This window comes from Streptomyces sp. NPDC015346 (genome assembly GCF_043078785.1).
Classification (GTDB): domain Bacteria; phylum Actinomycetota; class Actinomycetes; order Streptomycetales; family Streptomycetaceae; genus Streptomyces.
Window position 1 is genome coordinate 56857 of the sequence record NZ_JBIBTW010000007.1, and the last position, 224613, is coordinate 281469.

Sequence of the window (224613 nt, forward strand, 5' to 3'; positions counted from 1 at the left end):
CCGGGCGAGCACGGAGACGGACTCAGCCTCCAGACGGGCGCGTTGGGCGTCCGTGGCGGAGTGCAGCCAGTTCCCCTCGTACGTGTAGGGCATGACGTCCGGCGGGACACGGCCCTCGGCGCGGGCCATCACGAAGAAGGGCGCGCCGAGCGGCGCCGGGTCCGGCTCCAGCCACAGAACACGGGGCACGGGGATGTCGGTGTGCTCCGCGACGAGGCGCATGACCCGGTGCTGCCGCTCCATGTCGTAGACGGGGAAGATCGTGTACGCGGCGGGGTCGGCGGCCAGCCGCAGGGCGCAGCCGCGCACGGGCGCGTCGGGATGGTCGAGGTCGAAGAGCAGGGTCTCGCTGGACATGCCGTTGGACGCGGGGACGGTGAGGTCACGGACGCGCGCGCCGGGCAGGCGGGGGTCGAGCCAGCGGGTCAGGCGCCGGCCGAGCTCCTCGGGGTCGCGGGTGGAGGTGCGGGGGCGGGGCGCGGTGGCCATGGGTCCGGACTCCTCTACTGCGCGGTGGAGGTGTGGTCGGCGAAGCCGCTCGGGTCGTGGCGGCCGAAGGAGCCGTGCTCGAAGATCCCGTGGCCGGTGCGGCCGTCGAGGGTGAAGCGGGCGGCGTGGTCGGTGACGCCATAGGCGGCCATGGGGTGGGCGGCGGGGTCGGACAGGTCGTAGACCCTGCGGTCGGTCCAGTCGCGGCCCTGCCAGGTGCCGTGCTGCCAGTCGGTGGCGGGCGGGTAGCCGGCGCCGACGGCGAGCGGGGAGGAGGCGAGGATCTCGACGCCGACCTCCAGGGGTTTGCCGGCCGGGTCGGTGAGGTGGACGACGGCGCGCTCGGGGTGGCGGGTGCCGGGGCGGTACGTGATGTCGGTGCGGGGCCAGCCGAGCTGGGTGTCGCGCCGGCCGTTGCGTACCAGCAGGGCTTCGTTGAGCGTGCGGTAGCCGTCGGCGTCCTCCTGGGTGACGACCATGAGGAAGCGGTCGTCGAAGCGCATCGGGATCCAGAGCCAGTGGAAGCCCTCGGGCCGGAACTCGTCGGCGCGGCCGTCCTGTTCACCGGGGATCGGGCGGACGCCCCAGCTGCGGTCGCGGGTGCCGGTCCACTCCCCCGGGGTCACGGCGAACTCCTCGCCGCCGGCCCGGATGGTGCCGGCGCACCGCCCGGCCTGGACGAACCGGCGTCCTTCGAGGGTGAGCCGGTCGCCGCGGCGCTGGATGTGGTGCGGTTCCCAGACGGCGGGGAAGTCCCCGGTCCAGGTGAGGTCGAAGGAGAGCCCGTCGGGGTCGCCGGGGTCGGGGTCGCAGTGCAGGGTGAGCGACTTCAGGGGCGTGTCGACGGTGATGCGCAGGGGGCCGACGGCGAGGTTCGTCCGGTCGTCGCCGAGGGCGTCGGAGGCTCGGACGGCGTGGAGGCGGTCGCCGGTGCGGAGGGTGGCGTAGGCGTCGATGACGCCGGTGTTGGGGTAGACGCCGAGCCCGGCGATCAGCAGGGCGCGGCCGTGGTGGTCGAAGACGTGGAAGATGCACCGGTCGTAGACGTTGCGGTCTCCGCTGACGTGGTGCTTCATCGAGAGCGGCGCCTGGTGCACGGGGTATTCGTCGAGCGCGACGGGCCGGTCGTCGACGTGCCGGTCCAACGACATGGCTGACCTCCTGGTCGGCGAGCGGGAATTGACGGTACGTCAGGGATGGCGCGGGAGACCAGAGCCGTGCGTGAAGCGGATCCCGCGGGGGGAGGCGGACGCTCGGGGCGACGGACGCTCGGGGCGACGGACGCTCGGGGCGGCGGACACCTCCGGGTTACGGATGCTTCCGGCCGGAGCCTCCGGGTAAGTGCCGAACTGCCGCTCGAATGCGTCCGGCGGTGACCCCGGCCCGGCGGGTCGCGTTGGAGCAGGCATGACCTCGCTGTACACCACCCCTGTCGGCAGCGGACGGCGGCGACTCGCCGAGCCGCGGCTTGAAGAATCGGTTCCGCACCAGGCGCCGCACCTCGCCGACCCGCCCATCTACAAGGCGCTGCTGAACCAGTGGGCGAGCCACGGCCGCTTCCTGCCGGGCCGCGCCGACCACGAGTGGAACATGCTGATCGCGGCGCCCGTGTGGGCCGACCGGACCGTGCGCGTGAGCGGGGTCAGCGGGACTCTGGTCCGACGAGGTGACGTGCGATGACCATCCGCTGGATCTGATTGGTGCCCTCGACGATCTGCAGCATCTTCGCCTCGCGCATGTAGCGCTCCACGGGGAAGTCCGCGGTGTACCCGTACCCGCCGAGCACCTGGACCGCGTCCGTGGTGACCTGCATGGCCGCGTCCGTGCAGAAGAGCTTCGCCATCGCCGCCTGCCGGCCGAAGGGGAGGCCCTCGTCGCGCAGCCGCGCCGCCTCCAGGTACAGCGCCCGGCCCGCCTCGATCCGGGTCGCCATGTCCGCCAGCAGGAAGCGCAGCCCCTGGAAGTCGGCGATCGGCCGGCCGAACTGCCGGCGCTCACGGGCGTATTCCACGGCTTGGCCCAGGGCCGCCTGCGCGAGCCCCACCGCGCAGGCCGCGATCCCGAGGCGCCCGGAGTCCAGGGCGGAGAGCGCGATGGCGAAGCCCTGACCCTCCTCGCCGATGCGCCGCGCGTCCGGGATCCGTACCCCGTCGAAGTGAATTTGCGCGGTGGGCGAGCCCTTCATGCCCATCTTCCGCTCGGGCGCGGCCGCGCTCAGCCCCTCGGCGTCGCCCGGGACGAGGAACGCGGTGATCCCCTTGGGCCCTTCGCCGCCGGTCCGCGCCATGACCGTGCAGAAGTCGGCGATCCCGCCGTGGGTGATCCACGCCTTGGTGCCGGTCAGCACCCAGTCGTCGCCCTCCCGGACCGCCTTCGTCCGCAGCGAGGCCGCGTCGGAACCGGAGGCCGGTTCCGAGAGGCAGTACGCGCCGAGGAGACCGCCGCCGAGCATGGCCGGCAGATGGGCGGCCCGCTGCTCCTTGGTCCCGAAGCCGGCCAGCGCGTGGCAGGACAGGGTGTGGACGCTGACGCCGAGGCCGACGGTGAGACGGGCGGCGGCGAGCTCTTCGAGCACCTGCAGGTAGACGGCGTAGGGCTGGTCGCCGCCGCCGTACTCGGAGTCGTACGGAAGGCCGAGCAGACCGGACGTGGAGAGCAGCGAGAAGAGCTCCCGGGGGAAGCGGCCCGCTTCCTCCTCCTCGGCGGCGCGCGGTGCGATCTCCCGCTCGGCGATGTCGCGGACCAGGGTGAGCAGTTCCCTGGCCTCCTCGGTGGGCAGCCGGCGTTCCACGGTCTGCGGGGCGCGGTCGGGCATGGTGGCGCACTCCTTCCCTGTCGGGCGCTGCGGCGGCGCGCGCCAGGGGTCGGGCGGCTCCGCCGGTACGCACACGCTGCGCCGATGCTCCCCCGGCGGGTCGCGCGAGGGGGCGCCCGACGCCCGTGGCGCAGGGAGTATGCCCATTCGGCGGGCCCCGGTCACACGTCCGCCGGTCATGTGACGGGCCGGTGCGCGACCGGCAGGCCGCTCGATCGGTCTCCGCTCAGACGTCGTCCGTCTTCGGGGCGGGGCACTCCGGGACGTGCTCCTCGATCGTCGCGAGGGTGCCGCGCAGCAGGCCCACCAGCAGGGACCGGACGGCCTTCCGGTCCGGCTCCAGGTCGGTGATCCACTCCAGGGTGATGCCCTCGACGGCGCTCAGCCAGCCGAGGAGGGCGAGGCGCGCCGTACGCGGGACGTCGCGCCGGCCGTAGGCGCCCTCCGCGATGGTGGCGATCAGCTCCTCGCGCACGGAGTCCCGGATCGCCTGGACCTCGGTGTCGAAGCCGACGCCGCCGGTCACGATCGTGCGGTAGGCCGCCTGGTGGTGCTCGGCGTAGCGGAGGTAGCCGTCGATCGTGCGTTCCACCCGTTCCCGGCGCGGGAGCTCCGTGTCGGAGGCGGCCCGTGCCACGAGGTCCGAGACGGACTCCTCGACGATCGCCAGGTAGTAGCCGCGTTTGCTCTTGAAGTAGTAGTAGATCAATCCCTTGGCGACCCCGGCGTGCTGGGCGATGTCGTCCATGGAGAGCGCGTCGTACGAGGTGTCGGCGAACAACTTCCGGCCAGTCGCGATGAGTTCGGAGCGCCGGGCCTGGGATCGTTCGGTCGTTCCGCGCTGTTGACTATTATTCAAATTGCGCCCTAGTCTCCGACTTCCACGGACAGTGCCCGCAGTATGGCAGACCTTCAGGAGGTCGAAATGCGCGGATCGGTACGGGTGTCGAAGCCCGGGAGAACGTCCTGGAAGAGGACCGCGGTGATCGGCGTGCCCGCCGTCCTCGTGGTCGGCGTCATGGCCTCCGCGATGGCCGAGGGGGCGCTCGCCGCGTCCTTCGCCGTCTCCGGCACCAGCTTCCAGGTCGCCTCCGGAAAGCTGACCAGCCAGGGGCTCGCCTCCTACGTGCACACCGACCGCTCCGCCGACGGCCGCGGTCATCCGGTCGCGCTGCTCGGCATCGGGAACGCCCGGCTCAGCGACATCTGCCAGGCCGCCGAGGTGGACACCCCGGTCGGCAAGGTCGTCTTCAAGCTCACCGCGGGCGGCGAGGCCGGAGAGGTCACCGCCAGGAACCTGGTCATCGACGGCGAGGACCTGAGCGGCGACGCCCGCTTCGGCACCGCCCAGATAGGGCGTGACGCCTCCACCCTCGACGAGGTGCCGGGCGTGCGGGGGCCCAGGGGCAAGTTCGGGCTCCAGGCCGGGGACATCGAGGTCGTCGGGGTGAGGTCGCACGCCTGGTCGGCGACGGGCGGCGACTTCCGGCTGAAGGGGATGAAGCTCGATGTGAGCATCGGCGGCGAGAAGTGCTTCTGAACCCGGCCGGGGACACCGGCGCCGCGCTGCGGCGGCGCCGGCGGGCCTGGCGGGACTGGCGGCGCGCCCGGCCCTTCTGGGCCGGCCTTCTCCTGCTGCTCGGCGGCGCCGAGCTGCTGCTCGTCCCGCTCTCGCCGCTCACCGTCCTGGTCAGTCTGGGGATCGGCGGCATCGCGGCGATCGGGATCGGTCTGGCGCTTGTCGCCGCCGGGCTGTTCCTCTGGTTCCTGCCGCACACCCACCACTACGTCTCGGTGCACGCCCTGATCCTGTCCGTCCTCTCCTTCGCCGCGACCAACCTCGGCGGGTTCCTGATCGGCATGGGCCTCGGGATCCTGGGCAGCGCGATGGGCTTCGGCTGGACTCCGGCGAGCGGCGAGGACGCCCCTCGTACCGGCGGCGGGACGAAGGCGCTCGCCGGAGCTCTACCGGTGGTGCTGCTGCTCGGGCTCGGCGTCCGGCCGGGCGAGACGCACGCCGCCCCGGCACCGGACGCAGTCGCCACTCCCCCGACGGTCACCACCACGCGGTTCGCCCCGGACGGCTTCACCCTCGCCGGGGTACGGACCGTGCCGACCGCCGGCGGACCGCTGAAGGTCATGGTCCTCACGATGCGCTCGGCCTCGCTCTCCGACTACCGGATGCGGACCCGCGACGGCGGCGAGGAGCTGACGCTGGGCGCCGACTCCCTCGATCTGAGCGGTCACGTCACGCTCTATCTGACGAGGTTCAGCGGCTGCCTGCAGGGGCTGCTCTGCCTGACCTTCACGCCGGACGGCCTGCCGGTGCCTCCGGTCGTGCCGCCCTTCGTCTACATGACCGACGTCAGCGCCGAGCAGGCCCTGGTCACCTCGGACGTCATCGAGGCGGACGGCCTGCGGCTGGCGGCCACACCGGACGCTCCGCTCACATCAGGCCGACCTGGGTGACGAACATGGCGAGGACGACGACCAGGGTCCAGCCGAGGACGTGCTCGAGCACCTTCGGGCCCCTGTCCTCGGGGCCGCCGGTGCGGGCACGGGAACGGGCGGCGGAGTGGGTGGTGGCGGTCATGGCCACCACAGTGCCAGCGCGAGGCGGCCCCGGGTAGAGACGTTCGTCACGGCACCCGGGGCCGGGCCGGCGCGTCAGCGGACGCCGACGGCCGCCAAGGCCTTGCGCTGGGCGGGTGTCGGGCGGTCGGGGAAGTAGAGGTAGCAGACGCCTCCTGTGCCGGAGACCACTTTCCCACTCGCGTTGTACCGCTTGGTGCGGAGCCAGATGTTCTCCCACTCGCGCCGCCGGTAGACCCGGCGCACGGCCTCGTTGCTGGGGGAGGCGGGGTCGTTGGCGATCACGTCGCCGTCCGGGGTGAAGCCGATGACGGTCATCAGGTGGCCCGCGGTGCCGTAGCCGGCGCCGGTCAGCTCCTCCTTGTGGAAGGACTGGGACGTGATGGCGGGAATGCCGGCCCGGATCAGGGTCTCCAGGTCCGTGAGGGAGCCGAGCCGGGTGACCACGGCGTTCATGTCCGGGTAGGTGGCCGCGTAGGCGGCGTTGAAGGGCCAGTTGCCGCAGCCCTCGTACTGGTGATCGAAGGTGAAGCGGGCCGCGTGGCAGACCTGGGGGTCGGCGAAGGCCGGGTTCACCCAGGCGAGCTGCTCCGGGGTCGGGCGGCGGCCCCAGTACTCGATGATCATCTGCGAGGAGGTCGGACTGCACCACGCCTCGCCGCCGTTGTCGTACTCCGGGTACTGGCCGACGTGGGTGTTCTGCGAGTAGCGCGGGACGGTCAGCTCGCGGTCGAGGCCGGGCACCGAGGCGGGCACGGTGAACCGGTCCGGGATGTCGGACGCCATCGCGCCCACCCGCCACACGGTCGGGGTGAGAGCGGTGCCCGGCGTCCGGTGGAGCGTCAGGCGCAGCTGGTACGAGACGAGCCGCAGGCCGCTCGTGGTGTCGTCGACGGAGAGGGTGTCGGTCCAGACGGAGGACTTGCCGTCGTTCTGGTCGTCGACCGAGGTACGGCGGATGTCACCGTCGCCGGACGCCCAGCGGCCCATCACGAACCAGGGGGTGGTGGTGGCGTCGTTATAGGTGCCGCGCAGCTCGATCGCGATCCAGGTGCCGGCCGGGGTGTCGGCGTTCCAGGAGGCGATGACCTCGGTGGCGGGCACGGTGGAGGTGTGCACCGGGGAGGTCCAGGTCGCGTAATCCCAGGTGGAGGTGCGGCCGGTGTGCGGGTCGGCATAGTCGAGGCGGCCGGCGGGGGCGGCGATCACCAGGCCTGGCCGGTGGCCGGCGACGGCCCGGGTCCCGGCGGAGGAGCCGCAGCGCCAGTCGGTGTACGAGGTCCAGAAGCGGTTGTCGACGAGACCGGACGCGGCGGCGGTGCCCGCCTCCGGGCCCGCGTCGGCCCGGGGCCGGGCGGCGGCTGGGGCGGTGGAGGCCGCGGCCGTACCGGCGGCGGCCGCGAGGGCGGCGGCGAGGACGGTTCTGCGCGGGGTGGAACTGGTCATGGGCGGTGACCCCCAGTCGGACGGCAGGCGGACAGGCGGCAGCGGGCCGGCAGGCGTTGCCGGGCGCGGCGGAACGGGCGGAGCAGTGGGGTGGAGCGGTGGGGTGGAGCGGTGCCCGGGCGTGCTCACTATCGCGGCTCGCGCAGCGCTTCTGCCAGCGATTCGTCTCGCGTCGAGCGACCAATATTGGTCTCGACCGGTGACGGCCGGACCACGCTCCAAGGGCGCCCTCACGCCCTCTAGGCTGGAGTCCATGCACTCCCTCGACCGCGCCGCCGACGCGCTGCGCCACCGGCCGCCGTCCTGCGGGCCGGTCCGGCTGATCGCGGTGGACGGGCACGCGGGCTCGGGAAAGTCGACCTTCGCCGCGCGGCTCGCCGCCCGGCTGATCGCGCCCGTGCTCCATCTCGACGACCTCGCCAGCCACGAGGAGCTCTTCGGGTGGACGGAGCGGATGCGGACGCAGGTGATCGAGCCCCTCGCGCGGGGCGAGGTCGCGCGCTATCACCCGTACGACTGGAATCTGCGGACCTTCGGGCCGCCGCGGGAGCTGCCCCCGGCGCCGGTCGTGCTCGTCGAGGGCGTGGGGGCGGGGCGCCGGGCACTGCGTCCCCATCTCGCCGCGCTGCTCTGGATGGAGCGGGGGCCCGAGGAGTCCTGGGCACGCGGGCGGCACCGGGACGGACCGGCCCAGTCGGCCTTCTGGGACGGCTGGACGGTGGCGGAGACGCGCCATTTCGCCGCGGACCCTTCACGGCCCTTCGCCGACGCCCTGGTGCGGGAGTGTCCGGAGGGGTACGAGTGGCTTCCCGGGCCCTCAGTGACAGCAGGCCCGAACCAGATCATCACGGATCGTGACGGCGATCGACGGGTGATCTGAGCAGCCGAAACTCGACGTCCGCAAGTGCCTCAACTCCGCTTGACCCAAGGGGCGTACAGGTCTTACGTTCTCAATGTGCGGCTTTTCGGAGCCGCCGCGGACACGAAGCCCCCGGTTGTTCCCCCGTGATCGGGGGCTTCGTTCTGCCCCGATCAGCCCCTTCACCGGCCCGCCGCGAACCCCTGGCGCTCACCCAGGGTCACCGCCGCCGGATCATGCGCTTCTCCTTCGTCGCGCCCCCTCTGCGCAGGTACGATGCCCCTCGGTGGGGTCATATCCCGTCCGCGAGAAGGCGGTTCTGTACGGCTTCCGGCGGGCGCCCGCCCGCCGGGACAGCAACGGGGGCACGTTTTGTGGGGGACCCGATGGACATCGGCACGCAGGGCGGACAGACCCCTGCCGAACTCGCCTGGCTGCGGGGGGTGGACGCCTACACGATGGGCGCCTACCCGCAGGCCGAGGAAGAGTTCCGGACCGCGGTACGCGTCGATCCCGGCATGGCGGATGCCTGGCTCGGGCTGCACGCGCTGCGCGTGGACACCACCACGGCGCTGCTGCGGATGTACCGCAATCGCGACCGGTTCGGCGAACAGCGCACCCGGTACCGCAGGACACTGAACTCCTGGTACTGGCTGGGCTGGTGGGTCCAGCCCGTCCTGGAGAGCCCGCGCGATCTGCTGCTCGCCCACGCCTCGCACTGGCTGGACGGGCGCCATGTGCCCGAGCTCGACCGGGCGTTGGCGGGGCTGCCGCCGGTCGACACCGACCCGCAGGTCCGCTTCCTGCACGCCTGCCGCTCCTATCTCGTCAAGGACTGGGAGCAGCTGGTACGGCACACGGAGCCGCTGGTGGACGATCCGCTGCTCGGGATCGAGGCCGGACTCTTCGGCGGGATGGCCCGGGTCCGCCTGGAGATGTACGGCCAGGCGGAGCCGCTGCTCTCGGCGGCGCTGATGCGCTGCCGGAGCGAACAGCCCCAGCGCAAGGAGCTGCGCTACTGGCTGGCCAGGGCGCACGAGGGCACCGGGCGCAGCGCCGCCGCCCTGCCGCTCTACCGGGCGGTGCACCGGATCGATCCGGCGTTCATGGACACGGCCGCCCGGCTGGCCGCCATCGCCGAGTACGACGGTTTCGAGGGGCCGGAGGATCCGGCCGGGCTCGCCTCGGTCGCCCTGAGCGGCGCCGGTCAGGACACGGTCGACGCGGCCCAGGGCGATCTCGAAGGACCGGTCGTGGACGGCCTGCGGCTGGGCACGGAGCCCGCGCCGCCGACCGCGCCCACCGTCCCGGCCTCGCCCGCCGGCCCGCCCCCGCCACCGGACGCGGTACGCCAGAAGGCAGCCGTCCCCCGCCAGCCCGCTCCCCCGCGCTTCCCCGCCAGCCCCACCGACCCCGCCCTGCTCGCCGAAGCGCTCGCCGAACTGGAGCGCATGGTCGGGATGGAGCCGGTGAAACGCCAGGTCAAAGCATTGTCGGCGCAGCTGGAGATGGCCCGTCTGCGGGCCGGACAGGGTCTTCCCGTCCAGCCGCCGAAACGTCACTTTGTCTTCTCCGGTCCCTCCGGCACCGGGAAGACCACCGTCGCCCGGATCCTCGGCCGGGTGTTCTACGCGCTCGGCCTGCTCGGCGGCGACCATCTCGTCGAGGCCCAACGGGCCGATCTCGTCGGCGAGTTCCTCGGCCAGACCGCCGTCAAGGCGAACGAACTGATCGACTCCGCGATCGGCGGCGTCCTCTTCGTGGACGAGGCGTACTCCCTCTCCAACACCGGTTACAGCAAGGGCGACGCGTACGGCGACGAGGCGCTCCAGGTGCTGCTCAAGCGCGCGGAGGACAACCGCGACCACCTGGTGGTGATCCTGGCCGGCTATCCGGAGGGCATGGACCGGCTGCTCGCCGCCAACCCCGGGCTCTCCTCCCGCTTCACGACCCGCGTCGACTTCCCGTCGTACCGCCCGCTGGAGCTCACCTCGATCGGCGAGGTGCTCGCCGCGGCGAACGGGGACGGCTGGGACGAGGAGGCGCTGGAGGAACTCCGCTCGATCAGCGGCCATGTCGTCGACCAGGGCTGGATCGACGAGCTCGGCAACGGCCGTTTCCTGCGCACGTTGTACGAGAAGTCCTGCGCCTACCGGGATCTGCGCCTCTCCGGCTACCCGGGCACGCCCTCGCGCGAGGACCTGGCCACGCTGCGCCTCGCCGACCTCATGCAGGCCTACGGCGAGGTCCTCTCGGGCCGCGGCCCGTCCGCCCGGCGCTCCCAGGAGCCGCCGGGACTCTGACACCCGGGATCGCTCCTCCTCCGCCGGTGGACCGGCGGAGGAGGAGCGATCCCCTCAGCGGGCCAGGGCCTGGGACGCCTGCTGGGGAAGGACCTCGCTCGGCGGGAGGGCGGTGAGCGCGTCGGTGCGGTGCGCGGGGTCGCGGACCTCGCCGACCAGCTTCTCCAGGACGTCCTCCAGCGCGACGAGGCCGAGGACCCGCCCCGAGCCGTCCGCGACCTGGGCGAGGTGGGTGGCCGCGCGGCGCATCACGGTGAGGGCGTCGTCGAGCGGCAGCTCGGCGCGGAGCGTCGCCATCGGGCGCCACAGCTGCTGCGGCACCGCCCGTTCCCGCTCCTCCAGATCGAGGACGTCCTTGACGTGCACGAAGCCCATGAAGGTGCCGCCCGCGCCGGCCCCCTCGGCGCAGACCGGGAACCGGGAGTAGCCGGTGCGGACGGTGAGCTCCTCGATCTCGCGCGGGGTGACGGCCGGCGTGACCGTCACCAGGGCCGACCGGCCTATGAGGACGTCCGTCACCGGGCGGCTGCCCAGTTCGAGGACGTCCTCCAGGCGCTCCTGCTCGCCCGGGTCGAGCAGCCCCGCCTGCCCGGCGTCCTCGACGAGCCGGCCGAGCTGCGCACTGGTGTAGACGGCCTCCACCTCGTCCTTCGATTCCACTCCGAAGGCTCGCAGCACCAGCCGGGCGCACGCGCCCAGCGCGGTGGTCACGGGCCGGCAGAGCCGGGCGAAGCCGACGAGGCCGGGGCCGAGCAGCAGCGCGGTCCGCTCCGGCGCCGCCATCGCGAGGTTCTTCGGGACCATCTCGCCGATGACGAGATGCAGGAAGACGACCGCGGCCAGCGCCACGACGTACCCCAGGGGGTGGATAAGACCCTCCGGCACCCGTACGGCGTGGAAGACCGGTTCGAGGAGGGCGGCGACGGTCGGCTCGGCGACCGCGCCGAGGGTCAACGAGCAGACGGTGATGCCGAACTGGGCCGCCGCCATCATCCGCGGCAGGTTCTCGAGGCCGTACAGCACCTGTGCGGCCCGCTTGGAGCCGAGCGGTTCGATCTGGCTGCGGCGCACGGAGACGAGCGCGAACTCGGCCCCGACGAAGAAGCCGTTGGCCACCACGAGCAGGAGGGCGAACAGCAGGGGGAGCAGACTCATCGGACCGCCTCCGCGACGAGCGACGGCTCGGCCGTCCGAGAGGGCAGTTCGGTCGTACGACGGGGCGGCTCGGTCGTACGAGGGGGCGGCTCGGCCGCCCGTACGATCCGTACGCGTTCGGCGCGATGGCGGTCCACCTGGCGGACCGACAGCCGCCAGCCGGGGAGTTCGGCCCGGTCGCCCGGCGCCGGGATGCGCCCCAGGAGGTCGGCGACGAGCCCGGCGACCGTCTCGTACGGTCCGTCGGGCACGTCGAGTCCTATCCGGTGCAGGGTGTGCACCCGGCAGGAGCCGTCGGCCTCCCAGGCCGGGTTGCCGTCCTCGGCGGCCACGGCGGCCAGCTCGGGCCGCTCGTCGGCGGCGGTGTCGTGCTCGTCGCGGACCTCGCCGACGAGCTCCTCCACGATGTCCTCCAGGGTGACGACCCCGGCCGTACCGCCGTACTCGTCGACGACGACGGCGATCGGCTGCTCGCGCCGCAGCCGTTCCAGGAGCGCGTGGGCCGGCAGGGACTCGGGGACGAGCAGCGGCGGGACGGCGATGCGTCCGACGCGGGTGCGCGCCCGCTCGTGCGGGGGCACGGCGAGCGCGTCCTTGAGGTGGACCATGCCGACGATCTCGTCGATGCGCTCGCGGTACACGGGGAAGCGCGACAGGCCGGTCGCCCGGGTGAGGTTGAGGACGTCGGCCGCGGTGGCGTCCGACTGGAGGGCGCTCACCTTCACCCGCGGTGTCATGGCGTGCTGCGCGGTGAGTCCGCCCAGCGTGAGGGAGCGTACGAACAGGTCGGCCGTGTCCTGTTCCAGCGTGCCGGCGCGGGCCGAGTGCCGGGCCAGGGAGACCAGCTCGCCGGGGGTACGGACGGAGTCCAGCACCTCGGTGGGCTCGACGCCCAGGAGCCGTACGAGCCGGTTGGCGACCGTGTTCAGCAGGGCGATCACCGGTCGGAAGACGGTGGAGAAGAGGTGCTGCGGGCCGGCGACGAAGCGGGCCACCTGGAGCGGCCGGGAGACCGCCCAGTTCTTCGGGACGAGTTCGCCGATCACCATCTGGACGGCGGAGGCGAGGAGCATTCCGATGACCACGGAGATACCGGAGACGGCGCCGTCGGGCAGTCCGGTGGCGGTCAGGGGTCCGTCGAGGAGCTGGGCGAGCGCGGGCTCGGCGAGCATGCCGACGACGAGTGAGGTGAGGGTGATGCCGAGCTGGGTGCCGGAGAGCTGGAAGGAGAGCTCGCGCAGCGCCTTGACGACTCTGCGGGCGCGCCGGTCGCCGGCGGCCGCGGCCCGTTCGGCGTCGGCGCGTTCCACGGTGACGAGACCGAACTCGGCCGCCACGAAGAAGCCGTTGGCGAGGATCAGCAGGAAGGCCGCGGCGAGCAGCAGAAGAGGGATGATCATGCCGCCGCCTCCGGGGAGGGGGCGGCGCACGTACTACCGGACGATCCGTCCATTGCCGGAGGGAGTCACTCCTCGGGTCGCAGGGTGGCCCCGCGGGCCGCGGCGGCGGCCCCGCACACGCGAGGCGGTGGTGCCGCTCGGCACCACCGCCTCCAGAGTAATCACGCCGACCCGGCGCGGGGCAGGGGGTCACCCCCCGTATGGGGGACTCAGCCGGCCTCGGGGCCGGTGCCGCGGCTTTCGGCGAGAGCTCGCAGGGCGCGGGCGTCGCGGATGGCCTGCTGCTTGGCGATACCGGGCTGGATGCCGAGTGCGGGCATGCTGGTGCCGTCGCTCAGGTCCAGGAAGACCCAGGGGTCGCCGGGCCGCAGGTTGACCCGCAGGATCTCCGCCCACGCGAGTCGGCGCGTCCGGGTGATGTTGACGACCGTGACCCCGTTCTCGTCGGCGACGACCTTGGGCCGGCTGAGCAGCGCGAGGACGCCGAGGAAGAGCGCGGCGATGAAGATGAAGCTGGCCCGCTCGCCGGGGCCGAGCCGCTCCAGCATCAGCGCGACGGCGGTGATGACGGCGAACATCACCGTTCCCACGGTCAGCAGGACCGCACGGGTGCGGCCCGGCCGGAAGGTGACCGGAAGGGCGGGCGTCGGTGACTCGGTCATGCTGTTCCTCTGTGCCTCGTGCGTGGCCTCGCGTGTGGCCTCGTGTGTGGCCTCGTGCGTGCGGCGTGGGTACCGCGTGGGCCGTGGGTCGTCGTCAGAGACGGCAGGCGTGGATGGCCGTCGTCAGGATGGCGCGGGCACCCAGTTCGTACAGGTCGTCCATGATCCGCTGCGCGTCCTTGGCCGGGACCATGGCCCGGACCGCGACCCAGCCCTCGTTGTGCAGGGGCGAGATCGTGGGCGACTCCAGGCCCGGGGTGAGGGCGACGGCCTGCTCCAGGTGCTCGGCACGGCAGTCGTAGTCCATCATCACGTAGCTGCGGGCCACCAGGACGCCCTGGAGGCGGCGCAGGAACGTCTGGACCCCGGGGTCGTCGGTGGTGGCGCCGGCGCGCCGGACGACGACGGCCTCGGACTTGAGGATCGGCTCGCCGATGACCTCCAGGCCGGCGTTGCGCAGGCTGGTGCCGGTCTCGACGACGTCGGCGATGATCTGAGCGACGCCCAGCTGGATCGCGGTCTCGACCGCGCCGTCGAGGTGGACGACGGAGGCGTCGATGCCCTGGTCGGCGAGGTGCTTGGCGACGATTCCCTCGTACGAGGTGGCGATCGTCATCCCGCCGAAGTCCTCCGGGCCCTTCGCGGTGCCGGGGCGGGTGGCGTAGCGGAAGGTCGACCGGCCGAAGTTCAGCGGGAGGATCTCCTCGGCGTTGGCGCCGGAGTCCAGCAGCAGGTCACGGCCGGTGATGCCGATGTCGAGCTTGCCCGAGGCCACGTAGATCGCGATGTCCTTGGGGCGCAGGTAGAAGAACTCGACCTCGTTCTCGGGGTCGATGACGACGAGTTCCTTCGACTCCTTGCGCTGGCGGTAGCCGGCCTCATGGAGCATCGCCGACGCAGGTCCGGACAGTGAACCCTTGTTGGGGACGGCGATGCGCAGCATGGGGTGAGCTTCCTTTGCCTGAGAGTGTGCCGGGGAGTGGGAGTGGGACTGTGTGACCGGTGTGACGCGTGTGCTCAGAGGTGGGCGTAGACGTCGTCGAGCGAGATCCCGCGGGCGACCATCATCACCTGGACGTGGTACAGCAGCTGCGAGATCTCCTCGGCGGCGGCTTCCTTGCCCTCGTACTCGGCGGCCATCCAGACCTCGGCGGCCTCCTCGACGACCTTCTTGCCGATGGCATGGACGCCCTTGTCCACCAGTTCCGCGGTGCGGGAGGTGGCCGGGTCGCCGTTCTCGGCCTTGAGCTTGAGCTCGGCGAAGAGCTCTTCGAAGGTTTTGTTCGCCATGATGGTCCTAAGAGTACGGGGTGAGGATCGTGGCTCAGCGCCAGGGTTCGCTGACCGTGCGCAGCGTGGTCGCGGTGGCGACGGCGGCGGTGACGGCCTCGTGGCCCTTGTCCTCGCTGGAGCCCTCGAGGCCGGCCCGGTCGAGGGCCTGCTCCTCGTTGTCGACGGTCAGGACGCCGAAGCCGACGGGTACGCCGGTGTCGATCGAGACCTGGGTGAGGCCGTGGGTGACGCCCTGGCACACGTACTCGAAGTGCGGGGTTCCGCCGCGGATGACGACGCCGAGCGCGACGATGGCATCGTAGCCGCGACCGGCGAGGACCTTCGCCACCACCGGGAGCTCGAAGCTGCCCGGGACGCGCAGCAGCGTCGGCTCGTCGATGCCGAGCTCGTGCAGGGCCCGCAGCGCGCCGTCGACGAGTCCGTCCATGATCTTCTCGTGCCACTGCGCCGCGACGACCGCGACCCGGAGGTCGCCGCAGTTCTTCACGCTGAGGACGGGTGCGCCCTTGCCGCTCATGTCTCTCCCTGCTCGGATTGCTCGGTACTGACTGCTGACTGCTGACTGCTTGGTTGCTGCTTACTGGTTGCCGCAGGTGGTGGCCGTGGGGGCCTCCAGCCAGGGCAGGTCGTGCCCCATCCGGTCCCGCTTGGTGCGCAGATAGCTGATGTTGTGCTCGCCCGCCTGGATCGGCATGGCCTCGCGGCCCTCGACCCTCAGGCCGTACCGGGTGAGGGCGTCGATCTTGTCGGGGTTGTTGGTCATCAGCCGCAGGCTGCGAACGCCGAGGTCGACGAGGATCTGCGCGCCGGCCGCGTAGTCGCGGGCGTCGGCGGGCAGGCCCAGCTCCAGGTTGGCGTCGAGGGTGTCGCGGCCGCGCTCCTGGAGCTCGTACGCGCGCAGCTTGGACAGCAGGCCGATGCCGCGGCCCTCGTGGCCCCGCAGATAGACGACGACGCCGCGGCCGGCCTCGGTGATCCGGTCCATGGAGGCCTTCAGCTGGGGGCCGCAGTCACAGCGCAGCGAGTGGAAGATGTCGCCGGTCAGGCACTCGGAGTGGACCCGGACCAGGACGTCCTCGCCGTCGCCGATCTCGCCGTGGACGAGCCCGACGTGCTCGACGCCGTCGACGGTGGAGCGGTAGCCGTACGCGGTGAAGTCGCCGTGCGCGGTCGGCAGCCGGACCTCGGCCTCGCGGCGGACGGTCGGCTCGGCGGAGCGGCGGTAGGCGACGAGGTCCTCGATCGAGATGATCGTGAGGCCGTGCTTGCGGGCGAACGGGACGAGCTCGGGCAGGCGCAGCATGACGCCGTCCTCACCGGCGATCTCGACGATCGCGCCGGCCGGGCGCAGGCCCGCGAGGCGGGCCAGGTCGACCGCGGCCTCGGTGTGGCCGTTGCGGACGAGGACGCCGCCGGTCTTGGCACGCAGCGGGAAGATGTGGCCGGGGCGGACGAAGTCGGAGGGTTCGTACGCGCCGCTCGCCAGCATCCGCAGGGTGGTGGCCCGGTCGGCCGCGGAGATGCCGGTGGTGACGCCGTGCGCGGGTGCGGCGTCGACGGAGACGGTGAACGCGGTGCGCATCGACTCCGTGTTGTGCTCGACCATCTGCGGGAGCTGGAGGCGCTCCAGCTCGTCCCCCTCCATGGGGGCGCAGATGAGGCCGCGGCACTCGCTCATCATGAAGGCGACGACCTCGGGGGTGGCCATCTCGGCGGCGATGACGAGGTCGCCCTCGTTCTCGCGGTCCTCGTCGTCGACGACGACGACGGGGCGGCCGGCGGCGATGTCGCGGATGGCCTGCTCGACCGGGTCGAGGGAGAGGTCGGTGGCGTCCCACAGGGGCAGCGCACTCATGAGAGGGCTCCTTCCAGAGCGGGAGCCGTACGCGTCCGGAGCCACCAGTCGCGCATGCCCCAGATGACGAGGGCGAAGTAGATCACGTAGACCAGGCCGGAGAAGGCGAGGCCGCTGTTGAAGGCGAGGGGCACGCCGACCAGGTCGACGAGGAGCCAGGCGAACCAGAACTCGACCAGGCCGCGGGCCTGGGCGACCATCGCGACGAGCGTGCCGACGAAGATGTACGCGTCGGCCCACGGGCTCCAGGAGAGCGAGGGGTAGAGCGTGAAGAGGCCGCCGACCGCGAGGGTGCCGAGGACGGCGCCGGCGAGGAGCAGGCCGCGCTCCTTCCAGGTGGCGAAGCGGACGGCGATGGAGCCGTCCTGGGCCTGCCGCCTGCCGCGGTTCCACTGCCACCAGCCCCAGGCGGCGACGCCTATGACCAGGAGCTGCTTGCCGACGCCGCCACTGAGGTGGGCCGAGGCGTAGGCGCCGACGAGGATGACGCCGGAGAGCAGCTGGGCGGGCCAGGTGAGGATCGAGCGCCGCCAGCCGAGCGCGAGGGCGATCAGGCCGATCGTGTTGCCGATCATGTCGGACCACATGATGTGCTGCCCGAAGGCGGTGAAGGCCACGGAGTTGAGCCAGTTCACTTGACGTTCTCCCGGGCGTTCGGGCCGAGCAGCCGCTCGACGTACTTGGCGATGACGTCGACCTCGAGGTTGACCGGGTCTCCGGGCTGCTTGATGCCCAGGGTCGTCAGGGCGAGGGTCGTGGGGATGAGGCTGATGGTGAACCAGTCGGCCGCGGCCTCGACGACGGTGAGGCTGACGCCGTCGACGGTGATCGAGCCCTTCTCGACGACGTAGCGGGAGAGCTGGGCGGGCAGGGCGATCTTGACGATCTCCCAGTGCTCGGACGGGGTCCGCTCCAGGATCGTGCCGGTGCCGTCGACGTGTCCCTGGACGATGTGGCCGCCGAGGCGGTCTCCGACGGCCATGGGCCGCTCCAGGTTGACCCGGGAGCCGACCTCCAGGGCGCCGAGGCTCGACCGCTTGAGCGTCTCGGCCATCACGTCGGCGGTGAACTCGCCGTCGCCGAACTCGACGACCGTGAGACAGACACCGTTGACGGCAATGGAGTCGCCGTGCTTGGCGCCTTCCGTGACCAGGGGGCCGCGCAGGCGGAAGCGGGACGCGTCGTCCAGCTTCTCGACGGCGGTGACCTCACCCAGTTCTTCGACGATTCCGGTGAACACGCTCAGCGCTCCTTCTTCGGGACGGGAGTGGCGGTGGTGGCGGGGATGACTGGAGTGGCGGTGGTGGCGGGGATGACTGGAGTAGCGGTGGTGACGGGAGTGGCGGTGATACGAAGGTCGGGGCCGATGCGGACGGTCTCGGTGACGTCGAGCCGCACCGCGTCGGCGATGGTGGTGATTCCGGCGTCGGCGAGGGCGTTCGGGCCCGCGCCGAGGAGGACCGGGGCGAGGTAGCCGACGATCCGGTCGACGGCTCCCGCCGCGACGAAGGCGGCCGCGAGGGTGGGTCCTCCTTCGAGGAGGACGGAGCGCACCCCGCGGGCGTGGAGGGCGTCCAGAAGGGCGGGGACCGAGAGGCCCCGCTCCGCCCTGGGGAGGCGTACGACATCGGTCAGCGAGGTCTCGGCGTCCTCGGCGACGGCGATCAGGGTGGGTGCGGCGCCGTCCAGGATCCGGGCGCCCGGCTTCACGGCCGTGGCCTCGGTGTCGACGACGACCCGCAGCGGCTGGACGGCCTCTTCCACGCCTCGTACCGCCAGATGGGGGTCGTCGGCGCGGGCCGTGCCCGAGCCGACCACGACGGCGTCGGCCTCGGCCCGCAGCCGGTGGACGTCGGCGCGCGACTCGGCGGAGGTGATCCAGCGGGAGGTGCCGTCGGCGGCGGCGATTCGGCCGTCGAAGGTGGCGGCGTACTTCCACGTGACGTGGGGGCGGCCGAGGCGTACGGAGGTGAGCCAGGCGATGTTGCCGGCCTCGGCCTCGTCCGCGAGGAGGCCGCCCAGGACCTCCACGCCGGCCGTCCGGAGGGTGTCGGCACCGCCGGTGGCCTGCGGGTCCGGGTCACCGACGGCGTACACGACGCGGCTGATGCCGGCCTCGACGAGGGCCTGGGCGCAGGGGCCGGTGCGGCCGGTGTGGTTGCAGGGTTCGAGGGTGACGTACGCGGTGCCGCCGCGGGCGAGGACGCCGGCCGCGCGCAGGGCGTGGATCTCGGCGTGCGGTCCGCCGGCGCGCTGGTGCCAGCCCTCGCCGACCTGGTGTCCGGAGGCGTCGAGGACGACGCAGCCGACGACCGGGTTGGGGCTGGTGGAGCCGAGTCCGCGGGCGGCGAGCGCGATCGCTCGGCGCATGGCGGTGATGTCGGCCTGCGTGGCCACCGGGTCCTCCTGCCTCTTCGGGCACGGACTCCGGGGCTGTCGATGACGACAGAGAGCGGGAACACCGACCTCGCGAGGGAGCACCGAGGCCGCATACAGCGGTCGCCACGGGTGCCGGAGAGACCGGCGGCGCCGGAGAACCGGCGGCGGCGACCAGCGGAATACGGCCGGCGCGCCCGTGAAGGGGTCGCCCGCCGCGCACTGCCTCCCATCCGGACTTTCACCGTCGGTCCAGGAATCTCACCTGGTCAACCGGCCGCTGGCTGCGGACGGGTCGCGGACTATACCGCCGGTTCGGAATTACACCGACCCCGGAGTGCGCTGCTGCTGATACAGGGCCAGTGTGCCACGGCTGATCGTGGGCCATGCGGGTGATGCCCTGTGGGCTGGCTCACAGGCACAGAACCACCCCTTCCTTGGTCCAGACCTATTGACGCACTGGTCTAGTCCTCTTAATCTCCGTGTCACCTCCGAGGTAACGGCCCGCCGGTGTGCGCACTCCACGGGCCCAACACGACCCACCCCTTTGTTCGTTGTGTTCGGCCCGACCTCCCAGGAGGAACCGATCGTGTTGTCCCCCACCAAGACGAGAGCCTCGCTGCTCGCGTCCGGCGCGGCCGTCGCCGGGCTGCTGGTCAGCTCGCTCTCCGGCGGCGTCTCGCACGCGGCCGACAACGAGGGCTGTCGCCCGGACGGGCTGTACAAGACGCCCGGCGTCGACGTCCCGTACTGCTCGGTCTACGACACCGAGGGCCGCGAGAAGATGGGCGCGGACCACCAGCGCCGGGTCATCGGCTACTTCACCGGCTGGCGCACCGGCAAGAACGGCGAGCCCGCCTACCTCGCCAACAACATCCCGTGGGACAAGATCACCCACATCAACTACGCCTTCGGGCACATCGGTTCCGACAACAGGCTGTCGGTGGGCACGGACGGGCCGAACAACGCGGCGACCGGGATGACCTGGCCCGGTGTCGCGGGCGCCGAGATGGACCCGGCGTACGCCTACAAGGGCCACTTCAACCTGCTCAACAAGTTCAAGAAGAAGCACCCGGACGTCAAGACGCTGATCTCGGTCGGCGGCTGGGCGGAGACCGGCGGCTACTTCGACGACAACGGCACCCGGGTGAACTCCGGCGGCTTCTACTCGATGGCCACCAACGCCGACGGGTCGGTCAACCAGGCCGGGATCGACACGTTCGCGGACTCGGCCGTCGCCTTCATCAAGAAGTACGGCTTCAACGGCGTCGACATCGACTACGAGTACCCGACGACGATGAAGGACGCGGGCAACCCGCTCGACTGGCAGCTCTCCAACGCCCGTCGCGCGGGCCTGGTCAAGGGCTACGACGCGCTGATGAAGTCGCTGCGCGAGAAGCTCGACCGGGCCGGCGCCGCCGACGGGAAGCACTACCTGCTGACCGTCGCCGCGCCCTCCTCCGGCTACCTGCTGCGCGGCATGGAGACGTACCAGAGCCAGAAGTACCTGGACTACGTCAACATCATGTCCTACGACCTGCACGGCGCGTGGAACGAGTACGTCGGCCCCAACGCCTCGCTCTTCGACGACGGCAAGGACGCCGAACTGGCCGCCGCGAACGTCTACGGCTCCTCGCAGTACGGCGGGATCGGCTACCTCAACACCGACTGGGCGTACCACTACTTCCGCGGCTCGATGCCGGCCGGCCGGATCAACATCGGTCTGCCGTACTACACCCGCGGCCACAAGAACGTGCAGGGCGGCACGGACGGTCTGTGGGGCAAGGCGGCGGCGACCACCTGCCCGGCGGGGGCGGGCCTGAGCAAGTGCGGCGACGGCGCCGTCGGCATCGACAACCTCTGGCACGACAAGGACACCAACGGCGTCGAGTCGCCGGCCGGCTCCAACCCGATGTGGCACGCCAAGAACCTCGAGAAGGGGATCGTCGGCGACTACGTCACCCGGTACGGCTTCCCGGCGAACACCACGCTGACCGGCACCTACGCCCGTAAGTACGACTCGACCCTGGTCGCGCCGTGGCTGTGGAACGCGCAGAAGAAGGTCTTCCTCTCCACCGAGGACGAGCAGTCGGTGGCCGCGAAGGCGGACTACGTCGTGAGCCGCGGCATCGGCGGCACGATGGTCTGGGAGATGGCCGGCGACTACGCCTGGAACGCCGCCAAGGGCCAGTACGAGATGGGCTCCACGCTCACCTCGCTGATGTACGACAAGTTCAAGGCCGCCACCCCGTACGGCGCCAGGAAGTCGAACGCGACGCTGCCGACGAAGGCCGTGAACGTCGGCGTCGAGTTCACCGACTTCAAGCTGGGCGACTCGAACTACCCGATCACCCCGAAGATCAGGATCACCAACCACACGAAGACCGCGCTGCCCGGTGGCACGGAGTTCCAGTTCGACTACGCGACCGCGGCCCCGAACAACGCCTCCGACCAGTCCGGCTTCGGTACGAAGGTGATCAGCAGCGACCACACCGGCAGCAACGTGGGCGGCCTGAAGGGCGACTTCCACCGGGTGTCGCTCAAGCTGCCGGCCTGGCAGTCGCTGGCTCCGGGCGCGACCGTGGACCTGTCGTTCAACTACTACCTGCCGGTCTCAACGCCGTCGAACTGGACGGTGAACATCAGCGGGACGACGTACGCGCTCGCCGGTGACCTGGCGCGCGGGACGACGGTGGTGGAGCCGGGCGGCTCGACCCCGACGCCGACCCCCACGCCGACCCCGACCCCGACGCCCACAGGTCCGACGCCGACCCCGACGGGGCCGACGCCGACGCCGACCAACCCGGGCGGCACCTGCACCGCTCCGGCGTACGTGGCCGGCACGATCTACAACGCCGGCAACGAGGTCTCCCACAAGGGCCACAAGTGGAAGGCCCAGTGGTGGACCCAGAACGAGGAGCCCGGCACGACCGGCCAGTGGGGCGTCTGGAAGGACCTCGGCACCTGCTGATCGTGACTCCTTGAAACGCCCGGCGGCGGTTCTCCGGCCCTTGCCGCCGCCGGGTCCTCAACCACCCTCGCCGCGGCCCGCATGTGCGGGCCGCGGCGACGGCGTTCACCCTGGGGACACCACCTACGGGAAGAGCGCGTCCTGGGCCGCGTCGCGGGCGGCCAGGAGGGCGCCGCGAAGGACGGCCGTGTCGCCGAGGGCGGTGGCGCGGACCTCCGTACGGAGCGGGGAGAGCGCGGCGAGTTCGGTCTCCACGCGGGCGGCGAGCGCGGGGCCGCCCAGATGGCCCGTCCCGCCTCCGAGGACCACACAGCCCGGGTCCAGGACCGAGGCGACGGCCGCCGCGCCGACGGCCAGGCGGCGGGCCAGCGCGTCCAGGAAGGGTCCGTGCCCGGAGCCGAGCGCACCGGCCGGGTCGAGGCCGTGCTCCACGGCGAGGGCCTCCACCGCCGCCGCGCAGGCCAGCTCGTGGAAGCCGCCTTCGCAGCCGGTGGCCGAGGGCAGTCCGGAGGTGCCGGGCACCGGCAGGAAGCCGAGTTCGCCGGCCCCGCCGGAGGCACCCCGGCGCAGCCGGCCGTCCAGGACGAGGGCCGCGCCGACGCCCTGACCGAGCCAGAGCAGCACGAAGGTGTCGCGGTCCCGGGCGGCGCCGAGCCGCTGCTCCGCCACGGCCGCGAGGTTGGTCTCGTTCTCGACGAGCACGGTCGCGGGCAGGCGCTCCTGGAGTGCGGCGACGAGCCGCCGGTGCCACTCGGGGAGCCCCGTCGTGTCCCGCAGCTCCCCGGTCGCCGGGTCGATCAGTCCGGGCGCGCCGACGGCGACGCTGTGCAGGTGCTCCACCCCGGCCGATTTCGCGGTCCGCTCCAGGAGCGAGACGGCCTTCTCGACGGCGGGCCCGGTCCCGTCCTGACCGCCGATCGGGGCCGAGGCCTCGGCGAGTGTGGTGCCGAGGAGGTCGGCGACGGTGAGGGCCACGGAATCGGTGCGGACGTCGAGCGCGGCGAGGTGGGCGCGGTCCGCGACGATCCCGTACAGCTTGGCGTTGGGGCCGCGCCGCTCCGCGCCGGACTCCCCCACGACGCGGACGAGTCCGGAGCCCTGGAGCCGTTCGACGAGGTCGGCGACGGTGGGACGGGAGAGTCCCGTCAGCGTCTTCAGCTGAGTGGCCGTCAACGGCCCCTCGTCCTGGAGCAGTCGCAGGGCGAGCCGGTCGTTGATGGCCCGGGCGGTGCTCGGGGATGCGGGCATGCCGGGATCCTCTCAGACGCGTACCGACGGTTTCCGCCGCCCCACTATTTATCAGGCAGGGTCCCTGATAGTTTACTGCGCACCGACCGAGGGAGGGCACATGGCGGGCGAGACCGTCTTCAGTACCGAGCGACTGCGCCGGGCGCGCTTCGCCGTCGCCGCCGTCTTCTGCGTCCACGGCGCGGTCACCGGCAGCTTCGCCACGCGCATCCCCTGGATCCAGGACCACGCCGGCGTCAGCGCCGGGCAGCTCGGCCTCGCCCTCGCCTTCCCCGCGCTCGGCGCCTCGGTCGCGATGCCGCTGGCCGGCGCCATCAGCCACCGCCTCGGGGCCCGCACCGCGCTGCGCGGACTGCTCGCCCTGTGGACGCTGTCCCTGACCCTGCCCTCGCTCGCCCCGAACGTCTACGGGCTGTGCGCGGCGCTCTTCGTCTTCGGCGCCACGGCCGGCATGTCCGACGTGGCGATGAACGCGCTCGGTGTCGAGGTCGAGAACCGGCTCGGTAAGTCGATCATGTCCAGCCTGCACGGGATGTGGAGCGCGGGGGCGCTCATCGGCTCCGCCGCGGGCACCGTCGCGGCCCACCTCGGCGGGGACGCCCGGCTCCACCACCTGATCGCCGCCCTCGTCCTCACCGCGCTCGGCCTCGCCTTCTGCCAGGGCGTGCTCGATCTGCAGAGCGCCCCCGACGAGGAACCGCCGCCGCGCTTCTCGCTGCCGCCGAAGTCCGCCCTGATCATCGGCGCCATCGGATTCTGCGGCGTCTTCGCCGAGGGGGCGAGCCTGGACTGGTCGGCGGTCTACCTCCGCGACGAGCTCGGCTCGTCGGCCGGGGTCGCCGCGGCCTCCACCACCGCCTTCGCGCTGACCATGGCCGTCGCCCGGCTGATGGGCGACCGGGTCGTCGACCGGTTCGGGGCCGTACGGACGGTACGGGTCGGGGGCGTCGCCGCGACCCTCGGCGGGCTGCTCGTCGTCATGGCCCCGCACGCCGCCCTCGCGATGGCCGGTTTCGGGCTCATCGGCCTCGGTGTCGCCGTCGTCGTCCCGCTCGCCTTCGCCGCCGCGGGGCGCAGCGGCCCCAACCCGAGCCAGGCGATCGCGGGCGTCGCCACCATCACGTACACCTCCGGCCTCATCGCGCCCTCCGCGATCGGCGGGATCGCCGACGCAACCTCGCTGGTGTTCTCCTTCGGTCTGGTCACGCTGCTGGCCTTCGGCCTGGTGCTCGGCGCCGGGGTGCTCCGCCCCGGCCCGCGGGCGACGGCGAAGTCGGCGGGCGAGAGCCGTACGGCGGGTTCGGGCCGGGTCTCCTGAGAACCCCGGTGACCTGCGGCGGATTACCATGTGGCTGATCTTTCGCGGTCCGGACGCGGCCGTCGGAACCGGAGAACTGGAGCGACCCCATGAACCTCGGCGTGCGCTGGACCCTGCACGGCGACGGACGGACACCCGCTCCAGGAGCCGTCGTCCGGCCGGACGAGCGGCTCTCCTGGCCCCGTACGGCCGGCCTCGGCGCCCAGCACGTGGTGGCCATGTTCGGCGCCTCCTTCGTCGCCCCCGTGCTCATGGGCCTCGACCCGAACCTCGCGATCATGATGTCCGGTGTCGCGACGGTGATCTTCCTGCTCGCCACCCGGGGCACGGTCCCCAGCTATCTCGGCTGCTCGCTCTCCTTCGTCGGTGTCGCCGCGGCCATCCGTGCCTCCGGCGGCACCAGCGCGACCGTCACCGGCGCGGTGCTCGTCGTCGGCCTGGTGCTCTTCCTGGCGGGACTCGCGGTACGGAGGTTCGGCGCGCGGATCATCCACGCGGCGATGCCCCCGATCGTGACCGGCGCCGTCGTGATGCTGATCGGCTTCAACCTCGCCCCGGTCACCGCCGCCACCTACTGGCCGCAGGACCAGTGGACGGCCCTGCTGGTGATGCTGTTCACCGGCCTCGCCGTGGTCTGTCTGCGCGGCTTCTGGTCGCGCGTCGCGATCTTCCTCGGCCTGATCTTCGGGTACGCCGTCTCCTGGGTCTTCGACCTGGTCTTCGGGAAGATCCACTCGATGTCGCCGAGCGGCCAGGTCACCGACCACTGGCGCCTGGACCTGTCCGGCGTCGCCACCGCCGACTGGATCGGCCTGCCGTCGTTCCACGGCCCGAGCTTCGAGTGGTCCGCGATCCTGGTCGCCCTGCCGGTCGTGATCGCGCTGATCGCCGAGAACGCCGGGCACGTCAAGGCCGTCGGCGAGATGACCGGCGACCCGCTGGACGACAGGCTCGGCACCGCGATCGCCGCCGACGGCGCCGCCTCGATGCTCTCCACCGCCGTGGGCGGCCCGCCGAACACCACGTACTCCGAGAACATCGGCGTCATGGCCGCCACCCGGGTCTACTCCACCGCCGCCTACTGGGCCGCGGCGGGATTCGCGCTGCTCTTCGGCCTCTGCCCGAAGTTCGGCGCGGTCGTGGCCGCGATCCCCGGCGGCGTCCTCGGCGGCATCACCGTGATCCTGTACGGCATGATCGGCCTGCTCGGCGCGCAGATCTGGATCAACGCCAAGGTGGACCTGCGCAACCCGCTCAACCTGGTGCCGGCAGCGGCGGGCATCATCATCGGCGTCGGCGGGGTGAAGCTGACCTTCACCGACACCTTCGAGCTCGGCGGGATCGCGCTCGGCACCCTCGTCGTGATCACGGGATACCACGTGCTGCGGGCCTTCGCCCCCGCCCATCTGAAGGAACACGAGCCCCTGCTCGACTCCGGCACCAGCTCGTACGAGAGCGGCGCGGCCGGAAGCGGCGCGGACGAGGCGCCCGCCACCAAGCCGTAGACCTTTCGCCCGATATGAGGAAGCCGGGCCCGGAAGGTTCCCTCCCGGACCCCGCTGCTGCGACGCTGCCCCCATGGCGCAGACCCAGCAGATCGCGGCCCCGCAGGCCGCGGCCGAAGAGATCGGGCAGTTCACGGCGGTCGACCCGGTGGTGGAGCGGATGCGGACCATCCGCTCCGCCTGGCATCCGGCCGACGGGGTCGCCGTCTTCAACCGCGTCTATCTCACGGTGACGGAGGAGATCGGCCACGCCATCGAGGCGGGCACCTTCGCCGACCGCCGGGCCGCCACGACGCTCGACGTCCGCTTCGCCGAGCGCTATCTCTCGGTGGTCGACGCCGTCGCCACGGGCTCCCCCGCCCCGGCCTGCTGGCGGCCGCTCTTCACGTACCGGCGCCATCCCGGCGTACGACCGCTGCAGTTCGCGCTCGCCGGGATCAACGCGCACATCGGTCATGACCTGGCCCTCGCGGTGGTCGACAGCTGCCGCGCCCTCGAGTGCTCGCCCGCGGAGCTGGAGGACGAGTTCGACCGCGTCGGCGACATCCTCGTCCTGCTGGAGGAGCGCATCCGCGAGGAGCTGATGCCGGGCCCGGACCTGCTGGAGATCGCCGACCCGCTGACCCATCTGCTCGGCTGCTGGAGCCTGGAGCGGGCCCGCGACGGCGCCTGGCTCGCCGCCCGCTCGCTGTGGCAGCTGCGGGGGCTGCCCGACCTGGCCGAGGAGTTCTCCGAACGCCTCGACCGGTCGGTGGGTCTGGTGGGGCGGATGCTGCTGACGCCGCTCGCACCGTGCGGCTGACCGCTCTCGCGGCCGCTCGCGCACCGATGCTGTCCGCCCCACACCCCCAACGGGACCGGCCCCCGGGAAGTTCCACGGGGGCCGGTCTGTGTGCGCGCTACGGGGTCAGTCCTCCGGGAGCTCCACCGGGGCGATCTCGTCGTACACGTCACCCGGGCCGGGGTTGGTGGCGTCGGTCGCACCGCCGAAGTGGTGCATGACGCCCCACACCGCGTTCAGCGCCGTCTGCACGGCGCCCTCGGCCCAGCCGGCCGTCCAGGAGATGTCGTCGCCCGCGAGGAAGATGCCCCGCTTGTCCTCCGGCAGCCGGTCCTGCATGAAGTGGGTGAACAGACGCCGCTGGTAGCGGTAGTGGCCCGGCAGGTTCGCCTTGAAGGCGCCCATGAAGTACGGCTCGTTCTCCCACGACACGGTCACCGGGTTGCCGATGATGTGCTTGCGGATGTCGACCTTCGGGTAGATCTCGCCGAGCGACTTCAGCATGACCTCCATCCGCTCGTTCGCGGACAGCGGCAGCCACTTCAGGCTGTCGTCGCACCAGGTGTACGACAGGCAGATGACGGCCGGCTTGTCCGGGCCGTCGTCCAGGAGGTACGTGCCGCGGGTCATCCGGTCGGTCAGCGTCATCGACATGACGTCCCGGCCGGTCTCCTCGTCCTTGTCCAGCCAGAACGGCCGGTCGACCGGGACGAAGAGCTTGGAGCTCTCCATGTAGTGGGTGCGCTCGATCGCCGTCCAGTGGTCGATCGGGAAGAGCGAGTCGTCGCAGGCGATCTTGGAGAGCAGCATCCAGGACTGGGCGGTGAAGATCGCCGCCTGGTACGTACGGATGTCACCGGAGGCGTCCGTGACGGTGATCCGGTTGCCGGCGGTGCGGTTGAGCCGGGTCACGGCGGGCTTCGGCTCGCCCCCGTGGAGCGAGGACAGCGAGGTGCCCTGCGCCCAGTGCACGATCTTCTCCGGCTCGCGCTCCCACAGGCGCAGCGGCAGCTGCTGCGAGCCGCCCACGATGCCGCGGTGGTGGTCGTCGGCCTCGGTGTAGACGACGCGCAGGATCTCCAGGATGGAGTTGGGGAAGTCGGTGTCCCAGCCGCCGGTGCCGAAGCCGACCTGGCCGAAGATCTCGCGGTGCCGGAAGGACTTGAAGGCCTCCGACTCGCACAGGAAGCCGTAGAAGGTCTGGTTGTCGAGCTTCTCGACGAGCTTGGCCCAGATCTCGCGGATGCGCGGGACGTCGCGCTCGCGCATCGCCTGGTTCATGTCGGAGAAGTCGGCGCCCTCCTCCAGGCAGGCGTTCCACGCGTTCATCACGTCGCGGTAGACCTGCGGGAGGTCGTCGACGGTCGTGGCGTAGTGCGACTCGCCCTTGAGGTCGACGACGGTCGAGGGGGTCGACTCGGCGAGCGGGTTCGGGAAGGCCCGCGTCTCCAGGCCCACCAGGTCGATGTAGTGCTGGAAGGCCGTGGAGGAGGGCGGGAAGCGCATGGCGCCCATCTCGGCGGTCAGACCCTCGGTGCCGGTGCCCTCGAAGCCGACGGTGCGCAGCCGGCCGCCGATCTGGTCGGCCTCGTAGACGACGGGCTTGAGGCCCATCTTCATCAGCTCGTACGCGGCGATGATGCCGGAGAGACCGCCGCCGATGACGGCGACCTCGGTGCCGTGCTCGGTCGCGGGTATCTGGCCGAGCCCGGCCGGGTGGGCCAGGTAGTCGTCGTAGGCGTACGGGAAGTCCGGACCGAACATGGTGATCGGCGGCTGCGCGTCGGTGTGCTGGACGGCGGTGGGCACCGTGGACGTCATGGGGTACGGACTCCTTGCACGGAAAAGACTGGGGAGGGGGCAGGAAGGCGGGAGGGGCGGCTCTGGGGAGCCCGGCTCAGACGAGTGAGCCGTAGAGGCCGGGGCGGCGGTCTCGCAGGTAGGGGTTGTGCTCGCGGGAGGCCGCCAGGAAGGCGGGGTCGACCTCGCCGAAGACGAGGTCCTCGCCGCGGCCGGCGCGGGCGCGGGCGGTGCCGTCGGGGCCGGCGAGTGTGGAGAGCCCGACGAACTCGAAGTCGCCCTCGGGTCCGGTCCGGTTCACGTACGCCACGTACATCTGGTTCTCGAAGGCGCGGACCGGGATCAGCGACTCGGCGACGAACTGGAAGGGGTGCATCTGCGCGGTCGGCACCAGGAGGAGGTCGGTGCCGGCGAGCGCGTGCGAGCGGACGTTCTCCGGGAACTCCACGTCGTAGCAGATCATCATGCCGAGCCGGACCCCGTCGAGCTCCGCCTGGACGACGGACTGCTCGCCGGGGGTGAACCACTTCCGCTCGAAGGAGCCGAAGAGGTGGGTCTTGCGGTAGTTCGCCAGGCGGGCGCCGTCGGCGCCGATCAGCTGGGCGGAGTTGTAGACCACCCCGTGCCGCTCGGGGTCCCGCTCCGGGTAGCCGTAGCCGATCGCCAGGCCGTGGCGGGCGGCGAGGGTTGCGACCGCGTCGGCGGAGGGGCCGTCGGAGGGCTCGGCGAGACGGGGGACGTCGTCACCGATCGCGTAGCCGGTGAGGAAGAGCTCAGGGGCGACCAGCAGGCGGGCCCCGGTGGCCGCGGCCCGCTCGGCCGCGTCCGCGAGGACGGCGAGGTTGGCGGCCACGTCACCGGGCTGTCCGGAGCTCTGGAGCAGGGCGGTGCGCAGCGGCGGCATGGGCGGGACCTCGCGGGGGTGGAAAGGGGTGGAAGGAAGACGTCAAAACGGTACGGTTCCGTGCTCCACCGGGACAAGACTCGACCGTTGCGGACCGACCGTCGATGTGTTGCGCGCTTAGCCGGGCGGGCGGCGATTCGTTGCGCGCACCTCGTCCGACGGCGTGAAGAGGACCGTTCCGCGGGTGGGACGTGTCCCTCCGCCCCCCACGCGTGGGGCTAGGCGGGTGAGCCGGAGGAGAAGCGCCGCAGCAGCGGCGAGAGCACCAGGACGGACTTGGTGCGCTCCACGAACGGCTCACCCGCGATCCGCTCCAGGACGCGCTCGAAGTGGCGCATGTCCGAGGCGAAGACCTGGACGACGGCGTCCGCGTCGCCGGTGACGGTCGACGCGGACACCACCTCGGGGTAGCGCTCCAGGCCTCGCCGGATGTCGTCCGGCGAGGTGTTGTGGCGACAGTAGATCTCGACGAACCCCTCGGTCTCCCAGCCGAGCGCCGCCGGGTCCACCCGTACGGTGAAGCCGGTGATGGCGCCCTCGGCCCGGAGCCGGTCCACGCGCCGCTTCACGGCGGGCGCGGAGAGACCGACGAGCGAGCCGATGTCGGCGTACGAGCGGCGGGCGTCCTCCGCGAGGGCGTGGACGATGCGTTCGTCGAGGTCGTTGAGTCGCACTACGGGTGGATCACTTCTCTGCGGAGGCCAGACGGGAGCGGCGCATGCCGTACAGGAAGTAGAACACGAGGCCGACGGCCATCCACGCACCGAAGTACGCCCAGGTGATCAGGTCGAGGCTGTACATGCTGTATCCGCAGAAGAGGAATCCGAGCACGGGGAAGAGCGGCCCGAACGGCACCTTGAAGGAGCGGTCCATGTCGGGGCGGCGGTAGCGGAGCACCACGACCGCGATGTTGACCAGGGCGAAGGCGAAGAGCGTGCCGATGCTGGTCGCGTTCACCAGCTCGCCGAGCGGGACGGCCGCGGCGAGGATTCCGCAGAAGAGCGAGACGATCACGGTGTTGGCGCGGGGGGTTCCCGTCTTCGGGTTCACCTTGCCGAAGACCTTGGGCACCAGGCGGTCGCGGGACATCGCGAAGAGGATGCGGGTCTGGCCGTAGAGCACGGTGAGGACGACGCTGGCGATGGAGATCACCGCGCCGGCGGCGAGCAGGGTGCCCCAGAAGCTCTGTCCGGTGACGTCGTTCATGATCGCGGCGAGGGTGGCATCGGTGCCGGCGAACTTCTTCCAGTCCCAGGCGCCCACGGCGACCGCGGCGACGAGCACGTACAGCGCGGTGACGATGACCAGGGAGAGCATGATCGCCCGCGGCAGGTCACGCTTGGGGTTCTTGGCCTCTTCACCCGCGGTGGAGGCGGCGTCGAAGCCGATGTACGAGAAGAAGAGGATGGCGCCGGCGGCGCCGATGCTCCCCATGCCCAGCGGCATGAAGTCCGCGTAGTTGCCGGACTTGAAGCCGATGAAGCCGACGGCGCAGAAGAGCGCGAGCGAGGCGATCTTGACGAACACCATGATCGTGTTGGCGCGGGCGGACTCCTTGGCCCCACCGAGCAGGAACAGCATCGCCAGCATCACGACGATCAGTGCCGGCAGGTTGAATATGCCGCCGTCGCCGGGGGGCGCGGTGAGCACCGTCGGCAGGGTCACGCCGATGGTGCCGTCGAGGAGCTCGTTGAGGTAGTCGCCCCAGCCGACGGCCACGGCCGCGACGGAGACGCCGTACTCCAGGAGCAGACACCAGCCGCAGATCCAGGCGACGACTTCACCCATCGTTGCGTACGCATACGAGTAGGAGGAGCCCGCGACGGGGATCGTGCCGGCCAGTTCCGCGTACGAGAGGGCCGAGAAGAGCGCCGTGAGGCCGGCGAAGACGAAGGCGACGGTGACGGCCGGGCCCGCCAGCGGGACGGCCTCGCCGAGGACGACGAAGATGCCGGTGCCGAGGGTGGCACCGATGCTGATCATGGTCAGCTGCCACATCGAGAGCGTGCGGCGAAGACTGCCGCCCTCACCCTGTCCACCCTCCGCGACCAGCTGTTCTACCGGCTTGCGCCGGGTGAGGGCGGAGAGCACCGAGCTCTTGGGGACGGTCGGCTCGGTGGCCGGCGGGGCTGTGCCTTGATCCAGCACTGCGGGGCTCCTTGATCGCTGCCTGTCGGGACGCGACGACCGCGGCGGCACGCGAGCAGGGGGGAAAGGAACCCGCGAGGGATGGGGGACCGCCGAGCAGGCGGTCGCCGCCACTCCTGGTACGAGGCATGAGCCTAAGCCTTCACGGTTCGCGTCCGTAATGCAGAGTTGTTGCGCACCTGCGGATGATCATTGCGCACTTGCGGCACAGACGGGGAAACATTGCGCCTCGCTGCATGAATCGACACATCAAGGGTGCGAACGGGGTGTGAAGCGCCTCCGGCGTGGCATGGACTTCTCATGCCGGCCGACCCGCTCCGCGAGCCCTCCGCACCCCTTCGCCAGGAGGAGGTGGCGGCGGCTGACTGGCTCGGCCCGGGACCCTTCCTGCGCGGTACGGCGTGGCTCGACCGGGGCCGCGCGGTGCGGGCCGACCCCGCCGACCTCGCCCGGCTGCCCTGGGACACCGTGGAGCGGGCCGCCCTGCCCATCGGGGTACGGGTGGAGTTCACGGCCACGCCGGGCACCCGGTCCGTCGAGCTGCGCTACCGGGCGGCCTCGCCCGGCTCCCTGCCGCACTGCTTCGCGCTGTGGCGCGGGACGAGGTGCGTCGGCGAGGTCGTGACGGAGCCGGCCGAGGAGGCCACGGTCACGCTCGAACTCCCCGCGGGTGGTGGGGTGTTCAGCGTCCATCCGCCGGAGGACCGGGCGCCGGTGGTCCTCGGCCTGCGCGCGGTCGGCGGTGCGCTCTCGCCCGCCCCCGGCCGGCCGCGCTGGCTGGTGCACGGCGACTCGATCACCGAGGGCTGGTGGTCGACGAGGCCCGCCCACTCCTGGCCGGCGACGGCGGGGAGGACGCTCGGCCTGGACACGGTCAACCTCGGGTTCGCGGGCGGCGCGCGCGGTGAGCTGCCGCTCGCCGAGCAGCTCGCACGGCTCCCGGGCGAGCTCGTCACCCTGGCCTTCGGCACCAACTGCTGGTCCAGGGTCCCGTCTTCGGCCGGCTGGCTGTACGAGACGGTCCGCGCCTACGTCGGGCTCGTCCGCCGGGGCCACCCGGACGCCCCGCTGCTGATCCTCTCGCCCGTCCTGCGCCCGGAGGCCGAGACCACCCGCAACGCCCTGGGCGCCACCCTGGGCGACCTGCGCACGGCGATGGAGCACGCGGGGCGCGACCTGGCGTCGGAGGGCGACCAGCGGCTCCTGGTGCTCTCCGGCCGGGACCTGCTCGGCCCCGAGCACCTGGCGGACGGCCTGCACCCCGACGACGCGGGCCACGCGCTCATCGCGGCCGCGGTCGCCCGGGCGCTGCGCCCGCACGTACCGGCGTGAGCGCGTCGGATACGCCGAAGGGCCCCCGCGAGAGACTCGCGGGGGCCCTGGGCCGGAAAGCGACCGGCTGCTAGCTCCAGCTGGCGTGCAGCGGCTTGCCCTCGGCGTAACCGGCGGCGCTCTGGATGCCGACGACGGCCTTCTCCTCGAACTCGGCCAGCGAGCCCGCGCCCGCGTACGTGCAGGAGGAGCGGACGCCCGCGATGATCGAGTCGATCAGGTCCTCGACGCCCGGACGGGCCGGGTCGAGGAACATCCGGGAGGTCGAGATGCCCTCCTCGAAGAGGCCCTTGCGCGCGCGGTCGTAGGCCGACTCCTCGCTCGTACGGTTACGCACGGCGCGGGCCGAGGCCATGCCGAAGGACTCCTTGTAGAGGCGCCCGTTCGCGTCGGCGTGGAGGTCGCCCGGGGACTCGTACGTCCCGGCGAACCAGGAACCGATCATGACGTTGGACGCGCCGGCGGCGAGCGCCATGGCGACGTCGCGCGGGTGGCGGACACCGCCGTCGGCCCAGACGTGCTTGCCGTACTTCTTCGCCTCGGCGGCGCACTCCAGGACGGCGGAGAACTGCGGGCGGCCGACACCGGTCATCATGCGGGTGGTGCACATGGCGCCGGGGCCCACACCGACCTTGATGATGTCCGCGCCGGCCTCGATGAGGTCGCGCACACCCTCGGCGGCGACGATGTTGCCGGCGACGATCGGCACCTGCGGGTCGAGACCGCGGACGGCCTTGATCGCGGCGATCATCGACTCCTGGTGGCCGTGCGCGGTGTCGACGACGAGGGTGTCGACCCCCGCGTCGAGGAGCTGCTTGGCCTTGCCCGCCACGTCGCCGTTGATACCGACGGCGGCGGCGATGCGGAGCTTGCCGTGCTTGTCGGTGGCCGGGGTGTAGAGGGTCGCGCGCAGCGCGCCCTTGCGGGTCAGGATGCCGACCAGACGCCCGTCCTTGTCGACGGCCGGGGCGTACCGGCGGTTGGCGTGGTCCAGCGTGTTGAACGCCTCGCGGGGCTCGATGTCGGCGTCGAGGAGCAGCAGGTCCTTCGACATGACCTCGGACAGCTGGGTGAAGCGGTCGACCCCGGAGAGGTCGGCGTCGGTGACCACACCGATCGGACGGCGGTCCTCGTCGACGACGACACCGGCGTCGTGCGCCCGCTTGGGGAGCAGGGAGAGGGCGTCGGCGACGGTCTGGTGGGGGTCGAGGACGATCGGGGTGTCGAGGACGTGGTGGCGGCTCTTCACCCACGCGATGACGTCGGTGACGACCTCGATCGGGATGTCCTGCGGGATGACGACGATGCCGCCACGTCGGGCGACGGTCTCGGCCATGCGGCGGCCGGCGATCGCGGTCATGTTGGCGACGACCAGCGGGATCGTCGTACCGGAACCGTCCGGCGAGGTGAGGTCGACGGCCTGGCGGGAGCCCACGGCCGAACGGCTCGGCACCATGAACACATCGTCGTACGTCAGGTCGTACGGCGGCTTGACGTCATTGAGGAAACGCACGTGCTGAACATCCCAGTCGATCGGAGTGGCCCCTAGGCATTTCAGCCAGGGGAAAAAGCACGTAGTTCATTGTCCCACGACGACGCGCGAACCGGTCCCGGGCGATTCATCCGAGGCTTGCGGGAGCACCCCTGTAGGATCCTCCGAAAACTCCCTTGCCGTGCCCCTCAGACGTCGTCCGGGTCCGTGCGGTCGAGGGCCGGGCGGGGGCCGGGGGCCGACTCGGTGAGGAGGAAGTCCGCCGCCGCGCGGTCGGTCACGAGGCTGGTGACGAGACCCGACCGCAGGACCGCGCCGATCGCCGCCGCCTTGCGCTGACCGCCGGCGATGGCCACGACCTCGGGGATGCGGCGGAGCCGGTCGGCCTCGACGGTGATGCAGCGCTCACCCAGGTCGCGTCCCACCCGGCGCCCGTCGGCGTCGAAGAGGTGCGCGGACATCTCGGCGGCGACGCCGAGCGAGGCGTAGTGGGCGCGCTCCTCGTCCGTGAGCATGTCGTGCACGGTCGAGATGCCGGGCTCCCAGGAGCCGATCGACACACAGGCGACCGTGACCTTGTCGAAGTACTCGAAGGCCCGCGCGATACCGGTCTGGTTGCGCAGCGCGGCCGCGGTGGCCGGGTCGGGCAGCAGCATCGGCGCGTAGATGGGGTGCGCCTCGCCGCCGGAGACCTGCGCCGCCCGCCGTACCGCCTCGACCGAGCCGCGCTCGGCGGTGCCCGCGTCGTACACGCCCGTGAGCTGCACGACCGTGCACGGGGGCAGCCGGTCGAGGGCCGCGGCCATGTGGATGGTGGAACGGCCCCAGGCCAGGCCCAGGACGTCGCCCTCGGTGACCAGCTCGCCGAGCAGGTCGGCCGCGACCTCGCCGAGGTTCTCCGGGTCGGGCGACTCGTCCTCGCCCTCCGCCGGGGACTCGACGACGACGGCATGGCGGAGCCCGTAGCGGGCGCGGAGCGCGTCGGAGCGCTCGGCGTCCAGCTCTGCGGGTACGCGGATCTCGATGCGTACGAGGTCGCGTTCGAGCGCCGTCTCCAGGACCCGGGCCACCTTGAAGCGGCTCACGCCGAACTCCTCGGCGATCTGGATCTTGGACTTGCCCTCGAGGTAGAAGCGGCGGGCCATGGCCGCCGCCTGCACCAGCTCCGCGGGTCCCATCCGCAGGGCTGACCGTCCCGCTGAGATACCCGCCACCGCGATCTCCTCACTGCTCTTCACGTACCGCTGCTCACGAACTGCTCAGGCTCTGCTCTCGAACCGCTCGACCGCCGTTGGCCGAGTTACCGCTGTTCACACTCTCGACTCACCGTTCATCCTGTCAGATCCGGTGGCCCTTGATCAGTCCTGTCGACCCGCCGACGGACCGCGTTCATCTGGGTGAGGCTCAGTGGCCACACGCCCACGCCGCCGAGGCGGTCGCGGAGTCGGCCTTGGCGCGCAGCGAGCGGACGGCCTCGGCCGGGTCCGCCGCGCCGTAGACCGCCGATCCCGCGACGAAGACGTCGGCGCCGGCCTCGGCGCAGCGCTCGATGGTGGACTCCGCGACGCCGCCGTCGACCTGGAGCCACAGCTCCAGGCCGTGCTTGGAGATCAGCTCACGGGTCCGGCGGATCTTCGGCAGCATGATGTCGAGGAAGGCCTGACCGCCGAAGCCGGGCTCGACGGTCATGATCAGCAGCATGTCGAGCTCGGGAAGCAGGTCTTCGTACGGCTCGATCGGCGTCGCGGGCTTCAGCGCCATCGACGCCCGCGCGCCCTTGGCCCGGATCTCGCGGGCCAGCCGCACGGGCGCGGCGGCCGCCTCGACGTGGAAGGTGACGGACCCGGCGCCGGCCTCGACGTACTGGGGGGCCCAGCGGTCGGGGTCCTCGATCATGAGGTGGCAGTCCAGCGGGGTGTTCGTGGCACGGCTGAGCGACTCGACGATCGGCACGCCGAGCGTCAGGTTCGGCACGAAGTGGTTGTCCATCACGTCGACGTGCAGCCAGTCGGCACCCTCGACGGCCTTCGCCTCCTCGGCGAGGCGGGCGAAGTCTGCGGACAGGATGCTGGGATTGATCTGCGCCATGTGCCAAGCCTGCCATGTTCTTGGGCACTTCTTTGCCGCGGACCGGTTTCGGTTCACATCCGGTCCGACCGCGGGGCTCCGACGGGCGTCACAGCCCGGACATTCGGGCTTTTTCGCCGCCCGCCGGCAACTCGTGGGCGGCGGCGGGTGGCGTCAGGCCGTACGTCGGAGCAGGGCGAGGTACATCGCGTCGGTCCCGTGGAGATGCGGCCACAGCTGGACGTCCGGTCCGTCGCCGAGCCCGGGGACGCCCGCCATGAGCGGACGGACGTCGATCCACTCCGCCTCGACGGCGGGGCCGCCGCGGCCCTTCAGGACGTCCTCGACGACCACGCGGGTCTCGGCCAGGTGCGGCGAGCAGGTCGCGTAGCCGACGACACCGCCGACGCGCACGGCCCGCAGCGCCTCCCGCAGCAGGCCGCGCTGAAGCGGGGCGAACCCCTCCAGGTCCTCCGGGCGGCGACGCCAGCGGGCCTCGGGCCGGCGGCGCAGTGCGCCGAGCCCCGAACACGGCACGTCCATGAGCACGCGGTCGAAGGAGCCGGGCCGCCACGGCGGGCGGGTGCCGTCGGCGGCGATGACCTGGTACGGGCCGGGGTTGCCGGCCAGCGCGCGTTCGACGAGCCGGGCGCGGTGCGGCTGCTTCTCCGAGGCGAGCAGGGTCGCCCCGCGCTCCGCGGCGAGGGCGCCGAGCAGCGCGGCCTTGCCGCCGGGCCCGGCGCATCCGTCGAGCCAGCGCTCGTCACGGCCTTCGAGGGGCGCGGCGGCCAGCGCGATGGCGACCAGCTGGCTGCCCTCGTCCTGGACGCCCGCCCGTCCCTCGCGGACCGCCTCGATGGCTCCGGGTTCGCCGCCCTCGGCCAGCCGTACCGCGTACGGCGACCAGCGTCCGGGCAGCACCGTGTCCTCGCCGAGCACCTCGGTCAGCTCCTGGGGCGTGGACCGACCGGGGCGGGCCACCAGCGTGACCTCGGGCCGTTCGTTGTCGGCCTCCAGCAGGTCCTCGATGCCGGCCCGTCCGCCGCCGAGGGCGTCCCACAGCGCGGTGACCACCCAGCGGGGGTGGGAGTGGACGATCGCGAGGTGATCCTCGGCGTCGTCCTCGTAGGGCGGCGCGACCCGCTCGACCCAGGTGTCGAAGTCGTCCCGCGAGATCTTCCGCAGTACGGCGTTCACGAACTTGGCCCGCCCGTCCCCGAGGACGACCCGCGCCAGCTCCACGCTCGCGGAGACGGCCGCGTGGGTGGGAATGCGCGTACCGAGCAGCTGGTGCGCCCCGAGGTTCAGCACGTCGAGCACCGGGGGGTCGACCTCGCGCAGCGGCCGGTCGATGCAGGCCGCGACGATCGCGTCGTACGTCCCCTGCCGCCGCAGCGTCCCGTAGACCAGCTCGGTCGCGAGCGCCGCGTCGCGGGTGTCGAAGTCGCCGCCCTCCCGCGCCTTCTTCAGCAGCGGCGGCAGCACGAGGTTCGCGTACGCGTCCCGCTCGTCGACGGCCCTGAGCACCTCGAAGGCGAGCATCCGGACGGGGTCCTTCTTGGGACGCCGGTACGGCTTGGGGGGACGGCGACGTGCCTGCTCGCTCAAAAGGTGCTCCGCTGACGAAGTGAGACGGTCGAACCCTCCCAGCCTAAGCCCTCCCCCGGACCGGCCCCCCGACCGCCCGCACCCCTCCCGACCTGCTCGGAGCCCGGTTGACTCGTCTTGCCCGGGGTGCCGGAGACCCGCGATCATCCGGTCATGAGACCTGAAGTGCGGGCGTTCGTCGCCGACGGCCCCCTCCCCGACTGGGACGCGAGCGAGGAGGAGATCGACAGGCGCGTCAAGCAGCTGGAGAGGATCTCCCGACCGGTGACGGCGGAGGAGGCAGCGGCGCTGGCCACCTGCTTCGGACCCGACGACTGCTACGGCGTCGCCTGGTCGCTGCTCCACCTCATCGAGAGCGGACCGAACCCGGTCCTGACCACCCGGCCCGCTCCCGACGCCAACGAGTGGCACGACAGGCTCTGGAGGCGGGCCGTGAACGCGGGGCTCGTCGACGAGGCCTGACGGCCCCGGGGCGCCGGCGCGGACCGAGGGCCGTCCGGCGGACTCGGCCGGGGCCGCGCCCGAGCCGCCGGACACGGCCTAGGACCGTGGGGCGCCCAGGTCCGTGCCGCCCACGCGCTCGCCCGGGGCGATCCGTACGCCCCGGGCCCAGTCCGCCGCCTTCATCGGCTTCTTGCCCTGCGGCTGGACCCAGAGCAGCTCCACCGCGTACGAGCCGGTGCCGACGAACACGTTGTTCTTGCCGGCCGCGAGCTCGCCGGGCGCCAGGTCGGTGCGGTCGGGCACCGGCACGGCCTGGATCAGCTTGAGGCGCTCGCCGCGGAAGACGGTCCAGGCGCCGGGGGCCGGGGTGCAGCCGCGCACCACGCGGTCCACGCGCAGGGCCGGGGCCTTCCAGTCCACGTGCGCGTCCTCGACCTGGATCTTGGGGGCCAGCGTGATGCCATCGGCGGGCTGCGGGACCGGTTTCAGGGTGCCGTCCTCGATGCCGTCCATCGTCGCGGCGAGCAGGCCGGCGCCGGCGAAGGCGAGCCGGGTCAGCAGGTCGCCACTGGTGTCGGTGGGGCGGACCTCCTCGGTGATCACGCCGTAGACCGGACCGGAGTCGAGACCCTCCTCGATCTGGAACGTCGTCGCGCCCGTCACCTCGTCGCCCGCCATCACGGCGTGCTGCACGGGCGCCGCGCCGCGCCAGGCCGGCAGCAGGGAGAAGTGCAGGTTGACCCAGCCATGGGTGGGGATGTCGAGGGCGGCCTTCGGCAGCAGCGCCCCGTAGGCGACGACCGGGCAGCAGTCCGGGGCGATCTCGCGCAGCCGCGCGAGGAACTCCTCGTCGCGTGGCCTCGACGGCTTGAGCACCTCGATCCCCGCCTCCTCCGCCCGCTCGGCGACCGGGCTCGCGACCAGCCGCCGGCCACGGCCCGCGGGGGCGTCCGGGCGGGTGACGACGGCCGCCACCTCGTGCCGGCCGGAGGCGAGCAGGGCGTCAAGAGCGGGTACGGCGACCTCGGGGGTGCCTGCGAAGACGAGCTTCATCGGTGGCTGACTGCCTGTCTGTCGGGGCGGATCACGGGCAACGCACCAGTCTAGGTGCCGATGTGCGAGGGGGCGTACGTCGGCATGAGCGCCCCACGCATATGCGTGTACGCCCCCGCAGCGTGACCTGACCACGGGTAGCGCGTTGGTCAAGAGAGATTGACCGAAGCGGGCCGCCCCTCGTTGTGGCCCGACCCTTATTCCACGCCGGTTCGAGAGGCTTTCACATGGCCGACCACGCAACCCACGACGCCCAAGCCCGGGCAAGTCTGCATCTGTTGGTGCGGGACATCGAGCGGGTCCGGCGGCAGGTGGACGCACTGCGCACGCTCACGGCCCAGTTGGGCAATGTCTACCGCCCGCGCCGCTCCGGCCCGTCGACGGGCTTCGTCGTCTACGGACGAGCGCCCGCGCCGACGGTCCGGCTCGCCCAGGAGCTGCGGGACAGCGTCGAGACCCTGGTGACGGCGGCGGTCGACTTCGACCGCTCCCTCGGGTTCTCGTGGGACGCGGTGGGCTCCGCGCTCGGGGTCACGAAGCAGGCCGTCCACCGTCGGTACGGTGCCCGGCGCGCGCCCCAGCCGGGCGGCGTCGTGGAGCAGGACCGCGCGCCGGAGCCGGCCGCGACCCGCACGCTGCCGGTGGTCCCGCCCGCCCGCGCGATGCCTCCGCAGCCCGCCCCCGCCCCCGCCGCCCAGTCCCTCCGCGAGGACCCCCGCCCGCCGGCCTTCCCCGGCCCCCGCAACGGCTGACGCGCCCCCTCCGGCCGCCCACCCCTCGCAGGGGCCGGGCGGCCGAGCCATGCGGGGCCCGGGGAGCGTCCGGAAGGTCCCCCGGTGCGCGACTCCCCCGCCCGCTCCCCAGAGCTTCGCCCGGGGGCTCACCCGCCCCCTTGGCCCTTCGGGCACGGGAGGTTCCCCCACCCCCGCACCGGGCGCCGTTCACCCCGCCCCGCGGGCGGGCCGCGATAATCTTCCGGACCCTCCTAACCGATGTCCGGTGGGTCCACCCGGACCCGGACCGGGTCACCGCCGCCCCGGGCCAAGCGGCCCGCCCGCGCCTGCTTCAGCGCGGCCGCCAGCGCGGCCCCGTTGCCCGGCGGGACCCGGATCAGTGCCCGCTCCCACCGCTCCCCCGGCGGAGGGTCGCCCGGCCGGAAGGGGCCCCCGGGCCGGACGACCGGCAGCGGCACCGGGCCCAACACCTCGGCGTCGCCGGGAAGTTCGGCCGCCGCGAGGAAGGCCTCCACCGCCTCCGGCGGGCCGGAGACGGCCGCCATCCGCGACACCGGCGGGAAACCCAGCTCCGCCCGCTCGGCGAGTTCCCGCTGGGCGTGGCCGACCGGGTCCCACCGCACCAGGGCCTGGACCGGCCGCAGCGTGGGCTCGGCCACCACGACGACGACGCCGCCCGGGCCGCCCTCGCCCTGGCCCCGTACCAGCGAGGCCGCGTCGATCCAGCGCCGCAGCGCCTCCTCGCCCGCGCGCAGATCGGGGCGCGAGAGCATCGTCCAGCCGTCGAGGAGGAGCGCCGCGGCGTAGCCCCCCTCGGCGACGGGCTCGGCGCCCGGTGTGGACACGACCAGGGCGGGCCGCCCGGGCACGGTGTCCAGGACGTGGTCCCGGCCCGATGTCCGTACCGGCACAGCGGGGAATGCCCGGCCCAGCTCCTCCGCCGTCCGGCGGGCGCCGACGACCTGGGCCCGCAGCCGGGTGGCGCCGCACTCCACGCAGGTCCAGTCGGCCGCGCCCCGCCCGCACCACCCGCACCGCAGCTCCTGCTGCTCCGGTGCCTCCAGCGGCCCCGCGCAGTGCCGGCACCGCGCGGGCGTCCGGCACCGCTGGCACGCGAGCCTCGGTACGTACCCCCGCCGCGGCACCTGGACGAGCACGGGGCCGGTCTTGAGGCCTTCCCGTACCGCCTGCCAGGCCAGGGAGGGCAGCCGGGCGGCCCGCGCGGCCTCGTCGCGGGCGAGGTCGGTGTCGCCGACGGTCCGCACCAGCGGGGCGGCGGCCCGCACCTGGTCACGGCCGGCGACGAGCGGCTTGGCCCAGCCGGACTCCACGAGCTGCGCGGCCTCGACGGTGCAGCTCGTCGATCCGAGCAGGAAGGCGCACTTGTCGTGGGCCGCGCGCAGCAGCAGGACGTCGCGCGCGTGGGGCTGCGGTGCGTGCGGTTCGCTGTGGCTGCCGTCCCCGTCGTCCCAGATGGTGACGAGCCCCAGGTCCCGCACCGGCGCGAACATCGCGGCCCGCGTCCCGACGACCGCCCGCACGGCGCCTCGCCGCACCGCGAGCCACTGGGCGTAGCGCTTCTCCGGTCCGGTCTCGGCGGTGAGCAGGGCGTGCCGTCCCTCGCCCAGGACGGCCTTCAGGGCGCCGTCCACGCGCGCCGCGGCCCGCCCGTCGGGCACCACGACCAGCGCCCCCCGTCCGGAGGCGAGCGTGGCGCCCACGGCCCGGGCCAGCTCCTCGGCCCAGTGCGGTCCGGGCAGCGCGTTCCAGACCGCGCGCGGCGCCCCGCCCGCGGCGAGGGAGTCCAGGAACGCCGGACCCCGTTCGTACCGCGTCCAGGTGCCCGGCTCGGGAGGGGCGGGCGGTGGCAGCGGCTCGGGGGACGGCTTCGCCTCGGCGCGGGCGCTGCGCGGTGGGATCGCCAGCTGGAGCACGTCGGCGAGGCTTCCCGCGTAGCGGTCGGCGACCGCCCGGGCGAGGGCGAGCAGCTCGGGGCTGAGGACCGGTTCGGGAGAGACGACGTCGGCCAGTGCGGCCAGCGCCCCCGGATAGTCCGACTCGGCCCGCCGCTCGACGAGGAAGCCGTCGATCAGCCGGCCGCCCTCACGCCGCCCGTCCCTGACCTGGTGGGCGCCGGCGCCGAAGCGCACGCGCACCCGGACCCCCGGCCGCGCGACGGCGTCCAGCTCCTCGGGCACGGCGTAGTCGAAGAACTGGTCGAGGTGGAGCACGCCCTTGTTGACCACCACGCGGGCCACGGGCAGCTCCTTGGCCAGCGCGGCCCCCCGCCACGTCCGGGGCTTGGCCCGCGGCGCCTTCGCCTTGCGGACGGTCTCCCGGATGAGCGCGAGCTGCTCGGGCGGCTCGGCGGCCGCCCCCTGCGTCTTCCCGTTCTCGCTGCTCACAGCCTCATACCTACCAGACGCCACCGACAGCCCGACAAGCGCGGGATTCGCCCCGGACACGCGAAGGCCCGGCACCCCCAGGTGCCGGGCCTTCGCGTGAAAACCGTGCCGTGCGGAAAACCGTGCCTTACAGACCCGCGGCCTTGCGCAGGGTGTCGACGCGGTCGGTGCGCTCCCAGGTGAAGTCGGGGAGTTCGCGGCCGAAGTGGCCGTAGGCGGCCGTCTGGGAGTAGATCGGGCGCAGCAGGTCGAGGTCGCGGATGATCGCGGCCGGGCGGAGGTCGAAGACCTCGCCGATGGCGTGCTCGATCTTCTCGGGCTCGATCGTGTGGGTGCCGAAGGTCTCGACGAAGAGGCCGACGGGCTCCGCCTTGCCGATCGCGTACGCGACCTGGACCTCGCAGCGCGAGGCGAGCCCGGCCGCGACGACGTTCTTGGCGACCCAGCGCATGGCGTAGGCGGCCGAGCGGTCCACCTTCGACGGGTCCTTGCCGGAGAACGCGCCGCCACCGTGACGGGCCATGCCGCCGTACGTATCGATGATGATCTTCCGGCCGGTCAGGCCGGCGTCACCCATCGGACCGCCGATCTCGAAACGCCCGGTCGGGTTGACCAACAGGCGGTACCCCTCGGTGTCCAGCTTGATGCCGTCCTCGACGAGCTGCTGCAGCACGTGCTCGACGACGAACTCGCGGATGTCGGGCGCGAGCAGCGACTCCAGGTCGATGTCGGAGGCGTGCTGCGAGGAGACGACGACCGTGTCGAGGCGGACGGCCTTGTCGCCGTCGTACTCGATGGTGACCTGGGTCTTGCCGTCGGGGCGCAGGTACGGGATGGTCCCGTTCTTGCGGACCTCGGTGAGGCGGCGGGAGAGCCGGTGGGCGATGTGGATCGGGAGCGGCATCAGCTCCGGGGTCTCGTCCGACGCGTAGCCGAACATCAGACCCTGGTCGCCGGCGCCCTGCTTGTCCAGCTCGTCCTCATCGCCCTCGACACGCTTCTCGTACGCCGTGTCGACACCCTGCGCGATGTCCGGGGACTGCGACCCGATGGAGACCGAGACGCCGCAGGAGGCGCCGTCGAAGCCCTTCTTCGAGGAGTCGTACCCGATCTCGAGGATCTTGTTCCGTACCAGGGTGGGGATGTCGGCCCATGCCTTGGTGGTGACCTCACCGGCGACGTGCACGAGGCCGGTCGTGATCAGCGTCTCGACGGCGACGCGGGAGGTGGGGTCCTCGCGCAGGAGCGCGTCGAGAATGGTGTCGCTGATCTGGTCAGCGATCTTGTCGGGGTGACCTTCGGTCACGGACTCCGAAGTGAACAGGCGACGGGACACAACGCTCCCTGTGGTTGCAGCGGCTGCTGGCTCAACAATTGTCGGACGGCAGGGGGCTGCGCCCCGCGTCGTACCGCGACCAGTCTATCCGGCGTGCTCGGACATTGGGCCAGGTGTCTCGCAAGCTGGGAGCCGGGGTGTCACCGAATCCGGCCGCCCGCCTGTCACGAACACCTGTTCCGATCGCCCCAAGGGACCGGATTCATGGGATTTCACTCGGCCAGGGCGGTGAAATCCGGACGCGTGGGAGATTTCACGGAATCGTTCGCGGGCACGGTCCGCAGGCGGGGTGCGACCAGATCCCAGACGATCTCCGCCAGGGCTTCCTTCGGTCCGTACGGTACGGGCGTGTCCGTGCCGTCGGCCGCGAGCACCACGGCCTCGTTCTCCTCGGAGCCGAAGGTCTTGCGCTCCCCCACCTCGTTGACCACGAGCAGGTCGCAGCCCTTGCGGCGCAGCTTCGCCCGGCCGTTGGCGAGGACATCGTCGGTCTCGGCGGCGAAGCCGACGACCACCTGGCCGGGCACGGCGCGGTCGGCGGAGATCTCGGCGAGGATGTCGGGGTTCCGGACCAGCTCGATGGTCGGCGCTCCCCCGTCGTCCGTCTTCTTGATCTTGCCCGGGGCGTAGACGGCCGGGCGGAAGTCGGCGACGGCGGCGGCCATCACCACGGCGTCGGCGTCGGCCGCGGCCTTCAGGACGGCCTCGCGGAGCTGGACGGCGGTGCCGACGTGGACGACGTCGACGCCGGCCGGGTCGGGGATGCCGGTGTTGGCCTCGACGAGGGTGACCCGGGCGCCGCGGGCGGCGGCGGCCTTGGCCAGCGCGTACCCCTGCTTGCCGGAGGAGCGGTTGCCCAGGTAGCGGACGGGGTCGAGGGGCTCGCGGGTGCCTCCGGCGCTGACCACGACATGGCGGCCGGCGAGGTCGGGGACGGCGGCGCGGCCGGAGCCGTGCCGGTGCAGGACCCGGCGACAGACCTCGAAGATCTCGGCGGCCTCCGGCAGCCGTCCCTTGCCGGTGTCGACGCCGGTCAGCCGGCCGACGGCGGGCTCGATGACGACGGCTCCGCGGCGGCGGAGCGTGGCGACGTTCTCCTGCGTGGCGGGGTGCTCCCACATCTCGGTGTGCATCGCCGGGGCGAAGACGACCGGGCAGCGGGCGGTGAGCAGGGTGTTGGTCAGCAGGTCGTCGGCGAGGCCGTGGGCGGCCTTGGCGAGCAGGTCGGCGGTGGCCGGGGCCACCACCACCAGGTCGGCGGCCTGGCCGATCCGTACGTGCGGGACCTCGTGGACGGTCTCCCACACCTCGGTGGAGACGGGGTGGCCGGAGAGCGCGGACCAGGTCGCGGCGCCGACGAAGTGCAGCGCGGAGTCGGTCGGGACGACCCGTACGTCGTGGCCGGACTCGGTGAGCCGCCGCAGCAGCTCGCACGCCTTGTACGCGGCGATGCCGCCGCTGACTCCCAGGACGACCTTCGGCTGTGCCACGGCGCTCAACTTCACTCCCCGCGCTCGGATGCGTACGACTCCATGAGACACCACAGGCCCGGCGGATGGTCCGCCGGGCCTGGAGTGACAAACGTGACAGTGCCCGCCTACTGGGCCGGGCCCTCGATGGCCTCGGAGGTCAGCAGACCCGCGTTGATCTCACGCAGGGCGATCGAGAGCGGCTTCTCGTGGACGTGGGTGTCGACGAGCGGACCGACGTACTCGAGCAGGCCCTCGCCGAGCTGCGAGTAGTACGCGTTGATCTGGCGCGCGCGCTTGGCCGCGTAGATCACGAGGCTGTACTTCGAGTCGGTGGCCTCGAGCAGCTCGTCGATCGGCGGGTTGATGATGCCCTCGGGCGCGGTGATGGAAGAGGACACGCTCTAGCCTTCCGAAGAAACTTCTGTGAGCTGATCGGGATGATCAGATCCAGGTGATCAGAATTCGATCAAACAACGTTCATCAAGGCTAGCAGCTCACGCGCCACGTCCTCGACGGAGGTGTTGACCAGGGTGGTGTCGAACTCCGGCTCGGCGGCCAGTTCGATCTTGGCGGCCTCGAGGCGGCGCTCGATGACCTCGGGCGACTCGGTGCCGCGGCCGGTGAGCCGGCGGACCAGCTCCTCCCAGCTCGGCGGGGCCAGGAAGACCAGCTGGGAGTCGGGCATCGAGTCCTTGACCTGCCGGGCGCCCTGGAGGTCGATCTCCAGCAGCACGGGCTCGCCCGCCTCCAGGCGGTCCAGGACCGCGCGGCGCGGCGTGCCGTAGCGGTTGCCCGCGAACTCGGCCCACTCCAGGAGTTCCCCGTTGGCGACCAGCTTGTCGAACTCGTCGTCCGCCACGAAGAAGTAGTGGACGCCGTGCTGCTCGCCGGGACGCGGCTTCCGTGTCGTGGCCGACACCGAGAGCCAGACCTCGGGGTGGACCTTGCGCATATGAGCGACGACCGTGCTCTTGCCGACCCCGGAGGGGCCGGAGAGCACGGTCAGCCGCGGACGTACCTCTGCTGCCATGCAGCGATTATTCCAGTTGTACGGGTGTGCCTGGGACGGCAGTCCCGGCTCAGGCGCCGGTGCTGCCGAACTCGCGCTCCAGGGAGGCGATCTGGTTGGAGCCGAGACCGCGCACACGACGGCTTTCGGAGATGCCGAGCCGCTCCATGATCTGCTTGGCGCGGACCTTGCCCACGCCCGGCAGGGACTCGAGCAGCGCGGAGACCTTCATCTTGCCGATGACGTCGTTCTCCTGGCCCGTCTTGATGACCTCGTGGAGGGAGGCGCCGGAGTGCTTGAGTCGATTCTTGACCTCGGCCCGCTCCCGGCGAGCCGCGGCGGCCTTTTCGAGCGCGGCTGCGCGCTGTTCAGGGGTAAGGGGCGGAAGAGCCACGCCTACGTCACCTCGGATGTCGAACTGTCGGATACGGACCGGTGAGGAACCTAGTCGCCCCACACCAGTGGAGCAACGATCAACGCAGTGACCGTTGAACGCTGACTCTGCCCCGGAGACTAGCGGCCAATGCGTCTCCAGTCAGCGAGAACGAAGGAAAAGTCCTGGTCAGCATCGACCGACCAGGACATTTCCGGCATAACGACCGGCATTTCGGCCAAGATCTCGCCACGGAGTGAGACGGCCCCGACCTGCGCATTGGCCCCGCGGGCGGTTTACGCGCCGACGGCCTCGCGAATCTCGTCGGCGTACCGCTCCGCGGAGCCGCGCAGCGCGGAGGCGTCCGGGCCGTGCTTCAGGACACCCCGGCTGACGTTCGGGACCACGTTGCGGACGGCCGCTCCGAAGACCGCCGGGAGATCGGCGGGCGTCGCGCCCTGAGCGCCGATGCCCGGGGCGAGGAGAGGGCCGTTGATGTCGAGGTCGAAGGAGGAGAGATCGCCGAGGGTGGCGCCGACGACCGCGCCGAAGGAGCCCATCGGGGCCTCCCCCGCGTTCTCCTCGGCGAGGTGGGCCAGCATGATCGCGGCGACGCTCCGGCCGGCGGGGTCGTCGGTGCGCACCGCGCGCTGGACCTCCGCGCCCTCCGGGTTGGAGGTGAGGGCCAGCACGAACAGGCCCGCCCCGGACTCCTTCGCCAGGTCGACGGCCGGCTTCAGGGAGCCGTAGCCGAGGTACGGGGAGACCGTGAGGGCGTCCGAGAAGAGCGGCGCGTCCTCGCGGAGGTAGGTCTCGGCGTAGGCGGCCATCGTGGAGCCGATGTCGCCGCGCTTGGCGTCCATGACGACCAGGCCGCCCGCCTCGCGCAGGTCGGCGACGGCGCGCTCCAGGACGGCGACGCCCCGGGAGCCGAACCGCTCGAAGAACGCCGACTGCGGCTTGAAGACGGCGACGGTGCCGGCGAGCGCCTCGACGACCGTGAACGTGAAGCGCTCCAGGCCCGCGATGTCGTCGGTCAGGCCCCAGGACTCCAGCAGGGCGGCGTGCGGGTCGATGCCGACACACAGCGGGCCGCGCTCGTCCATGGCGGAGCGCAGGCGTGCGCCGAAGGGGGCAAGGGTCACGAGGTGGCCTTTCGGGTGTCGGCGCCGACGGCCTCGGCGAGCGTGGCGTACGGGGAGGCCGCGAGGCGGGCGGCGAGGCCCTTGTGGATCGCGCGGGCGTAGAAGGGTCCTTCGTAGATGAAGGCGCTGTAGCCCTGGATCAGCGTGGCACCGGCCAGGATGCGCTGCCAGGCGTCCTCGGCGTTCTCGATGCCGCCGACGCCCACGAGGACCAGGCGGTCGCCCACGCGGGCGTACAGGCGGCGCAGGACGGCCAGGGAGCGTTCCTTGACGGGCGCGCCGGAGAGCCCGCCGGTCTCCTTGACGAGAGCGGGGTCGGACTTCAGGCCGAGACCCTCACGGGCGATGGTGGTGTTGGTGGCGATGATGCCGTCCAGGCCCAGCTCGAGGGCGAGGTCGGCGACCGCGTCGACATCCTCGTCGGCCAGGTCGGGGGCGATCTTGACGAGGAGGGGGACCCGGCGGTCGGTGACCGTGCGGTCCGCCGCCTCCCGTACCGCCGTGAGGAGCGGGCGCAGGGACTCGGTGGCCTGGAGATTGCGCAGCCCGGGGGTGTTCGGGGAGGAGACGTTCACCACGAGGTAGTCGGCGTGCGCGGCGAGGCGCTCGGTGGACGTGACGTAGTCGGCGGCGGCCTCGGCCTCCGGGACGACCTTGGTCTTGCCGATGTTGACGCCGACGACGGTCCTGAAGACCGGCACGCGCGCGTGGAGGCGGGCGGCGACGGCCGCCGAGCCCTCGTTGTTGAAGCCCATGCGGTTGATCAGCGCGCGATCCGGGATCAGCCGGAAGAGCCGCTTCTTGGGGTTGCCGGGCTGGGCCTCGCCGGTGACGGTGCCGATCTCGACGTGGTCGAAGCCCAGCATCGACATGCCGTCGATCGCGACGGCGTTCTTGTCGAAGCCGGCGGCGAGGCCGAACGGGCCGTGCATGCGAAGTCCCAGCGCCTCGGTGCGCAGCTCCGCGTACCGGGGTGCGAGGACGGCGGCGACGAAGGTGCGCAGGACCGGCGTGCGGGCGGCCAGGCGGATCCAGCGGAAGGCCAGGTAGTGGGCCTCCTCCGGGTCCATCCGCTTGAAGACCAGGTGGAAGAAGAACTTGTACATGGAGGTGTCCTCACCAAGAGGGGGACACCGTTTCCGGTGTCCCCCTCGTGGGCTGCTAGTCGCGGGCCGCGGTCAGCTGCGCCGCGTGTTCCTGGAGCGAGCGGACGCCCACACCGCCGTGGTTGAGCGCGTCGATGCCCTGGACGGCCGCGGCGAGCGCCTGGACCGTGGTGAGGCACGGGACGCCGCGCGAGACCGCCGCCGTACGGATCTCGTAGCCGTCGAGGCGGCCACCGGTGCCGTACGGGGTGTTGACGATGAGGTCGACCTGACCGTCGTGGATCAGCTGGACGATCGTCTTCTCACCGCCGGGGCCCTCGCCCTCGCTGAGCTTGCGCACCACGGTGGCGTGGATGCCGTTGCGCCTGAGGACCTCGGCGGTGCCGGAGGTGGCGAGCAGCTCGAAGCCGTGGGCGACCAGCTCGCGCGCCGGGAAGATCATCGAGCGCTTGTCGCGGTTGGCGACGGAGACGAACGCGCGGCCCTTGGTGGGCAGCGGGCCGTAGGCGCCGGCCTGGGATTTGGCGTACGCCGTGCCGAAGACCGAGTCGATGCCCATGACCTCGCCGGTGGAGCGCATCTCCGGGCCGAGGACGGTGTCGACGCCGCGGCCGTGCACGTCGCGGAAGCGGCTCCACGGCATCACGGCCTCCTTGACGGAGATCGGCGCGTCGAGCGGCAGGGTGCCGCCGTCGCCGGTCTTCGGGAGCAGGCCCTCCTCGCGCAGCTCGGCGATGGTGGCGCCGAGCGAGATGCGGGCGGCGGCCTTCGCGAGCGGTACGGCGGTCGCCTTCGAGGTGAAGGGGACCGTCCGGGAGGCGCGCGGGTTGGCCTCGAGGACGTACAGGATGTCGCCGGCCATGGCGAACTGGATGTTGATCAGTCCGCGCACGCCGACGCCCTTGGCGATCGCCTCGGTGGAGACGCGCAGGCGCTTGATGTCGAAGCCGCCGAGGGTGATCGGGGGCAGGGCGCAGGCCGAGTCGCCGGAGTGGATGCCGGCCTCCTCGATGTGCTCCATGACGCCGCCGAGGTAGAGCTCGTGGCCGTCGTAGAGCGCGTCGACGTCGATCTCGATGGCGTCGTCGAGGAAGCGGTCGACCAGGACCGGCCGGGTGGGGCTGATCTCGGTGGACTCGGCGATGTACTTCTCCAGGCGCGCCTCGTCGTAGACGATCTCCATGCCGCGGCCGCCGAGCACGTACGAGGGGCGTACGAGGACGGGGTAGCCGATCTCGTCGGCGATGGCCTTGGCGCCGGCGAAGGTGGTCGCGGTGCCGTGCTTGGGGGCGGGCAGACCGGCCTCGGCGAGGACCTGGCCGAAGGCGCCGCGGTCCTCGGCGGCGTGGATGGCCTCCGGGGAGGTGCCGACGACCGGCACGCCGTTGTCCTTGAGCGCCTGGGCGAGACCCAGCGGGGTCTGGCCGCCGAGCTGGACGACGACACCGGCGACGGGTCCCGCCAGCGTCTCGGCGTGGACGATCTCCAGCACGTCCTCGAGCGTGAGCGGCTCGAAGTACAGGCGGTCGGAGGTGTCGTAGTCGGTGGAGACGGTCTCCGGGTTGCAGTTGACCATCACGGTCTCGTAGCCGGCGTCGCTGAGGGCGAAGGAGGCGTGGACGCAGGAGTAGTCGAACTCGATGCCCTGGCCGATGCGGTTCGGGCCGGAGCCCAGGATGATCACGGCGGGCTTCTCGCGCGGGGCGACCTCGCTCTCCTCGTCGTACGAGGAGTAGAAGTACGGGGTCTTGGCGGCGAACTCGGCGGCGCAGGTGTCGACCGTCTTGTAGACCGGGCGGACGCCGAGGGCGTGCCGGACCTCGCGGACGACGTCCTCCCGCAGGCCGCGGATCTCGGCGATCTGGACGTCGGAGAAGCCGTGGCGCTTGGCCTCGGCGAGCAGCTCGGGGTCGAGCTTCTCGGCGGCGGCCAGCTCGTCGGCGATCTCCTTGATGAGGAACATCTGGTCGACGAACCACGGGTCGATCTTCGTGGCGTCGAAGACCTCCTCGGGGGTGGCGCCGGCGCGGATGGCCCGCATGACGGTGTTGATGCGGCCGTCGGTGGGGCGCACGGCCTCGCGCAGCAGCTCGTCCTTGTCGCCGGGGTCGCCGGTGAAGGAGAACTGGCTGCCCTTCTTCTCCAGGGAGCGCAGGGCCTTCTGGAGCGCCTCGGTGAAGTTCCGGCCGATCGCCATGGCCTCGCCGACCGACTTCATGGTCGTGGTCAGCGTGGAGTCGGCGGAGGGGAACTTCTCGAAGGCGAAGCGCGGCGCCTTGACCACGACGTAGTCGAGCGTGGGCTCGAAGGACGCCGGGGTCTTCTCCGTGATGTCGTTGGGGATCTCGTCCAGCGTGTAGCCGACGGCGAGACGGGCCGCGATCTTCGCGATCGGGAAGCCGGTCGCCTTGGAGGCGAGCGCGGAGGACCGGGAGACGCGCGGGTTCATCTCGATGACGATGATCCGGCCGTCGTCCGGGTTGACCGCGAACTGGATGTTGCAGCCGCCGGTGTCGACGCCGACCTCGCGGATGATCGCGATGCCGATGTCGCGCAGCCGCTGGTACTCGCGGTCGGTGAGCGTCATCGCGGGGGCGACGGTGATCGAGTCACCGGTGTGGACGCCCATCGGGTCGAAGTTCTCGATGGAGCAGACGACCACGACGTTGTCGTTCTTGTCGCGCATCAGCTCCAGCTCGTACTCCTTCCAGCCGAGGATGGACTCCTCCAGGAGCACCTCGGTGGTCGGCGAGAGGGTGAGGCCCTGGCCGGCGATGCGGCGCAGCTCCTCCTCGTCGTGGGCGAAGCCGGAGCCGGCGCCGCCCATGGTGAAGGAGGGGCGAACGACGACGGGGTAGCCGCCGAGCGTCTCGACGCCCTTGATCACGTCGTCCATGGTGTGGCAGATGACCGAGCGGGCGGACTCGCCGTAACCGATCTTGGCCTTGACGGCCTCGACGACGCCCTTGAAGAGGTCGCGGTCCTCGCCCTTGTGGATCGCCTCGACGTTGGCGCCGATGAGCTCGACGCCGTACTTCTCCAGCACACCCTGCTCGTGCATGGAGATCGCGGTGTTCAGCGCGGTCTGGCCGCCGAGGGTGGGCAGGAGGGCGTCGGGGCGCTCCTTGGCGATGATCTTCTCGACGAACTCGGGGGTGATCGGCTCGACGTAGGTGGCGTCGGCGATCTCCGGGTCGGTCATGATCGTGGCCGGGTTGGAGTTGACCAGGATCACCCGCAGACCCTCGGCCTTGAGGATGCGGCAGGCCTGGGTGCCGGAGTAGTCGAATTCGGCGGCCTGGCCGATGACGATCGGGCCGGAGCCGATGACCAGGACGGACTGGATATCGGTGCGCTTAGGCACGCTCGGCCTCCATCAGGGATACGAAACGGTCGAAGAGGTACGCGGCGTCGTGCGGGCCGGCGGCCGCCTCGGGGTGGTACTGGACGGAGAAGGCCGGCCGGTCGAGCAGCTGGAGGCCTTCGACGACCTGGTCGTTCAGGCAGACGTGGGAGACCTCGGCGCGGCCGTAGGGGGTCTCGGAGACCTTGTCGAGGGGTGCGTCGACGGCGAAGCCGTGGTTGTGCGCGGTGACCTCGACCTTGCCGGTCGTACGGTCCTGCACCGGCTGGTTGATGCCTCGGTGGCCGTACTTCAGTTTGTAGGTGCCGAAGCCGAGGGCGCGGCCGAGGATCTGGTTGCCGAAGCAGATGCCGAAGAGCGGGGTCTTGCGCTCCAGGACGGCCCGCATGACGGAGACCGGGTGGTCGGCGGTGGCCGGGTCGCCGGGGCCGTTGGAGAAGAACACGCCGTCGGGGTTGACCGCGTACACGTCCTCGGCGGTGGCGGTGGCGGGCAGCACGTGGACCTCGATGCCGCGTTCGGCCATCCGGTGCGGGGTCATGCCCTTGATGCCGAGGTCGACGGCGGCGACGGTGAACTTCTTCTCGCCGATGGCGGGGACGACGTACGTCTCCTTGGTGGCGACCTCCGCGGAGAGGTTCGCGCCCTTCATCTGCGGGGCTTCCTTGACGCGGGCCAGCAGGGCCTCGTCGCGGACGCCCGTCCAGGCGTCGCCGGAGAAGATGCCGACGCGCATGGCGCCGCGCTCGCGCAGGTGGCGGGTGAGGGCGCGGGTGTCGATGCCGGAGATGCCGACGACGCCCTGGGCGGCGAGCTCCTCGTCGAGCGAGCGCTGGGCGCGCCAGTTCGAGGAGACGCGGGCGGGGTCGCGGACGACGTAGCCGGCGACCCAGATCCTCGCGGACTCGGGGTCCTCGTCGTTGACGCCGGTGTTGCCGACGTGCGGGGCGGTCATCACCACGACCTGGCGGTGGTACGACGGGTCGGTGAGGGTCTCCTGGTAGCCGGTCATGCCGGTGGAGAACACGGCCTCGCCGAAGGTCTCCCCCACGGCCCCATAGGCGCGGCCGCGGAAGATGCGGCCGTCCTCCAGGACGAGTACGGCGGGAGCCTTGGCTCCCCTTGTGGAGGTCGTCATCGTGCGGTGCCTTCCGTCGTGCTTGCGTGGTGCGTCGAATTCACAGTGCTGATTGCCCCGACCCAGGCGGTGTGCTCGGCCGCGCGGTCGGAGCGGAAGCCGGAGTCGAGGAGCTTGTCGCCGTGGGCCCAGGTGACGATCAGCAGCCCGCCCTCGGCGAGGACCTTGCCCGCGATTCCCTTGTCGAGCCGGGCCTCGCGCAGGGCCTCGGCGGGGATGAGGAAGTCGGTGGCGCCGGGGCGTACGACCTCGATCCCCGCGTCGGTGAGGGTGAGCTCGACGCGGCTGCGGGTGCCGAGGCCGTGGGCGACGATCCGGTCGAGCCACTGCCCGGCGGTCGTGGACCCGTGGTAGCGCCCGCTCAGGGTCAGTTTCGCCTCGCCCGGCGTCTCCGGCACTCCCGGCAGCTCCGGCAGGTCCGACTGGAGGCTGCCGCGCCACTTCCATCCCTGGCGCATCAGCCAGTAGACGAAGGCGACGAAGAGGCCCAGGCCGACCACCCAGCCGATGCGTCCGGCCCAGTTGGTGACCTCCGCCGATTTCTCCCCGGCGGCCAGGATGATCACAGGTGTCACGCCAGCTTCCCGTCCACGAGCGTCGCTCGGCCCCGCAGGAAGGTGTGGGTGACGCGTCCCGGCAGCTCGCGGCCCTCGTAGGGGGTGTTGCGGCTGCGGGAGGCGAAGCCCGCGGGGTCCACGAGACCACGGTATGCCGGATCGACCAGCGTCAGGTTGGCGGGCTCACCAGCCGAGACGGGGCGACCGTGGCCCTCGGCCCGGCCGATCGCCGCGGGCTTGACCGACATGCGGTCGGCGACGCCGGCCCAGTCGAGCAGTCCGGTCTCGACCATCGTCTGCTGGACGACGGAGAGCGCGGTCTCCAGGCCGACCATGCCCATGGCGGCCGCGGCCCACTCGCAGTCCTTGTCCTCGTGCGGGTGCGGGGCGTGGTCGGTGGCGACGATGTCGATGGTGCCGTCGGCCAGGGCCTCGCGCAGGGCGAGGACGTCCCGCTCGGTGCGCAGGGGCGGGTTGACCTTGTAGACGGGGTTGTAGCTGCGGACCAGCTCGTCGGTGAGGAGGAGGTGGTGCGGGGTGACCTCGGCGGTGACGTCGATGCCGCGGGACTTGGCCCAGCGGACGATCTCCACCGAGCCGGCCGTGGAGAGGTGGCAGATGTGGACCCGGGAGCCGACGTGCTCGGCGAGGAGGACGTCGCGGGCGATGATCGACTCCTCGGCGACGGCGGGCCAGCCGCCGAGGCCCAGCTCGGCGGAGACGACGCCTTCGTTCATCTGGGCGCCCTCGGTGAGGCGGGGCTCCTGGGCGTGCTGGGCGACGACGCCGCCGAAGGCCTTCACGTACTCCAGGGCGCGGCGCATGATCACCGCGTCGTCGACGCACTTGCCGTCGTCGGAGAAGACGGTGACGCCGGCGGCCGAGTCGTGCATGGCGCCGAGCTCGGCGAGCTTCTTGCCCTCCAGGCCGACGGTGACGGCGCCGATGGGCTGCACGTCGCAGTAGCCGGACTCCTTGCCGAGCCGGTAGACCTGCTCGACGACGCCGGCGGTGTCGGCGACGGGGAAGGTGTTGGCCATGGCGAAGACGGCGGTGTAGCCGCCGGAGGCGGCCGCCCGGGTGCCGGTGAGGACGGTCTCGGAGTCCTCGCGGCCGGGCTCGCGCAGGTGGGTGTGGAGGTCGACCAGGCCCGGCAGGAGGATCTGTCCCTCGGCCTCGATGACGGTCGCGTCCTCGGCCGGCAGGCCGGTGCCCACCGCGGCGATGGTCTCGCCGTCGATCAGGACGTCCTGCGCCTCGCCGCCGAGCACCTTCGCACCACGGATCAGGATCTTGCTCATGGTCTCAGTTCTCCTCGGTACGGGGGTGGGCGGCGGCGGGCTCGTTGCCGCCGAGCAGCAGGTACAGGACGGCCATGCGGATGGAGACGCCGTTGGAGACCTGCTCGACGACCGTGCAGCGGTCGGAGTCGGCGACCTCGGCCGTGATCTCCATGCCGCGGACCATGGGGCCGGGGTGCATCACTATGGCGTGCTCGGGCATCTTCGCCATCCGGTGGCCGTCGAGCCCGTACCGCCGCGAGTACTCGCGCTCGGTGGGGAAGAAGGCGGCGTTCATCCGCTCGCGCTGCACGCGCAGCATCATCACGGCGTCGGACTTCGGCAGCACGCTGTCGAGGTCGTAGCTGATCTCGCAGGGCCAGGCCTCGACGCCGACCGGGATCAGGGTGGGCGGGGCGACCAGGGTGACCTCGGCGCCGAGGGTGTGGAGCAGGTCGACGTTGGAGCGGGCGACCCGGCTGTGCAGGACGTCGCCGACGAGGGTGATGCGCTTGCCGGCGAGGTCCTGGCCGAGGCCGGCGTCGCGGCCGACGAGGCGGCGGCGCATGGTGAAGGCGTCGAGCAGGGCCTGGGTGGGGTGCTGGTGGGTGCCGTCGCCGGCGTTGATGACGGGGGCGTCGATCCAGCCGGAGGTGGCGAGGCGGTAGGGGGCGCCGGAGGCGCTGTGGCGGATGACGACGGCGTCGACGCCCATCGCCTCCAGCGTCTGGGCGGTGTCCTTGAGGGACTCGCCCTTGGAGACGCTGGACCCCTTGGCCGCGAAGTTGATCACGTCGGCGGAGAGGCGCTTCTCGGCGGCCTCGAAGGAGATGCGGGTACGGGTCGAGTCCTCGAAGAACAGGTTGCAGATCGTGCGGCCGCGCAGGGCGGGCAGCTTCTTGATCGGCCGGTCGGCCACCCGGGCCATCTCCTCGGCGGTGTCGAGGATGAGGACGGCGTCGTCGCGGGTGAGGTCGGCGGCCGAGATGAGGTGACGCATCATCGGGGTTTCGCTCCGTGGTGGGAGGTCGGGGGTCCGGGGGTGTCCCCCGGGAGGCCCGTCGGGCGTGCGGGCGCGCAGGGGTGTGCCCTGGACCCGTCGGAAGCCGGTACGGCTAGGAGGACGGCTTGCCGCCGAGCAGGACGGTGTCGCGACCGTCCTCCTCGGCGAGCTGGACCCTGACCGTCTCCCGCAGCGACGTGGGGATGTTCTTGCCGACGTAGTCGGCGCGGATCGGGAGTTCGCGGTGTCCGCGGTCGACGAGGACCGCGAGCTGGACGGCGCGGGGGCGGCCGATGTCGCCGAGCGCGTCGAGGGCGGCGCGGATGGTGCGGCCGGAGAAGAGCACGTCGTCGACGAGGACGACCAGGCGGCCGTCGACGCCCTCACCGGGGATCTCGGTGCGGCCGAGCGCCCGGGCGGGCTTCATCCGCAGGTCGTCGCGGTACATGGTGATGTCGAGGGAGCCGACCGGGATCGTGCGTCCGGTGATCCCGGCGAGCTTCTCGGCCAGCCGGCGGGCGAGGTAGACGCCCCGCGTCGGGATGCCGAGGAGCACCACGTCGTCGGCGCCCTTGGCGCGCTCGACGATCTCGTGGGCGATGCGGGTCAGTACCCGCGCGATGTCCGGACCCTCGAGAACGGGGCGTGCGGCATCGGTCTGCGCTTGCGAGTCCATATGAAACGGACCTCCTTCTCCGCCTCACGGGACGGCTCTTAAAGGACGTCGGAATTGCGCCACCGACTCTACCAGGGGCGGACGACCACCCTGCTCACCACCCTGTCGACCCACCGGGCGCCGTCCCTCGGAGGGGGGCGGTATGGACCATTCGGCTTGACGGGGACAAGTAACGCTGCGTAACCTCACAGTGAGTTACCAGCCACGCGGCGGAGCCGCACGTTGTCACAGCGTCCGGGGAGCTATATGTCCAGCGAATACGCAAAACAGCTCGGGGCCAAGCTCCGTGCCATCCGCACCCAGCAGGGCCTTTCCCTCCACGGTGTGGAAGAGAAGTCCCAGGGCCGCTGGAAGGCCGTCGTGGTCGGCTCGTACGAGCGTGGTGACCGCGCCGTGACGGTGCAGCGCCTCGCCGAGCTGGCGGACTTCTACGGGGTGCCGGTGCAGGAGCTCCTGCCGGGCACCACTCCGGGCGGGGCCGCCGAGCCGCCGCCGAAGCTCGTCCTGGACCTGGAGCGCCTGGCCCACGTCCCGCAGGAGAAGGCCGGACCGCTGCAGCGCTACGCGGCGACGATCCAGTCCCAGCGCGGCGACTACAACGGCAAGGTGCTCTCGATCCGCCAGGACGACCTGCGCACCCTCGCCGTCATCTACGACCAGTCGCCCTCGGTCCTGACCGAGCAGCTCATCAGCTGGGGCGTCCTGGACGCGGACGCGCGTCGCGCGGTCGCCCACGAGGAGAGCTGACACCTCCGAGAGCCGATCAGCAGAAACGTTGCCGCCGGGGTGGCGGAAGGCCGTTTGCCTTCCGCCACCCCGGCGGTTTTCCGCGTCCGGTCGGCCCGCGTACGCCGAAGGGGCCCGCAGCACGGTGTGCTGCGGGCCCCTTCGACTGCCGGGAGGCGTCGGGCTCAGGCTTCCCGGCGCAGGCGCGGCTTCAGGTCCTTGAAGCGGCCCAGGAGGCCGTTGACGAACGTCGGGGACTCGTCGGTGGAGAACTCCTTGGCGAGCTGCACCGCCTCGTCGATCGCCACGGCGTCCGGCGTCTCGTCCAGCCAGATCAGCTCGTACGCGCCGAGGCGCACGATGTTCCGGTCGGCGGCCGGCATGCGGTCGAGGTCCCAGTCCACCGCGTAGGTGGCGATGAGCTCGTCGATCCGGTTCGCGTAGTCCGCGTACCCCTCGACCAGCTGCATCGTGAACTCGTTGACCGACGGCTGGCGGTCGTCGGACCGTGCGTGCCGGACCCAGTCCGCGAGGACCTGCTGCACGGACGCACCGCGCTGGTCGGCCTCGAAGAGGATCTGGAAGGCTCGCTTACGGGCGTTGCTGCGGGCAGCCACGGTTAGCTGCTCACCCGGCCGAGGTAGTCGCTCGTACGGGTGTCGACCTTGACCTTCTCGCCGGTGGTGACGAAGAGCGGGACCTGGATCTCGTGGCCGGTCTCCAGCTTGGCGGGCTTGGTGCCGCCGGTGGAGCGGTCACCCTGGACGCCCGGGTCGGTGTGCTCGATGGTCAGCTCGACGGCGGCCGGCAGCTCGACGAAGAGCACCTCGCCCTCGTGCTGCGCGACGGTGGCGGTGAAGCCCTCGACCAGGAAGTTCGCGGCGTCGCCGACGGCCTTGCGGTCGACCATCAGCTGGTCGTAGGTCTTCACGTCCATGAAGACGAAGTAGTCGCCGTCCATGTACGAGAACTGCATGTCGCGCTTGTCGACAGTGGCCGTCTCGACCTTGACGCCGGCGTTGAAGGTCTTGTCGACGACCTTGCCGGACAGCACGTTCTTGAGCTTGGTGCGCACGAAGGCCGGGCCCTTGCCGGGCTTGACGTGCTGGAACTCGACGACGGACCAGAGCTGGCCGCCTTCGAGCTTGAGCACCATGCCGTTCTTGAGGTCGTTCGTGGAAGCCACGGTTGCGGAATCTCCTGGACTGACGTGGGACCAGGGAGGCGTACGCGCCCTACAGCGCGAGCAGCTCCTTGGTCGTAATGGTGAGTAGCTCGGGTCCGCCGTCCGCCTCCTGGCGCACGACGAGCGTGTCATCGATCCGGACCCCGCCCCGGCCCGGGAGGTGGACCCCCGGTTCGACGGTGACCGGCACACAAGCGTCCAGTTTACCCATGGCCGAGGGTGCGAGCTGCGGGTCCTCGTCGATTTCCAGGCCGACACCGTGCCCGGTGAGCGGCGGAACGGCCTCTCCGTGGCCCGCGCCGTCCAGGATCTGGCGCGCCGCCCGGTCCACGTCCCGGTATCCGGCGCCCGGCACCAGCGACTCCCGTCCGGCCCGCTGAGCGGCGAAGACGAGTTCGTAGAGCTCGATCTGCCAGTCCGCGGGAGTGGTGCCGATGACGAAGGTGCGGCCGATCTCGCAGCGGTAGCCGCGATAGTTCGCGCCGAGGCAGACGGAGAGGAAATCTCCCTCCTCGACCCGGCGGTCGGAGGGCCGGTGGCCGCCGCGGCCGGAGTTGGGTCCGGTCCCCACGGAGGTCGCGAAGGCGGCGCCGTCCGCGCCGTGGTCGACGAGCCGCCGCTCCAGCTCCAGGGCGAGATGGCGCTCGGTCCGCCCGACCAGGATGGATTCGAGGAGCTCGCCGAGGGCCTGGTCGGCGATCTCGGCGGCGATCCTCAGGCAGGCGATCTCGTCCTCGTCCTTCACGATCCGCAGCTGCTCGACGGCGCCCCCGAGGTCGGCGAGGCGGAGCTTGGGCGCGATGGAGCTCATGGCGCGGTGGCGGGCCACGGTCAGATGGTGCTCCTCCACGGCGAGCGCGTCCGCGCCCGCCTTCCGGGCGAGGTCGACGGCGGTGACGGCGGGGTCGCCCCCGGCCGGGGGCAGCACGGACTGCCGGAGCAGCTCGTCGAGCCGCCCCTCGGCGGGATCGCCGCCGGGCGTGGTGGGGCAGACCAGGACGTCCTCGTCGGGGCCGAGCAGCAGTACGGCGCCGGGGGGCGAACCACCCGCGAGATAGCGGACATTGGCGGGGCGGGAGACCAGGGCCGCCGGGCTGCCCGCTGCCGCGCACCGGTCGCGCAGCCGCACACGGCGGTCCGCATACACCTCTGACATGTTCCGAGCCTACGAGGGGTGGGCCGACCCGGCTCGCTCAGCGCGCCCGACCGTGCCGCCACCCGGCCGCATCAGGCCATCGGTCACCAGGCGGGCGGGCTGGCTATGGAGCGGGCCAGGACCTCGTCGAGGACCCGGGCCGTGGTCTCGACGTCGTACTTCGAGTTGTCGATGATCGGCAGACCGGAGCCGTACCAGCCGGCCATCCTGCCGTGGATGGAGGCGACCTCCTCGTCGGAGAGGCGCCTGTTGCCGCTGCGCTCGGCGTTGCGTTCCAGGACGATCTCCAGGCCGGGCAGGAGAACGACCGGAAGCAGCCCCGGGCCGACATGCCGTTTCCAGCCGCCGAGGCCGACGACCGGTCGGTCGGGGAAGACGGCGTCGTCGAGGATGCAGGAGATGCCGTTGGCGAGGAAGTTCCGCGCGGCGAAGCCGCAGGTCCGGCGGGCGAGCCGGTACTGCGCCTCGGAGTGCTCGTTCCATCCCGACTGGGGGTCGGCGAAGCCGGAGCAGACCCATTCACGGACGTCGTCGAGGCTGATGTGCGCGGTCGGGACACGACGGCGCTGGGCCCAGTGACGGGCGACGGTCGTCTTCCCGGCGCCCGCGGGGCCGATCAGGAGGACGGCGAGCGTCGCCGTGCCGGTGCCGGGCTCGACGGGCAGGGCCACGGGCGGCAGCTGGACGTGCCCGGTGCTGTCCCGCGGCGGCGCGGAAGGCGGCGGCGCCGAACCGGGGTGCTGGGGACTCGGGTGCTGGGGACTCGGGTGCTGCGGAGCCGGGTGCTGCGGACCCGGGTGCTGGGGGCCGGGATGCGGCGCCATGCCGCCGGCCCAGCCCGTGGCGGGCGGAGCGGGATGCGGGGCTCCGGGCAGCGGCCCCGGAGGGACGGGACGCGGGTGCGGGTGCGGTGCCTGATGCCCGCCCTGCGGCAGAGGCGGCAGGGGCGGTACGGAAGGTCGGCCTGCTCCCGAGGCCCAACCCGAATGGTCGTGCGGCGGCAACGGAGCCCCCACTGCGTGCTGCATCCGGTGCCACTCCGTCTCGTACGGCCGATACTTCCGGGAACGTTACCGCCCCCGGCCCCCACAAGGGGAACGGCCGGGGGCGGTCGGGAGTGCCCTGGGGCGGAATCCTTCAGTCCGTCAGTTCCTCGGCGAGCGCCCGCAGGGCCAGCCGGTAGGAGCCGATGCCGAACCCGGCGACGGTCCCGGTGGCCACGGCGGCGACCACCGAGGTGTGCCGGAACTCCTCCCGGGTGTACGGGTTCGAGATGTGCACCTCGATCAGCGGCGCGGTCCGCTGGGCGGCCGCGTCGCGCATCCCGTACGAATAGTGCGTGAACGCACCCGGGTTGAGGACGACGGGGATCGAACCGTCCGCGGCCTCGTGCAGCCAGCGGATCATCTCGCCCTCGTCATTGGTCTCCCGCACGTCCACGTCGAAGCCCAGCTCGGCGCCGAGGGCCCGGCACGACTCCACCAGGCCCTTGTACGACGTGGCGCCGTAGATGTCGGGCTCACGCGAGCCGAGGCGGCCGAGGTTCGGGCCGTTCAGCACGAGGACGGGCTTGAGTTCGCTCACGCGGACACCTCGCCGTAGGCCGCGACGAGCACCGCCGGGTCGGGGCCTTCGAGGACGGTCGGCTTGGCGAGCCCGTCGAGGACGATGAAGCGCAGCAGGTCGCCGCGGGACTTCTTGTCCACCTTCATGGTCTCCAGGAGCTTGGGCCACTGGTCACCGCGGTAGGTGAGCGGCAGGCCGACGGACTCCAGGACCGTGCGGTGCCGGTCGGCGGTGGCGTCGTCGAGCCGGCCGGCGAGCCGGCCGAGCTCGGCGGCGAAGACCATGCCGACCGACACAGCGGCGCCGTGGCGCCACTTGTAGCGCTCGTTCTTCTCGATGGCGTGGGCCAGGGTGTGGCCGTAGTTGAGGATCTCCCGCAGGCCGGACTCCTTGAGGTCGCCGGAGACGACCTCGGCCTTGACCCTGATCGAGCGGACGATCAGCTCGGCGGTGTGCGGCCCCTCGGGCGTACGGGCGCCCTGCGGGTCGGCCTCCACGAGGTCGAGGATGACCGGGTCGGCGATGAAGCCGGCCTTGATGATCTCCGCCATGCCGCTGACGTAGTCGTTGACCGGCAGCGAGTCCAGCGCGGCCAGGTCGCAGAGCACCCCGGCGGGCGGGTGGAAGGCGCCGACGAGGTTCTTGCCCTCTGCGGTGTTGATGCCCGTCTTGCCGCCGACGGCCGCGTCGACCATGCCGAGGACGGTGGTCGGTACGGCGATCCAGCGCACGCCGCGCAGCCAGGTGGCGGCCACGAAGCCGGCCAGGTCGGTCGTCGAGCCGCCGCCCACGCCGACGATCACGTCGGTGCGGGTGAAGCCGGTCTGACCGAGCGCCTTCCAGCAGTACGCGGCGACCTCGGCGGTCTTGGCCTCCTCGGCGTTCGGCACCTGGATGGCCACGGCCTCGAAGCCCTGCTCCGCGAGGTCGGCCCGGAGGGCCTCGCCCGTCTCCGCGAGCGCCTCGGGGTGGATCACGGCCACGCGCTTGGCGCGGTTGCCGATCAGGGCGGGCAGCTCGGCGAGCAGCTGCCGTCCGACCAGCACCTCATACGGATCCGTGCCCGCCGAGCCGCCGACCTGGATACGGGTCACTTCCTGGTCCGTCATACGTCCTTCTTCAGCTCCAGTGCGTCGAGGACCGCGCTCGCGACCTCTTCGGGGGTGCGGTCGTCGGTGGCGACGACGACCCGGGCGACTTCGGTGTAGAGGTGGCGGCGCGCCTCCATCAGCTCGCGCCACTGGCGGCGCGGGTTGACGGCGAGCAGCGGCCGCGCGGTGTTGAGTCCGACGCGGCGGACCGCCTCCTCGACGTCCATCGAGAGATAGGCGACGGGCAGCCCGCTGAGGAGCTCGCGGGTGCCGGGGTCGAGGACGGCGCCGCCGCCGAGGGCGAGGACGCCCTCGTGCTCGGCGACCGCGGTCCGTACCGCCTCCCGCTCCAGGGCGCGGAAGTGCTCCTCACCGTCCTCGATGAAGATGTCCGAGATCTCGCGGCCCTGGGCGGCGACGATGTCGGCGTCGGTGTCCCGGTAGGGCGCGCCGAGCAGCTCGGCCAGGAGCGCGCCCACCGTGGACTTGCCGGAGCCCATCGGTCCGACGAGGACGACCAGGGGTCCGGTCACCGGATCTGGAGGTTGTCGAGGTACGACCGGACGTTGCGACGGGTCTCGGGGACGCTGTCGCCGCCGAACTTCTCCACGACGGCGTCCGCGAGGACGAGCGCGACCATCGCCTCGGCGACGATGCCCGCGGCCGGCACGGCGCAGACGTCGGAGCGCTGGTGGTGGGCCTGCGCCGCCTCGCCGGTGACGACATCGACGGTGGCCAGGGCGCGCGGCACGGTCGCGATCGGCTTCATCGCGGCGCGGACCCGGAGCAGCTCACCGGTGGTGAGGCCGCCCTCGGTGCCGCCGGAGCGGCCGGAGGTGCGCTTGATGCCCTCGGGCGTCGAGACGATCTCGTCGTGGGCCTTCGAGCCCGGCACCCGGGCCAGCTCGAATCCGTCCCCGACCTCGACGCCCTTGATCGCCTGGATGCCCATCAGCGCGGCGGCCAGCCGCGCGTCGAGCCGCCGGTCCCAGTGCACGTGCGAGCCGAGTCCGACCGGCACCCCGTAGGCGAGGACCTCGACGACCCCGCCGAGGGTGTCGCCGTCCTTGTGGGCCTGGTCGATCTCCGCGACCATCGCCTTCGACGCGTCCGCGTCCAGGCAGCGCACCGGGTCGGCGTCCAGCTTCTCGACATCGGCGGGGGTCGGGTAGACGCCGTACGGCGCCTTGGCGGCGGCGAGCTCGATCACGTGCGAGACGATCTCGATGCCCGCGGTCTCCTTCAGGAACGACCGGGCGACGGCGCCGAGGGCGACGCGGGCCGCGGTCTCCCGCGCGGACGCCCGCTCCAGGATCGGCCGGGCCTCGTCGAACCCGTACTTCTGCATGCCCGCGAGATCCGCGTGACCGGGCCGGGGCCGCGTCAGCGGAGCGTTCCGGCCGGTCTCCTTCAGCTCGGCGGGGTCGACCGGGTCGGCCGACATGACCTTCTCCCACTTCGGCCACTCGGTGTTGCCGACCATCACCGCGATCGGCGAACCGAGGGAGAGCCCGTGGCGGACACCGCCGAGGAAGGTGATCTCGTCCTGCTCGAACTTCATCCGGGCGCCGCGCCCATAGCCCAGGCGCCGCCGCGCGAGGTGGTCCGCCACCAGCTCGGTGGTGACCGGGACACCGGCGGGAAGACCCTCCAGCGTCGCGACCAGCGCGGGTCCGTGGGACTCCCCAGCGGTCAGCCAACGCAACCTGCTCAACGATGCTCCTCATGCTCGCGCCTGGAACTGCTGCGGCGCGACCGGGTGCGCGGCCCGGGCCCGCCGTATCCGATCCTCCCACGTCCGGGGCCCGAACCCGCTCGCCGGTCCAGGTATCGGACGCAGCATGTCAGGTCGGGCATCGGGTCGGCAGCGGGCCGGGCCGGCCTGCGGCGTCCGGCCACCGCTCGGCGCGCATCGCTCAGCGCTCAGTGCGCGCCGAGCGCCCGCTCTCCGGCGGCGCGCATCGCGGCCAGGGGCGCCGGCGAGCGGCCCGTCATCTGCTCGACCTGGAGCACCGCCTGGTGGACGAGGAGGTCCAGGCCGCCGAGGACAGTCCCGCCGCGTTCCGACCAGGCGGCGGCGAGCGGGGTCGGCCAGGGGTGATACAGCACGTCGAAGAGCGTGCCGGGGCCGTCCGGGACGGCGGCCGCCAGGTCGTCCGTCGCTCCGGCGGGGGTCGTGGCGATCACCAGGGGTGACGCGAACGCCTCGGCGGCGCTCCCCCACTGCGCCGTACGGACGTCCACGCCGAGCCGCTCGCCCCAGCCCCGCATCTCCTCGGCCCGCGCCTCACCACGTACGTACGCGGTGACGGTGCCCGCGCAGATCCGGGCGAGCGCGGCGAGCGCGGAGGAGGCGGTGGCACCGGCGCCGAGGATCGCGGCGGACTCGACCTTCTCGACGCCCCGCTCGCGCAGGGCGGCGAGAAGGCCGGGGATGTCGGTGTTGTCGCCGATCCGTCGGCCGTCCTCGGTGAAGACGACCGTGTTGACGGCCTCGACCGATGCGGCCGTGTCGCTGATCTCGTCGAGCAGCGGGATGACCGCCCGCTTCAGCGGCATGGTCAGCGAAAGCCCGGCCCAGGAGTCGTCGAGTCCGGCGAGGAACCCGGGCAGCGCCGCCTCGTCGACCTCGTGGCGGTCGTACGACCAGTTCTCCAGGCCGAGCGCCGCATAGGCGGCCCGGTGCAGGACGGGCGAGAGCGAGTGGGCGATGGGCGAGCCGAGGACGGCCGCCCGCCGCCCGTCAGCTGTTGGCATTGAACTTGTCCCTCAGCTTCTCGTGTTCGGCCAGGGTCTTGGCGAACTCCGTCTTGTTCATGCCGTCGGTGGCGACGAAGTAGATCCAGCCGTCCTTCGTCGGGTTGAGCGCCGCGGCGAGGGCCTCGGTTCCGGGGTTTCCGATGGGCCCGGGGGTCAGGCCCCGCTTCGTGTACGTGTTGTACGGGTCGAAGTTGTTGTTGACCTCCCTCTCGGAGATCTTGATCTCGCTCTGGCCCTTCAGGTAGTTGAAGGTGGAGTCGAACTGGAGCTTCTGGTTCGTCTCGGTGTTGTCCGGCTTCAGGCGGTTGTAGACCACCTCGGCCATCTTCCGGAAGTCGTCGTGCGTCTTGCCCTCGGCCTGTACGAGGCTCGCGACCGTGACCAGCTCCCAGGGACCCTTGAGCCCGAGCTGCTGGGACTTCGCCTCCAGATCGAGCTTGCCGTACTCCTGGTTCGCGCGCGCCACCATCTTGCGGAGCACGTCCTCCGGCTTGTTCCCCTTGGCCGCCGGGTAGCTCGCCGGGAAGAGGAAGCCCTCCAGCGGGTCCTTCACGTCCTCGTGGTTCTTCGCCCAGTCCGGGAGGCCGAGGTCGTCAGCCTTCGCCTTGGCGACGCCCTGGGTCGTGCCCTTCTCCAGGCCGAGCTTCTTGTCGATCTGCTCGTAGACCCAGATGTTCCGCCGGCCCTCGGGGATGATCAGGTTGGCCTGGCTGGCCGGGCTGAGCATCAGCGCGACGGCGCTCTGCGCCGACATCTCCTTCTTCAGCGTGTAGGCGCCGGCCTGGATGGACAGGCCCTTGGGGTGCTTCCCCTGCGCCGAGACGAAGGCGTCGACGCTCTTGACGACCCCGGCCTTCTTGAGGATGTTGCCGATCTCGTAGCCGCTGGCGTCCTTCGGGATCTCGACCTGGACCTCACCGCTGCCCTCGCCCGCGTAGTCGGGCGCCGCGCCGAACTGGCCCTGCCAGAACTGGTAGCCGAAGTAGCCGATACCGCCTACACCACCCGCCAGGACGAGGGCGACGACGAGGCAGGCGACGCCGTTCTTGCTCTTTTTCTTGCCCTTGCCACGGCGGTCGCGTCCGCCGCGCGAGGAACGGCTCTCGGCCGGGTCGTCGTCGTACTCGTCGTCGTCACCGTCGCCGTTCCCACCGGTGAAGAAGGGGTGCCGCTCCTCCTCGGCGGCCGCGGCCTCCGCCTCCCAGTCGGTCACGGGCTCCGGCTGTTCCTGCCGGCGGCCGGGCGGCCGCGGGGGCGGGAACGCCTCGGGCGTGCCGTAGAGGTCGGGGTTCTGGCCGCCGTAGGGATCGGCCGGAGTGGTGCCGTACGGCATGGCCGCCTGGCCGGTCTCCCAGCTCGGGTCGTACTGCTGTGCGGGGTACCCGGGCGTGTCGTATCCCTGCCCCGGGTGCGCCTGCTGCCCGCCGTACTGCGGATCGCTGTACTGCTGCGGCTGCTGAGGCTGCTGCTGGTACTGCGGTTCATAGGCCTGTGGCTGCCCGCCATGGCCGTACTGGTCCTGCGCATACGGGTCCTGGCCGTACGGGTCCTGATGGCCGTACTGCGCCTGCGCCTGCTGCGGGTACTGCTGCTGGCCTCCCCATCCCTGGTCCCCGTAGAGCGGGTCCGCGGGATGCCACGGTTCGGAGCCGGGGCCCCGGCCATACTCAGTCATCGATCCCCAAACAGCCGCGAGGCGTCCGGACGGTCCGCCTCTACGTAGTGCGGCAGCTGTTCGAACACCGCCGCATCGCGCGGAACGTTACCGTATCGCGATCAGATGACCACTTCGACGCCCTCGCCGGGCGGATTACCTGATACCCGTTCGGACTCAAGAGCTGCTTGAAGGATGATCACAGCGGCGGCCTGATCGATGACGGACCGCCCCTTCTTCGCCTTCACCCCGGAGGCGCGCAGCCCCTGCGTGGCCGTCACCGTCGTCATCCGCTCGTCGACGAGACGGACCGGTACGGGAGCGACACCGCGGGCGAGCTCCTGGGCGAAGCGACGGACCTTGGCCGCGGCGGGCCCCTCGCCCCCGGAGAGGGAGCGAGGGAGGCCGACCACGATCTCGATCGGTTCGTACTCCTCGACGATCTGCCGCAGCCGCCGGTGGGCGGCCGGGACGTCACGTCCCGGCACGGTCTCCACCGGGGTGGCGAGGACCCCGTCGGGGTCGCACGAGGCGACCCCGATCCGGGCGTCCCCGACGTCGATCGCGAGGCGACGGCCGCGACGCATCGTCGTCTCCGTCACGCGGTGTCCACCACGAGGCGCTCGACGGCGTCGATGGCGTCGCCGATGGCCTCGGGGTTCTGACCGCCGCCCTGGGCGACGTCCGGCTTGCCGCCACCGCCGCCGCCGAGCGTCTTGGCGGCGGTGCGGACCAGGTCACCGGCCTTGAGGCCGCGCTCGCGGGCGGCCTCGTTGGTGGCGATGACCGTCAGCGGACGGCCGTTCGCCGTGGTGAACAGGGCCACGACGGCCGGGCGGTCGCCGGGGATGCGGCCGCGGACGTCGAGGACCAGCCTGCGCAGGTCGTCGGCGGAGGTGCCGTCGGGGACCTGGCCGGTGACGACGGCGACACCGCGGACGTCCTTGGCACTCTCGACCAGGCCGGCGGCGGCCTGCAGCACCTTCTCGGCGCGGAACTTCTCGATCTCCTTCTCGGCGTCCTTCAGCTTGCCGAGCATGGCGGAGATCTTCTCGGGCAGCTCCTCGGGACGGCCCTTGACCAGCTCCTGGAGCTGGGCGACGACTGTGTGCTCCCGGGCGAGGAAGTTGTACGCGTCGACACCGACGAGGGCCTCGACACGGCGGACGCCACTGCCGATCGACGACTCGCCGAGCAGCTTCACCAGACCCAGCTGGGCGGTGTTGTGGACGTGCGTACCGCCGCACAGCTCCTTGGAGAAGTCGCCGATGGTGACGACGCGGACCTTCTCGCCGTACTTCTCGCCGAACTCGGCGATGGCGCCCTGGCGCTTGGCCTCGTCGATCGGCATGACCTCGGCGTGCACGTCGAGCTCCCGGGCGAGGACCTCGTTGATCTTCTGCTCGACGTCCGTGAGGACCGTGCCGGGCACGGCGTTCGGGGAGCCGAAGTCGAAGCGGAAGCGGCCGGGCGAGTTCTCCGAACCGGCCTGGGCGGCCGTCGGGCCCAGGGCGTCCCGCAGCGCCTGGTGCGTGAGGTGGGTGGCGCTGTGGGCGCGGGCGATGGCCCGGCGGCGGCGCACGTCGATGGCGGCGTAGGCGGTGGAGCCGACCGTCACCTCGCCGACCTGCACGGAGCCCTTGTGGACGGAGACGCCCGGGACGGGCTGCTGGACGTCGCGGACGTCGATGACGGCGCCGCTGTGCAGCTTGATCCGGCCCTGGTCGGCGAGCTGGCCACCGCCCTCGGCGTAGAACGGGGTGCGGTCCAGGACGACCTCGACCTCGTCGCCCTCGGTGGCGGCGGGCGACGGGACGCCGTTGACCAGCAGGCCGACGACGGTGGTCTCGCCCTCGGTGTTGGTGTAGCCGGTGAACTCGGTCGAGCCGCTGCTGTCCGCGATCTCGCGATAGGCGGCGACATCGGCGTGGCCGGTCTTCTTGGCCTTGGCGTCGGCCTTGGCCTTGTCCCGCTGCTCCTGCATCAGACGGCGGAAGCCGTCCTCGTCCACGGAGAGGCCCTGCTCGGCGGCGATCTCCAGGGTGAGGTCGATCGGGAAGCCCCAGGTGTCGTGGAGCAGGAACGCCTTGTCGCCCGGGAGGACCGTGGAGCCGGCGGCCTTGGTCTCGGAGACGGCGCCGTCGAGCACGTTGCTGCCGGCGTTGAGCGTCTTGAGGAAGCGGGCCTCCTCGGCCAGGGCGACCGTCTCGATCCGCTTGCGGTCGGTGACCAGCTCCGGGTACTGCTCGCCCATGGTGTCGATCACGGTGTCCACGAGCTGTCCGACGACGACGTCGGTGGCGCCGAGCAGGCGCATGTTCCGGATGGCGCGGCGCATGATGCGGCGGAGCACATAGCCGCGGCCCTCATTGCCGGGGGTGACGCCGTCGCCGATGAGCATCACGGACGTGCGCATGTGGTCGGCGACCACACGCAGCGAGACGTCGGTGTCGTGGGAGGAGCCGTAGTCGACGCCGGTGAGCTCGGTGGCCTTGTCGATGACGACCTTGAGGGTGTCGGTCTCGTACATGTTCTGTACGCCCTGCAGGATCATCGCCAGGCGCTCGAGTCCGAGGCCGGTGTCGATGTTCTTCGACGGCAGGTCGCCGAGGATCTCGAAGTCCTCCTTCGAGGTGCCCTCGCCGCGCTCGTACTGCATGAAGACGAGGTTCCAGATCTCCACGTACCGCTCGTCGTTGACGGCGGGGCCGCCCTCGACGCCGAACTCGGGGCCGCGGTCGTAGTTGATCTCGGAACAGGGGCCGCAGGGGCCGGGGACGCCCATCGACCAGAAGTTGTCCTTCTTGCCCAGCCGCTGGATGCGCTCGGCCGGCACGCCGACGACGTCGCGCCAGATCTGCTCGGCCTCGTCGTCGTCCTGGTAGACCGTGATCCAGAGCTTCTCCGGCTCCAGCCCGTAGCCGCCGTGCTCCACCGAGGTGGTCAGCAGCTCCCAGGCGAGCTTGATGGCGCCTTCCTTGAAGTAGTCGCCGAAGGAGAAGTTGCCGCACATCTGGAAGAAGGTGCCATGGCGGGTGGTCTTGCCGACCTCTTCGATGTCCGGCGTACGCACGCACTTCTGCACGCTGGCGGCGCGGGAGAACGGCGGCTTGACCTCGCCGAGGAAGTACGGCTTGAACGGAACCATGCCGGCGGGGACCAGAAGCAGAGTCGGGTCGTCCGCGATGAGCGACGCCGAAGGCACGACGGTGTGCCCGCGCTCCTCGAAGAAGCTCAGCCAGCGGCGGCGGATTTCAGCCGACTCCATCAGTGGTCCTCATTCCGGTTGTGCGGACTCGTAGGCGTTTCGTCGTACGAGTACGTGGTCGTGGTCGTGGTGGTGTGCGGGGTGGGGCCGAGCGCGGCCGTCCGGCGGGCCCCGGGGAGTTCACGGCCGGCCGGTGCGTCCAGGCCGAGCGCCTCTCCCAGTTCGGCCTCGCGCTGGACCATGCCCGACCTGACGTCGAGGGCGAAGTCCTTGAGCCGGTGGCCGGTCTCGATCGCCTTGTTCGCCGCCTGCGCGGCGAGGCTCTCAGGGGTCAGCTGCTTGAGCTTGCGGTTGACCTTGGTGGTGGCCCACACGCCGGCGGCTGCGCCTGCGGTGAACCAGAACGTGCGGCGGAACATGGAGCTCAGCCCTTCTGCTTCCGGCGTCTCGCGGACGGCACGGTGCGACCGACGACAACGGTTCGTGGCGCGGACGCCCGCGGTGCCTCGTCACGGCCGCGGTCGTCACGGCCGCGGCCGAGCGCCCTGCGCACGCCGTAGCCGAAGGCCGCGACCTTGACCAGCGGGCCGCCGAAGGTAGAGGCGACGGTGGTGGAGAGCGCCGAGGCGTTGGAGGTGACCTCCTGGACGTCCGAGGCGATCGCGTCGACCCGGTCGAGCTGGGTCTGCGCCGACCGCACGGTCGCGGAGGCGTCGCTGAGCAGCGGGACGGCCTGTTCGGTCACGTCCGCCACGAGCTTGGTGGTCGCCTTGAGCGTCTGCGCCAGCCTCACCAGCACCACGGCGAGGAAGGAGACGAGAATCGCCCAGAACACGGCCACCAGGATCCCGGCAACCTCTCCACCGGTCACTCCGCACCGCTCTCTGCTGTCGTTGGGCCCTTGCCAGAAGTCGTCCTCCGACCCTATCGCGCCCGCGGTCTTTCCCCGTACCGCATTACCGCTCGTACCCGGGGCTCGTGGGAGGGGTTCGCGCGGTCCGATTGTACGGAGTGCGTCCGGGTGAGTACGCTCCGTGTCCCATGCGACGGAGCAATCTCCCGGCGGATCTGAACCGGTTCGTCGGACGCGCCGATGAGCAGGACCGACTGAGCCTGCTCCTTGCCGAATCCCGCCTGGTCACCGTGGTCGGCGTGGGCGGTGTGGGCAAGACCAGACTGGCGCTGCGGGCCGCGTCGGCGGCGCAGAAACGCTACGCCGACGGCGTGCGCCTCGCGGAACTCTCGGGGCTGCGCGACCCGGACCTTGTGGCGCACGCCCTGGTCGAGGCGCTGGGCCTGACCGATCACACGCTGCGCACCCCGCGCGAGGCGCTGATCGAGCATCTCGCCGAGCGCCGGCTCCTGCTCGTCGTGGACGGCTTCGAGCACCTCGTGGAGGAGTGCGCCCCGCTGCTGCGGGAGTTGTTGCGGGCGGCCCCCGGTCTGACCGTGCTCGCGGTGGGCCGCCGCCCGCTCCGGGTGGACGGGGAGGCGGTGTTCGCGCTGGCGCCGATGGCCGAGGAGGACGCGGTGCGGCTCTTCGGGGAGCGGGCGTCGGCGGCCGGTGCCCCGGCGGACGACCCGGGGGCGGTGCGGGAGCTGTGCCGGCGCCTCGACCGGATTCCGCTCGCCCTCGAACTGGCGGCGGGGCGGCTTCCGTTGCTCACCGTGGAGCAGATGCTGCACCGGCTCGACGACCGCTTCCGGCTCCTCTCGGAGGGGACGCGCGGTGCGCTCCCCCGCCATCAGGCGCTCCGGACGGCGATCGGCTGGAGCCACGAGCTGTGCACGCCCGAGGAGCGGCTGCTGTGGGCGCGGCTCTCGGTCTTCGCCGGGCCGTTCGACCTGGAGGCGGTGGAGTACGTCTGCGGTGGACCGGATCTGCCGGCGGACCGGGTCGTGGAGGTGCTCGGCGGTCTGGTGGCGCAGTCCCTCGTGTTCCGCGAGGAGACGGCGGCGGGTCCGCGCCACCGGATGCTGGACACGGTCGCCGCGTACGGGGCGCAGTGGCTGGCGGCGCTCGGCGACACGGCGCGCATGCGGCGGCGCCACCGGGACTGGTACATGGGCCTTGCCACCTGGTGCGAGCTGGAGTGGTTCAGCCCTCGTCAGGGCGAGGTCGCCGCGTGCGCGGACGTGGCGCTGCCCAATCTCCGGGCGGCGCTCGAGCTCTGCCTGGAGCAGCCCGGCGAGGGGCATCTGGCGCGGCATCTCGCGGGGACGCTCTGGTTCTACTGGGTGGGCTGCGGGCGCCTTTCCGAGGGGCGGCACTGGCTGGACCGGGCGCTGTCGCTCGACCCGGGCCATGCCGAACACCCGGCCGCCCGGCTCAAGGCGCTCTGGGTGCTCGGCTATGTGGCGATCCTGCAGGGGGACGGCACGGCGGCGGTGGCGGCGCTGCACGAGTGCCGGGAGCGGGCCCGCGCCACCGGGAACCCGCTGGCCGAGGCGTACGCGACCCATCGGATGGGCTGTCTGGCGCTGCTCTCGGACGACATGCCCCGGGCCGAGGAGCTGATCGGCCGGGCCCTGGAGACGTACCGCGAGCTGGGCGAGCTGAACAGCAATGTGCTGATGGGGCAGGTGGAGCTGGCGATGGCCAAGGTCTTCCAGGGCGACCTGGAGGGGGCGGTCGCGCTCTGCGCCGAGGTGCGGGAGGTCTGCGAGGAGCGCGGCGAGCGCTGGACCAGGGCGTACGCCCTGTACGTGCTGGCGTACGCGGCGTGGGCGGGGGGTGATCACGCCGAGGCCCGGGCCCTGCTCGGGGAGTGCGTCACGATCAACCACATGTTCCACGACCTGGTGGGTCTGGTCCTGGCGATCGAGTTGCTGGCGCTGGTGACGGCGAGCGAGGGGGATCCGGCGGAGGCGGCGGTGCTCCAGGGGGCCGCGCTGCCGGTGTGGGACGCGGTGGGCCTGCAGCTGTTCGGCTCGGGCTCCTTCAACGGGCCGCGTGCGCTGTGCGAGCGCCAGGCCGGCGAGCTGCTCGGCGCGGAGCGCTACGGCGCGTCGGTACGGGAGGGGCGGGGGCTCTCCCTGGACGCGGCCGTGCGCCGGGCGCTCGGCGAGCGACGGGATCCGGCCGCCGGCCGCGCGGACGAGGCGCCCCGGCCGTTCCGTACGACGGTCCCGGGAACGCGGAAGCCCGCCGACTCCCCCACCGGTAAGGGCGGGGAAGCGGCGGGCCGATGACCGCGAAGTGCGCGGTACTACGTCGCCTGGATCAGCGGGCGTAGTACTCGACGACCAGCTGCTCGTCGCAGATGACCGGGATTTCCTTGCGGTTCGGGTCGCGGTCGAGGCGGAAGGCCAGGGCCTTCAGGTTGACCTGCAGGTAGCGCGGGGTCTCACCGTCGGGGGCGAAGCCACCCTCGCGGGCCACCTGGAACAGGGGCTTCTCGCGGGAGCGCTCGCGGACCATCACGACGTCGTCGGGACGGACACGGAACGACGGCTTGTCGACCTTGCCACCGTTGACCTGGATGTGGCCGTGGACGACCATCTGGCGGGCCTGGTAGATGGTGCGGGCGATGCCCGAACGCAGGACCAGGGCGTCGAGGCGACGCTCGAGCTCGACGACCAGCGCCTCGCCCGTCTTGCCTTCGGCCTTCTTGGCACGGTCGTAGGCGCGCGCCATCTGGCGCTCGCTGATGTCGTACTGGGCGCGCAGACGCTGCTTCTCGAGCAGACGGACCTTGTAGTCCGAGTTCTGCTTGCGGCCGCGGCCGTGCTCACCCGGCGGGTAGGGGCGGGCCTCGAAGTACTTGACGGCCTTCGGGGTCAGCGCGATGCCGAGGGCACGCGACTTCTTGACCTTGGGACGGGACTGGTTCGGCATGAACCAACCTCTCTATCTGTATGAATACGGCTTCACCAGGGTTGAGGAGGTCGCATCCGCAGCCGGGGAAACCCGAACGGTCGTCGAGGACCTTTCGGGCAGCCGTTCCCTGGTCTGGGCACATACGTGCAGCACGCGAACGGCCCATCGCCTGGTCCCGGAGATCCGGAAAGGTGATGGGTTGCCCGCGACACCTTCGAAGGTGCGCGACACTCCTGGAGGTCCCGCCTGAGGTGGGGCTCCGGCTGCATGTCCCGTTCTGGTGGCGCCGGCCGAAGCCGGACACGGGACGCAGCACTGCTCATGAGTGTACCGGGTCGGCCGGGGGCCCGTGCACGCCCCCGGGTCCCGCCGTCAGCCGTCGCCCCGGAGCCGCTCCCGCACCTTCTCGACGACGTCGGCGTACCGCGCCTCCGCGCCGTACCGGGTGGGTTCGTAGTAGCGCTTGCCGTGGACCGCGTCCGGGGCGTACTGCTGGGCCGCGATCCCGCCCGGGACGTCGTGCGGGTAGACGTACCCCTGGGCGTGGCCCAGCTTGGCCGCGCCCTTGTAGTGGCCGTCGCGGAGGTGGGCCGGGACCGGGCCCGCCAGGCCGCCCCGCACATCCGCCTGGGCGGCGGAGATGGCGAGGGTCGCCGCGTTCGACTTCGGGGCCAGGGCCAGCGCGATCGTGGCGTGGCTCAGCGTCAGCGCGGCCTCGGGGAAACCGATCATGGCGACGGCCTGGGCGGCCGCCACGGCCGTCGGCAGCGCCGTCGGGTCCGCGAGGCCGATGTCCTCACTGGCCGAGATCATCAGTCGCCGGGCGATGAACCGGGGGTCCTCCCCCGCCTCGATCATCCGCGCCAGATAGTGCAGCGCCGCGTCGACGTCCGAGCCGCGGATCGACTTGATGAGGGCGCTGGCCACGTCGTAGTGCTGGTCGCCGTCACGGTCGTACGTCACCGCCGCCCGGTCGACGGTCTCCTCGACCGTCTGGAGCGTGATCTCCGGCTCGCCCTTGGCGAGGGCCGCGCCCGCCGCCGCCTCCAGGGCCGTCAGCGCCCGGCGCGCGTCGCCGCCGGCGATCCGCAGCAGGTGCGCCTCGGCGTCCTGCGGCAGCGAGACCGCCCCGCCCAGGCCGCGCTCCTCGGTCAGCGCCCGCTTCAGCAGGTCGCGCAGGTCGTCGTCGGTGAGCGGTTCGAGGGTGAGCAGCAGGGAGCGCGAGAGCAGGGGGGAGATGATCGAGAAGTACGGGTTCTCCGTCGTCGCCGCGATCAGCGTCACCCAGCGGTTCTCCACGGCCGGGAGGAGCGAGTCCTGCTGGGCCTTGGAGAAGCGGTGGATCTCGTCGAGGAAGAGGACGGTCTCCTTGCCGTAGCCGCCGGTCGCCCGCCGGGCCCCCTCGATGACCGCCCGGACCTCCTTGACGCCCGCGGTGATCGCGGAGAGCTCCACGAACCGCTTGTTGGTCGCCTTGGAGACGACGTACGCGAGGGTCGTCTTGCCGATGCCGGGCGGCCCCCAGAGGATCACGGAGGAGGCGCCCGCCGGGCCGCCGCCGCCCTCCCCGACGAGTCGGCGCAGCGGCGATCCCGGCTTCAGCAGATGCCGCTGGCCGAGGACTTCGTCGAGGGTGCGCGGGCGCATCCGGACGGCCAGGGGGCTGCTGGACGGGTCCTTCTCCTGGCGTTCTTCCGCGGCGGCGGTAAAGAGGTCGGGCTCCACAGTCATGAAGCCTAGGTCACGCCACTGACAACGCCCTCGGGCCCGATCCCCGTCAGCTCGTCCAGAAGTCCCACCAGCGCGTCAGGATCAGCATCCCGATGATCCCGATGTGCAGGACGGGGAGCACCCAGGTGAACTCGTCGAAGAAGGTCCGCAGCCCGGCCGGGGCGGGGATGACGCCCCTGCGGACGTTGTGCGAGGTCACGTACCAGAACATGACGATGGTGGCGACCCACGCGAGGCAGCACCACAGGCACAGGGCGTTGATCTCGTACAGCGACTGGTACATCAGCCAGGTGCAGAAGCCGACACCGAAGAACGTGCCCGCGTTCAGGCCGAGCCAGTACCAGCGGCGGTGGCGGGCGCCCGCGAGGAGCCCCACACCGATCGCGATCACCATGGCGTAGGTGACGAGGCCGAGCATGGGGTTGGGGAAGCCGAAGACCGAGGCCTGCTCGCTCTTCATGATGTTGCCGCAGGAGACGATCGGGTTGAGGCTGCACCCCGGCGTGAAGCCGGGGTCCTCGAGGAGCTTGAACTTGTCGATCGTGATGACCCAGGCGGCGAGCAGACCGGCCGCGCCGGTGACCACCAGCATCCAGGCGAAGGCCCGGCTCGCGCCGATCGTGCCGCCACCGCCGTCGCCGTTCCGCTCGGCGGACGCGTGGTCAACCGCTGCACTCGTCATGTCGTCGTATCCATCGCTCGCTGGCTTCCGGGCATGGTCATTGTGCCGCACCCGGCCCCGAGTCCACCGTTCGGTGGACATAAGGACGGGCAGGCACGAGGACGGCACGCGGGCCCGGACCACGGCGTGGTCCGGGCCCGCGTGAAGGTGATGCGGTCAGGCCAGCTTCGCGCGGACCGCGTCGACCAGGGCGTCCAGGGCGACCGCCTCCTGCTCGCCGGACTCCATGTCCTTGAGCTGGACGACGCCCTCGGCGAGGTCGCGCTCGCCCGCGACGACGGTGAGACGGGCCCCGGAGCGGTTGGCGTCCTTCATCGCGCCCTTCAGGCCCTTGCCGCCGAAGGAGAAGTCCGCCGCGACGCCGGCCTTGCGCAGCTCGGTGACCTTGCCGAAGAGGACGCGGCGTGCCTCCGCGCCGATGGCCACCGCGAAGACGCTGGTGGTGGCGGGGATGTCCAGGTCGACGCCCTCGGCCTCCAGGGCGAGGACCGTGCGGTCCACGCCGAGCGCCCAGCCGACCGACGGGAGCGCCGGGCCGCCGATCATCTCGGAGAGGCCGTCGTAGCGACCGCCGCCGCCCACCGCGGACTGCGAGCCGAGACCGTCGTGGACGAACTCGAAGGTGGTCCGCGTGTAGTAGTCCAGGCCGCGCACCAGCTTCGCGTCGTCCTCGAAGACCACGCCCGCCGCCGTGATCAGCGCGCGCACCTCCTCGTGGTACGCCTTGCACGCGTCGCACAGGTAGTCGCGCAGCAGCGGCGCGCCGACCAGCTGCTTCTGCACGGCCTCGCGCTTGTCGTCGAGCACCCGCAGTGGGTTGATCTCGGCCCGGCGCAGGGTGTCCTCGTCGAGGTCGAGGCCGCGCAGGAAGGCCTGCAGCGCCTCGCGGTAGACGGGGCGGCACTCCTTGTCGCCGAGCGAGTTCAGCAGGATGCGGAAGTTCTTCAGGCCGAGCGAGCGGTACGCCTGGTCGGCGAGGATGATCAGCTCGGCGTCGAGCGCCGGGTCCTCGGCGCCGATCGCCTCGGCGCCGACCTGGGAGAAGTGACGGTAACGGCCCTTCTGCGGGCGCTCATAGCGGTAGTACGAACCGGAGTACCAGAGCTTCACCGGCAGGTTGCCCTGCTTGTGCAGGCTGGCCTCCAGGGCCGCGCGCAGCACGGAGGCGGTGCCCTCGGGGCGCAGGGCGAGCTTGTCGCCACCCTTGGTCTCGAAGGCGTACATCTCCTTGGTGACGATGTCGGTGGACTCGCCGACGCCGCGGGCGAAGAGGTTGACGTCCTCGAAGCCGGGTGTCTCGACGTAGCCGTAGCCGGACTTCCGCAGGGGCGCGGAGATCGCGTCCCGGACCGCCAGGTAGGTGGCGGAGTAGGGCGGGATCAGGTCGTACGTGCCCTTGGGGGCCTTGAAGGTGCTCACGTGGATCTCGTCACATTCCTCGTCGGGGAGCGTCCGCGCTCCCGAGGCCGGCGGCCACCTGCCGCAGATACGGATTGGTGGCGCGCTCCTGGCCGATGGTCGTCTGGGGACCGTGCCCCGACAGCACCACGGTCGAGTTGTCGAGCGGCAGGCACACGCGGGCCAGCGATTCGAGCATCTCGTCCATGTCACCGCCGGGCAGGTCGGTGCGTCCGATGGAGCCGGCGAAGAGCAGATCCCCGGAGAAGAACACGGAGGGGATCTCCGAGCTCTGGGGCATCCGGAAGGTCACCGACCCCTTGGTATGACCGGGCGCGTGCGCGACGGAGAACTCCAGTCCGGCGAGATCGAGGCGCGCGCCGTCGGTGAGCTCGCGCACGTCGTCCGGCTCGCCCACGGTCAGTTCCCCCATGAGGGGCATCCCGATGGAGCGGCCGAGGGCCTTCTCCGGGTCGCTCATCATGTACCGGTCGGCGGGGTGGATCCACGCGGGTACGTCATGGGCGCCGCAGACCGGGACGACGGAGGCGACATGGTCGAGGTGGCCATGGGTGAGGACCACCGCGACGGGCTTGAGCCGATGCTTCTTCAGCGTCTCCTCGACTCCCTGGGCGGCCTGGTGGCCCGGGTCGATGATCACGCACTCCTCGCCTGCGGCGGGGGCGACCAGATAGCAGTTGGTCCCCCAGGCCCCGGCGGGGAACCCGGCAATCAGCACGATCGTCCTTAAATGTCGTCCGGCACGGAGGTGCGACGGAGCGGAAGCGGCAGATCAGAGCCTACCGGCGCTGCGTATTCCACAGCCAACCCGTATACGGTACGGGCACATCCGGCCAGGCCAGGAACAGACGACCGACAAGGAGCAGAACCGGTGGTCAGCAGCGATCAGCGGCGGCGGCAGCTCGCCAGGGAGAAGTACGTGCGCCAGCAGCAGCGGCGGCAGGAGGCGCGCCAGAAGGCCAGGCGCCGCAACACCGTCATCGCCGCCGCGCTGGCCGTCGTGCTCGCCGCGGGAGGCGCGGTGTACGCGTCGGTCTCGCTGACCGACAGCGGCAAGAAGGGCACGGACGACGCGGCGGGCAGCACCCCGACGCCTTCCGCGAGCGGGTCGACGACGCCGGAGCCGGCGATGTCGATCGACAGGAACGCCGCGTACACGATGTCCCTGAAGACGAACGAGGGCGACATCGCCGTCGCGATGGACGCGGCGAAGACCCCGCGGACGGTGAACTCCTTCAAGCACCTCGCGGACAAGAAGTACTTCGACGGGACCAAGTGCCACCGGCTCACCACCCAGGGCATCTTCGTCCTCCAGTGCGGCGACCCGAAGGGCGACGGCACCGGCGGCCCGGGGTACAACATCCCGGACGAGAACCTGAGCGCCCTCGGCAAGGCGGGCACGGACGGTTCGGTGACCTTCCCGGCCGGCACGGTCGCGATGGCCAACACCGGCCAGCCGGGCACGGGCGGCAGCCAGTTCTTCCTCGTGTACAAGGACACCCAGCTGCCGCCGACCTACACCCCCTTCGGGAAGATGGACGCGGCCGGTCTGAAGGCCGTCCAGGACGTCGCGAAGGCCGGGGTCGAGGGCGGCGCCACGGACGGCGCGCCGAAGAAGGTCGTCACCATCGAGAAGGCCACGGTCGTCAAGGGGTGACCCGGGGGGCATGCCGGCCTGACCGGCCAGGCCCCCTAGAGCCGGCCGGTCAATTTCGGTCGTGCTGGGTGCGGACAGCCGGGTGGCGGTTCGCCTAGATTGGCGTTGTGGAGGGCGGGCGCTGCCCGCTCCGGAAATCTGTGGACGATGCCCAGGGGGCACAACCCTCTCGTCGGCATCATGTGGAGGAGGCGCTGTGAGCAGCGACCCGTGGGGCCGCGTCGACGAGACGGGCACCGTGTACGTGCGTACTGCCGAGGGCGAGAAGGTCGTCGGATCGTGGCAGGCCGGCACTCCCGAGGAGGCACTGGCCTACTTCGAGCGCAAGTACGAGGGCTTGGTGGTCGAGATCGGCCTCCTCGAGAAGCGGGTGAAGACCACCGACCTCTCGGCCAAGGACGCCATGGCCGCGATCGACCACATCCGGCAGCAGGTCGACGAGCACCACGCCGTGGGTGACCTGGCCGCGCTGACCGCGCGTCTCGACAAGCTGGTCGAGACGGTGGAGTCGCGCCGTGAGGAGCGCAAGGCCCAGAAGGCCAAGCAGACCGACGAGGCGCGCGGCGCCAAGGAGGCGCTGGTCAAGGAGGCCGAGGAGCTGGCGCAGAGCGAGCAGTGGCGGGCGGCCGGCGAGCGGCTGCGCGCGCTCGTGGACATCTGGAAGGGTCTGCCGCGGCTCGACCGGAAGTCCGACGACGAGCTGTGGCACCGCTTCTCGCACGCCCGCTCGGCGTTCTCCAAGCGCCGCAAGGCGCACTTCGCCTCGCTGGACGCCCAGCGCGAGGAGGCCCGCAAGGCCAAGGAGAAGCTGGTCGCGGAGGCCGAGTCGCTCTCGAACTCCACGGACTGGGGTGCCACGGCGGCCCGATACCGGGATCTGATGGCGGAGTGGAAGGCCGTGGGCCGCGCCCAGCGCGAGCACGAGGACGAGCTGTGGAACCGCTTCCGCGGCGCCCAGGACGTCTTCTTCGCGGCGCGGAGCGGGGTCTTCGCCGAGCGGGACGCGGAGCAGACCGAGAACCTCAAGCTGAAGGAGGAGCTCGCCGCCGAGGCCGAGAAGCTGGTGCCGGTGGCGGATCTGAAGGCGGCCCGTGCGGCCTTCCGTGCCCTCAACGAGCGCTGGGAGGCCATCGGCCATGTGCCGCGCGACGCCCGGCCGAAGGTCGAGGGCCGGATGCACGCGGTGGAGCGGGCGATCCAGGAGGCCGAGGAGTCGGAGTGGCGCCGGACGAACCCGGAGGCACGCGCGCGTGCCGCGGGTCTGACGGGTCAGCTGCAGGACGCGGTCGACAAGCTGCAGAAGCAGATCGACGCGGCCCGCGCGGCGGGCAACGACGCCAAGGCCGACAAGCTGGCGCGTGAGCTGGAGGGCCGGCAGGCGCTCCTCGACCAGGCGCTGAAGGGCCTGGAGGAGTTCGGCGGCTGATCTTCGCCGTACGTACGGAGAGGGGCCCCGGTACCGCGCAGGTACCGGGGCCCCTCTCCGTACGCGCTGTTACGGCCTGCGGGCCGAGGTGACCCGGTAGACGTCGTAGACGCCCTCGACGCCTCGTACGGCCTTCAGGACGTGCCCGAGGTGCTTCGGGTCGCCCATCTCGAAGGTGAACCGCGAGGTGGCCACCCGGTCGCGGGAGGTCTGGACGGCCGCCGACAGGATGTTGACGTGCTGGTCGGAGAGGACGCGGGTGACGTCGGAGAGCAGCCGGGAGCGGTCCAGCGCCTCGACCTGGATGGCGACCAGGAAGACGGAGGACTGGGTCGGCGCCCATTCGACTTCGAGGATGCGCTCCGGCTCGCGGGAGAGCGAGTCGACGTTGACGCAGTCGCTGCGGTGGACCGACACCCCGCTGCCGCGCGTGACGAAGCCGATGATCGGATCGCCCGGTACGGGGGTGCAGCAGCGGGCCAGTTTGACCCAGACGTCCTCGACGCCCTTGACGACCACGCCGGGGTCGGCGCTGGAGCGGCGCTTGGAGCGGCCGCGCGAGGGCGGGGCCGTCTCGACGAGGTCCTCGTTGGCCGCCTCCTCGCCACCGAGGGCCTGGACGAGCTTCTGGACGATGGACTGGGCCGTGACATGGCCCTCGCCGATCGCCGCGTACAGCGAGGAGATGTCGCTGTAGCGCATCTCGTGGGCGAGGGTGACGAGGGAGTCGCCGGTCAGGATCCGCTGGATCGGCAGGTTCTGCTTGCGCATGGCCCGCGCGATGGCGTCCTTGCCCTGCTCGATCGCCTCGTCGCGGCGCTCCTTGGAGAACCAGGCGCGGATCTTGTTGCGGGCCCGTGGGGACTTGACGAAGCCGAGCCAGTCGCGGGACGGGCCGGCGCCCGGGGCCTTGGAGGTGAAGACCTCGACCAGGTCGCCGTTGTCGAGGGTCGATTCGAGCGGCACGAGCCGTCCGTTGACCCGCGCTCCTATGGTGCGGTGGCCGACCTCGGTGTGGACGGCGTAGGAGAAGTCGACGGGGGTGGCACCGGCGGGCAGCGCTATGACGTCGCCCTTGGGGGTGAAGACGAAGACCTCGTTGCGCGACAGGTCGAAGCGCAGCGACTCGAGGAACTCGCTGGGGTCCTCGGTCTCCTTCTGCCAGTCGAGCAGCTGGCGCAACCACGCCATGTCGTTGAGGTGGTCGTCCTTGCCGGTCTTCTTGGGGACGTCGGCGCGGACCTTGGAGGCGCCCGCGACGGCCTCCTGCTTGTACTTCCAGTGCGCGGCGATGCCGTACTCGGCCCGGCGGTGCATGTCGAAGGTGCGGATCTGCAGCTCGACGGGCTTGCCGTTGGGGCCGATGACCGTCGTGTGCAGCGACTGGTACATGTTGAACTTCGGCATCGCGATGTAGTCCTTGAACCGGCCGGGGACCGGGTTCCATCGCGCGTGGACGGTGCCGAGGGCGGCGTAGCAGTCGCGGACCGTGTCGACGAGGACACGGATGCCGACCAGGTCGTAGATCTCCGCGAAGTCACGGCCGCGGACGATCATCTTCTGGTAGACGCTGTAGTAGTGCTTGGGGCGGCCGGTGACGGTGGCCTTGATGCGGGCGGCGCGCAGGTCGGACTGGACCTCGTCGGTCACTATGGCGAGGTACTCGTCGCGCTTGGGCGCGCGCTCGGCGACGAGCCGGACGATCTCGTCGTACATCTTGGGGTAGAGGATCGCGAAGGCGAGGTCCTCCAGCTCCCACTTGATGGTGTTCATGCCCAGGCGGTGGGCCAGGGGCGCGTAGATCTCGAGGGTCTCGCGGGCCTTCTTCTCCTGCTTCTCCCGCTTGAGGTAGCGCATGGTGCGCATGTTGTGCAGGCGGTCGGCGAGCTTGATGACCAGGACGCGCGGGTCCTTGGCCATGGCGACGACCATCTTGCGCACGGTCTCGGCCTGCGCGGCCTCGCCGAACTTGACCTTGTCGAGCTTGGTGACGCCGTCGACGAGGAGCGCGACCTGGTCGCCGAAGTCGCGGCGCAGCTGCTCGAGGCCGTACTCGGTGTCCTCGACGGTGTCGTGCAGGAGTCCGGCCATGAGCGTCGCCGGGTCCATGCCGAGCTCGGCGAGGATCGTGGTGACGGCGAGCGGGTGCGTGATGTACGGGTCGCCGCTCTTGCGCTTCTGGCCCCGGTGCCAGCGCTCGGCGACCTGGTAGGCCCGCTCGATCTGGCGGAGCGTCGCCGTCTCGATCTTCGGGTCGTTGGAGCGGACGATCCGCAGCAGCGGTTCGAGGACCGGGTTGTACGGGGAGGAGCGCTGGACGCCGAGCCGGGCGAGGCGGGCGCGGACGCGGTTGGACGAGGAGGAGCCGGCGGAGCGGGCCACGGGTGCGGGGGCGGGCGCGGGCTTGGCGGTGGAGGCGGCCGGTGCCGGGGCGGGTGCCACGGGCGTGGGCCTGCTCTCCGCAGACTCGTTCTGGGGCGTGGCGGGTCCCGCCGCGGCCTTCTCGGCCTGCGGGTCGGGCTGCGCGGCGGAGAGTGGCTGGGCCTCGTCTGGCAAGAGCGCTCCTCGTGCGGTTCCGGATCCCCCGGTCAGGCCCGGAAAGGCCATGGTATCGACCCGGGCGGCGCTGTGCTCACGCGTGCGGTCCGTGAGACGGGCACCACGCGCGGGCGGGGTCCCGTTCCGGGACATACCGGGAGAGACATACCCGGAGAACGGACGGGGCGCCCCGGGGATTCCCCGGGGCGCCCCGCTCCGCACGGCGGTGGGCCGTGCGGTGTCGGACCGTGCGTCAGACCGTGATCAGCGCCTCCAGCGGGGCGCCGCGCAGAGCGGGCTCCAGCCGGGCCCGCCCGGCGAGGAAGCCGAGCTCCATGAGGACCGCGACCCCGGCGACCTCCGCGCCGGCCCGCCGGATGAGCTCCAGCGAGGCCTCGGCGGTGCCGCCGGTGGCGAGGACGTCGTCGATGACCATGACCCGGTCGCCCGGGAGCAGGTCCTCGGCGTGCACCTCGATCTCGGCGGTGCCGTACTCCAGCTCGTACGCCTGCTTCAGCGTCGCGCCGGGCAGCTTGCCGGCCTTGCGGACCGGGATGAAGCCCAGGCCCGCGCGGACGGCCACCGGAGCGGCGAGGATGAAGCCGCGCGCCTCCAGGCCGACGATCTTCGTCGCGCCGTGCGTGACGCACAGCGTGGCGAGGGTGTCGGTCAGCGCCGTGAACGCCACCGGGTCCGCGAGCAGCGGGGTGATGTCCTTGAACATCACGCCGGGCTTCGGGTGATCGGGGACGTCCCGGATCCGGCTGAGGAGCAGACCGGCGGTGTCCTGGGCCTCCGCCGTCATCCGCGGGGCTCCGCGGCGCGGCCGCGACGGCCGCGCTGGCCGACGACCGCGGTCTCCGCCTCGTCCGCGAAGCCGGCGTCGCCGTCCACGCTCTCGTCGGCGTCCGGGGACTCGCCCTTGGCCGCCGCGGCGGCGCGCTTGGCGGCGATCCGCTTCCTGAGCGCCTTCATCGCCGGCTCGCGCTCCTTGAGGTCGGCGACGAGCGGGGTGGCGATGAAGATCGAGGAGTACGCGCCCGCGGCGAGGCCGACGAACAGCGACAGCGAGATGTCGTTCAGCATGCCGGCGCCGAGGACACCGCCACCGATGAAGAGCAGACCGGCGACCGGCAGCAGCGCCACGACCGTGGTGTTGATCGAACGGACCAGGGTGCCGTTGATCGACCGGTTGGCCATGTCGCTGTACGTCCAGCGGGTCTGCTTCGTGATGCCCTTCGTCTGTTCCTTGAGGGAGTCGAAGACGACCACGGTGTCGTAGAGCGAGTAACCGAGGATCGTCAGCAGACCGATGACCGTACCGACCGTCACCTCGAAACCGACGAGTGAGTAGATGCCGACGGTGATGGTGATGTCGTGGATCAGGGCGATGAGCGCCGCCACCGCCATCCGCCACTCGAAGGCGATGGCCAGATAGATCACGACCAGGATCATGAAGACCGCCAGACCCGTCCAGGCCTTGTTGGCGATCTGTTCACCCCAGCTGGGACCGACGAGCTCCGCCGCGATCTTGTTCTCGGGGACGTTCAGGTCCTTGGCGAGCTCCGTGCGGACCTGGTCGGACTGGCCGGTGTCGAGGCCGCCGACCTGGATCCGCAGGCTGCCGTTGCCGAGCTGCTGGACGATCGCGTCGTGGCCGGAGGCCTCTTCCGCGTACTCCTGGGCCTGGGAGACCGAGACGTCCGACTTCGGGGTGGTGAAGACGGCACCGCCCTGGAACTCGATGCCCATGTTCAGGCCGCGTACCGCGAGGGCGACGATGGCCGTGATGGTGATCAGGATGGACAGGCCGTACCAGAGCTTGCGATTGCCGATGAAGTCGTATCCGACCTCACCACGGTGCAGCCGGGCGCCGAGATCGCCGAGCTTCGACATCTCATGCCTCCTTCGGGTCGACAGGGCCTGCGGCATGAGCGGAGACACGGCGGGTGCGGCGCAGCGGCGGCTTGGCGCCGAGCCGCTTGGGGTCGAGGCCGGACCAGGCGTGGCCGCCGCCGAAGAACTCCGTGCGCGCGAGCAGCGTCATGACCGGCTTGGTGAAGAGGAACACGACGACGACGTCGAGCAGGGTGGTCAGACCGAGCGTGAACGCGAAGCCCTGGACCTTGCCGACGGTGACGACGAAGAGCACCGCGGCGGCCAGGAACGACACGAAGTCGGAGACCAGGATGGTGCGGCGGGCGCGCGGCCAGGCGCGCTCGACGGCCGGGCGGTGCGAACGGCCCTCGCGGATCTCGTCACGGATGCGTTCGAAGTACACGATGAACGAGTCCGCGGTGATGCCGATGGCGACGATGGCGCCGCAGACGGCCGGCAGGTTCAGCGCGAAGCCGATGGCCGGGCCGAGCAGGGCCATGATCACGTAGGTGAGGAGCGCCGAGACCATCAGGCTGAGGATGGCGACGATCGACAGTCCCCGGTAGTAGACCACCAGGTAGAGGACGACCAGGGCCAGGCCGATGGCGCCGGCGATGAGGCCGGCCTCCAGCTGGTCGCCGCCGAGGGCGGCGGTGACGGTGTCGACGCTCTGGGTGTCGAAGGAGAGCGGCAGCGCACCGTACGAAAGGATGTTGCCCAGGTCCTGGGCGGACTTCTGGTTGAAGCTGCCGGAGATCTCGGCGTTGGCGCTCAGCGTGGTGCGCACCGACGGGGCCGAGACGACCTCGCCGTCCAGGACGATCGCGAACTGGTTCTGCGGCTCCTGCTGCTGCGACAGCTTGCTGGTGATCTGCTGGAACTTCTTGGAGCCACTGCTGGTGAACTCCATGTTGACGATCCACATGCCACGCGTGGGGTCGAACTCGCCCTTGGCGTCCTCGACGTCCTTGCCGTCCACCTCGGCCGGGCCGAGGAGGTACTTCTCCCACTGGCCGATGGCGTTCTTGCCACAGGCGACGGTGGAGTCCTCGGGCTTGACGCCCTGGCCGGCGGCGGCGCGCTGCTTGGGGTCGAGGCAGTTCAGGGTGGCGAACTTCTGCTCGAGAGCGGAGGCCGCGGCGTCCGGCGTGCCGGACGGCTTCGGGCTCTCGGGGGCCTTCGGCGTGCCCGAGGCGGAGCCGCTGGGCGTGGGCGTCGGGCTCGGGGCCTTCAGGGCCTCGGAGACCGCGCGGCCCTGCGTGGAGGCGCTCGTCGACGGGGTGGCGGACTTCTCGTCCTTGGCTCCGTCGCCCTTGCCCTTGTCCGCGGTCGCTCCGGAGGCCGAGGGCTTCGGCGTCGCGGAGGAGCTCGCGGTCGGCGCCGGCTGCTGCGAGGGCGCGTAGGTCAGGACGGGCCGGAAGTAGAGCTGGGCGGTGGTACCGACCTGCTCACGGGCCTGCTTCTCGTCGACGCCCCGGGGGATGTTGACGATGATGTTCTCGCGGCCCTGGGTCTGGACCTCGGCCTCGGAGACACCCAGACCATTGACACGGCGCTCGATGATGCCGACCGCGGTGTTCATGTTGGTCTCGTTGACGGCGTCTTCCTGACCCGGCTCGGCCTTGGCCTTGAGCGTGATCGAGGTACCGCCCGCGAGGTCGATGCCCAGGCGCGGCGTGGTGTGACCCGACCAGAACATCCCGCCCGTGAGCGCGACCATGGCGATCAGGATCAGTGCCAGGGCACGGCCCGGCCGGCTCTGGCCCCCCGCCGGCCTTCGGCCCTTCTTCGGTGCTGCCACCTTGTCGTTTCTCCCTGTCCAACCGTCCCGCGCCGGGTGTGCGCGGTACGGCCACGAAGTGTGATGGGGACCTGCCCCCGCAGAGGTGCAACCGGTCCGGGGACCGCGGACGCCGGTGGGCGTTCCCGCGATCCCCGGTGGCGACTACTTCGCCTCGGTCCCGCCGTCGGCCTTGCCGTCCTTCTTGACCTCGGTCTCGGCCTCGGCAGCGTCGACCTTCTTGGTGAGGTCGGGCTTGGCGTCCTCGGAGACCTCGACGGTCTCGGCCTCGGTGTCGGCGACGACCTCGGCGGACTCGGTCAGCGAGGAGGCGTCGTCCGGAACGACGGCGTCGGGCTCGTCGCCGTGGACGATGCGGTTGTACTCGGAGTCCTCGAGGACGGCACCGATCGCGTTCTTGGCGTAGACGGCGTGCACGCCGGGCGCGATCTCGAGGAGGACGGTCTCGTCACCGATCTCCTTGACCGTGGCGTACATCCCCCCGATCGTCCGTACGCCGGTTCCGGGCTGCATCTCGTTACGCATCTGGGCGGCCGCCTGCTGCTTCTTCTTCGCAGAGCGGGTCATCAGGAACATGGCCCCGATGAGGACGATGAAGGGGAGGAGGGTCACGATACTCACGGGACGGGTTTCCTTCGCACGGACGCGGAGAACCCGCGGCCTGATCTTCGGGGGTGGGCGTGCCGACCAGAAAGGTCGGCATCGGCGGAGTCTAGGCGAGTCCGCATCGATGGAACAACGTCCAGCATCGCACCCCGGTTCCTCGACCGACGAGTCTCCGCGCCGTCACGCCCCGAAGAGCCCCTGTTGTCCGCTTCCTGGCCGCTCCGAGCCCGCTGCCTGCGGCGGAACGAGGCCGAGATGCGTCCACGCCGCCGGAGTAGCGACCCGGCCACGCGGCGTGCGCGCGAGCAGGCCTTCCCGTACGAGGAAGGGCTCGGCGACCTCCTCGACGGTCTCGCGCTCCTCCCCCACCGCGACCGCGAGGGTGGACAGGCCGACCGGTCCGCCGCCGAAGAGCTTGAGGAGGGCCTCGAGGACCCCCCGGTCGAGCCGGTCGAGACCGCGGCTGTCCACCTCGTACACGCTCAGGGCCGCCTCGGCGATCTCCCGCGTGATCTGGCCGTCGGCCCTGACCTGCGCGTAGTCGCGGACGCGGCGCAGCAGCCGGTTGGCGATGCGCGGGGTGCCGCGGGAGCGGCCGGCGATCTCGGCGGCGCCGGCGGTGTCGATCTCGACGTCGAGGAGGCCGGCGGAGCGGTGGATGACCCGTTCCAGCTCGGCGGGTTCGTAGAACTCCATGTGCCCGGTGAAGCCGAAGCGGTCGCGCAGCGGGGGCGGCAGGAGCCCGGCCCGGGTGGTGGCGCCGACCAGGGTGAAGGGCGGCAGCTCCAGCGGGATGGCGGTGGCGCCGGGGCCCTTGCCGACGATCACGTCGACGCGGAAGTCCTCCATCGCCATGTAGAGCATCTCCTCGGCGGGCCTCGACATCCGGTGGATCTCGTCGAGGAAGAGGATCTCCCCCTCCTGGAGGGAGGAGAGGATCGCGGCGAGGTCGCCGGCGTGCTGGATGGCGGGGCCGGAGGTGATCCGGATCGGGGCGTTCATCTCCGCCGCGATGATCATCGAGAGGGTGGTCTTGCCGAGGCCGGGGGCGCCGGAGAGCAGGACGTGGTCGGCGGTGGCGCCGCGCTGGCGGGCGGCCCGCAGGACCAGGTCGAGCTGCTGGCGGACCTTCTCCTGGCCGACGAACTCGCTGAGGTCCTTGGGGCGCAGCGCCGCTTCGACGGCCTGGTCGTCGCCCTCGGCGGAGGAGCCGACGATCCGCTCCCCGGCGTCCGCTGCCGTCTCGTCGTCCCAGTTCACGTCTCTGCCTTCTCGGTCTTCATGGTGCGTTGCGTACGGTGATCGCGGGCGCTATCGGGCGCGGTTGAGCGTCTGGAGCGCGGCGCGCAGCAGCTGCGGGACCGGGGCCGAGCCGGACTCGGCGATGGCGGCCTCGGCCTGCGGGGTGACCGCGGCGACGGCGTCCTCCGCCTCGCGGCTCGCGTAACCGAGGCCGATGAGCGCGGCGGACAGCTGCTCCGTCCACGGTGCCGGGCCGGAGGCGGCGGCGCGCTGGGCGCCGACCAGGCCGCTGGTGCCGAGCGGCGAGCCCAGCTTGTCCTTCAGTTCGAGGAGGAGTTTCTGGGCGCCCTTCTTGCCGATGCCGGGGACGGCGGTCAGCGCCTTCTCGTCGCCGGTGGAGACGGCGAGCCGCAGGGCGTCGGGGCTGTGCACACCGAGCATGGCCTGGGCGAGGCGCGGGCCGACCCCGCTGGCGGTCTGCAGCAGTTCAAAGACCTGCCGCTCGTCGTCGTCCGCGAAGCCGTACAGGGTCAGCGAGTCCTCGCGCACCACCAACGACGTGGCGAGCCGGGCCTCCTGACCGATCCTCAGGGCGGACAGGGTGGTGGGCGTGCACTGGACGGCCATGCCGACACCGCCGACCTCGATCACGGCGGTGGTGGGGGCGAGGGCGGCCACCGGGCCGCTGACGAAGGCGATCATCGGGTACGGCCTTTCGAGGCGTGCAGGGCGACGGCCTGCTGGAGGCGGTTCTGGGCGGGGGCCCGCCAGATGTGGCAGATGGCCAGGGCGAGCGCGTCGGCGGCGTCGGCCGGCTTGGGCGGTGCGGAGAGCCGCAGCAGGCGGGTCACCATCGCTCCGACCTGCGCCTTGTCGGCCCGTCCGCTGCCGGTGACGGCGGCCTTGACCTCGCTGGGGGTGTGCAGGGCGACCGGGATGCCCCGGCGCGCGGCGCAGAGCATCGCGACCGCGCTGGCCTGCGCGGTGCCCATGACCGTACGGACGTTGTGCTGGCTGAACACCCGCTCCACTGCGACGAATTCAGGGCGGTACTCGTCCAGCCACCGCTCGATGCCCTGCTCGACCGCGACCAGTCGGTGACCCAGCTCGGCGTCCGCGGGGGTGCGCACCACGCCCACCCCGAGCATGGTCAGGGGCCGGCCGGCGACGCCCTCGACGACGCCGACACCGCACCGGGTCAGCCCGGGGTCCACCCCCAGTACGCGCACCTCAAGCCCTCCCCGCACCGTCTTCGTTCATGTGTTTGTGCAGGCTATCGGCTCGCACTGACAACGCGGCACGAACGGCGGCGGGCCGACGGGGGTGTGTCCCCGTCGGCCCGCTCGAAGTCGGCCCGGTATCAGGCGTCGACCTTCTCCATGACCTCGTCGCTGACGTCGAAGTTGGCGAAGACGTTCTGCACGTCGTCGCTGTCCTCGAGTGCGTCGATCAGCTTGAAGATCTTGCGCGCCCCCTCTTCGTCGAGCTCGACCTGCATGGTCGGGACGAAGCTGGAGTCGGCGGAGTCGTAGTCGATGCCGGCCTCCTGGAGGGCGGTGCGGACCGCGACCATGTCGGTGGCCTCGCTGATGACCTCGAAGCTCTCGCCGAGGTCGTTGACCTCCTCGGCGCCCGCGTCGAGGACGGCGCCGAGGACGTCGTCCTCGGTCAGCTCGCCCTTGGGCAGCACGATGACGCCCTTGCGGTTGAACAGGTACGAGACCGAGCCCGGGTCGGCCATGGAGCCGCCGTTGCGGGTCATGGCGACGCGGACGTCGGAGGCGGCGCGGTTACGGTTGTCGGTCAGGCACTCGATGAGCACCGCGACACCGTTCGGGCCGTAGCCCTCGTACATGATCGTCTCGTAGTCGACGCCGCCGGCCTCCAGGCCGCCGCCGCGCTTGATCGCCGAGTCGATGTTCTTGTTCGGGACCGAGCTCTTCTTCGCCTTCTGCACGGCGTCGAACAGCGTCGGGTTACCGTCCAGGTCGGCGCCGCCCGTGCGGGCCGCGACCTCGATGTTCTTGATCAGCTTCGCGAAGAGCTTGCCGCGCTTGGCGTCGATCACGGCCTTCTTGTGCTTCGTCGTAGCCCATTTAGAGTGGCCGGACATCTGCCTGTCTCCTTCGCGTAACCCATTTCTGAACGAACCCCAGAGATCCTACCGGGATCCCCTCACCGGCCCGCGCGCACCATGTCGACGAACAGGGCGTGCAGTCGGTGGTCGCCGGTGAGTTCGGGGTGGAACGAGGTCGCGAGCGCCCGGCCCTGCCGTACGGCGACGATGTGGCCCTCGTGCTCGGCGAGGACCTCCACCTGCGCGCCGACGGACTCGACCCACGGGGCGCGGATGAAGACGCCCTCGACGGGTCCTTCCTCGATGCCGCGGACGGCGACCCCGGCCTCGAAGGACTCGTTCTGCCGGCCGAAGGCGTTGCGGCGGACGATCATGTCGATGCCGCCGAAGGTCTCCTGGCCCGAGCGCGGGTCGAGGATCTTGTCGGCGAGCATGATCAGGCCGGCGCAGGTGCCGTAGACGGGCATCCCCGCGGCGATGCGCTCGCGTACCGGCCCCATGAGGCCGAAGAGCTCGGCCAGCTTGGAGATGGTGGTGGACTCGCCGCCGGGTATGACGAGGCCGTCGACCTCGGCGAGCTCCTCGGGGCGCCGGACCGGCCTGGCCACGGCGTCAGCCGAGGCCAGGGCGATCAGGTGCTCCCGTACGTCGCCCTGCAGTGCGAGGACGCCGATCACGGGGGTGGTGCTCATGTGACTACCAGCCTCGGTTCGCGTAGCGCTCGGCCTCGGGGAGGGTGTCGCAGTTGATGCCGACCATGGCCTCGCCCAGGTTGCGGGAGGCGTCCGCGATGATCTTCGGGTCGTCGTAGAAGGTGGTGGCCTTCACGATGGCGGCGGCGCGCTTGGCCGGGTCGCCCGACTTGAAGATGCCGGAGCCGACGAAGACGCCCTCGGCACCGAGCTGGCGCATCAGCGCGGCGTCGGCGGGGGTGGCGACACCACCGGCGGAGAACAGCACGACCGGCAGCTTGCCGAGCTCGGCGACCTCCTTGACCAGCTCGTAGGGGGCGCGCAGCTCCTTGGCGGCGGCGAACAGCTCGTTGTTGTCGTAGCCGCGCAGCCTGGCGATCTCGTTCTTGATCTGGCGCAGGTGGCGGACGGCCTCGACGACGTTGCCGGTGCCGGCCTCGCCCTTGGAGCGGATCATGGCCGCGCCCTCGGCGATGCGGCGCAGGGCCTCGCCCAGGTTGGTGGCGCCACAGACGAAGGGGGTGGTGAAGGCCCACTTGTCGGAGTGGTTGACCTCGTCGGCCGGGGTGAGGACCTCGGACTCGTCGATGTAGTCGACACCGAGGGACTGCAGGACCTGGGCCTCGACGAAGTGGCCGATGCGGGACTTGGCCATGACGGGGATGGAGACCGCCCCGATGATCTCCTCGATCATGTTCGGGTCGGACATACGGGCCACGCCGCCGTCCTTGCGGATGTCGGCGGGGACCCGCTCCAGGGCCATGACGGCGACGGCGCCGGCGTCCTCGGCGATCTTCGCCTGCTCGGCGTTGACCACGTCCATGATCACGCCGCCCTTGAGCTGCTCGGCCATGCCGCGCTTGACGCGGGACGTGCCGATCGCCGAGGAGTCGTCGGACTGGTTGCTGTGGGGAAGCGTGGTGGACACGGGGGACCTCACTCGTGAAAAGCGGTGTTGAGACACCAGTGAGGAAACAGGCCACTAGGGGTCCACAGCAAGGGCCAATGTGGAGCCGGTGGATCGTTTTCGCAGGTGACGGGGATCAGGTCGGGCGATCGGCAAGGGCAACCGGTGGCTCGTCGTCCATTTCGAAGGCCAGCGGGAACGGGGCGTGGCCGGCCAGCCGGAACCAGCGCACCGTGCGGTGCCGGCGCAGCGCCCGCGCGGCGCGTACGGAGTCGTTGTGGAAGCGACGCGCCATCGGAACCCTGCGGACGGCCGCGGCGAGCTCGCGGGCGGCCTCCTCGCCGCCGGGGGCCTGCTGCACCGCCTCGACCTGCTCGGGCTCCCCGAACACGGCGCGCAGGGCCTGGCTCAGCTCGCTCTCGATGACCTCACGCTGCTCCTCCTCGGCCTGCCGGGCGGCGTGGGCCGCCTGGTAGAGCACGATCGAGGCGGCGGGGTCGAGCACGCCGGACGTGGCCAACTCCTGGGCGACCGAAGCCCGTCGCAGCAACTGGGCGTCGAGTGCGGCGCGGGCGGCGTCGATCCGCGCGTGCAGGCGGTCGAGGCGTCCGGCGGTCCAGCTGAGGTACAGGCCGATCGCGATCAGCGCGACGACGGTCCAGATCAGGGTTTGTGTCACGGGCGCACAGGCTACCGGGGCGATCACGCCGGCCCCCCACGGTCAGCCGGTCACCGACGGAACGCGGGGGCCGGGACCTCGCACCGGCGGACCCGGGGCGCACCCCGGACGGCGGGCGCCGGGACCACGCACCGCCGGGCCCCGGACGGCGGGGTGGCCCGAGGGCGCGCGCCGGGAGGCACGCACCGCCGGGCCCCGGACGGCGGGGTGGCCCGAGGGCGCGCGCCGGGAGGCACGCACCGCCGGGCCCCGGACGGCGGGGTGGCCCGGCAGGAGGGCGTCTACTCCCGCGCCAGCCCGAACCGCGCCCGCAGACCCGTGCGTTCGTCCGTCGCCACCGAGGCCGCGCCGTCCGTCACCGTCTCGTACACCGCCAGGATGTCCGCCCCCACCGTCGCCCAGTCGAAGCGCCGCACATGCGCGCTCCCGCGTGTCCGCAGCTCCTTGCGGCGCGACTCGTCCCCCAGGAGCCGGATCGCCGCGTCGGCCAACGCGTCCGCGTCCTCGTTGGCGAAGAGCTCGCCCGCCCCGCCCTGGTCCAGGACCTGGGCGAAGGCGTCCAGGTCCGACGCGAGGACCGGCGCCCCCGCCGACATCGCCTCGACCAGGATGATCCCGAAACTCTCGCCGCCCGTGTTGGGCGCCACGTACACGTCGACGCTGCGCAGCAGCCGCGCCTTGTCCTCGTCGCTGACCATGCCGAGGAACTCGACCCGCGAGCGCATCTCGCGCGGCAGCGAGGCCACCGCCTCCTCCTCGTCGCCGCGCCCGGCGACGACGAGCCGTGTCTCCGGCCGCTCCGCGAGGATCCTCGGCAGGGCCTTCATCAGCACCGGGAGCCCCTTGCGGGGTTCGTCGATCCGTCCGATGAACCCCAGGGTCTGCCCCTGCCACTCCGCCTTGGGCTCGGCGCGCGCGAAGAAGTCCACGTCCACGCCGTTGGGGATGACGACCGCGTCGCCGCCGAGGTGCTCGACGAGCGTCCGGCGGGCGTACTCGCTCACCGCGATCCGCGCGCTGATCTTCTCCAGCGCGGGCTGCAGGATCGGGTACGCGGCGATCATGGCCCGCGACCGCGGGTTGGAGGTGTGGAAGGTGGCGACGATCGGCCCCTGCGCCGCCCAGCAGCTGAGGAGCCCCAGCGAGGGCGAGGCCGGCTCGTGGATGTGGATCACGTCGAAGGTGCCGTCGTGCAGCCAGCGCCGTACCCGGGCCGCCGAGAGGAAGCCGAAGTTCAGCCGCGCCACGGAGCCGTTGTACGGCACCGGCACGGCGCGGCCCGCCGAGACGACGTACGGCGGCAGCGGTGTCTCGTCGTCCGCCGGGGCGAGGACGGACACCTCGTGCCCGAGCCTGATCAGATGTTCGGCGAGGTCGCGGATGTGGAACTGGACGCCGCCCGGTACGTCCCAGGAGTACGGGCAGACGATGCCGATCCTCAAGGCTGTCGCTCCTCGAGGTCGGCGAGCCACAGTCGTTGGAGCATGTGCCAGTCCTCCGGATGGTCCGCGATGCCGTCGGCGAAGGCGTCGGCCAGGGCCTGTGTCATGACGGAGGTCTTCTCGGCCCGGGTACCCGACTCGGGTACGTCGACGGGCGGGTAGACGCGCCCCTTCATCACGGGGGTGTCGTCGTACCAGAGCGTCACGGGCAGCAGCAGCGCGCCCGTCTGCTGGGCGAGCATCGCCGGTCCCGCGGGCATGCGCGCCGTGTCGCCGAAGAAGGTGACCTCGGTGCCGGAGGCCGACAGGTCGCGGTCGGCGACGAGGCAGACCAGACCGCCGGCCCGCAGGCGCCGCGCGAGCGTGCCGAAGGCGGAGCCCCCGGTGTGCGGCAGGACCTCCATGCCGAGCGACTCGCGGTAGGCGACGAAGCGGTCGTAGAGGCTCTCCGGCTTGAGCCGCTCGGCGACCGTGGTGAAGGGCACGCCGAGCGAGCGGGTCACCCACACGCCGGCGAGGTCCCAGTTGGCCAGGTGCGGCAGGGCGAGTATGACGCCGCGTCCCGAGGCGAGTCCGTCCGTCAGGCGGTGGACGTCGTGGATGTGGACGCCGCTTCCCACCCGTTCCCTGCTCCAGGCGGGCAGCCGGAAGGACTCCATCCAGTACCGCATGTACGAGCGCATGCCGGCCCGCGACAGCTCCGCGAGCCGCTCGGGCGTGGCGTCCGGCACCACGCGCGCGAGGTTGGACTCCAGGCGCAGCACGCTCTTGCCGCGCCGCTTCCACGCGAGGTCGGCGATCCGCCGGCCGAGGCCGACCGCGACCGGCTCGGGGAGCTTCTTGACCGTCGCCCAGCCGAACCCGTACAGCCCGTCGGTCACCCTGTCCTTGAAAGCGCTCGTCCCGCTCATGACGTGGCCTCGTTCCCCCGTGCGGCGCTTCCGCCGGACCCGGACCCGGACCCGGACTCGGACCCCGACGCGGACCCGGACCCCGACCCCGACCCCGACTCCGACCCGGAGGCGGACCCGGGCGTCGCCGCGTCCGCCTCCGCCGACTCGCGTCGTACCGTCACCACGCGCTGACCCAGCGTCACCGCGGAGCCCACGGCCACGATCCACAGCGCGATCGGCAGCAGGACGTCGATCCCCGGCACGCCGAAGGCGTGGAGCCCGGCGAGGCCCGCGGCGACCAGCGAGATCACCAGTCGCTCGGCGCGTTCCACCAGACCGTTGACCGCGACCGGCAGGCCGATCGACTCGCCGCGCGCCTTGGTGTACGACACGACCTGGCCGCTGGCCAGGCAGAAGATGGAGACGGCGCACAGGACGTCGTTGTCGCCCTTGCCCGCGTACCAGAGCGCGAAGCCGCCGAAGATGGCGCCGTCGGCGACCCGGTCGAGGGTCGAGTCGAGGAACGCGCCCCAGCGGCTGGAGATCCCGGCCTGACGGGCCATGTTGCCGTCGACGAGGTCGGAGAAGACGAAGAGGGTGATGACGATCGTGCCCCAGAAGAACTCTCCCCTGGGGAAGAAGACCAGGGCACCCGCCATCACTCCGGCCGTGCCGATGAGCGTCACCGCGTCGGGGCTGACACCCCGGCGGAGCAGAAACGCGGCGAACGGTGTGAGGACACGCGTAAAAAATGCACGCGCGTACTTGTTCAGCATGGCCTTCCCGAGGTTCGGTGGGCCGCGCGGCCCCTACGACCACCGGCTCGCCCATCGTAGCCAGCGCCAACCCGCCGTACGGCCGGGCACCCGCCCCGCCGCGTCGCGTACGACGTATGGACGCACCATGACGACGGTGCAAAGCTCGAAGAACGACCGCGGGCACCGCCGGAGCCGCACGCGAAGCACGCCGCGCCCACTCCCCGCGCCCGCGCCCCGCCGCACCGTGCGGATCGATCGGTGCAAGCGATCGGGAGGAACACCATGGGCGACAAGGCGAACGCACACTCCGGGGCCGCCGGCAGGGCTCCGACGGCCGACCGGCCCGCGGACATACGGAACGTGGTGCTGGTCGGCCACAGCGGATCGGGCAAGACGACCCTCGTCGAGGCGCTCGCGCTGACCGCGGGGGCGGTCAACCGGGCGGGCCGCGTCGAGGACGGCGGGACGATCTCCGACCACGACGAGATCGAGCACCGCCAGCAGCGTTCCGTACAGCTCTCCCTCGTCCCGCTCGAATGGGACGGGTGCAAGATCAATCTCCTCGACACTCCGGGATACGCCGACTTCGTCGGGGAGCTCAGGGCCGGTCTGCGCGCGGCGGACGCGGCCCTTTTCGTCGTCTCGGCGGCGCAGGAGGCCGACGCCGTCGCCGGTTCGACGCGCATGGTGTGGGAGGAGTGCGCCGCAGTCGGCATGCCCCGCGCCATCGTCGTCACCCACCTGGACACGGCCCGCACCGACTTCGCCGAACTGACCCGCGTCTGCGGTGAGATCTTCGGCGGCGACGATCCCGACGCCGTGCTCCCGCTCTACCTGCCGGTCCTCGGCCCCGAGGCGCCGGACGGGCACGCGCCGGTCACGGGCCTGGTCGGGCTGCTCTCGGAGCGGATCTTCGACTACTCCACGGGTGTCCGCCAGGAGGTCGCGCCCGACGACGGCCAGAAGGCGCTCATCGCGGAGGCCCGCGGCCGGCTGATCGAGGGGATCATCGCCGAGAGCGAGGACGAGACCCTCATGGACCGCTACCTCGGCGGCGAGGAGATCGACGTCAAGACGCTGATCGACGACCTGGAGAAGGCCGTCGCCCGCGGCACCTTCCATCCGGTCCTGGCCGCGGCGCCCGCCGCCGAGGGCGGCAAACAGGGTCTGGGCACGGTCGAACTCCTGGAGCTGATCACCCGCGGCTTCCCGACCCCGCTGGAGCGCGAGGCCCCCGCCGTCACCACGCCCGACGGCGTGCCGCGTCCGCCGATCACCTGCGACCCGGAGGGTCCGCTGGTCGCCGAGGTCGTCAAGACCGCCTCCGATCCCTACGTCGGCCGGATCTCGCTGGTCCGCGTCTTCTCCGGCACCCTGCGCCCCGACGAGACCGTCCACGTCTCCGGTCACGGGCTCGCCGACCGGGGGCACGAGGACCACGATGTCGACGAGCGGGTCGGCGCGCTGACCTCCCCCTTCGGCAAGCAGCAGCGCCCGCTCGGCCGGTGCATCGCGGGCGACCTCGCCTGTGTCGCCAAACTGGGCCGCGCGGAGACCGGGGACACGCTGTCGTCCAAGGACGATCCGCTCCTCATGGAGCCGTGGAGGATGCCCGACCCCCTCCTCCCGCTCGCGATCGAGGCCCACAGCAAGGCCGACGAGGACCGGCTCTCCCAGGGCCTGGCCCGGCTCGTCGCCGAGGACCCGACCATGCGCCTGGAGCAGAACCAGGACACCCGCCAGGTGGTCCTGTGGTGCCTCGGCGAGGCCCACCGGGAGGTGGCCCTGGAGCGGCTGCGCAACCGGTACGGCGTCCAGGTCGACGCGGTCCCGCACAAGGTGCCGCTCCGCGAGACCTTCGCCGGGCCCTCGGCCGGACGCGGCCGGCACGTCAAACAGTCCGGCGGCCACGGCCAGTTCGCGATCTGCGAGATCGACGTCGAGCCGCTGCCGCCCGGCAGCGGGGTCGAGTTCGTCGACAAGGTGGTGGGCGGTGCCGTGCCGCGCCAGTTCATCCCGTCCGTCGAGAAGGGGGTACGGGCCCAGGCCGCGCGGGGAGTCGCAGCCGGGTACCCGCTGGTGGACGTCCGGGTCACCCTGCGGGACGGCAAGGCCCACTCGGTCGACTCCTCCGACGCCGCCTTCCAGACGGCGGGTGCGCTGGCGCTGCGCGAGGCGGCGGCCGAGGCGGACATCCAGCTCCTGGAGCCGGTCGACGAGGTCCAGGTCCTCGTCCCCGACGAGTACGTGGGGCCGGTGATGAGCGATCTCTCCGGGCGGCGCGGCCGGGTCGTCGGCACCGATCAGGCGGGCCCCGGCCGGACCGTGGTCCGCGCCGAGGTGCCGGAGATCGAGATCGACCGGTACGCCGTCGACCTGCGCTCCGTCTCGCACGGGACCGGGCGCTTCGACCGCACGTACGCCCGCCATGAGGCCATGCCGCCGCACCTCGCGGACAAGATCCGCGAACAGGCCGAAAAGGGGTCATAGGTACGAGCCGGAGAGCCGATGGCCGAATGACGCCCCCTCAACTCCCCCGGCGGGGGCGTCATTCGGCCGACTCGTGACGCGTCCGCCGGTACCCGGCTACGCTGTGGTGCCCAGCTCAGAAGGTGTGCGGGGCGCGGTAGTTGGGAACAGGCCGCAGAGGGTACGCGGTGAACCACGCGGGCACGCGGCGATGGGGGCATCAGTGACGATCGGCAGTTTCGGACCCGGGGCGCAGATTCCCCTCCAGGGCTCGGACGGGCAGACGGCGGCGACGCACGCCCTCGCCTCCGCCGCGTACCGCGACGGCAAGGTCGAAGCGATCCTGGACGCCAACAACGAATGGCACACGTCCAAGGTCACCGACGCCAAGTGGAAGCTCTTCCGGCCCGACCTCGGCGAGGCCTTCTCGCGGGCGGTCCAGGTACGGATGCTCGGCGGCGCCCGTAAGCCGCTCATCCAGTCCTTCGGCACCGAACCCCAGCCGGTGGTCGAGCACTGCCTGGCCGCCACGCGCATCCGCAAGCAGCGCGACGTCAAGCTGACCCTGGTCACCCTCGTCTTCGGGATCCTCTTCCTGCCCGGGCTGCTGCTCTGGCTCGGCGTCATCCAGCTGCGCCGCATGGTCGCCGGCACGGAGAACAAGCGCACCAGCGCGCTGGGCACCGGCCTGCTGGTCGGGGCGGGCATCCTCGCCGTGCTCATGCTGTTCAAGCTGCCGTTCACCGGCCTGCCGGCGATCTACCTCCGCGCCATGATCGTGGCCCCGGTCATCGGCTGGTTCCTCGCCAAGCGCATCTGCGAGTCCACCGCGCAGGACCTGCGCGCGCGGTGGGACGCCCTGCTCAGCGGGGGCGGGATCGGGGCCAAGATCCCCGAGGCGGTGCCGCAGGACCCGACCGAGAAGGCGGCCGAGGACCTCCGCCAGAACCTGGAGAAGCTCACCGCCGAGCAGCAGTCCAACGTCGTCTTCTACGCGGGGCCCAAGGGAATACTGGGCATGGGCACCCGCTGGGGCAGCTGGACACTGGCCGAGGAGCTGGTCCCCCAGGAGGGCCGGGAGATCCACGACTTCCGCGCCTGGGACGTCGTCCGGAAGATCCACGACCAGCTCACGCTCCTGGAGCGGGGCTCGCTCAAGACCGGCTTCCCCAAGCCGACCGTCAAGCACTGGATCGTCTCCCCGGTCGGCGAGGGCGCCGACGAGGTCGCCCGCCCCGAGGGCGACAACATCGTCCACTACCAGGTCAAGCCGCACGAGATACAGCGCATCTGCAACGACCAGCAGTTCGGCGCCGGAAACCGCCACTACCTGGGGGTGCAGTTCACGCTCTGGGACGGCCAGCTCGTCCTCACCATGATGATCACGGTGACCTCGCTGCTGCACACGCTGCGCGTGGAGGTCACCGGGCACGCGCTGGGCCCGGTCCACTCGCTCTTCACCACCAAGCCGAAGGCGAAGACGAAGGAGGTCTCCAAGACGGTCCGCTTCTGGGAGACCCGGGAGATCAAGCTGCCGCTCGTCGAGACCGACGAGGTGGTCCGTCTCGCCGTCCGCGCCCCGCTGACCTGGTTCCCGCCGGTCCTGGACTTCCTCGGCGGCAAGCTCGTGCTGCCCGAGCCGTTCGGCCTGCGGCACGCCTGGGCCGCGCAGCCCTGGCGCCACCGCTTCATGGCCGACGACGCCATCCGTACCGCGACCCCCGTGATGCGCGCGGTGCACGCCGCGACGATCGCCGTGCTCGACGATCACGGCGTGGACACGGAGCGCTTCACCAACCGCTCGCTGATCCTGAGCGGCACCATCCAGGACCCGGGGCCGAAGAAGGCCGACATCTACGACGCCTAGGCGCCGTCGCCGCCCGGTTGCCGCCCGGTCGCCGGGTCGCCGTCGAGGTGGGGCTACGCCGGCTCGGAGGCGGCCGGCCAGGCGGCGGCGAGCATCGCGCGGGTGTCGGCGAGGAGCTGCGGCAGCACCTTCGTATGCCCGACGACCGGCATGAAGTTGGTGTCGCCGCCCCAGCGCGGCACGACGTGCTGGTGCAGGTGGGCGGCGATGCCGGCCCCCGCCACCGAGCCCTGGTTCATGCCGATGTTGAACCCGTGCGCGCCGGACGCCGTCCGCAGCGCGATCATCGCCCGCTTGGTGAACTCGCCGAGCTCGGCGGTCTCCGGGGCGTCCAGGCCGGTGTAGTCGGCGACGTGCCGGTAGGGCACCACCATCAGGTGGCCGCCGTTGTACGGGTAGAGGTTCAGCACGGCGTACACATGCTCGCCGCGCGCGATGACGAGCCCGTCCTCGTCGGACTTCGCCGGAATCGAGCAGAACGGACAGCCGTCCTCGGCCCCTGGACCGGTCGGCTTGTTCTCGCCCTGGATGTACGCCATCCGGTGCGGCGTCCACAGGCGCTGGAACGCGTCCTGCGTCCCCACTCCGATCTGCTGTTCCGGCTCAATCGTCATGCTGAGCAGCATATTGCTTCGCCCGTTCGGAAGGTGTCCCCGGGGCGGGATCTCCTGGGAGGGCGATGCTGATCCGATGAACGACAGGCAGCGGCGGCGGGAACGCTGGGAACGCCGGACGGCGACCCCGCTCGCGGTCGCCTCCGTGGCGTACCTCGCCGGCTACGCGGTCCGCGTCCTCGGTCTGGTGGACGTGCGCGACGAAGAGGCCCCCGGGAGATCCCCCGGGGGCCTCATGACCGTACGACCGTGCCCTGCGGTCAGACCTGGACGCGGTCCTCGACGATCTTGGCGATCTTCGCGATGGCCTCGTCGACCGGGATGCCGTTCTCCTGGGAACCGTCGCGGTAGCGGAAGGAGACGGCCCCCGCGGCCATGTCCTCGTCACCCGCGATGATCATGAACGGCACCTTCTGCTTCTGCGCGTTGCGGATCTTCTTCTGCATCCGGTCCGAGGAGGCGTCGACCTCCACCCGCAGCCCCTGCTTCTTCGCCTTGGCGGCGAACTCCTGCAGGTACGGGATGTGCGCGTCGCCGATCGGGATGCCGGTCGCCTGCACCGGGGCCAGCCACGCCGGGAACGCGCCCGCGTAGTGCTCCAGGAGCACCGCGAAGAAGCGCTCGATCGAACCGAACAGGGCGCGGTGGATCATGACCGGGCGCTGCTTGGTGCCGTCCGGGCCGGTGTACTCCAGGTCGAAGCGCTCCGGCAGGTTGAAGTCCAGCTGCACGGTCGACATCTGCCAGGTACGGCCGATGGCGTCCCTCGCCTGCACCGAGATCTTCGGGCCGTAGAAGGCGGCGCCGCCCGGGTCGGGGGTGAGCGGGAGGCCCTGCTTCTCGGCGACCTGCTGGAGGACCGAGGTGGCCTCCTCCCAGATCTCGTCCGAGCCGACGAACTTCTCCGGGTCCTTGGTGGACAGCTCCAGGTAGAAGTCGGTCAGGCCGTAGTCGCGCAGCAGGTTCAGGACGAAGGTGAGGGTCTTGTCGAGCTCCTCCGCCATCTGCTCCTTGGTGCAGTAGATGTGCGCGTCGTCCTGGGTGAAGCCGCGGGCCCGGGTCAGACCGTGCACGACGCCGGACTTCTCGTACCGGTACACGGTGCCGAACTCGAAGAGTCGCAGCGGCAGTTCCCGGTAGGAGCGGCCGCGCGCGTCGAAGATCAGGTTGTGCATCGGGCAGTTCATGGGCTTGAGGTAGTAGTCCACGCCGTCGTCGAGCTGCATGGGCGGGTACATGCCCTCGGCGTACCAGTCGAGGTGGCCCGACTTCTCGAACAGCTTGCCCTTGGTGGCGTGCGGCGAGTAGACGAACTCGTAGCCCTCCTCCTCGTGGCGCTTGCGCGAGTAGTCCTCCATGACCCGGCGGATGATGCCGCCCTTGGGGTGGAAGACGGCGAGGCCGGAGCCGATCTCGTCCGGGATGGAGAAGAGGTCGAGCTCGTTGCCGAGCTTGCGGTGGTCGCGCTTCTCGGCCTCGGCGAGGAAGTCGAGGTGGGCCTTCAGCTCGTCCTTCGACGGCCACGCGGTGCCGTAGATCCGCTGGAGCATCGGGTTCTTCTCGCTGCCGCGCCAGTAGGCGGCCGCGTTGCGCATCAGCTTGAACGCCGGGATGTTCCGGGTGGTGGGCAGGTGGGGACCGCGGCAGAGGTCCTTCCAGCACAGCTCGCCGGTCTTGGCGTCGAGGTTGTCGTAGATGGTCAGCTCGCCGCCGCCCACCTCGACGTTCGCGCCGTCGTCGGTCGAGGCCGAGCCCTTGATGCCGATGAGCTCCAGTTTGTACGGCTCGTCGGCGAGCTCGGCGCGGGCCTCCTCGTCGCTCACCACGCGGCGGGCGAACTTCTGCCCCCGCTTCTGGATCTCCTGCATCTTCTTCTCGATGGTCTTGAGATCCTCGGGGGTGAACGGCTTCTCGACGTCGAAGTCGTAGTAGAAGCCGTCACGGACCGGCGGGCCGATGCCCAGCTTGGCCTCGGGGAAGAGCTCCTGCACGGCCTGCGCCATGACGTGCGCGGTGGAGTGGCGCAGGATGTCGAGACCGTCCGGGGAGGAGATCTCGACGGGCTCGACGACATCGCCCTCGGCGACGGCGTAGGTGAGGTCCTTCAGCTCACCGCCGACACGGGCGGCGATCACGGACCGGTCGTCGGCGAACAGCGCGCCGGCGGTCGTGCCCGCGCTCACCGCCCGCTCCTCGGCTCCTGAGGCGGACTGGACGGTCACACGGACATCAGACACGAATGCTCTTCTTCCATAGGGCGCAGGCAGACACGAAGTGCCGGCGTCGGCGGTGCGCGGCAGAGACGAGGTGCCGCGTCGCCGTCGATCGTACCGAGCCCGGCCCCCGGGCCGCGAAACGATTACCGCCGGGAGCCCGGGGGCGCGCCCCAGCGGACGCCCCGAGCGGGCCCGCGGGCCGCACGGGCGCGAGGTCCGCTCCCCCGTCATTCGCCTCCGCAGGCCTCCTCGAAGAAGTCCAGGTTCTCGTGGAGCGACTTCATCAGCCGGTCCCGCTCCGCGTCGTCCACCTGCACCGGTACGACCCCGGACGCGTCGGTCAGCCGCCGGAACCCGCCCCTGCTCTCCAGGCGGCCGAGGACCCGGATCGGCAGCCCGACGAGGTGCGCGTGCCCCGCCGTGCGGTACGACTCCTCGTCCAGGGTCACCCTGACGTGCGGCACCTCCGCGCCGGCCAGGACCCGCAGCCGTACGGTGCCCTCCCCGCGCGGTCCCGAGCGGCGCATCCGGACCACGGCCCCGGTGATCCGTACCGGCACGGACGGCTCGCCGGTCAGATAGCGGGCGCCAGCCTCGCGCAGCGCGGGCAGGTCCCCGGGCGAGAACTCCACGGGCTCGGGCCGCGGGGCACAGCCCGCTGGCGTCCCGGCGGCGGGCGCCCACTCCAGCGCGACCCTGGCCCCCTCGGTCCCGCGCACCAGCGCGACCAGCGCCTCGGTGAGTTCCCGGCTCACCCCCGCCTCGACGGCGGCGTCGAAGGCCTCCATCCCGCCGGTGGCCCGCTGATAGTCGGTGGCCTCCCGGGCCGCGTACAGCGCGTGGTAGAGGCGTACGGCGATGGCGCGGCCCGGGTCGACGGGCACGAAGGCGGTCAGCCCCCGGCCCCCCTGGGCCGCCCCGACGGCGACGCCCTCCAGCGACGCCTGCGCCTGGCGGCGGTGCCGCGCGCCGTAGTACCCGGCACGGCCCCGGACGGCGAGGGCGCCGGCCAGCAGCAGCTGACGGGCGGCGGACCTCAGCTGCTCCTGGACGGTCCAGGGCACTGTGCCGGCGGGGCCCGGCGGGACGTCGCGCCACCAGCGGATCTCGTCGCTGGGCACGGTCAGCCCGACCAGCACCTCCCGCGCGGACGGCGCGGCGCTGCGGGCGAGCGCGGTGAGCGCCTCGCCGAGCAGGTCCTCGCAGTCGGGGAAGGCGCGGCTCTCGGGCACGAGGAGGCTCGTGGGCCCGGAGCCCGTCGCCCCCGGCGGGGTCCAGCGGCTGTACCGCCCGGCGGCACCGCCCCGCCGCCGCCAGCCGTGGCGGGCGAGGAGGGCGCCGAGGACGAGCGGATCGACGCGCCCGGGGTCCGGGACGCCCCCCGCCTCGGCCCAGGGGGCGACCGGTCCGGCGGGCGTCGACCCGCTCCCGTGGCCCGGGCCCGGTCCTTCGCCGGGCGGCGGGTGCGGGCGGAAGGGCGGCGTGACGGGTCCGTGGCCGTACCCGCCCCCGGTCCCGCCTCCTGGTTCCTCGATCGGCCGGTGCATCAAGGTCTCCCTCCCAAGCCGACCCGGGCCATGATCTCGCAGAGCGCCCGGTCGTCGAAGATCCGCGCCGTCGGGATGCGCACCGTGGTCCGGTGCCGTCCCGTGACCGGATGTCCGGCCAGGTTGATCCAGTAGCAGCAGTGCCTCAGGTCGAGCCCGTCGTGGCCGGCCCGCAGCCAGTCGTCCCGCGAGCGCGGGACGAGCATCACGACCAGGATCTTGTGCACCGAGACGGGGGTCCGCGCCAGCTTCACCAGGTGGTCGTTGTCGAGCGTGAACGAGAACGCCGCGGACGCGGGTCCCGGCGTCCGCGGCGGGAGCTGGTAGGTGCACTTGAGCTGCACCTTGATGGTCACTTCGTCGTCGACCGTGTGGCCGGGAGCGCTGTGGCTCACGTGCCAGTCGATGCCGTTGTCCGGAAACGGCTGCGACAGCGAGCAGCCCGCCGCCGCCGCGACCGCGTGCAGATAGCCCACCTGAAGCGTCTCCATGCAGGCGGTGGTGGCGAGTGAGCCGCGCAGTGGTGCTGCCCGCTGGGGCGGCAGCCCTCCCGATTCGGGCTGGGCGAGCGCCATGTCAATTCCCTTCCCCGTCATCTGTGTTGTCACCGGACGGCGTACGGCGCAAACAGCCCGGGTATCACCGATTCGGGCAGGGGGATCGCCATCTGCCTCATATGTGCGAGGAGTTCGGGGATGACGCACTGGTATGAAGGACCCCTGGCCGCATTCGACACGGAAACCACGGGAGTTGATGTCGAGGAGGACCGGATCGTCTCGGCCGCCCTCGTCGTCCAGGACACGGCGGGCGGACGCCCGCGGGTCACACGCTGGCTGGTCAACCCTGGGATTCCGGTGCCCGCCGCGGCCACGGAGGTACACGGACTGACGGACGATCATCTGCGGCGCAACGGGCGGTGGCCCGCGCCGGTGATGGAGGAGGTGGCACGGGCGATCGCCGAGCAGTGTGCGGCGGGCCGGCCGCTCGTGGTGATGAACGCGCCGTTCGACCTGACGATCCTGGACCGCGAGCTGCGCCGCCACCGCGCGTCCTCGCTGGGCCGCTATCTGGAGACCACGTCGCTGTGCGTGCTGGATCCGCGGGTGCTCGACAAGCATCTGGACCGCTACCGCAAGGGCCGCCGGACGCTGACGGATCTGTGCGCGCAGTACGGCGTGGAGCTGGACGGCGCGCACGACGCGGCGGCGGACGCGACAGCCGCGCTGGATGTCGTACGGGCGGTGGCGCGGCGTTTCGCGTCCCGGCTCGAACGCCTGTCACCGGCCGAGCTGCACACCCTGCAGGCGGTGTGGCACGCGGCCCAGGCGCGGGGCCTCCAGGCGTGGTTCGCGCGCAACGGGACGCCGGAGGCGGTGGATCCGGCGTGGCCGCTCCGTCCGGAGCTGCGGCAGGCCGCGTGAGGCTCGGCCGGCCCGGGGAATGCGGAAGGCCGGTCCGTCTTTCGACGGACCGGCCTCTCCCGGTGGGCGATACTGGGATCGAACCAGTGACCCCTTCGGTGTGAACGAAGTGCTCTCCCGCTGAGCTAATCGCCCGGGAACGGGTTGAACCATACAGGCCGGGACGGGCTTCGTTCAAACCAGCCGCAGCCGGGCGGCGAGCCCGCGCCGTCCCGCGCGCATCATCAGGGCGTGGTTGGCGCGGAAGACCGGCCGGCCGGGGACGGCGAGCCGGCGCATGAGGGGTCTGGTCACCTCGACCTCCTGCTCGTAGAGCGCGCGGGTGCCGGTGCCCGCGCCGGTGCCGTACGGAGTGAGGGTCCAGCGCGCCCAGCCCTCCAGGTCGCCCCGCAGGGAGGCCTCCAGGACGCCGGCGACGGGGTCGCCGCGCCGGGTCTCGACGGTGACGACCAGGTCGATCGGGAGGAAGGAGCGGAACCGGGCGGTGCCGGTGCGCTCGTCGAGGGTGACGACCTCGCGGACCTGGGGCCACCACTGGGGATAGTCCTCGCCGCGTTCGAGCACGGCGTAGACGGCGGCGGGCGGGGCGGCCAACCGCCAGACGCTGCGGAAGCGATAGCGGAACCAGTCCATGTCCCCAGTGTGTACGTACTCACGCCGGGATATGAGTACGTCCGCGCATGACTCCGGTTGTGTCCCGCGCCACACTCCGGCTATGGACAATGCCTTGCCGCCCGCGGACGAGCTTGTGCTCGTCGACCGCGAGCTGGCTCAACTCGACGCGCGCAGATCGCAGTTGATGGCCCGCAGGGCCTGGCTGCTGCAGGTGCTGCGGCAGGTCGCCGCGGCCCCGCACCCCGTGCCGCCGCGCCCGGTCGCTGATTCGACCCCGCGCAGCGCGCAGAACGTACTGCTGACCCTGGGCGGGGCGCTGCTGACGATCGCGGCGGTCGCCTTCACCCTGGTGAGCTGGGGCTCCATGGGGATCGGCGGCCGCGCCGCCGTGCTGTTCGTGGTGACGTCGGCGGCGCTGTCCGTGCCGGTGGTGCTGCTGCGGCGCGGGCTCGCCTCCACGGCGGAGGCGGTGGCCGCGCTGGGTCTCGCCCTCATGGTGCTCGACGCGTACGCGCTGCACCGGGCGGCGCTGACCGGCACGGACGCTCTGGCGTACGCGGCGGTGGCGTCGGCGGTGCTCGCGGGCGCCTGGGCGGCGTACGGCTCGGCGCTCGGGCGGCTGCGGGTTCCGCTGCCGACGGCGGTGGTGGCGGCTCAACTGCCGCTCCCGCTGGGCGTTCTGGCGGCGGACGGCGGCCCTCTGGCGCTGGCCTGGGCGGCGCTCGCGACGGCCGTGCTGGATCTCGCGGTGGTGCTGTGGATGAAGCCGGCGGCGGTACGGACGACGGCGTGCGCCGGCGCCGGTGTGCTGGGTGGATGGGCGCTGCTGACGGGCGCCCGGCTGTCGCTGACGTCGCCGATACCGGCGGGGGCGCTGCTGCTGGCCTGCGCCGCGCTGGCGCTGTGCCTGGCCTGGCGCGCCGCCCGCGTGGCGGTGGCCGGTTCGGCTGTGGCGGGTCTGGCGGCGGTCGTGGCGGTGGGCGGTGTGCTACGCGCGGTGGTCCCGGGCGACTGGGTCGTGGCCGGATACGTGCTGTGTGGGGTGGCCCTGGCCGGGGTGCTGCGCTCCTCGGCGCCGCGTGCGGTGAAGCTCGGTCTGGCGGGCGCCGGCGGCGGGGTGCTGGCCCTAGGCGTGGCCTGGGCGCTGCCGCCGGCGGTGGCGGCGCTGGTGACACCGGCGGCGCGGACGACGGAGGTCTGGTCCGGCGAGCACGCGGCGCGGTACCTCACTTCGTACCCCTCGACGGCTCCGCTGGTACTGCTGCTCGCGACGGCGGCCCTGGCTCCGGTGCCGCGCCTCCGGGCCCGCTGCGGCGCGCTGTTCCTGGCATGGGCGACGCTCACGGCGCTCCCGCTGTCCCTGGAGCTGCCGTACGCCGCCACCGTGAGCGCACAGCTCCTGACCACGGCGGCGGCGCTGTACGCGGCGATCCGGCCGGGGATCCTGACCCGAGGTGTGCCGGTACCGGCACCGGGCCCTGCGGCCGGCCGCGACGGCCTGGCCACGGCAGCGGAGAGGGGGACCACGGACGCCGAGCGGGCCGACGCCGGAGCGGGCGAACCGGAACCCGGCCTGCCGACCGGCGCGGGCACCCGGCGCGAGTCCGACGCACCCACCGACGCCGAGACCGTCGGCCCGGAGCCGGCCCTCGGGACCGGCGCGGGCACCCGGCGCGAGTCCGACGCACCCACCGACGCCCGGGCAGACGGACCGGAACCGGCCCTCGGCTCCGCCGCGCCGGAATCCCCGCCGGCCCACTCCGGCGGCCCAGGCTCCGGTACGGATTCCGCGGGCGCCCCGCGCGGGTTCGGCGCGGCCCGGCAAGGGTGGGGGGCCGGTGGTACGACGGCGGCCGCCTCCCGGGCGGCCTCGCCCGGAATGCCGCCCCGCGAGGTCCTCGCCTGGAGCGGGCTTGGCTGCGGTCTCGCCTCCGCGGCGAGTGCGACGGCTCTCGCTCTCGACACCCGGGCGGCCACCTTCGCCGCGCTCGGCGTGCTCCTCGGCCTTCTCACCGCCGTGGCGTTCCTCGCCGACGGCGCCCGGCGGGCCGTGGCCGCGTGCGCGGCGGTGGTCGCGGCGACCGGGCTCGTCCTCGCCGGGGCGGCGGCCTCGGAGCTGGCCGACCACCACACCGCCCTCGCCCTGCTCGCCGTCCCGGCGGCGACCGCCGCGGTCGGCGCGCGCCTGCGCCGGCACCCGGTCGCGCCGCCCCTGGAGATCACCGGCGCGGCCGTGGGTCTGCTGTCCCTCGGCTTCGCCGACTCCCGCCCCGCCGTCCTCGCCCTCGTCCTGGCCCTGGGCGGAGTGATCGCGGCGGCGACGGCGGTACGGCCCGAGCGGCGCGTGCTCGCCTCCTGGACGGCCGCCGGCCTGTTCCTCCTGGCAACCTGGGTGCGGCTCGCCGTCTGGGACGTGGAGACCCCGGAGGCGTACACGCTGCCGGTCAGCGTGCCCGCGCTGGTGGTGGGCGTCCTGCGCCGGCGGCGCGACCCGGAGGCGTCGTCCTGGACGGCGTACGGCCCCGGCCTGGCGGCGACGCTGCTGCCGAGCCTCGCCACGGCCTGGGCGGACCCGCACTGGACGCGTCCGCTGCTCCTGGGCGCGGCGGCGCTGGTCGTGACGCTGCTGGGGGCGCGGTTCCGGCTGCAGGCGCTGCTGGTCCTCGGTGGTGCGGTGCTGGCCCTGGACGCGCTGCACGAGCTGGCGCCGTACGTGGTCCAGGTCGTCGGCGCGCTGCCGCGCTGGCTGCCGCCGGCGCTGGCGGGCGTGCTGCTCCTGGCGGTGGGTGCGACGTACGAGCAGCGGCTGCGGGACGCGCGCCGGCTGCGTGAGCGGCTGGGTCGGATGCGCTGACGCGCCGGCGGTACGGGGAACGCCGAAGGCCCGGAGACTGCGAACAGTCTCCGGGCCTTCGATCCGGGTGGTGGGCGATACTGGGTTCGAACCAGTGACCTCTTCGGTGTGAACGAAGCGCTCTCCCACTGAGCTAATCGCCCGGGCGCACCGCAAACATTACCGCATGTCAGCGGCTGCCTCCGACCGTGGGAGGGTCACTGCTTTATCGTCCACGGCATGACGAATCCGACCTTCCAGAGGTAGATCGCGACCAGTACGGCGACGATCACGAGACCGGCGGACGTGAGGATGATGTTGCGGCGGCGGACCTTGGGGTCGAGCGCGCGCTGCGCGGCCTCGGTGACTTTCCGCTTCGTCCAGCGGAGCACCAGCTGGGCCCAGACGAACTCGGTCGCCCAGATCGCCATGCCGGCGAAGATCACGAGCCAGCCCGGCCCGGGCAGCGGCAGCATCACGACGCCGGCGCCGACGACGGCGAGGCCCACGATGAAGACGCCGACCTGCCAGCTCAGGTGCAGGGTCCGGCGGGCCTTGATGTACTCGGGGGCGCGGGATCCCAGCGGGGCTTCCCCGTCCGCCGGCGACCCCCCGGTGCGCTCGTCACTCTCCGCATTCATGGGCCCCAACTTACCGGATTCGCCGCCGTCACCAGAATGGCGGTATTACCCAAAGTTACACACGCCCATACGAGCTACCTGAACGATCACAAAACAGACAGAGGGGTTTACAACGGCACCGTAGGTGGCATGTCGATTTCGCCGACGTGCGAATCCCCGAGCGCACACTGAGCGAAAGGCCCTGGCGCTTATGAACACCACGGTCAGCTGCGAGCTGCACCTGCGCCTCGTTGTGTCGAGCGAGTCCTCACTGCCTGTACCCGCGGGCCTGCGGTATGACACGGCCGATCCGTATGCCGTGCACGCCACCTTCCACACCGGAGCCGAGGAGACGGTCGAGTGGGTCTTCGCCCGCGACCTTCTCGCCGAGGGGCTGCACCGGCCCACCGGCACCGGCGACGTCAGAGTCTGGCCGTCCCGCAGTCACGGTCAGGGCGTCGTCTGCATCGCGCTGAGCTCCCCCGAGGGCGAAGCCCTGCTCGAGGCCCCGGCGAGGGCCCTGGAGTCGTTCCTCAAGCGGACCGACGCCGCCGTGCCACCGGGCACCGAGCACCGGCACTTCGATCTCGACACGGAGCTCTCCCACATCCTGGCCGACAGCTGAGCCAGGCCGAGAGCCGCACGGCGCCGTCCGACTCGGGGAGACGGCGCCGCGCGGACAACCCCATACGGCCGACATCGGCGTCCTCCCCGCGCAGCCGGCGCGGGGAGGGCGCCGATGCCCCTTTTCCGGGACGTCCCGCGTCATCCCGGCCCGCCGCCGGCCCGCCGGAGCCGGGTTTCGGCCCCGTTCCGGCCCGCTTTCGGACCGCTCCCGGCGGCTCGGGACGGAGCCGCTAGAGTCAGCGCAATCCCGCGGGCGCCCGCCCGCAGCCGGCCAGGGAGCGAATCGTGCTGATCCCCCACGACACCCGGATCGCCCTCGACACCGTCGTCGATCTGGTGAACACCGCGCCGCAGAGCGACCGCGACGACGCGCTCGGGGACCTCCCGTCACTGCACACCTTCGTCCGGGCCCACGACATCAGCGACGTGGGCGAGCTCGACGACGGGGACCTGCGAGCCGTGCGGGACGTCCGCGCGAAGTTCGCGGCCGTCTTCGCCGCGCCGGACGCCCGCATCGCGGCGACGCTGATCAACCAGCTGGTCGCGGCGGCGGGCACGACGCCGCAGCTCACCGACCACGACGGCTACGACTGGCATGTGCACTACTTCGCGCCGGGCGCCTCGGTCGCCGACCATCTCGCCGCCGACTGCGGCATGGCGCTGGCCTTCATCGTCGTGGCGGGCGAGCAGGAGCGGCTGCGGCGCTGCGAGGCGCCGGACTGCGGCCGCGCCTTCGTCGACCTCTCCCGCAACCGCTCCCGCCGCTACTGCGACAGCCGCACCTGCGGTAACCGGCTGCATGTGGCCGCGTACCGGGCGCGCCGCAAGGAAGCGGCCCGCTGATCCGGGACCGGGCAGCCCTCACAGCAGGAAGAGGTCGTGCACGGAGGCCATCAGCAGCAGACAGCCGATCACCGCGAGGAAGATCATCAGCGGCGGCTGGGAGAGCGCGAACAAGCAGCCGCGCGGTTCTTCGGTGGGGGCGGGGAGGTGATCCCGCGAGGTATCCAGCATCTCGGGGGCGATCATGGCGCAGCCCCGGCCGGGACTGCCCGCAACACGCCCCTCGGAAACGGGCGTTCATCACATCCCGTGGACGCTCCGGCCGTCAGATCCCGTGCTTCTTCAGAATCGCCTCGATGTCGCTGAAGTCGTCCGCGCCCGCCGTCTCCTTCGGCTTCGGGGCCGCACCCCGCTGCCCCTGCCCGAGGGAGGGCGCGGAAGCGGCCGGCGCGACGGCGTCACGGCGCTCCCCGCCGCCCGTCTCCTTGCGGCCCCTGCCTCTGCGGCGCTCGACGGCGCGCGTCGTCGTGAAGAGCAGCCAGGCCGCGCCGAGCACGCCGAAACCGGCCCAGGCCGTCGGACTGAAGGCCGTGTCGAAGGCCCACTGGACCGCCCCGGTCATGACCAGGCCGACCGGCACCAGGGCATAGGCGGCGATCCGCGCCGCGGCGAGGAAACGCCTGCGGTACGCCGTGATCGCGGCGATGGCAAGGCCCGCCGCGGACACCGCGGAGCAAATGGTCTCGGCAAGCATGCGATCCTCCAGGCCCCGCGGTGACAGGTCTCTTCCATCCTGCACCGGACAGGCCCGCGGCGGCCACGTTCCGGGCGACCTCAGGGAGATCTCCGGGTCTTCCCCGGGGTGATCTCCTCCCCCGGTCCCGGTTGGGCGCGCCGCGGGGGGCTGGGAGACTGCTCCCATGAGCGACTCCACCACCACCCCCGCCTCCCCCGTCGTCCTGGAGGCCTGGTTCGACCTCCAGTGCCCCGACTGCTTCCAGGCCCTCGACGACGTGCGCGCGCTGCGCGAGAAGTACGGCGACCGGATCGACGTACAGCTGCGGCACTTCCCGCTGGAGAAGCACAAGCACTCCTACGCCGCCGCCCAGGCCGCAGAGGAGGCGGCCGCGCAGGGCAAGGGCCGGCCGTACGTGGAGGCGCTGCTCGCCAGGACCGCGGACCTCCGGGACCGTGGCGAGCCGGTGCTCCTGGAGGTCGCGGCCGAATTGGGCCTGGACGCCGAGGAGTTCGACACCGCCCTGATCGACGGCCGGCACCTCCTGACCGTGGACGCCGACCAGGCGGAGGGCAAGGCGATCAAGGTGACCGGCACGCCGACCTACATCGTCGCGGGCGAGCGCCTCGACGGCAGTAAGAGCCAGGAGGGCCTGCGCGCCCGCATCGAGGAGATCATCGACCGCCTCCTCGCGGGCGACACTCCCTAGGGGATGTCTCGCCGATCATGCCGGGCTCGCGGCGCCTGGCACGCACGCTCGCGGCGTTGTCGTCAGTCGTCGACGCTCCGCGTGGACTCCCTCCTCCGCCTTGCGATCGCACGCACCAGACGCCGCTCGCTGATCCGGCCTGATCGACGAGACACCCCCTAGAGCAGCGGCTTGTAGCTGTTGACGAAGGTCGTGCGGTAGCCGAGCGACTCGTAGAGGCGGATCGCCGGGGTGTTGTCCGTGAAGACGTGAAGGCCGAGGAGGCGGTCTCCGGCGTCGAGCGCGACCCGTTCGGCGAGCAGCATCAGCGCCCGGCCGTAGCCCTGGCCGCGGTGCGCCTCTGCGACCTGGATCTCGTAGACGTACGTCCCCTCCCGGCCGGGGCCGAACTCGCGCCGGCCGGTCCAGAGGTGTCCGACCGTGCGGCCGTCCCGCAGCGCCACGTGGATCGCCGTGCCGGGGCTTGCCAGGCCCTGGGGCAGGAGCTCACTGTGGCTGCCCTCGGCCTTGGCCCGCGCTTGGTCGGCCGGGACGCCCCGGTCGATCCAGCTCTGTGCGAAATCCGCCTTGGCCTTCTCCTGCCACAGGACGAACTCCGCCTCCTCCATCGGGCGGATCCGCAGCCGGGGCGGCAGCGCGGGAGGCTCCGGCGGCAGCTCCTTGACCATGTTCCGGCCGCGTTCGGTGTAGCCGAGAGCGGCCGCCATCCGCAGCGCCGGCTCCGCGCCCGCCGGTACGGAGATCTGGACCTGGCGGCAGCCCCAGCCGCGCAGGACCTCCTCGGCGGCCAGCGCCGCGACCGTGCCACGGCCGCGACGGCGGTCCTTCTCGTCGATGCCCAGCGCCTCGATCACACCGGAGGCGGCGCCGAAGCCCGGTGCGGTGGCGAGGCGGACGGAGCCGACGCGGCGGCTGTTCACACACACGTCGTAGGTGCGTGATCGGTCGCCGTCGGGGGTCTGCTGAAGCGGCCCGGCCGGCCGCAGGGTGGTGGTCATCACGGGTGTTGTACCCACCCCTGGGCCCGCCGGCATCCGCATTTCGCCAGACGTTCTTGGCGAGACGTTCTCCGCGAGACGTGCTAGCCGAGGCGCGGATCCCGGTCCGCGCCCGCGCGCTCGTCGAAGACCCGCATGGCCTTGGCGGTCACCGGCCCCGGCGCGACGGTCAGTTCGCGGCCGTCGACCCGGTGCACGGCCTGGATGTCGCGGAGGGTCGAGGTCAGGAAGATCTCCTCGGCGCTCTCCAGGACGTCGAAGGGAAGGTCGGTCTCCTCCGCGCCGGTCCATTCCACGGCGAGCGCGCGGGTGATGCCGGCCAGGCAGCCGGAGGAGACGGGCGGGGTGTGGATCCGGCCGTCGAGCACGACGAAGACGTTGGAGCCGGTGCCCTCGCAGAGCTGCCCGACGGTGTTGGCGAACAGGGCCTCCGAGGCGCCCTGTTCGCGCGCCCGGGCGAGCGCGACGACGTTCTCGGCGTACGAGGTGGTCTTCAGGCCGGTGAGCGCGCCGCGCTCGTTGCGCGTCCAGGGGACCGTGATGACGGCGGTGGAGTCGGCGCGGCGCTTGGTCTCGCCGAGGGCCACGACCAGGCTGGCGCCGGCGTCACCGCGCTCGGAGCCGAGCGGGGAGAGCCCGCCGGTGTACGTGATGCGCAGCCGCCCCAGCTCCATGGGGTTGGCCTGAAGGACGGCGGCGCAGGCGCGGCGGACCTCGTCGAGGTCGGGCTCGGGCAGCCCGAGGCCCCGGGCGGAGCGGCTGAGCCGCTCCAGGTGGAGGGTGAGCGCAAACGTTTCCCCGTGGACGGCCTTGACCGTCTCGAAGACGCCGTCGCCCACGGTCAGGCCGTGGTCCAGTACGGACACCCGGGCTTCCTCCGCGTCGTGCAGCCCGCCGTTGACCCACAGTTTCATCGAGAAATGGCCTTTCCGATCGCCTCGTACGTGCCCGACGCTACCGCCAGCAGCCGGGACGCCTTCAATTCGGTCTCCGCCCACTCGCGCTCGGGGTCGGAGCCCCAGGTGATGCCCGCTCCGGTGCCGAAGCGGAGCATGCCCTCGGCCCGGTCGATCCAGAAGGTCCTTATCCCGACGGCCAGCTCGGCGGTACGGCGGTCGGCGTCGACCCAGCCGATGCCGCCGCAGTACGGGCCCCGGGGGGCGGTCTCCAGGGCCTCGATGATCCGCAGGGCGCTGGACTTCGGGGCTCCGGTGACGGAGCCGGGCGGGAAGGTGGCCTCGAGGAGCTCCCGCCAGCCCGCCTCCCCGTCGAGCTCGCCCCGGACCGTGGAGACGAGGTGGACGAGACCGGGGTGGGGTTCGACCACGCAGAGCTCGGGGACGGTGACCGAGCCGGAGGCGCAGACCCGGCCGAGGTCGTTCCGTACCAGGTCCACGATCATCACGTTCTCGGCGTGGTCCTTCTCCAGCAGGTCCTCGGCGGTGCGGCCGGTGCCCTTGATCGGTCCCGACTCCACGGTGCGGCCGTCGCGGCGGAGATAGAGCTCGGGGGACGCGGTGGCGATCTCCACCCCGTGGGCGGGGAGGCGAATCGTTCCGGCGTAGGGAGCGGGGTTGCCGCGCGCGAGGAGCGCGGTGAGCGCCTCGACGTCGGCCGCCGCCGGATCGGGCAGCGGCGCGGACATCACCCGGCAGAGGTTGGCCTGGTACACCTCGCCCCGGGCGATGTGCTCGCGTATCCGGCGGACGCCCTCGGTGTACGCGACGCGGTCGAGCGACGACGTCCAGTCACCGGCGGCGGGTCCGCGCCAGGCGCCCGGCACGGGCGCGGGGACGGGATCCGGCCGTACGTCCCCGAAGCGGGCGCAGGTCAGACGGCCCTCGAAGTCCGCGGAGACGGCCCAGAAGCCGGCGGAGTCCAAGGCCTCGGGGTCACTGGTGACATCCCGCAGGTCGGTGGCGAGGAGGCCGCCGAAGCGGGCCAGAGGAGCGAGGTCGTGCACGCCTGCGAGTCTAGGCGGGCCGGGGGCGCGAGGAGGGGGCGTGCGGCGGGGGCCCGCGGGCCGGTCTCCATGGCGTCTCCGAGCCACCTCGGGAACACGGTGAGTGAACGACGTACGAACACTCCTGGCCGCCCGGCTCGTCGCACAGCTCCGTACGCGCCTCAGCACGCTGCGGAAACGCGTTTTTGTGCTGGCCCAGGAATCCGCTAGAGTTCAACACGTCGCCGGGACGCGCAAGCGGATCGGAAACGACAAGCGGACGTGGCTCAGTTGGTAGAGCATCACCTTGCCAAGGTGAGGGTCGCGAGTTCGAATCTCGTCGTCCGCTCGATGTGGGGGATCTTCCCGAACCCCCGTATTCACTCCTGGTGGAGTGGCCGAGAGGCGAGGCAACGGCCTGCAAAGCCGTCTACACGGGTTCAAATCCCGTCTCCACCTCCAAGGACGATTAGCTCAGCGGGAGAGCGCTTCCCTGACACGGAAGAGGTCACTGGTTCAATCCCAGTATCGTCCACTGATCCGTAAGGATCTGGTCCGCAAGGATCCCCGCGCGATTAGCTCAGCGGGAGAGCGCTTCCCTGACACGGAAGAGGTCACTGGTTCAATCCCAGTATCGCGCACGCAGTAACGCCTGGTCCTGTAAGGTGTGGGACCGACCCGCGCGATTAGCTCAGCGGGAGAGCGCTTCCCTGACACGGAAGAGGTCACTGGTTCAATCCCAGTATCGCGCACGCACTGTACGAAGCCCCCGGCCGCCTCTCGCGGCCGGGGGCTTCGTCGTACCCGCTCCCCCGTCGCGTCAGGAGGAGAAGAGCATCCGGCCGAAGCCGCGCTGACGGTAGTGACCGCCCTGGTGATGGCCACCGTGGTGCGGGGCGCCCCAGGCCGGAGCGGCGGGGGCGGGCTGCGCCGGGTAGGCCGGCGGGGCGGGCGCGGGCGGCGCCTGCTGCACCCACTGGGACTCGAGCCGGGTCAGGGCCTCCAGCTCGCCGTAGTCCAGGAAGATCCCGCGGCAGCCGCTGCACTGCTCGATCTGGACGCCGTTGCGGTTGTAGGTGTGCATCGCTGCATGGCACTTGGGGCACTGCATGGTCGGCTCAACTCCCTGCCGGTTCGAATGGGGTCTCACCTTATGTGGACGCCGGCGGGGCCAACTCGGTTCGGGCGGAACCTATTCGGGCACAGGTGTCGATCATCACGTCCTCGACCTCGTCGAGCGGGCGTCCTTCGGCGGTCGACTTGGCCAGGGCGAGGGCGGCGGTCTGCACGGTCAGGGCGCGGGCGGGGACGTCGAGTTGGACCCAGGGGTCGCGGGGGTCGACGGCGGGGCCGCCGGCCGCGAGATAGGCCCCGAGGAAACGCGACCAGACGTCGGGCGGCAGGATGCCGGCGGCGAACCAGGCAGCGGGCCGGGCCAGATCCCAGGCGGGGTCGCCCAGACCCAGATCGTCCACGTCGATGAGGAGCCAGGGGGCGTCGGGGCGCCGGGGAGCCTTGGGGTCGCGTACGAGTTGGCCGAGGTGGAAGTCGCCGTGGCAGAGGAACCGGAGGGGCGCGGCCGGCTTCCGCGGCAGCGTGCGCCAGGCGCGCAGGACCGTCTCGACGGCGGGGCGGGGCGCGCGGGACCGGCGCATCCGGTCGACGGCGAGGGCCGCTTTGACGGGGGCGCGCATCGTCGGGAGGCGGGTGTCGGGCGGCGGGGTCCGGTGCAGCAGGGCGAGCAGCCGGGCGGCGTCCTCCCAGGGGGCGGCGTCGGGGTCGGCGGGGTCCACGGGGGTGCCGTGGGGCCATGCGGTGACGAGGCGGTCGCCGACGGTGCCGTCCGGCTGGGCGAGGGGCGGAAGAAGGACGCCCCGCAGGCCGGGGTGCGCGGCGACGGCGATCCGCGCGCGGTGCTCTTCGCCGTCGATGCCGGGGGCGTGCGCCTTGACGACGACCGCGCCATGGCGGACGACGGTGCCGTCGTCCCGATCGGCGAGGACGTCGTCGGGGCAGGGGCAGGGGGCGGTGGGGGCGGGGGTACGGCCGGGGTGGGCCGCGTCCCGCGCGAGGGAGCGCATCCGGTCGAGGTCCTGTGCGAGCACCCGAGGAGCGTACGCCGCGCTCCGGTCCGGCCGTCCGGGGAGCTCCCCCACCCCACCGCCCCGGGGTCGCCTGGGCGCCCAGGGACGAAGCTCGAAGCAGCGGTGTCGCGCCGCCGGGGGCGGAAAGCGCGAGGGCCGGTCAGCTCCCCAGCTGACCGGCCGCACGCTGCCGTCCGCCGCACCCCCGTCCCCACGGGGTTGTTGGCCGGATGTCCCCGACCCGGGCCGCTCTCCCGGGTCCGGGGCGCCGTTCAGCGCCCCAGCATCACGCCCACGGACGACGCCTGTGTGACCACTGCGTCCCAGCCGCCGAAGACGACGACCAGCAGGGTCGCGAGAGGGAGGACCATGGCGGTCGCCACCAGGGGGTGGCGGCGGCCCGAAGGGCGGGTGTTCATCCGCGATGCCGTGAACGCCATGGGTCCTCTCCTGTTCGTGTTGGCAGCGGCGGGTGTCTGACCTCGGGGGACGAGTGCTGCACCCGCCGCTTGACCTCAACACTAGGCACCGGGCGCCGCCCGGACGTCATGCCCGCGTACCGACTTGCGGGCCTCCCGGAGGATGACCAACCCCCTCCCGGAGTACTCCCCTGGGTGGAGAGACCTCCCTAGGACTGAGGGTCTTCCCGGAGGGGTACCGGCTGCTCGACCAGCGCGAGGACCCGGCTCGCCATGAAGCGCGCCGTCCGGACCACCACTCCCGTACGCGTGACTTCGCTCACTTCGACCACCCCCCGCCGTACCGCCGTCTCCACCCTCCGGCCCGCCCTGCTCGCCACCACTTCATAGGTCCGAGTCGTGTCCCCCGCGTCCACGACTATCTCCACCCGATCACCCTTCATCGATCCAATCCCCCTTCTGCGACCGGACATTGGGAAATCACGCGATCCCGGCGGCCGTCGACGACGGCGTCCTGACCACCCCTCAAGTGTCCTCCCCAGCACTGACAATCGATCCCCGCGGGAGGGCGCGGCCTATGAGCACACCGGGGCGCCAATACGTAAGCTGTGCCACGTCGAACGGACGAGGGGACGGACATGGCGATGATGCGGCTCCGGCGCGAGGATCCGCGGATTGTCGGGGCGTTCCGGCTCCACCGCAGGCTTGGTGCCGGCGGGATGGGAGTCGTCTACCTCGGCTCCGACCGCCGCGGGCAGCGGGTCGCGCTGAAGGTGATCCGCCCCGACCTGGCCGAGGACCAGGAGTTCCGCTCCCGGTTCGCCCGCGAGGTCTCCGCCGCCCGCCGTATCCGCGGCGGCTGCACGGCCCGGCTGGTCGCCGCCGACCTCGAGGCCGACCGCCCCTGGTTCGCCACCCAGTACGTCCCCGGCCCCTCGCTCCACGACCGGGTCGCCGAAGAGGGACCCCTGCGCGCCGCCGACGTGGCCGCCATCGGGGCCGCGCTCTCCGAGGGCCTCGTCGCCGTGCACGAGGCCGGCGTCGTCCACCGGGACCTCAAGCCGTCGAACATCCTGCTCTCCCCCAAGGGCCCCCGGATCATCGACTTCGGGATCGCCTGGGCCACCGGCGCCAGCACCCTCACCCACGTGGGCACCGCCGTCGGCTCCCCCGGCTTCCTCGCCCCCGAGCAGGTCCGGGGCGCGGCCGTCACCCCGGCCACCGACGTCTTCTCGCTCGGCGCCACCCTCGCGTACGCCGCCATGGCGGACTCCCCCTTCGGCCACGGCAGTTCCGAAGTCATGCTCTACCGCGTGGTGCACGAGGAGCCGCAGCTCCACGGCGTACCCGACGCTCTGGCCCCGCTCGTACGGGCCTGTCTGGCGAAGGACCCGGAGGAGCGTCCCAGCACCCTCCAGCTGTCCATGCGGCTCAAGGAGATCGCCGCGCGGGAGGCGCAGGGCCTGCCCGCCTCGCGCCCTCCGGCACAGCGGGAGCGCACCGAGCACTCCACGGGGGCCGGCATCCGGCCGACGGAGCGGTACACCGAACGCGGTACGCAGGGCCGCACCGGCCAGGGCCCCGCACCGCGTACGGGCGGATCGCGTACGAACGGCCGCCCCGCGCCCTCGTCCCGGCCCGGCGGCCGCACCACCTCCACGGGCCTGCGGCCCGCCAACCCCCGCCTGCTGCGCCAGCGGCTCTTCGTCTTCGTCGTGGTGACGCTGGTGGTCGCCCTGGGAATCGCGGCCGCGCAAGCCCTCCAGGGCTAGGGAGTGTCCGGAAGGTCTCGCCGTCCGCCCGGAGGGCGGGGTGCGCGGCGTCCGGTGCGTGCGATCGCAAGGCGGAGGAGGGAGACAATGGCGGAGCCATGGCGACCGACGACAACGCGGCGAGCGTGCGTGCAGGGCGCCGCGCGCCAGGCGAGACTTTCCGGACACGACCTAGGCCCTGTCTGGCCGGTGGTCAGGCCTCGGGGCGGCCGCTCGCCACCGCGTAGAACGCGACCGCCGCGGCCGCGCCCACGTTGAGCGAGTCGACACCGTGGGCCATCGGGATGCGCACCCACTCGTCGGCGGCGCGCAGGGCCTGCGTCGACAGGCCCTCGCCCTCGGCGCCGAGCATCAGCGCCGCCCGCTCCAGCTTGTGCGGGGCCGCCACGTCGATCGGCGAGGCCTTCTCGTCGGGGGTCAGGGCCAGGAGCCTGAAGCCCGCCTCCCGTACCGCCTCCAGGCCGCGCGGCCAGGTGTCCAGGCGGGCGTACGGGACCGAGAAGACCGCCCCCATGGAGACCTTCACCGAGCGGCGGTACAGCGGATCCGCGCAGTCCGGCGAGAGCAGCACCGCGTCCATGCCGAGCGCCGCCGCGCTGCGGAAGATGGCGCCGATGTTGGTGTGGTCGTTGACCGACTCCATGACGGCGACCCGGCGGGCGTCGCGGAGCAGCTCCTCCGCCGTCGGCAGCGGCTTGCGCTGCATGGACGCGAGGGCCCCCCGGTGCACGTGGTAGCCCGTCACGCGCTCGGCGAGGTCCGGCTGCACCGCGTACACGGGCGCCGGGACCTCGTCGATGACGTCGCGCATGACGTCGATCCACTTGGCGGAGAGCAGCATCGACCGCATCTCGTAACCCGCCTGCCGGGCACGGCGGATGACCTTCTCACCCTCCGCGATGAACAGGCCCTCGGCGGGCTCGCGTCTGCGGCGCAGCTCCACGTCGGTCAGACCGGTGTAGTCGCTCAGGCGCGGGTCGTCGGGGTCGTCGATGGTGATGAGTTCGGCCACGAGGTGATACTGCCTTGTCCGGGGTGCGGTGCCAATGTGTACGGCGGGGTGGGCGCGGGGGTGGGTTACCCCTGGTTACTTCACGAGCTTGTCGGGGCCCTCGCCGACCACGTCGCCGATCACGATGACGGCCGGCGGACGGACCTCCTCGGCCTTGACGACCTCCGCGACCGTGGCCAGCGTCGCGTCCACCCGGCGCTGCGTGGCCGTCGTGCCCTCCTGGACGAGGGCGAGCGGCGTCTCCGGAGCCTTGCCGTGGGCGATCAGCGCCTCGGCGATCTTCCCGATCTTGTCCACGCCCATCAGGATCACGAGCGTGCCCGTGAGCTTGGCGAGGGACGCCCAGTCGACGAGCGAACGCGGGTCGTCGGGCGCCACATGGCCGCTGACGACGGTGAACTCGTGCGCCACACCGCGGTGGGTGACCGGGATGCCGGCCGCGCCCGGAACGGAGATCGAGCTGGAGATGCCGGGGACGACCACGCAGGCGATGCCCTCGGCGGCGAGCGCCTGCGCCTCCTCCATGCCCCGGCCGAACACGAACGGGTCGCCGCCCTTGAGGCGCACGACCGACCTGCCCGCCTTGGCGTGCTCGATCAGGGCCTGGTTGATGGCCTCCTGGGCCATGAAACGGCCGTACGGGATCTTCGCCGCGTCGATCACCTCGACGTGCGGAGGCAGCTCGTCGAGCAGGTCGCGCGGGCCGAGGCGGTCCGCGATGACCACGTCGGCCTCCGCCAGCAGCCGGCGGCCGCGGACAGTGATGAGGTCGGGGTCGCCGGGGCCGCCGCCCACCAGGGCGACGAAGGGCGAGCGCGAACGGTGCTGCGGGGCCGCGATCGAACCGTCCCGCAGGCCCTCCACGATCGCGTCCCGCACGGCGGCGGAACGGCGCGGGTCGTGGCCGGTGAGCACGGCGACGGTCACGCCCTCGCTGCGGCCGGTGGCCGGGGTCCAGGCGGTGGCCGCCTCGGCGTCGTCGGCGCGCACGCACCAGGTCTTCGTCCGGTCGGCCTCGGCGGAGGCGGCGGCGTTGGCGACCGGGTCGCTGGTGGCCACGAGCGCGTACCAGGCGTCCGCGATGTCCCCGTCCTGGTAACGGCGCTTGACCCACGTGATCTCGCCGGCCTCCGCCATGGCCTCGACGGACGGGGTCGCGGAGGGGGAGATCAGGGTGACGTCCGCGCCGGCCGCGATCAGGGCGGGGAGCCGGCGCTGGGCGACCTGGCCGCCGCCGAAGACGACGACGCGGCGGCCGGCGAGGCGGAGTCCGACGGGGTAGGCGGGGTACTCGGCGTGCTCGGCCATGGGTGTGCGGCTCCTCGGAGGGGGCGGGACTGCGGGGCGGCGGGCCGCGTCGGCGCTGAAGCGGCTGGTGGGGGCGGGTGTACGGCCCCGGTGCCCACGATATCGGTCACCGGGGGTGGGCGACCTGTGACCCATGTCCCTACCCGGCCCTGGGCCCCTGCCGGTGCGGGCATCCGGCCCCGGTGCGAAGGAACGTAAGGAACGTGCCGACGCACCGGGCCGTGGCGTTGTGCCCACCTTCCGCCCTGCGGAACGAATGCCCGAGGTGGTGCTACTTCTCCGTCACGCCCGCCGAGTCGAACGTCGCCACCTCGTGCATCGCCCGGGCCGCGCTCTGGACGACCGGGAGGGCCAGCAGCGCGCCCGTGCCCTCGCCGAGACGGAGGTCGAGGTCGACCAGGGGACGCAGGCCCAGCTTGTTCAGGGCCGCGACATGGCCGGGCTCCGCGCTGCGGTGGCCCGCGATGCAGGCCGCCAGCGACTCGGGCGCGATCGCCCGCGCCACCAGTGCCGCCGCGCCCGTGGAGACGCCGTCCAGGACGACCGGCGTACGCAGCGAGGCCGCACCCAGGATCAGGCCGACGAGCGCCGCGTGCTCCAGGCCGCCGATGGCCGAGAGAACGCCGATCGGGTCCGCCGGGTCGGGCTTGTGGAGGTCGAGGGCGCGGCGGACCACATCCACCTTCCGCGCGTGCATCTCGTCGTTGATGCCAGTGCCCCGCCCGGTGACCTCCACCGGGTCGACACCGGTGTAGACGGAGATGAGCGCGGCGGACGCGGTCGTGTTCGCGATGCCCATCTCGCCGGTCAGCAGCGCCTTGTTGCCGGCGGCCACGAGGTCCCGGGCGGTCTCGATACCGACCTCGATCGCGGCGAGGACCTCGTCGCGGGTCATGGCGAGACCGGTGGTGAAGTCACCCGTACCGGGCCGGACCTTGCGGGGCAGCAGACCCGGCGTGGACGGCAGGTCGGACGCGACACCGACGTCGATGACGCAGACCTCGGCGCCGACCTGGTTCGCGAAGGCGTTGCAGACCGCTCCGCCGCCGAGGAAGTTCGCGACCATCTGGCCGGTGACCTCCTGCGGCCACGCGGTGACGCCCTGGGCGTGCACCCCGTGGTCGCCGGCGAAGATCGCCACGGCCGCCGGCTCCGGGATCGGCGGCGGGCACATCCGGGAGAGCCCGGACAGCTGCGCCGAGATGATCTCCAGCATGCCGAGCGCGCCGGCCGGCTTCGTCATGCGCTTCTGCCGCTCCCAGGCCTCGCCGAGCGCCTTGGCGTCCAGCGGGCGGATGTTGGAGACGGTCTCCTGGAGCAGGTCGTGCGGCTCCTCGCCGGGGAGCGCACGGCGGCCGTACGTCTCCTCGTGGACGACCCAGGACAGCGGGCGGCGCTTGGACCAACCCGCCTGCATCAGCTCGGGCTCCTCCGGGAACTCGTCGACGTAACCCACGCACAGGTACGCCACGACTTCGAGGTGCTCGGGGAGGCCGAGGGCGCGGACCATCTCGCGCTCGTCGAAGAAGCTGACCCAGCCGACACCGAGGCCCTCGGCGCGGGCGGCGAGCCACAGGTTCTCGACGGCCAGGGCCGAGGAGTACGGCGCCATCTGCGGCTGCGTGTAGCGGCCCAGGGTGTGCCGGCCGCCCCGCGTGGGGTCGGCGGTGACGACGATGTTGACCGGGGTGTCGAGGATGGCCTCGATCTTCAGTTCCTTGAACTGCTTCGCCCGGGCCTTCGGCAGCGACTTGGCGTACGCCTCGCGCTGGCGCTGGGCGAGTTCGTGCATGCTCCGGCGGGTCTCGGCGGAGCGGATGACGACGAAGTCCCAGGGCTGCGAGTGGCCGACGCTGGGGGCCGTGTGGGCGGCCTCCAGGACGCGGAGCAGCACCTCGTGCGGGATGGGGTCGGAGCGGAAGCCGTTGCGGATGTCGCGGCGCTCGCGCATCACGCGAAGCACGGCCTCGCGCTCGGCGTCGGCGTATCCGGGCGCGGGGGCACCGACGGTCTCCAGGTCGGCCGTGTCGGCCTCCCCCGTGTCGGCCGCCGGCTGCTCGGCGATCGGTTCGTCGGCGGCCGGTTCATCGGCGACCGGCGCCTCGGGCGTCGGCTGCTCCGCGACGGGTTCCTCGACGACAGGGACGCCAGGGACGGCAGGTTCGTCGGCGACCGGCGCCTCGGGTGCCGGCTGCTCCGCGACGGGTTCCTCGACGACAGGGGCGGCAGGGACGACAGGTTCGTCGGCGGCCGGCGCCTCGGGCGTCGGCTGTTCGGCCACCGGCGCCTCGACGGCAGGCTCGGGCTCGGGCTCGGCGGTCGGCGCGGCCTCGGCCACGGGCTCCGGCTGCTCCGGCTGCTCCTGCTGGGCGGCCTCGACGGCGACGGGCTCGGCAGGGGCCTCAGCCACCGGCTCCGGGGCTTCCTCGACGACGGGCTCGACGGCCTCGACGGTCTCGACGACCGGCTCCGCCGGCAGCTCGGGCTCGACCGGTGCGGGCTGAACCGCCTCGGCCTGGGTTCCGTCACGCGGAGCGGGGACGGCCGCGTGGACCTCCTCCGCCGGCGCGTCCTCGACGGGCTCCTCGACTGCGACCGGCTCCTGGACCTCGACCGGCTCCTCGACAGGCTCGACCGCCTCGACCGCCGGTGTCGGCGCCAGGTGCGGGGTCGTGGGGACCGTGCCCTCGACCTGGACGAACTGGCCGACCGTTTCTGCGGGGACGGCCTGCGGCGTCTGCGGGGCCTCGGGCGCCGGGGGCCGCGGGTCCCACGGCACGGCGCCCTGCGGCGGGTTGTCGCCGAGCTGGGGGCCCACCGATGCCACGGACTGTTCCTGCGGGGTGTCGAGGTACTCGGGGCCGGGGGCCGGCTGGTCCTGCGGGCCACTCGGCGTCGGGGCCGGCGCGGCCGCCGCGACAGCCGCGGGGACCTGCGCGGGGGCAGGTACGGGCGCGGGCGCGGGTGCGGCGGCCGCGGCTCCGGCGGGGCCGCGGTCGGCGAGCGACCGTACGACTCCCGCGGTGTTCTCGGGTACGGGCGGGCCCATGTGCAGCGGGCGCCGCGCGGGCGGCGGGGTGGGGGCCGAGGTCGAGGCCGGCGGCGGGACGCGGACGGCGCTGAGGTCGACGGAGCCGGAGTCGCGGCCCGCGGCCTCGTGGGCGCCGGTGTCGAGGATGCCGGGTTCGTATCCGTGGTCGGTGACGACCTGCTCCTGCGGCGGCGCGGGGACACCGTGGGCGGGGGTCGAAGGGCCCTGGCCGGGAACCGTCGGCACGCCGTGCGCGGGGGTGGAGACGGCTTCCTGGGCGGGCTGCGAGGCCTGGGCGGGCTGCGGCATCGGCGCGACGGGCGTCTGTGCGGCGAGCGCGTCGGCGAGGGGTCCCGCGAGCGGGTCGGTCAGCGGATCGGCCACGGGCGGCAGCTGCCCCGGCATCATGCCCGGCGGCGGTACGGCGACCGGCGGCGCGGGCACGGCGCCCGGCTGGTGCTCGCTCCACGCGCCCTGCGCGCCCGGCATGAGAAGCAGGTCGTCGTCGTCGGCTGCGCTCTCGGAGGGGTCCAGGAAGGTGTACGCGCCCGGAGCGGGGATGCCCGGCTGCTCGACCATGCCTGCGTTCTCCGGCAGCCCCTCGCCCGGGACCTGGCCGGTGTCCGTCATGCGTACCCCTCGCCCATCGGTAGTGCTCCTTCAGACCTTCGCCCGTCAACAAGAACGAGCGTGCGCGCCGTGCGGCACGAATGACGCGCGGGCACCCCAGCATTGTCGCGGCCTTCGGCCATCGTGGCAGGCAGATCCGCCACGGGACGCTGTGGACTGCGCCACGTCGCGCGTCCCCCCATTGCTCCGTACCACATCAGCGGCTCAAAACAACCACTACTTCCGGACATTGGCGAACAAAAGGCCGAACGTCCCGGTGCGGTACAACAATCGGCCAGCCTACCTGGCCCGGTGGGGCGACATGGTCACGGGGCGAGGTCTGTCCGGTGGCCGGACAGCAGGAAGACGACCGAACGCTCGCGCTCCGTCCAGTCGTCGGGATCGAGGCCGACGGTCTGCAGGAGGGCGCATTCGACGGTGTAGCCGCCGTCGGCGAGGGCGGCGCCGAGGGCCTCGGCCTCGTCGCGGGTGGAGGCGTGGGTGACGATCCGTTCGGGCCTGCGGTCGGTGCAGGCGGTGACGACGGGGACTCCGCCGCCTCCGATCCGTACGACGTCGGGTTCGGGAAGGCGTTCCAGTACGTGCGGGGCGCGGCCGGGGACGGCCTGGAGCTGGAGGCCGTGGCGGCGGGCCGCGGCCTCGGTGCGGGCGCAGGCGTCCGGGTCGGCGTCCACGGCGATCACGGCGGCGCCGAAGCGGGCGGCCTCGACGGCGAAGTGGCCGGCGCCGCAGCCGATGTCCCAGACGAGGTCTCCGACGCGGGGTCCGAGCCGGGCCAGCTGGGTGGCGCGCAGCGAGGGGGCCTCGCCGCTGCCGCTGCCGTTGCCGTTGCCGCTGCCCGGCTCCTCGGTGGGCAGGGCCCAGCCCCGTACCTTCGGCGTCTCGTGCCCCATCAGCCAGCCGCCGCCGGTCTGGCCGCCGGAGGATCCGCCGATGACGATGACGACGTTGGGGTCCCGCCAGGCGTGGTCGGCGGCCTTGTCGGAGGTGAGGACGGTGACCTGTTCGCGGTCGGTGCCGAGCTCCTCGCAGATGACGAAGGTGCGGTGGACTCCGTCGAGGAGGAGGGCGAGTTCGGCGGGCCCTGCGCCGGGCGAGGTGAGGACGGCGACCTTGGGGTGGGCGCGGCAGATGTTGACGGCGCGGCGCAGGGTGCGCTGGTGGGCGACGACGATCCGGGCGTCGTCCCAGGGCATGCCGGCCCGGGCGAAGGCGGCGGCGACGGCGGAGACCGCGGGGACGACTTCGACCTCGAGGCCGTGCTCGGGGGCGCGCAGGGTGCGGACGACGCCGAAGAAGCCGGGGTCGCCGTCGGCGAGGACGACGGCGGAGCCGCGGTGGCCGGCGATCCGGCGGGCGGCGAGGTCGACGCTGCCGAGGCGGATGCGCTCGGCCGTCGGCGGTACCTCGGGCAGCGCCAGGTGGTGGGCGGCGCCGGCGACGAGGGTGGCGGCGGAGAGCGCGGAGCGGGCCGCGGCGGTGAGGGGCGAGCCGTCCCAGCCGATCACCGTGACCCGGTCGGCCATCGTCGTCTGTCTCCCTCGGGTGGTCCTGGTGCTGGTCGGGCGGGTGTCGAGCGTACCCGGTGCCGGCCGCGGGCTCAGCTCCAGTCGGTGAACGAGGAGTATCCGGCCTCTGCCATCTGGTCGGCGACGCCTTCGAGGTCTTCGGGCAGCAGGCCCCACAGGATGAAGTCGGTGCGCAGGTCGGTCCAGCCGCCGTCCTCGGTGCGGGTGCGGGCTATGCAGGCTCCGCGCAGGACGCCTTCGCTGATGCAGCCGATCTTCTGGGCGACCTGCTGGGCGGCGGTGTTGTCCGCCGCGGTGCGCAGCTCCAGGCGCTCGAACCCCTGGTCGCCGAAGAGCCATTGGGCGGTGGCGAGCGATGCCTCGGAGGCGTAGCCCTCGCCGCGGGCCCAGGGGGCGACGATGTACGAGAGTTCGGTGGAGCGGACCCGCCAGTCGGTCTGGCCGAGCTGGATGACGCCGACCAGGCGCTGGGTGAGGAACTCGGTGACGGCGAGGTCGATGCCCCGGCCGGCGGCGCGTGCGGCGGGGGCGTACTCGGTGATCCAGGTGCGGGCGGCCTCTTCGGTGAAGGGCTGGGGCACGGCGGTCCAGGCGGCGACCAGTTCGTCGTTCATCATCTCGGTCAGGGCCGGGGCGTCGGCCTCTTCGAGCGCGCGCAGCACCAACCGGTCCGTGTTGATGGAGATGTCCGGAAAGGTGGTAGTCATGCGCAGCTCCATGCCGAGGACTGTCCAGAGTCGACCGTGAACGCACAGCATGCAGCATGCGGCCGCCGGTGCGCATGGCCGGGTCGGGTGTGCGAGGGGTGCGACGAAGGCCCCGCGCACCGGACGGGGTGCGGGGGCCTTCGTCGCAAGGACCGTCCTGCGGGCCTTACTTGGTGACGGCGCCGAAGGCCGGGGTCACCGAGCCGTTGTAGGTGTCCTCGATGTACTTCTTCACCTCGGGCGAGTTGAGGAGCTTGGCGAGCTTCTGCACGCGGGAGTCCTTCTCGTTGCCCTCCTTGACGGCGAGGAAGTTGGCGTACGGGTTGTTCTCGGACTTCTCCAGGGCGATGGCGTCCTTGGCGGGCTCGAGCTTGGCCTCGATGGCGTAGTTGCCGTTGATGACGGCGGCGTCCACGTCGTTCAGGGCGCGGGGCACGGTGGCGGCCTCCAGCTCCTTGAACTCCAGGCCCTTCTTGTCGGTGATGTCGGAGAGCTTGGCGTTGGTGCCGACGCCGGCCTTGAGCGTGATCAGGCCGTTCTCGGCGAGCAGCTGGAGCGCGCGGCCGCCGTTGGTGGTGTCGTTGGGGACGGCGATGGTCTGACCGGCCTTGATGTCCTTGAGGTCCTTGACCTTCTTGGAGTAGAGGCCGAGGGGCTCCAGGTGGACGTTGACCACGGGGACGATGGTGGTCTTGTTCTTCAGGTTGAAGTCGTCGAGGTACGGCTTGTGCTGGAAGAAGTTGGCGTCGACCTGGCCGGACTGGGTGGCGGTGTTCGGCAGGACGTAGTCCGTGAACTCCTTCACCTCCAGCTTCAGGCCTTCCTTCGCGGCGAGGTTGTCCTTGACGAAGTTGAGGATGTCGGCGTGCGGCGTCGGGGACGCGGCGACGACGAGCGGCTTGTCGGCGGAGCCGGCCGCGTCCTTCGCGGAGGACGGGTCCGAGGCCGTGCCGCAGGCGGTGAGGCCCAGGGCGAGGGCGGCGGTGGCGGCGATGCCGGCGGTGAGCTTGATGTTCTTACGCACGAAGAGTGCCTCTTTCCGGTGGTGCGGTGGACGCCTGGACAACAAGTCCGGGCTCTTCTTCGAGAAACGAAGTCTGTGGGGTTACGCGGTACGGCCCCGGCGGGCGAGGAGCCGGACGGCGAGGTCGCCGATGAGCTGGACGACGGTGACGATGCCGATCAGGACGACGACGGTGACCAGCATGAACTGGGTGTCGAAGCGCTGGTATCCGTAGGTGATCGCCTTGGAGCCGAGGCCTTCGCCGCCGACCGCGCCGGCCATCGCGGAGTAGCCGATGAGGACGATCACGGTGGTGGTGACGCCGGAGACCAGGGAGGGCAGGGCCTGCGGCAGCAGCACCTTGCGGATGATCGTGGGGACCGAGCCGCCCATGGACTGGACGGCTTCGACCAGTCCGTGGTCGACCTCGCGGACCGCCGTCTCGACGAGGCGCGCGAAGAACGGGATGGCGCCGATGGCGAGCGGCACGATCATCGCGGTCGGGCCGATGAAGGTGCCGACGACGAAGGTGGTGAAGGGGATGAGGGCGATCAGCAGGATGATGAACGGCAGCGAGCGGCCGATGTTCACGATCACGCCGACGACCTTGTTCACCACGGTGTTCTGCAGCAGTCCGCCCTTGTCCGTGAGGACGAGGAGGATGCCGAGGGGCAGCCCGCCGAGGATGGTGACGAGCGTGGCCCACAGGACCATGTAGAGGGTGTCGACGGTGCCCTGCTCCAGCAGGGGCTGCATCTCCGACCAGGTCACTTGGCACCTTCCTTGACCAGTACGGGCGCCGCCTCGGGCGCCGTGTCCTCGTCGACGACGTCGACCTGGAGGCCCTGCTCGCGCAGGAAGCCGACCGGGACGACGTTCTCCTCGTACCGTCCGGGCAGTTCGATCCGCATCCGGCCGATCTGCCTGCCGCCCACGGTGTCCATCGCCGCCCCGAGGATGGAGATGTCGATGTTGTACGTGCGGGAGAGCTGGGAGATCACCGGCTGGGTGGCGGCCTCGCCGTGGAAGGTCACGTCGAGGACCGTGCGGTCGGGGCCGGTGGGGGCGCCGCTGACCGGGAAGAGCTCGGCCGCCAGCTGGGAGCCGGGGGTGGCGAGCAGTTCGCCGACGGTGCCGGACTCGACGATCCGGCCCTTCTGCATCAGCGCGGCGGAGTCGCAGATCGTCTTGACGACGTCCATCTCGTGCGTGATGAGCAGGACGGTGAGGCCGAGCTGCCGGTTGAGGTCGCGCAGCAGCTGGAGGATGGAGCGGGTGGTCTCCGGGTCGAGGGCGCTGGTGGCCTCGTCGGAGAGGAGGACCTTGGGTTCGCCGGCGAGGGCGCGGGCGATGCCGACGCGCTGCTTCTGGCCGCCGGAGAGCTGGCCGGGGTAGGCCTTGGCCTTGTCGGCGAGGCCGACGAGGTCGAGGAGTTCGAGGGCGCGGCGTGAGCGCTCGGCGCCGGAGACGCCGAGGATCTCGAGCGGCAGCTCGATGTTGTCCTTGACCGTGCGGGAGGACAGCAGGTTGAAGTGCTGGAAGACCATGCCGATGGAGCTGCGGGCCCGGCGCAGGTCCTTGCCGGCGCGGCGGCCGTTGCCGGCCAGGGCGGTGAGGTCGACGCCGTCGACGGTCACGGTGCCGGAGGTGGGGCGCTCCAGGAGGTTGACGCAGCGGATGAGCGAGGACTTGCCGGCGCCGCTCTGTCCGATGACGCCGTACACCTCGCCCTCGCGGACGTGGAGGTCGACGCCGTCCAGAGCGGTGACCTGGCGGCCTCGCGACTCGTAGACCTTGGTCAGGCCCGAAGTGGTGATCACAGGGGTTTCCGTCACTGTCGAGTGCGCGGCGCGGGGTCCGCCGGGCACGGGGCATTCGTCGTTCGGACAGTCAGGCGCGGATTCGGCCGGCTCGGAGGGGTGTCCGGAGGCGGCGTGTGCGCGGGGCAGCGCGGTCCGGCGCCGGTCGGCGGGCGGAACGGCTCGGCCGTCGTGGTCTCGCTTCGGGGCGCGAGACTCGGGCCGCGGGGCTCAGGCGGGGGCCCTCAGAAGGCGCACATTCGACACATACAACGAGCACCGGGCGTCGTGATCGCCTCGGTCGCAAGGGTGCGGCTGCTCGTCGTGGTCATGCGGGCAAGTAAAGCACGCGGGTGTTCGACGCCTCCGGGCGTGTCCGAATAGCGGACATGACCGAGACAGCATGCGGACACTTCCGCCGGGCTCCGCGCGGGCGCCGGAGTCGGCGGGCGAGTTGCGCGCTCCCGTCGGTGACCTGCGCGGACAGCGGGGGCAGGTCGGTCGCGGTCTCGTCGGTGCGGAGTGCGGAGCGTACGTGGGTTGTGGCCAAGGCCACGTGGCGCGAGCGCGGCCGGACGGGTCCGCCGCCGGACCGTGGGGGCGTCCTCGAAGGGTGGGGGTGAGCGCATCGGGCCTTTCGGCGCGTAATACCCTCGGGCGCATGCTTGACGCCCTGACGGTCGCGGTCTCGGTGGCCGCGCTCGCCCTCGCCGCCTGGTGCGGCTTCGCCTTCTCCCGCGACCAGCCGACCAAGGACTGGCACTTCATCGGCATGGCCGTGGTGACCTTCCTCGCGCTGGTCCAGGTCGTCGTCGGCGTCGTGCAGCTGTCGCGGGGCGAGAAGGCGGAGGAGGGCACGACGATCTTCGTCGCCTATCTGCTGGGCGCGCTGTGCGCGGTGCCGGCGGCCGGTTTCATGTCGCTGGCGGAGCGGAGCCGTTGGGGCTCGGCGACGGTGGCGGCGGGCGCGATCGTCCTCGCGGTCCTCGAAGTACGTCTTCATGACATCTGGACGGTGGGCTGAGATGACCGCGACGGAGGGCACGACGCGGCTGGTCACGGGTCCCGGCATGCTCCTTGTCTGGCTGTACGGCGTGATGTCGGTGGGCGCGGTCTCGCGCTCGATCTACCAGATCGCCACCGAGTTCGACCGCGCGCCGCTGGCCTACGGGCTGTCGGCGGTGGCGGCCGTGGTGTACGCCTTCATCACGTACACGCTGGTCCGGGGCGGGGAGACGGCCCGCAGGGCGGCGCTGGTGTGCTGCGCCGCCGAGCTGGTGGGCGTGCTGACCGTGGGGACCTGGACGCTGGTCGACCCGTCCGCGTTCCCCGACGCCACGGTCTGGTCGGACTACGGCTACGGCTACATCTTCATTCCGGTCCTCCTTCCGGTGACCGGGATCTGGTGGCTGCGCCGCTCCCGCGCGAACGCCTAGCGCCCAGGGGCTTCCTCAGGCCGCCTTCTCCAGGGTGACGAGCGTGAGCCGCGGGCCGATCTCGTGCGTGGCGATCTGGGCGTAACCCTTACGGCGGTAGAGGCGCAGATTGGCCTCGCTGCGGTGGCCGGTGAAGAGCTGGAACCGTTTGGCGGCGTGGGACGGGTCGGCGGCGAAGTGCTTCTCGATGGCGTCGAGCAGGCGGCCGCCGAGGCCGTGGCGGCGCAGGCGCGGGTGGACGATCAGCTTGGCGATGTGGACCGTGCCGGCCCCGTCGACCCGGCCTCGGACGGAGGCGACGATCTCGTCGCCGAGGCGCGCCACGAGCGCGTGGCCCTCGGCCAGTTCGGCCCGCAGGGCGTCGAGGGACTGGGTGAGGGGCTCGATGGACCAGTCGCCGTAGAGCTCGGCCTCGCTCTGGTAACAGAGGTACTGCAGCTTCAGTATGTGCTCCGCGTCCTGCGCGTCAGCCGCTGAGATGGTCACGCTCATGCCCATGTGCGCATGCCTCCCGCTCATCTGGTCCACCGGTCGTCTACCGCACCCTGCCCATCGGGCGGGGAGCGGGAACCTCTGCGGCCAGCATTCTGCGCAGGCATCCCAGGCAGCGGGAACGCATCGGCCCCAGGCTGCCCTGTGAGATACCCAACTCCCCTGCGATTTCCCGGTAGGTGGGGTCGGCCGGGTCGAGCATCGCGGTGAGCAGCCGGGGACAGTGGCCGGGGGTGCGGCCGACGGCGGCGCGCAGGGCGCGGCGGCGTTCGGCGACGAGGGCGGAGCGCTCGGGAGAGGCGTGCGGTTCGGCCGCCGCCGCCTCGCCGCCGTAGGGGCGTTCGCGCAGCGCGGTGCGGCGGGCGCGCCGGGCCTCGCCCCGGACGGCCCGGCGGAGCCAGTCGGCGGGGCGTTCGGGTGCGTCGTCCTCCTGGAGTCGCTCCAGGAGTTTGAGCCAGACGGCCTGTTCGAGGTCGTCCGGCTCGACTCCGGCGGCTGCGGCCTCGGCCTGTGACTCGGCGGCGAGGAGGGGGGCGAGGGTGCGGAGGAGGTGGGGTTCGGCGTCCGTCATGACCGGCACGATGCGGTTGCCGGGGGCGGCGGTTGCGGACGGCGGCCCAAACCACCCGGTCGGGTGCCGGGGCCGCCGTCGCCGAGCGGGCCTTCAGGCCGTGGAGGCCGTCAGGGCCTTGAGGCCGTCAGCTCGTCCGCCGTCGGCCCGTCAGTTCGTCCGGAAGTCCGCCGCCGCCAGGAGAGCCGTGTCGGGGTTGTCGGAGAAGATGCCGTCGATGCCGGTCGCCAGGTACTTCTTCAGCGCGCCGAAGGAGTCTCCGTAGGCCGCCGGGTCCGTGCCGCGGCGGAAGTCGGCGGGCAGGAAGGAGTTCTCGTTGCGGTGGGTGTACGGGTGGAGGATCAGGCCCTTGGCGTGCGCGTCGCGGACGAGGGTGGTCGGCGTGCCCAGCCTGCCGGTGGCGTCCTTGGGGATGACGAGGTCCAGCAGCGGGCCGATGCCCTGTGCGAAGGAGGCGATCCACGCCAGGCCCTCGGGCGTGATCAGGTCGGCGACCGTGCGCGGGTCGCCCGTCTCGCGGAAGTCCCAGGGACGGTCGTCCGGCGTCCACAGCAGCACCACGCGCGGCGTGGAGACGAGCTGGGCCATCCGCCGCATGCTGGTCGGCTCGAAGGACTGCAGGAACGTCGGCGAGTCGGCGCGGTGACGGCCGTACCGGCGCAGCAGCTTGGCGAGGGGCTCCTCCAGGCCGAGGCCCAGCGAGCGGAAGTAGGTGGGGTGCTTGGTCTCGACGTGCAGCCACACCGGGTGGCCGCGCCGGCGTCCCTCCCGCTCGGCCCAGCGCAGCACCTCTTCGAAGGTGGGGATCTGCCAGCGGCCGTCGTAGAGGGTGTTCTCCTGCCGGGTGCCCGGTATGCGCTCCTTGGCGCGCAGGGTCTTCAGCTCGGCGAGGGTGAAGTCCTCGGTGAACCAGCCGGTGAGGGAGACGCCGTCGACGGACTTGGTCGCCCTGCGGGAGGCGAACTCGGGGTGGTCGGCGACATCGGTCGTGCCGGTGATGTCGTTCTCGTGACGGCAGACGAGATGACCGTCCTTGGTGGGGACGAGGTCCTGCTCGATCACGTGGGCGCCGAGGTCGAGGGCGAGCTGGTAGGAGCCGAGGGTGTGCTCGGGGCGGTAGCCGCTGGCGCCTCGGTGGGCGATGACGGTGGGGACGGGCAGGGAGCGGTAGCCATGACCCTTGCCCTGGGCCGCGGCGGCCGCGGTGGCCCCGGCGGCCTGCGCGGCGCCCGTGGGCAGGACCGTGGAGGCGCCGAGGACGGCCGCTCCCGCCGCTCCGAGAACCGTCCGCCGTGCCGGGGTCCGGTGTGCACCCTGTGTCATGAAGGCTCCTTCTGTGTGATGTCCCGCACCTGTCAACCGTTGGCCCGACCGTAGGCAGTCACCCCGTACCCGCGGCAGATCCTGGCCGAACTTGGCGGAAACACACGTCAACACTGCGTATCCAGTCGGTGAACCCGATGTGCGCGCCGCGGTGACCCGCGAGTATCGTCGCCACCTGCACAGACCGCCCGCCCCGACACCGGAGGAACCGTTGTCCCGTCTCGCACTCATCAAAGCAGTGCTCGGACCGATCCTGCGCCTGATGTTCCGTCCACGTGTGGAGGGCGCCGAGAACATCCCGGGGACCGGTCCGGTGATTCTCGCGGGCAACCACCTCACCTTCATCGACTCGATGATCATGCCGATCTGCACGGACCGTCCGGTCTTCTTCATCGGCAAGGACGAGTACGTGACGGGCAAGGGCGTCAAGGGCCGCCTGATGGCCTGGTTCTTCACCAGCGTCGGCATGATCCCGGTGGACCGCGACGGCGGCCGTGGCGGCGTCGCGGCGCTGATGACCGGCCGTCGCGTCCTGGAGGAGGGCAAGATCTTCTCCATCTACCCGGAGGGCACCCGCTCCCCCGACGGCCGCCTGTACCGGGGCCGTACCGGCATCGCGCGCCTCACGCTGATGACCGGCGCGCCGGTCGTGCCCTTCGCGATGATCGGCACCGACAAGATCCAGCCGGGCGGGGCGGGGCTGCCCCGGCCGGGGCGGGTCACGGTCCGGTTCGGCGAGCCGATGGAGTTCTCGCGGTACGAGGGGATGGACCGGGACCGCTATGTGCTGCGGGCGGTGACGGACTCGGTCATGTCCGAGGTGATGCGGCTCTCCGGCCAGGAGTACGTGGACATGTACGCGACCAAGGCCAAGGCGGCGTGAGGCGTCGTACGGCGTGAAACGCGCGGCGCCCCCGTACAGCCTGCTGTGGCTGTACGGGGGCGCCGTCGCGTTCGGGCGTCGCCGCGTCGGGGCGTCCGGGCGTCCGGGATGTCCGGGATGTCCGGGCGTCCGGGCGTCAGTGCTCGATGCCGTCCTCGAGCTTCTGGCCCTTCAGCAGGAACCAGGCCGCGACCGCCGTCGCGAGGAGGACCGCCGCGCCCACGCCCGCGGCGATGCGCAGGCCGTCGACGAAGGCCTCCTGGGCCGCGCCGACCAGCGCGGTCGCCGTGTCCGGGGCGAGACCGGCGGACGCCTCGACCGCGCCGCCGAGGGACTCGTGGGCGGCGGCCGCCGTACCCGCGGGGACGCCCGCCGGGGTCGCGAAGCCCTGGTAGACACCGGTCACGATCGAGCCGAGCAGCGCGATGCCGAGGGCCGCGCCCAGTTCGTACGCCGTCTCGGATACCGCGGACGCGGAACCGGCCTGCTCCTTGGGAACGCTGGAGAGGATCACGTCGGCGGTGACGGTGAAGGAGAAGCCGGCGCCGAGGCCGACGACCAGCAGCGCCCCGCCGAGCAGCGGGTAGCCGGTCTCCTTGTGGATCAGGGTGATGACGGCGAGCGCCAGGCCGATGGCGGCGAGGCCGCCGGCCACGATGGCACGGACCGAGTAGCGCCGGGCGTACCGGCCCGCGATCAGACCGGTGACCACCGCGCCGACTGCGGCGGGCAGTTCGGCCAGACCGGCCTCCAGCGGCTGACGCCCCTGGACGAGCTGCAGGAACTGGGAGAGGAAGAAGACGAGGCCGGAGAGCCCGAAGACGGTGAGCAGGTCGGCGAGGACCGCGCCGGAGAAGCCCCGGTGCTTGAACAGCCGCATGTCGAGCAGCGGTGCGGTCAGCGCGTACTGGCGCCGGACGAAGGCGTACAGGGTGACGGCGCCGAGCAGGGCCGCCGCCCCGACCTCCCAGGTCAGGCCGTGCGAGGCGACTTCCTTGATCGCGTAGACGACACCGATGACGCCGACGAGGGAGAGGCCGACGCTGATCAGGTCCCAGGGGCCGGAGACGGGGTTCTTGGACTCGGGCAGCAGCTTGATGCCGACGAGGACCAGGACCGCCATGACGGGGAGGTTGATGAGGAAGACCGAGCCCCAGTAGAAGTGCTGGAGCAGGGCGCCGCCGATGACCGGGCCGATGGCCGCGCCGGCCGAGGCGGTGGCGCCCCAGATGCCGATGGCGAGGCTGCGCTCCTTGGGGTCGTGGAAGATGTTCCGGATGAGCGCCAGGGTCGACGGCATCAGGGTCGCACCGGCCACGCCGAGGAGCGCGCGGGCGACGATCATCATCTCGGGGCTGGTCGCGTAGGCGTTCAGGACGGAGACGGCGCCGAAGGCGGTCGCACCGATCAGGAGCAGCTTCTTGCGGCCGATCCGGTCGCCGAGGGAGCCCATGGAGACGAGCAGTCCGGCGATGACGAAGGAGTAGATGTCGCCGATCCAGAGCAGCTGGGTGCCGGACGGCTTGAGGTCCTCGCTGAGGGAGGGCGTCGCGAGGCCGAGTACGGTGGCGTCCACGGCGACCAGCAGGACGGCCAGGACGAGAACCGAGAGCGCGAGCCAACGGCCGGGGCTCTTCACCTCCGTCCCCGTCGTCGGGCTCAGCTGCTGGGTGCCGGTCATTTCTCCACGCTCCGTCGTGCGCCACCGAGCAGCAGCTCGGTGATCATGTACTGAAAGTCCTTCGCGGCGACCCGCCCGTCCATGACGGACCAGGCGCAGGTGCCGATGAGGCCGTAGAGGGCCTCGGTGAGCCAGGCGGGGCTCAGGTCGATCCGGAAGGTGCCGGCTTCCTGACCCCGTCTGAACAGGGCGCTGACGCGGGCGTCGAGCCGGGCCCAGCCCTCGTTGACCTGGTCGCCCTCGAACAGCTGGTTCTCGCTGACGAGGAAGGCGAGGAGCTGGGCGTTGGGCTCGGCTTCGGCGACGAGCCGCCGCAGCGCCTGGTCAGCCGGACCCTCGTCCAGGTTCGCCGCGTCGAGTGCGGCCTCGAACTCCTGGATGCCCATCTCCTCCAGCGCCCTGACCAGCGCGTCCCGCCCGGCGAAGTGCCGGTGCAGGGTGGCGCGGCCGATACCGGCGGCCCGGGCGACCTCGTCCATGGTGGCGGTCGACTTCCGGGAGAGCAGGGCGGCGGCGGTGCGGAGCACCTGGGTGCGATCGACTGACATGAGACAAGCATACACCGAATGAGACGCTCGTGTCTCATTCGATAATTCGACGCCTCGGAGCGGGGCGGGGAGGAATCCTGTGCGCATGACGAAGCCGCTGCTGCTGATCGACGTCGACGGGCCGCTGAACCCCTATGCGGCGCAGCGCGAGCGCCGACCGGCCGGGTACACCACGCATCGGATGCGGCCGAGCGGCTGGTTCGACGGGAAGCCGCTGCGGGTGTGGCTCAACCCCGGGCACGGGGAGGAGCTGCGCGCGCTGGCGGAGGCGTACGAGCTGGTGTGGGCGACGACCTGGAAGGGGGAGGCGAACGACTGGATAGGGCCGCGACTCGGGCTGCCCGTGCTGCCGTTCATCGACTGGCCCCAGATGCACGGGAAGGCCCCTCGCGGGACCTTCTGGAAGACGCAGTACATCCTGGAGTACGCGGCCGGGCGGCCGTTCGCCTGGGTCGACGACGACATCACGTCGTACGACCACGAGTATGTGGACCGGAACCACCTCGCCGCCGCCCTGTTGCTGCACGTCGATCCACGGCTCGGGCTGCTCCGGCCGGACTTCGACGCGCTCGCGGAGTGGGCGGCGGCGCTGTGATGTGGTGAGGGTGGGAGGGTTACTGCTTGGCGGTGGCCCAGGCGTGCTGGATGACCAGGTCTGCCTTGACCTCGATCAGTTGGGCGGCGACCGCCGAGGGGGCCGTGCCGCCGCGGCCGTCGCGGGAGGCGAGGGCGCCGGGGACGTCGAGGACCGTGCGGACCTCGGGGGTGAGGTGCTCGGAGATCTTGGCGAACTGGGCGTCCGTGAGCTCGTCGAGCTCCTTGCCCTCCGCCTCGGCGACCTTCACGCACTCGCCGGCGACCTCGTGCGCCACCCGGAACGGCACGCCCTGCCTGACCAGCCACTCGGCGATGTCGGTCGCGAGCGAGAAGCCGGCCGGGGCCAGCTCCTCCATGCGCTCCCGGTTGACGGTGAGGGTCGCCATCATGCCGGTGACGGCGGGCAGCAGGACCTCCAGCTGGTCGCAGGAGTCGAAGACCGGCTCCTTGTCCTCCTGGAGGTCGCGGTTGTAGGCCAGCGGCAGCGCCTTCAGGGTCGCGAGCAGGCCCGTGAGGTTGCCGATCAGACGGCCGGACTTGCCCCGGGCCAGCTCGGCGATGTCCGGGTTCTTCTTCTGCGGCATGATCGACGAGCCGGTGGAGAAGGCGTCGTGCAGGGTCACGAAGGAGAACTCCTTCGTGTTCCAGATGATGATCTCCTCCGCGATACGCGAGAGGTTGACGCCGATCATCGCCGTGATGAAGGCGAACTCGGCGACGAAGTCACGCGAGGCCGTGCCGTCGATCGAGTTGCCGACCGAGCCGCGCTCGAAGCCGAGGTCCTTGGCGACCGCCTCCGGGTCGAGCCCGAGGGACGAGCCGGCCAGGGCGCCGGAGCCGTACGGCGAGACGGCCGTCCGGGTGTCCCACTGGCGCAGCCGTTCGGCGTCCCGGGAGAGGGACTGGACGTGGGCGAGGACGTGGTGGGCGAAGAGCACCGGCTGGGCGTGCTGGAGATGCGTACGGCCCGGCATGGCGACGTCCGGGTGGGCCTCGGCGAGGCCGACGAGCGCGTCCTGGAGGTCGGCGATCAGGCCTCCGATGATCCGGGCGTGGTCGCGCAGGTACATCCGGAAGAGGGTGGCGACCTGGTCGTTGCGGGACCGGCCGGCGCGCAGCTTGCCGCCGAGGTCCGGGCCGAGACGCTCCAGGAGGCCGCGCTCCAGGGCCGTGTGGACGTCCTCGTCGGCGATGGTGCCGACGAAGGAGCCGTCGGCCACGTCGGCTTCGAGCTGGTCGAGGCCGGCGAGCATGCGCGTCAGCTCGTCCTGGTCGAGCAGTCCGGCCTTGTGGAGCACGCGCGCGTGCGCGCGGGAACCGGCGATGTCGTACGGCGCGAGCCGCCAGTCGAAGTGGACCGACGCGGACAGCTTGGCCAGGGCCTCGGCGGGCCCGTCGGCGAACCGACCGCCCCAGAGCCGGACGTCACCGTTGTTGCTGCTCACAGCTACTGCTCCTCAAAGGGTGGAGATACGGCCGCCCCCCCCTGCCGCGGAGGAACAGGGAGGCGGCTGTCGAACGAGTCGTACTTACGCGAGGTCACGCCGGGCGGCGATCTTCGCCGACAGGGCGAAGATGTCGATGAAGCCCTGCGCCTTGGACTGGTCGAAGGTGTCGCCCGAGTCGTAGGTGGCGAGGTTGAAGTCGTACAGCGACTGCTCGGACTTCCGGCCGGTGACGACGGCGCGGCCGCCGTGGAGGGTCATCCGGATGTCGCCGGTGACGTACTGGTTGGCCTCGTCGATGAAGCCGTCCAGGGCCCGCTTCAGCGGGGAGAACCACAGGCCGTCGTAGACCAGCTCGCCCCAGCGCTGCTCGACCTGCCGCTTGTAGCGGGCGAGTTCGCGCTCGACGGTGACGTTCTCGAGCTCCTGGTGGGCGGTGATCAGGGCGATCGCGCCGGGCGCCTCGTAGACCTCGCGGGACTTGATGCCGACGAGCCGGTCCTCGACCATGTCGATCCGGCCGACGCCCTGCGCGCCGGCGCGCTCGTTGAGCTGCTGGATCGCCTGGAGCACGGTGACGGGCGTGCCGTCGAGGGCGACCGGGACGCCCTCCTTGAAGGAGATGACGACCTCGTCGGCCTCGCGCGGGGTGGCCGGGTTCGCGGTGTACTCGTAGATGTCCTCGATCGGCGCGTTCCAGATGTCCTCGAGGAATCCGGTCTCGACGGCGCGGCCGAAGACGTTCTGGTCGATGGAGTATGGGGACTTCTTGCTGGTCGCGATCGGCAGGCCGGCCTTCTCGGCGAAGGCGATGGCCTTGTCGCGGGTCATGGCGTAGTCACGGACCGGGGCGATGCACTTCAGGTCCGGGCCGAGGGCCTGGATACCGGCCTCGAACCGCACCTGGTCGTTCCCCTTGCCGGTGCAGCCGTGGGCGACGATGCCGGCGCCGTGCTTCTGCGCGGCGGCGACGAGGTGCTTGACGATGGCGGGCCGGGAGAGGGCGGAGACCAGCGGGTAGCGGTCCATGTAGAGGGCGTTCGCCTTGATCGCCGGGAGGCAGTACCCGTCGGCGAACTCGTCCTTCGCGTCCGCGACCTCGGCCTCGACCGCGCCACAGGCGAGCGCGCGCTTGCGGATGACGTCCAGGTCCTCGCCGCCCTGCCCGACGTCCACGGCGACGGCGATGACCTCGGCACCCGTTTCCTCGGCGATCCAGCCGATGGCGACGGAGGTGTCAAGACCGCCCGAGTAGGCGAGTACGACGCGCTCGGTCACGGGTTTCTCCTTACCTTGCAAGCACTGATGGGTATAACTATGCAGACCTCCGTATGTTTTGTCAATGCATGGCCGGCTCCAGGGGGCGGGCGTCGGAGAGAATGACGCCCATGGGAAAGACGTATGAACGGATAGACGGAAGGCTCCGCGCCTTCATCGAGGCGCAGCCGATCTTCTTCACCGCGACCGCGCCGCTCGACGGTGACGGGACCGTGAATCTCTCACCCAAGGGTCTGACCGGTTCCTTCGCCGTCGTCGACGAACGGACCGTCGCCTACCTCGACTTCGCCGGAAGCACCGCCGAGACCGTCGCCCATCTGCGGGAGAACGGCCGGATCACCCTCATGTGGTGCGCCTTCCAGGGGCCGCCGAACATCGTCCGCGTCCACGGGCGGGGGGAGCCGGTCTTCCGGGACGACGCGCGCTGGGAGGGGCTGATGGAGCACTTCCCCGGGATCGAGGCGGCCCAGCACGGACTGCGGGCCATCATCGTCGTGACGGCCGAACTCGTCCGCGACAGCTGCGGATACGGGGTGCCCTTCATGACGTACGACGAGGACCGCGATCTGCACGAGCGGCGGTTCGCGCGCGAGGACGACACCTCGCTGAGCGAGTACTTCGCCAAGAAGGAGCACGTGGCGTCGAGCATCGACGGCCTGCCCGGCCTGCCGCTTCCGCTGCCGCCGCTCCCCCGCCCCGCCCACTGACGCGACGGGGGCGGCGGCGAGAGCGGCGGCGGTCCGTCAGCTCTCCTTCTGAGCGAGGCGCAGGAGGTGGTCGGCGAGGGCCTGGCCGCCGGTCGGGTCGCGGGAGATGAGCAGGAGAGTGTCGTCTCCGGCGATCGTGCCCAGGATCGCGCGGAGTTCGGCCTGGTCGATGGCCGACGCGAGGAACTGGGCCGCCCCCGGCGGCGTACGCAGGACCACCAGGTTGGCGGAAGCCTCGGCGGAGATGAGCAGTTCGCCGGAGAGGCGCCGCATGCGCTCCTCCTTGGCGGACTCGCCGAGCGGCGCCTGCGGGGTGCGGAAGCCGCCCTCGCTGGGCACGGCGTAGATCAGCTCGCCGCCCGTGTTGCGGATCTTCACCGCGCCGAGCTCGTCGAGGTCGCGGGAGAGCGTCGCCTGGGTGACGCTCAGCCCGTCGTCCGCGAGGAGTTTGGCGAGCTGGCTCTGGGAACGCACGGGCTGCCGGTTGAGGATGTCGACGATCCTGCGGTGGCGTGCGGTGCGGGTCTGCGGAACGGACGGCCCGCCGTGCTCGTTTTCCTGCGCGTCGGTCATCGTCGTCTCATTCTCCGGTTCATCCTTCCCCGTTCACCACTGCGTCGAGGACGCCCGGGAGCCTCTCCAGGAAGGCGTCCACCTCCGCGTCGGTGATGATCAGTGCCGGCATGAGCCGTACGACATCGGGAGCGGGCGCGTTCACCAGGAGACCGGCGTCCTGAGCCGCCTGCTGCACCTGGGGCGCGAGGGACTCGGTGAGCACGATACCCAGCAGGAGCCCCGCACCACGGACGTGGGAGACCAGCGGGTGCCCCAGACCCTCGATTCCGCTGCGCAGCTTCTCGCCGAGCCGCTTGACCTCGTCGAGGATTCCGTCGCCGGCGAGGGTGTCGAGGACGGCGAGTCCGGCGGCGCAGGCGACCGGGTTCCCGCCGAAGGTGGTGCCGTGGTGACCGGGCTTCAGCAGCTCGGCCGCCTCCCCGAAGGCGACGGTCGCGCCGAGCGGCAGGCCGCCGCCGAGGCCCTTGGCCAGGGTCACGATGTCGGGCTCGACCCCGTCGTGGGCCTGGTGCTCGAACCAGTGGCCCGTCCGGCCCACGCCGGTCTGCACCTCGTCGAGGACGAGGAGGGTGCCGGTGGCGCGGGTGATCTCGCGGGCGGCCTGGAGGTAGCCGGCCGGCGGGACGACGACGCCGTTCTCGCCCTGGACGGGCTCGATGATCACCAGCGCGGTGTTCTCCGTCACGGCGGCCCGCAGGGCCTCCACGTCTCCGTACGGGACGTGGGTGACGTCGCCGGGCAGCGGCAGGAAGGGGGTCTGCTTCCCGGGCTGGCCGGTGAGGGCGAGCGCCCCCATGGTCCGGCCGTGGAAGCCGCCCTCGGTCGCGACCATGTGGGAGCGGCCGGTGAGCCGGCCGATCTTGAAGGCGGCCTCGTTGGCCTCGGCGCCGGAGTTGCAGAAGAAGACCCGGCCCGGGCGCCCGAAGAGCTGGAGCAGCCGCTCGGCGAGGGCGACCGGCGGTTCGGCGACGAAGAGGTTGGAGACGTGGCCGAGGGACGCGATCTGCCGGGAGACGGCCTCGACGATCGCCGGGTGGGCGTGGCCGAGGGCGTTGACGGCGATGCCGCCGACGAAGTCGAGGTACTCCTTGCCGTCGGCGTCCCGGACAGTGGCGCCCTCGCCGCGTACGAGGGACAGCTTCGGCGTGCCGTAGTTGTCCATCAGCGAGGACTGCCAGCGCTGCTTCAGTTCCGCGTTGCTCATGACTCCCCCTGCGCCGTGTGCTCGTCGGGCACGACCATCGTGCCGATGCCTTCGTCGGTGAAGATCTCCAGCAGGATCGAGTGCTGGACCCGGCCGTCGATCACCCGCGCCGTGGTGACGCCGTTGCGGACGGCGTGCAGGCAGCCCCGCATCTTGGGGACCATGCCGCTGGAGAGCTCGGGCAGCAGCTTCTCCAGCTGGCTCGCGGTGAGCCGGCTGATGACCTCGTCGCTGTTGGGCCAGTCCTCGTAGAGGCCCTCGACGTCGGTCAGGACCATCAGGGTCTCGGCGCCCAGCGCCGCAGCGAGTGCCGCAGCCGCCGTATCAGCATTGACGTTGTAGACATGTCCGTCGTCCTCGGAGCGGGCGATGGAGGAGATGACCGGGATCCGGCCGTCCTCCAGGAGCGCCTCGATGGCGCCGGTGTCGATGGCGGTGATCTCGCCGACCCGGCCGATGTCGACCTGCTCGCCCGCGATGACCGGCCGGTGCTGGGTGGCCGTGATGGTGTGCGCGTCCTCGCCCGTCATGCCGACGGCGAACGGGCCGTGCTCGTTGAGCAGCCCGACGAGCTCGCGCTGGACCTGGCCGGCGAGGACCATCCGTACAATGTCCATCGCCTCGGGCGTGGTGACCCTGAGCCCGGCCTTGAACTCGCTGACCAGGCCGTGCCGGTCGAGCGCGGCGCTGATCTGGGGGCCGCCGCCGTGCACGACGACGGGCTTCAGACCGGCGTGGCGCAGGAAGACGACGTCCTGCGCGAAGGCGGCCTTGAGGTCGTCGTCGATCATGGCGTTGCCGCCGAACTTGATGACGACGGTCTTGCCGTTGTGGCGGGTCAGCCAGGGCAGGGCCTCGATGAGGATCTGCGCCTTCGGCAGGGCCTTGTGCTTGCGCGTCGGTTGCGTCGAGTCTGTGGAATCTGTCGAGTCTGTCGAGTCGCTCATGAGGAGTACGCGCTGTTCTCGTGGACGTAGTCGGCGGTGAGGTCGTTGGCCCAGATGACGGCCGACTCGGACCCGGCGGAGAGGTCGGCGGTGATGGTGACCTCGCGGTAGCGCATGTCGACGAGGTCGCGGTCCTCGCCGACGGAGCCGTTCTTGCAGACCCACACGCCGTTGATGGCGACGTTGAGCCGGTCGGGCTCGAAGGCGGCCCGCGTCGTGCCGATGGCGGAGAGCACCCGGCCCCAGTTGGGGTCCTCGCCGTGGATGGCGCACTTGAGGAGGTTGTTACGGGCGATGGAGCGGCCCACCTCGACGGCGTCGTCCTCGGTCGCGGCGTTGATCACCTCGATACGGATGTCCTTGCTGGCGCCCTCGGCGTCGCCGATGAGCTGGCGGGCGAGGTCGTCGCAGACGGTCCGCACGGCCTCGGCGAACGCGTCCTGGGCGGGCGTGACGCCGGAGGCGCCGGAGGCGAGGAGGAGGACGGTGTCGTTGGTCGACATGCAGCCGTCGGAGTCGACGCGGTCGAAGGTGACCTTGGTGGCCTGCCGGAGGGCGGCGTCCAGGCCCGCGGCGTCGACGTCGGCGTCGGTGGTGAGCACGACGAGCATGGTGGCGAGGCCGGGGGCGAGCATGCCCGCGCCCTTGGCCATGCCGCCGACGGTCCATCCGTCCTTCGTGACGACCGACGTCTTGTGGACGGTGTCGGTGGTCTTGATGGCGATGGCGGCCTTCTCACCGCCGTGTTCGGAGAGTTCACGGGCGGCCTTCTCCACGCCCGCGAGGACCTTGTCCATGGGGAGGAGGAGGCCGATGAGGCCGGTGGAGGCGACGGCGACCTCGCCGGCGCCGATCTCCGTGCCCGCCGCGCTGAGGACCTCGGCGACCTTCTCGGCGGTGGCGTGGGTGTCCTGGAAGCCCTGCGGGCCCGTACAGGCGTTGGCGCCGCCGGAGTTGAGGACGACGGCGGCCAGCTCGCCGGTGGCCAGCACCTGCTGGGACCACAGGACGGGCGCGGCCTTGACGCGGTTGGAGGTGAAGACGCCCGCGGCGGCGCGGCGGGGCCCGTTGTTGACCACGAGGGCCAGGTCCGGGTTGCCGTTCTCCTTGATTCCGGCGGCGATGCCCGCTGCCGTGAATCCCTTCGCTGCGGTGACGCTCATGGAGCGACTCCAATCGTGGAAAGTCCGGTGTCCTCAGGGAGCCCGAGGGCGATGTTCATGCTCTGCACCGCGCCGCCGGCGGTGCCCTTGGTGAGATTGTCGATGGCGCTGATCGCGATGATCCGCCGCGCCGCCTCGTCGTACGCGACCTGGACCGAAACGGCGTTGGAGCCCTGGACGGACGCCGTCGACGGCCACCGGCCCTCGGGGAGCAGGTGGACGAAGGGCTCGTCCGCGAAGGCCTTCTCGTACGCGGCCCGCAGGCTCTCGGCGCTCACGCCGGGCTTCGCCGGGGCGGAGCAGGTGGCGAGGATGCCGCGGGGCATGGGGACGAGGGTCGGCGTGAAGGACACGGTGACCCGCTCCCCGGCCAGCGGGCTGAGGTTCTGGATCATCTCGGGGGTGTGCCGGTGGCCGCCGCCGACGCCGTAGGGCGTCACGTTCCCCATGACCTCGCTGCCGAGCAGGTGGGGCTTGAGGGCCTTGCCGGCGCCCGAGGTGCCGGAGGCGGCGACGATCACGGCCTCGGCCTCGGCCAGGCCGTTCTCGTACGCAGGGAAGAGCGCGAGCGAGACCGCGGTGGGGAAGCAGCCGGGCACCGCGACGCGCTTGGACCCTTCGAGCGCGGCGCGGGCACCGGGCAGTTCGGGCAGGCCGTAGGGCCACGTCCCGGCGTGCGGGGAGCCGTAGAACTTCTCCCAGTCGGCGGAGCTGGTGAGCCGGAAGTCGGCGCCCATGTCCACGACGAGGACGTCCGGGCCGAGCTGCTCGGCCACGGCGGCGGACTGCCCGTGCGGCAGCGCGAGGAAGACGACGTCGTGCCCGGCGAGCTCTTCGGTGGTGGTGGGCGCGAGGACGCGGTCGGCGAGGGGGAGAAGGTGGGGCTGCAGGGCGCCCAGCTTCTGGCCGGCGTTGGAGTGGCCGGTCAGGGTGCCGATCTCGACCTGGGGGTGCGCGAGAAGGAGACGCAGGAGCTCTCCGCCCGCGTATCCGCTCGCACCTGCCACTGCTGCTCGTACCGTCATCGAAATCCTCCTCAGGGATGGCATGACTATACGCATTGCCGCAGGTTTATGCAACGCGGTGCCGGTCGCGTACACCGGCCGGGCGGCTGCGGCGCGGCGGCCCCGGGTGAGGGTCTGCGGCCTTGTCCACCTGGTGATCACAGGTTAGGGTCCCCGGGCACGTCTTGGGGGATCACAGCAGGTGGGGGACATGGATCACGACATCGACGCGCTGCCGAAGGGCGCGGGCGCGTGGGGGCAGGCCATTGCGGCGGTGGGCGTGATCGCGGCGCTCGGTGGCGTGATGTGGGCGACGGAGGGGATCTCCCTCTCCGAGAGTGAGCCGCGGCCTGCCGCGTGCTCACGCGGGGAGACGGAGAAGGCGCCGGAGGCCGGGAAGGCGGGGTCGGAGGCCGGGACGGCGGGATCAGAGGCGGGGACGGCGGGATCAGAGGCCGGGAAGGCGGCGGAGAGCGGGCAGGCGGCTCGGCGTGTCACCGGGGCACAGCTGTGCGAGGCGCTGAACCGTCCCGATCTCGCGGCACTCCTGGGCACTCCGGGGGAGATGGCGAAGATCGCGGGGGGCAGCGACGGCTTCGTGGACTTCGCCGGCGGCGGGGAGATCGCCACTCCCTCGGCCGAGGTCGAGTTCAAGACCTACACCGTGACCGTGACGGCCACCTACGGCCGCCTTCCGCTGTCCGTGTCCGCCGCCTTTCTGGGGAACGACGCGCAGCGGCGGACGGTTCTGGGCCGCCCGGCGGTCGTCTACTCGGACCGCACCATCAGCATCAGCTTCCGCCTCGACGGGAAGGACGCCTCCACCGGGCCGGGCGTCCCGGCGCGGGTCCTCGGCGTGGCGCGGGACGCGAAGGACAGCGGCGGCTCGTTCGAGGTGACGCTGTGGCGCTCGGACGGCGCGGTGCCGGACGACGCGGTACTGCTCCGCGTCGCCGAGAAGGTGCTGCCGACGGTTCCGGGCTGGTCGGCCGGGGGGTGAGGGAGGCCGCCGGGTGAGGGGGCCGGCGAGTGAGGGGGGCCGGCGAGTGAGGGGGGCCGGCGAGTGAGGGGGGCCGGCGGGTCAAGGTCGCAGGGCCGCCCGGACCGGGCGGCGTAGGAGATAGACGGCCGCGGTCGTGACCAGGACGGCCATGCAGGCGATGAAGACCAGGCCCGCGCCCTCCAGGCCGATCGGGTCCGCCAGGAGGCCGACGCCGATCACCGGCACCGAGATGCCCGCGTACGCGACCACGAACAGCGTCGAGATCACAGCGGCGCGCCGGTCCGCGGGGGACGCCTCGGCCACCGCGGACAGCGCGCCGCGGAATGCCAGCCCCTGTCCCGCTCCGCCGACGAGCGCGCTGAGCACCACCAGGAACAGCAGGTCCCACCGGAGCGCGCCCGCGAGCAGCGCGAGCCCGGCGAAGAGACCCGCGCAGCCCAGCGGCAGCGAACGCCCCACTCCGACCCGGCCGACCGCCAGCTGCCCGGCAGTCGAGGCGAAGAAGGCCAGCGCGACCACGAGACCGCTCACCGCGTGGTTGTGCACGTCGAGGGACTGGGCGAGGAACGCCGGGCTGACGGAGGTGAAGACTCCGAAGAGCGCGAACCCCACGAAGGAGGCGGTGGCCGCCGGCACGAAGACCGCCCGCACCTGCGGGGGCAGGCCGGGCCGCTGCGGCCGTACGGAGTTCAGCGGCCGCCGCTCCCGTACGGTCTCCGGAAGCCGCAGCAGGACGACGGCCGAGCCGGCCACCAGGGCGAGGTGGACGAGGAAGGGCAGGTGGAGCGGCCAGGCGGCGTACTGCGCGAGCACTCCGGCGAGCAGCGGTCCGCAGCCGAGGCCGCCCATGTTGGCGGCCGTCGCGACGAACGTGGCGCGGGAGGAGCCGCCGGGCGGTGCCAGCTCCATCACGTACGCCGTGGCCGCCCCGGTGAAAAGACCGGCGGAGAGGCCGGAGAGCAGCCGGCCGGCATACAGCCAGCCGAGCCCGGTGGCGACGAGGAAGCAGACGGCGCTCAGGGCCGCGAATCCGAGGCCCCAGAGCAGCACCGGCCGCCTGCCCACGGCGTCCGAGGCGTTGCCCGCGAGAAGAAGGACGCCGATGACACCGAAGGCGTACACGGCGTACACGACGGTCACCGTCAGCTCGGAGAAGTCGAACTTCTCCTGGTAGAGGCCGTAGAGCGGGGTCGGCAGGGTGGTGCCGGCCATGCACACGGCGAACACCGCGCCACCGAGCGAGCACGGGCGCCAGCCTCGGGGGTCACCGTCCATGCCGGCGACGGTATCCCCGTCGGCGGCCGGCGGGGGCGAAGGCCGGCCCGGTCAGAGGGTCGCGTCGCGATGGGTGGGGCGGCCGTCGAGGACGGTGAGCAGGACCGGCAGGGCTGGCAGGTCCGTGGCGGGGGTGGTGAGCGGGTCGTCGGCGAGCACCGTCAGGTCGGCGCGGTGGCCGACGGCGAGCCGGCCGGCCTCGTGCTCCTCCCCCGCCGCGTACGCCGCGTTCACGGTCATGGCGCGCAGGGACTCCAGGGCGGTCAGGGCCTGCTCGGGGCCGTGCGGTGGCTGCGTGAGATCGCGGCTGGGGCGGCGGTGGCGGGCGCCCGCCATGACACCGAGCGGCGGGTAGGGCGCGATGGGCCAGTCGGAGCCGAGGACGACGGTGGCGCCCGAGTCCCACAGGTCGCGGCAGCGCCAGGCGCGGGAGGCCCGCTCCTCGCCGAGCCGGCGGGACCAGTTGTCGGTGTGGTCGGCGCGAGTGAAGTCGCAGCAGTGGGTGGGCTGCATGGACGCGAGGACGCCGAGCTCGGCGAAGCGGCGCAGCGTGTCGTCGGGCACGGTCTCGATGTGCTCGATCCGGTGCCGGACCGGGCGCTGCCCGGTGAGCGGCTGCCCGGTGGGCGCGGTCCGGGCGGAGGCGTGGGAGGCCTGGGCCTTCTCGACGGAGTCGAGGACATGGCGTACGGCCGCGTCACCGATGGCATGGGTGGCGGTGGGCACACCCGCACGGTGCAGCTCGCCGACGACGTGCGTGTAGGCGGCGGGGTCCGGCCAGAAGGCGTGCGTGGATTCGCCGTGGCAGTCGGGGCGCTCCAGCCAGGCGGTCCCGTTGTCGATGGTGCCGTCCATGAAGAGCTTGACGCCCTCGGTCCGCCAGAGGGCGCCGCCGGTGCCCTGCTGCTGGACGAGGGCGCGGAGCGCGTCGGCGTCGGCACCGGGCTGGCACCAGGGTGCGACCCGCAGCCGAAGCGGCAGTTCGCCCGCCTCGTCGAGCTCGGCGTAGAGGGCGAGGCTCTCGCCGTTGGCGTCCATGGCGTGACCGCCGGTGAGGCCGGCGGCGGCCATGCCGCGCAGTGCGGCGGCGAGGCGGGCGCGGCGCTCGGCGTGGGTGGGCCGGGGGGCGGCGCGCTCGACGAGTTCGCAGGCGGCGTCCTCTAGGAGCAGCCCGGTGGGCCGTCCCTCGGCGTCGCAGACGACCTCGGCGGCCTGGGCGAAGGTGCGGGGGCCGTCGACTCCGGCGAGTTCGAGCGCGCGGGGGCTCGCCAGCACGGAGTGGGCGTCGAAGAGCTGCAGGAGAGCGGGAACGCCGTCGAGTACGGGGGCGAGCTCGGCGGCCTCGACGGGCCGGTCGCCGAAGACGTTCGGGTCGAGTCCCCAGCCGTGCAGCCAGGCGCCGGGGGTCAGCGTCCTCACCTCGCGGGCCAGCGCCTCGCGCACCGCTTCGAGGTCGCCGCAGCCCGACAGGTCGAGGCCGTGGGTGAGTTCGGCGCCCGAGACGGGGTGGAGATGGCCGTCGACCAGACCGGGGGTGACCACGGCGCCCTTGAGGTCGACCACCGTCGTGGAGGCGTCGGCGAGGGCGCGCGTCGCCCGGTCGTCGCCGAGCGCGGAGATTCGCCCGTCCGACACGGCCAGAGCGGTCTCGGGCAGGAACCGGCCGGTGCCCGGGTCGAGCAGACGGGCGGAGAGGAGGACGAGAGAGGTACGCACGGCGGCTCCAGCAGAGGGGCGGGTGGGGTGGGCGGGGGCGGACGTGGCCGGTGAGGACGTCGTACGTCTCGCCCGTGGCGACTTCACCGTGGCGTCGGCGGCGGCCGCGTGACGGTTCACCCACGCCGGTCGGGCGGCCGGCGTCCGCGTGGGTGTGCGCCGGACGCTCGGCGGCATACTCCGGATGCTATTGAGTGCGCGACCAATAAGCAAGCGCCCGAGCCTCCCACCGGCCCCGCCGGACGTCACAACCCGTACGTCGGCTCCGTCATCGCACCGACGGAAGCGACGAGGAGCGGGGATCGCCATGCACGACCACGGGCACGACCACCGGCACGACCAGGACTTTCTCACCCGCCGGTTCGACTCCCAGCACGAGCGGCTGCGGGGTATCGCCCTGCGGATGCTGGGCTCGCCCACCGAGGCCGACGAGGCACTCGTCGAGGCGCGGGCGGGACTCGGCGGTCTGGAGGGGTGGCTGGCGCTGGTCGTCGGGCGGGTGTGCGTGGCGAGGCTGCGGACGCGTGGGGCCGGTGGGCGACCGGGGCGGCGGGAGCGGTCCGAGGCCATGGAGGAGGCCGGGGCGGGGGACTCCGTATGGATGGCGCTGCTCGTCGTCCTGGAGTCGCTGGCGCCGGACGAGCGGCTGGCGTACGTGCTGCGCGAGCTGTTCGGCCTGCCACTGGCGGAGGTCGGGCGGCTCATGGACCGTACGCCCGAGGAGGCCGGCCGGCTCGCCCGGCGGGCCAGCCTGCGGGTGCGGGGGCCCGTCGCCCCGGAGGCGGTTGTCGGTCCCGGAAGGCAGCGCGCGATGGTGGAGACGTTCCTCGCCGCCGCACGCGCCCGGGACGCCCGTACCCTCGCCGCCGTACTGGACCCCGAGGTGGTGGCGTACGCGGAGAGCGGCCCCGTCCACGGGGCGCCGGCCGTGGCGGAGGGAGCGGCGGCGTTCGCCCGCATCGCCGCCGTGGCGAGGCCGGCCCTCGTGGACGGGGCGCCAGGGATCGTCGCCTTCCGGGGCGGACAGCCGGTCTCCACGGTGGCGTTCACCTTCCGGGACGGCCGGATCGTCGCCCTCGACATCACGGCCTGCCCCGAGCGGCTGCGCGCGCTCCGCGTGGTGCATCCGGAGTCCTGAGCCCTGGCGCCACCTGCGTTGTTAGCTATTTAGCCCATGTGCTAAATATGACGCGTGTCCCCAGACAGTGAGCACCACGACCCACGATCCGTCGTCGACGACGCGGACGCGGACGCCGAGGCGGGAGTCTTCCGCGCCCTCGCCGATCCGACGCGCCGCCAGATCCTCGCCGACCTCCGGGAGGGGGAACTGGCCGCCGGCGAGATCGCCGGCCGGTTCTCGATCAGCGCTCCCTCCATCTCCCGCCATCTGGGCGTGCTCAAGAGCGCGGGTCTCGTCACCGAACGGCGGGAGGGCAACCGGATTCTGTACTCCCTCGTGGAGGACCGGCTCGCCGCGAGCGTGGGCCGCTTCCTGAGCGCCGTCTGCCCCGAACAGATCGTCCTTCGCCGCACCAAGTGGCGTGACAAGGGAGCCGCTTCATGAGACCGCCCGAGCTGAGCAGCGTCATCGAGCGACGGCTCCTCGTCAATTACCGTGTGGATCCCGCGGTGGCCGCCCGCCTGCTGCCCGCGGGCCTGCGCCCGCAGCTGGTCCGGGGACGAGCCGTCGCCGGGATCTGTCTGCTGCGCCTCGGTGCGGTGCGGCCGTCCTGGGCGCCCGCCGCCGCCGGCCTGCGCAGCGAGAACGCCGCCCACCGCGTCGCCGTCGAGTGGGACGGCCCGGACGGCGTCGAGACCGGCGTCTACATCCCGCGCCGCGACACCGCCTCCCGCGTCAACCACTGGGCCGGCGGCCGGATCTTCCCCGGCGAGCACGGACGGGCCGACTTCGAGGTGTCCGAGAGTGAGGAGTCCGTACGGGTGGCCTTCGCGACCCGGGACGGGCGTACGCGGGTGGATGTCACCGTGGAGATCACCCGCGGGCTGGAGGGGAGCGAGCTGTTCGCCGATCTCGACGAGGCCTCCGCCTTCTTCCGTGGCGGCGGCAGGGGGTACTCCCCGACCGGTGGGGGCCCGCGTCTCGACGGGATGCAGCTGCACACGGACGACTGGCGGATCGAGGCGGGACGCGTGACCTCCGCGCGCTCCAGCTACTTCGACGACCCGGACCGCTTCCCTCCGGGGAGTACGGAGCTGGACTCGGTCCTGGTCATGCGTGACGTCCCCGTGCGGTGGCGGCCGCTGCCCGCCCTCGCCGCGGCCTGCTGAGCGCATTGCCGGGTGACGGGCCCGGTCACGCGCCCGGGTGCGTGCCCCGGCGACGGGCCCGATGGCGGGCCCGGTCACGCGCCCGGTCACGCGCCCGAGGCGTCAGCGGTCCGTCGGGGTGTCCCGCTTGACGGCGCGCAGGACCACGAACTTCGGGTCGCTCGCGACCAGTTCGCACGCCCCGAAGATCCGGCGCAGCGTCACGTGGTAGCCGAGGTGCCGGTTGCCCACGACCCACAGTTCGCCGCCCGGCCGCAGCGCGCGCCACGCGTCGGTGAACATCCGGCGGGCGGTGCGGTCGGTGGTGGCCTGGTGGCTGTGGAACGGCGGGTTGTTGAGCACGAGGTCGACCGAGCCGGGGGCGGTGTCCGCGAGCCCGTCGCCGACCGTGAACTCGGCCGCGCGGCCGGCGTCGGCGTGGGTACGGAAGTTCTCCTCGGCGGAGGCGACGGCCTGGTACGACTCGTCGGTGAAGACCAGTTCGGCCTCGGGCTCGGCGAGCGCGACGGCGAGGCCCACGACGCCGTTGCCGCAGCCCAGGTCCACCACCCGGGCCCGGCCGAGGCCCTGGGGCAGGTGCTGGAGGAAGAAGCGGGTGCCGATGTCGAGACGGTCGGCGCAGAAGACGCCGGCCTGGTTGGTGACGGTCCGGCCCGCGACGGTGGCCGCGTCGGCGGGGAGTGCGTACCGCAGCGGCCAGGGGTTGGTGCCCCGGTCGAGGGCGGGGTCGGGGGTGCAGAGGATCAGCCGGGCCTTCTTGACCGCCAGCGACGTGCGGGTGGGCCCGAGGATCCTCTCGAAGAGCCGGAGCGTGGAGGTGTGGATCTCCTTGACCATGCCCGTTCCGACGATCACGGTGCCCTCGTGCACGGCGGGGGCCAGGCGGTGCAGCTGGTCCTCCAGGAGCGCGAGGCTCTTGGGGACGCGGACGAGCAGGACGTCCACGCGCGTCGGCGGCGGGTCCTGGGTGGTGAGCAGCCGGACCGCGGCCGGATCGGCGCCGGAGCGGGCGAGGTTCTTGGCGGTGGCCCGCCGTCCGAGGTAGGAGTCGGAGACCTGCGTGAGATCGGCGGGGCCCCGGGCGGCGAGGGCCGTCGTGAGGGCGCCCCAGCGGTCGCCGACGACGGTGACGGCGCCGGACAGGTCGGTGTCCGTCTCGGCCAGGTGCCGCAGCAGGTACTCGTCGGAGGCGTCCCAGGCTCGGAGCGGGTCGCGCGGGTCCTCGGGGAAGCGGGTGAGCGGGAATTCGCCCCATGACGTGGTCAAACGATTCATCGTGGTCTCAGGCTAGCCGGTCGCCGGGGCGCCTTCCGCCCGGCGGCGGCAACGGCGGCGGGCGGCAGCGGCAGCGTCAGCGGCGGCACCGGCAGCGGCGGTGAGCCGGCCGGCTCTCCCCGGTCTTGGCGCGGCTACTGCCCGACCGCGGCCTGGAGGTGGAGGTGCCACAGGCCCGGGCGGCCGGTGAGGGTGACCGTGGACAGGGGGCGGACGTCGACGTTCCAGAAGGTGGCGGGCGGCGCCTTGAGGGCGTAGACGAGAGCGGCCCGTACGACGGCGGGTTCGGCGACGGCGACGATGGCGCCGTCGTCGGCGGGGCGGGTGTCGAGCCAGCCTCCTATGCGGGAGATGAAGGCGAGGAGGCTCTCGCCTCCGTGGGGCGCGGTACGGGGGTCGGCCAGCCAGGCGTCGACGGCGGCCGGTTCGTGGGCGGCGACCTCGGCGAGGGTGAGTCCGCGCCAGCGGCCCATGTCGCAGTCGCGCAGGGCGGGCTGGGCGAGCGGGGCGTAGCCGAGCGCCGTGCCGGTGGCCCGGCTGCGGGGCGTCGGAGAGCAGTAGCGCAGCTCGGCCGCGCCGAGCGGGACCAGTGTGTGCGCGGCGAGCCGTACCTCGTACCAGCCGGCCTCGTCGAGCGGCCGGTCGTCGTCGAACCGCTCGGCGAGCAGGGAGGAGCTGCGCGCCGCTGCGACGAGCGTGACCCGTAGACCCATGGCCGCGATCGTGAGGCCGTGACACCGGCAGGTCAAGGGGGCATATGCGCCGACCCGCGCGCGGCCGTGGGCGGGCCGGACGGTCAGTTCAGACCGAGAGCCATCCAGTTGTCCGGGTTCCGCAGCGGCTGAAAACCGACCTTTTCGTACACGCCGTGGGCGTCGGCGGTGGCGAGCATGATGCGGCGGAGCCCGAACGGCTCCAGGTGGTCGCGCACGGCGGTCACGAGGGCGGTGCCGAGGCCGGTACCGCGGGCCGGCCGATCGACGTAGACGTCGCAGAGCCAGGCGAAGGTGGTCCGGTCGGTGACGACGCGGGCGTACGCGGCCATCTCCCCGGTGTCGCGGTGGTACGCGCCGAAGTTGAGGGAGCCGTCGATGGCCCGGTCCTGCGTGTCACGGGGGCGTCCGAGAGCCCAGTAGGCGTCGGTGGAGAGCCAGTGGTGGACCCGGTTCCGGTCGATCCGGTCCGGGTCGCAGGAGATCTCGTAGGCGCCGTGCGTGAGAGCAGACGGGGTGGTCGTATCGCTCATGACCCGCAGGCTCGCAGTCCGCCGCGGGGGTTGTCAGGTCCTTTTCCGCTCCGTCCCCGAGGGCGGCCTCCGGAGGGCTTCACGGGGTGAGCTCGTCCATCGCGGTCCTCAGCCGCCGCACGCCCTCCACGATCTCCGCCGGACCGGCGACGCCCGCGAAGCTGACGCGGATGTGCCCGGCGGGGGCCTCGGCGCAGAAGTACGGGCGCCCCGGGGCGGCGGCGACGCCCGCGCGGAGGGCGCCGGCCACCAGGGCGGCCTCGGGGACGCCGTCGGGGAGGCGGAGCCAGAGGTGGTAGCCGCCGGAGGGGATGTGCGGCAGCGCCAGTTCCGGGAGGTGGAGGGCGAGGGCGGCGGTCAGGGTGTCACGGCGGCTCTTCAGCTCCTGGGAGACGGCGCGGAGGTGGCGGGGCCAAGCGGGCGAGCCGACGAGTTCGAGGGCGGTCTCCTGGAGGGGGCGGGGGACGAAGAAGCTGTCGACGACCTGGATGGCGCGCAGGCGCTCCAGGACGGGGCCGCGGGCGGCCAGGGCTCCGACGCGGAGGCTCGCGGAGGTCGGCTTGGTCAGGGAGCAGACGTGGACGACGACGCCGTCGGGGTCTTCGGCGGCGAGGGGGGCGGGCAGCGGGCCGGCGTCCTCGTGGACGAGCCGGCGGGCGAAGTCGTCCTCGACGACGAAGGCGCCGGCGGCGCGGGCGATCCGGACGACCGCGCGCCGCCGTTCGGCGCTCAGGACGGCGCCGGTGGGGTTCTGGAAGAGCGGCTGGCAGACGAAGACCCGGGCTCCGGTGGCGCGGAAGGCGGCTTCCAGCAGGTCGGGGCGGACCCCGTCCGCGTCGGCCGGCACGGGCACCGGTCGCAGCCCGGCGGCGCGCGCGACGGCGAGCATGCCCGGGTAGGTGGGCGACTCGACGAGCACGGGGGTGCCGGGCGGGGCGAGCGCGCGCAGGGCGGTGGTGATGGCCGACTGGCCGCCCGCGGTGATGAGGACGTCGGCGGCGGTGGCGGTGCCGCCGATCTCGCGGGCGAACCACTCGCGCAGTTCGGGCAGGCCGTCGGTGGGCGGCCGCCCCCAAGCTCCGGGGCGGCGGCCGGCGCGGGCCAGGGCGGCGGCGAGCGCGCGCTCGGGCTGGAGCGAGGGGTGGAGGTAGCCGCCGTTGAACTCGACGACACCGGGCTGGGGCGCGGCGAGCGTCACGAGGACCCCGGAGGCGTCGACGGCGCGCGGGACGAGCTCGGTCGCGGTGTCGGCGCTGAGCGTGACCTCCTGCCACGAGGTGTCCCCCACCTCGGGTGTCCGGTCGCGGGGCTCCGCCCGGAAGGCGCCGGCTCCGGGCCGGGTGACGACGAGGCCCTCGGCGGCGAGCTGGGCGAGGGCCCGGGTGACGGTCACCGGGGAGACGCGGTAGCGCTCGACGAGCGCACGGCTGGATGGCAGCTTCCCGCCGGGTGAGTAGCGGTTCAACTCCGCCTTCAGGGATTTCGCCAGTTCAGCCACACTGCTACGCTCATGCATGACAGCACAGAATAGCGCTACTCAGCCCACCGCGATAGCGGTCGACAGCTCCGCGAGGCCCGGCTCGGCACAGCCGCCGGCCGCCGCGGCCCCCTCGGCCCCGGCCTCGACGTCCTCGGCCCGGGGCACCTTCCTCGCCGGGCTCGGGGTGGTGGCCTTCTCGCTGACGTTCCCCTCCACCGTGTGGGGCCTGGAGAGCTTCGGCCCCTGGTCGCTCGTCGCGGTCCGCTCCACCCTCGCCGCGCTCATCGCGGGCGCCTTCCTGCTGGCCCTGCGGGTCCCGCTGCCCGAGCGGCGGCACTGGGCCGGGCTCGCGGTGGTGGGCGGCGGTGTCGTGGTGGGCTTCCCGCTGCTCACCACCCTCGCGCTGCAGACCTCGACGACCTCGCACGCCGCCGTGGTCGTCGGCCTGCTGCCGCTCACCACGGCGACGTTCGCCGCGATCCGCACCGGCCGCCGCCCCTCCCGTACGTTCTGGATCGCGGCCGTCTCCGGAGCGGCGGTGGTCATCGCCTTCACGCTCCAGCAGAGCGGTGGCGCCCCGTCCACGGGCGATCTGTACCTCTTCGGCGCGCTCCTGGTCTGCGCCGCCGGCTACACCGAGGGAGGCAGGCTCGCGGCGTTGATGCCGGGCTGGCAGGTCATCGGCTGGGCGCTGGTCCTCTGTCTGCCGCTGATGGCCGTCGGCTCGGCCGTCGCCCTCTCCTTCGAACCCGTCCGGCTCAACGCCCACGGAATCATCGGACTGCTCTGGGTCGCGGCCGGTTCGACCTTCTTCGGCCTGTACGTCTGGTACCGCGGCATGGCGGCGATCGGCATCCCCAAGGCCAGCCAGCTCCAGCTCGCGCAGCCCCTGCTGACGCTGGTCTGGTCGGTGTCGGTGCTCGGGGAGTCCCTGTCCCCCGCCGCCCCGCTCGCCGCCTGCGCCGTCCTCGTCTGCATCGCGGTGACCCAGCGCGCCAGAAGCTGAAGCGCGCCAGAAGCCGAGAGGACAGCGGGGGGTGACGGGGGTCACAATGGCGGACATAGACTCCGTTGTAAGAGAGCCCGGTCGCGAGGAGGTCACCGATGCACGCGAGCGTGGGCGACAAACTGCTGGTGCACGGCCGGACCGTCGGTCAGCACGACCGTACGGCCGAGGTCACGGAAGTACTGGGGAAGGACGGCACTCCCCCGTACCGCGTGCGATTCGACGACGACGGTCACGAGGCTCTGATGTCTCCGGGCCCCGACACCGTCGTGCGTCCCCACGACACGATGCACGACAAGATGTAGTGCCGACAGTCCGGACAGTGCCGAGGCCGAGATACGGCACCCGGCACACGGCACGAAACGGCGCCACCTAGCGCGGCGGACGAACGCGGGTCGGATAGTGGTCGGCGACGACGGCGGCCATCGCACCGATCCGGTCCGCCGCGACCTCTTTCGCCGAGAAGAAGCAGTGCCCGCCGACCGTCGGATAGCGGCGGGCGAACTCCAGATGCCGGGAGAGTTCCCGCGGGTCCTGCCAGGGGGCGGGCTGTGCGGGGTCACCGCACTTGTAGAGGGCCTCGCCGACGTAGAGAGCGACGCCGGTGTTCCGTACCACCGCGTCCCACCAGGGCAGCAGCTTGGCGTAGTCGACGGCGGCGAAGCCGATGTGCCAGTACAGCTGCGGGACCACGTAGTCGAGCCAGCCCTCCCGGATCCACTTCCTGGTGTCGGCGTACAGGTCGTCGTAGGTCTGCACGCCCGCCCGGGTCTCCGAGCCCTGCGGATCTGTGGCGACGTTCCGCCACACCCCGAAGGGGCTCACTCCGAAGGCCACGTGCTTCTTGATCTCCTTGATCCGGGCGGCCGTCTCGGAGACCAGCAGATCGATGTTGTGACGCCGCCAGGACGCGCGGTCCGGGAAGTCCGCACCGTACCGCTCGTACGCGGCGTCGTCGGCGAAGGCCTCCCCGGGCACCGGGTACGGATAGAAGTAGTCGTCCCAGTGCACGGCGTCGACGTCGTAGCGGCGGACGGCGTCCAGCATCGCGTCCTGGACGAAGTCGCGGACCTCGGGCAGGCCGGGGTTGTAGTACAGCTTCCCGCCGTACGGCAGGACCCATTCCGGGTGGCGCCGGGCGGGGTGCTCCGCCGAGAGCCGCGTCGGATCCGTGTGATTCGCCACGCGGTACGGGTTGAACCAGGCGTGCAGCTCCAGACCCCGCGCGTGCGCCTCGCGCACGGCCGTCCCGAGCGGGTCCCAGCCCGGATCGCGTCCCTGCACCCCCGTGAGGCACTGGGCCCACGGCTCGTACGGCGAGGGCCACAGGGCGTCGGCGGTCGGCCGGACCTGGAGGACCACGGCGTTGAGCCGCCGCTCCACCGCCGTGTCCAAGTGCGTCAGCAGCTCGGCGCGTTGCGCCTCGGCGGTCAGACCCGGGCGGGAGGGCCAGTCGCGATTGGCGACGGTCGCCAGCCACATGCCGCGGAACGCGTGCGGTTTCTTCCGTACCGCCCCCGCTCCACCCGTACCGGTGGTGGCGAGCGCCACGATCGCCGCGCCCGCCACGAACCCTCTTCTCCCGATACGCCCCATATGGCACCCCTCATGTGTCGGACACGTCACACCCGTTCCCGCAGAGCATGCCCATCCGACCGATCGATCATCGGTCGATGCGGAGTAACGTCGTGGGGTCGAGGCGGACGCACCGGAATCACACGGGGGCCCGCCGCCAGAGAAGAGCGAAAGGCACGAGGTGACGGACTCCATGGCCGACATTGAGCGCGTCGGAGTGGTGGGCTGCGGCCAGATGGGCGCGGGCATCGCGGAGGTGTGTGCCCGCAGCGGCCTCGAGGTGATGGTCGCCGAGACCACCGGCGAGGCGTTGGAGATCGGTCGCACGCGGCTCTACAACTCGCTGGGGAAGGCCGCCGAACGCGGCAAGATCAGCGACGAGGAGCGGGACGCGACGCTGGCGCGCCTCAGCTTCACCACCGACCTGGGCGAGTTCGCCGACCGTGACCTCGTCATCGAGGCCGTCGTGGAGAACGAGCAGGTCAAGACCGAGATCTTCCAGGTGCTCGACCAGGTGGTGACCCGGCAGGACGCGATCCTCGCCTCCAACACCTCCTCGATCCCGCTGGTGAAGCTCGCCGTGGCGACCTCGCGCCCCGACGCGGTCATCGGCATCCACTTCTTCAACCCGGCCCCGGTGCAGAAGCTCGTCGAGCTGATCCCGGCCCTCACCACCTCCGAGGGCACGATCAGCCGTGCCCAGGCCATGGTGGAGAAGGTGCTCGGCAAGCACGCCATCCGGGCCCAGGACCGCTCGGGCTTCGTGGTGAACGCGCTGCTGATCCCGTATCTGCTCTCCGCGATCCGGATGTTCGAGTCCGGCATCGCGAGCCGCGAGGACATCGACAACGGCATGGAGCTGGGCTGCGCCCACCCGATGGGCCCGCTGAAGCTCGCCGACCTGATCGGCCTGGACACGGTCGCCTCGGTCGCCGACTCGATGTACGCCGAGTTCAAGGAGCCGCTGTACGCCGCTCCCCCGCTGCTGCAGCGGATGGTGGACGCGGGCCGGCTCGGCCGCAAGACCGGCGCGGGCTTCTACCCGTACCCCTGAGCCACCCGACCGAACAGCCCGCACCGAACAGCCCGCACCGGACGGCCCGTACACCGCACAGGTGCGGGCCGTCCGGCGTTGTCCGAGGGGCTCGACGGCTCAGCGGGGCGGTGAGCCCGCGGCTCAGCCGAGCCGCAGGTGGTGCAGCATCAGCAGGCCCGCTGCCATGTTGGCGGCCGGGATCTCGCCCCTCGCGATCAGGTCGGGGACCAGCTTGAGCGGTATCCACTCCCGCCGCGAGGACTCGAAGTCGTCCTGCGGCGGGCCGGTGTACGTCGCCTCCTCGGCCCAGTAGAGATGGTGCCGGGCGTCGGTGAGGCCGTTGGACGGCTCGACGGTGAGCAGATGGCGCAGGGGCCCGGGGCGCCAGCCCGTCTCCTCCTCCATCTCCCGCGCGGCGGCGGTCTCGAGGTCCTCGCCGTCCTCGACGACGCCGGCGGCCAGCTCCCAGCCCCAGCTGTCGGTGATGAAGCGGTGGCGCCAGAGCATCAGGACTTCGTTGGCCTCGTTGACGGCGGTCGCGACGGCGACCGGCCGGAGCCGGATCAGATAGTGGTCGAGGTGGCGGCCGTCCGGGAGTTCGACGTCCGCGAGGTTCACCCGGAACCAGCGGTTCTCATAGACAGGTTGTTCGCTCAGTTTCGTCCACTGCACGTTTCTGCCACCTTCCGATTGGTCGGTGGCAATATGGGAGCAGTCTTGGGCTCAGAGGGGAACGCGCAGAGCCCCGTCGATCAGCTCGGCCGCCTCCCGGGCGTCCCCGCAGCCGCTCGCCAGCAGATGTTCCCGCACCAGCCGCAGCCGGTCGCGCAGCCGCTGCGACTCCATGCCGCGCGCCCGCTCGGTCATCTCCACCGCGGTCCGCGCCGCCTCGTCGGCCTCCCCCTGCCTCAGCTCGATCTGGCAGAGCATGGCGAGCCGGTGCACCCGGCCCCGGTCGTGCGCCGGGGTCCCCACCGCCGCCAGCGCGTGCTCCCGCGCGGCGGTGAGATCACCCAGGCTGAGCAGCGCCTCGGCGACCTGCACATTGACGAGGCCCGGCTGGACATAGCCCGTCTCGGCCGGCTCGTGCCCCGGACTGATCCGCTCCGCCTCCGCCTCCGCCCGTCTGATGCAGTCGAGCGCCGCCGCGCCGTCGCCGAGATGGGCGTACGCCTTGGCCTGCATCGCGGAGAGATCGGCGGCCAGCGCCGGGGTGATCTGCCGCCCGGCCGACCGCAGCGCCGCCTCGGCGAACGCCACCGCCTGCCGGTACTCCCCCATGAACAGCGACTGGTTGACGAGCAGTGCGACCACATAGGCGCCGAGTCCCCGGTCCCCGCTCGCCTTGGCGAGCCGCAGCGCCTGGTGGAAGTAGCGCTGCGCGAGCCCGTGCGCGTCGGAGTCGTAGGCGCAGATGCCGGCCACCGCGACCAGTCCGCCGGTGGCGCGGTGCAGCCGGCGGCCGAGGCTGTCGCTGTACGCGCCCCTCAGCAGCGGCGCGGTCTCGGCGTTGAGGAAGCCGACGATCCGCACCCGCGTCGCGATCCCGCCGGCCTTGCGGTACATCTGCTCGTAGTGCGCCCGGGCGGCGCGGAGCATCGCGATGTCGGCCGCCGAGACCCTGGTCCGGCCGTCGCGGGACACGTCGGAGTCCTCTGGCGGGTTCTCCCACTCCCAGACCGGCATCACCGCCGGGGTACCGGTGACGGCCTGCGCGCCGAGTATGTGCGGCCGCTGCTGTTCGTCGGAGCGCCACAGGGCGGTGGCCCGCTCGACGAAGCCGGAGAGCGGCGTCCCCGGGGGCGCCGCGGCGGCGCCGGGCACGCCGAGGCCGATGTCGTCGAGGGTGACCGCCCGGCGCAGCCGCGCGCCCAGCACCTCGCAGATCAGGTCGGGGACCTGGCCCCGGGGCCGCTGGCCCTTCAACCAGCGTGCGACGGCGGTGTGTTCGTACCGCAGGGCGAGACCGCGGGAGCGGCCCGCCTCGTTCACATGGGCGGCCAGACCCGCGTGCGAGACGCCTGCCTCGTCGAGGAGGGCGTCGAGCAGGGTGTTGGGGTGCATGGGCGCCTCCGGTGACTCGGGCGGAACAGCGTAGTGGAGGGCGGTTTCGCACGGGGTGTGAACGAAGTGCCCGTTCTTCCCGTCCGCGCGCTCTGCCGCCGCCCTCGCGGAGCCGGTTGACTTGGGCCTCGCCGAAAGGCGAACGGGCCGCCCGCTCCCCCTCGTACAGTGGCGGCCCACCCCGCGCCGCCCGCCCCGCCGATCTGCCCGACACTCCGAGGCGGGCCGGGCGGCGCGCCGGCCTCGGACCCCGCTCAGCAGCGCGGGGAGGGTACGGGTCGGGTACGGCGCAGCCCGGGTTCGGCGGGCTGCGCCGGGACCCGCGTCCGGTCGTTGCGGACGACCAACAGGGCCACGTCGTCGGAGAGTCGGCCCCGGGTGTGTCGCAGCAGCGCCGTGTGGACACGGCGGACGAGCGCGGCCGGTGAGACGGGCGCGTCCCGCGCGGCCTCCGTCAGCGCCGCTTCCAGGCCGAAGAAGCGTCCGGCGCCGTCGCGGGCGTCCTCCGCCCCGTCGGTGTGCAGGAAGAGCGACTCGCCGGGCAGCAGCCGGGTGCAGGGGTACGGCGTGAGGTCGGCCGGCAGCGGAAAGGCGCCGAGCGGGGGCAGCGGGTCGCCGACGGGCACGGGCTCGACCCGGCGGGCGACGCGGTACGGGCCGGGGTGGCCGCAGTTGAGCGCGTACACCTCTCCGTCCGGACGGATCTCCAGGAGCAGGACGGTGACGAACTCCTCGGCGACGGGGTGCTCCGGCTCGCGCGGCTCGCGCCCGGCGCAGGCGGGGTGCTCGTCGCGGGCGCGCTCGCGCAGATGCCGCCCGAGTGCCCGGTCGAGCCGCCGCAGGACACCGCCGAGTTCGGGCTCGTCGTGGGCCGCCTCGCGGAAGCTGCCGAGGACGGCGACCACCGCGCCGAGGGCGGCCAGACCGTGCCCCCGGACGTCCCCGATGACGATCCGCACCCCGTACGGCGTGGCCACCGCCTCGTACAGGTCTCCGCCGACGGCCGCGCCCCGGGAGGCGGAGAGCTGACCGGCGGCGACGGCGAGTCCGTCGAGCCGGGGCGGCGGGGGCCGCAGCAGCACCAGCTGGGTGGCGTGCGCGATGGCCCTCATCCGCTCCAGCTCGCGCGAGAGACCCCGCCGGATCCCCAGGATCAGGCCCGTGCCGACGGTGAAGAAGACGACACTGGTCGCGATGCGCGTCGGGAGACCGGGCTGCTGGGCCATCGGGCAGCCGAGCTTCCAGGCGACGGCCACCGCTCCCCAGAGGGCGGGGAGGGCGAGCGGACCCAGCCGACGCAGCCGGGATCCATCGGAGAGCAACGACCTGGTACGGATCATGCACGGCCCTTCCCGAGGCCCGACAGCGCCCGAAGGCCCTGCGGCACACAGGCCCGCCCCTGTGGCCGCGTCGATTCTCCCGACCGCACCGGGCACGGCGGAACACCCGCCGGTCATATCACCCGAAGGAGTGAGCGCCCCCGGCGCGCCGCGGCGCGCCACCCGTACGCCACCCGCACGGGCGAAGGACCCCCGCACACCCATGCGACACGCGCGACCACGCGCCACCCACACCACCCGGACCTCGGGCGGACCGGAGGCCGGCTTTCGGGCGGGTCGGTGGCGGAACGCCGGAGGGGGCCGGCCCGGTGGTCACCGGGCCGGCCCCCTCCGGGGCGACTGCCGCTCAGGCGCCGCGCAGGGTCGCGCCCGTGCGCTCCGCCGCGAGGGACACGGCCGCGTCGCGCGCGGCGGTGGCCTCCTCGACGGTGAGGGTGCGGTCCGCCGCCCGGAACTTCAGGGCGTACGCCAGCGACTTGCGGCCCTCGCCGATCTGGTCGCCGGTGTAGACGTCGAACAGCCGGACGGACTCGAGGAGTTCGCCGGCGCCGTCGCGCAGCGCCGCCTCGACGGTGGCCGCCGGGGTGTCCTGCGGGACGACCAGGGCGACGTCCTGCGTGGCGACCGGGAAGGAGGAGATCCGCGGTGCCTTGAGGGGTCCCTGGTTCGCCTGCTCCAGCAGGTCGAGGTCGAGCTCCATCGCGCAGGTACGGGCGGGCAGGCCGAGCGCCTTGACGACGCGCGGGTGCAGCTCTCCGCCGTGGCCGACGAGGACCTGCTCGCCGTTGACGACCACGTGGAACGCGGCGCAGCGGCCGGGGTGCCACGGGGCGTGCCGGTCGGCGCTGACGATCAGCTCGACACCGGCCTCGGCGGCAACGGTCCGCGCCGCCTGGATCGCGTCGGCCCAGTCGGACGGGCGGCCCTTGCCCCACCAGCCGGCCTGCTCACGGGCGCCGGCCAGGACGACGGCGGCCCGGCGCGGCTGCGCGGGCAGCGCGGCGTTGACGCCGGCGATCTCCTCGGCGGTGGGACGGCGGTCGACGGGCAGTCGGACCGCGACGCCCGGACCGTCGCCCGGCCGGAAGACCAGACCGGTCTCGAAGAGCGCCAGGTCGTGGCTGCCGCGTCCGTCGTTGCGGCGCAGCGCGCCGAGCAGCCCCGGCAGCAGCGTCGTACGGAGCGCGGGCTCCTCGTCGGAGAGCGGGTTGACCAGCTTGACCGTGCGGCGGCGGTCGTCGTCCGCTTCGAGGCTGAGCTGGTCGAAGACCTGCTCACCGATGAAGGGGTAGTTCAGCGCCTCCACGTACCCGGCGCCGGCCAGCGCGCGGCCGACGCGGCGGTGGGTGCGCTGGCGCTCGGTCAGCCCGCGGCCGGCCGGCGGCCGGGGCAGGGTCGAGGGCAGGTTCTCGTACCCCTCGAGCCGGATGACCTCTTCGGCGAGGTCGTTCGGCTCGTTCAGGTCGGGGCGCCACGAGGGGACGGTGACGACGAGCTCGTCCTGGCCGTAGACGTCGCAGCCGATCTCCTGCAGACGGCGGACGACGGTCTCGCGGCCGTAGGCGACGCCCGCGACCTTGTCCGGGTGGTCGGCCGGCATGGCGACCGTGCGGGGCGCGGAGGGGGCGAGGATCTCGGTGACCCCGGCCTCGGCGGTGCCGCCGGCGAGCAGCACCAGCAGGTCCACGGTGCGCTGCGCGGCGGCGGCCGCGGCCTGCGGGTCGACCCCGCGCTCGAAGCGCTTGGACGCCTCGCTGGCCAGCTTGTGTCGGCGGGCCGTGCGGGCGATGGAGATCGGGGCGAAGTGCGCGGCCTCGATGACGACCTCGGTGGTCGCGCCCGCGAGGTCGGCGTGGTCGGCGATCTCGGTGTCGGCGCCGCCCATCACGCCCGCGATGCCGATCGGCCCGCGGTTGTCGGTGATGACGAGGTCGGCCGCGTCCAGGACGCGTACGGTGCCGTCCAGGGTGGTGATCTTCTCGCCCTGTTCGGCGCGACGGACGCCGATGGGGCCGTCGATCCGGGTGCGGTCGTAGGCGTGCAGCGGCTGACCGAGCTCCAGCATCACGTAGTTGGTGATGTCGACGGCGAGCGAGATCGGACGCATGCCGGCCTTCTGGAGGCGGCGGCGCAGCCAGATCGGGGAGCGGGCCTCGGGGTCGAGACCCACGACCGTACGGGCGGTGAAGCGGTCGCAGCCGCTCGGGTCGGCGATCTGGACCGGGTAGCCGTACGAGTTGGGCGCGGGCACGTCGAGCAGCGCCGGGTCGCGCAGCGGCAGGCCGTAGGCGATGGCGGTCTCGCGGGCGACACCGCGCATCGAGAGGCAGTAGCCGCGGTCGGGCGTGACGGCGATGTCGAGGACCTCGTCGTACAGCTCCAGGAGGACGGTGGCGTCGATGCCGACCTCGTGCTCCGGGGGGAGCACGATGATGCCGTGCGTCCCGTCGTCGCCCATGCCGAGCTCGTCGCCGGAGCAGATCATGCCGCGGGAGACCCGGCCGTACGTCTTGCGCTCGGCGATCCGGAAGTCGCCGGGGAGCACGGCGCCGGGCAGGGCCACGACGACCTTGTCGCCCTCGGCGAAGTTCCGGGCGCCGCAGATGATCTCCTGGGGCTCGCCGGTGCCGTTGGCCTGGCCGACGTCGACGGTGCAGAAGCGGATGGGCTTCTTGAACTCCGTCAGCTCCTCGATCGTGAGGACCTTGCCGACCACCAGCGGGCCGGTCAGGCCGGCGCCGAGCTGCTCGACGGTCTCGACCTCGAGTCCTGCCGAGATGAGCTTGGCCTGGACGTCACGTCCGGTCTCCGTCGCCGGCAGGTCGACGTACTCCCGCAGCCAAGAAAGCGGGACCCGCATCAGATCTCCATCCCGAACGGCCGGGTGAACCGGACGTCACCCTCGACCATGTCTCGCATGTCATCGACGTTGTGGCGGAACATCAGCATCCGCTCGATTCCGAACCCGAAGGCGAATCCGCTGTACTTCTCCGGGTCGACGCCGCAGGCGATGAGCACCTTGGGGTTGACCATGCCGCAGCCGCCGAGCTCGATCCAGCCCTCGCTGCCGCAGGTGCGGCAGGGCCGGTCCGGGTTGCCGACGGACTCGCCGCGGCAGACGTAGCAGAGCATGTCCATCTCGGCGGACGGCTCGGTGAAGGGGAAGAAGTTCGGGCGGAGTCGGGTCTTCATGTCGGCACCGAAGAGCGCCTGGACCATGTGGTCGAGGGTGCCCTTGAGGTCGGCCATGGTCAGGCCCTCGTCGACGGCGAGCAGCTCGATCTGGTGGAAGACCGGGGTGTGCGTGGCGTCGAGCTCGTCGGTGCGGTAGACGCGGCCGGGGCACACGACGTAGACCGGGGGCTCGCGGTCGAGGAGCGTGCGGGCCTGCACCGGGGAGGTGTGGGTGCGCAGCACGACGCCGGACTCGTCGCCGGTGGTGCCTTCCGGCCCTTGGACGAAGAAGGTGTCCTGCATCTGGCGGGCCGGGTGGTCCGGTACGAAGTTCAGGGCGTCGAAGTTGAACCACTCCGCCTCGACCTCGGGGCCCTCGGCGACCTCGTACCCCATGGAGACGAAGACGTCGGCGACCCGCTCCATGAGCGTGGTCAGCGGGTGACGGGCGCCGGCCGGGACGCGGTCGTACGGCAGCGTGACGTCCACCGCCTCCTCGACGAGGACGCGGGCGTCGCGCTCGGCCTCCAGCTCCGTCTGCCGGGCCGCGAGGGCCTTGGAGACGGCGCCGCGGGCCTGGCCCACGAGCTTGCCCGCCGCGGCCTTGGCCTGCGGCGGCAGCGCGCCGATCTCCCGGTTGGCCAGCGCGAGCGGCGAGGTGCCACCGGTGTGCGCGACCTTCGCGTGCGCGAGCGCGTCGAGGTCACCCGCGGCGGCGAAGGCGGCGAGCGCCTCGTCCCGCATGCGCTCGATCTCTTCCGGTTTCAAGGCCTCGACCTCGACCGGGTCGTACGACTTATTGGGTGCGGACATCTCTTCCCGTGCTTCCGTTTGGCTGGCTGGGCGGCCCCGCTCGACGACAAGGGCGCAAACGTGCCAAAGGTCGAGTCTAACGGGGCGCGAGGACGCGAATGAGCCCGTGGGCGGCCGGGCGGCTGGTGATCTCGTCAGGCGAGATAGGCCGGGGCGCCGACGGGCAGGATAAATCGGAACTCGGCGCCGCCGCGGGGGCCGCGTCCGACGGTGATGGTGCCGCCGTGGGCCTCGACGATGCCCTTGACGATGTAGAGGCCGAGTCCGGTGCCGCCGCGCTTGCTCCCCCGCCAGAAGCGGGTGAAGACACGGCCCATCGACTCCTCGGGGATGCCGGGGCCCTCGTCGCTCACGGTGACCGCCGTCCCCTTCTCTCCGTCGGTGGTGGCGCGGGTGGGCGCCACCTCGATGGTGACGGTTCCCTCGCCGTGGCGCACCGCATTTTCGAGCAGGTTGCCGAGGATCTGGTCGATCTTGTCGGGGTCGGCCCACAGATCGGGCAGCTGCGGCTGGACCCGGACGAAGAAGCGGTCGGGGGACTGGCCGCCGGTGGTGTGGGCCTGGATGTGGCGCCCGACGGCGGCGGCGATGTCGACGGGCTGGCGGCGCACCTCCAGGCGGCCGGAGTCGATCCGGGAGATGTCGAGGAGTTCCGCGATGAGCCGGGTGATGCGGTTGGCGTCGGCGTCGACGGTCTCCAGCATGAGCCGCTTCTGGTCGTCGGTGAACCGTTCCCACTTGGCGAGCAGGGTCGCCGTGAACCCCTTGACCGAGGTCAGCGGGGAGCGCAGCTCGTGGGCGACGGTGGCGATGAGCTCGGCGTGGCTGCGTTCGGTACGGCGCCGGGCCTCGGTGCCGCGCAGGGAGACGACGACGCGGCGCACGGGCCCGGTGGGCTCATCCCGGACGTAGCGGGCGGAGACGAGGACCTCGCGGCCGCCGGGCAGGAGCAGGTTGCGTTCGGGCTGGCCGCGGCGGGTGGCGAGCCCTCCGTAGGGGTCGGTGAGGGTCCACCAGCGGCGGCCCTTGAGGTCCTCCAGGGGGAGCGCCTGCTCCAGGGGGAGGCCGAGGACCTCGCGGCCGGAGACGGACGCGATGCGGCGGGCGGCCGCGTTGAAGCAGACGACGCGGCCGGTCTCGTCGGCGACGACGAGACCGTCGGGCAGATCGTCGGGGTCGATACCGGGCCAGTGCTCGGGGGCGCCCGGCACGGCGCTCCGTGCGTGTGCGGGCCTGTCCGTCCCGGCCGTCATCCCCGTTCCCCACCCCTCCGTGTAGCGCAGTGGGCCCCCGAGCCCGTCACCCTACTAGCTGAAGGTGACGGCGTGGACCCCCTCAGCGCCCCTCAGCGCACCCGCGGCTCCTCAGCCGGAGCTCCGGGGGCGCTGGGCACGCGCGGAGGCGTACAGGCACACGGCGGCGGCCGTGGCGAGGTTGAGGCTCTCGGCCTTGCCGTGGATCGGGACCCGTACCACCGCGTCCGCGAGCGCGCGGGTCTCCTCCGGCAGTCCCCAGGCCTCGTTGCCGAAGACCCAGGCGGTGGGGCCGCCCATGGTGCCGGCGTCCAGCTCGTCGTCGAGGTCACGGTCCCCGGCACCGTCGGCGGCCAGGATCCGTACGCCCACGCTCTTGAGCCCGGCGACGGCCTGCTCGACGGGGACGCCGACGACCACGGGGAGGTGGAAGAGCGAACCGACCGAGGCGCGGACGGATTTGGGGTTGTAGAGGTCGACGGAGGCGTCGGTGAGGACGACGGCGTCGGCGCCGGCCGCGTCGGCGCAGCGCAGCACGGTGCCGGCGTTCCCGGGGTCGCGGACGTGGGCGAGGACGGCGACCAGCTTGGGCTCGGCGGCGAGAATCTCCTCGAACGGCGAGTCGAGGAAGCGGCAGACGCCGACCAGACCCTGCGGGGTGACCGTCTGGGAGACCTCGGCGAGGACGGCGTCGGAGGCGTGGTGGACGCGGGCTCCGGCGGCGTGGGCGGCCTCGATGATCCCGGCGTACCGCTCGGCGGCCTCGACGGTGGTGAAGAGCTCGACGAGGGTGGGTTCACCGGTGCTGCCCCGGTGCTCGACGGCCTCGCGGACGGCCTGGGGGCCCTCGGCGATGAAGAGGCGGTCCTTGCCCCGGAAGTTGCGCTTGGCGAGCCGCCGGGCGGCGACGACACGCGGGGAACGCGGGGAGATCAGCTCGGGGGTGCGCATGTGCCTGCGGCTCTCTGACTCGGATGTGCGGAGGTCGCCCGGGCCTGCGGGCCCCTCGGACGGATGCCCCGGGGGCTTGGAACAGGTGCCCGGGGCCGCCTCGGGAGGGCTTGGAACAGGTGCCCGGGGCCGCCTCGGGAGGGCTTGGAACAGGTGCCCGGGGCTGCCTCGGGAGGGCTTGGAACTGGTGTCCGGGGCCGCCTCGGGCGGATGCCCGGGGGCCGCCCTCGGGCGGATGCCTGCCCGGAGGCGCTCGAAGGGCGTCGGGGCGCCCCTGGGCCCCTCGACGCTACGGCGGATCAGGTGAACGCACGGGACCCGCAGGCCCGAAGGCCTGCGGGTCCGGTGCAGAAGATCTGCGGCCTGAAGATCAGGCGGCGGCCTTCGGGGCGTTCACGTCGGCCGGGAGGGCCTTCTGCGCGACCTCGACGAGCGCGGCGAACGCGTTGGCGTCGTTGACGGCCAGCTCCGCGAGGATCTTGCGGTCCACCTCGATGTTGGCGGCCTTCAGACCCTGGATGAGGCGGTTGTACGTCATGCCGTTCTGGCGGGCAGCGGCGTTGATGCGCTGGATCCACAGCTGACGGAAGTCGCCCTTGCGCTTCTTGCGGTCGTTGTAGTTGTAGACCAGGGAGTGGGTGACCTGCTCCTTGGCCTTGCGGTACAGGCGCGAACGCTGACCGCGGTAGCCGGAGGCCGCCTCGAGGATCGCCCGGCGCTTCTTGTGGGCGTTGACTGCCCGCTTGACGCGTGCCACTTCTTAACTCCTTGTAGCGGGGTCGTGGTGGTACTCACACGACCCGGAAATCGGATGGGTCCCGGACTTGGCCGGATGCCCTCGTCGCCGAGGGCGGGAGATCAAGCTCAGATGCCCAGCATCTTCTTGATCTTGGCCGCGTCGCCCGGGGCCATCTCGGCGTTGCCGGTGAGGCGACGCGTCAGCTTGGACGACTTGTGCTCGAGCAGGTGGCGCTTGCCGGCGCGCTCGCGCAGCACCTTGCCGGAGCCGGTGATCTTGAAGCGCTTCTTGGCACCGGAGTGCGTCTTGTTCTTCGGCATAGCGCCGTTATCTCCTCGTCAGTGGCGCTCCCCACCGGTGCGGGCACCGGCGATCCGGGAGCGTCAATATCGTGTGATGGTCCGTGCGGGCACCCGGGGCTGCCTGGGTGGCAGCCCGTCGGATCACGCCTCGGGGTTCTCGGCCTCGGCGGGAGCCTCGGCCGAAGCGTCCTCGGCCGGAGCCTCGGCAGACTCGTCGGACGAGACGCCCTGACGCTCCGCCTTGCGCGCGGCCTGGGCCTCACGCGCCTCGGCCATGGCCTCGGTCTTCTTCTTGTGCGGGCCGAGAACCATGATCATGTTCCGGCCGTCCTGCTTCGGGTTCGACTCGATGAAGCCAAGGTCCTCGACGTCCGAAGCAAGCCGCTGCAGCAGCCGGAAGCCGAGCTCGGGGCGGGACTGCTCACGACCACGGAACATGATCGTGATCTTGACCTTGTCGCCCTGCTTGAGGAACCGGACGACGTGACCCTTTTTGGTGTCGTAGTCGTGCGGGTCGATCTTCGGCCGGAGCTTCATCTCCTTGATGACCGTGTGCGCCTGGTTCTTGCGCGCCTCACGGGCCTTCATGGCCGACTCGTACTTGAACTTCCCGTAGTCCATGAGCTTGCACACGGGCGGACGGGCGGTCGCCGCCACCTCGACCAGGTCGAGGTCGTACTCCTGTGCGAGCTCCAGGGCCTTGGCAAGCGGAACAATCCCGACCTGCTCGCCGCTGGGTCCGACAAGTCGCACCTCGGGAACGCGAATCCTGTCGTTGATGCGGGGCTCGGCGCTGATGGATCCTCCTAGGTAGCACCACGCGACCGCCTGGCGGACGGACGCGTATGTCTGTGACATTGAGACCAACCGCGCCGGCACATCAAAAACGCCCCGGACGGGACACAGGCGGGGCTCCACGGAAATACCGGAGCACCGCCGCGGTCAACCGCGGGGCGCACATCGGGCGGCTCCATCGTCCGTACGGAACGATGGGCGCCACCTGACCGGTGACCCGCCGCCCGTGAGGGCAGCAAGGTGGGAGATCGGAGCCTCCACTTGCGGGCCGGGCACACAGGTGTCCGGCCGGTCGTTACACAAGGTTAGCACCGCCCGCGCCGGTTCGCTAACGCCAGGCCCGCACCGCTCCCCCGCCCGCCGCCGCTTATCGTGTGGGGCATGAGCGAAACGCCCCACACCGAGTCCGCGGACTCCCCCGACTTCGACGCCATGACCCGCGACATCGCGGAGGTCCCGGCGGTCGAGGTGATCGTGACGGTCGCCGTCAACCTGATGAGCGCCGCCGCGGTGAAGCTCGGGCTCACCGAGGAGGGCGACGAGCACAAGGACCTCGACGAGGCGCGCAAGCTGATCCACGCGCTGGCGGGCCTGCTGGACGCCGGCGCGACGGAGATCAGCTCCTTCCACGCGGCCCCGCTGCGGGACGGCCTGAAGTCCCTCCAGCTGGCCTTCCGCGAGGCCTCCTTCGTCCCGGACGAGCCGGGCCAGGGCCCGGGCGAGAAGTACACGGGGCCGGTGTACGGCTAGGAGTCCGTGCGGGGGGGCGACCCCCGTACCCCCGGCTTATCGCTTGACGTAGAAGGGCTCGCCAGGAGGCGTGGTCGTGGCCGGCAGGAGTGCCAGGTCGAGGCCGCGTACCAGGCGGGCCCTCAGTGTTTCGTCGGCCGCCAGGGAGGCCGCTACGCGCCGGGCCGCCTCAGCTGGGGGCGCGTCCGGGGCGAGGACGAGGGCGAGGGTGCCGTCGGCGCTGCCGGGGCCGAGGTGGGCGCGCAGCACCGCGGGCTCGGCGGCGACCGCCGCGTGCACCGCGTCCCGTACCGCCGGGTCGTCCAGCGGGTCGACGCTGGTGCGGCCCTCCGCGAGGGCGAGCAGCGCCGGGCCCGTCAGCTGGTACGGCACCGGTCCCGCGAGGTCGAGGACGACCGTGTCGGCCTTCTCGTGCGCGGCGGCCTGCAGCGCCTGGTGCAGGGGGACGGCGACGGGCCGGGCGGCCGGGTCCCAGAGCGCCAGCGAGGCGAGCGAGGTGAAGGCGGGCAGCGCGCGCCGGTCGCCCGCGGTGAGCGTGGGCACGGCCATGTCGCTGGTCTTCTCGCGGCGCAGCCCCGTCTCCTCGTCCTCCTCGACCTCGCCGAGGACGGCGACGATGGGGACGAGGAGGCGTGCCTCACGCAGCGCCTCAAGGACCGGGCCGTGGGCGGTGCGGTCCTCCGACCAGGCCGCGAGGGCCGCGGCGAGCCGCGGGTCGGCGGTGCCGTCGTCGTCGGAGAAACCGGGGTCAGGGATGTTCTTGAGCGCCACGCACCGAGCCTAACCGCCGTGCGTGGGCCGCCTTCCCCGCGGGTGGCTCGGTGGCGCCTTCAGCGGGGCGTGCTGCGGCGCCAGAGGACCACCGCCGCGACGAGCAGGACCGCGCCCAGGCCGCCGGCGACCGGGGCGAGCACGCCGACCGGCTTCGCCTCGTCCGGGGCGGGCAGCGGCCCGGGGCCGAAGTAGCGGCCCCGGTAGCCGGCGGCGGCGGTCTTGGGGTCGGCGCCCTTCAGCGCGGCACCGGCCTTGATCGCGGCGGCCGGGTCGACGGTTCCGTACCCCTTGGCGTCGCTGCGGCCGGCCGCCGGGCGGTTGCGCGCGGTGTCGATGAGCAGCCGCTTGACCTGGGCGGGCGTCAGGTCGGGGTGCGCGGCCCGGACCAGGGCCACGGCGCCGGAGACGAAGGCGGCGGCGGCGCTGGTGCCCCAGCCCTCGTAGTAGCGGCGGTCGGGGTCGGCGATCACGATGTCGACGCCGGGGGCGCTGACGGTCGCGTACCAGCGGCGGGTGGAGAAGGAGGCGCGGGTGCCGAAGCGGTCGACGGCGGTGACGGCGACGACGCCGGGGTAGGCGGCCGGATACGAGATGTGGTCGCCCTTCTCGCCGCCGTTGCCGGCCGAGGCGACGACGGAGACGCCCTTGGCGAGGGCGTACTGGACGGCGGCGTCCTCCCCCGCGTCGGGGTGGGCGGACTTGGAGTCGTCGCCGAGCGAGAGGTTGATGACGTCGGCGCCGTGGTCGGCGGCCCAGCGGATGCCCTCGGCGAGGGCGGTGCCGCGGCTCTTGCGGGCCTTGTCCCGGGCCTTGTCGGTGCCTTCGAGGATGACGCGGACGGGCAGGATCTTCACCCCGGGCGCGATCCCGAGGACACCGTCCTCGCGGCCGGGCCCGTGGCCGTGCCCGGCGATGATGCCGGCCATCGCGGTGCCGTGGCGGGCCCAGGCACGGTCGCCCCGCTTCGCGCCGAAGCCGATGAGGTCCTTGCCGGTCAGGACCGAACCGGCGAGGTCGGGGTGGTCGGCGTCGACGCCGGTGTCGAGGACGGCGACGGTGATGCCCTCGCCCCGCGTGGTGCGCCAGGCCTCGGTGGTGTGCAGGGCTTCGAGGCCCCACTGGCGGGCGCGGATGGTGTCGGCGTACGCGGGCGTGGTGGTGGCCGGGAGGACGGCGAAGGCGGCGGCGAGAAGCGCGGCGAGGGCGCGGCGGGTCACTTTTCGTCCTCGACCTTCGTGGTGTCGGCGACGCTCGCGCGCAGCCGGCGTTCGATGCGGTTCGCGACGCCTCGGGCCTCGTGGCCGAGCCCGGCCTGGGCGGGGGCGCTGGTCGAACCGGCGGTCATCGCCTTCTCGGCGGGCTCGGGGCGGGTGACGGGGCGGCCGTCGGCGAAGCCGGAGACGGAAGTGACGACGACGGGCAGGTCGGCGAGGGGGTGGGTCCACCAGCTGGCGCGCTGCGCGGCGCCGAAGCGGGCGGCGACGGTGCCGGGGGCGGAGAGCGCCGGGGGGACGTCGGCGGCGAGGCGGGCGGCCTGGGTGGAGAGGGTGCGGGTGGTAGCGGGGTCGGCCTGGGTGAAGACGAGGCCGACCGTGATGACGCTGGTGGCGGTGGCGTCGGTGTACGTGGCCCGCAGGACGCGGTCGCAGCCGACCGGGCGCAGGGCGGTGAGCAGGCTCGGGGGCAGGACGGTCGCCGAGCAGGGGGCGTCGGCCGCGACGACGACACGGGTCCAGGTACGGGTGGCGGCGCCGGGGCCCGCGCCGGGGCCGGGGAGGGTGCGCGGGAAGAGCGTGTCGACGGGGACGCTGTGCCACAGGGTCCTGGCCTGGGCGTATCCGGCCGGCTCGGCCGGTGCGCCGGCGTCCGTGGCCGCGAGCACGGCTCCGGCGACGGCCCCGCCGATGAGCCCGAGACCGAGGATCAGACAGGCCCCGGCGGCGACGACCCATCCGGCACGCCGCTCGCGGACGGGGACGGAGACGGGCCGCAGCCGGGTGGTGGTCTCGGCGGGCGTCTCGGGCACGTCGGTGTACGGCGACCGGTAGGCCCCGTACGTCCCGTAGGCGTACTGCCCGGCCCCGGCGCCGGCCTCGTCGGGCGCGGAGGCGGGCCGCGGCACGCCGGACGGCGGGTGCGGAGCGCTGTGCGGCGTTCCGGACGGCGGGTGCGGCGGCTGCGGCGGGGCCCACGGCGCGGGACGGGGGCCGTCCGGGCGGTGCGGGGGCTGGGGGACGGGTGCGGGTGCGGGGGCGTTGTCGCGGATGGGGCGCAGGCGGGTGGTCGTCTCGACGGCGGGCACCTCGGCATGCGGCCGCCGCGCGTCCTTGGCCGGGCGGGGAGGGACCTCGGCGGGGAGCGGGGCGCTCACCACGCCCGTCGGGCGTGGGCCGTGGGACGCGGGGGCGTCGGCCGGCGTCGAGGACGTCGGGGAGGGCAGGAGTGCGTCGGTGATGCGGGACGCGGGTCGGTGCGACTCGGTGCTCATCCCCGTCCCCCTGCTTGTCCCGGCGCAATGCCCGCCACTCTACGGGCTGTTCCCCACCGCACGGGAACTCAGGGGCTACCCACCCGTAAACCCGTCTGGCAAGCTCGGGCCATGACTCCCCGCGCCGCCGACCGGGCCCGGTACGACCGGGCCACCGCCGATCTCGACGCGCCCGTGGCGATCGTCGATCTGGAGGCGTTCGACGCCAACGCCGACGATCTCGTGCGGCGGGCCGGTGGCAAGCCGATCCGGGTGGCGAGCAAGTCCGTGCGGTGCCGGGCGCTCCTGGAGCGGGTCCTGGCGCGCGAGGGCTTCGCCGGGATCATGTCGTTCACGCTCGACGAGTCGCTGTGGCTGGCCCGCGCCGGGTTCGAGGACGTGCTGCTCGCCTATCCGTCCGCCGACCGCGCCGCCTTCGGCGAGCTGGCGAGCGACCCCAAGCTCGCCGCCGCGGTGACCGTGATGGTCGACGACCCGGCGCAGCTGGACCTCGTCGACACCGCCCGCGCGGGTGGCGGCGAGGAGATCCGGGTCTGTCTGGAGCTGGACACCTCGCTGCGGCTGCTCGGCGGCCGGGTGCGGGTCGGCGCACGCCGCTCCCCGCTGCGCGAGCCCGCGCAGCTCGCCGAACTCGCCCGCTCGATCGCCCGGCGGCCCGGCTTCCGGCTCGTCGGCGTCATGGCGTACGAAGGGCATGTCGCCGGTGTCGGGGACGCGGTCGCGGGGCGGCCGCTGCGGTCCCGGGCGATCCGGCTGATGCAGTCGGCCGCCCGCAGGGAGCTGGCGACCCGGCGCGCGGCCGTGGTGCGGGCGGTCCGGGCGGTGGCGCCCGACCTGGAGTTCGTCAACGGCGGCGGTACGGGCAGTGTGCAGCACACCGCGGCGGAGGAGGCGGTGACCGAGATCGCCGCGGGTTCGGGGCTCTTCGTGCCGCGCCTCTTCGACAACTACACGTCCTTCACCGGCCGCCCGGCCGCCCTCTTCGCCCAGCCCGTCGTGCGGCGCCCGGGTGTCGGCGTGGTGACGGTGCTCGGCGGCGGCTATCCGGCGTCCGGTGCGGCGGGCGCGGACCGGTTGCCCGTCCCGTACCTCCCGGAGGGGCTGCGCTACGACCCGCAGGAGGGGCCGGGCGAGGTGCAGACGCCGCTGCTCGGCTCGCCCGCCGACGATCTCCTCATCGGGGACAAGGTGTGGTTCCGGCACGCGAAGGCCGGGGAGCTGTGCGAACGCTTCGACAGTCTGCGGCTGGTCGAGGGCGACCGGGTCACGGCGACCGTACCGACGTACCGGGGCGAGGGCCGCACGTTCCTGTGACCGGAGCGTGAACCGGATCAGGCCCTGTACGCCCCGGCCGGTCAGGAGCCGGGGCTGATCGAGGCGCCCACCCCGCCGTTCGTCGTGGAGCCGATGGGCAGGATCCCCTTCACGATCTCGTCCATGGTGGCGAGCGGCGGACCGTCGGGGCCCGCGTCGAAGGCGAAGCGCACCACGACCGGCGACTCGCTGCCCTGGGGTGACGGGAAGGCGAGCGACTGGACGTAGCCGCCGGGGCCCTGGCCGGTGGTGACCTGCCAGCGGACCAGGTAGCCGGTGCGCCCGGCGACGACGGCGGGCCGGGCGGCGACCACCTTGTGCGAGCGGATCCCGCCGTACAGGCGGTTGCCCAGGACGTCGTCCTCGTAGAAGGCGTCGGCGGCCAGGGCGATGTCCTCCTTGGCGATCGCCTCCGGGGTGGTGGCGTCGGTGCCCGATGCCGTACGGGAGTTGACCGTGCCGCGCCGGCAGTCGCGGTCGGTCGCCGCCGGGCAGGGGTACTCGCCCACGGTGACGACGGTCGGCACGTCGCCGCCGCGGAACTCCGGCCTCTCCCAGCCCTTGAGGATGGGCAGCGTGATGCCGTTGAGCTGGTCGGCGACGCGCGTGGGGTCCTCGGCGGGCGGGCTGCTCGACGGGCCGGTGGTGGGTGTCGACGTCGGCGCCGCGCCGGTCGTGCTCGACGCCGGCGGACCGGCCGTCCCCGGGTCGTCCTCCTCGCCCCCGAGGAGGACGGCACCCGTGACGACGGCCGCCGCCGCCACGACCGCCGCCGCGGCGAGGAGGAGCACCCTGCCGCGCCCCCGGGGTGCGGCGGGGCCTGCCGCCGGCCGGGTGTGCGTGGTCCAGGTCGTACCGTCCCACCAGCGTTCGACGGCGGGGATGCCCGGGTCCGGATACCAGCCTGGAGGGGTCGTCATGCTCATCCCGCCACCCTAGAGGGCGCGTTCAGGGTCCGGACACGGAGTCCCACTGGTCGGGCACGACGGTGCCGTCGGACCGGCGGACCGGCTGCGCGGTGCCGTCGGCGGCGGTGTACGCCGTCGTGGCGCAGGGGTACGGAGTCGGCTTCCGCTTCTTGGGCTCGATGAACATCGGGTTCACGAGCCAGCGGCCGTCGCTGTTGTCGTACGCCCGGCACATCACCTCGTTCTTGTTCCGGTTGAGGACCAGGCGCAGTCCGGTGGCGTCGCGCAGGAAGGAGACGTCGGTGTCGGAGTCGCCGGCCGCGAACACCTGGCGCCGGGACGCGGGCTGGATCCGCTCGGCCGCGGGCCCGCGGACGCCGAAGATCTCCTGGTTGATCCAGCAGCGCTTGCCGTCGATGTACGTGATCATCGAGTCCTCGCCGTCGGGCACGCTCCCGCAGCCCTTCAGCCGGGCGGTGAGGCGGCCGTGCTCGGTGGTGTTACGGATGCCGAGGGCGTGGGAGGGCTTGACGCCGACGCCCCGGGCCCAGACGTCCACGACCGGTTCGGGCGAGGCGGAGACGATCCAGACGTCGAAGCCGGCCTTCTGGAGGGTACGGACGAGGTCGCGCTGCTGGTCGTAGTAGCGGACCCAGCCGGTGACCTTCCGGATGCCCACCGGCTGCTCGGTGCCGATCGGGGCGGCGAGGTTCTCGGTGCGCGCCGCCTCGGCGAAGGAGGCGATCTGGCGGGTGGTCCAGCCGCGCAGGAGCTGGGCGAGCCAGGCGTACCCCGGTTCCATACGGCGGTGGTCGAAGCCCGCGAACGCCTCCCGGCCGGTGGTCGTGGCACCGTCCGCGTAGACGGAGAGGATCTCGTCGGCGCAGCGGGTGTCGGTGGCGGTGGGCAGGGTGGGTACGCCGGTGGGGCAGGCGGCGCGCAGGGCGGCGGCCGCGTCCGGGGTCAGGTGGCGGCTGGTGGTCGTCCAGTCGTCGTTCTCGGGCAGGCGTATGCGGTTGTTGCGCAGGAGCCAGAACATGGTGGCGTCGCCGACGTCGTTCTTGATGACGGTGTTGTCCCAGTCGAAGACGGCGACGGGCCGGTCGGCACCCTTGCCCCCACTGTCCTGGCAGTGCGTGTCGATGAGTCGTTGCAGTCGGGCGCGGTTGTCGCCGTACCAGCCCTCGGAGACGTTCAGCGTGGGGCATTTCCCGGGTTTCGCGTGGGCGGGTGAGGCGGTGACCATGCCGGAGAGGGCGAGGACCGTGGCGGCGACGGCCGCGATCCGGCGGGTTCGGGGGTTCATGGGCGCGCTCCTGTCTGGGGACGACCGGACGTCCTGGATGCACGGCAGCCGGGCGCCTTGCGACGCCCGGCTGCCGGGTGGGGGGTGGAGGGTGAGGTTCTAGAGCGGGGTCACGTACGCCCCGGAGATACCGCCGTCGACGAGGAAGTCGGTGGCGTTGATGAAGGAGGAGTCGTCGCTGGCGAGGAAGGCGACGGCGGCGGCGATCTCGTCGGCCTCGGCGAAGCGGCCGAGGGGGATGTGTACGAGCCGGCGGGCGGCGCGCTCCGGGTCCTTGGCGAACAGCTCCTGGAGGAGCGGGGTGTTCACGGGCCCGGGGCAGAGGGCGTTGACGCGGATGCCCTCGCGGGCGAACTGGACGCCCAGTTCGCGGGACATGGCGAGCACGCCGCCCTTGGAGGCGGTGTACGAGATCTGGCTGGTGGCGGCGCCCATGACGGCCACGAAGGAGGCGGTGTTGATGATGGAGCCGCGGCCCTGTCGCCGCATGTAGGGCAGGGCGGCCTTGCAGCACAGGTAGACGGAGGTGAGGTTGACGTCCTGGACGCGCTTCCAGGCCTCAAGGCCGGTGGTGAGGATGGAGTCGTCGTCGGGCGGGGAGATGCCCGCGTTGTTGAAGGCGATGTCGACGGAGCCGTAGGTGTCGAAGGCGACCTTGAAGAGGTTCTCGACCTCCTCGGGGTCGGTGACGTCGACCCGGACGAAGGTCCCGCCGACCTCCTCGGCGGCGGCCTTGCCGGCGGTCTCGTCGATGTCGCCGCAGACGACGTTCGCGCCTTCGGAGGCGAGGCGGCGGGCGGTGGCCAGGCCGATGCCGCTGCCGGCTCCGGTGATGACGGCGGTACGGCCGACCAGGCGGCGGCAGACGATGTCTTCGGTGCTCATGCGGTTCAGGCCTCCGTGCTTTCCGTGTTGCTTTCCGTGTTGCTTTCCGTGTTGCTTTCCGTGCTGATGAAGACGTTCTTGGTCTCGGTGAAGGCGGTGAGGGCGTCGGGGCCCAGTTCCCGGCCGAGGCCGGACTGCTGGTAGCCGCCGAACGGGGTCCAGTAGCGGACGCTGGAGTGGGAGTTGACGGACAGGTTGCCGGCCCGGACGGCGCGCGAGACGCGCAGGGCGCGGCCCACGTCGCGGGTCCAGATCGAGCCGGACAGGCCGTAGTCGGTGGCGTTGGCGAGGCGGACGGCGTCGGCCTCGTCCTCGAAGGGCAGGACGACGGCGACCGGCCCGAAGACCTCCTCGACGGCGCAGGGCGCGTCCTCGGCGAGGCCGGTGAGGACGGTCGGCGGGAACCAGAAGCCGGGGCCTTCAGGGGCCTTGCCCCGGATGCCGGGGAGGGAGTCGGGGACGTACGCCCGTACGCGTTCCAGCTGGGCCCTGGAGATCAGCGGGCCCATCTGGGTCGTCTCGTCGGCCGGGTCGCCGACGACGATCTCCTCGATGGCGGGGGTGAGCAGCTCCAGGAAGCGGTCGTACACGGAGCGCTGGACGAGGATGCGGGTGCGGGCGCAGCAGTCCTGCCCGCTGTTGTCGAGGAACGACATCGGTGCGGCGGCCGCGGCGGCCGCCACGTCCGCGTCGGCGAAGACGATGTTGGGGCTCTTGCCGCCGAGTTCGAGCGTCACCCGCTTCACCTGGTCGGCGCACTTCGCCATGATGCTCTTGCCCACCCGCGTCGAACCGGTGAAGACGATCTTGGCGACGCCGGGGTGCTCGACGAGCGCGTTGCCCGCGACGGCGCCCTCGCCCGGGAGGACCTCGAAGAGGCCTTCGGGGAGTCCGGCCTCCAGGGCGAGTTCGGCGAGGCGGAGCGCGGTGAGGGGGGTGGTCTCGGCGGGTTTGAGGAGGACGGCGTTGCCGGCGGCGAGGGCCGGGGCGGTGGCCCAGGCGGCGATCGGCATGGGGAAGTTCCACGGGGCGATCACGCCGACGACCCCGAGCGGTTCGAGGATCGTGATGTCGAGGCCGCCGGCGACGGGGATCTGGCGGCCGCTCAGCCGCTCCACTCCCCCGGCCGCGTAGTCGAGCAGGTCGCGGACGTTGCCCGCCTCCCAGCGGGCGTTGCCGAGGGTGTGGCCGGCCTCGCGCACTTCGAGGAGGGCGAGCTCCTCGATGTGGGTGTCGACGACGGCGGCGAAGCGGCGCAGCAGCCGGGCCCGGTCGGCGGGGGCGAGGGCGGCCCATCCGCGCTGGGCCTCGGTCGCGCGTACGACGGCGGCGTCGACGTCGGCCGGGGTGGCGGCGGGGACCGTGGCGACGACCTCCTCGGTCGCCGGGTTCAGGACGATCAGTTCACGCGGTTCGTGCAGTTCGTGCGACAACGCGTTCCTCACATGCGTTCGAAGGAGCGGCGCAGCTCCCAGTCGGTCACCGCGGCGTCGTACGCGTCGAGTTCGACGCGGGCCATGTTGCGGTAGTGGGCGACGACCTCGTCCCCGAAGGCGGCCTTGGCGATCGGGCTGGTCTCCCAGAGTTCGGCGGCCTCGCGCAGGGTGGTCGGGACGTGGGCGTAGTCGGCGGTGTAGGCGTTGCCGTCGCAGGCCGGGGGCAGTTCGAGGCGGTGCTCGATGCCGTAGAGGCCGGCCGCGACCAGTCCGGCGACGGCGAGGTGGGGATTGACGTCTCCGCCCGGGAGGCGGTTCTCGAAGCGCATCGAGCGGCCGTGGCCGACGACGCGCAGGGAACAGGTGCGGTTGTCGACGCCCCAGGCGACGGCGGTAGGGGCGAAGGAGCCGGGCTGGAAGCGCTTGTAGGAGTTGATGTTGGGGGCGTAGAGGAGGGAGAAGTCGCGCAGGGCGGCGAGCTGGCCGGCGAGGAAGTACCGCATGACGTCCGACATGCCGCCGGGTCCGTCGCCGGCCATCACGTTGCGGCCCGGTTCGTCGAGGGACTGGAGGGAGAGGTGGATGTGGCAGGAGTTGCCCTCGCGCTCGTTGTACTTCGCCATGAAGGTGAGCGAGACGCCCTCCTGGGCGGCGATCTCCTTGGCGCCCGTCTTGTAGACGGCGTGCTGGTCGCAGGTGACGAGCGCCTCGTCGTACTTGAAGGCGATCTCGTGCTGCCCGGGGTTGCACTCGCCCTTGGCGGACTCGACCGTCAGGCCGGCGCCGGCCATCTCGTTGCGGATGCGGCGCAGCAGGGGTTCGACGCGGCCGGTGCCGAGGACGGAGTAGTCGACGTTGTACTGGTTGACCGGGGTCAGGCCCCGGTAGTTCGCGTCCCAGGCCTGTTCGTAGGTGTCCTTGAAGACGATGAACTCGAGCTCCGTGCCGACGTGGGCGGTCCAGCCGTGTTCGGCGAGCCGTTCCAGCTGGCGGCGGAGGATCTGGCGGGGTGCGGCGACGACGGGTGAGCCGTCGCTCCAGGCGAGGTCGGCGATGAGCATCGCCGTACCCTCGTTCCAGGGGACGCGGCGCAGAGTGGTGAGGTCGGGGAGCATGGCGAAGTCGCCGTAGCCACGGTCCCAGGAGGACATCTCGTAACCGTCGACCGTGTTCATCTCGGTGTCGACGGCCAGGAGATAGTTGCAGCCCTCGGTGCCGTGGTCGAGGACGTCGTCGAGGAAGAACGGTGCGGCGAACCGCTTGCCCTGGAGCCGCCCCTGCATGTCGGGAAAGGCCAGGACGACCGTGTCGATCTCACCGCTCGCGACGAGGGCGCGTAGCTCCTCGACGGAGAGCGGGGCTTTGCGGTCTGCCACGGGATTACTCCTCCTTCGGTCAGCCGGGAGCCATAAGGTATTGCGGAAGACCATTGATTGGGAAGGGGAAACGGCAACGTGGCCAGTACGAGTGAATCGGCGGACCGGCTGACGCCCGTGCTGCGGCCGGTCCGGGCGGGGAACGGTTTCGAGGAGGCGCTGGAGCAGATCCTGCAGGTCGTGCGGCTCGGGCTCGTCCCGGGCGGGGAGCGGCTGCCGGCCGAGCGGGAGCTCGCCGAGCGGATGGGGATCAGCCGGGTCACCCTGCGCGAGGTCCTGAAGGTCCTCCAGGAGCAGGGCCTGCTGGAGAGCCGGCGGGGCCGCTACGGCGGAACGTTCGTGCTGCACCGACCCCAGACGGCGGACGAGGACGAGCTGCGCCGCCGGATCGCCGCCGTCGACGTCGAGGACACGCTGCGCTTCCGCGAAGTGCTGGAGGTCGGCGCGGCCGGGCTCTGCGCGGCGCACGGCCTGACCGACGAGGGCGCCGAGCGCCTCCGTACGGCCCTCGCGGCGACGCACGACGCCCCGCTGGCCGAATACCGCCGCCAGGACACGCTGCTGCACCTCACCCTGGCCGAGCTGTCGGGGTCGCCCTCGCTCACGGCGCAGTACGCGGCCGTCCGGGCGACCGTCAACAACCTGCTGGACTGCATCCCCCTGCTCGTACGCAATCTGGAGCACTCCCAGCACCAGCACACCGCCCTGGTGGAGGCGGTCCTCGACGGGGACGCGGACGCGGCACGCGAGGTGATGCGCGAACACTGCGGCGGCACGGCGGCGCTGCTGCGCGGCTTCCTGACGTGAGAGGGCGGCAGGCCCCCCGGGGGACATGGCCGTAACGCGAAAGTAACGCACGGGGGTTGCGTTCCCCGAGACTCGACGCAAAGGTATGGGGCCAATCCATTGGGCCCGTTGCGGGGAGCTGACGCTGTCATGACGCTCGAAGACACCACCGGGGACAAGACCGCGCCCGACGACTACCTCGAACGCCGCGCCCTGCGCCGCGGCAGCGCCGGCTGGCTGCTGCTCACCGGGCTCGGCGTCGCCTATGTCGTCTCCGGCGACTTCTCGGGCTGGAACATCGGCCTGTCCAAGGGCGGCTTCGGCGGACTCGCCGTCGCCACCGTCCTGATGGGCGCGATGTACGCCTGTCTCGTCTTCGCGCTCGCCGAACTCTCCGCCATCCTGCCCACCGCCGGCGGCGGCTACGGCTTCGCGCGCCGCGCGCTCGGCACCTGGGGCGGGTTCCTCACCGGCACCGCGATCCTCATCGAGTACATCCTCGCGCCCGCCGCGATCTCCATCTTCATCGGCGACTACGTCGAGTCCCTCGGCCTCTTCGGCCTGGAGTCCGGCTGGCCGGTCTACCTCGCCTGCTTCGTGGTCTTCATCGGGATCCATCTGTACGGCGTGGGCGAGGCGCTGCGCTTCAGCCTCGTCGTGACGGCGATCGCGGTCGCCGCGCTCGTGATCTTCGCGCTCGGCGCGCTCAGCGACTTCCACGTCGACGGCCTGAACGACATCCCCGTCGACGGCGAGGCCTTCGGCGCCAACTCCTGGCTGCCGTTCGGCCTCCTCGGCATCTGGGCGGCGTTCCCCTTCGGCATGTGGTTCTTCCTCGGCGTCGAGGGTGTGCCGCTCGCCGCCGAGGAGGCCAAGGACCCGGTCCGCTCGATGCCCAGGGCGCTCGCCCTGTCGATGGGCATCCTGGTGCTGCTCGCCGTGGTGACCTTCTTCGCCGCCACGGGCGCCCGCGGCTCGGCGGCGATCCAGGAGGCGGGCAACCCACTGGTCGTGGCGCTGCAGGGCGACGGCGACCCGACGGCACTGAGCCGCTTCGTGAACTACGCCGGTCTCGCGGGCCTCGTGGCCTCGTTCTTCTCCCTCATCTACGCCGGTTCGCGGCAGCTCTTCGCCCTGTCGAGGGCCGGCTACCTGCCCCGGTTCCTCTCCCTGACCAGCCGGCGCAGGTCGCCGTACCTGGGGCTGCTGATCCCCGGCGCCATCGGCTTCGCGCTCGCCGCCGGGACCGGGAACGGCGCGCGGATGCTGAACATCGCCGTGTTCGGCGCCACCATCTCGTACGCCCTGATGGCGCTCTCCCACATCGTGCTGCGCCGCCGCGAGCCGGAGTTGCCCCGGCCCTATCGGACCCCGGGCGGTGTCGTGACCTCCTCGGTCGCCCTCGTCCTCGCCGCGTCCGCGCTGGTGGCGACCTTCCTGGTCGACCAGGAGGCGGCCTTCATCGCGCTGGGGGTCTATGTGATCGCTCTCGCCTACTTCGCGTTCTACAGTCGGCACCATCTGGTGGCCAAGGCGCCGGAGGAGGAGTTCGCGGCGCTCGCGGCGGCCGAGGCCGAGCTGGAACGCGACTGACCACCACTGTCTTCAGGAGGAGTTCTCCGTGTCCAAGCCGCTCATCGGCGTGACGACCTATCTGGACCGGGCCCGGTGGGGGGTGTGGGACATGCCCGCGGCCCTGCTGCCCGCGCAGTACCCGCGCCTGGTCCAGGCGAGCGGCGGGCTCGCGGCGATGCTCCCGCCGGACGAGCCGTCCGCCGCGGCAGCGGTGGCGGCTCGGCTGGACGGCCTGGTGGTCGCGGGCGGCGCGGATGTCGAGCCGGTACGGTACGGGGCCACGCCCGATCCCCGCACCGGCCCGCCCGCCCGGGCCAGGGACGCGTGGGAGCTGGCCCTGATCGAGGCGGCGCTGGCCACCGGCACCCCGGTGCTCGGCATCTGCCGGGGCATGCAGCTGCTCAACGTGGCGCTCGGCGGCACGTTGATCCAGCACCTGGACGGCCATGTGGAGGAGATCGGCGTGATCGGCCGCCACGCGGTGAAGCCGGTCCCGGGCACGCGGTACGCCTCCCTGGTCCCGGAGCTGACCTCGGTGCCGACCTACCACCACCAGGCCGTGGACCGCCTGGGCGCGGGCCTGACAGCCTCGGCCTACGCGGAGGACGGCACGGTCGAGGCGATCGAACTGGCGGAACCGGCCTGGGCGCTGGGCGTCCAGTGGCACCCGGAGATGGGCGAGGACGTGAGGGTGATGCGGGGACTGGTCGCGGCGGCGAGGACCTAGGTGCACCTCAGGGCGCGGGGGGCGCCCGGGGGGTGCTCAGGGGCGCGGGGGGCGCGCGCGGAGGGTGGTTAGGGGCGCGGGGAACTGCGCGCGCAGCCACAACGCACCCGCAGACTGCCGACGGCACGGACCCGCCGGACCTCGGGGGCGTGGGGGGGCGCCCGGGGGCGCTTAGGGGCGCGGGGAACTGCGCGACCAGCCACAAGGCACCCGCAGGGACCCCGCAGCCGTGACCGCCCCTCACCCCGACGGCGTCGCCCTGGTCAAGGACAGCAGGTCGCGCGCCGGGCCCGTGGGGCGGTGGCCGGTGGGCCAGACCGCGCGGAGGTCGCGGCGGAGCAGAACACCCTCGACCGGGATCTCCACCAGGCGGCGTGAGGCCAGCTCCTCCGTGATCGCGAGCTCGCTCAGGACGGCCGGACCGGCGCCGCTGACCGCCGCGGCCTTCACGGCCGTGGTGGAGGCCAGTTCGAGCAGCGGCCGGGCAAGGCCGCCGTGGGCGGCGAGCGCGGAGTCGAGGACCTGACGGGTGCCCGAGCCCCGTTCGCGCAGGATCAGCGGGGTCGCGGCCAGTTCGGCGGGGTCGAGGAGCCTGCGGCGGCGGGCCCACGGGTGGGAGGGCGCGGCGACCACGACCAGCCGGTCATGGGCCACGACCGCCCCGTCCAGACCCTCCGGCACGGCGAGCCCCTCCACGAACCCCAGGTCCGCGTCGTCGGCGAGCAGCCGCTCCGCGACCACCGCCGAGTTCCCGGCCATCAGGGACACGGCCGTGTCGGGTCGCTCCGCGCGCAGCGCGATCAGCCAGCCCGGCAGCAGGTACTCGGCGATCGTCATCGAGGCGGCCACCCGCAGCCGCGAGTCCCGGCGCCCCCGCAGCGCCTGCGCGCCGGCGTCGAAGGCCTCCGCCGCCTCCACGATCCGCCGCGCCCAGTCCGTCACCAGGGCGCCCGCGTCCGTGAGCCGCGAGCCGCGCGGCGAACGGTCCACCAGCGCCACCCCCAGCTGCCGCTCCATCGACCGGATGCGGCTGCTCGCGGCGGGCTGGGTGATCCCGACCTCGCGGGCGGCCCGCCCCAGGCTCCCGTGGCGGGCGACGGCCAGGAGGAGTTCGAGCGCGCCGAGATCAGGGACCCGGTGGGACAGGAAGGACGTCGCACTGCTCTCACGGCTCTCGCTGCTCTCACTGCTCATAAAGTCAGCTTATGACGTCATAGCGCCAAGATCCCTGGTCGGTACGGCGCATCGGTACGACGGTGGAGCCATGGCAACCCTCGCACCTTCCCGTCCGGCCACCCTCGCCACCACCCCCGGCGTCCGGGCGGCCGCGGTCCGCCACCTCGGCCCCAACTGGTACGCCACCGTGATGGGCACCGCCATCGTCGCCAACGCCGGAGCCACCATCCCCGTGCACGTCCCCGGTCTGCGCACCGCCTGCGCGGCCGTGTGGGCGCTCTCCCTGGCGATGCTCCTGACACTGCTCACGGCCCGCTCCCTGCACTGGATCCACCACCGCGACCGGGCGCGCGCGCATCTGCTGGACCCGGCCGTGGCCCCGTTCTACGGCTGTCTGTCGATGGCTCTGCTCGCGGTCGGCGGCGGCGCCCTGATCGTCGGCAGGGACTGGATCGGGCTCCCGGCGGCCGTGGCGCTGGACGCCGTCCTGTTCACGGCGGGCACGGTGATCGGCCTGGCCGCCGCCGTCGCCATCCCGTATCTCATGGTCGTCCACCACCGGATCGAGAGCGCCTCCCCCGTGTGGCTCCTTCCGGTGGTCGCGCCGATGGTCTCCGCCGCCCTCGGTCCGCTGCTCCTGCCCCACCTGGCCGCCGGGCAGGGGCGGCAGACGCTGCTGATCGCCTGCTACGCGATGTTCGGCGTCAGCCTGCTCGCCACCCTGGTGATGCTGCCGCTGGTCTTCGGCCGGCTGGTCACCGGCGGCCCGCTGCCGCTGGCGCTCACCCCGACGCTCTTCCTGGTCCTCGGCCCGCTGGGCCAGTCGACCACCGCCGCGAACAACTTCGCCGACGCGGCCCCGGGCCTGCTGCCCGCCCCGTACGGGCACGGCTTCGCCGCCTTCGCAGTCCTGTACGGCGTGCCGGTCATGGGCTTCGCGCTGCTGTGGCTGGCGCTCGCCGGGGCGCTGGTCCTGCGGGCGCGGCGCCGGGGCATGGGGTTCGCGATGACCTGGTGGGCCTTCACGTTCCCGGTCGGTACGTGCGTGACGGGCGCGGAGGGGCTGGCCCGGCACACCGGGCTCGACGCCTTCCGGTGGCTCGCGATCGCGCTGTACGTGTTCCTCGTCGCCGCCTGGCTGGTGGCCGGCCTCCACACCCTGCGGGGCCTGCTCGGCGGGACGCTCCTCGCGGAGCCCGGCCGGTGAGGTGACCGCCGGACAGGGGCCGCGGGCCCTTATACGTCGGTGGCTTCGATGTGTTCGGCGACGGCGACGACGAGCAGGCGGGTGCCCGGCTCGGTGGCGCGCCACCGGTGTCGTACACCTCCGGAGAGGTAGAGCGTGTCGCCGCGCTCCAGCCGGTAGGCGCGGCCCTCGGCCTCGACCTCGGCGGCCCCGTCGGCGACGAAGAGCAACTCGTCGTTGCGGTGCTGGAATTCGCGGCCCGCGTCCCGCTCGCCGGTGAACTCCAGCGCGTGCAGCTGATGGCGGCCGCGGACCAGGGGCCGTACCCCGGCGGGCAGGTCGTGCAGCTCCTCCTCGTCGGACCGTACGACGTCGACGGTACGGGCCGACTCGGCGGCGGCGAGCAGGTCGCCGGACGTGGTGTCGAGCGCTTCGGCGACCAGCTGCAGGGAGCGCATGCTGGGTCTCGCGCGCTCGTTCTCGATCTGGCTGAGGAAGGGCACGGAGAGGCCGCTGCGCGAGGCGACGACGGCCAGGGTGAGCTGAAGCGCTCTGCGGCGCCTCTTGACGGCCGCGCCCACGCGTGGGGATTCCTTGTCGTCCATGTCGGCTCCCTCCCTCGTCCCTCGTGCGCTGTGTACTGGTCGGTTACCTGAACCTTACGCAGCTTTGGGCTGGGGTTTCGCGTCGTGGCGAAAAGGGGTGGCCGCCGAACACGGTCGGCGACCACCCCTTCGCGGACAGGAGTCGGAAAGACCTCAGACCCCGCGCTACGGGGTCAGCTTCTCCGCGAGGCCGGGGTTCTTCTCCAGCCAGCCGCGGACGGCCTCCTGCTCCTTGCCCTTGCCGGTCTTCTGGATGGCGGCTTCGAGATCCGTCAGCTGCTTCTCGGTGAGCTCGAAGTTCTTCAGCCAGGCCCCGACCTCGGGGTTGTCGGCGGTGAAGCCCTTGCGGGCCAGGGTGTGCACACCGTCGCCCTTGCCCCAGGAGCCCTTCGGGTCCTTGAGTTTCTTCAGGTCGTAGGTCGAGTAGGCCCAGTGCGGGGACCAGAGCGTGACGACGACCGGTTCCTTCTTGTCGTAGGCGCGCTTCAGCTCGGCGAGCATGCCGGGCGTGGAGCCGTCGACGACCTTGTACTCACCCTTCAGGCCGTAGTCGTTCAGGACCTTGTCCTTGAGGATGCCCATCATTCCCGCGCTCGGCTCGATGCCGATGATCCGGCCCTTGAACTCGCCGCTCCTGCCCTTGAGGTCGTCGAGCGAGTCGACGCCCTTCATGTAGGACGGCACGGAAAGCTCCAGGGAGGTGGGGCCGTACCAGGAGCCGAGGTCCTCGAGTTTGTTGCGGTACTTCTCCCAGTACTGGGCGTGGGTGACGGGGAGCCAGGCGTCGGTCTGGAAGTCGATCTGGCCGCCGGCGAGACCCGTGTAGAGCGCGCCCGCCTCCAGCTGCTTGGTCTCGACCGCGTAGCCGCGGCGCTCCAGGAGTTCCTTCCAGAGGAAGGTGGAGGCGATGCCCTCGTCCCACGGGATGTAGCCGAGGCTGATCTCCTTGCCGTGGCCGGTGTTCTTGCCGCCGCCGGCCGTGGCGGTCGCCGGGCCGCCGGCGCCGAGGAAGCCCATGCCGCCCGCGACGAGCGCGAGCACGACCACGCCGACGAGGGCGGTGACGGGCTGCGGGCGGTGGCCCCAGACCTTCGCCCCGGTGCGGGCGGCGACCGCGGCCCGTGCCTTGGCGAGGGCCCGGCGGCCGAGCGGCGAGACCTGGCGGCCCAGCGCGCCGGTCATCCGGTCCAGGTACATGGCGAGGATGACGATGGAGACGCCGGCCTCGAAGCCGAGACCGATGTCGACGTTGCCGATGGCGCGGTAGACCGCGCCGCCGAGCCCGCCGCCGCCGACCATGCCGGCGATGACGACCATGGACAGACCGAGCATGATCACCTGGTTGACGCCGGCCATGATCGTGGGCAGGGCGAGCGGCAGCTGGACGCGGAGCAGCGTGGCGCGCGGGCTGGTGCCGAACGCCTGGGCGGCCTCGACGAGTTCACCGTCGACCTGCCGGATGCCGAGCTCGGTCATCCGCACGCCCGGCGGCAGGGCGAAGATGATGGTGGCGATGATGCCGGGGACGACACCGACGCCGAAGAAGATGATGCCGGGGATCAGATAGACCATGGCGGGCATGGTCTGCATGAAGTCCAGGACCGGGCGCAGCACGGCGCTGACGGTCTTGGAGCGGGCCGCCCAGATGCCGAGCGGGATCGCGACCGCCAGGGTCACCAGGGTGGCGACCAGCACGAGGGAGAGGGTCGACATGGCGTCGTCCCACAGCTCGATGGAGTCGACGAGCGCGAAGCCCGCGAAGGCGAGGACGCCGGCGGACAGGCCGCGCAGCCACCAGGCGACGACGGCGAGGATGCCGGCGAAGAGCAGGGGCTCGGGCGCGGAGAGAACCGCGTCGATCCCGTCGTAGAGACCGGTGACGGCGGCGCTGACGGCGTCGAAGAGCCAGGCGAGCTGGGCCTGGAGCCAGTCGACGGAGCTGTCGACCCACTGGCCGAGGGGAAGCCTAGGCATGGGAGATCACCTCCGTGCCGGTGGTGCAGGCAAGGGGCGGGCGCTGCTCGTCGCCGATGAAGCCGATCAGCCGGGACTGCGGTACGACTCCGAGGACCGCGCCGTCGGTGTCCTTGACGGCCACCGGGTGCGGGACGCGGGCACTGACCGCGCACAGGTCGGCGACGAGGGTGTCGGGGCCGACGGTCTCGCAGCCGCAGGAGTCGGGCGCCGGGTGCTCGGGGGCGGAGTGCCCGGGGGTGGCGTGCTCGGGGGCGGAGGGTTCGGGGGCGGTCATCACGGCGGCGGCCGTGAGCACCCGCGAACGGTCGACGTCCTGGGTGAAGGAGGCGACGTAGTCGTTGGCCGGGCGGATCAGGATGTCCTCGGCGGTGCCGAGCTGGACGATCCGGCCGTCCCGCATGACCGCGATCCGGTCGCCGAGGCGCATGGCCTCGTTGAGGTCGTGGGTGATGAAGACGATCGTCTTCTTCAGCCGCTTCTGCAGCTCCAGGAGCTGGTCCTGCATGTCGCGGCGGATCAGCGGGTCGAGCGCGCTGAACGACTCGTCCATGAGGAGCAGGTCGGCGTCGGTGGCGAGCGCGCGGGCCAGGCCGACGCGCTGCTGCATGCCGCCGGAGAGCTCGTCGGGCCAGGACTTCTCCCAGCCGGCGAGGCCGCACAGCTCCAGCGCCTCGGCGGCACGGGCCTCGCGCTCGGCGCGCGGCACGCCCTGGACCTCCAGGCCGTAGGCGGCGTTCTCCAGGACGCTGCGGTGCGGGAAGAGCGCGAAGTGCTGGAAGACCATGCTGATCTTCGTGGACCGCACGGTGCGCAGATCGCGGGGGCTCAGCGCGGTGAGGTCCTTGCCGTCGAACAGCACCCGGCCCGCGGTGGGCTCCAGCAGACCGTTGAGCATGCGCAGCAGGGTGGACTTGCCGGATCCGGACAGACCCATCACGACGAAGATCTGACCGGGCTCGACGACGAAGGACGCGTCGATCACGGCGGCCGTCGTGCCGTCCGCGCGCAGTTCGTCGCGGTCCGCGCCGTCTGCGAGCTTCTTGACGGCTTCGTCGGGTCGTCTGCCGAACACCTTGTAGAGGTGGTCGGCCTGGAGCCTGGACACATATACCTCACGCGTTGAAACGAAAACGGCCCTCTGCCTGGGGCTTCGTCCTGGGGAACCCCATCCCCGCGGCCGGGCCGTGGAGCGGGCGGTTTCGGCCCGCGTCTCCCCTCGTACGGCGATCGACTTGTTGAATCGCGTACCGGGTCCGCTCCGGGCGCGCACCTGCCCCCGGCCTCGGGAGGCAAACGCGAAGGTGACGGGTGTCACCCACGAGGGCGTGCGTTGTCGGTGGGGTGCGGCATGATCGGGGGTGTGACGCCACGCCTGATGCTCCTCGACACCGCCTCCCTGTACTTCCGCGCGTACTTCGGCGTGCCGGACTCGGTCCGGGCCCCGGACGGCACGCCGGTCAACGCCGTGCGCGGGCTGCTGGACTTCATCGCCCGGCTCGTCCAGGACCACCACCCCGACGAGCTGGTGGCGTGCATGGACGCCGACTGGCGGCCGCGGTGGCGAGTGGACCTGATCCCCTCGTACAAGGCCCACCGCGTCGCCGTGGCGAGCGAGACCGGCCCGGACGTGGAGGAGATCCCGGACACCCTCGCGCCGCAGGTCCCGGTGATCGAAGCGGTCCTGGACGCGCTGGGAATCGCCCGGGTCGGGGTCGCCGGCTACGAGGCGGACGACGTCATCGGCACGCTGGCCGGGCAGGCGAAGGGCCCCGTGGACATCGTCACGGGCGACCGGGACCTCTTCCAGCTCGTCGACGACGAGCGCGCGGTGCGGGTGCTGTACCCGCGCAAGGGCGTCGGCGACTGCGACCTGGTCGACGGCGAGCTGATCCGTACGAAGTACGGGGTGCGGCCCGACCAGTACGCCGACTTCGCGGCGCTGCGGGGGGACGCCAGCGACGGGCTGCCCGGGGTGAAGGGCATCGGCGAGAAGACGGCCGCGCAGCTGATCACGGAGTACGGCGATCTGGCCGGCGTCCGCGCGGCCGCCGTGGACCGCACGTCGAAGCTGACCCCGGCCAAGCGGCGCGGGATCGTGGAGGCGGCGGATTATCTGGACGTGGCACCGACGGTCGTCCGGGTCGCCGGGGACGTACCCCTGCCGGACTTCGACGCGACGCTGCCGAGCGCGCCGCGGGACCCGGAGCTGCTGGCGGCTCTGGTGAAGCGGTGGGGTCTGGGCGGGGCCGTCGGACGGCTGCTGCCGGTCCTGAAGCGCGGGATGCTAGCTTAGGTAAACCTAAGTAGACCTGAGTAGACCTAAGTCCTAGGTCACCGAGCCAGGGAGAGCGTCGTGGCAGAGCAGCCGGCCCGCAAGGCACCGAAGGCCCGCGAGGCACAGGTGGTGCGCACCGAGCGGATCACTCCGCACATGGTGCGGGTCGTGCTGGGCGGGGACGGCCTCGCCACGTTCGAGGTGGGCGAGTACACCGACCACTATGTGAAGCTGCTCTTCGCCCCGGACGGCGTGAGCTACCCCGAGCCGTTCGACATGGAGCGGATCCGCGCGGAGTACCCGCGCGAGCAGTGGCCCACCACCCGGACGTACACGGTACGGAGCTGGGACCCGGTCCACCGCGAGCTGACCGTCGACTTCGTGGTGCACGGCGACGAGGGCCTCGCGGGGCCGTGGGCGGCGCGGGCGCGGGCCGGCGAGACCGTGCGCTTCCTTGGGCCGGGGGGCGGATACGCGCCGGACCCGGCGGCCGACTGGCACCTGCTCGTGGGCGACGAGAGCGCGCTGCCGGCGATCGCGGTCGCCCTGGAGCGACTGCCGGAGGGGGCGACGGTCCACGCGTTCGTGGAGGTCGCGGACGCGTCGGAGGAGCAGAAGTTCGCGACGGCGGCGGGCGTGGACGTGACCTGGCTCCACCGGGGCGACCGGACGACGGGCGAGGCGCTGATCGAGGCGGTACGGGGCCTGGACTTCCCCGAGGGTGACGTCCACGCGTTCGTCCACGGCGAGGCGGGCTTCGTGAAGGAGCTCCGCCGGCACCTGCGGCTGGAGCGGGGCGTAGCGCGGGAGCGGCTGTCGATCTCGGGCTATTGGCGCGCGGGGAAGACGGACGAGGCGTGGCGCGCGATCAAGCGCGAGTGGAACGACCAGGTGGAGCGCGAGCAGGAGTCCTGATCGGCCCTTTCGGCGTGGGCCTGGTCCACCCGTGGGTGGACCAGGCCGCCAGGGCCTGCGGCGGTGGGTGTCCGGACTGCGGCCTCACCGCGCTTCGCGCGAGTTCCGGTGCCTGACGTCCGAACACCCCCCGCCTCCGACCCACCGCCGACCCCGACCCCCTCGACTGGGTGACCGACCGGCGGTCGTCCGGGCTGAGGGGGTCTCAGGTGTTCTCGCCGAAGAGGCGGTCGGAGGCGTCCACGTGGGCGAGTCGCCGTAGGGCGCCGAAGACCGCGTCCCCGAGGACCGTTCCGACCACCACGCTCTCCACCAGTTCCTCGCGGCCCACGTTCCGCGCCACGTAGTCCAGGTCCGCCCGGGCCACCTGTTCCGCCGCCTCCGCGTACGCGTCGAGCACCTCCGCGAACGCCCCGTGGCCCACGCCCTCCAGCGCCGCCAGCGCGACCGCCAGCGCCTCCGCCGCCGGGCTGTCCGGATGCGACCGCCATCCGTGCTTGGCGATCAGCGCGGCCACCGCCTCGCGGGCGGCGGTGATCCCCTCCCCCGACTCCTCCGCGTAACGCGGCACCACGCGGTCCGCCGCCACGCCCAGCACCTTGTGCACGGGCCGTTCCGTGTCGGTGATCGCCGCGATCACCTCCCGTACGCCGGCGACCGAGAGCCCGCCCACGTCCAGGAGCGCGCGGACCAGGCGCAGCCGCCGCACATGCGTCTCGTCGTAGGAGGCCTGGTTCGGGCTCGTCAACTGCCCGGCCGGCACCAGCCCTTCCCGTACGTAGTACTTGATCGTCGGCACCGAGACTCCGGTCCTGCGGCTCAACTCTCCGATGCGCATCGTGCGTTCACCTTTCCGGTCCTGCTCCGGCCTTGCCGACCGGTCCCCCCATCATAGATAGTAGCGCTATCAGATAGCGGCGAGTGTCACTATCCATAACTGCCGGGGGTACCCATGTCCTCTTCGATACCGCGAATACGCGAGCTCCACCGACCGCTGGTCTGGTTCTCCGCCTCCATGGTCTTACTGGCTCTGGTGTCGGCCGCCGGCCTCCTCCTCGACGACCGCGTCCTCGTCGGCGCTCCCATCTGGTTCAAGCCGTTCAAGTTCGCGGTGTCGTTCGTGGCGTACGCGATGACCCTCGCCTGGATGCTCACCCTGCTCCCCCGCGGCCGCCGGGCCGGATGGTGGGCGGGCACCGTGGTCGCGGCGGCGAGCGCGGTCGAGATGGTGCTCATCACGACACAGGTGATCCGGGGCAGGCAGAGCCACTTCAACAACGAGACCCCCTTCGACGCGGCCCTGTTCCAGGCCATGGGCGCCACGGTCGTCGTCCTCTGGCTCGGCGCCCTGGTCATCGCGGTCCTGCTGCTGCGCGCTCGGATCCTGGACCGCGCCACCGCCTGGGCCGTACGGCTCGGCTCGCTGATCGCCCTGGCGGGCGCGGCGGTCGGCTTCCTCATGGTCCGACCGACGCCCGCGCAACTCGCGGCCGGGGACGACGCCTCCATCGTCGGAGCCCACAGCGTCGGCGTCGCGGACGGCGGTCCCTCGATGCCGCTGACCGGCTGGGCCACGACCGGCGGCGATCTGCGGATCGCGCACTTCTTCGGCATGCACGCCCTGCAGGTGATCCCGCTGCTCGTGCTGGCCCTGGTCGCGCTCGCCCCGCGCTTCGCCCCGCTGCGCGACGAGCGGGTACGGCTGCGCCTGACGCTCGTGGCCTCCGGCTCGTACGCCGCCGGCTTCGCACTGGTCACCTGGCAGGCGCTGCGCGGCCAGGCGCTCCTCGCTCCGGACGCCACGACCCTCGCCGCGGCCGGGGCGATCGCCGCGTCGACCGCCGCGGCGACCTGGGCGTCCCTGCGCACCTCTGCCCGTACCGAACCCGCCCTCGCCCCCCAGGAGTCCCTGGTATGACCGGCTTCCTCTTCGAGCTCTCCTTCCTCCTGGCCGCACCCGTCTGGCTCCTGATGATCTTCGCGCCGCGCTGGCGGGGAACGGAGCGGCTCGCCGCCTCACCGCTGACGGTCGTACCGATCCTCGCGGTCTACCTCACGCTGGCCCTCCCGGTCCTCCCCGAACTGTGGGCGGCGGTCAGCAGCCCCGACATCGACACCTTCCGCGACCTCACGGCGCTCGCGAACGGAGCCGGCGCGATCTGGGCGCAGGTCGTCGCCTGGGACCTCCTGATCGGCCAGTGGATGTACCGCGAAGCCCGCAGGCGGGACATCTCCGCCCTGGTCATGGGCCCCTTGCTGATCCTGACGATCCTCCTCTCCCCCATCGGTCTCCTGCTCTTCCTCCCCCTACGAGCGCTGAAGAAGCCCACCCCTGAGGCCCCGGCCGCCGCCTAGGCTGGTCCCATCAACCGGCGGCGGCATGGACCTGTCGGACGTCTTCGCCCGGTTCCGGGCCTGGGCGGCCGCGGAGCCGAAGGACTTCGGTCTGCAGACCGAGGACGTCCTCATGAACGGCGACCCCTGGGACCGTGCAGCCGCCCTCCACTTCCAGGTCAATGGCCGCGCGCCGGGCAACGGTTCGCTGATGCGAGCGTCCACCTCGGCGGTGTACTTCGCCGCCGAGGGCCGCAACTCCACCATGGCGGCGGCGCACCGGATCGCGGCGCTCGGAACCCCACCCACGGGTGGACCAGGGCCCCGAAGCGCCCCGGCGCCCACGTCCGTGCGCCTACCGCCCCGCCCTTGACCGGACCGTGGCGAGGACCTCCCGGTCCGGCTGGAGGGTCAGGCTCGGCACCGGGCGTATCTCGCCGGGGTCCAGGTCGAGGCGGAACCGGCGGGCCAGGACGGCCAGCACGAGGACGGCCTCGACCATGGCGAAGCGGGTGCCGAGGCAGACCCGCGGCCCGCCGCCGAAGGGGAACCAGGCGTATTCAGGTATCTCCTCGGCCGGCTCGCCCTCCGTCGTTCCCCACCGCTCCGGCCGGAACTCCTCCGGGTCGGTGAACCAGCGGGCGTCCCGGTGGGTCGCCCACTGGCTGCTCCACACCCGTGTCCCCGGAGGGATCGGCGTTGCTCCCAGCACCGCCCCCTCCTTGGCGATACCGGTGAGGAGCCAGATCGTCGGGTAGAGCCGCAGGGTCTCCTTCACGATGGCCTGCGTGTACGTCAGGCGCGCGTAGTCGTCGAAGCCGGGTTCGTGGTCCCCGAGGACCCGGTCCAGTTCTTCGGTGAGCGCCGTGCGGACCCGCGGGTTGTGGGAGAGGAGGTGCCAGGCCCAGACGAGGGTGGAGCTCGTCGTCTCGTGTCCGCCGATGTAGAGCGTGACGGTCTCGTCGCGGATCTCCCGGTCGGAGAGATGGGCGCCGGTCTCGTCCTGGGCGGCGAGCAGGCGGCTGAGCAGATCAGGTCGCTCGGTGTCGCCGTCGCGGTGGCGGGCGACGATCCGGGAGACCTCGGCGTCGATGACGGCGGTGGCGCGCTTGACCCGGGCCCGCCCGGGCGTGGGCACCCAGTCGGGCAGCAAGGCCCCCAGGCCGCTGAACTCCGCGCCGATCTCCTTCTGCGCGACATCCATGGCGCGGCCGATGGCTTCGGCGTCGGCCGCGGTGTCGACGCCGAAGATGGTGCGGACCGCGATGAGTTGGGTGAGGGCGGCCATCTCCTTCTTGACGTCGACGCGCTGCCCGTCGCTCCACCGGTCGGCGAGCGCGACGGCGCACTCGGCCATGGTGGCGGCGTAGGACCGTACCTGCTTGGGGCGGACGGACGGCTGGACCAGGGAGCGCTTGCGGCGCCAGTCGGCGCCCTTGGCGACCACCACTCCGTGTCCGAGCAGGGTGCGGAAGGCGATGCCGAGGTCGGGCTGGTCGAAGGTGCGCTCGACCTCGGTGAGGAGTTCGCCGATGGTGTCGGGGTGGGCGATGAAGAGGGCGCGGCCGCGGCCGAACCGCCAGCTGACGAAGTCCCCGCGTGCGCGCAGCCGTTCGAAGAAGGCGAGGGGGTCCTTTCCGAACTCGGGCAGGTTCCCGAGCAGCGGCACGCCCCGCGGACCCGGCACGATCTTCTGTCCGTCCGTCGTCCCGTCGGCTGCGGCTCCGTAGGCGGCAGCCCCGCCGACGACGGTCATGTCGGCGGCGGTCGGACCGGCTTGCGTGGTCACGTGCGTTCCCTCCCCGCGGTGTTGCCCGGTGTGTGACTCCATGGAATCGGAGAGGTCCGACACTCCGCCACCCCTGTGGAAAACCCCCTGTGGATGAACACGCGGGCACGGAAACGGCCGGGATCCGTGGCGGCAACCACGGGCCCCGGCCGACTACGTGGCCAAGTTTCTGTCAGCCCACGGAGCTGTAGGCGACGACGCCTCTCAGCAGCGACTCCACCGCCTTGCGGGCGTTCTTGGAGACCGTGCTGTTCTCCTTGGGCGCGGCGGCGGCGATCTGTCCGAGGACGTCGATGACCTGCTTGCACCAGCGGACGAAGTCACCAGCGGGCATCTCCGCCTCGCGCAGCACCTCGTCGAGCCCCTTGTCCGAAGCCCACTGGTAGGCGGCCCAGGCGAAGCCGAGGTCGGGCTCGCGCTGGCCGACGCCCTCCGCCTGGTTGATCCTGAACTCCTCTTCGAGCGCGTCCAGTCGTCCCCAGATCCGCACCATCTCGCCGAGGGCGGCCTTCGCCTTCCCCGTGGGGAGCTTCGGCGCGACGGCGTCGTCGGCCTGCCGTGCCTCGTACACCAACGCGGAGACGCAGGCGGCCAGTTCGGCCGGGTTGAGGCCCTCCCAGACGCCCTCGCGCAGGCATTCGCTGGCGAGCAGGTCGAGTTCGCCGTAGAGCCGGGCGAGCCGCTTGCCGTTGTCGGTGACGTCGTCGCCCCGGAGGTAGTCGAGCTCGGTGAGGAGCGCGACGATCCGGTCGAAGGTGCGCGCGATGGTGTTGGTGCGGCCCTCGATGCGCCGTTCCAGCTGCCGCGTGTCCCGCTGCAGCCGGTGGTAGCGCTCCGCCCAACGGGCATGGTCCTCGCGCTCGTCGCAGCCGTGGCAGGGGTGGGCGCGGAGCGCCGTGCGCAGCCGGGCGATCTCGCGGTCGTCGGCGGCGGCCGAGCGGTCCCTGCGGTGCCGCTCGGGGTTGATGTGTCCGGCCTTCGTCCGCAGGGCGGAGGCGAGGTCCCGCCGCGACTGCGGGGAGCGCGGGTTGAAGGACTTGGGGATCCTCATGCGCTCCAGCGCCTCGACCGGGACCGGGAAGTCGATCGAGGCAAGCCGCTTGACCTGCCGTTCGGCGGTGAGGACGAGCGGGCGGGGCCCGTCGTGGTGCTCGAAGCCGCGGTGCCCGTTGGTCCGCCCGGCCGGGATGCCGGGGTCGAGGACGAGGGCGAGACCGGCGAACTTGCCGGTGGGGACGTGGATGACGTCGCCGGTCTTCAGCCGCTCCAGGGAGGCGGCGGCCTGCGCCCGGCGCTGCGCCGCGCCCTGCTTGGCCAGTTCGGTCTCGCGGTCCTTGAGGTCACGACGCAGCCGTGCGTACTCCTCGAAGTCTCCGAGGTGGCAGGTCATGCCCTCCTTGTAGCCCTGGAGGCCCTCTTCGTTCTTCTGGACCTGGCGGGAGATCCCGACGACGGACCGGTCGGCCTGGAACTGCGCGAAGGAGGTCTCCAGCAGTTCGCGGGAGCGGTGCCTGCCGAACTGGTCGACCAGGTTGACGGCCATGTTGTACGACGGCTTGAAGCTGGAGCGCAGCGGGTATGTGCGCGTGCCGGCGAGTCCGGCGAGGTGGCCGGGGTCCAGGCCGCGCTGCCACAGGACGACCGCATGGCCCTCGACGTCGATCCCGCGCCGTCCGGCGCGTCCGGTGAGCTGGGTGTACTCGCCGGGGGTGATGTCGGCGTGCTGCTCGCCGTTCCACTTGACGAGCTTCTCCAGGACGACCGACCGGGCGGGCATGTTGATGCCCAGCGCGAGGGTCTCCGTCGCGAAGACGGCCTTGACCAGTCCGCGGACGAAGAGCTCCTCGACGACCTCCTTGAAGGTGGGGAGCATGCCGGCGTGGTGGGCGGCGATGCCGCGCTCCAGGGCTTCCAGCCACTCGTAGTACCCGAGGACGTGCAGGTCTTCGGACGGGATGGAGGCGGTGCGCTCCTCGACGATCTCGCGGACGCGCTGCCGGGCGTCGTCGTCGTTGAGCCGCAGTCCGGCGTACAGGCACTGCTGGACGGCGGCCTCGCAGGCGGCCCTGCTGAAGATGAAGGTGATGGCCGGCAGCAGTCCCTCGGCGTCGAGCCGCTCGATGACCTCGGGCCGGCCGGGGGTCCAGATGCGGGAGCGCTGGCGGCGCTCGCGCTCGCGGTCCGCCTCGCGGACCATCTTGCCGCGTCGCCGCTCGCGCGGGTTGTACGTACGGGTGTTCTCGGTGCGGGCGAGGCGCATCAGGTCGGGGTTGACCTCGCGGCGCGAGGCGGCCCGGCCGCCGTGATCGGTCTCCTCCTCGAAGAGGTCGTACATCCGGCGTCCGGCCAGGACGTGCTGCCAGAGCGGCACGGGACGGCTCTCGGAGACGATGACCTCGGTGTCGCCGCGCACGGTGTCGAGCCAGTCGCCGAACTCCTCGGCGTTGGAGACGGTCGCGGAGAGTGAGACCAGTGTCACGGATTCGGGGAGGTGGATGATCACTTCCTCCCAGACGGCGCCGCGGAAGCGGTCGGAGAGGTAGTGGACCTCGTCCATGACCACATAGCCGAGCCCGCTGAGCGCCTGGGATCCCGCGTACAGCATGTTGCGGAGGACTTCGGTGGTCATGACGATGATCGGGGCGTCGCCGTTGACGCTGTTGTCCCCGGTCAGGAGGCCGACCTTGCCGGGGCCGTACCGCTTGACGAGGTCGGCGTACTTCTGGTTCGACAGCGCCTTGATGGGCGTCGTGTAGAAGCACTTGCGCCCTTGGAGGAGCGCGAGGTGGACGGCGAATTCGCCGACGATGGTCTTGCCCGAGCCCGTGGGCGCCGCGACGAGCACGCCTTTGCCCGCCTCGAGGGCCTGGCAGGCCTCGATCTGGAAGGGGTCCAGACCGAATTCGTACAGCTCGCGGAAGGGGGCCAGCGCAGTGGCCTGCTCGGCGTTCCGGGCCCGGGCAGCTGCGTACGCTTCGGCTGGTGTGAGGTCCTCTGTCATCTTGCTGTCGAGCCTACCCGCCCCCTCCGACAGTGACGCGATCTTTAACGACCGCTGAGAATCCGGCGTCCGGGAGCGCGCGAGCGGCCGGGCCTGGGGGGCGGGGACCCTGCGAGATCAGGTGATGTCGTCGTATCCGCCCGGTCGCAGCGCCCTGCTGCCCTCGGCTTCGCCGGTGGCCTGCTCGGGCAGGGCGCGGGGCGCGCCGACCGGTTCGACGGCTCCGACGGTCTCGGGGGTGAGGTCGAGGCGTGAGGCCTCGTCGTCGTCGAGCTCGGCGTCGGGATTGTTGCGCGCGCGGCGTCGGTCGTTGATGAGCGAGAAGCCGACGGCGGCGAAGTACAGGACGGTGATCGGCCCGGCGAGTGCCAGCATGCCGACGGGGTCCGTGGTGGGGGTGATGAGGGCGCCGAAGACGAAGACACCCATGATCACGCCGCGCCACCAGCCGGCCATCCGGCGGCCGGTGAGGACGCCGGTGAGGTTCAGCATCACCAGGACGAGCGGCAGCTCGAAGGCGAGGCCGAAGACGAGGACCATGCGCAGGGTGAAGTCGAGGACGTCACCGAGGGACAGGATGTTCGCCGAGCCGCCGGGCGTGAGGCTGATCAGCACCTTCACGCTGATGGGAAGGATGAGGTACGCGAGGTAGGCGCCGGCGGAGAACAGCGGGACCGCCGCGCCGACGAAGGCGTACGTGTACTTCTTCTCGCTCTTGTGCAGGCCGGGCGCGATGAAGGCCCACAGCTGGTACAGCCAGATCGGGCTGGCGACGACGAGGCCGGTCACGAGGCTGACCTGGATCGTCGTGCTGAAGGGGGCGATCAGCGTGTTGAAGGAGACGATCGCGCAGTTTCCACCGTCGCTGGTGACGTCGGGCCCGCACTTGGGCACCGACTTCGTCAGGAACTGCATCAGCTCCTCGCTGTACACGAGGGCCACGACGGTGACCGCGGCGATGGCCAGCAGGCCTTTCGCCATACGGTTGCGAAGCTCACGCAGGTGTTCCACGAGGGGCATCCGGCCCTCGGGATCCTTCTCCTGCTTGCGGGCAGACTTGAGCAACCCACGTCCTCATCTCGTGCGGCAGCCGCCGCTCGGCGCGGCGGCCGCGGCGGACCGGGTCAGCGCTTGGTGGTGTCGGAGGGCTCGGTCACGGGACGCGAGCTGCTCACGTCTCCGGGCGCGGCCTGGATGGTGCGCGGGGCGGCCTGGTCCGGGGTGCCGGGCTGCGGGGGGTCGGCGGGGGCGCTCTGCTGGTCGTCGGACTTCATCGCCTTGGCCTCGCTCTTGAGGATGCGGGCCGACTTGCCCAGCGAACGGGCCATGTCCGGGAGCTTCTTGGCGCCGAACAGCAGGATGATGACGACGAGGATGAGAATGATCTCGGTGGGGCCGAGCCTACCCATAGCTGTTTACCTTCTTCACCGAGGCGACATGGAGTGCGTTGCCCGGCGGGTCGGACATGCGTCCGGCCACCGCGCTGTCTGCGATCGTAACCCGCAGGAGTAAACGCAGGGCAATGCCTGTGCATACTCGCGATTGCGGCCCGCGCACCCCTCCCATCGCCGCTTCCAGCAGCGTACGGCACGGACTCAGCGCAACGCGTCGCCGGTTCGAGCCAGATCTTCGGCCGCCTTTTCGAGGTCCTCGGCCGCGCGGTTGACGCGTTCGGCGGTGTGGGCCACTTGACGGCCGAGCCGCTGGGCCTCCAGGAAGACCTTGATGCCGAGGACGCCGAGGACGGCGATGCCGAGGAATCCGAGAGCGATGGCGAGCATGGGCCAGAACATGTGCCGAGCCTAGACGTTGCGCGGTCGCCGTGGAGCTCCCGGACCCCCGGACGGATGCGGATCCGCCGACGGCCGCCGGATCCTCAGACGGTGGAGTGCAGGCGCAGGGTGCGTACGCCGCCGCCGGTGAGGAGTTCGACGATGCGCTCGCCGGCGGGCTTGCGCACGGCGCTGCCGCACTCGGGGCAGGTGAAGGAGTAGAAGGTCGTTCGGCGGCTGGCGCCGATCGCGAGGCGCAGGGCGGAGGCGGAGAGTTCGAAACGGGCGCGGCAGTCGGGGCAGGAGGCCTTGAAGAAGACCGGGGCGATCGCCGCCGGCATTCCGTGCATCACGGACATTTCCCTCATCTCTCTCGACTCGCGCACTCGCGTCTCCGGGCCCCGCACATCCGTCGACTCCATAGGCAACAGCGCCGCCCGGCCGTGGAATGTCACATTCCACCGGCCCCCGGGGTCACTCCTGGCCGTCGTAGGCGGCGAGAGCGGCGGTCGCGGCCTCTCGCGCGCTGTCCGCGAGGCCCTGCGGGGAGACGATGCGTCCGTCGCTGCCGAGCCGCAGCGCCAGGCGCCGCAGCGAGGTCGGGTCGGGCGTCCGCAGCGTGATGCGCAGACCGCCGTCGGGCAGCTCGTCGGCGCGGTCGTGCGGGTAGTACTCGGCGACCCAGCGACCGCCGGGACCGACCTCCACCACGACCTCCGGGTCCTCCGCCGACGGCTGGACGAGCCCTTCCGACAGGTCCCGCAGCTCGATCTCCGGCGGCGCGGCGGGCTCGTCCAGGATCCGGATCTCCGCCACCCGGTCGAGACGGAAGGTGCGCCGCGCCTCGGAGAGCCGGCACCACGCCTCCATGTAGGTGTGGCCCACCGCGAAGAGACGGATCGGGTCCACCTCGCGCTCGGTCAGCTCGTCGCGGGCGGGCGAGTAGTAGCGCAGCCACAGCCGCCGGCGCTCCGAGATCGCCCGGTCCACCTCGGCGAAGACACCACCCTCGGACTCGAAGGTGACCGACAGCCGGGAGCTGGCCCCCGCCGCCTCGCCCGCCGCCGCCTCCAGCTTGGCGGTGGCCCGCAGCAGCGCCTCACGGTCGCCCTCACGCAGCCCGGGCAGCGTGGCGACGGCCCGCGCGGCGACCAGCAGGGCGGTCGCCTCGTCGGCGGCGAGACGCAGCGGCTCCGCCGCGTCGGCACCGAGGGCGCCGGGGTTGCGCCACCAGATCCGGTCGCCGTCGGTGTCGATGTCGAGCAGATCGCCGCCGCGGAAGCTCGTACCGCACATCGGCAGCACGTCGAGGTCCGAGATCAGCTCGTCCTCGGTGATCCCGAAGGCACGCGCCACATCGGCGACGTGGGCGCCCGGCCGTTCCCGGAGGTAGGTGACGAGGGACAGCATCCGCCTCGTCTGGTCGATCGCGTTCGCAGCCATGCCGTACGTCTTCCCTTCAGCCCTTGGCCACGGCGCGCAGCCGGTCCACCACGTCGGCCCGCAGATCCGCGGGCTCCAGTACGACCACGTCGGGCCCGAACTCCACGAGCCAGGCGTCCAGGCCGTGGCCGTACGGGATCTCCAGCTCGTCCCAGCCGTCCGCGCCCTCCGTCACGGACTGCGCGCGGGCCCGCAGTGGATAGCCGCAGCCGGCCCGCAGCCGGATCCGCGCGGAGCGGGTGGCGGTCTCCCCCGCCCAGCTCTCGACGGTCTCGCGGACGGTGACGGCGTCGGGCACGGGGGCGGTGAACGCTCCGGCGCGGGAGCGGACCTTGCCGGTGATACGGGAGAGCCGGAAGACACGCTCCGCACCCCGGTCACGGTCCCATCCGGCCAGGTACCAGTGGCCGCGCCAGCACTCCAGCGTCCACGGCTCGACCTGGCGGGTTTCGGGACGGGCGGCGGTGGCCTTGCGGTAGTCGAAGACGACGGGGCGCCGGTCACGGCAGGCCAGCATCAGAGGCTCGAAGGCGGCCTCGTGGACCGGGATCCGCGGCTCGAGCGCGCTGGGCTGGACGTCGTAGGAGTCCTCGGCCTCGGGCATGCCCGCGGCGCGGAGCTTCTGCAGGGCGCCGCTGGCCGCGCCCGCGAGACGGGCCTGCTGCCAGACCTTGGCGGCCAGGCCCAGCGCGGCGGCCTCCTCCGCGTCGAGCGTGATCGGCGGAAGACGGTTGGAGTCCCGGCGGGCCAGATAGCCGGTCTCGCCGTCCAGGTTCTCGACGGTCTCGATGACCAGGCCGAGCTCGCGCAGATCGTCCTTGTCGCGCTCGAACATCCGGTTGAAGGCGTCGTCGGCTCCCGCTTCCAGATACGCCTCGATGGAGCCGCGGAGCTCTCGCTTGCTCAGCGGGCGGCGGGTTCCGAGCAGACACAGCGCCAGGTTCATCAGCCGCTCGGCCTTGGCAATCGCCATCGACGCCCCGCACCTCTTCTGCCGGATTGACTTCTCGGACGTCCGACCGTACCGCCCCGGGGTGTCGAGACAAAAGCCGAGGGCCCATACCGACCCCCGGACCAGGTCCGGGGGTCGGTATGGGCCCTTCGTGGGCCAGAAACGGTCAGCGCTTCTTGGTGACGCCCACCAGGTCGCAGACGAAGATCAGGGTCTCGCCCGGCGCGATGGCGCTGCCCGCGCCACGGTCTCCGTACGCGAGGTGCGCGGGGATGACCAGCTGACGGCGGCCACCCACCTTCATGCCCTGCACGCCCTGGTCCCAGCCCTTGATGACCTGGCCGACACCGAGCTGGAAGTCCAGAGCGCTGCCGCGGTTCCAGGAGGCGTCGAACTCCTCACCCGTGGAGAAGGCCACACCCACGTAGTGGACCTTGACGAAGTCGCCGGCCCCGGCGACCTCGCCGTCGCCCTCCCAGATGTCCTTGATCTCCAGGTCCTTCGGCGGCTCGCCACCCGGGAAGTCGACCTCGGGCTTCTCGATGCTCACTGAACTGCTCCTCATACCGATGAACTACGCGAATTAACTACGCGAACGGGACAGTCTTACATCTTCGCGAGGATGTCCACGGCGAACACCAGTGTGGAGTTCTTCGGGATGCCCTGCTTCTCCTGGTCGCCGAAGGCCTCCGACGGCGGAGCGACGATCAGGATGCGGCTGCCGACCTTCTTGCCGGTGATGCCGTCCTTCAGCCCCTTCAGCGTCAGCTGCGCCAGCGGGAAGTTCGCGGTCTTGCCCGTCGCGTACGTGGAGTCGAAGACCTTCCCGTCCTTCCACAGCGCCGCCACGTAGTTCACGACGACCGTGTCGGTGCCCTTGACGGCCTCGCCCTTGGACTCCAGCACATAGCTGGAGACGAGCTTGGCCGGCGGGTCGACCTTCGGGACGGTCAGCGAGGGAGCCTTGCCGTCGGTGTTCGTACCGACCTTCGGCAGGTCCTTGTTGTCCTGGGCGACCTCGGTGCCCTCGGCGGACTTCGGGATCGTCGTCGACTTCAGGATGTCCACGACGAAGACGAGGGTGGCGTTCGGCTTGATGTCACCCTGGCCCTGCGCTCCGTACCCGAGCTCCGGCGGAATGCCGATCTCGATGCGGCTGCCGACCTTCTGGCCCTCCAGGCCCTGGTCCCAGCCCTTGATGACCTGGCCGGCGCCGAGGGTCAGGTCGAACGGCTGCCCACGGTCGAAGCTGTTGTCGAAGGGCTTGTCCGAGTCCCAGGCCTGGCCCAGGTAGTTCACCTGGAGCGCGTCGCCCTTCTTCGTGACCGCGCCGTCGCCCTTGCTGATCACATTGACCTTGAGCTCCTTCGGCGGGTCCCCCTCTCCCTTCGCCAGGGTGGGCTTCTCTCCGAACTTCGCACCCGCGGTGATGGCGGGGAGCCCGTTCGTCATCGAGGCGGAATCGGAGCCCTTGTCGTCGCTGCCGCAGGCCGCTGTCGAGAGCAGCAGCAGCGGGACGACAAGTAGGCCGGCAAGTCGGCGCACGTGTTCCTCAGATCTCAGACGGCACAGTAGTTGCCCGACACTCTAGGGGGTGTGCCCAGGATCCCGCCCGGCTCGCGGGCCCAGGGCGTGCCGAAGGCCCCGCGCGAAGAACGCGCGGGGCCCGCACCGCTCACGCCGCCGGCCTACATCCCGGCGATCAGCTTCTCCACCCGGTCGTCCACCGACCGGAAGGGGTCCTTGCACAACACCGTGCGCTGCGCCTGGTCGTTGAGCTTGAGGTGGACCCAGTCGACGGTGAAGTCCCGCCGCTGCTCCTGGGCGCGGCGGATGAAGTCGCCGCGCAGTCGCGCCCTGGTGGTCTGCGGGGGCACGGACTTGCCCTCGAAGATCTTCAGGTCGTTGCAGATCCGGGCGGCCTGGCCCTTCTTCTCGAGGAGGTAGTAGAGCCCGCGGCGGCGGTGGATGTCGTGGTACGCGAGGTCTATCTGGGCGACCCGCGGGTGCGACATGGTCATGTTGTTCTTCGCCCGGTACCGCTCGATGAGCTTGTACTTCATGACCCAGTCGATCTCGGTGCCGATACGGTCCAGGTCCTCGGCCTCGATGGCGTCCAGGGTCCGGCCCCACAGCTCCAGGACCTGGGCGACCGTGCCCGTACGGATACCGCGGCGGTCGACGAAGTCCGCCGCCTTCTCGTAGTACTCGCGCTGGACCTCCAGGGCGGAGGCCTCACGCCCGCTGGCGAGGCGGACCTTGCGCTGGCCGGTGATGTCGTGGCTGACCTCGCGGATCGCCCGGATCGGGTTCTCCAGGGTCAGGTCACGCATCACCGTGCCGGCCTCGATCATGCGCAGCACGAGGTCGGTGGCGCCGACCTTCAGCAGCATGGTCGTCTCCGACATGTTCGAGTCGCCGACGATGACATGCAGCCGGCGATAGCGCTCCGCGTCGGCGTGCGGCTCGTCTCGGGTGTTGATGATGGGCCGGGAGCGGGTGGTGGCCGAGCTGACGCCCTCCCAGATGTGCTCGGCACGCTGGGAGACGCAGTACACGGCGCCACGCGGGGTCTGGAGCACCTTTCCGGCGCCGCAGATGAGCTGCCGGGTGACGAGGAAGGGAATGAGGATGTCCGCGAGCCGGGAGAACTCTCCGTGGCGGGCGACGAGATAGTTCTCGTGGCAGCCGTAGGAGTTTCCGGCCGAGTCGGTGTTGTTCTTGAAGAGGTAGACGTCGCCCGCGATTCCCTCCTCGTGCAGGCGGCGTTCGGCGTCGACGAGCAGGCCTTCGAGAATGCGCTCCCCGGCCTTGTCGTGCGTGACCAGTTCGGCCACGTTGTCGCATTCGGGAGTTGCGTATTCCGGATGCGAACCCACGTCCAGGTACAGGCGGGCGCCGTTCCGCAGGAAGACATTGCTGCTGCGGCCCCATGACACGACACGGCGGAAGAGGTAGCGCGCCACTTCGTCAGGAGACAGTCGGCGCTGTCCCCTGAACGTGCACGTGACGCCGTACTCGTTCTCCAGCCCGAAAATGCGGCGGTCCATGTCTGAACATTACGCCTGAAGGCGTGCGCTGAAACCGGGTTCGACGGCCCCGTTTCGATCATTTTCCGATGAGCGCGTGTTCTTTTCGGTGTGCGCGACGCCGGGCACGGCCACGCTGACGGCGTGTCGCACACCGCGGCCCGGGACCATGAGGACCCGCCCGGTCGCCAGGAGCACCAGCAGGGCCACGAAACCCCCCGCCGAGGCGGCCGCGAAGCCCGCCGTGGTTCCGGCGAGTTCGACCGCCGGGCCCGCGACCGCCGAGCCGAGAGCGGCCCCGACACCGAAGGTCGTGACCAGCCAGGAGAAGGCCTCGGTGACGGTACCCGTGGGGGCGTGCCGGTCCACGACGATGAACCCGCAGGCCAGCGCCGGCGCGAGGAAGACCCCGGAGAGCGCGGCGAGCGCGGTCATCGCACCGACACCGGGAGTGAGCATCAACGGCAGATAGCCGAGCGCGAGCAGCCCCACGATGACCCGCAGCCGCCGCTCGGGAGCGCCCGCCCACCGGCGGGCTCCGTAGAGGACACCGCCGACGAGCGCGCCGAGCCCGAGGGCGGCCATCAGCCAGCCGTACGCGGCCTCGTTGCCCCGGTCGTCGGCGTAGGCGAGGCCGGCCACCGTGATGGAGCCGAGCGCGAGCCCGACGAAGAAGAACGAGCCGAGCAGCGCCAGGAGGCCCGGGGAGCGCAGAGCGCCTAGCCAGTGGGCCTCACGCGGGTCCGACCGCCACGCGCGCGAAGGCTCGGACAGGACCACGGAGAGCGCGCCGAGGACGCCGAGGACGTTGATGACCAGCAGGGCGGCGGCCGGCGACCAGAGTGCGACCAGAAGGGTGACCAGCAGGGGGCCGACCGTGAACATCACCTCCTGGGCGACGGCGTCCAGGGCGTAGGCCCGGTGGACCCGGTCCTCACGGCCGAGCACGCTCGGCCACAGAGCGCGCAGTCCGCCTTCGAGGGGCGGGGTGAAGAGTCCCGCGACGACGACCGCCGCGTAGGCCAGGACCAGGGGGCTGATTCCGGCCACCGCGAGGGCGATCATGCCGAGCGCGGAGACGAGCGCGGCGGGCAGCTGGACGCGCGGCTGGCCCTTGAGGTCGACCGCGCGGCCGAGGAGCGGCTGACCGACGGCGGTGGCGATGCCGTAGGCCGCGGTGAGGCCTCCGGCCAGGCTGTAGCTGCCGCCTTCGGAGCGGACGAAGAGCACGATCGCGATCGGCCCGGTGCCGTTGGGGAGGCGGCCGACGAGAGTGCCGGTGAGCAGGCGCAGGGCGTGCGGCGCCCTGAGTATGTCGCGATAGCCGCCGCTGTCCTTGGCCTCGCTGGCCATGCCGGTCTCCTCTCCCCCGGTGTCCACCTCCGAGGTTTTACGTATAACGTCGTGCGTCATACGTACCATGGCCGCATCCCCGGGGTCCACCCCGCGGGCAGGAACCGTCCCTCGCGGAGGCATGCGTGCACACCCCGGAACCCCTCGCCGCAGGACGGCCCACCAGCCGGGACGTCGCCAGACTCGCCGGGGTCTCCCAGGCCACCGTCTCCCTCGTCCTCGGCGACAAATGGCGCGGCCGCGTCTCCGAACGCACCGCCGACACCGTCCGCCGAGCCGCCACCGAACTCGGATACCGGCCGAATCTCGCTGCCCGCAACCTCCGCCTCGGACGAACCAGGACAGCCCTCCTCGTCGTACCCGCCCTCACCAACGAGTTCTTCGCCCGCGTCTACACCGGCGCCGCCACCGTCGCCGCCCGCCACGGCTTCGGCGTCGTCCTCTACCCCTCCCCCGCCGGCGTCGGCCCCGCCAAGGACCCCTTCGCCTCCGCCCGCGCCGCCCTCGACGGCGTCATCGCCTCCTCCATGGCCGCCGACGCCCTCAAAGCCATCCGCGGCACCGACCTCCCCCTCGTCATGCTCGACAGCGACCCCTCCGACACCGGCGCCGCCGCACACGTCAACCTCGACATCGCCGACGGCATGCGCCAGGTCACCAGCCACCTCCTCGCCCTCGGCCACCGCCGCTTCCTCCACCTCGCCTCCGCCGTACCCTCCTGGACCTTCGACGTACGAGCCGCCGCCCTCACCGACGCACTGCGCCACGTCTCCGTCCGCACCGTCCACGCCCCCCTCGACGTCCACGGCGCCCGCGCCGCCACCGAACGCGCCCTCACCGACCCCGGCCCCCGCCCCACGGCCCTCATCTGCGACGACGACATCCTGGCCGCCGGAGCCTGCAAAGCCGTCCGCCGCCTCGGCCTCCGTGTCCCCGAGGACATCTCCGTCACCGGCTTCGACGACCTCGCCCTCGCCACCGCCGTCGAACCCGAACTCACCACCGTCCGACTCCCCGCCGAACACATCGGCGAACGCGGCATGGCAGCCCTGCTCGCCGTCCTCGCCGGCCAGACCCCCGAACCCGGCGGCCTCCCCGTCACCCTCATGCCCCGCGGCTCCTCCGGCCCGCCACCCGCCTGAGAACACGACGAAGGCCCCGGCCCGCACACGCGGGCCGAGGCCTTCGAGAACCCTCCGGAGGACCGGAGCGCAGAACTATTCGCCCAAAATTACTCGTCCAAAAACTACTCGTCCAAGTCGTCCAGGATGTCGTCCGACGGCTCGTCCGTCCTGGTGCTCGCCGCGTTGTCCGCCTCCAGCAGACGCACCAGCTGACGCCCGACGATCCGCTTGAACTTCCGCTGCTGCGGACGCCTGCGATCCAGGACCGCCACCTCCAGCCGCTCCGCGGGAATCTCCCGCTCACTGCCGTTCGTGTCCCGCGACAGCGCTTGCACAGCCAGCTTCAGCGCCTCCGCGAGAGACATCCCGTCCCGGTGCCGCTGGTCGAGGAAGCTGCTGATCTGCTCCGCGTTCCCACCGACCGCCACCGAGCCGTGCTCGTCCACGATCGACCCGTCGTGCGGCAACCGGTAGATCTGGTCACCCTCGGGCTCCTCGCCCACCTCGGCGACGACCAGCTCCACCTCGTACGGCTTCTCGCCCGCACTGGAGAAGATCGTGCCCAGCGTCTGGGCATAGACGTTCGCGAGGCCCCGCGCCGTGACATCGTCCCGGTCGTAGGTGTAGCCCCGCAGATCGGCGTACCGCACACCACCGATACGAAGGTTCTCGTACTCGTTGTACTTGCCGGCCGCCGCGAAGGCGATCCGGTCGTAGATCTCGCTGAACTTGTGCAGCGCCCGCGAGGGATTCTCACCGACGAACACGATCCCGTCGGTGTACTGGAGAACCACCAGGCTGCGACCGCGGGCGATGCCCTTACGGGCGTACTCGGCCCGGTCGGCCATGGCCTGCTGGGGTGAGACGTAGAACGGAGTCGACACCGGCTACCCGTCCCTTTCTTCTGAGTCCTACGGAAGACGAGCGGTCAGAGCAGGGCGGCGCGCGGACCGTCGGGCTGCTCCAGGCGCCGGTCGGTCACCTGGCGGGCGATCGCCGAGGCCTCCTCGTCGGTGAGCCTGCGGAAGCCCTCGTCGGTGATGACGGTGACGATCGGATAGATCTTCCGGTACAGGTCCGGGCCACCGGTCGCCGAGTCGTCGTCGGCGGCGTCGTACAGGGCCTGCACCACCAGCGTGGTGGCCTGCTCCTCCGTCAGGTCGGGACGGTAGAGCTTCTTCATGGAGCCCCGGGCGAAGATCGAACCGGAGCCGGTGGCGGCGAAGCCATGCTCCTCGGAGCGGCCGCCGGTCACGTCGTACGAGAAGATCCGGCCCTTCTCCTTGGCCTCGTCCCAGCCGGCGAAGAGCGGGACCACGGCGAGACCCTGCATGGCCATGCCCAGATTGCCGCGGATCATGGTGGAGAGCCGGTTCGCCTTGCCCTCCAGGGAGAGGGTCGTCCCCTCCACCTTCTCGAAGTGCTCCAGCTCCAGCTGGAAGAGCTTCACCATCTCGACGGCGAGACCGGCGGTGCCGGCGATCCCCACGGCCGAGAACTCGTCGGCCGGGAAGACCTTCTCGATGTCGCGCTGCGCGATCATGTTCCCCATGGTCGCCCGCCGGTCACCGGCGAGCACGACCCCGCCGGGGAAGGTCACGGCGACGATCGTGGTGCCGTGCGGCGCCTCGACGATCCCCTCGGGCAGCTTCCGGTTGCCCGGGAGCAGAGACGGCGAGTGCTCGGACAGGAAGTCCATGAACGAGGACGACCCCGGCGTCAGGAAGGCAGCTGGTAGACGCCCGGTGCTACGAGTGTTGGCTTCCACGCGTGTCCCTCCACGTATGCTGCGGCCCGCCTTATGGCATCGGGCCGATCCTTGAACTGCCCCAATGCTGCGTTGCAGCTGAAGCACAGTACGCCACGGACCCTACCCGTCTCGTGACAGTGATCCACATGCTCAGCGGGGGCAGCAAGGCAGATGCAGCAGACGCCTTGCTGGTCCGCGACCAGCGCCTTCAACTCTGGCGGAGTGAGACCGTACTTACGCTTGAAATAGCTGACCCGGTTGCGCTCGGCACGGCACTCGCGGCAATAGCTCGCCCAACCGTCGGAGCTGCTCTTGTTGCGCTCCCAGTCGGCGTGCGGCCTGACCTGCCCGCACTGAGGACATCGCTTGTGGCCGGACGGCACGGGAACCTTCACCCGCACCGTCCGCCCCTTCGCCTTCTGGCGCTTCTTGTACTCGTCGGCCTGACACGTCCGGCAGTACGCCTGAAGACCGTCACGCGTCGAGCGGTTGCCCGCGAACGCGGCACGCGGCAGAGCACGTCGACATCGCGAACAATGCTTCACGCCTGTGGACGCACTAGCCTCGACCACGCCACCCCCACGCCTTTGATTCGAAGGTCAGATGGCCTTACTGGCCACCCTTTTGCACGAAGGACCTCACGAAATCCTCAGCGTTCTCCTCAAGGACGTCGTCGATCTCGTCCAGAACCGAGTCGACGTCGTCGCTCAGCTTCTCCTGGCGTTCCTTGAGGTCGGAGGTCTCCTCCGTGGTGGTCTCCTCGACCTCCTCCGTGGAACGCGTCGCCTTCTGCTGTCCGCCGCCGGTGTCCTTGGTCGCCATATCCCTCACCCCGCTCGAATCGGCCCGCTCGGTTGGGTCTTCTCAAGATCAGACCCTACAAGCCAGGTCTGACATCGGCCCCGCAGTTTCTACAACGTCCGGGCCCTCATTCCATGATTCCCAGTGCTCGGGCATTTCAGCCCCTCATGAGCCACCGGACAGGACGCGCACCAGTTCTTCCGCCGTCCTGCACCGGTCCAGAAGTTCCTTCACGTGGTTCCTGGTGCCTCGCAGGGGCTCCAGGGTGGGCACGCGCTGGAGCGAGTCGCGGCCCGGGAGGTCGAAGATGACCGAGTCCCATGAGGCCGCGGCCACGTCGTCCGCGTACTGCTCCAGGCAGCGGCCTCGGAAATAGGCCCTGGTGTCCTCTGGGGGCTTGGTCTCGGCCCTTTCGACCTCGGTCTCGTCCAGGAGGCGCTTCATCCGCCCCCGGGCCGCCAGACGGTTGTACAGGCCCTTGTCGGGGCGTACGTCGGCGTACTGGAGGTCCACGAGGTGGAGCCGGGGGGCGTCCCACTCCACGTCGTCGCGGCGCCGGTAGCCCTCCATGAGCTCGCGCTTGGCGATCCAGTCCAGTTCGCCGGCCAGGCTCATCGGGTCGTTCTCGAGGCGGTTGAGGGTGTCCTCCCAGCGGACGAGGACGTCCTTGGTCTGGTCGTCGGCGTCGGCGCCGAAGCGCTCTTCCACGTACTTTCTGGCCAGCTCGAAGTACTCCATCTGGAGCTGGACCGCGGTGAGTGTGCGGCCGCTGCGGAGGGTGACGAGGTGGGCGAGCGTGGGGTCGTGGGAGACCTCGTGGAGGGTGCGTACGGGCTGGTCGACGGCGAGGTCCACGTTGATGAAGGAGTCTTCGATCATCGACAGGACGAGGGCGGTGGTGCCCAGCTTGAGGTAGGTGGAGATCTCCGAGAGGTTGGCGTCGCCGATGATCACGTGGAGTCGGCGGTACTTCTCGGCGTCCGCGTGGGGTTCGTCGCGGGTGTTGATGATGGGCCGTTTGAGGGTGGTCTCCAGGCCGACCTCGACCTCGAAGTAGTCGGCGCGCTGGCTGATCTGGAAGCCGTGCTCGCGTCCGTCCTGGCCGATCCCGACGCGGCCGGCGCCGGTGACGACCTGGCGGGAGACGAAGAACGGGGTGAGGTGGCGCACGATGTCCGAGAAGGGGGTTTCCCGCTTCATCAGGTAGTTCTCGTGGGTGCCGTAGGAGGCGCCTTTGTTGTCGGTGTTGTTCTTGTAGAGGTGGATGGGCTGGGCGCCGGGGAGCTGGGCGGCTCGTTCGGCGGCTTCGGCCATGATCCGTTCGCCGGCTTTGTCCCAGAGGACGGCGTCGCGGGGGTTGGTGACCTCGGGGGCGCTGTATTCCGGGTGGGCGTGGTCGACGTAGAGCCGGGCTCCGTTGGTGAGGATGACGTTGGCCAGGCCGATGTCCTCGTCGGTGAGCTGGCTGGAGTCGGCGGTCTCGCGGGCGAGGTCGAAGCCTCGCGCGTCCCGCAGGGGGTTCTCCTCCTCGAAATCCCAGCGGGCGCGGCGCGCCCGGTGCATCGCCGCCGCGTAGGCGTTGACGATCTGGGACGAGGTGAGCATGGCATTGGCGTTCGGGTGGCCCGGAACGGAGATTCCGTACTCCGTTTCGATGCCCATTACTCGCCGTACGGTCATGCGGCCCTCCTTGCCCGGCGGCGCTCCCCTTCGGGTGCGGCGCAACAAGTACCGACGAGCCTAGAGCGACTCCACGCCGGTGGGGAGATCGATTCGAGGTTTTGCTGGGTTGGAATGCGACGGCTGCGGATGTCCGAGGTTCCGGACATCCGCAGCCGGTGTGCGTTTACAGGTACTGACCGGTGTTTGCCACCGTGTCGATGGAGCGTCCGGTGTCCGCGCCTTGCTTTCCGGTGACGAGGGTGCGGATGAAGACGATCCGCTCGCCCTTCTTTCCGGAGATTCGGGCCCAGTCGTCGGGGTTGGTGGTGTTGGGCAGGTCCTCGTTCTCCTTGAACTCGTCCACGCAGGCCTGGAGGAGGTGGGAGACGCGGATGCCCTTCTGGTTGTGGTCGAGGAAGGCCTTGATGGCCATCTTCTTGGCCCGGTCGACGATGTTCTGGATCATCGCGCCGGAGTTGAAGTCCTTGAAGTAGAGGACTTCCTTGTCGCCGTTGGCGTACGTGACCTCGAGGAAGCGGTTCTCCTCGGATTCGGCGTACATCTGCTCGACGACGGATTGGATCATGGCGTGCGCGGCGGCGTCCTTCGAGCCGTGGTGCTCGGAGAGGTCGTCGGCGTGCAGGGGGAGGGTGGGCGTGAGGTACTTCGCGAAGATGTCCTTCGCGGCCTCCGCGTCCGGGCGCTCGATCTTGATCTTGACGTCGAGGCGGCCGGGTCGCAGGATCGCGGGGTCGATCATGTCTTCGCGGTTGGAGGCGCCGATGACGATGACGTTCTCCAGGCCCTCCACTCCGTCGATCTCGGCGAGCAGCTGGGGGACGATGGTGTTCTCGACGTCCGAGCTGACTCCGGATCCGCGGGTGCGGAAGAGGGATTCCATCTCGTCGAAGAAGACGATGACGGGGGTGCCCTCGCTGGCCTTCTCGCGGGCACGCTGGAAGACGAGGCGGATGTGCCGCTCGGTCTCGCCGACGTACTTGTTGAGGAGTTCGGGGCCCTTGATGTTCAGGAAGTAGGACTTCCCGGCGGGCTGGCCGGTGACCTCGGCGACCTTCTTGGCAAGGGAGTTGGCGACGGCCTTGGCGATGAGCGTCTTGCCGCAGCCGGGCGGGCCGTAGAGCAGGATGCCCTTCGGGGGCCGCAGTTCGTGCTCTTTGAAGAGGTCCGGGTAGAGGTAGGGCAGCTCGACCGCGTCGCGGATGAGCTCGATCTGGTTGCCCAGGCCGCCGATCTTGTCGTAGTCGACGTCGGGGACCTCTTCGAGGACGAGTTCTTCGACCTCGCTCTTGGGGACCACTTCGTAGACGTAGCCGGACCTGGGTTCGAGCAGCAGGGCGTCGCCGGGGCGGATGGTGATGTCCAGCAGTGGCTCGGCGAGCCTGACCACCCGTTCCTCGTCGGTGTGCCCGATCACCAGGGCGCGCTCGCCGTCCTCGAGGATCTCCTTGAGGGTGACGATGTCCCCGGCGCGCTCGAACTCCATGGCCTCGACCACGTTGAGCGCTTCGTTGAGCATGACTTCCTGGCCGCGCCTGAGCTCGTCGAGCTCGACGCTGGGGCTGACGTTCACCCGGAGCTTGCGGCCCCCGGTGAAGATGTCGCATGTGCCGTCCTCGTTGGCCTGCAGGAAGACACCGAAGCCGGCCGGCGGCTGTGCGAGCCGGTCGACCTCCTCCTTGAGGGCCACGATCTGGTCGCGGGCCTCACGGAGTGTGTTGGCGAGCCGCTCGTTCTGTGCGGACACGCCGGCCAGGTTGGTCTGCAGCTCGACGATCCGCTCTTCGAGAATCCTCGTATGACGCGGAGAGTCGGCGAGCTTGCGGCGCAGGACGGCGATTTCCTGCTCGAGATAGGCAACCTGGCCGGCGGGGTCTTCAGACCCCCGCCCCGGCCGGATGCCGCGGTTGATGTCGTCGTCGTGGGCTGCCACGGTCCTCACCTCCTCCAAGGGGAGCTGGACGCTTCCTGACCCTACCTGCGTGGGTGGTGATTGAAACCCCTAGATCACAAAGACTGTGGGGTGTGTCCGATCTTCACCCTTGCGCTTCCCCTCACGCCAAGGGAATACCCACCCATCAACATCGGAAAGCGGGCGGTTGTATCGTCGTCGGTGGTCAACACCCGTCAGGCTTGGCCGGACTTAGACGAACGATCTTTTTCGACGATCGGGAACGGCAGGAGACATGACCGTGCGGTACGAGGTTCCGACGGCGGGCGCCGGTGAGGCGCTGGAGGTCTGGATCGACCAGGATCTCTGCACCGGGGACGGGATCTGTGTGCAGTACGCGCCTGAGGTCTTCGAGCTGGACATCGACGGGCTGGCGTATGTGAAGAGCGCGGACGACGAGCTGCTGCAGGATGCGGGGGCGACCACGCCGGTGCCGTTGCCGTTGCTTCAGGATGTGGTGGACTCCGCGAAGGAGTGCCCGGGCGACTGCATCCATGTCCGGCGGGTGTCGGACAGGGTGGAGGTCTTCGGGCCCGACGCGGAGTGACGTGCCGCGTACGCTGCGCTGTTACGTGCCGGTGGGGGTGGTCTGGGTGGAGCGGAGGAAGGCGCCGCTCTGCCAGCGCCAGGTGACGCGTTCTTGTTGGTCGGGGCAGCAGCTCGGTACGTCCGGGGAGGAGTAGCCGAGCAGTGTGGCGGTGATCGCTCCGTCGCGTAGGGCGAGGTCGCCGACGTTCTTCTGCTGGGCGGGCTCCAGGAGGGTGGCCACCACGCGCGGGGTGGTGTCCTTGCCGTGGGTGAGGACGTAGATGCCGCTGGGGGGTGTGCCGGAGCCGGCTTCGCAGTGGACGACCGCGACCGTTTCGGGGTTTCCGTCGCCGTCGAGGTCTCCGCGGGCCTGGCGTGCGACGGTGTCGGCCGCTCCGGCGCATTCCAGGGGGTAGTCGGCGGTGGTGGCGTCGGGTGCGGGTGCGGCGGCGGGGGCGGCCTGGGCTCCGGCGGCGACCGTGCCGGTGGCGCCGGCCGTGGCGGTGGCGGAGTCGGGTTGCAGCAGGCCGGCGGTGGCGACGACGGCGGCCATGGCGGTCGCGGTGGCCAGCCAGTGCACGGGCCGGGCGTGGGTGTGCGCGAGGTCCGGGACGGCGGAGGGCTGCACGCGGGATGTCTCCTGTGAGGGTGGTGCGGAAGGAGTTGCGGGCATCGTGCCACACGTCACAGGTGGGTGGAACCGTCGGGGTGGGCCGAGTCCTGGCCCTGGGGCGGGGCTTTGGCGCGAAGACGGGGCGGGGCTTTGGCGTGAAGACGCCGAACGTGGAGGTGCCGCCGTCGAGTTCTCCGGCGTGGGGCGGGAACTGGGCGGCGGCACGCTCGCGTTGTCGGGGTGTCAGCCCTTGTTGGGGCCTTCGTAGTCCTCGCCGTAGGCGCCCTTGGCGGGGCGGCGGCGGCGCATCGGGGGCTCGACCCCGTCGGCGAGGCGGCGGGCGGTGACGAGGAAGCCGGTGTGGCCGATCATCCGGTGGTCGGGGCGGACGGCGAGGCCTTCGACGTGCCAGTTGCGGATCATGGATTCCCAGGGCTGCGGCTCGGCGTAGCAGCCGAACTCGCGGATGGACTCCACGGTGCGCGCGAGCTGGGTGGTGGTCGCCACGTAGCAGCAGAGGATGCCGCCGGGGACGAGGGCCTTGGAGACGGCGTCCAGGCATTCCCAGGGGGCGAGCATGTCGAGGATGACGCGGTCGACGTCGGTGTCGGACAGGTTGTCCTGGAGGTCGCCGACGGTCAGCTGCCAGGCGGGGTGCGGGCCGCCGAAGTAGCGCTCGACGTTCCCCTTGGCGATCTCGGCGAAGTCCTCGCGGCGCTCGTAGGAGTGCAGCATGCCGCTGTCGCCGATGGCGCGGAGCAGGAAGCTGCTGAGCGAGCCCGAGCCCACGCCGGCTTCGACGACGCGCGCGCCGGGGAAGATGTCGGCGAAGGCCAGGATCTGCCCCGCGTCCTTGGGGTAGACCACGGCGGCGCCGCGGGGCATGGACAGGACGTAGTCGGGGAGCAGGGGGCGCAGCGCGAGGTAGGCGACGTTTCCCGTGGTACGGACAACACTGCCCTCGGGAGCACCGATCAGCTCGTCGTGGGGGAAGGAACCCTTGTGGGTGTGGAAGTTCTTCCCGGCCTCGAGCGTGAACGTGTAGTGGCGTCCCTTGGGGTCGGTGAGCTGGACCTGGTCCCCGACCTTGAAGGGCCCGCGACGGCGGGCGGCACCGGTCGGTTCGGACATGTGACCAGAGTACCGGGGTTAGGAGGAGGGTCTTGCCATGGCCCGGACGAAGGCGCGTTCCACGTCGGCGGTGGAGAGGACTCCGTAGATCTCTCCGGTGTCCTCGATGACGAGGTATTCGGTGGCGGGGCTGGCGCGCAGGTGGTCGAGGAGGGGTTGTCCGCTGAGTTCGGCGGGGACGCGCATGCCGTCGGTGAGGTCCTGGGCGAGGCCGCTGACGGCGACCCAGGGGCGGCGGTGCTGGGGGACGCCGGCGATGGCGGTCTCGCGGACGAGGGCGGTGGGGTTGCCGAGGCCGTCGACGACGACGAGGGCGCGGGCTCCGGCTTCGTTGGCGCGGCGCAGGGCTTCGGAGAGCGGGGTGGTGGGTTCGACGGGGATGGCGCGGCGGGTGAGGCTGCGGGCGCCGAGTTCGGGGAGGTGTTCGCGCAGCCGGGCCATGCGGAGGCTGTTGCCGGCGCCGGTCCAGATGATGGCGGCGAGGATGGCGGCGAGCAGGGCGTCGGTGACGGTGTCCATGCCGCTGATGTCGTCGGTGGAGTTGCCGAGGAGGCCGGTCCTGGTGAGGAGGGGCAGGCCGATGAGGACGGTGACGGCGAGGGCGCGGCCGACCCAGGCGGCGGCGATGGTGCCGCTCATGGGTTTGCCGGTGATCTTCCAGATGACGGCGCGGAGCATGCGGCCGCCGTCGAGCGGGAGGCCGGGGAGCAGGTTGAAGACGGCGACGATGAGGTTGGAGATCATCAGGCCGGCGAGGAGGACGCCGGGGACGGTGCCGGGTTCGACGGCGTAGAGGGTGAGATAGAAGACACCGGCGAGGACGAGGGAGAGGAGGGGGCCGACGAAGGCGAGGACGAATTCGCGGCCGGGGGTTTCGGTCTCCTTCTCGATCTCGGAGACTCCGCCGAAGAACTGGAGCTGGATGCGGCGCACGGGGAGTTTGAAGCGGAGCGCCGCGATGGTGTGGGCCAGTTCGTGGACGAGGACGGAGGCGTAGAAGGCGATGGCGAAGAAGAGGGAGACGAGGTAGCGGGCTGCTCCGAGTTCGGGCAGGACGCGTTGGATCTGGTCGCCGAAGACCCAGGTGATGAGGGCGGCGACGAGGAACCAGCTGGGGGCGACGTAGACGGGTACGCCGAAGGGGCGGCCCATGAGGATTCCTCCGCCGGGTTCCTCGGTCCGCCGGGTGCGGGCGTCGGCGGTGGCCGGCGGTTCCGCGTCGCCGGACCGCGGCCGCTTGTTCTCGCCGCGCTCGTCGTCCTGGTTCACGGGTTCCTCTCGTCGCCTTCCGCCCGACTCATGTCGTGCGTCACTCTTCGATCATGCAGCGTGACCGGGTCTGTCGTCGATGGTATTCGGCTCGCTGTCGGTGGCGGGCCGTAGGGTCTGGGTCATGAGTACGAGCGAGCAGCCGCCTTCCGGGGCCCGGACCCCGTCGTCGTTGTCGCCTTCGCGGGCGAGCGACTTCATGCAGTGTCCCTTGCTGTACCGGTTCCGGGTGATCGACAGGCTGCCGGAGAAGCCGAGTGAGGCGGCGACGCGGGGGACGCTGGTGCACGCGGTGCTGGAGCGGCTCTTCGACGATCCGGCGGTGGAGCGGACGGTGCCGCGGGCGAAGGCGATGATTCCGGGGCAGTGGGACCGGCTGCTGGAGTCGCGGCCGGAGCTGGGTGAGCTGTTCGCGGAGGACGCGGAGGGTGAGCGGCTGACGCGTTGGCTGGGTGAGGCGGAGCGGCTGGTGGAGCGCTGGTTCACGCTGGAGGATCCGACGCGTCTTGAGCCGGCGGAGCGTGAGCTGTTCGTGGAGACGGAGCTGGAGTCGGGGCTTCGGCTGCGGGGGGTGATCGACCGGGTCGACGTGGCGCCGACGGGTGAGGTGCGGATCGTCGACTACAAGACGGGGAAGGCGCCGCGGCCGGAGTACAGCGAGGGGGCGCTGTTCCAGATGAAGTTCTATGCGCTGGTGATCTGGCGGTTGAAGCGGGTGGTGCCGCGGCGGCTGCAGCTGGTGTATCTGGGCAGTGGGGATGTGCTGACGTACGACCCGGTGGAGGCGGATCTGCTGCGGGTGGAGCGGAAGCTGCTGGCGTTGTGGGAGGCGATCCGGCTGGCGACGGAGACGGGTGAGTGGCGGCCGCGTCCGACGAAGCTGTGCGGGTGGTGCGATCACCAGGTGGTGTGTCCGGAGTTCGGGGGGACGCCGCCGGTGTATCCGCTGGAGATCGTCTCCGCGCGCCCGCCGGAGGCGGGCGATTCGGGTCAGGGCAGAATGGTGCCGGTCGAGCCCGCGCCCTGAAGGAGTTCCTGTGGCCATCCGCGTCCTACTGGTCGATGACCAGCCGCTGCTGCGCACCGGTTTCCGGATGATTCTGGAGGCGGAGCAGGACATCGCGGTGGTCGGTGAGGCCGGGGACGGTCTGCAGGCGTTGGACCAGGTGCGGGCGCTGCAGCCGGATGTGGTGCTGATGGACATCCGGATGCCGCGGATGGACGGGGTGGAGGCGACCCGGCAGATCACGGGGCCGGGTCGGGACGGTCCGGCGAAGGTGCTGGTGCTGACGACGTTCGATCTGGACGAGTACGTGGTGGAGGCGCTGCGGGCGGGGGCGAGCGGGTTCCTGTTGAAGGACGCTCCGGCCAATGAGCTGGTGCAGGCGATCCGGGTGGTGGCGGCGGGTGAGGCGATGCTGGCGCCGTCGATCACGCGTCGGCTGCTGGACAAGTATTCGGCGCATCTGCCGTCGGGTGACGAGCAGGTGCCGGACACGCTGAACACGTTGACCGACCGTGAGGTCGAGGTGCTGAAGCTGGTGGCGCGTGGGTTGTCGAACGCGGAGATCGCGGCTGATCTGTTCGTCAGTGAGACGACGGTGAAGACGCATGTGGGTCATGTGCTGACGAAGCTGGGTCTGCGGGACCGGGTGCAGGCGGCGGTGTACGCGTACGAGAGCGGCCTGGTCCGTCCGGGGGCGCAGTAGCCTCTCGCGAGGCTTGTGGGGAACGGCGAGGGGGCCCGGCGCGCGTGACGCGCGCCGGGCCCCTTCGTCGTGCCGGCGAAGTCAGGGGGTCAGCTCTTCTTGATCTCCCAGAAGCGGAAGACGGTCGAGGCGTCCAGGGTCCACTCCAGGCCTGTGATGTTGTCGCGTGCGACCGCGTACTGCTTGCCCTGCCAGAGCGGGAGGATCGGCAGTTCTTCGGCGACGAGGTCCTGGATGCGGCCGAAGTCCTGGTCGGTGGAGGCGCGGTCGGCGGCGGCGGAGGTCTTGGGGATGAGGCTGCCGGTGATGGTGGTGTTCTGGTAGTTGTTGCCGAGGAC

The 224613-nt window shown here is 71.8% G+C and carries 211 protein-coding genes, 7 tRNA genes, 1 pseudogene and 1 riboswitch (2 of these 220 cut by a window edge); of the genes and pseudogenes, 56 read left to right on the top strand and 163 right to left on the bottom strand.

Annotated elements, in window-relative coordinates:
* A protein-coding gene (locus ACF06X_RS24635; RefSeq protein WP_392289473.1) for a phosphotransferase family protein crosses the window boundary here: on the bottom strand, positions 1-489 show its beginning. It extends 603 nt beyond the left edge of the window; 489 of the gene's 1092 nt are visible here — the first part of the coding sequence; it begins with the start codon at positions 487-489; the stop codon falls past the left edge of the window.
* A gap of 14 nt (positions 490-503) precedes the next feature.
* Complete coding sequence (locus tag ACF06X_RS24640) at positions 504-1640, bottom strand: hypothetical protein (RefSeq protein ID WP_392289474.1); 1137 nt, start codon at positions 1638-1640, stop codon at positions 504-506.
* A 256-nt stretch (positions 1641-1896) separates the two neighbouring features.
* Here ACF06X_RS24640 and ACF06X_RS24645 point away from each other — a divergent pair, with 256 nt between their 5' ends.
* Complete coding sequence (locus tag ACF06X_RS24645; RefSeq protein ID WP_392289475.1) at positions 1897-2169, top strand: hypothetical protein; 273 nt, start codon at positions 1897-1899, stop codon at positions 2167-2169.
* On the opposite strand, the gene ACF06X_RS24650 is transcribed toward ACF06X_RS24645, so the two are convergent.
* A complete protein-coding gene (locus tag ACF06X_RS24650; RefSeq protein WP_392289476.1) occupies positions 2132-3304 on the bottom strand; it encodes an acyl-CoA dehydrogenase family protein in 1173 nt (390 codons plus the stop codon). The genes ACF06X_RS24645 and ACF06X_RS24650 overlap by 38 nt on opposite strands.
* A gap of 226 nt (positions 3305-3530) precedes the next feature.
* Entirely contained in the window at positions 3531-4163 is a 633-nt protein-coding gene (locus tag ACF06X_RS24655) for a TetR/AcrR family transcriptional regulator (RefSeq protein ID WP_392289477.1), read from the bottom strand.
* 66 nt (positions 4164-4229) lie between these two features.
* On the opposite strand from ACF06X_RS24655, the gene ACF06X_RS24660 reads away from it, so the two are divergent.
* Entirely contained in the window at positions 4230-4844 is a 615-nt protein-coding gene (locus tag ACF06X_RS24660; RefSeq protein WP_392289478.1) for a DUF6230 family protein, read from the top strand.
* On the top strand, positions 4835-5773 hold the full coding sequence (locus ACF06X_RS24665) for a DUF6114 domain-containing protein (protein ID WP_392289479.1): 939 nt from the start codon (positions 4835-4837) through the stop codon (positions 5771-5773). Before ACF06X_RS24660 ends, ACF06X_RS24665 begins: the two co-directional genes overlap by 10 nt.
* On the opposite strand, the gene ACF06X_RS24670 is transcribed toward ACF06X_RS24665, so the two are convergent.
* A complete protein-coding gene (locus ACF06X_RS24670) occupies positions 5751-5897 on the bottom strand; it encodes an SCO1431 family membrane protein (RefSeq protein ID WP_392289480.1) in 147 nt (48 codons plus the stop codon). The genes ACF06X_RS24665 and ACF06X_RS24670 overlap by 23 nt on opposite strands.
* A 74-nt stretch (positions 5898-5971) precedes the next feature.
* On the bottom strand, positions 5972-7342 hold the full coding sequence (locus tag ACF06X_RS24675; RefSeq protein ID WP_392289481.1) for a peptidase C39 family protein: 1371 nt from the start codon (positions 7340-7342) through the stop codon (positions 5972-5974).
* Positions 7343-7595: 253 nt separating this feature from the next.
* Between ACF06X_RS24675 and ACF06X_RS24680 the strand changes: the two genes are divergently transcribed.
* Complete coding sequence (locus ACF06X_RS24680) at positions 7596-8222, top strand: uridine kinase (RefSeq protein WP_392289482.1); 627 nt, start codon at positions 7596-7598, stop codon at positions 8220-8222.
* Between the two features lie 365 nt (positions 8223-8587).
* Positions 8588-10504, top strand: coding sequence for an AAA family ATPase (locus tag ACF06X_RS24685; protein WP_392289483.1), 1917 nt, complete (start codon positions 8588-8590; stop codon positions 10502-10504).
* Between the two features lie 54 nt (positions 10505-10558).
* Here the strand turns inward: ACF06X_RS24685 and ACF06X_RS24690 are convergent, their stop codons facing one another.
* The 10 genes from ACF06X_RS24690 to ribD form a co-directional block, all read right to left on the bottom strand.
* The gene (locus ACF06X_RS24690) at positions 10559-11659 is read right to left on the bottom strand and encodes a hemolysin family protein (protein ID WP_392289484.1); all 1101 of its coding nucleotides are present in this window, start codon (positions 11657-11659) and stop codon (positions 10559-10561) included.
* A complete protein-coding gene (locus ACF06X_RS24695) occupies positions 11656-13059 on the bottom strand; it encodes a hemolysin family protein (protein ID WP_392289485.1) in 1404 nt (467 codons plus the stop codon). Before ACF06X_RS24695 ends, ACF06X_RS24690 begins: the two co-directional genes overlap by 4 nt.
* A gap of 209 nt (positions 13060-13268) precedes the next feature.
* The gene (locus ACF06X_RS24700; protein ID WP_392289486.1) at positions 13269-13721 is read right to left on the bottom strand and encodes a PH domain-containing protein; all 453 of its coding nucleotides are present in this window, start codon (positions 13719-13721) and stop codon (positions 13269-13271) included.
* A gap of 94 nt (positions 13722-13815) precedes the next feature.
* Positions 13816-14664 (bottom strand): ATP phosphoribosyltransferase, encoded by an 849-nt coding sequence (gene hisG / locus ACF06X_RS24705; RefSeq protein WP_392289487.1) that lies wholly within the window; start codon positions 14662-14664, stop codon positions 13816-13818.
* Positions 14665-14738: 74 nt separating this feature from the next.
* Positions 14739-15011 (bottom strand): phosphoribosyl-ATP diphosphatase, encoded by a 273-nt coding sequence (locus tag ACF06X_RS24710; protein ID WP_053643769.1) that lies wholly within the window; start codon positions 15009-15011, stop codon positions 14739-14741.
* 34 nt (positions 15012-15045) lie between these two features.
* A complete protein-coding gene (ribH, locus tag ACF06X_RS24715) occupies positions 15046-15531 on the bottom strand; it encodes a 6,7-dimethyl-8-ribityllumazine synthase (RefSeq protein WP_158985358.1) in 486 nt (161 codons plus the stop codon).
* Between the two features lie 60 nt (positions 15532-15591).
* Positions 15592-16869 (bottom strand): bifunctional 3,4-dihydroxy-2-butanone-4-phosphate synthase/GTP cyclohydrolase II, encoded by a 1278-nt coding sequence (locus ACF06X_RS24720; RefSeq protein ID WP_392289488.1) that lies wholly within the window; start codon positions 16867-16869, stop codon positions 15592-15594.
* Positions 16866-17456, bottom strand: a complete 591-nt coding sequence (locus ACF06X_RS24725; protein ID WP_392289780.1) for a nicotinamide riboside transporter PnuC — start codon at positions 17454-17456, stop codon at positions 16866-16868. The genes ACF06X_RS24720 and ACF06X_RS24725 overlap by 4 nt, the downstream gene beginning before the upstream one ends.
* A 44-nt stretch (positions 17457-17500) precedes the next feature.
* On the bottom strand, positions 17501-18109 hold the full coding sequence (locus ACF06X_RS24730; protein ID WP_392289489.1) for a riboflavin synthase: 609 nt from the start codon (positions 18107-18109) through the stop codon (positions 17501-17503).
* A gap of 2 nt (positions 18110-18111) precedes the next feature.
* The gene (ribD, locus tag ACF06X_RS24735) at positions 18112-19266 is read right to left on the bottom strand and encodes a bifunctional diaminohydroxyphosphoribosylaminopyrimidine deaminase/5-amino-6-(5-phosphoribosylamino)uracil reductase RibD (RefSeq protein ID WP_392289490.1); all 1155 of its coding nucleotides are present in this window, start codon (positions 19264-19266) and stop codon (positions 18112-18114) included.
* A gap of 194 nt (positions 19267-19460) precedes the next feature.
* Positions 19461-19590: riboswitch (FMN riboswitch) on the bottom strand.
* Positions 19591-19834: 244 nt separating this feature from the next.
* Between ribD and ACF06X_RS24740 the strand changes: the two genes are divergently transcribed.
* The gene (locus tag ACF06X_RS24740; protein WP_392289491.1) at positions 19835-22216 is read left to right on the top strand and encodes a chitinase C-terminal domain-containing protein; all 2382 of its coding nucleotides are present in this window, start codon (positions 19835-19837) and stop codon (positions 22214-22216) included.
* 123 nt (positions 22217-22339) lie between these two features.
* Here the strand turns inward: ACF06X_RS24740 and ACF06X_RS24745 are convergent, their stop codons facing one another.
* Positions 22340-23464 (bottom strand): ROK family transcriptional regulator, encoded by a 1125-nt coding sequence (locus tag ACF06X_RS24745; protein WP_392289492.1) that lies wholly within the window; start codon positions 23462-23464, stop codon positions 22340-22342.
* Between the two features lie 100 nt (positions 23465-23564).
* On the opposite strand from ACF06X_RS24745, the gene ACF06X_RS24750 reads away from it, so the two are divergent.
* From ACF06X_RS24750 to ACF06X_RS24760, 3 genes are all read left to right on the top strand, one after another.
* Complete coding sequence (locus tag ACF06X_RS24750) at positions 23565-24782, top strand: MFS transporter (RefSeq protein ID WP_392289493.1); 1218 nt, start codon at positions 23565-23567, stop codon at positions 24780-24782.
* A gap of 89 nt (positions 24783-24871) precedes the next feature.
* A complete protein-coding gene (locus ACF06X_RS24755) occupies positions 24872-26287 on the top strand; it encodes a uracil-xanthine permease family protein (protein ID WP_392289494.1) in 1416 nt (471 codons plus the stop codon).
* A gap of 73 nt (positions 26288-26360) precedes the next feature.
* Positions 26361-27089, top strand: coding sequence for a DUF5995 family protein (locus ACF06X_RS24760; RefSeq protein WP_392289495.1), 729 nt, complete (start codon positions 26361-26363; stop codon positions 27087-27089).
* A gap of 105 nt (positions 27090-27194) precedes the next feature.
* On the opposite strand, the gene ACF06X_RS24765 is transcribed toward ACF06X_RS24760, so the two are convergent.
* The 4 genes from ACF06X_RS24765 to ACF06X_RS24780 form a co-directional block, all read right to left on the bottom strand.
* Positions 27195-28889 carry a flavin monoamine oxidase family protein gene (locus ACF06X_RS24765; RefSeq protein WP_392289496.1) on the bottom strand — a complete coding sequence of 565 codons (1695 nt, stop codon included), beginning with the start codon at positions 28887-28889 and terminating at the stop codon, positions 27195-27197.
* A 76-nt stretch (positions 28890-28965) separates the two neighbouring features.
* A complete protein-coding gene (locus ACF06X_RS24770; protein WP_392289497.1) occupies positions 28966-29772 on the bottom strand; it encodes a carbon-nitrogen hydrolase family protein in 807 nt (268 codons plus the stop codon).
* A gap of 218 nt (positions 29773-29990) precedes the next feature.
* Positions 29991-30446 carry an Lrp/AsnC family transcriptional regulator gene (locus tag ACF06X_RS24775; protein WP_015032260.1) on the bottom strand — a complete coding sequence of 152 codons (456 nt, stop codon included), beginning with the start codon at positions 30444-30446 and terminating at the stop codon, positions 29991-29993.
* Positions 30447-30456: 10 nt separating this feature from the next.
* The gene (locus tag ACF06X_RS24780; RefSeq protein ID WP_392289498.1) at positions 30457-31920 is read right to left on the bottom strand and encodes an amino acid permease; all 1464 of its coding nucleotides are present in this window, start codon (positions 31918-31920) and stop codon (positions 30457-30459) included.
* A 300-nt stretch (positions 31921-32220) separates the two neighbouring features.
* On the opposite strand from ACF06X_RS24780, the gene ACF06X_RS24785 reads away from it, so the two are divergent.
* Complete coding sequence (locus ACF06X_RS24785) at positions 32221-33252, top strand: GDSL-type esterase/lipase family protein (protein ID WP_392289499.1); 1032 nt, start codon at positions 32221-32223, stop codon at positions 33250-33252.
* A gap of 70 nt (positions 33253-33322) precedes the next feature.
* Here the strand turns inward: ACF06X_RS24785 and ACF06X_RS24790 are convergent, their stop codons facing one another.
* From ACF06X_RS24790 to ACF06X_RS24805, 4 genes are all read right to left on the bottom strand, one after another.
* Positions 33323-34765: a GuaB1 family IMP dehydrogenase-related protein gene (locus ACF06X_RS24790; RefSeq protein WP_392289500.1), complete on the bottom strand. Its 1443-nt coding sequence runs from the start codon at positions 34763-34765 to the stop codon at positions 33323-33325.
* A gap of 167 nt (positions 34766-34932) precedes the next feature.
* Positions 34933-35982, bottom strand: a complete 1050-nt coding sequence (locus ACF06X_RS24795; protein WP_392289501.1) for a sugar-binding transcriptional regulator — start codon at positions 35980-35982, stop codon at positions 34933-34935.
* A 166-nt stretch (positions 35983-36148) separates the two neighbouring features.
* Complete coding sequence (gene rpe, locus ACF06X_RS24800) at positions 36149-36832, bottom strand: ribulose-phosphate 3-epimerase (RefSeq protein WP_392289502.1); 684 nt, start codon at positions 36830-36832, stop codon at positions 36149-36151.
* A gap of 153 nt (positions 36833-36985) precedes the next feature.
* Positions 36986-38419, bottom strand: coding sequence for an RsmB/NOP family class I SAM-dependent RNA methyltransferase (locus tag ACF06X_RS24805; RefSeq protein WP_392289503.1), 1434 nt, complete (start codon positions 38417-38419; stop codon positions 36986-36988).
* 153 nt (positions 38420-38572) lie between these two features.
* Here ACF06X_RS24805 and ACF06X_RS24810 point away from each other — a divergent pair, with 153 nt between their 5' ends.
* Positions 38573-38881 carry a hypothetical protein gene (locus ACF06X_RS24810; RefSeq protein WP_392289504.1) on the top strand — a complete coding sequence of 103 codons (309 nt, stop codon included), beginning with the start codon at positions 38573-38575 and terminating at the stop codon, positions 38879-38881.
* A gap of 78 nt (positions 38882-38959) precedes the next feature.
* Here ACF06X_RS24810 and fmt read toward each other — a convergent pair whose 3' ends face one another.
* Positions 38960-39916 carry a methionyl-tRNA formyltransferase gene (fmt, locus tag ACF06X_RS24815; RefSeq protein WP_392289505.1) on the bottom strand — a complete coding sequence of 319 codons (957 nt, stop codon included), beginning with the start codon at positions 39914-39916 and terminating at the stop codon, positions 38960-38962.
* A gap of 227 nt (positions 39917-40143) precedes the next feature.
* Between fmt and ACF06X_RS24820 the strand changes: the two genes are divergently transcribed.
* Positions 40144-40668 carry a hypothetical protein gene (locus ACF06X_RS24820; protein ID WP_392289506.1) on the top strand — a complete coding sequence of 175 codons (525 nt, stop codon included), beginning with the start codon at positions 40144-40146 and terminating at the stop codon, positions 40666-40668.
* A gap of 233 nt (positions 40669-40901) precedes the next feature.
* Here ACF06X_RS24820 and ACF06X_RS24825 read toward each other — a convergent pair whose 3' ends face one another.
* The 14 genes from ACF06X_RS24825 to pyrR form a co-directional block, all read right to left on the bottom strand.
* On the bottom strand, positions 40902-43055 hold the full coding sequence (locus ACF06X_RS24825) for a primosomal protein N' (protein WP_392289507.1): 2154 nt from the start codon (positions 43053-43055) through the stop codon (positions 40902-40904).
* Positions 43056-43182: 127 nt separating this feature from the next.
* Positions 43183-44391: a methionine adenosyltransferase gene (gene metK, locus ACF06X_RS24830; RefSeq protein WP_392289508.1), complete on the bottom strand. Its 1209-nt coding sequence runs from the start codon at positions 44389-44391 to the stop codon at positions 43183-43185.
* A 212-nt stretch (positions 44392-44603) separates the two neighbouring features.
* On the bottom strand, positions 44604-45881 hold the full coding sequence (gene coaBC, locus ACF06X_RS24835; RefSeq protein ID WP_392289509.1) for a bifunctional phosphopantothenoylcysteine decarboxylase/phosphopantothenate--cysteine ligase CoaBC: 1278 nt from the start codon (positions 45879-45881) through the stop codon (positions 44604-44606).
* Between the two features lie 107 nt (positions 45882-45988).
* Positions 45989-46261 (bottom strand): DNA-directed RNA polymerase subunit omega, encoded by a 273-nt coding sequence (gene rpoZ / locus ACF06X_RS24840; protein ID WP_005319902.1) that lies wholly within the window; start codon positions 46259-46261, stop codon positions 45989-45991.
* 68 nt (positions 46262-46329) lie between these two features.
* The gene (gmk, locus tag ACF06X_RS24845) at positions 46330-46893 is read right to left on the bottom strand and encodes a guanylate kinase (protein ID WP_158985400.1); all 564 of its coding nucleotides are present in this window, start codon (positions 46891-46893) and stop codon (positions 46330-46332) included.
* A gap of 49 nt (positions 46894-46942) precedes the next feature.
* Positions 46943-47266, bottom strand: coding sequence for an integration host factor (locus ACF06X_RS24850; protein WP_030204477.1), 324 nt, complete (start codon positions 47264-47266; stop codon positions 46943-46945).
* Between the two features lie 275 nt (positions 47267-47541).
* The gene (gene pyrF / locus ACF06X_RS24855) at positions 47542-48390 is read right to left on the bottom strand and encodes an orotidine-5'-phosphate decarboxylase (protein ID WP_392289510.1); all 849 of its coding nucleotides are present in this window, start codon (positions 48388-48390) and stop codon (positions 47542-47544) included.
* Positions 48387-49496 carry a quinone-dependent dihydroorotate dehydrogenase gene (locus tag ACF06X_RS24860; RefSeq protein WP_392289511.1) on the bottom strand — a complete coding sequence of 370 codons (1110 nt, stop codon included), beginning with the start codon at positions 49494-49496 and terminating at the stop codon, positions 48387-48389. Before ACF06X_RS24860 ends, pyrF begins: the two co-directional genes overlap by 4 nt.
* A 55-nt stretch (positions 49497-49551) precedes the next feature.
* Positions 49552-52860 (bottom strand): carbamoyl-phosphate synthase large subunit, encoded by a 3309-nt coding sequence (carB, locus tag ACF06X_RS24865; protein ID WP_392289512.1) that lies wholly within the window; start codon positions 52858-52860, stop codon positions 49552-49554.
* Positions 52853-53998, bottom strand: coding sequence for a glutamine-hydrolyzing carbamoyl-phosphate synthase small subunit (carA, locus tag ACF06X_RS24870; RefSeq protein WP_392289513.1), 1146 nt, complete (start codon positions 53996-53998; stop codon positions 52853-52855). Before carA ends, carB begins: the two co-directional genes overlap by 8 nt.
* Positions 53995-54573, bottom strand: a complete 579-nt coding sequence (locus ACF06X_RS24875; protein ID WP_392289514.1) for a hypothetical protein — start codon at positions 54571-54573, stop codon at positions 53995-53997. The genes carA and ACF06X_RS24875 overlap by 4 nt, the downstream gene beginning before the upstream one ends.
* Positions 54570-55856 (bottom strand): dihydroorotase, encoded by a 1287-nt coding sequence (locus ACF06X_RS24880; RefSeq protein WP_392289515.1) that lies wholly within the window; start codon positions 55854-55856, stop codon positions 54570-54572. The genes ACF06X_RS24875 and ACF06X_RS24880 overlap by 4 nt, the downstream gene beginning before the upstream one ends.
* Before the next feature lie 4 nt (positions 55857-55860).
* On the bottom strand, positions 55861-56838 hold the full coding sequence (locus ACF06X_RS24885) for an aspartate carbamoyltransferase catalytic subunit (RefSeq protein WP_392289516.1): 978 nt from the start codon (positions 56836-56838) through the stop codon (positions 55861-55863).
* 112 nt (positions 56839-56950) lie between these two features.
* Entirely contained in the window at positions 56951-57514 is a 564-nt protein-coding gene (pyrR, locus tag ACF06X_RS24890) for a bifunctional pyr operon transcriptional regulator/uracil phosphoribosyltransferase PyrR (protein ID WP_392289517.1), read from the bottom strand.
* Between the two features lie 246 nt (positions 57515-57760).
* Here pyrR and bldD point away from each other — a divergent pair, with 246 nt between their 5' ends.
* Positions 57761-58261, top strand: a complete 501-nt coding sequence (bldD, locus tag ACF06X_RS24895) for a transcriptional regulator BldD (protein WP_005319862.1) — start codon at positions 57761-57763, stop codon at positions 58259-58261.
* A gap of 164 nt (positions 58262-58425) precedes the next feature.
* Here the strand turns inward: bldD and nusB are convergent, their stop codons facing one another.
* The 14 genes from nusB to ACF06X_RS24965 form a co-directional block, all read right to left on the bottom strand.
* Positions 58426-58857 (bottom strand): transcription antitermination factor NusB, encoded by a 432-nt coding sequence (gene nusB, locus ACF06X_RS24900; protein ID WP_392289518.1) that lies wholly within the window; start codon positions 58855-58857, stop codon positions 58426-58428.
* Positions 58858-58859: 2 nt separating this feature from the next.
* A complete protein-coding gene (gene efp / locus ACF06X_RS24905) occupies positions 58860-59426 on the bottom strand; it encodes an elongation factor P (protein ID WP_392289519.1) in 567 nt (188 codons plus the stop codon).
* A 49-nt stretch (positions 59427-59475) separates the two neighbouring features.
* The gene (locus tag ACF06X_RS24910; RefSeq protein WP_392289520.1) at positions 59476-60582 is read right to left on the bottom strand and encodes an aminopeptidase P family protein; all 1107 of its coding nucleotides are present in this window, start codon (positions 60580-60582) and stop codon (positions 59476-59478) included.
* A gap of 83 nt (positions 60583-60665) precedes the next feature.
* Positions 60666-61610 carry an AAA family ATPase gene (locus ACF06X_RS24915; protein ID WP_392289521.1) on the bottom strand — a complete coding sequence of 315 codons (945 nt, stop codon included), beginning with the start codon at positions 61608-61610 and terminating at the stop codon, positions 60666-60668.
* 109 nt (positions 61611-61719) lie between these two features.
* A complete protein-coding gene (locus tag ACF06X_RS24920) occupies positions 61720-62166 on the bottom strand; it encodes a type II 3-dehydroquinate dehydratase (protein ID WP_392289522.1) in 447 nt (148 codons plus the stop codon).
* Positions 62163-63257, bottom strand: coding sequence for a 3-dehydroquinate synthase (gene aroB / locus ACF06X_RS24925; protein ID WP_392289523.1), 1095 nt, complete (start codon positions 63255-63257; stop codon positions 62163-62165). Before aroB ends, ACF06X_RS24920 begins: the two co-directional genes overlap by 4 nt.
* Positions 63254-63739: a shikimate kinase gene (locus ACF06X_RS24930; RefSeq protein WP_392289781.1), complete on the bottom strand. Its 486-nt coding sequence runs from the start codon at positions 63737-63739 to the stop codon at positions 63254-63256. Before ACF06X_RS24930 ends, aroB begins: the two co-directional genes overlap by 4 nt.
* Positions 63740-63768: 29 nt before the next feature.
* A complete protein-coding gene (aroC, locus tag ACF06X_RS24935) occupies positions 63769-64953 on the bottom strand; it encodes a chorismate synthase (RefSeq protein WP_392289524.1) in 1185 nt (394 codons plus the stop codon).
* Positions 64954-65162: 209 nt separating this feature from the next.
* A complete protein-coding gene (locus ACF06X_RS24940) occupies positions 65163-65996 on the bottom strand; it encodes a shikimate dehydrogenase (protein ID WP_392289525.1) in 834 nt (277 codons plus the stop codon).
* Positions 65983-67674 carry an endolytic transglycosylase MltG gene (gene mltG / locus ACF06X_RS24945; protein ID WP_392289526.1) on the bottom strand — a complete coding sequence of 564 codons (1692 nt, stop codon included), beginning with the start codon at positions 67672-67674 and terminating at the stop codon, positions 65983-65985. Before mltG ends, ACF06X_RS24940 begins: the two co-directional genes overlap by 14 nt.
* 101 nt (positions 67675-67775) lie before the next feature.
* A complete protein-coding gene (gene ruvX, locus ACF06X_RS24950) occupies positions 67776-68240 on the bottom strand; it encodes a Holliday junction resolvase RuvX (protein WP_158994068.1) in 465 nt (154 codons plus the stop codon).
* An 11-nt stretch (positions 68241-68251) separates the two neighbouring features.
* Positions 68252-70921: an alanine--tRNA ligase gene (alaS, locus tag ACF06X_RS24955; protein WP_392289527.1), complete on the bottom strand. Its 2670-nt coding sequence runs from the start codon at positions 70919-70921 to the stop codon at positions 68252-68254.
* Positions 70921-71280: a DUF6167 family protein gene (locus ACF06X_RS24960; RefSeq protein WP_392289528.1), complete on the bottom strand. Its 360-nt coding sequence runs from the start codon at positions 71278-71280 to the stop codon at positions 70921-70923. Before ACF06X_RS24960 ends, alaS begins: the two co-directional genes overlap by 1 nt.
* A 5-nt stretch (positions 71281-71285) precedes the next feature.
* Positions 71286-71732, bottom strand: coding sequence for a DUF948 domain-containing protein (locus ACF06X_RS24965; RefSeq protein WP_392289529.1), 447 nt, complete (start codon positions 71730-71732; stop codon positions 71286-71288).
* A 170-nt stretch (positions 71733-71902) separates the two neighbouring features.
* Here ACF06X_RS24965 and ACF06X_RS24970 point away from each other — a divergent pair, with 170 nt between their 5' ends.
* On the top strand, positions 71903-74053 hold the full coding sequence (locus ACF06X_RS24970; RefSeq protein ID WP_392289530.1) for an ATP-binding protein: 2151 nt from the start codon (positions 71903-71905) through the stop codon (positions 74051-74053).
* Positions 74054-74084: 31 nt separating this feature from the next.
* On the opposite strand, the gene rpsD is transcribed toward ACF06X_RS24970, so the two are convergent.
* The 5 genes from rpsD to ACF06X_RS24995 all read right to left on the bottom strand — a co-directional run bounded on the left by rpsD (position 74085) and on the right by ACF06X_RS24995 (position 79231).
* Positions 74085-74699 carry a 30S ribosomal protein S4 gene (rpsD, locus tag ACF06X_RS24975; protein ID WP_260230400.1) on the bottom strand — a complete coding sequence of 205 codons (615 nt, stop codon included), beginning with the start codon at positions 74697-74699 and terminating at the stop codon, positions 74085-74087.
* A 354-nt stretch (positions 74700-75053) separates the two neighbouring features.
* Positions 75054-76406: a replication-associated recombination protein A gene (locus ACF06X_RS24980; RefSeq protein WP_392289782.1), complete on the bottom strand. Its 1353-nt coding sequence runs from the start codon at positions 76404-76406 to the stop codon at positions 75054-75056.
* Between the two features lie 52 nt (positions 76407-76458).
* Positions 76459-77094 (bottom strand): vitamin K epoxide reductase family protein, encoded by a 636-nt coding sequence (locus ACF06X_RS24985; RefSeq protein ID WP_392289531.1) that lies wholly within the window; start codon positions 77092-77094, stop codon positions 76459-76461.
* A 156-nt stretch (positions 77095-77250) separates the two neighbouring features.
* Positions 77251-78513 carry a histidine--tRNA ligase gene (hisS, locus tag ACF06X_RS24990; protein ID WP_392289532.1) on the bottom strand — a complete coding sequence of 421 codons (1263 nt, stop codon included), beginning with the start codon at positions 78511-78513 and terminating at the stop codon, positions 77251-77253.
* A 10-nt stretch (positions 78514-78523) separates the two neighbouring features.
* Positions 78524-79231 (bottom strand): MBL fold metallo-hydrolase, encoded by a 708-nt coding sequence (locus ACF06X_RS24995; RefSeq protein ID WP_392289533.1) that lies wholly within the window; start codon positions 79229-79231, stop codon positions 78524-78526.
* A gap of 153 nt (positions 79232-79384) precedes the next feature.
* Between ACF06X_RS24995 and ACF06X_RS25000 the strand changes: the two genes are divergently transcribed.
* Together ACF06X_RS25000 and ACF06X_RS25005 are read left to right on the top strand one after the other, a co-directional pair.
* Positions 79385-80170, top strand: coding sequence for a peptidylprolyl isomerase (locus ACF06X_RS25000; RefSeq protein WP_392289534.1), 786 nt, complete (start codon positions 79385-79387; stop codon positions 80168-80170).
* A gap of 196 nt (positions 80171-80366) precedes the next feature.
* A complete protein-coding gene (locus ACF06X_RS25005) occupies positions 80367-81596 on the top strand; it encodes a DUF349 domain-containing protein (protein ID WP_392289535.1) in 1230 nt (409 codons plus the stop codon).
* A 69-nt stretch (positions 81597-81665) separates the two neighbouring features.
* Here the strand turns inward: ACF06X_RS25005 and ACF06X_RS25010 are convergent, their stop codons facing one another.
* From ACF06X_RS25010 to pgsA, 15 genes are all read right to left on the bottom strand, one after another.
* Complete coding sequence (locus tag ACF06X_RS25010) at positions 81666-84152, bottom strand: RelA/SpoT family protein (RefSeq protein ID WP_392289536.1); 2487 nt, start codon at positions 84150-84152, stop codon at positions 81666-81668.
* Between the two features lie 235 nt (positions 84153-84387).
* A complete protein-coding gene (locus ACF06X_RS25015) occupies positions 84388-84939 on the bottom strand; it encodes an adenine phosphoribosyltransferase (RefSeq protein WP_392289537.1) in 552 nt (183 codons plus the stop codon).
* On the bottom strand, positions 84936-86030 hold the full coding sequence (secF, locus tag ACF06X_RS25020; RefSeq protein WP_392289538.1) for a protein translocase subunit SecF: 1095 nt from the start codon (positions 86028-86030) through the stop codon (positions 84936-84938). The genes ACF06X_RS25015 and secF overlap by 4 nt, the downstream gene beginning before the upstream one ends.
* Before the next feature lies 1 nt (position 86031).
* Positions 86032-87813: a protein translocase subunit SecD gene (gene secD / locus ACF06X_RS25025; protein WP_392289539.1), complete on the bottom strand. Its 1782-nt coding sequence runs from the start codon at positions 87811-87813 to the stop codon at positions 86032-86034.
* Positions 87814-87957: 144 nt separating this feature from the next.
* Positions 87958-88434: a preprotein translocase subunit YajC gene (yajC, locus tag ACF06X_RS25030; RefSeq protein WP_392289540.1), complete on the bottom strand. Its 477-nt coding sequence runs from the start codon at positions 88432-88434 to the stop codon at positions 87958-87960.
* A gap of 165 nt (positions 88435-88599) precedes the next feature.
* Complete coding sequence (gene ruvB / locus ACF06X_RS25035) at positions 88600-89679, bottom strand: Holliday junction branch migration DNA helicase RuvB (protein WP_392289541.1); 1080 nt, start codon at positions 89677-89679, stop codon at positions 88600-88602.
* A gap of 51 nt (positions 89680-89730) precedes the next feature.
* Positions 89731-90363, bottom strand: a complete 633-nt coding sequence (gene ruvA / locus ACF06X_RS25040; protein WP_158985478.1) for a Holliday junction branch migration protein RuvA — start codon at positions 90361-90363, stop codon at positions 89731-89733.
* Complete coding sequence (gene ruvC, locus ACF06X_RS25045) at positions 90360-90890, bottom strand: crossover junction endodeoxyribonuclease RuvC (RefSeq protein ID WP_392289542.1); 531 nt, start codon at positions 90888-90890, stop codon at positions 90360-90362. The genes ruvA and ruvC overlap by 4 nt, the downstream gene beginning before the upstream one ends.
* 131 nt (positions 90891-91021) lie before the next feature.
* A complete protein-coding gene (locus tag ACF06X_RS25050; protein ID WP_356895748.1) occupies positions 91022-91774 on the bottom strand; it encodes a YebC/PmpR family DNA-binding transcriptional regulator in 753 nt (250 codons plus the stop codon).
* A 62-nt stretch (positions 91775-91836) separates the two neighbouring features.
* Complete coding sequence (gene pdxT, locus ACF06X_RS25055; protein WP_392289543.1) at positions 91837-92430, bottom strand: pyridoxal 5'-phosphate synthase glutaminase subunit PdxT; 594 nt, start codon at positions 92428-92430, stop codon at positions 91837-91839.
* A 4-nt stretch (positions 92431-92434) separates the two neighbouring features.
* Positions 92435-93358, bottom strand: a complete 924-nt coding sequence (pdxS, locus tag ACF06X_RS25060; RefSeq protein WP_158985486.1) for a pyridoxal 5'-phosphate synthase lyase subunit PdxS — start codon at positions 93356-93358, stop codon at positions 92435-92437.
* A gap of 115 nt (positions 93359-93473) precedes the next feature.
* Positions 93474-94016: a hypothetical protein gene (locus ACF06X_RS25065; RefSeq protein ID WP_392289544.1), complete on the bottom strand. Its 543-nt coding sequence runs from the start codon at positions 94014-94016 to the stop codon at positions 93474-93476.
* 281 nt (positions 94017-94297) lie between these two features.
* Positions 94298-95458 (bottom strand): glycosyltransferase family 4 protein, encoded by a 1161-nt coding sequence (locus tag ACF06X_RS25070; RefSeq protein ID WP_392289545.1) that lies wholly within the window; start codon positions 95456-95458, stop codon positions 94298-94300.
* Positions 95455-96369, bottom strand: coding sequence for a phosphatidylinositol mannoside acyltransferase (locus ACF06X_RS25075; protein WP_392289546.1), 915 nt, complete (start codon positions 96367-96369; stop codon positions 95455-95457). Before ACF06X_RS25075 ends, ACF06X_RS25070 begins: the two co-directional genes overlap by 4 nt.
* Positions 96366-97127, bottom strand: coding sequence for a phosphatidylinositol phosphate synthase (pgsA, locus tag ACF06X_RS25080; protein WP_392289547.1), 762 nt, complete (start codon positions 97125-97127; stop codon positions 96366-96368). The genes ACF06X_RS25075 and pgsA overlap by 4 nt, the downstream gene beginning before the upstream one ends.
* A gap of 264 nt (positions 97128-97391) precedes the next feature.
* On the opposite strand from pgsA, the gene ACF06X_RS25085 reads away from it, so the two are divergent.
* Complete coding sequence (locus ACF06X_RS25085) at positions 97392-99599, top strand: elongation factor G-like protein EF-G2 (RefSeq protein WP_392289548.1); 2208 nt, start codon at positions 97392-97394, stop codon at positions 99597-99599.
* 190 nt (positions 99600-99789) lie between these two features.
* The gene (locus ACF06X_RS25090; RefSeq protein WP_392289549.1) at positions 99790-101445 is read left to right on the top strand and encodes a hypothetical protein; all 1656 of its coding nucleotides are present in this window, start codon (positions 99790-99792) and stop codon (positions 101443-101445) included.
* Positions 101446-101498: 53 nt separating this feature from the next.
* Here the strand turns inward: ACF06X_RS25090 and ACF06X_RS25095 are convergent, their stop codons facing one another.
* From ACF06X_RS25095 to ACF06X_RS25110, 4 genes are all read right to left on the bottom strand, one after another.
* Positions 101499-102071 (bottom strand): HIT family protein, encoded by a 573-nt coding sequence (locus ACF06X_RS25095; protein WP_392289550.1) that lies wholly within the window; start codon positions 102069-102071, stop codon positions 101499-101501.
* Between the two features lie 248 nt (positions 102072-102319).
* Positions 102320-104296, bottom strand: coding sequence for a threonine--tRNA ligase (gene thrS, locus ACF06X_RS25100; RefSeq protein WP_392289551.1), 1977 nt, complete (start codon positions 104294-104296; stop codon positions 102320-102322).
* A gap of 206 nt (positions 104297-104502) precedes the next feature.
* On the bottom strand, positions 104503-105822 hold the full coding sequence (locus tag ACF06X_RS25105; RefSeq protein WP_392289552.1) for a hypothetical protein: 1320 nt from the start codon (positions 105820-105822) through the stop codon (positions 104503-104505).
* On the bottom strand, positions 105822-106397 hold the full coding sequence (locus ACF06X_RS25110) for a DUF4365 domain-containing protein (RefSeq protein ID WP_392289553.1): 576 nt from the start codon (positions 106395-106397) through the stop codon (positions 105822-105824). Before ACF06X_RS25110 ends, ACF06X_RS25105 begins: the two co-directional genes overlap by 1 nt.
* A 120-nt stretch (positions 106398-106517) precedes the next feature.
* Between ACF06X_RS25110 and ACF06X_RS25115 the strand changes: the two genes are divergently transcribed.
* Positions 106518-107243 carry a 3'-5' exonuclease gene (locus ACF06X_RS25115; RefSeq protein ID WP_392289554.1) on the top strand — a complete coding sequence of 242 codons (726 nt, stop codon included), beginning with the start codon at positions 106518-106520 and terminating at the stop codon, positions 107241-107243.
* A gap of 63 nt (positions 107244-107306) precedes the next feature.
* Here the strand turns inward: ACF06X_RS25115 and ACF06X_RS25120 are convergent.
* Both ACF06X_RS25120 and ACF06X_RS25125 read right to left on the bottom strand, forming a co-directional pair.
* Positions 107307-107378: transfer RNA gene (locus tag ACF06X_RS25120), tRNA-Val, on the bottom strand.
* A gap of 39 nt (positions 107379-107417) precedes the next feature.
* Positions 107418-107876 carry an SRPBCC family protein gene (locus ACF06X_RS25125; RefSeq protein WP_392289555.1) on the bottom strand — a complete coding sequence of 153 codons (459 nt, stop codon included), beginning with the start codon at positions 107874-107876 and terminating at the stop codon, positions 107418-107420.
* An 82-nt stretch (positions 107877-107958) separates the two neighbouring features.
* Between ACF06X_RS25125 and ACF06X_RS25130 the strand changes: the two genes are divergently transcribed.
* Positions 107959-110712 carry an SCO7613 C-terminal domain-containing membrane protein gene (locus ACF06X_RS25130; protein ID WP_392289556.1) on the top strand — a complete coding sequence of 918 codons (2754 nt, stop codon included), beginning with the start codon at positions 107959-107961 and terminating at the stop codon, positions 110710-110712.
* A 68-nt stretch (positions 110713-110780) separates the two neighbouring features.
* Here the strand turns inward: ACF06X_RS25130 and ACF06X_RS25135 are convergent.
* Both ACF06X_RS25135 and ACF06X_RS25140 read right to left on the bottom strand, forming a co-directional pair.
* A tRNA-Val gene (locus ACF06X_RS25135) sits at positions 110781-110855 on the bottom strand.
* Positions 110856-110909: 54 nt separating this feature from the next.
* A complete protein-coding gene (locus ACF06X_RS25140; RefSeq protein ID WP_392289557.1) occupies positions 110910-111332 on the bottom strand; it encodes a TIGR02611 family protein in 423 nt (140 codons plus the stop codon).
* Between the two features lie 190 nt (positions 111333-111522).
* Between ACF06X_RS25140 and ACF06X_RS25145 the strand changes: the two genes are divergently transcribed.
* Complete coding sequence (locus ACF06X_RS25145) at positions 111523-111936, top strand: SsgA family sporulation/cell division regulator (RefSeq protein ID WP_015032345.1); 414 nt, start codon at positions 111523-111525, stop codon at positions 111934-111936.
* 287 nt (positions 111937-112223) lie between these two features.
* Complete coding sequence (locus ACF06X_RS25150; protein WP_392289558.1) at positions 112224-112781, top strand: CGNR zinc finger domain-containing protein; 558 nt, start codon at positions 112224-112226, stop codon at positions 112779-112781.
* 18 nt (positions 112782-112799) lie between these two features.
* Here the strand turns inward: ACF06X_RS25150 and ACF06X_RS25155 are convergent, their stop codons facing one another.
* A complete protein-coding gene (locus tag ACF06X_RS25155) occupies positions 112800-112967 on the bottom strand; it encodes a hypothetical protein (RefSeq protein ID WP_392289800.1) in 168 nt (55 codons plus the stop codon).
* A 79-nt stretch (positions 112968-113046) separates the two neighbouring features.
* Entirely contained in the window at positions 113047-113475 is a 429-nt protein-coding gene (locus ACF06X_RS25160) for a hypothetical protein (RefSeq protein ID WP_392289559.1), read from the bottom strand.
* A 166-nt stretch (positions 113476-113641) separates the two neighbouring features.
* On the opposite strand from ACF06X_RS25160, the gene ACF06X_RS25165 reads away from it, so the two are divergent.
* Positions 113642-114166 (top strand): DsbA family protein, encoded by a 525-nt coding sequence (locus tag ACF06X_RS25165; protein WP_392289560.1) that lies wholly within the window; start codon positions 113642-113644, stop codon positions 114164-114166.
* 158 nt (positions 114167-114324) lie between these two features.
* On the opposite strand, the gene ACF06X_RS25170 is transcribed toward ACF06X_RS25165, so the two are convergent.
* The 3 genes from ACF06X_RS25170 to ACF06X_RS25180 all read right to left on the bottom strand — a co-directional run bounded on the left by ACF06X_RS25170 (position 114325) and on the right by ACF06X_RS25180 (position 117127).
* On the bottom strand, positions 114325-115164 hold the full coding sequence (locus ACF06X_RS25170; protein ID WP_392289561.1) for a GNAT family N-acetyltransferase: 840 nt from the start codon (positions 115162-115164) through the stop codon (positions 114325-114327).
* An 83-nt stretch (positions 115165-115247) separates the two neighbouring features.
* A complete protein-coding gene (locus ACF06X_RS25175; RefSeq protein ID WP_392289562.1) occupies positions 115248-116078 on the bottom strand; it encodes an aminotransferase class IV in 831 nt (276 codons plus the stop codon).
* The gene (locus ACF06X_RS25180; RefSeq protein ID WP_392289563.1) at positions 116075-117127 is read right to left on the bottom strand and encodes a chorismate-binding protein; all 1053 of its coding nucleotides are present in this window, start codon (positions 117125-117127) and stop codon (positions 116075-116077) included. The genes ACF06X_RS25175 and ACF06X_RS25180 overlap by 4 nt, the downstream gene beginning before the upstream one ends.
* A gap of 255 nt (positions 117128-117382) precedes the next feature.
* Here ACF06X_RS25180 and ACF06X_RS25185 point away from each other — a divergent pair.
* The 5 genes from ACF06X_RS25185 to ACF06X_RS25205 all read left to right on the top strand — a co-directional run bounded on the left by ACF06X_RS25185 (position 117383) and on the right by ACF06X_RS25205 (position 117858).
* A tRNA-Gly gene (locus ACF06X_RS25185) sits at positions 117383-117455 on the top strand.
* A gap of 39 nt (positions 117456-117494) precedes the next feature.
* Positions 117495-117568, top strand: a tRNA-Cys gene (locus ACF06X_RS25190).
* Position 117569: 1 nt separating this feature from the next.
* Positions 117570-117641 (top strand) — tRNA-Val (locus tag ACF06X_RS25195).
* A gap of 34 nt (positions 117642-117675) precedes the next feature.
* Positions 117676-117747: transfer RNA gene (locus ACF06X_RS25200), tRNA-Val, on the top strand.
* A gap of 39 nt (positions 117748-117786) precedes the next feature.
* A tRNA-Val gene (locus ACF06X_RS25205) sits at positions 117787-117858 on the top strand.
* A gap of 68 nt (positions 117859-117926) precedes the next feature.
* On the opposite strand, the gene ACF06X_RS25210 is transcribed toward ACF06X_RS25205, so the two are convergent.
* The 4 genes from ACF06X_RS25210 to ACF06X_RS25225 all read right to left on the bottom strand — a co-directional run bounded on the left by ACF06X_RS25210 (position 117927) and on the right by ACF06X_RS25225 (position 120052).
* Complete coding sequence (locus ACF06X_RS25210; RefSeq protein ID WP_158985536.1) at positions 117927-118217, bottom strand: zf-TFIIB domain-containing protein; 291 nt, start codon at positions 118215-118217, stop codon at positions 117927-117929.
* Between the two features lie 40 nt (positions 118218-118257).
* Positions 118258-119187 carry a phosphotransferase family protein gene (locus ACF06X_RS25215; protein ID WP_392289783.1) on the bottom strand — a complete coding sequence of 310 codons (930 nt, stop codon included), beginning with the start codon at positions 119185-119187 and terminating at the stop codon, positions 118258-118260.
* 275 nt (positions 119188-119462) lie between these two features.
* A complete protein-coding gene (locus tag ACF06X_RS25220; protein WP_189600160.1) occupies positions 119463-119630 on the bottom strand; it encodes a hypothetical protein in 168 nt (55 codons plus the stop codon).
* Positions 119631-119818: 188 nt separating this feature from the next.
* Complete coding sequence (locus ACF06X_RS25225) at positions 119819-120052, bottom strand: hypothetical protein (RefSeq protein ID WP_137990476.1); 234 nt, start codon at positions 120050-120052, stop codon at positions 119819-119821.
* A gap of 195 nt (positions 120053-120247) precedes the next feature.
* Here ACF06X_RS25225 and ACF06X_RS25230 point away from each other — a divergent pair, with 195 nt between their 5' ends.
* Complete coding sequence (locus ACF06X_RS25230) at positions 120248-121381, top strand: serine/threonine-protein kinase (RefSeq protein ID WP_392289564.1); 1134 nt, start codon at positions 120248-120250, stop codon at positions 121379-121381.
* A 193-nt stretch (positions 121382-121574) separates the two neighbouring features.
* On the opposite strand, the gene ACF06X_RS25235 is transcribed toward ACF06X_RS25230, so the two are convergent.
* The 8 genes from ACF06X_RS25235 to ACF06X_RS25270 form a co-directional block, all read right to left on the bottom strand.
* Entirely contained in the window at positions 121575-122393 is an 819-nt protein-coding gene (locus ACF06X_RS25235; protein ID WP_392289565.1) for a TrmH family RNA methyltransferase, read from the bottom strand.
* Positions 122394-122468: 75 nt separating this feature from the next.
* Complete coding sequence (gene cobA / locus ACF06X_RS25240; RefSeq protein ID WP_392289566.1) at positions 122469-123701, bottom strand: uroporphyrinogen-III C-methyltransferase; 1233 nt, start codon at positions 123699-123701, stop codon at positions 122469-122471.
* Between the two features lie 271 nt (positions 123702-123972).
* A complete protein-coding gene (cobT, locus tag ACF06X_RS25245; RefSeq protein ID WP_392289567.1) occupies positions 123973-127362 on the bottom strand; it encodes a nicotinate-nucleotide--dimethylbenzimidazole phosphoribosyltransferase in 3390 nt (1129 codons plus the stop codon).
* Between the two features lie 305 nt (positions 127363-127667).
* Entirely contained in the window at positions 127668-128888 is a 1221-nt protein-coding gene (cbiE, locus tag ACF06X_RS25250) for a precorrin-6y C5,15-methyltransferase (decarboxylating) subunit CbiE (protein WP_392289568.1), read from the bottom strand.
* A gap of 74 nt (positions 128889-128962) precedes the next feature.
* On the bottom strand, positions 128963-129598 hold the full coding sequence (locus ACF06X_RS25255; RefSeq protein ID WP_392289569.1) for a GNAT family N-acetyltransferase: 636 nt from the start codon (positions 129596-129598) through the stop codon (positions 128963-128965).
* A gap of 166 nt (positions 129599-129764) precedes the next feature.
* Complete coding sequence (locus ACF06X_RS25260) at positions 129765-130622, bottom strand: MetQ/NlpA family ABC transporter substrate-binding protein (RefSeq protein ID WP_392289570.1); 858 nt, start codon at positions 130620-130622, stop codon at positions 129765-129767.
* A gap of 81 nt (positions 130623-130703) precedes the next feature.
* Positions 130704-131372, bottom strand: a complete 669-nt coding sequence (locus ACF06X_RS25265; RefSeq protein WP_392289571.1) for a methionine ABC transporter permease — start codon at positions 131370-131372, stop codon at positions 130704-130706.
* Positions 131369-132421 (bottom strand): methionine ABC transporter ATP-binding protein, encoded by a 1053-nt coding sequence (locus ACF06X_RS25270; protein ID WP_392289572.1) that lies wholly within the window; start codon positions 132419-132421, stop codon positions 131369-131371. The genes ACF06X_RS25265 and ACF06X_RS25270 overlap by 4 nt, the downstream gene beginning before the upstream one ends.
* A gap of 640 nt (positions 132422-133061) precedes the next feature.
* Here ACF06X_RS25270 and ACF06X_RS25275 point away from each other — a divergent pair.
* Both ACF06X_RS25275 and ACF06X_RS25280 read left to right on the top strand, forming a co-directional pair.
* The gene (locus ACF06X_RS25275) at positions 133062-133424 is read left to right on the top strand and encodes a hypothetical protein (protein ID WP_392289573.1); all 363 of its coding nucleotides are present in this window, start codon (positions 133062-133064) and stop codon (positions 133422-133424) included.
* 1 nt (position 133425) lies between these two features.
* On the top strand, positions 133426-133836 hold the full coding sequence (locus ACF06X_RS25280) for a hypothetical protein (RefSeq protein ID WP_392289574.1): 411 nt from the start codon (positions 133426-133428) through the stop codon (positions 133834-133836).
* A 15-nt stretch (positions 133837-133851) separates the two neighbouring features.
* On the opposite strand, the gene ACF06X_RS25285 is transcribed toward ACF06X_RS25280, so the two are convergent.
* The 3 genes from ACF06X_RS25285 to ACF06X_RS25295 all read right to left on the bottom strand — a co-directional run bounded on the left by ACF06X_RS25285 (position 133852) and on the right by ACF06X_RS25295 (position 136222).
* Entirely contained in the window at positions 133852-134334 is a 483-nt protein-coding gene (locus ACF06X_RS25285) for a GNAT family N-acetyltransferase (protein WP_392289575.1), read from the bottom strand.
* A 37-nt stretch (positions 134335-134371) separates the two neighbouring features.
* Entirely contained in the window at positions 134372-134899 is a 528-nt protein-coding gene (locus tag ACF06X_RS25290; RefSeq protein WP_392289576.1) for a sigma-70 family RNA polymerase sigma factor, read from the bottom strand.
* Positions 134900-135049: 150 nt separating this feature from the next.
* Positions 135050-136222 (bottom strand): glycerophosphodiester phosphodiesterase, encoded by a 1173-nt coding sequence (locus ACF06X_RS25295; RefSeq protein WP_392289577.1) that lies wholly within the window; start codon positions 136220-136222, stop codon positions 135050-135052.
* Positions 136223-136433: 211 nt separating this feature from the next.
* Between ACF06X_RS25295 and ACF06X_RS25300 the strand changes: the two genes are divergently transcribed.
* Positions 136434-137105: a 1-acyl-sn-glycerol-3-phosphate acyltransferase gene (locus tag ACF06X_RS25300; RefSeq protein ID WP_158985569.1), complete on the top strand. Its 672-nt coding sequence runs from the start codon at positions 136434-136436 to the stop codon at positions 137103-137105.
* Positions 137106-137241: 136 nt separating this feature from the next.
* Here ACF06X_RS25300 and ACF06X_RS25305 read toward each other — a convergent pair whose 3' ends face one another.
* On the bottom strand, positions 137242-138786 hold the full coding sequence (locus tag ACF06X_RS25305; protein ID WP_392289578.1) for an MFS transporter: 1545 nt from the start codon (positions 138784-138786) through the stop codon (positions 137242-137244).
* Positions 138783-139334, bottom strand: coding sequence for a TetR/AcrR family transcriptional regulator (locus ACF06X_RS25310; RefSeq protein WP_392289579.1), 552 nt, complete (start codon positions 139332-139334; stop codon positions 138783-138785). The genes ACF06X_RS25305 and ACF06X_RS25310 overlap by 4 nt, the downstream gene beginning before the upstream one ends.
* 85 nt (positions 139335-139419) lie before the next feature.
* On the opposite strand from ACF06X_RS25310, the gene ACF06X_RS25315 reads away from it, so the two are divergent.
* On the top strand, positions 139420-139929 hold the full coding sequence (locus ACF06X_RS25315; RefSeq protein WP_392289580.1) for an HAD domain-containing protein: 510 nt from the start codon (positions 139420-139422) through the stop codon (positions 139927-139929).
* A 19-nt stretch (positions 139930-139948) separates the two neighbouring features.
* Here the strand turns inward: ACF06X_RS25315 and argH are convergent, their stop codons facing one another.
* Positions 139949-141376, bottom strand: a complete 1428-nt coding sequence (gene argH / locus ACF06X_RS25320; RefSeq protein WP_392289581.1) for an argininosuccinate lyase — start codon at positions 141374-141376, stop codon at positions 139949-139951.
* 84 nt (positions 141377-141460) lie between these two features.
* Positions 141461-142654: an argininosuccinate synthase gene (locus tag ACF06X_RS25325; protein WP_392289582.1), complete on the bottom strand. Its 1194-nt coding sequence runs from the start codon at positions 142652-142654 to the stop codon at positions 141461-141463.
* Positions 142655-142764: 110 nt separating this feature from the next.
* On the opposite strand from ACF06X_RS25325, the gene ACF06X_RS25330 reads away from it, so the two are divergent.
* Positions 142765-143361, top strand: coding sequence for a pyridoxamine 5'-phosphate oxidase family protein (locus ACF06X_RS25330; RefSeq protein ID WP_392289583.1), 597 nt, complete (start codon positions 142765-142767; stop codon positions 143359-143361).
* A gap of 36 nt (positions 143362-143397) precedes the next feature.
* Here ACF06X_RS25330 and ACF06X_RS25335 read toward each other — a convergent pair whose 3' ends face one another.
* The 5 genes from ACF06X_RS25335 to argC are packed head-to-tail and all read right to left on the bottom strand — an operon-like array spanning position 143398 to position 148276.
* Positions 143398-143934 carry an arginine repressor gene (locus ACF06X_RS25335; RefSeq protein WP_392289584.1) on the bottom strand — a complete coding sequence of 179 codons (537 nt, stop codon included), beginning with the start codon at positions 143932-143934 and terminating at the stop codon, positions 143398-143400.
* 19 nt (positions 143935-143953) lie between these two features.
* Complete coding sequence (locus ACF06X_RS25340) at positions 143954-145141, bottom strand: acetylornithine transaminase (RefSeq protein WP_392289585.1); 1188 nt, start codon at positions 145139-145141, stop codon at positions 143954-143956.
* A complete protein-coding gene (gene argB, locus ACF06X_RS25345; RefSeq protein ID WP_392289586.1) occupies positions 145138-146088 on the bottom strand; it encodes an acetylglutamate kinase in 951 nt (316 codons plus the stop codon). Before argB ends, ACF06X_RS25340 begins: the two co-directional genes overlap by 4 nt.
* On the bottom strand, positions 146085-147251 hold the full coding sequence (gene argJ / locus ACF06X_RS25350) for a bifunctional glutamate N-acetyltransferase/amino-acid acetyltransferase ArgJ (protein ID WP_392289587.1): 1167 nt from the start codon (positions 147249-147251) through the stop codon (positions 146085-146087). The genes argB and argJ overlap by 4 nt, the downstream gene beginning before the upstream one ends.
* Complete coding sequence (gene argC / locus ACF06X_RS25355) at positions 147248-148276, bottom strand: N-acetyl-gamma-glutamyl-phosphate reductase (protein WP_392289588.1); 1029 nt, start codon at positions 148274-148276, stop codon at positions 147248-147250. The genes argJ and argC overlap by 4 nt, the downstream gene beginning before the upstream one ends.
* Before the next feature lie 190 nt (positions 148277-148466).
* Here argC and ACF06X_RS25360 point away from each other — a divergent pair, with 190 nt between their 5' ends.
* Positions 148467-149255 (top strand): DUF6215 domain-containing protein, encoded by a 789-nt coding sequence (locus tag ACF06X_RS25360; RefSeq protein WP_392289589.1) that lies wholly within the window; start codon positions 148467-148469, stop codon positions 149253-149255.
* 81 nt (positions 149256-149336) lie between these two features.
* On the opposite strand, the gene ACF06X_RS25365 is transcribed toward ACF06X_RS25360, so the two are convergent.
* Together ACF06X_RS25365 and ACF06X_RS25370 are read right to left on the bottom strand one after the other, a co-directional pair.
* Positions 149337-150533 (bottom strand): MFS transporter, encoded by a 1197-nt coding sequence (locus ACF06X_RS25365; protein ID WP_392289590.1) that lies wholly within the window; start codon positions 150531-150533, stop codon positions 149337-149339.
* A gap of 51 nt (positions 150534-150584) precedes the next feature.
* Positions 150585-152249, bottom strand: coding sequence for an amidohydrolase (locus tag ACF06X_RS25370; protein ID WP_392289591.1), 1665 nt, complete (start codon positions 152247-152249; stop codon positions 150585-150587).
* 307 nt (positions 152250-152556) lie between these two features.
* Between ACF06X_RS25370 and ACF06X_RS25375 the strand changes: the two genes are divergently transcribed.
* From ACF06X_RS25375 to ACF06X_RS25385, 3 genes are read left to right on the top strand one after another with little or no spacing between them, the layout of a single operon-like run.
* Positions 152557-153387, top strand: coding sequence for a sigma factor-like helix-turn-helix DNA-binding protein (locus ACF06X_RS25375; protein WP_392289592.1), 831 nt, complete (start codon positions 152557-152559; stop codon positions 153385-153387).
* Positions 153388-153441: 54 nt separating this feature from the next.
* Positions 153442-153813 carry a metalloregulator ArsR/SmtB family transcription factor gene (locus ACF06X_RS25380; protein WP_392289593.1) on the top strand — a complete coding sequence of 124 codons (372 nt, stop codon included), beginning with the start codon at positions 153442-153444 and terminating at the stop codon, positions 153811-153813.
* Positions 153810-154538 (top strand): DUF2071 domain-containing protein, encoded by a 729-nt coding sequence (locus tag ACF06X_RS25385; RefSeq protein ID WP_392289594.1) that lies wholly within the window; start codon positions 153810-153812, stop codon positions 154536-154538. Before ACF06X_RS25380 ends, ACF06X_RS25385 begins: the two co-directional genes overlap by 4 nt.
* A gap of 102 nt (positions 154539-154640) precedes the next feature.
* Here the strand turns inward: ACF06X_RS25385 and ACF06X_RS25390 are convergent, their stop codons facing one another.
* The 4 genes from ACF06X_RS25390 to ACF06X_RS25405 all read right to left on the bottom strand — a co-directional run bounded on the left by ACF06X_RS25390 (position 154641) and on the right by ACF06X_RS25405 (position 158575).
* Positions 154641-155813, bottom strand: a complete 1173-nt coding sequence (locus tag ACF06X_RS25390) for a methyltransferase (RefSeq protein ID WP_392289595.1) — start codon at positions 155811-155813, stop codon at positions 154641-154643.
* A 134-nt stretch (positions 155814-155947) separates the two neighbouring features.
* On the bottom strand, positions 155948-156526 hold the full coding sequence (locus ACF06X_RS25395) for a histidine phosphatase family protein (protein WP_392289596.1): 579 nt from the start codon (positions 156524-156526) through the stop codon (positions 155948-155950).
* Positions 156527-156609: 83 nt separating this feature from the next.
* Positions 156610-157059, bottom strand: a complete 450-nt coding sequence (locus ACF06X_RS25400) for a GNAT family N-acetyltransferase (RefSeq protein ID WP_392289597.1) — start codon at positions 157057-157059, stop codon at positions 156610-156612.
* Positions 157060-157138: 79 nt separating this feature from the next.
* Positions 157139-158575 (bottom strand): PLP-dependent aminotransferase family protein, encoded by a 1437-nt coding sequence (locus tag ACF06X_RS25405; protein ID WP_392289598.1) that lies wholly within the window; start codon positions 158573-158575, stop codon positions 157139-157141.
* On the opposite strand from ACF06X_RS25405, the gene ACF06X_RS25410 reads away from it, so the two are divergent.
* Positions 158574-159545 (top strand): DMT family transporter, encoded by a 972-nt coding sequence (locus tag ACF06X_RS25410; protein WP_392289599.1) that lies wholly within the window; start codon positions 158574-158576, stop codon positions 159543-159545. The two genes, ACF06X_RS25405 and ACF06X_RS25410, sit on opposite strands and share 2 nt — an antisense overlap.
* Positions 159546-159643: 98 nt before the next feature.
* A complete protein-coding gene (locus tag ACF06X_RS25415; RefSeq protein ID WP_392289600.1) occupies positions 159644-159850 on the top strand; it encodes a DUF1918 domain-containing protein in 207 nt (68 codons plus the stop codon).
* A 67-nt stretch (positions 159851-159917) separates the two neighbouring features.
* Here the strand turns inward: ACF06X_RS25415 and ACF06X_RS25420 are convergent, their stop codons facing one another.
* Positions 159918-161141, bottom strand: a complete 1224-nt coding sequence (locus tag ACF06X_RS25420; protein ID WP_392289601.1) for a glycoside hydrolase family 10 protein — start codon at positions 161139-161141, stop codon at positions 159918-159920.
* A 172-nt stretch (positions 161142-161313) separates the two neighbouring features.
* Between ACF06X_RS25420 and ACF06X_RS25425 the strand changes: the two genes are divergently transcribed.
* On the top strand, positions 161314-162174 hold the full coding sequence (locus ACF06X_RS25425) for a 3-hydroxybutyryl-CoA dehydrogenase (RefSeq protein WP_392289602.1): 861 nt from the start codon (positions 161314-161316) through the stop codon (positions 162172-162174).
* Between the two features lie 123 nt (positions 162175-162297).
* Here ACF06X_RS25425 and ACF06X_RS25430 read toward each other — a convergent pair whose 3' ends face one another.
* The 10 genes from ACF06X_RS25430 to infC all read right to left on the bottom strand — a co-directional run bounded on the left by ACF06X_RS25430 (position 162298) and on the right by infC (position 173650).
* Positions 162298-162828 carry an NUDIX hydrolase gene (locus ACF06X_RS25430; protein WP_392289603.1) on the bottom strand — a complete coding sequence of 177 codons (531 nt, stop codon included), beginning with the start codon at positions 162826-162828 and terminating at the stop codon, positions 162298-162300.
* A 51-nt stretch (positions 162829-162879) separates the two neighbouring features.
* Positions 162880-164220 carry a transcriptional regulator gene (locus ACF06X_RS25435; RefSeq protein WP_392289604.1) on the bottom strand — a complete coding sequence of 447 codons (1341 nt, stop codon included), beginning with the start codon at positions 164218-164220 and terminating at the stop codon, positions 162880-162882.
* 254 nt (positions 164221-164474) lie between these two features.
* Positions 164475-165560: a PP2C family protein-serine/threonine phosphatase gene (locus ACF06X_RS25440; RefSeq protein WP_392289605.1), complete on the bottom strand. Its 1086-nt coding sequence runs from the start codon at positions 165558-165560 to the stop codon at positions 164475-164477.
* Between the two features lie 346 nt (positions 165561-165906).
* A complete protein-coding gene (gene pheT, locus ACF06X_RS25445; protein ID WP_392289606.1) occupies positions 165907-168420 on the bottom strand; it encodes a phenylalanine--tRNA ligase subunit beta in 2514 nt (837 codons plus the stop codon).
* A complete protein-coding gene (gene pheS, locus ACF06X_RS25450) occupies positions 168420-169547 on the bottom strand; it encodes a phenylalanine--tRNA ligase subunit alpha (RefSeq protein ID WP_392289607.1) in 1128 nt (375 codons plus the stop codon). The genes pheT and pheS overlap by 1 nt, the downstream gene beginning before the upstream one ends.
* Positions 169548-169681: 134 nt before the next feature.
* On the bottom strand, positions 169682-170800 hold the full coding sequence (locus tag ACF06X_RS25455; RefSeq protein ID WP_392289608.1) for an ATP-binding protein: 1119 nt from the start codon (positions 170798-170800) through the stop codon (positions 169682-169684).
* A gap of 111 nt (positions 170801-170911) precedes the next feature.
* Entirely contained in the window at positions 170912-171751 is an 840-nt protein-coding gene (locus ACF06X_RS25460; RefSeq protein ID WP_392289609.1) for a TrmH family RNA methyltransferase, read from the bottom strand.
* 370 nt (positions 171752-172121) lie between these two features.
* Positions 172122-172508 carry a 50S ribosomal protein L20 gene (gene rplT, locus ACF06X_RS25465; RefSeq protein ID WP_125652405.1) on the bottom strand — a complete coding sequence of 129 codons (387 nt, stop codon included), beginning with the start codon at positions 172506-172508 and terminating at the stop codon, positions 172122-172124.
* Between the two features lie 107 nt (positions 172509-172615).
* Positions 172616-172810, bottom strand: a complete 195-nt coding sequence (gene rpmI / locus ACF06X_RS25470) for a 50S ribosomal protein L35 (RefSeq protein ID WP_019884943.1) — start codon at positions 172808-172810, stop codon at positions 172616-172618.
* Between the two features lie 123 nt (positions 172811-172933).
* Positions 172934-173650 carry a translation initiation factor IF-3 gene (infC, locus tag ACF06X_RS25475; RefSeq protein ID WP_392289610.1) on the bottom strand — a complete coding sequence of 239 codons (717 nt, stop codon included), beginning with the start codon at positions 173648-173650 and terminating at the stop codon, positions 172934-172936.
* A gap of 318 nt (positions 173651-173968) precedes the next feature.
* Here infC and ACF06X_RS25480 point away from each other — a divergent pair, with 318 nt between their 5' ends.
* A complete protein-coding gene (locus tag ACF06X_RS25480; protein WP_158985620.1) occupies positions 173969-174337 on the top strand; it encodes a DUF1844 domain-containing protein in 369 nt (122 codons plus the stop codon).
* A gap of 36 nt (positions 174338-174373) precedes the next feature.
* Here ACF06X_RS25480 and ACF06X_RS25485 read toward each other — a convergent pair whose 3' ends face one another.
* The 3 genes from ACF06X_RS25485 to ACF06X_RS25495 are packed head-to-tail and all read right to left on the bottom strand — an operon-like array spanning position 174374 to position 177599.
* Positions 174374-175108 (bottom strand): SseB family protein, encoded by a 735-nt coding sequence (locus ACF06X_RS25485; RefSeq protein WP_392289611.1) that lies wholly within the window; start codon positions 175106-175108, stop codon positions 174374-174376.
* A 59-nt stretch (positions 175109-175167) separates the two neighbouring features.
* Entirely contained in the window at positions 175168-176328 is a 1161-nt protein-coding gene (gene mycP / locus ACF06X_RS25490) for a type VII secretion-associated serine protease mycosin (protein WP_392289612.1), read from the bottom strand.
* Entirely contained in the window at positions 176325-177599 is a 1275-nt protein-coding gene (locus ACF06X_RS25495; RefSeq protein ID WP_392289613.1) for a hypothetical protein, read from the bottom strand. The genes mycP and ACF06X_RS25495 overlap by 4 nt, the downstream gene beginning before the upstream one ends.
* A 111-nt stretch (positions 177600-177710) precedes the next feature.
* On the opposite strand from ACF06X_RS25495, the gene ACF06X_RS25500 reads away from it, so the two are divergent.
* A complete protein-coding gene (locus tag ACF06X_RS25500; RefSeq protein ID WP_392289614.1) occupies positions 177711-178913 on the top strand; it encodes an amino acid deaminase/aldolase in 1203 nt (400 codons plus the stop codon).
* A gap of 41 nt (positions 178914-178954) precedes the next feature.
* Here ACF06X_RS25500 and ACF06X_RS25505 read toward each other — a convergent pair whose 3' ends face one another.
* The 5 genes from ACF06X_RS25505 to ACF06X_RS25525 form a co-directional block, all read right to left on the bottom strand.
* Positions 178955-179839, bottom strand: coding sequence for a DUF2510 domain-containing protein (locus ACF06X_RS25505; protein ID WP_392289615.1), 885 nt, complete (start codon positions 179837-179839; stop codon positions 178955-178957).
* Between the two features lie 22 nt (positions 179840-179861).
* A complete protein-coding gene (locus ACF06X_RS25510) occupies positions 179862-181127 on the bottom strand; it encodes an HAD family hydrolase (protein WP_392289616.1) in 1266 nt (421 codons plus the stop codon).
* 99 nt (positions 181128-181226) lie between these two features.
* Positions 181227-182012 carry a 3-oxoacyl-ACP reductase gene (locus tag ACF06X_RS25515; RefSeq protein ID WP_392289617.1) on the bottom strand — a complete coding sequence of 262 codons (786 nt, stop codon included), beginning with the start codon at positions 182010-182012 and terminating at the stop codon, positions 181227-181229.
* A gap of 5 nt (positions 182013-182017) precedes the next feature.
* Positions 182018-183445 carry an aldehyde dehydrogenase family protein gene (locus tag ACF06X_RS25520; RefSeq protein ID WP_392289618.1) on the bottom strand — a complete coding sequence of 476 codons (1428 nt, stop codon included), beginning with the start codon at positions 183443-183445 and terminating at the stop codon, positions 182018-182020.
* A gap of 8 nt (positions 183446-183453) precedes the next feature.
* The gene (locus ACF06X_RS25525; protein ID WP_392289619.1) at positions 183454-184824 is read right to left on the bottom strand and encodes a glutamine synthetase family protein; all 1371 of its coding nucleotides are present in this window, start codon (positions 184822-184824) and stop codon (positions 183454-183456) included.
* Between the two features lie 78 nt (positions 184825-184902).
* Between ACF06X_RS25525 and ACF06X_RS25530 the strand changes: the two genes are divergently transcribed.
* The 3 genes from ACF06X_RS25530 (at position 184903) to ACF06X_RS25540 (ending at position 187912) form a co-directional block, all read left to right on the top strand.
* Complete coding sequence (locus tag ACF06X_RS25530) at positions 184903-185631, top strand: FadR/GntR family transcriptional regulator (RefSeq protein ID WP_392289620.1); 729 nt, start codon at positions 184903-184905, stop codon at positions 185629-185631.
* 129 nt (positions 185632-185760) lie between these two features.
* A complete protein-coding gene (eat, locus tag ACF06X_RS25535; RefSeq protein ID WP_392289621.1) occupies positions 185761-187203 on the top strand; it encodes an ethanolamine permease in 1443 nt (480 codons plus the stop codon).
* Positions 187204-187231: 28 nt separating this feature from the next.
* On the top strand, positions 187232-187912 hold the full coding sequence (locus ACF06X_RS25540; protein WP_392289622.1) for a gamma-glutamyl-gamma-aminobutyrate hydrolase family protein: 681 nt from the start codon (positions 187232-187234) through the stop codon (positions 187910-187912).
* Between the two features lie 240 nt (positions 187913-188152).
* Here ACF06X_RS25540 and ACF06X_RS25545 read toward each other — a convergent pair whose 3' ends face one another.
* Entirely contained in the window at positions 188153-189106 is a 954-nt protein-coding gene (locus ACF06X_RS25545) for a LysR family transcriptional regulator (protein ID WP_392289623.1), read from the bottom strand.
* Positions 189107-189176: 70 nt separating this feature from the next.
* Between ACF06X_RS25545 and ACF06X_RS25550 the strand changes: the two genes are divergently transcribed.
* A complete protein-coding gene (locus ACF06X_RS25550) occupies positions 189177-190295 on the top strand; it encodes a TDT family transporter (protein ID WP_392289624.1) in 1119 nt (372 codons plus the stop codon).
* Positions 190296-190324: 29 nt separating this feature from the next.
* Here ACF06X_RS25550 and ACF06X_RS25555 read toward each other — a convergent pair whose 3' ends face one another.
* From ACF06X_RS25555 to ACF06X_RS25565, 3 genes are all read right to left on the bottom strand, one after another.
* On the bottom strand, positions 190325-190879 hold the full coding sequence (locus ACF06X_RS25555) for a helix-turn-helix domain-containing protein (protein WP_392289625.1): 555 nt from the start codon (positions 190877-190879) through the stop codon (positions 190325-190327).
* Between the two features lie 165 nt (positions 190880-191044).
* On the bottom strand, positions 191045-192853 hold the full coding sequence (locus ACF06X_RS25560) for an ABC transporter permease/substrate binding protein (protein WP_392289626.1): 1809 nt from the start codon (positions 192851-192853) through the stop codon (positions 191045-191047).
* Positions 192846-193961 carry a glycine betaine/L-proline ABC transporter ATP-binding protein gene (locus tag ACF06X_RS25565; RefSeq protein ID WP_392289627.1) on the bottom strand — a complete coding sequence of 372 codons (1116 nt, stop codon included), beginning with the start codon at positions 193959-193961 and terminating at the stop codon, positions 192846-192848. Before ACF06X_RS25565 ends, ACF06X_RS25560 begins: the two co-directional genes overlap by 8 nt.
* Positions 193962-194204: 243 nt before the next feature.
* Here ACF06X_RS25565 and ACF06X_RS25570 point away from each other — a divergent pair, with 243 nt between their 5' ends.
* Together ACF06X_RS25570 and ACF06X_RS25575 are read left to right on the top strand one after the other, a co-directional pair.
* Positions 194205-195149, top strand: coding sequence for a 5'-3' exonuclease H3TH domain-containing protein (locus ACF06X_RS25570; RefSeq protein WP_392289628.1), 945 nt, complete (start codon positions 194205-194207; stop codon positions 195147-195149).
* Between the two features lie 60 nt (positions 195150-195209).
* Positions 195210-196046, top strand: coding sequence for a siderophore-interacting protein (locus ACF06X_RS25575; RefSeq protein ID WP_392289629.1), 837 nt, complete (start codon positions 195210-195212; stop codon positions 196044-196046).
* Between the two features lie 205 nt (positions 196047-196251).
* Here the strand turns inward: ACF06X_RS25575 and ACF06X_RS25580 are convergent, their stop codons facing one another.
* Entirely contained in the window at positions 196252-196884 is a 633-nt protein-coding gene (locus ACF06X_RS25580) for a MerR family transcriptional regulator (protein ID WP_392289630.1), read from the bottom strand.
* Positions 196885-197061: 177 nt separating this feature from the next.
* Between ACF06X_RS25580 and ACF06X_RS25585 the strand changes: the two genes are divergently transcribed.
* The 3 genes and pseudogenes from ACF06X_RS25585 to ACF06X_RS25595 form a co-directional block, all read left to right on the top strand.
* The gene (locus tag ACF06X_RS25585) at positions 197062-197964 is read left to right on the top strand and encodes a hypothetical protein (protein ID WP_392289784.1); all 903 of its coding nucleotides are present in this window, start codon (positions 197062-197064) and stop codon (positions 197962-197964) included.
* Entirely contained in the window at positions 197961-198401 is a 441-nt protein-coding gene (locus tag ACF06X_RS25590) for an ABA4-like family protein (RefSeq protein ID WP_392289631.1), read from the top strand. The genes ACF06X_RS25585 and ACF06X_RS25590 overlap by 4 nt, the downstream gene beginning before the upstream one ends.
* Positions 198402-198420: 19 nt before the next feature.
* A pseudogene (locus ACF06X_RS25595) lies at positions 198421-198675 on the top strand (ADP-ribosylglycohydrolase family protein); the annotation flags it as partial.
* Positions 198676-198735: 60 nt separating this feature from the next.
* Here ACF06X_RS25595 and ACF06X_RS25600 read toward each other — a convergent pair.
* The 12 genes from ACF06X_RS25600 to ACF06X_RS25655 all read right to left on the bottom strand — a co-directional run bounded on the left by ACF06X_RS25600 (position 198736) and on the right by ACF06X_RS25655 (position 211719).
* The gene (locus ACF06X_RS25600; protein WP_392289785.1) at positions 198736-200136 is read right to left on the bottom strand and encodes a cytochrome P450; all 1401 of its coding nucleotides are present in this window, start codon (positions 200134-200136) and stop codon (positions 198736-198738) included.
* Positions 200137-200341: 205 nt separating this feature from the next.
* Positions 200342-203170, bottom strand: coding sequence for a DEAD/DEAH box helicase (locus ACF06X_RS25605; protein WP_392289632.1), 2829 nt, complete (start codon positions 203168-203170; stop codon positions 200342-200344).
* Positions 203171-203287: 117 nt separating this feature from the next.
* Positions 203288-204190, bottom strand: coding sequence for a twin-arginine translocase subunit TatC (tatC, locus tag ACF06X_RS25610; protein WP_392289786.1), 903 nt, complete (start codon positions 204188-204190; stop codon positions 203288-203290).
* A 104-nt stretch (positions 204191-204294) separates the two neighbouring features.
* Positions 204295-204579 carry a Sec-independent protein translocase subunit TatA gene (gene tatA, locus ACF06X_RS25615; RefSeq protein ID WP_158985667.1) on the bottom strand — a complete coding sequence of 95 codons (285 nt, stop codon included), beginning with the start codon at positions 204577-204579 and terminating at the stop codon, positions 204295-204297.
* A 186-nt stretch (positions 204580-204765) separates the two neighbouring features.
* Positions 204766-204963: a hypothetical protein gene (locus tag ACF06X_RS25620; protein WP_392289633.1), complete on the bottom strand. Its 198-nt coding sequence runs from the start codon at positions 204961-204963 to the stop codon at positions 204766-204768.
* Between the two features lie 83 nt (positions 204964-205046).
* Positions 205047-205301: a hypothetical protein gene (locus ACF06X_RS25625; protein ID WP_392289634.1), complete on the bottom strand. Its 255-nt coding sequence runs from the start codon at positions 205299-205301 to the stop codon at positions 205047-205049.
* Between the two features lie 115 nt (positions 205302-205416).
* On the bottom strand, positions 205417-206385 hold the full coding sequence (locus ACF06X_RS25630; protein ID WP_392289635.1) for a helix-turn-helix transcriptional regulator: 969 nt from the start codon (positions 206383-206385) through the stop codon (positions 205417-205419).
* A 16-nt stretch (positions 206386-206401) separates the two neighbouring features.
* Positions 206402-207358, bottom strand: coding sequence for a helix-turn-helix transcriptional regulator (locus ACF06X_RS25635; RefSeq protein WP_392289636.1), 957 nt, complete (start codon positions 207356-207358; stop codon positions 206402-206404).
* Between the two features lie 145 nt (positions 207359-207503).
* Positions 207504-207887, bottom strand: coding sequence for an FKBP-type peptidyl-prolyl cis-trans isomerase (locus ACF06X_RS25640; RefSeq protein ID WP_392289637.1), 384 nt, complete (start codon positions 207885-207887; stop codon positions 207504-207506).
* A 56-nt stretch (positions 207888-207943) separates the two neighbouring features.
* A complete protein-coding gene (locus ACF06X_RS25645) occupies positions 207944-208882 on the bottom strand; it encodes an FKBP-type peptidyl-prolyl cis-trans isomerase (RefSeq protein ID WP_392289638.1) in 939 nt (312 codons plus the stop codon).
* Between the two features lie 143 nt (positions 208883-209025).
* Entirely contained in the window at positions 209026-210387 is a 1362-nt protein-coding gene (gene pafA / locus ACF06X_RS25650; protein ID WP_392289639.1) for a Pup--protein ligase, read from the bottom strand.
* 9 nt (positions 210388-210396) lie between these two features.
* Complete coding sequence (locus ACF06X_RS25655) at positions 210397-211719, bottom strand: MFS transporter (RefSeq protein WP_392289640.1); 1323 nt, start codon at positions 211717-211719, stop codon at positions 210397-210399.
* Positions 211720-211844: 125 nt separating this feature from the next.
* On the opposite strand from ACF06X_RS25655, the gene ACF06X_RS25660 reads away from it, so the two are divergent.
* Positions 211845-212861, top strand: a complete 1017-nt coding sequence (locus ACF06X_RS25660; protein ID WP_392289641.1) for a LacI family DNA-binding transcriptional regulator — start codon at positions 211845-211847, stop codon at positions 212859-212861.
* 104 nt (positions 212862-212965) lie between these two features.
* Here the strand turns inward: ACF06X_RS25660 and prcA are convergent, their stop codons facing one another.
* The 6 genes from prcA to arc all read right to left on the bottom strand — a co-directional run bounded on the left by prcA (position 212966) and on the right by arc (position 219007).
* On the bottom strand, positions 212966-213727 hold the full coding sequence (gene prcA / locus ACF06X_RS25665) for a proteasome subunit alpha (RefSeq protein ID WP_392289642.1): 762 nt from the start codon (positions 213725-213727) through the stop codon (positions 212966-212968).
* A 44-nt stretch (positions 213728-213771) separates the two neighbouring features.
* Complete coding sequence (gene prcB / locus ACF06X_RS25670) at positions 213772-214611, bottom strand: proteasome subunit beta (protein ID WP_392289643.1); 840 nt, start codon at positions 214609-214611, stop codon at positions 213772-213774.
* Positions 214563-215165: an endonuclease domain-containing protein gene (locus ACF06X_RS25675; protein ID WP_392289644.1), complete on the bottom strand. Its 603-nt coding sequence runs from the start codon at positions 215163-215165 to the stop codon at positions 214563-214565. The genes prcB and ACF06X_RS25675 overlap by 49 nt, the downstream gene beginning before the upstream one ends.
* A 37-nt stretch (positions 215166-215202) precedes the next feature.
* The gene (locus ACF06X_RS25680) at positions 215203-215415 is read right to left on the bottom strand and encodes a ubiquitin-like protein Pup (RefSeq protein WP_392289645.1); all 213 of its coding nucleotides are present in this window, start codon (positions 215413-215415) and stop codon (positions 215203-215205) included.
* Positions 215416-215559: 144 nt separating this feature from the next.
* A complete protein-coding gene (dop, locus tag ACF06X_RS25685; protein ID WP_392289646.1) occupies positions 215560-217074 on the bottom strand; it encodes a depupylase/deamidase Dop in 1515 nt (504 codons plus the stop codon).
* Between the two features lie 166 nt (positions 217075-217240).
* The gene (arc, locus tag ACF06X_RS25690; RefSeq protein ID WP_392289647.1) at positions 217241-219007 is read right to left on the bottom strand and encodes a proteasome ATPase; all 1767 of its coding nucleotides are present in this window, start codon (positions 219005-219007) and stop codon (positions 217241-217243) included.
* Positions 219008-219260: 253 nt separating this feature from the next.
* On the opposite strand from arc, the gene ACF06X_RS25695 reads away from it, so the two are divergent.
* The gene (locus ACF06X_RS25695) at positions 219261-219572 is read left to right on the top strand and encodes a ferredoxin (RefSeq protein ID WP_392289648.1); all 312 of its coding nucleotides are present in this window, start codon (positions 219261-219263) and stop codon (positions 219570-219572) included.
* A 21-nt stretch (positions 219573-219593) separates the two neighbouring features.
* Here ACF06X_RS25695 and ACF06X_RS25700 read toward each other — a convergent pair whose 3' ends face one another.
* The 3 genes from ACF06X_RS25700 to ACF06X_RS25710 all read right to left on the bottom strand — a co-directional run bounded on the left by ACF06X_RS25700 (position 219594) and on the right by ACF06X_RS25710 (position 222566).
* Complete coding sequence (locus tag ACF06X_RS25700) at positions 219594-220181, bottom strand: hypothetical protein (protein WP_392289649.1); 588 nt, start codon at positions 220179-220181, stop codon at positions 219594-219596.
* 228 nt (positions 220182-220409) lie between these two features.
* Positions 220410-221297 carry a tRNA (adenine-N1)-methyltransferase gene (locus tag ACF06X_RS25705; RefSeq protein WP_356896970.1) on the bottom strand — a complete coding sequence of 296 codons (888 nt, stop codon included), beginning with the start codon at positions 221295-221297 and terminating at the stop codon, positions 220410-220412.
* 18 nt (positions 221298-221315) lie between these two features.
* Positions 221316-222566: a site-2 protease family protein gene (locus tag ACF06X_RS25710; protein ID WP_392289650.1), complete on the bottom strand. Its 1251-nt coding sequence runs from the start codon at positions 222564-222566 to the stop codon at positions 221316-221318.
* A 124-nt stretch (positions 222567-222690) separates the two neighbouring features.
* Here ACF06X_RS25710 and ACF06X_RS25715 point away from each other — a divergent pair, with 124 nt between their 5' ends.
* Together ACF06X_RS25715 and ACF06X_RS25720 are read left to right on the top strand one after the other, a co-directional pair.
* Entirely contained in the window at positions 222691-223593 is a 903-nt protein-coding gene (locus ACF06X_RS25715; RefSeq protein ID WP_392289651.1) for a RecB family exonuclease, read from the top strand.
* Between the two features lie 10 nt (positions 223594-223603).
* Complete coding sequence (locus ACF06X_RS25720; RefSeq protein WP_361439024.1) at positions 223604-224275, top strand: response regulator transcription factor; 672 nt, start codon at positions 223604-223606, stop codon at positions 224273-224275.
* Between the two features lie 89 nt (positions 224276-224364).
* Here ACF06X_RS25720 and ACF06X_RS25725 read toward each other — a convergent pair whose 3' ends face one another.
* Positions 224365-224613, bottom strand: the 3' portion of a protein-coding gene (locus tag ACF06X_RS25725) for an ABC transporter substrate-binding protein (RefSeq protein ID WP_392289652.1). The gene runs 1335 nt beyond the window's last position; only the last 249 of its 1584 coding nucleotides appear in the window; its start codon lies off the right edge, out of view; the stop codon is at positions 224365-224367.

Bases quoted from the DNA above. Each gene is read 5' to 3' on its own strand.
- ACF06X_RS25125 (WP_392289555.1), bottom strand. From the start codon at position 107,876: ATGGACTGGTTCCGCTATCGCTTCCGCAGCGTCTGGCGGTTGGCCGCC.
- ACF06X_RS24885 (WP_392289516.1), bottom strand. From the start codon at position 56,838: ATGATGCGTCACCTCATCTCGGCCGCCGACCTCACCCGCGACGACGCC.
- ACF06X_RS24985 (WP_392289531.1), bottom strand. From the start codon at position 77,094: ATGACGAGTGCAGCGGTTGACCACGCGTCCGCCGAGCGGAACGGCGAC.
- ACF06X_RS25330 (WP_392289583.1), top strand. From the start codon at position 142,765: ATGGGAAAGACGTATGAACGGATAGACGGAAGGCTCCGCGCCTTCATC.
- ACF06X_RS25360 (WP_392289589.1), top strand. From the start codon at position 148,467: ATGGATCACGACATCGACGCGCTGCCGAAGGGCGCGGGCGCGTGGGGG.
- ACF06X_RS25510 (WP_392289616.1), bottom strand. From the start codon at position 181,127: ATGAACCCCCGAACCCGCCGGATCGCGGCCGTCGCCGCCACGGTCCTC.
- ACF06X_RS24720 (WP_392289488.1), bottom strand. From the start codon at position 16,869: ATGAGTGCGCTGCCCCTGTGGGACGCCACCGACCTCTCCCTCGACCCG.
- ACF06X_RS25460 (WP_392289609.1), bottom strand. From the start codon at position 171,751: ATGCGCACCCCCGAGCTGATCTCCCCGCGTTCCCCGCGTGTCGTCGCC.
- ACF06X_RS25440 (WP_392289605.1), bottom strand. From the start codon at position 165,560: ATGATCCGTACCAGGTCGTTGCTCTCCGATGGATCCCGGCTGCGTCGG.
- secF (WP_392289538.1), bottom strand. From the start codon at position 86,030: ATGTCGAAGCTCGGCGATCTCGGCGCCCGGCTGCACCGTGGTGAGGTC.
- ACF06X_RS24940 (WP_392289525.1), bottom strand. From the start codon at position 65,996: ATGCCAACAGCTGACGGGCGGCGGGCGGCCGTCCTCGGCTCGCCCATC.
- ACF06X_RS24725 (WP_392289780.1), bottom strand. From the start codon at position 17,456: ATGTGGTCCGACATGATCGGCAACACGATCGGCCTGATCGCCCTCGCG.
- ACF06X_RS25375 (WP_392289592.1), top strand. From the start codon at position 152,557: ATGCACGACCACGGGCACGACCACCGGCACGACCAGGACTTTCTCACC.
- ACF06X_RS25115 (WP_392289554.1), top strand. From the start codon at position 106,518: ATGACGCACTGGTATGAAGGACCCCTGGCCGCATTCGACACGGAAACC.
- tatC (WP_392289786.1), bottom strand. From the start codon at position 204,190: ATGCCCCTCGTGGAACACCTGCGTGAGCTTCGCAACCGTATGGCGAAA.
- ACF06X_RS24970 (WP_392289530.1), top strand. From the start codon at position 71,903: ATGCGACGGAGCAATCTCCCGGCGGATCTGAACCGGTTCGTCGGACGC.
- ACF06X_RS25545 (WP_392289623.1), bottom strand. From the start codon at position 189,106: ATGAGCAGTGAGAGCAGCGAGAGCCGTGAGAGCAGTGCGACGTCCTTC.
- pdxT (WP_392289543.1), bottom strand. From the start codon at position 92,430: ATGAGCACCACCCCCGTGATCGGCGTCCTCGCACTGCAGGGCGACGTA.
- ACF06X_RS25310 (WP_392289579.1), bottom strand. From the start codon at position 139,334: ATGTCAGTCGATCGCACCCAGGTGCTCCGCACCGCCGCCGCCCTGCTC.
- ACF06X_RS24750 (WP_392289493.1), top strand. From the start codon at position 23,565: ATGGCGGGCGAGACCGTCTTCAGTACCGAGCGACTGCGCCGGGCGCGC.
- ACF06X_RS25555 (WP_392289625.1), bottom strand. From the start codon at position 190,879: ATGGACGACAAGGAATCCCCACGCGTGGGCGCGGCCGTCAAGAGGCGC.
- fmt (WP_392289505.1), bottom strand. From the start codon at position 39,916: ATGAAGCTCGTCTTCGCAGGCACCCCCGAGGTCGCCGTACCCGCTCTT.
- ACF06X_RS25385 (WP_392289594.1), top strand. From the start codon at position 153,810: ATGAGACCGCCCGAGCTGAGCAGCGTCATCGAGCGACGGCTCCTCGTC.
- ACF06X_RS25405 (WP_392289598.1), bottom strand. From the start codon at position 158,575: ATGCATGAGCGTAGCAGTGTGGCTGAACTGGCGAAATCCCTGAAGGCG.
- ACF06X_RS25215 (WP_392289783.1), bottom strand. From the start codon at position 119,187: ATGCGCTCCCTCGCGCGGGACGCGGCCCACCCCGGCCGTACCCCCGCC.
- ACF06X_RS24820 (WP_392289506.1), top strand. From the start codon at position 40,144: ATGGCCGACCACGCAACCCACGACGCCCAAGCCCGGGCAAGTCTGCAT.
- ACF06X_RS25165 (WP_392289560.1), top strand. From the start codon at position 113,642: ATGAGCGACTCCACCACCACCCCCGCCTCCCCCGTCGTCCTGGAGGCC.
- rpe (WP_392289502.1), bottom strand. From the start codon at position 36,832: ATGGCGCAGATCAATCCCAGCATCCTGTCCGCAGACTTCGCCCGCCTC.
- ACF06X_RS24960 (WP_392289528.1), bottom strand. From the start codon at position 71,280: ATGTTCCGCCGCACGTTCTGGTTCACCGCAGGCGCAGCCGCCGGCGTG.
- pheT (WP_392289606.1), bottom strand. From the start codon at position 168,420: ATGCGGGTCCCGCTTTCTTGGCTGCGGGAGTACGTCGACCTGCCGGCG.
- ACF06X_RS25635 (WP_392289636.1), bottom strand. From the start codon at position 207,358: ATGGCGATTGCCAAGGCCGAGCGGCTGATGAACCTGGCGCTGTGTCTG.
- ACF06X_RS25285 (WP_392289575.1), bottom strand. From the start codon at position 134,334: ATGGGCATGAGCGTGACCATCTCAGCGGCTGACGCGCAGGACGCGGAG.
- ACF06X_RS25275 (WP_392289573.1), top strand. From the start codon at position 133,062: ATGCTTGACGCCCTGACGGTCGCGGTCTCGGTGGCCGCGCTCGCCCTC.
- ACF06X_RS25105 (WP_392289552.1), bottom strand. From the start codon at position 105,822: ATGCACCGGCCGATCGAGGAACCAGGAGGCGGGACCGGGGGCGGGTAC.
- ruvA (WP_158985478.1), bottom strand. From the start codon at position 90,363: ATGATCGCCTTCGTCAGCGGCCCGGTGGCCGCCCTCGCCCCCACCACC.
- ACF06X_RS24660 (WP_392289478.1), top strand. From the start codon at position 4,230: ATGCGCGGATCGGTACGGGTGTCGAAGCCCGGGAGAACGTCCTGGAAG.
- aroB (WP_392289523.1), bottom strand. From the start codon at position 63,257: ATGACGGACCAGGAAGTGACCCGTATCCAGGTCGGCGGCTCGGCGGGC.
- rpsD (WP_260230400.1), bottom strand. From the start codon at position 74,699: ATGCCGAACCAGTCCCGTCCCAAGGTCAAGAAGTCGCGTGCCCTCGGC.
- ACF06X_RS25085 (WP_392289548.1), top strand. From the start codon at position 97,392: ATGGGCGACAAGGCGAACGCACACTCCGGGGCCGCCGGCAGGGCTCCG.
- ACF06X_RS25295 (WP_392289577.1), bottom strand. From the start codon at position 136,222: ATGACACAGGGTGCACACCGGACCCCGGCACGGCGGACGGTTCTCGGA.
- ACF06X_RS25630 (WP_392289635.1), bottom strand. From the start codon at position 206,385: ATGGCTGCGAACGCGATCGACCAGACGAGGCGGATGCTGTCCCTCGTC.
- alaS (WP_392289527.1), bottom strand. From the start codon at position 70,921: ATGGAGTCGGCTGAAATCCGCCGCCGCTGGCTGAGCTTCTTCGAGGAG.
- argB (WP_392289586.1), bottom strand. From the start codon at position 146,088: ATGAGCGACTCGACAGACTCGACAGATTCCACAGACTCGACGCAACCG.
- ACF06X_RS24760 (WP_392289495.1), top strand. From the start codon at position 26,361: ATGGCGCAGACCCAGCAGATCGCGGCCCCGCAGGCCGCGGCCGAAGAG.
- ACF06X_RS25480 (WP_158985620.1), top strand. From the start codon at position 173,969: ATGAGCGAAACGCCCCACACCGAGTCCGCGGACTCCCCCGACTTCGAC.
- ACF06X_RS25400 (WP_392289597.1), bottom strand. From the start codon at position 157,059: ATGAGCGATACGACCACCCCGTCTGCTCTCACGCACGGCGCCTACGAG.
- ACF06X_RS24690 (WP_392289484.1), bottom strand. From the start codon at position 11,659: ATGAGTCTGCTCCCCCTGCTGTTCGCCCTCCTGCTCGTGGTGGCCAAC.
- ACF06X_RS25455 (WP_392289608.1), bottom strand. From the start codon at position 170,800: ATGACGGCCGGGACGGACAGGCCCGCACACGCACGGAGCGCCGTGCCG.
- bldD (WP_005319862.1), top strand. From the start codon at position 57,761: ATGTCCAGCGAATACGCAAAACAGCTCGGGGCCAAGCTCCGTGCCATC.
- ACF06X_RS25170 (WP_392289561.1), bottom strand. From the start codon at position 115,164: ATGACCACCACCCTGCGGCCGGCCGGGCCGCTTCAGCAGACCCCCGAC.
- ribH (WP_158985358.1), bottom strand. From the start codon at position 15,531: ATGAGCGGCAAGGGCGCACCCGTCCTCAGCGTGAAGAACTGCGGCGAC.
- rpmI (WP_019884943.1), bottom strand. From the start codon at position 172,810: ATGCCGAAGAACAAGACGCACTCCGGTGCCAAGAAGCGCTTCAAGATC.
- eat (WP_392289621.1), top strand. From the start codon at position 185,761: ATGACGCTCGAAGACACCACCGGGGACAAGACCGCGCCCGACGACTAC.
- ACF06X_RS25145 (WP_015032345.1), top strand. From the start codon at position 111,523: ATGAACACCACGGTCAGCTGCGAGCTGCACCTGCGCCTCGTTGTGTCG.
- gmk (WP_158985400.1), bottom strand. From the start codon at position 46,893: ATGGCAGCAGAGGTACGTCCGCGGCTGACCGTGCTCTCCGGCCCCTCC.
- ACF06X_RS24810 (WP_392289504.1), top strand. From the start codon at position 38,573: ATGAGACCTGAAGTGCGGGCGTTCGTCGCCGACGGCCCCCTCCCCGAC.
- ACF06X_RS25140 (WP_392289557.1), bottom strand. From the start codon at position 111,332: ATGAATGCGGAGAGTGACGAGCGCACCGGGGGGTCGCCGGCGGACGGG.
- mltG (WP_392289526.1), bottom strand. From the start codon at position 67,674: ATGACTGAGTATGGCCGGGGCCCCGGCTCCGAACCGTGGCATCCCGCG.
- ACF06X_RS25715 (WP_392289651.1), top strand. From the start codon at position 222,691: ATGAGTACGAGCGAGCAGCCGCCTTCCGGGGCCCGGACCCCGTCGTCG.
- carA (WP_392289513.1), bottom strand. From the start codon at position 53,998: ATGACGACCTCCACAAGGGGAGCCAAGGCTCCCGCCGTACTCGTCCTG.
- ACF06X_RS25160 (WP_392289559.1), bottom strand. From the start codon at position 113,475: ATGCTTGCCGAGACCATTTGCTCCGCGGTGTCCGCGGCGGGCCTTGCC.
- ACF06X_RS24755 (WP_392289494.1), top strand. From the start codon at position 24,872: ATGAACCTCGGCGTGCGCTGGACCCTGCACGGCGACGGACGGACACCC.
- ACF06X_RS24700 (WP_392289486.1), bottom strand. From the start codon at position 13,721: ATGACCGAGTCACCGACGCCCGCCCTTCCGGTCACCTTCCGGCCGGGC.
- ACF06X_RS24650 (WP_392289476.1), bottom strand. From the start codon at position 3,304: ATGCCCGACCGCGCCCCGCAGACCGTGGAACGCCGGCTGCCCACCGAG.
- ACF06X_RS25590 (WP_392289631.1), top strand. From the start codon at position 197,961: ATGACCGGCTTCCTCTTCGAGCTCTCCTTCCTCCTGGCCGCACCCGTC.
- ACF06X_RS25560 (WP_392289626.1), bottom strand. From the start codon at position 192,853: ATGCCTAGGCTTCCCCTCGGCCAGTGGGTCGACAGCTCCGTCGACTGG.
- ACF06X_RS25225 (WP_137990476.1), bottom strand. From the start codon at position 120,052: ATGAAGGGTGATCGGGTGGAGATAGTCGTGGACGCGGGGGACACGACT.
- ACF06X_RS25090 (WP_392289549.1), top strand. From the start codon at position 99,790: ATGGGGGCATCAGTGACGATCGGCAGTTTCGGACCCGGGGCGCAGATT.
- ACF06X_RS25220 (WP_189600160.1), bottom strand. From the start codon at position 119,630: ATGGCGTTCACGGCATCGCGGATGAACACCCGCCCTTCGGGCCGCCGC.
- ACF06X_RS24680 (WP_392289482.1), top strand. From the start codon at position 7,596: ATGCACTCCCTCGACCGCGCCGCCGACGCGCTGCGCCACCGGCCGCCG.
- ACF06X_RS25500 (WP_392289614.1), top strand. From the start codon at position 177,711: ATGACTCCCCGCGCCGCCGACCGGGCCCGGTACGACCGGGCCACCGCC.
- cbiE (WP_392289568.1), bottom strand. From the start codon at position 128,888: ATGGCCGACCGGGTCACGGTGATCGGCTGGGACGGCTCGCCCCTCACC.
- ACF06X_RS25075 (WP_392289546.1), bottom strand. From the start codon at position 96,369: ATGAGCGGGACGAGCGCTTTCAAGGACAGGGTGACCGACGGGCTGTAC.
- ACF06X_RS24880 (WP_392289515.1), bottom strand. From the start codon at position 55,856: ATGAGCAAGATCCTGATCCGTGGTGCGAAGGTGCTCGGCGGCGAGGCG.
- ACF06X_RS25415 (WP_392289600.1), top strand. From the start codon at position 159,644: ATGCACGCGAGCGTGGGCGACAAACTGCTGGTGCACGGCCGGACCGTC.
- pheS (WP_392289607.1), bottom strand. From the start codon at position 169,547: ATGTCCGCACCCAATAAGTCGTACGACCCGGTCGAGGTCGAGGCCTTG.
- ACF06X_RS24695 (WP_392289485.1), bottom strand. From the start codon at position 13,059: ATGATCATCCCTCTTCTGCTGCTCGCCGCGGCCTTCCTGCTGATCCTC.
- ACF06X_RS25130 (WP_392289556.1), top strand. From the start codon at position 107,959: ATGGACAATGCCTTGCCGCCCGCGGACGAGCTTGTGCTCGTCGACCGC.
- ACF06X_RS25410 (WP_392289599.1), top strand. From the start codon at position 158,574: ATGACAGCACAGAATAGCGCTACTCAGCCCACCGCGATAGCGGTCGAC.
- cobA (WP_392289566.1), bottom strand. From the start codon at position 123,701: ATGGCCGAGCACGCCGAGTACCCCGCCTACCCCGTCGGACTCCGCCTC.
- ACF06X_RS25605 (WP_392289632.1), bottom strand. From the start codon at position 203,170: ATGACAGAGGACCTCACACCAGCCGAAGCGTACGCAGCTGCCCGGGCC.
- ACF06X_RS25655 (WP_392289640.1), bottom strand. From the start codon at position 211,719: ATGGCCAGCGAGGCCAAGGACAGCGGCGGCTATCGCGACATACTCAGG.
- ACF06X_RS25305 (WP_392289578.1), bottom strand. From the start codon at position 138,786: ATGACCGGCACCCAGCAGCTGAGCCCGACGACGGGGACGGAGGTGAAG.
- ACF06X_RS25705 (WP_356896970.1), bottom strand. From the start codon at position 221,297: ATGTCCGAACCGACCGGTGCCGCCCGCCGTCGCGGGCCCTTCAAGGTC.
- ACF06X_RS25570 (WP_392289628.1), top strand. From the start codon at position 194,205: ATGATCGGGGGTGTGACGCCACGCCTGATGCTCCTCGACACCGCCTCC.
- argC (WP_392289588.1), bottom strand. From the start codon at position 148,276: ATGACGGTACGAGCAGCAGTGGCAGGTGCGAGCGGATACGCGGGCGGA.
- ACF06X_RS25390 (WP_392289595.1), bottom strand. From the start codon at position 155,813: ATGAATCGTTTGACCACGTCATGGGGCGAATTCCCGCTCACCCGCTTC.
- argJ (WP_392289587.1), bottom strand. From the start codon at position 147,251: ATGAGCGTCACCGCAGCGAAGGGATTCACGGCAGCGGGCATCGCCGCC.
- ACF06X_RS24645 (WP_392289475.1), top strand. From the start codon at position 1,897: ATGACCTCGCTGTACACCACCCCTGTCGGCAGCGGACGGCGGCGACTC.
- ACF06X_RS25395 (WP_392289596.1), bottom strand. From the start codon at position 156,526: ATGGGTCTACGGGTCACGCTCGTCGCAGCGGCGCGCAGCTCCTCCCTG.
- ACF06X_RS25255 (WP_392289569.1), bottom strand. From the start codon at position 129,598: ATGACTACCACCTTTCCGGACATCTCCATCAACACGGACCGGTTGGTG.
- ACF06X_RS25290 (WP_392289576.1), bottom strand. From the start codon at position 134,899: ATGACGGACGCCGAACCCCACCTCCTCCGCACCCTCGCCCCCCTCCTC.
- ACF06X_RS24930 (WP_392289781.1), bottom strand. From the start codon at position 63,739: ATGGGCTCCGGCAAGTCCACGGTGGGCGCGCTCCTGGCCGAGCTGCTC.
- ACF06X_RS24785 (WP_392289499.1), top strand. From the start codon at position 32,221: ATGCCGGCCGACCCGCTCCGCGAGCCCTCCGCACCCCTTCGCCAGGAG.
- ACF06X_RS25175 (WP_392289562.1), bottom strand. From the start codon at position 116,078: ATGAAACTGTGGGTCAACGGCGGGCTGCACGACGCGGAGGAAGCCCGG.
- hisG (WP_392289487.1), bottom strand. From the start codon at position 14,664: ATGCTGCGCATCGCCGTCCCCAACAAGGGTTCACTGTCCGGACCTGCG.
- tatA (WP_158985667.1), bottom strand. From the start codon at position 204,579: ATGGGTAGGCTCGGCCCCACCGAGATCATTCTCATCCTCGTCGTCATC.
- ACF06X_RS25110 (WP_392289553.1), bottom strand. From the start codon at position 106,397: ATGGCGCTCGCCCAGCCCGAATCGGGAGGGCTGCCGCCCCAGCGGGCA.
- ACF06X_RS25435 (WP_392289604.1), bottom strand. From the start codon at position 164,220: ATGCACCCCAACACCCTGCTCGACGCCCTCCTCGACGAGGCAGGCGTC.
- ACF06X_RS25315 (WP_392289580.1), top strand. From the start codon at position 139,420: ATGACGAAGCCGCTGCTGCTGATCGACGTCGACGGGCCGCTGAACCCC.
- infC (WP_392289610.1), bottom strand. From the start codon at position 173,650: ATGTCACAGACATACGCGTCCGTCCGCCAGGCGGTCGCGTGGTGCTAC.
- ACF06X_RS24710 (WP_053643769.1), bottom strand. From the start codon at position 15,011: ATGGCGAACAAAACCTTCGAAGAGCTCTTCGCCGAGCTCAAGCTCAAG.
- ACF06X_RS24765 (WP_392289496.1), bottom strand. From the start codon at position 28,889: ATGACGTCCACGGTGCCCACCGCCGTCCAGCACACCGACGCGCAGCCG.
- ACF06X_RS24685 (WP_392289483.1), top strand. From the start codon at position 8,588: ATGGACATCGGCACGCAGGGCGGACAGACCCCTGCCGAACTCGCCTGG.
- pyrR (WP_392289517.1), bottom strand. From the start codon at position 57,514: ATGGACTCGCAAGCGCAGACCGATGCCGCACGCCCCGTTCTCGAGGGT.
- ACF06X_RS25495 (WP_392289613.1), bottom strand. From the start codon at position 177,599: ATGAGCACCGAGTCGCACCGACCCGCGTCCCGCATCACCGACGCACTC.
- ACF06X_RS25335 (WP_392289584.1), bottom strand. From the start codon at position 143,934: ATGACCGACGCGCAGGAAAACGAGCACGGCGGGCCGTCCGTTCCGCAG.
- dop (WP_392289646.1), bottom strand. From the start codon at position 217,074: ATGACCGTACGGCGAGTAATGGGCATCGAAACGGAGTACGGAATCTCC.
- ACF06X_RS25585 (WP_392289784.1), top strand. From the start codon at position 197,062: ATGGTCTTACTGGCTCTGGTGTCGGCCGCCGGCCTCCTCCTCGACGAC.
- ACF06X_RS24915 (WP_392289521.1), bottom strand. From the start codon at position 61,610: ATGCAGCACGCAGTGGGGGCTCCGTTGCCGCCGCACGACCATTCGGGT.
- ACF06X_RS25625 (WP_392289634.1), bottom strand. From the start codon at position 205,301: ATGTCCGTGATGCACGGAATGCCGGCGGCGATCGCCCCGGTCTTCTTC.
- ACF06X_RS25425 (WP_392289602.1), top strand. From the start codon at position 161,314: ATGGCCGACATTGAGCGCGTCGGAGTGGTGGGCTGCGGCCAGATGGGC.
- ruvX (WP_158994068.1), bottom strand. From the start codon at position 68,240: ATGCGTCGCGGCCGTCGCCTCGCGATCGACGTCGGGGACGCCCGGATC.
- ACF06X_RS25230 (WP_392289564.1), top strand. From the start codon at position 120,248: ATGGCGATGATGCGGCTCCGGCGCGAGGATCCGCGGATTGTCGGGGCG.
- ACF06X_RS24675 (WP_392289481.1), bottom strand. From the start codon at position 7,342: ATGACCAGTTCCACCCCGCGCAGAACCGTCCTCGCCGCCGCCCTCGCG.
- ACF06X_RS25340 (WP_392289585.1), bottom strand. From the start codon at position 145,141: ATGAGCAACGCGGAACTGAAGCAGCGCTGGCAGTCCTCGCTGATGGAC.
- ACF06X_RS25365 (WP_392289590.1), bottom strand. From the start codon at position 150,533: ATGGACGGTGACCCCCGAGGCTGGCGCCCGTGCTCGCTCGGTGGCGCG.
- ACF06X_RS25280 (WP_392289574.1), top strand. From the start codon at position 133,426: ATGACCGCGACGGAGGGCACGACGCGGCTGGTCACGGGTCCCGGCATG.
- ACF06X_RS25420 (WP_392289601.1), bottom strand. From the start codon at position 161,141: ATGGGGCGTATCGGGAGAAGAGGGTTCGTGGCGGGCGCGGCGATCGTG.
- ACF06X_RS25695 (WP_392289648.1), top strand. From the start codon at position 219,261: ATGACCGTGCGGTACGAGGTTCCGACGGCGGGCGCCGGTGAGGCGCTG.
- ACF06X_RS25515 (WP_392289617.1), bottom strand. From the start codon at position 182,012: ATGAGCACCGAAGACATCGTCTGCCGCCGCCTGGTCGGCCGTACCGCC.
- ACF06X_RS25095 (WP_392289550.1), bottom strand. From the start codon at position 102,071: ATGCTGCTCAGCATGACGATTGAGCCGGAACAGCAGATCGGAGTGGGG.
- ACF06X_RS24910 (WP_392289520.1), bottom strand. From the start codon at position 60,582: ATGTCAGAGGTGTATGCGGACCGCCGTGTGCGGCTGCGCGACCGGTGC.
- ACF06X_RS25580 (WP_392289630.1), bottom strand. From the start codon at position 196,884: ATGCGCATCGGAGAGTTGAGCCGCAGGACCGGAGTCTCGGTGCCGACG.
- ACF06X_RS25550 (WP_392289624.1), top strand. From the start codon at position 189,177: ATGGCAACCCTCGCACCTTCCCGTCCGGCCACCCTCGCCACCACCCCC.
- cobT (WP_392289567.1), bottom strand. From the start codon at position 127,362: ATGACGGACACCGGCCAGGTCCCGGGCGAGGGGCTGCCGGAGAACGCA.
- ACF06X_RS24770 (WP_392289497.1), bottom strand. From the start codon at position 29,772: ATGCCGCCGCTGCGCACCGCCCTGCTCCAGAGCTCCGGACAGCCCGGT.
- ACF06X_RS24640 (WP_392289474.1), bottom strand. From the start codon at position 1,640: ATGTCGTTGGACCGGCACGTCGACGACCGGCCCGTCGCGCTCGACGAA.
- ACF06X_RS24745 (WP_392289492.1), bottom strand. From the start codon at position 23,464: ATGCCCGCATCCCCGAGCACCGCCCGGGCCATCAACGACCGGCTCGCC.
- ACF06X_RS25505 (WP_392289615.1), bottom strand. From the start codon at position 179,839: ATGAGCATGACGACCCCTCCAGGCTGGTATCCGGACCCGGGCATCCCC.
- pgsA (WP_392289547.1), bottom strand. From the start codon at position 97,127: ATGCTGAACAAGTACGCGCGTGCATTTTTTACGCGTGTCCTCACACCG.
- ACF06X_RS25210 (WP_158985536.1), bottom strand. From the start codon at position 118,217: ATGCAGTGCCCCAAGTGCCATGCAGCGATGCACACCTACAACCGCAAC.
- ACF06X_RS25600 (WP_392289785.1), bottom strand. From the start codon at position 200,136: ATGACCGTCGTCGGCGGGGCTGCCGCCTACGGAGCCGCAGCCGACGGG.
- ACF06X_RS25680 (WP_392289645.1), bottom strand. From the start codon at position 215,415: ATGGCGACCAAGGACACCGGCGGCGGACAGCAGAAGGCGACGCGTTCC.
- ACF06X_RS24860 (WP_392289511.1), bottom strand. From the start codon at position 49,496: ATGTACAAGTTCTTCTTCCACCTGGTCTTCAAGCGGATGGACCCGGAG.
- ACF06X_RS25620 (WP_392289633.1), bottom strand. From the start codon at position 204,963: ATGTTCTGGCCCATGCTCGCCATCGCTCTCGGATTCCTCGGCATCGCC.
- ACF06X_RS25050 (WP_356895748.1), bottom strand. From the start codon at position 91,774: ATGTCCGGCCACTCTAAATGGGCTACGACGAAGCACAAGAAGGCCGTG.
- pafA (WP_392289639.1), bottom strand. From the start codon at position 210,387: ATGGACCGCCGCATTTTCGGGCTGGAGAACGAGTACGGCGTCACGTGC.
- ACF06X_RS25155 (WP_392289800.1), bottom strand. From the start codon at position 112,967: ATGATCGCCCCCGAGATGCTGGATACCTCGCGGGATCACCTCCCCGCC.
- ACF06X_RS25015 (WP_392289537.1), bottom strand. From the start codon at position 84,939: ATGACGGCGGAGGCCCAGGACACCGCCGGTCTGCTCCTCAGCCGGATC.
- ACF06X_RS24670 (WP_392289480.1), bottom strand. From the start codon at position 5,897: ATGACCGCCACCACCCACTCCGCCGCCCGTTCCCGTGCCCGCACCGGC.